Genomic DNA, 227809 nt, shown 5'->3' with positions numbered 1-227809 from the left:
TCCGGGCTTTCGCGGCCGGTCGACTGCGGGCCCCTATTGCTCGTCACAGCAGCCGTCCGACGCGGATACCGCGTAGTCGGCGACCCAGCCGTCCCGGAGGTCCGGATCGCACCACTCGACGTAGTAGCCCGACCAGGGATCGCCGTTGAACTCACAGCAGGCGCCCTCGCGGACGACTCCCTTCGTCCGCTCCGGAATCAGTACTTCGTACTCCCCCGCGCACGGCTCGTCGTAGAGGGCGACACTGTAGTCGTACGTGATGACGCACTGACCAGGTTCTAACTGCAGGTCGCAGTCACAGCAGCGGGCCGAGCCGACCACGGCCGCCTCGTCGACCCACCCGTCGGGGAGCGTCGCGTCACACCACTCCAGGGCGTAGCGCGGCCGCAGTTCGCCGTCGATCTCACAGCAGCGTCGGTCGGTGACGACGGCTCGCGCCTCGACGGACATCGGCTCGTTCGCACACGCCGCGTCGAAAATCGGCGGTTCGTCGAACCGAACCCGGATGCAGTCGTCGACGTCCCACTCGAATGTACACTGCTCGCAGCAACCGCTCGATTCGACGAGGTCCGCCTCCCGGATCCACGCGACCGGGAGATCGGGGTCACACCAGTCGACGTAGTAGCCGGGCGTCGGTCCGTCCGCGCCCTCGCAGCAGCCGCTCTCGAGGATGGTGGCTTGTACCCCCTGAGGAAGGTATTCGAACGGGTCTCCGGAACACTCCTCGTCGAAGATTGGGACCTCGTCGCCGGCCGTTTCCACGCACGTCTCGGGCCCCCACTGCGGTTCGCACGTGCCACAGCAACCGCTCGACTCCACCAGGTCCGCCTGCCGGATCCACGCGATTTCGAGGTCGGAGTCACACCAGTCGACGTAGTAGCCCGGCGTCGGTCCGGTCGGACCCTCGCAGCACCCGCCTTCGAGGACGGTCGCCTGCATTCCCTGCGGGAGCAGTTCAATCGGGTCGCCGGAACACTCCTCGTCGAAGATCGGCACGCCGTCGACAGCCGTCTCGACGCAGGTGTCGGGCCCCCACCGCGGCTCGCAGGAGTCACAACAGCCGTCGGAGGCGGTGAGGTCCGTCTGGGTTACCCACCCGTCGGGAAGGTCGGCGTGGCACCACTCGATCCCGTACCGCGGGACCCGGTTACCCTCCTCGTCTTCACAACAGACCCGCTCGTGGATGACCCCCTTCGCCCCGCTGGGCGTGATTGCACCGGGCTCTTGAGCGCACTCCTCCTCGTACACCGGGACCTCGGCACCGGTCGTCGTGACGCAGGTTTCGACTTCCCAGCGGAACGAACAGGTGCCACAGCAGGACGGTGCCCGTTCCAGCACCGCCTCGGCGACCCATCCCTCGGGGTAGTCCGACTCGCACCACTCGACGTAGTAGTACTCGTCCGTTTCGGCACAACAGGTGTAATCCAGCACTATGGCCTCCGTCCCCGCGGGAACGGTTGCGGGGTCGTCGTCCCCGCAGGCCTCGAGTAACGGCGCCTCCTCGACGGTGACGACGCACGTTTCGGTCTCCCACCGCGGTTCGCAGGGTGCGCTCGTGCGGGCTGTCGCGCCCGCGATCCCCGTCGCTCCCACGCCCGCGACGCCGGCGCTTTCGAGGACGCGTCGACGCGAAACACCCGTCCCTTTGTCATCGGCCGCATCGGTCGGTAACATCACTGGAAAACATTTCAACATCTAACACTATAAACGCTTGCACCGCTCGGTTCCGTCGCGACGGAGGGAAGCCGTGCGTGCCACCGGCGCGGTCGCCGTGATACTCGTTGGAGGCGGTCACTGCGCGAGGAGATGGTCGCGGTGGACTCAGAACCGGCGGCTTCGGGGCCGTATCGAGGCCGTCGATGCGGCTATCGACGGGGTCGGTATCGGCGACGGAGCTGCCGGCGACGCCGATGGTTCGTCGTTCGGTTCGACGCCCGAGTTGCCGCCGGATCGGCGGCGAGTGACGAGGGCCGGCGGTCCTCACCGGCAGTTCTCGTCACCCTTAATTGCACCGCCGACCGAAATCGAAGCATGGAGCGGACGTACACGCCGACGGCCGTGATGGACCGAGCCTCGCGGTCGAACCGGTACTACCGGAATGCGGTCGAGCGCCACTGGGATCCGGCCGCGATCGATCTCGAGACGGATCTGGAAAATCTGCTCGCCCACGCGGAGGCGACGGACGAATTCGACCGGCGCCACCTCGACGCCATCGTGACGGGAATCGCGAAGTTCGGTGCGGGCGAGGACGCCGTAACCGAGGATCTGGCGCCGTTCGCCGTCGTCCTCGAGGATATCGACGACCAGCTGTTTCTCACCACTCAGCTCTACGAGGAGGCAAAGCACGCGGATTTCTTCGATCGGTACTGGCGCACGGTGGTCTGGGGCGTCGAGGACCACCTCGGCTGGGATCGCACGAGTCCGCGTGACGAGAAGTGGTTCGACGACTCGTTCCTGGAACTGTTCGATCGCAACAAACGAGCCACGCAGCGGTTGTTGGAGGACGATTCGCCCGAAACCCGTGCGATCGCGTACAGTCACTACCACCTCACGGTCGAAGGCATCCTCGCCCAAACCGGCTACTACGGCATGAGTCGCTCCTTCGGCGGCGAGTTCGAGGCCCTGCCCCACCTTCCAGGCCTCGTCGAGGGCTTCGAGCGGATCCGGAGCGACGAGGGCCGCCACGTCGGTTTCGGGATGAACCAGCTTTCGTCCCTCGTCGAATCCGGTCGGGTCGATGCGTCGCTGATCGAGGAGACCGTCACCGACCTCCTCCCGCTGGTCCAGGGCATCGCCACGGACGAGCGGTTCGGCCTCGGGGGCCAGTCGGCGGGGATGAAACCGACGGAACTGGCGGCCTACGCGCTGGAGAAACACGAACAGCGCCTCGCCCAGATCGAAGACGTCTCCGCCGACGTGCCCGACCTCGACGACCTCGTTTCGATCGACCCCGCCGAATGAGTCGTCCTCGCGCTCGGTATCGAACCGCACGTCGACCGAGCCAGCGGGGCACCGATAGTCCGGTATCACGATCGAATTGGCCCGAGCGCCGGATCCCGTTCGATGCGCAGGCGCCGAACTCGCCACCGACATACATTTAATAAAGTTAGACTATAGTAGAAAAAATTAATAGTTTGGCCAACTAGTGGCCTGGTATGAAGCGCCGGGCTACTGCAGTTGGGCGGGGCAGGCGCACTCGCCGCACTCTCGAGCTGCGTGGCCCGACCGGACGTCGACGTCGAGTACCGAACGCTCGCCGGCCTGGCGGACGGGGTCACCGGCGCCGGTGCCCGAGGCAACTCCCCCACTGGCCGCTCCAGCGATGGCCAAACGAGCGATCCGTCCGCAGGAGCCGGGGACGGCACGGGCAGTGGTGGAGGGTCCGACGGACCGGACGGAGACGACGGGAACGATGGACTCGAACGTGCGGACGGGGCGGACACTGACGACCCGGTCGACGATGGCCGGGACGGCGATCGCGGCGGCGGGAGCGACCCGGGATCTGGCTCCGGAGACGGCGTCCCGGCCTTCGCGACGCGAACGTTCGATCGGTCGTCGGAACGGACGGCATCGAGCAACTCACGATCGCGTACGACCGGTCGGCCTGTCGGATCACGTTCACCTCGGCGGCGGCCGGGGGACCGGAACTCGTGAACGACCTGGAAACGGTTCTCGAGGCGGTAAGCGTGGCGATTACGGACGACAGGCAGTTTCAGTCGGCGGTCGGCCGCATCCACATCGACTTCGAGCTTCCCCAGGCCGACGGACGCGGGTCGGCGATCGCCAACCCTGACTGGGCCGTCGCGTACAAGAACGGGTCGCTCTCGAAGAAAGAATACATCGGCAAGGTCCGGAAGAACACCCGTCGAGACCGCGACGATACCGACCTGTGAGGCGGGGTTGGCACAGTTACCCAACCGCGTGCGGAGTGGGCCGAAGGCGGTTCGGCCGTGTCCCCCTCGATCGCACGGTGACCACAATCGCGGTAATTCGGTCGTCAGTGTGGCCGAAGAGGTAGAATTTTCAGCCAGCACCCGTAGGTTCTGCCATGGTGTTCGACGCGGTGTCCGAGGGCGGGCACGAACAGGTTTCGTACTTCGCCGATCCGGAGACGGGGCTTCAGGCCATTATCGCGGTTCACGATACCACGCTGGGCCCCGGCCTGGGCGGCACGCGAATCCTCGACTACGAGACGGAGGACGACGCCCTGTCGGACGTCCTGCGCCTGTCGAAGGCGATGACGATGAAGGCCGCGGCGGCCGACCTCGATCTGGGCGGAGCCAAGGCCGTCATCGTCGGCGACCACGAGTCGATCAAGACCGACGCCCTCCTGCGGGCCTACGGCCGCGCAGTCGAGGCGATGGGCGGACGTTACATCACCTCCGTCGACGTCAACTCCTCGGTTCCCGACATGGAGGTCATCGCGACGGAGACGGAGTACGTCGCCGGCCGGGCGGACGGTCTCGGCGATCCGTCGCCGATCACGGCCACCGGCGTCCGTCGTGGGATCGAGACCGCGGTCGAATTCGAGTACGGCACGGACTCCCTGGAGGACGTCTCCGTCGTCGTCCAGGGGCTCGGCAAGGTCGGGTCGGCCCTGACCGGCCAGCTGGTCGAACGCGGTGCGTCGGTGACGGTCTCCGACATCAGTCAGGAGAACCTCGCCTCGATTCGCGAGTCCTACGACGTCGACGTCGTCGACCCAGACGCGGTCTACGACGAGTCCTGCGACGTCTTCGCGCCGTGTGCGATCGGCGGCGTCGTGAACGACGAGACGATCCCGCGCCTCGCCTGTGATATCGTCGCCGGTGCCGCGAACAACATCCTCGCCGAGCGGCGCCACGCCGACGCGCTCGCCGATCGGGATATCCGTTACGTGCCCGACTACGTGATCAACGCGGGCGGGCTCATCACCGTCGCGGAGGAGTACCACGGCGGCACGCGCGAGGACGCGATGGCCAAGGCCCGGGCGATCGGCGACCGGCTCGAGACCATGCTCGAACGCGCCGACGGCTCGGAGATGACCGTTCTGGACGCCGCGGAGGCCTACGCCCGAGAGCGCATCGAGGCCGCCGACCGGGCGACGCCGGCGTCGTTCGACTGATCGGCCGGTCCAGTGTGCCCGTCAAACCGGGATCGCACGGCCGGTCGCAGGCGATGTCACGTCCGGACCAGGGGCACCGATAATCGGATCCCGAGCGTTTAGGTGGGGCGTTCACGTACCTGCGACCATGGGCTACGATACAGCCGCGACGAGCGACGTCGAGTCGGTGATTCCCGATGAGGCAGGCGGCATGTGGTTCCTGAAGGACGCGCTCGACACCGACCACCTCGGCGTGACGGTTCTCGAACTCGAGGCTGGGCAGGCCGGGAAACCGCACGACGAGTCCGAGACCGGACAGGAAGAGGTCTACTACGTGGTCGACGGCACGGTCGCCGTCGATCTCGAGCCGGAGACGGTCACGCTGGAGGCGGGCGAGGCGATCCGCCTCGATCCCGAGGAACGCCGGCAGCTCGAGAACACCGGGTCGGAGCCCGCGACGCTGGTGCTGGCGGGGGCACCGCTGTAACGTCCGTTCCGGAGGCGGTCGGCGGTCTCATTGTGCGGACGTGATGGGCATCTAACGGCTGCGTCATCGACGGGTGCAGGGACCTGCCGGAGCGAAAATTCCGGCCGACCGGCGGACCGATTCACGGGCCCGTTCTCGTCCGCCGTCGAAGGATGCTCCCCGCGGTCTGGACGCGTTCGACCGGCCGAGCGGCGGTGACCAGGAGGACTCCCGCGAGCGAACCAGCGTAGGCGACCGGCGTGACGGCGAGGTGCCAGGCCACCCGCACGGCCACGGGGGCCGAAGCCACGCCGGCGTATCCGGCGACGCCGCCGAGCGCGAAGAGGACGATCGGGTGCACGATGTAGATCCAGACGGCGTATCGGCCGAGCGTCGAGACGCCGCTGGCGCGGCCGAGCGAGGGGTACGAGAGGACGAACCCGAAGAGGGCGACGGAGTAGAAGACCGTTACCAGCGTGTACTCGGGCGTGTAGACTGACCCGGCGATCGTCGCGTCGGTGACGACGTAGCCGAGCGCGTAGCGTTCGACCGCGTGTGCGAGCGCCCCGAGGACGGTCAGTCCGGCGAACAGGCGACGGCGGTCCGGACCCGGCTCCCAGCCGTTCGACCGGATCGCGTAGCCGAGACTGGTGTAGAAGAACCCGAAGAAGAGGCCGTCACGGGTCTCGATCGGGAGGTTCGCGATCATCGTATAGCTCTCGCCGGTGAGGCCGACGAGGTGGATGGCGAACGCGATCGGGAGCAGGTAGCGGGACAATCCGGCCCGCACGAACGCGTAGACGAGTGCGACGGAGACGACGAGGGCGGGGAGGAACCACAGGTGATAGACCATCGAGTCGCCGTAGTAGAGGAGGTCGATCGGGGACAGCGCCGTGGTCACCGCCGTGAGCGCGGCGGTTCCTGGCGCGCCACCGCCTCGCACGGCGGTCACGGTCATCGTGGCCACGAAGAGCGGGACGTACAGACACACCGCGAAGCCGTAGATCGACGCGATCCGCGAGAGGTATTGCTCCGCGTAGCCGGGCATCGCCTCGTGTTTCTTCGCGAAGAGGTAGCCGGCCGTCAGGAAGAAGAAGGGGACGGCGAAGCGACCGACCGCGTCGAGTCCGAAGTAGACGGCGTTTCCCCAGTCCCCGACGCCCTCGAACGCTTCCGCGTGGAGCGCCACGATGAACCCCATCGTGAGCGCTCGCAGGGTGTCGATACTGTGGATTCGCTCCCCCATGTACTACTATCCGCGCAAGACGAGTGTAAAATTCTTCTGATTGATCAGCCGATAGACACCACGGGTCGCGGTCGTCCGGTGGTCCGACGATGCCGATCGGCGACGGCCGCACCGTCGCTGAGTCGGGCGTTTTCGGTGAACCGCCCGTTCGGTTGTCGACTGGATCGCGGCCGTACTCGGCGCGTGCCACCCAACCACTCGGATCGAGCGACTGCGGTGCTGGCCAACTCCGTCATTGCCGTCGGACTTCCGGCGCGGTCGGCTCGTATGCGGTAGTGCGCCCTGTGGCCGCCGATCGCACCACTTGAAATATTACCCACAGAAAGATTAATTGAGGTTCGAATATACTGTATAAATCATGGTGCACACGTATCCCGAACAACGTCGTGAGGACGACCGTGTCACAGCCGTCCGATCGGATCGCGGCAGGGGGTGGTGGTAGTGGCGCCGCTCTCGCGCCGTCGCCTCATCGAGATCGGGGGCGCGACGACGCTGGCGGGGGTCGCCGGCTACGGCGTCGCCGGCCAGGACGGATCGATCGACCCCTCGCCGACCGATCACGAGGGGCCGGAACTCGAGAAGTACGTTCAGCCCCTGCCGCGACTCGAGGTACGCGAACCGGACGGCTGGTACGGTGGCGGTCCCTTGCACGAGGTTCCGCTCGAGGAGTTCTCGACGTCGGTCCACCCGGACCTCCCGGAGACGACGATGTGGGGCTTCGACGGCCAGTTCCCTGGTCCCGTCATCGCCGGGCGTCGCGGTCGACAGCTCGCGGTGCGAATAGATAACAGTTCACTGCCGAACGAGCACCTGTTCACCGTCGACGAACGCATCGCCGGCACCACGACGGAGAACTACCCCAACCACGACGGGCCGGTTCCGGAGGTTCGCAATTCGATTCACTTCCACGGACTCAACGTGCCCGACGAAGACGACGGCCAGGCGGACATGTGGATCTCGCCCGACGGCGAGACCGGCCCGCGTCGTACGAAGGACGTCCAGGTCCTCCCGAACCAGCAGACGCGCCTGACGACGACCTACCACGATCACACGCGCGGAATCAGTCGGCTGAACAACCACGCCGGACTGATCGGGCCGTATCTCATCCGCGAGCGCAACGACGCGGAGCGCCAGCTCCCCGGCGGCGAGTACGACGTCCCGCTCGTCCTTGTCGATCGCTCGTTCAACGACGACGGTTCGATCTACTACCCCGAGGAGTTCGTCGCGAGCCACGGCGGCGAGAAGGCGCTGGTCAACGGGGCGGTCTGGCCGTACATGGAGGTCGAACCGCGCCGCTATCGCTTCCGATTGCTCAACCCCTCGAACGGCCGCACCTGGGGGCTCAGGCTGCGAAACGAGACGCAAGATGACGGCGACGTGCCGACGATGAAGTGGTTCTCCACCGGGCACGGCTACCTCGAGAACGTCGTGGGCGTCGGTCCCTACGGCGACATCGGGACCATGCTGATCGCGCCGTTCGAACGCGCCGAGTTCACGATCGACTTCTCCGACTGGGCGGGCGATACGTTCACCGTCACGAACCACGCCCTCTTCCCCTTCCCGCACGGCGAACACCACAACCCCAACACCGCCAGTCCGTCGCCGGATCTGGACGAGGTGATGCAGTTCCACGTCCGGGAAGGCTCGGTCTCGGACCCGTCCACCGATCCGGAGGCCATCGACTTCCCCACCGTCGAGCGGCCGGACCCCGACGACACCGCCCAGGAGCGCGAGGTCACGATGCAGATGGAGATGCTCGACGACGGGACGATGGTCCACCGGCTCAACGACCGCAGTACGTTCGACCCGATCCAGTACGAGCCCCAACTCGGGACGACCGAGACCTGGATCATCAAGAACGAGACGATGATGTCGCACCCGCTGCACCTGCACCTGGTGCGCTTCTGGGTCGAGGGGTCGCGTGACCTCGGCCGACCGGAGTTCAACGATCCCCGACCGTACCAGCTGTGCGAGAAGGACACCGTCATGATCCGGCCCGAAAAGGAAGTCAAGCTGACGGTCGAGTTCGGCGACTATCCGGGCGTCTTCCCGTTCCACTGCCACAACCTGGAACACGAAGACCACGAAATGATGCGACCGATGGAGGTCGTCGACGACGGGATGTCGCTGCACGGTGACGAACAGGACGAGGCCTGAGGCGGACCCGCACCGCCGCCGCTCGACCCGGCGGTCCTGTCGGTCGATCGTATCGCGTTCGGGCTGTGAGTTGGTAGCCCCACGGACTTCGGCAACCGTTCGAGGTTCCTTGCGGAGCGGTGTCGCCCCGGCGCGCGGATCGCCGACCGGTCCGATGGCGCGCGCTTGATGGGCCGGGCGAGGAGTCGAGTGACCGATTCGCCATCGTTCGAGAGGTCTCGGCGCCCTCGTCACCCGGTCGGCGACCCGGACTGCGGTCCGCCTCGTCACCGCCCGGTTCAGGACTGCGGAGCGCTGGCCCGCCTACGAACGCGGCGACTCCCGACCGGCTTCCGCGTCGCCCTCGTACTGATCGGCGTCCCGGGGACCTTCGACGTCGATGGCGTCCGCGGACTCCTCGAAGGCGTCTTCGGTCCCTCGCTGGGCCTCGTCGTAGGACGCGCCGAGCGCGATCATGAACCCGACGATGGCGGTCACGACGGCGATCGCGCCGATGGCCACCACGCCGCCAGCGAGAACCGCTCCCGAGAGGATCTGCGCGGAGGTCAGTAACGATATCGCGGTGACCGCCGCGATGAGGGTGAGGGTGCGGCCGAATCGGTACATGGCTCGGTTGGTCTCTCTCACCCCGCTCCGTTCGACGAGTTCGTTCAGCACGCCCTCGTAATCGGTGGTCGGCGCCGTTCCCAGCGAGTGGATCGACTGGCTAATCCAGAGGCCGCCGGTGAACCCGAGGAGCGAGGCGAACGCGACCGCGCCGACCTGCCCCCCGACGAGCAGCCCGAGAAACACCGCGTTGGCGAACGCGAGCACCATGATCCCGTGAATGAGCACGGACCGATATCCGAAGTTCTCGAGAAGCGAGACGTGCGCGAGCCTCATAGAACCCGTTTGTGTCCGCCCGTAATACGACTGTCCCCGGCCTGTGCAGCGCGGGGGCCGGTGGCGTCGGGCTGGTCGATCGATCGAGCCCGGAGTCGGGGCGACCGGCCGACGGGGCGGTCCGGCCGGGCCGAATCGGTACGGTTTCACGGGTGCACCACCGTGATCGGGCTATGCCCCTTCGCGAGCGACTCCATCCCGATCTGATCGCCGGCGTTCGCGCGGCGGGTCCGATCGTCGTCGGGCTCGTTCCGTTCGCGCTGATCACCGGTATCACCGCGATCGGAGCGGGGTTGACTGTGACGGAAGCCGCCGGGATGTCCGCCGTCGTGTTCGCCGGCGCCGCGCAGTTGGCCGCGATCGACCTCATCGGGTCGAACGCCCCGTTTCTCGTGGTCGTCGGCACCGCGGTCGTCATCAACGTGCGGATGGTGATGTACTCGGCGTCGATCGCGCCCTATCTCCAGGCGTTTTCCCTCCGCGTTCGGGGACTCGCCGCCTACGTGTTGACCGACCAGGCCTACGCGATGGCCGTGACGGAGTACGAGACGAACGACGCGCGACACCGCCTCTGGTACTACCTCGGCATCGGGGCGACGATCTGGGTCGTCTGGCAGCTCGGGACGGTCGTCGGCGCGCTCCTCGGTGCGAGCGTCCCGGACGCGCTCGGACTGGACTTCGCGTTGCCGCTGGTGTTTCTCTCGTTGCTCGTGCCGGCGTTGAAAGACGCGGGCACGACGGCCGCGGGCGTGGTCGCCGGTGCCAGCACCCTCGTGCTCGCGACGATCGGCGTCCCGTTGAACGCCGACCTGCCCCTCGCGGCCCTGATCGGGATCGCGGCCGGCGCGGCCGTCGACGCGTGGTGGGACGCGTGACGGGGTGGTCGCACGCGGGTGTCTGGAGCGCGATCGTCGCGATCGGTCTCTGCACGTACGCGATCCGGTTCTCGTTCATCTACCTGTTCGGCCGGATCGACTCGGTCCCGCCGCGGCTCTCCCGCGTTCTCCGATACGTCCCCGCGGCCGTCCTCGCGGCGCTCGTCGTCCCTTCGGTCGTGACGGTCCGGCCGTCGATCGCGGAGACCCTGCTGGACGAGCGCCTCGTCGCGGCGATGATCGCCACCCTGGTCGCCTGGCGAACCGAGGACATCATCTACACGATCGCCGTCGGCATGGGGACCCTCTGGCTGCTCCGGTTCGGACCGGCGCTGATCTGGTAAGTCGCGGTTGCCTGCGGGTCCGGTGGGAATTCCTCGATCCCGCGTCGCGAGTGCGCTCTCGGCGACTTTATCCGCCGGCGCCCGCAACTCGGGATATGGCCGACCCCCAGTCGATGACCGCACAGCTGTCCGACCGACCGACCTCGATCGGCACGTTCTTCAAGAGTAAGTCGCCGACGCTGGCGGAGGCGCTCGGCGCGTCACCGCTCGACTTTCTCGTGGTGGATCGCCAGCACACGTCGGTCGACCTCGAAACCGTCGAATCGATCGTTCGAGCCGCGGACGCGGGCGGCCTCCGGGTGATGGTCAGGCTGGCGACCACGGAGTTCGACTTCGTGAACTGCTTCCTGGACGCGGGGGCACACGCGCTGATGATCCCGCAGGTCGAATCGCCGGCGGCCGTGCGGAACGTCCTGGCGGAAACCCAATACGAGGACGACCGGAGTCTCTCGATGGGGACGCGTGCGGGCGAGTTCGGGGCGCGCGACCGCGAGGCGTACTTCGAGTGGGTCCGCGAGGAACTGGGAATCGTCCCGCAGATCGAGACCGAAGCCGGCCTCGAAACCGTCGATGCTATCGCCGACGCCGAGCGCGTCACGGCGCTGATGATCGGTCCGACGGACCTCTCGCTCTCGCTCGGCGTCTCGAAGACCGACCCGGAACTCGACGCGGCGATCGACCGCATCGTCGAGGCCGCCCGCGCCGCGGACGTCGGCGTCGGGACCTTCGCGACGGCGGCCGCGGACGTGCGGGCCTACCGCGAGGAGATGGATTTCGTTATCTACGGCTCCGACGCCGGACTGATCGGGTCCGCGGTCGAGGGCGCTCTCGACGGCTGAGCGCCGCGGTTCGCGTCGCCGGTCACCGCCGCTGTCCGCGAGGTCGCGCGTTCGACGTCGCCGGGGACTGGCAGTCGGGCGGTTCATCGTTCGTCCGACCGAGCGGCTCGCGGGGGTGCCACCCGCCGGTACCGCTGTACGAGGAGCGGTCCGCGGCCGCAGCGTGGGAGGACGTCAACTGCCGATCGTCGTATCCCAGCGGCGGGCGAGTCGCCTCCGTCGACCTCGGCGGCCGCTCGCCGCGGTCGAACAAAGAATTATGTAGAAAACATATTAATTGTACCGTATGAACGCCGGGTTGCTACCGGACGACGTCGACGGACTCGAACGGCCGTGGACGGCGATCGGGCTCGTACTCGCACTGTTCGCGTTGCCGGTGCTCGCGGCCCTGCCCGTCGAGATCGGGGCTCTCGAGGGAGATCTCGTCAAGTGGCTACTCGTCTTGATACTCGTCGTGATCGTGGTACGGTTCGAGGAGCAACCGTTGTCTTCGATCGGGCTCCGCCGCCCGCGACTGATTGACGCCGCGCGGATCCTCGCGATCGTGGTTCTCGGGGTTGGCGTGTTCGTGATCACCGATTCGATCGTCAGCAACTTCGGACTGCCGGTTCGAGATGGGATCTCCCGCCCGTCGCTGGCCGTCGGTCTCTTCAGTGCGATCACGGCGGGCGTCACGGAGGAGGTGCTCTTCCGGGGCTATCCGATCGAACGGTTGACCGATGCGGGATATACGCCGCTCCTGGCGGGGACCATCACCTGGGGGCTGTTCACGGTCGCACACGCTCCCTCGTATCCGGCCGGGACCGTTCTGCAGATCGCCGTCGTCGCCGGACTCTTCACCGCCGTGTACGTTCGCACCCGATCGTTGTTTCCCGTCGTGATCGGACACGTTCTCATCGACGTCGTCGGCGTTCTCGCGTACTTCTACACCTGATCCGAGCGATCGTCCCGACTCTCGCGCGCTCGCCATCCGGTCGTCCGTCCCTTCCGGCGCTCCGATCCGGCCGCTCGAGCCCCGCTACTGTCCGCATTCTCTTGTGTCGAACTGGTTCGCACGAGACGCGGTGCGAGACTCCCGCGATGGGATTCGAACCGCTCGGCGAACAGCCGGGGAGTCCCGTATCGCGCGCCTGCAACGTTGAACCGGGGTCACGCCACTCGCGGTCAGGGGCTCGCGTCGAAGCCCGCCTCCTCGACGGTTTGCTCGCAGTGGCCGCAGGTCATCCCTACGACGGTTAGCGTTCTGGACATCTATTTACGCACCGGCGGACTTTTTCGATTGCGCCTTCGAAACCGGAGTCGGACCAGGGTCTCGATTCGGGCCGTTCCGATGCGATCGACTCACATCCGACGCTCGAACGCGAAGTGACCGCCACACGTCCTTTCGATTGTAACTAGCTGGGGCCGTATTAGTTTCCTATTCGAAGGGCAATGGCATTGAACGATGCACCCGTCTCTCTAGATAGCGATCGCGTTCCATCGCGACTCGATGACGATTATAATCGACTAGCAGCGTTGCAATCGGCGACAACTCGGAATCAGTCTCGTCGTAATCGATCGAGCAAGCCAGCGAGTCGATCCACGGACGACCCGGTGAGAATATTCACGAGACGCTGACTCCGTTCGTACATCTGCCCCAGGTCGCGAACTTTTTCGAGATCTTCCTGCGCTTGCGGGTCATCGGCTTCCGTGAGGGACTGTTCGGCCTCGTTCAGGGCGCTCGTCATAACCGAGATTTCGCGCTGGACTTCCCGCCTGAGGAACTCTTGAACCACCACCCAGAAGTTGCGCTCCGCTTCGTAGAACGCTTTCTTCCCTTCGCCCGGGACGGATCGACGGTAGACCAGGTGCAGCCGTTCCATGTCTTGCATTGCAGTGCTCACCGTCGACTTCGCATAGCCACTCTCCTCGACGAGTGTATCGAGGGATACCGGTTCGTCGGCGAAGTAGAGGAGTCCGTACAGGCGACCGTAGCTTCGATTTAACCCGTAAATGTCGGCGGATCTCTCCATTGCCTCGATGACTGTTTCCCGCGCCGTTTCGACGTCCTCGCTCACGTCGAACTCGGTTTCCGGATCGGTGTCACTCATTAGTCGTTTGTAGCCAGCGTAAGGCATAATACGTTTCGATCCGAATATTCGGATAATTCCGAATATGTTGGACAAACCGACCTCTAACGGCGACGTCGATGGCTCAGTCGTTCTCGAAGCCACTGGTCTCGTAAAGACCTACCAGTCCCTGGTCCCCTTCGTGGGTCGTTCAGTCGAGGTCCTGACCGGCGCGGACGTCACACTCACCGAGGGCGAAATCGTCGGGATCGTCGGCGGCAACGGCTCCGGCAAGTCGACGTTGATGAAGATCCTCGTCGGCGCGCTTCAGGCCGACGCCGGCCACGTCACGCGAGACGGAACGATCGGATGGTGTCCGCAGGAGACGCTCCTGTACGATCGGCTCACCGTCGCGGAGAGTTTCGACCTGTTCGGTGAAGCCTACGACCTCCACGACGAACGCGTCGTGGATCGCCGCGACGCACTCGCCGACCGCCTCGACTTCGACGAGTTCCTCGAGTACCGCGTCGACCATCTTTCGGGTGGCAACCGACAGAAAGTCAATCTCGCCATCGCGCTCCTCCACGAACCCGACCTGCTACTCCTCGACGAACCCTACACCGGCTTCGACTGGGAAACCTACCTCGCGTTCTGGAACCTCACAGACTCCCTCGTCGAGAACGGCACCACGATCGCCATCATCTCGCACCTCATCAGCGAACGCGAACGCTTCGATCGCATCCTCGAACTCGAAGACGGAACCCTCTCCGAGCAAGCGGCCGTCCCACGACAGACCAGGGATTCAGTACACGGTGCACAGACCCCGACCGACCCCGACGAAGCCGCAGAGCAGGAGGGATGACATGAGCCGCCTCACGACCGTCACCCGACTCCGTGTTACCGAACTCGCTCGCCAGCCCCTCACGCTGGTCATGCTGCTCGCCCTCCCGCCGATCGTCATCGAAATGTACGGCGTCGCCGTGAAATCGTTCCCACAACTCCCCACCCTCGGTGCGGATCCAGCGACCGTCGGCCGCATGACCGGGACGCTGTTTGCCGTCGCGTTTCTCGCCGGCCTCGTCGGCCTCTTCCAGGTCATCAGTGCTCGTCGCGGTGACGAACGCGCCGTCATCGCCGGCTTCCCCCGGTGGGAACTCCTCGCGACGCGCCTCCTCACAATGCTCATCGTCGCGGTCGCCGGCGCAACCGTCGCCCTCGCCACGCTCATCGACACCGTCGAGGTCGCTGCCCCCGCGCTCGCGTTCGGTTTCCTCGTCCTCGCCGCTCTCATTTACGGACTGATGGGGGTGATCGTCGGGACGCTCGTCCCGCGAGAACTCGAAGGCTCGATCGTCCTCGTGTTCATGGCCGACATCGACAACGCCCTCTCGTCAGGGCTCTTCCCGATCGACGCATCGACGACGCTCCCCCTCGTCGGTGAGATAGGTGTGACCGGCTTCGTTCCACTGTTTCATTCTCACGAACTCTTCGTCAACGCAGTGCTGGACGGCGAAGTTGCATCGGGCCACCTCCTCCCCGCACTCGGCTGGGTACTCGGATTACTCGTCATCGCGTTCGTCGCCTACGGCCACACGGCTGGGAATGGCTGGCTCACGTCGAACGGAGGGTCAGCGTGACTCGCGTCGGCACCGCTCTCCGAAGTGGGGCGACGGAACTGCGTCGGACGCCGTTACTCCTGGCACTCCTCGTGTTCGCCCCCGCCTACGTCATCTACCTGTTCACGCTCGTCGCGCCCGAGGGAACTGCCGTCGTCCACCTGGGTGGCGAAGTCGTGCGGACGCCGCTCGACGAGGCATTTCCAGCGTTCACCACCCCAATGACCGCGGCGTTGCTGTCGGGCATTACCGGGCTGTTCCTGATGCACAGCTCGGCAGTCGCTGACTCGCGGCTCGTCGTCGCCGGCTACCGCGCCCACCAGGTCGTCCTCGCTCGCGTCGGCCTTCTCCTCGGCGTCGCGGCCGTCGCTACCGTCGTCTCCGTCGGCGTGATGCTCACCGCGTTCGAACCGGAACACGTCGGCTGGTTCGTCCTCGGTACGGGTCTCACGGCACTCGTCTACGGGATGGTCGGCGTGCTCGCAGGCGTCCTGCTTGCGCGCATCACTGGCGTCTACCTCATCCTCTTCGGCTCGATGATCGACCTCTTCATCTTCCAGAACCCCCTCGCAACGAACCCGCCACCCGCCGCCCAATTCCTCCCCGGTCACTACCCACTTCGCGTCGCAATGGAAGCCGGTTTCACCGGCACCGTCGAGATTGCATCGGTCGGCTGGACGCTCCTCTACCTCGGCGTCCTCACCGCCATCACGACCGGCGCATTCTATCGCCGGATGACCGTCACCTGATTCTCCACGACGATACGGTGCCGGCCGATCGAGCCGCGGCCGGTCTGATGATGGTGTTCGCGATGCCGAGGCGTGAGCGGTCTCCTCGTCGTCTCGACCGTCCGCAGTACGCGAACCGATTTCCTGGACCGCCGACGTACTACCGCCCATGTCGACCACCGTCTTGAGCCCCGACGAAGGGCCAGACCTGTGCGTGCTGCCAGTCCCGAATCTTCGACCACGAGCCCATTTGCGTCCGCGATTGCACCGACGACTGTGGCTCGCCGACGTACTTCTGCAACTACGCGTGCTTGTCGGCGTCCGTCGAAGAGAACGGCCTCACCGCCGGCGACGCGTGCGAGTGGTCGCCCGAGTAACGACGGATGGTAGCTCGGTCGTCGAGTCGTACTGCATCTCGTCGTCAGGCGCTCGCGTCGTACCCGGCGTCTTCGACGGCAGCGACGAGGTCGTCCGGGTCGGCGTCGCCCTCGACTGTCGCCTGATCGCTCTCGCGATCGGCCGTCACACCGTTCACCCCGGCGACGCCTTCGAGGGCCTCCTCGACGGTCTGCTCGCAGTGGCCACAGCTCATCCCTTCGACGGTTAGCGTTCTGGACATGGTACCCCATCTACGTCCCGGCGGACTTTCTCGATTGTGCCTTCGAAACTGAAGTGCGTGCCGGCTATCGAATCGGTCGGTTCGGGGCCAACTGACTCACATCCAACGCTCGATCCCGATGTCTCAGCGACAGAAGGTTTCGATTACAATAGCTGGAGGCCGGATTAGTTTACTCCCCGAAGGACAACGGCATTGAACGATGCTCCCGTACGTACAGGTAGAGATCGCGTTTCGACGCGACTCGACGGTGATGGCCATGACTCCCGATACGACGGACCGGCAACTCGTCTGGATCGCCCTCGCAATCATCGTGGTGCTTTTCATCCTTCCAGCGTTTGCGATGGGATTCGGTATGATGGGCCCCACAATGGGTGGTGACTGGGGGCACCCGATGTGGGGAGCCGGCGACGTGGTACCGGGCTGGATGTTCGTCGTCTGGGCTGTAATGCAACTGCTGTTCCTGGCGCTCCTCGTCGGTGCCGGGTACCTCGGCTATCGGGCCCTGAGGTCTCGGTCGAAATCGACCGATCCAGCCCTCGAAGAGCTCCGATCCGCCTACGCTCGGGGCGAAATCGACGACGAGGAGTTCGAACGGCGTCGCGAACGACTCGAATCGGACCGGTAGGGCCGAACGATGCAGGCCGAACTCCTCCCCCAGGCGTTCGAGGCGCTGCGGATCGGCGTCGGCTTCCTCTGGACGGCGGCGTGGGCGATCATCATGGGGCTGGTGATCACCAGCCTCGTCCAGGTCTACGTCTCCAAGGAGCGGATGGCGTCCGTCCTCGGTGAGGGCGACGTCGCCGGCCTGACGAAAGCGACGCTGTTCGGGGCTGCTAGCAGCGGCTGTAGCTTCGGCGCCGTCGCCATCGGCAGGGGGCTCTTCAAAAAAGGTGCCCACGTCGTGAACTTCCTCGCGTTCATGTTCGCCTCGACGAACCTCATCGTCGAACTCGGGCTGATGATCCTCATCCTGCTTGGCTGGGAGTTCCTCGTCGCCGAACTGCTCGGCGGCGTGATCCTCATCGCGGTGATGGCGGTCATCGTCCACCTGACCCTGCCCGAGAATCTCTTCGAGGACGTCCGAGAGGAACTGAACGAGCGCGACCACGAGCACGGCGTCAGCGAGGATCCAACCTGCGGAATGGAAGGCAACGACGAGCATTCCATCGTCACCGACGGCGGGGAGACGCTCAAATTCTGCTCGGAGGGCTGCGTGGAGACCTACCGGCAGGAAGCGGCCAGCACCGGTGGCTGGCGCGACGAACTCCTGTCGTGGGGCGGCTGGTACAAGATCGGCAACCAGTACCGCAAGGAGTGGTCGATGCTCTACAAGGACGTCATCGCTGGCTTCCTCATCTCCGGGTTCGTCATCGTCTTCGTCCCGCAGTGGGTCTGGAACTCGCTGTTCCTCCAGGGCGACGGGTTGCTCGCGAGCGCGGAGAACGCCGTCATGGGCGTGGCCATCGCCGTCCTCAGTTTCGTCGGGAGCATGGGGAACGTCCCCTTCGCCGTCGCGCTATGGGGCGGCGGCGTCAGCTTCGCCGGCGTCATCGCCTTCGTCTACGCCGACCTGATCACGATCCCCGTCCTCAACGTCTACCGCAAGTACTACGGCCTGACGGTGATGGCCTACATCCTCGGCGTCTTCTTCGTGACGATGGCCTTCACGGGCTTTCTCATGGAACAGCTGTTCGACGCGCTCGGCATCGTCCCCAACCTCGCCGGTGGGACGACCGCGTCCGAGCAAACGTACTTCGAACTGAACTACACGTTCTACCTCAACCTGATCGCGTTCGCGCTCTCCGGGTTCCTTCTCTTTGTCTACCGTCGGGGCCTCGGGGCTCCCGGTCAGTATCGCGATCCAGTCTGCGGGATGCGGACCGATGATTCTGGACCGACTGTGACCCGTGACGGCGAGACGTACCACTTCTGCTCGAACGCGTGCAAGCGTCGGTTCGAGGAGATGCCCGGCGAGTTTGATCAGATCGAACCCGTCGCTTCGGGGGCAGCCACCGGCGGACACGACCACCACTGATTGACCCATGAGCAGAAACACCGCCGATTCAACGACGGTCGGGCGCCCGGAACGACAACTCCCTGACTGGCTGGCGACGTATACCCGGTACGGACTCTGGGGCCTCGTCGTCGGAACTACCCTCTGTCTGCTCGCGCTGTTCACGAACGCGGTTCCCGACCCGTCATTCCCCTGGTTCTCACTGCCGGGGGCCTACCGCATTCCGATCACCCAGCCCCGGATCGAGCACTGGCCGGTGAGCTATACGGTCGGCATCTGGCTGTGGATCGCGTGTGCGCCCGCGGCGTTCCTTCGGGGCTACGAGCGGGTAGCGGGTCGCTGGCGATTCGGTCCAGCCACGTGGCTCGTCGGACTGCCGACCGTCGCGATGATAACGCTGACGACGTACTGTCGGTTCTTCTGGCCGAAACCCACGCCCGCGACGTGGAACGCGCCGGCGTACACGTTCGTCTGCTGGGCGTACTGCTCGACGTACGACCCGCTGTGGAGCAACTTGGCGTACCTCGTCGCATCGATCGGCGTCGTCGCGTTCGGGCTCGTCGTCCGCCGATCGTCGCTCGCCGTCGCGACGGAGGCGACCTACGGTGCGCTGGCGCTCCCGCTCGGCCTGCCGGCGCTGTTCGATGCGTACAGGCGGTCGAGGGCGACGTAACGGGGACGTGCCGGGGAGAACCCGACCAGTTTGCTATCGCGGATCGTCGGTTTCAACCCAGCCGTCGTGCGCGCAGCTCGGTCTCTCGAGCGGACCGTCGAGCGTGACAGCTGCCTCGAGTCCGTCCACTGGATCGGCTCAGTGAATCGCGACGGACGTCGCTCGAAGCCCGGTCCTCGGAACCGATCGGCTCCGATTCGGCGTCACAGGGACAGGTCTGAAGCTCTCCCGCGGCGCGGGTGCTGATAGGTACCGACGGACGGGTTCGCCGCAGTGCGGGCAGCGACCCGTCACGCCCCGGCTCACGGGTGCGGATTTCGGCACACCCCTCGCTTTTGAAGCGGATACTGCGTCCTAGCAATCCGTGGCGCCTCCCGGATTGTGAACCACGCGAACACGGTCGCTCGCTCCGCTCGCGCTGCGTGTTCTCTCCTTCAAATCCGTCCGGTTTCCATCTCTGTTGCTCGCGAATTGCTCGCACCAGAAATGCCGCCTCCCGGATTGTGAACCACGCCGAGACGTTCCTGCTCGGCCTCCGGCCTGCGCGGGCTGCGACTCGTCTGATTCAAATTCGCTCGGGTTTCCATCGCTGTCGCTCACGAATTGTTCGCGACAGCAATGCCGCCTCCCGGATTTGAACCGGATGACACACCTCACTCGGTACCGTCACCCGGTACGATGTCCGCAGGCGTGAGGAGCGATACGTCCGATCGATCCGCAGCGACTTGCTTCAGGTCGTCGGAAAACCCGGCGCGACAGAAACAACAGTAGTGCTGTTCTCGATCGGCCCCGTTCGGTGGTGTCCACCGAACCTGTGACGCAGTTCGTTCGAGGTCAGACAGGTCGCCTTCGGTCATCTTCCGGCTGGTGTACTTGCATTCGCCAACCACGAGCGTTCCGTCGCTTGCGAGTCCGACGACGTCGATTTCGTGTCGCTGATACCACCAGTAGCCGATCCCCTGGTAGGTCTTAGGTAGTACCGACGGTAGCGCATTCTGACAGACCTGCTCAAACATCGTCCCCATGTAGTCGTTGAACGTCGGATCGACTACCTGCTCGTATGCGTCATTACCGAGCTGTGCGAGCTTGCCCTGTTGACCGTAGACGTACCGGAACCAGAATCGGAACAACGGCTCTCTCAGTCGGTAGCGACTCTTCCGCGTCGAATTCGGGTTCGCAGTCACGGGAATGTCCCGTTCGATGAGTCTGAGACGCCGAAGCTTCGAGAGATACGATCCAAGCGCGTTCGAGTCGACACCAGCGAAGTCCGCGATTTCGTTGGCCGCCCGTTTCCCGGTCGCGATCGCACGCAAAATCGTGTAGTACGTCTGCGGTTCACGAATCCCGAACTCCGTTCGTAACAGGAACTCCGGCTCGTTGTGGAGGACGCCATGTTCCGAGAGGATCTGTGATTGGACGTTCTCGGCGAGCGAGCGAGACGGGTCCACCGCCTGGAGATAGTACGGCGTTCCCCCGAAGATACCCCAGGCCCTGATGACGCTATCCGGATCGTCGTCGGGATAGAACTGCCGTGCGTCCGCCAGATCGAGTGGCGGGAGGTCGATCGTTGCGGTCCGTCGGCCATACAACGGACTGCCACCGGTGAGGACCTTGTCTTCCATGATGCTGATCGACGACCCGACAAGCACCAGCGACGTGCCCGTCTCTTCTAAGTGCGTGTCCCAGACGCGCTGAAGCTTTGAGGGAAGTGCGTCATCCGACTCGACGAGGTAGGGAAATTCGTCGAGTACGACGACTGCGTCCTGGCGACCCAGCGCCCGAAGCAGCGCTTCCCAGTCGCGCTGTATGTCCTCAATGACTGGAAACGTCTCACTGGCAGCGGCGACAAAGTCCGCAAGCTGCACCTCCGGTGTCTCCTCTGTCGCCTGCCAGTAGACGGCGTCCTGACGGCCGCGAACCGCTTCACGAACGAGTGCGCTCTTGCCGAGTCGCCGGCGGCCGTACAGGACGATCAACTCGGCTCTGTCGCTCTCGAACCGCGATTCGAGGAGGGAGCGTTCGTCCTCGCGGTCGATAAAGCGCGGGTGAGACATGTACCGCCGTTCGTCTTTGCTCGTAATAATGCTGCCGATTATCTAAATCGTCATTTTACTAATTCCGTTTTTACTAATCCCCATCCACGGAGCATCCGGTACTCGAAGTACAGCGGTCCGCCTATCGGCTGGACGGTTGGCGATCGGAGGGTGAGAGAACGTCGAGAACCGAGATCGTCGCTCTCTGGCATTCGAACCGCAGTATGATTGTGGCTCCCGGATTGTGAACCACGCCGAGACGTTCCTGCTCGGCCTCCGGCCTGCGCGGGTTGGGCTCGTTTACTTCAAACCCGGTCGGCGTCGTTTCTTCGATCTGCGACCGCTCGCTACGCTCACGGTCTTGATCTCAGAATATGCCGCCTCCCGGATTTGAACCGAAGCAAGACGTTCCGGGTTGCTCCCTGCGGTCGCTTTCCGGGCTGCGACTTGCAGGGTTCAGAATCCGTCCGGTTTCCATTTCTGCTGCTCGCGGATTGCTCGCAGCAGAAATGCCGCCTCCCGGATTTGAACCGGGGACAGCTCGATCTTCAGTCGAGTGCTCTCCCAGTCTGAGCTAAGGCGGCCTACTCGGTTCTGGGTCGATGGGACAAAAAAGGATTTCGAATGGCGCCCCGCCGCGGTATGGTCGCGGTATCGACGATCCTCGGGCGTAGTGTCTCGTTGACCGAGAGTCAGGGGCCTCGTTATTGACCAGGCAGATATTCAAGCCACGTTTTTGCCTTCAGCAGGGTAAGGGACTGTTATGGAGTCGTTTCCCCAGCAGGAGGACGCCGAGCAACTCACGGCGGATACTATCCTGGAGTTACTCGCAAACCGGCGTCGGCGCTACCTCCTGTACGCACTCAGAGGGCGAACCGAACCGGTCGAACTCTCCCGGCTGGCCGAGACGGTCGCCGGCTGGGAACACAACGTTCCCCCCGACGAGGTGGCCCAGAACGACTACAAGAGCGTCTACGTCTCGTCCGTCCAGTGTCACGTGCCGAAGCTGGCCGAGGCGGGCGTCGTCGAGCACGATACGGACGATCACTCCGTGATCCTCTCGGACACGTTCGAGCAGCTCGAACCGTACCTCGAGGTCGTCGTCCAGGACGAACCGGAGAATTCGACGCTCCAGCGCGCTCTGGGTGCGGAGACCCACGAGGGCCTGCTCGGATCGATCCGCCAGAACGTCGCGAAACTCAAACAGTAGTAACGACGCGATACGCCCGCCGTCGACGCCGGCCGATCCAATCGACTCCACTCCCCACGTCGCTCGGCGCGACTGGTCACTGACGGAACTCCTTTCGGAAATGCCGATCGGCCATCGATCGGCCGCGACGCCCGTCGAATCGGCGGTTCGCCCGCCGACATCAGTATCGGAACGCGGATACAGGTACTGATTACCGTCGCCGGCTAGGCTTCGGGACGCCCGTTCACGGACTGCGACCGATCCCGATATCGGCCGGCCGGAACCGACGATTCGGATGCGGTGTCGCCAGTGGAGCGGGACTCACTGACCATGACGACGAGCGACCGATCGACGACCGCGCTCCGCTTTGCCCTCCTGACGGTGAGCTTCGGGCTCGCCGTCGTCAAACTGGACGGCAATCCGACTGCGGTTTTCTTCGGTGCGGGGGTTCTCCTGCTCGTCTTCTTCAGTACCGATCTCTCGCGGATCGAGATCGCTCCGTGGATCTCGATCCGATTCGAGAGCGAGGACGCCGACGACCCGGAGCGACGTCGGGAGCGAGAGTAACCGGTTTGAGTGCCCGTCAGTCGTCCTTCGCGCCCGGGTTGGTCACCGCGCCGTTGGCCGCCGAGCCGAAGGCCCGGCCGTACTTCGCGAGGACGCCGGCGGTGTAGGCGGGTTCGGGATCGTCCCGCGCCGCCAGGCGGGCGTCGATCTCCGCGTCCGAGAGGTCGACGGACAGGTCGCGGTTCGGGATGTCGACGGTCACCGTATCGCCGTCTTCGACCGCGGCGATCGGCCCGCCGTCGAACGCCTCCGGCGCGACGTGACCGATCATCGGGCCGCGGGTCGCGCCGGAGAAGCGACCGTCGGTCAGCAGCGCGACGTCGTCCTCGTGGCCCTGGCCGACGACGGCCGCCGTGACGCCGAGCATCTCGCGCATGCCGGGCCCGCCGCAGGGCCCCTCGTTGCGGATGATGACGACGTCGCCGGACTCGATGCCGCCCGACTGAACCCACTCCATGGCGTCCTCCTCGCGCTCGAAGACCCGGGCCGGCCCCCGGTGGTAGAGTTCGTCGTCGCCGGTCACCTTCAGCACCGAGCCGTCGGGGGCGAGGTTGCCGGTGAGGATGACGAGCGCGCCCTCTTCGTGGATGGGGTCGTCGATCGGGCGGACGACCCCCGGATCGACCGCGTCGTCGGCCGGCAGCGAGAGCGCGTCGAGTTCGTCCGCGATCGTTCGACCGGTGATCGTCATCGCGTCGCCGTGGAGCAAGTCGGCCTCGAGGAGCCGTCGGAGGACGACCGGAATCCCGCCCTGCTGGTGGAGGTCGGCCATCACGTGGGCCCCGCCGGGGCGGACGTCGACGATGTGGGGCGTCCGCCGGGAGATCTCGTCGAAGTCCTCGATCGAGAGGGAGACGCCGGCCTCCGCGGCCAGGGCCAGCAGGTGGAGGACGGAGTTCGTCGACCCGCCGATCGCGACGTCGAGCGTGATGGCGTTCTCGAACGACTTCCGGGTGAGGATGTCGGAGGGGCGCCGATCGGCCTCGACCGCCTCGAGCGCGAGTTCGCCCGCCTCGGCGGCGATCGCTTCGCGCTCGTCCGTGACGGCGGGTGCGGTCGCGGAGCCGAGCGGGGCGAGCCCGAGCGCCTCGCTCATCGAGGCCATCGTGTTCGCGGTGTACATGCCGGCGCAGGAGCCGGGACCCGGACAGGCGGCGTGTTCGAGTTCTTCGAGTTCCTCGCGCGAGAGGTTCCCCTCGGCGTGGGCGCCGACGCCCTCGAAGACGTCCTGGATGGTGACGTCGTCGCCGTGGAACTCGCCGGGGAGGATGGTGCCGCCGTAGCAGAAGACGGTCGGCAGGTCGGTCCGGATCGCGGCCATCATCATGCCCGGCAGGTTCTTGTCGCAGCCGGCCAGCGTCACGAGGCCGTCGAGTCGCTCGCCGAAGGCGACGAGTTCGACGGAGTCGGCGATCACCTCGCGCGAGACGAGCGAGGCCTTCATCCCCTCCGTGCCCATCGAGATCGCGTCGGAGATGGTGATCGTGCCGAACCCGATCGGCATGCCGCCCGCCTCGTCGACGCCGTTCCACGCCGCGTCGGCGAGGTCGTCCAGGTGGACGTTACAGGGCGTGATGTCGGCCGCCGGGTTCGCGACGCCGATCATCGGCGAAGCGAGGTCGTTCTCGTCGTAATCCATCGCGTAGAACATCGCCCGGTGGGGCGCGCGATCGGGGCCCTCGGTGACGTCGTTGCTCGGCAGATCCGGGGGTTTCTCTCGCGTCTCGGGGGTCTCCTGTGACATACTCACGTAGCGGCGCCGGAAGACCTTAAGCCTCGTCAGTCGTGCAAAACTGTTCGGGAGTTCGGGGCCTGCGGGAACATGTTCCCGGTCCCGGTGAGCGCTCTACTCGCCCGGTCTGTGAAATCGATCGTATCGGTACTGAAACCGACACGTATACGGATCGATACCCATCAGGTCAGGTATGATCGAGTATCGTCCCCTCGACGAGGACCACCGGAAGGCCTTCAGTGAGTACGTCGGCTACGGCTTCACCCCCGAGTCGGGCCCGGTCGACTTCGACCCGACCGAGGACGACCACGAACGGATGCAACTCGGCGCGCGCCGCGGCCTCTTCGACACCGAGTCGGCGGCCGACGACCCGCTGGTCGTCTGTCTGCACCACTGGTTCGACGCGCTCGTCCGCGGCGACCACCATCCCTCGCCCGGCCTCTCGATGGTCGCCTCACCCCCGGAGCACCGCCGGAAGGGCTACGTCGAGGAGTTGCTCGCCCGTTCGCTCGCCGAGTATCGCGACCGCGGCGATCGCTTCTCGCTCCTCTGGCCGTTTCGCTACCGCTTCTACCGCCAGTTCGGCTGGGAGACCGCCTCCGCCCGCCACGCCTACACGTGCGAGCCCTCGGCCCTCTCGTTCGCACGGGATCGACTCGACGAGGCGGGTTCGTTCCGACCTGTCGAGGCCGAGGAGTACGAGCGTCTCGCGTCCGTCTACGACGCGATGGCGGGCCGGTACGCGCTCTCGATCGACCGCTCCGACGACTGGTGGACCCACCGGATCTTCACCGGGTGGGACGATGACCCCTACGCGTACGTCTGGGAGCGAGGCGGCGAGCCGCGCGGGTATCTCGTCTACTTCGTCGAGGGGTCGTGGGGCGACCGATCGATGCGCGTCCGGGATCTCGCGTTCCGCGATACCGAGGCACTGCTCGCGCTCTGTGCGTACCTCGCCAACCACGATTCCCAGATTTCGGAACTCTCGTTCACCCTCCCGACCGACGTCCCACTTCGCGACCTCGCGACCGACCCCGAGGAGCTCGACTGCGAGCTGTCGAACGGTCCGATGGTCCGCCTCGTCGACGCCCACGAGACGCTCCCGGCGCTCTCGTACCCGGCCGCCGACGAGGAGAGCGTGACGCTCGCCGTCGAGGATCCGCTCGTCGACTGGCACGACGACCCGCTCCGCCTCGTCGTCGCGGACGGCACCCCGACGTGCGAACGCGTCCCCGGCGCCGATCCCGACCTCTCCCTCGACGTGGGGACGCTCTCGCAGGTGGTCGTCGGCTATCGCACGGCGAGCGACCTCGCCCGACTCGGCCGGCTCGACGCGCCCGACGACGTCGTCGCGACGCTCGACCGGCTCTTCCCCCGCGACCAGCCGTACGTGGATACCGGATTCTGAGGCTGATCGCGGGTCCTACGGGTGATTCGTGGTAGGATCGGGTGACGGCGCGAACGCGGAAACACAGCGGCGCTGCCGATCAGAGACGGTCACTCGGTGTCGAGGCGCGCGACGATCGCCCCGGTGACGTCGTCGGTCGTCGCGTCGCCGCCGAGGTCGGGCGTTCGCGGACCGGACTCGAGAACGGACTCGACGGCCCGGCGAACCGCCCGCGCGTCCTCGTCGTACCCGAGGAATTCCAGCAGCATGGCGGCCGAGAGGATCGTCGCGCTCGGGTTCGCGACGCCCTCCCCGGCGATGTCCGGCGCCGTTCCGTGGACCGGTTCGAACAGCCCGCGCTCGGGCCCCAGGTTTGCGGAGGGGAGGAGGCCGAGCCCGCCGACGAGGCCGGCCGCAAGGTCGGAGAGCACGTCCCCCGCGAGGTTCGGACAGACGACGACGTCGAACTGCGTCGGGTCGAGACAGACCCGGGTCGCGAAGGCGTCCATGAGAACCTCGTCTGGCTCGACGCCGCGCTCGGCCGCCACGTCGAAGACGGCCTCGCGAAAGAGCCCGTCGGTCTCGCCCATGACGTTCGCCTTGTGGACGACGGTGAACGCGTCGGCCGCGACGTCGTCGAGGTACCGACAGGCGAACTCGGCGAGGCGCTGGGATGCGTCGCGGGTCGTGAGTCGCGTGCCCGTCGCGACGTCGTCGGTGAGGCGGTGTTCCAGCCCGGCGTAGACGCCCTCGGTGTTCTCGCGGAGGAAGACGAGGTCGGTCTCCGGCCGGACGGCGTCGACGCCCGGGTACGCCCTGGCCGGGCGAACGTTGACGAAGGAGTCGACGGCGCTCCGAAGGGGCAGGATCACGTCCGCGGCCGTCTCGCCCGCGGCGCCGAACAGGGTCGCGTCGGCCGCCTCGACGGCCGCGCGCGTCTCCGCGGGCAGCGGCGTGCCGCGCTCGTCCGCGACGTGATCGCCGGCCTCGTAGGACGCGAATTCGAAGCCCGGATCGAGCGCCTCGAGCACGTCGACGGCGGCCGGGACGACTTCCTGCCCGACGCCGTCGCCCGGAATCACGACGATCGTTTCGCCGCCTGCGTCCGGATCGGTGCCGCTCATTTCGCCGACGCCTTCCACATCATCGTTGCTAGTCGACGTCCTGGTCATTGTCCCGTCCGCCCGATGCCGTCGTCGGGCTCGAGGTCGACGTACGGGAGCGATTCGGCCGTCTCGCGAACGGACTCGGCGTTCTGGCGCATGAGCGCCGTCGTGTCCCAGTTGCCGTCGACGAGCGCCCGCCGCTGGGCCTCGTCCACCGTGACGTCGAGCGTCGTCCCGCCGTAGGTGACGGTTTCGGCCGCGACGGAGACCGCGATCGAATCGTCGGGGTTGTCCTCGATCCAGTCCTGCAGCGCGACGACCGACTCGTGATCGGCCGTCACGGTCGGGATGCCCAGACCGAGGCAGTTGCCCGCGAAGATCTCGGCGAAGCTCTCGCCGACGATGGCGTCGATCCCCCAGCGCATCAGCGCCTGCGGGGCGTGTTCGCGCGAGGAGCCGCAGCCGAAGTTCGAGTTCACCACGAGGATCGACGCGCCGGTGAAGCGATCGTCGTTGAACGGATGGTCGAGCGGGTCGTCGTTCTCATCAAATCGCTGGTCGAAGAACGCGAACTGGCCGAGTCCCTCGAAGGTGACCGCCTTCAGGAAGCGCGCCGGCAGGATCTGGTCGGTGTCGATCTCGTTGCCGCGAACCGGAATGCCGGTGCCGCGAACGCGCTCGACCGGGTCCGGGCCAGCCGTCGTGGGTTCGGCCGCCTCGTCACCGGTCATACCGTCACCTCCGGAAGCGTCCGGACGTCCGTGACGGCGCCGGTGACGGCCGCCGCGGCGACCATCTTCGGACTCATCAGTACGGTCCGACCGTCGGGACTGCCCTGGCGGCCGACGAAGTTGCGGTTCGAGGAGGAGGCACACGCCTCGTCGCCCTCGAGCTGGTCGTCGTTCATCCCCAGACACATCGAGCAGCCGGCGCCGCGCCAGTCGAAGCCGGCCTCGCGGAAGACCGCGTCGAGGCCCTCGCGCTCGGCCGCGGCCTTGACCCGCTGGCTGCCGGGGACGACCATCGCCCGGACGTCGGGGTGGACCTCGCGACCCGACACGACCTCGGCCGCGGCCCGCAGGTCGGCCAGGCGCGCGTTCGTACAGGAGCCGAGGAAGGCGACGTCGATCTCGTACCCGTCCATGGTCTCGCCGGGCGTGACGCGCATGTGCTCCTGGGCCTCGCGGGCGACGTCTCGCTCGTCGTCGGGCAACTCGGACGGGTCGGGGATCGGCTCGGAGACGCCGACGCCCTGCCCCGGGGTCGTCCCCCAGGTCACCATCGGTTCGAGCGACGAGGCGTCGATCTGGACGACGTCGTCGTACGTGGCGTCGGGATCCGAGCGGATCGACTCCCAGTACGGTTTCAGTTCCTCGAGTCGGCCGGGGTCGTCCGCGAAGGCGGGCGTCTCGGCCAGCCACGCGTAGGTGGTCTCGTCGGGGTTGACGTACCCGGCACGGGCGCCGCCCTCGATCGACATGTTGCAGATGCTCATTCGTCCCTCCATGTCCATCGACTCGATCGCTTCGCCCGCGTACTCGTAGACGTAGCCGACGCCGCCGTCGGTACCCAGCTCGCGGATGATCGCCAGGATGACGTCCTTGGCGGTGACGCCCGGACCGAGTTCGCCGGTGACTTCGATCCGGCGGACGCGCTGTTTCTCCATGGCGACGCAGCCGGTCGCGAGCACGTCCCGGATCTGGGAGGTGCCGATGCCGAAGGCGAGCGCGCCGAACGCGCCGTGGGTCGCGGTGTGGGAGTCGCCGCAGACGACGGTCGTTCCGGGCTGGGTGAGTCCCTGCTCCGGCCCGACGACGTGGACGATGCCCTGTCGACCGGACTCGGGGTCCGAAAAGTCGATATTCGCCGCCGAGACGTTCGCCTCCAGGGCCCGCATCATCTCCTCGGCCGCGTCGTCGGCGAACGGACGCGACTGGTCGGCCGTCGGGATAATGTGATCGACCGTCGCGTGCGTGAGCGAGGGGTAGGCGACGTCGTAGCCCCGCTCTTCGAGCATGCCGAACGCCTGCGGGCTGGTGACCTCGTGGACCAGGTGCAGGCCGACGAACAGCTGATCCTGGCCGGTCGGGAGCGTCCGGACCCGGTGTTCGTCCCACACGCGGTCGTAGAGCGTCCCCTCGCTCATTGGGCGTCCTGGTCCCCGCGGTCGAAGACGCGGACGTGGCCGTCGACGGGGGAGGTGTGGTCGACGTCGCTCATCCGGCGCGGCGACGGGTCCGCGTCCGTCTCCTCGTCGTCCGTTTCATCCGTAGCCGGCTCCTCCCGGTCCCCCTCGGTGGCGCGCTCCACGTCGGCGCCGCCGTCGGAGGGTCGGTCGTCGCCGGACTGCGTCGGTGTCTCGGCCTCCGGGACGCCGCCGTCCGTTTTCAGCGGCCGCCCCTCGTTGTTCCGTTCGAAGGTCCGGGCGGGTCCCTCGACGGGCGCGGTGTGATCCACGTCGCGCAGTCGACGGGGTCGTCGCGGGCGAGACGGTTTCGCGCGGCTACTCGCGCCGGTTCGGTTCGCGGTCGATTCCTCGGTTCGGGTGGTCGTGTCGTCGGTCATCTGTGTCGAGTCGTTCGATTCCGGTTCGCGTCGCTCGGTGTCGGTTCGGTCGTTCGGCTCGGTCGACGTCGGTCGCCGGGTCATCGCCCGTCCTCGGCCGCCTCGTCCCAGGCGAACAGCTGGCGCAGCTCGGCGCCGACCCGCTCGATTTCGTGGTCCTGCTCGGCCTGGCGGTACTGGGTGTAGGCGGGGCGGTTCGCCCGATTTTCGCTGATCCACTCGCGGGCGAACTCGCCGTTCTGGACCGCCTCGAGAATGTCGTCCATCCCCTCGCGGTCGACGACGCCCTCACCGCGGGTCAGGCCGCCGTACTCGGCCGTGTCGGAGACGGAGTTCCACATCTCCATGTGGCCGCCCTCGTACATCAGGTCGACGATGAGCTTGAGCTCGTTCAGGCACTCGAAGTAGGCCATCTCGGGGGCGTAGCCCGCGTCGACGAGCGTCTCGAAACCGGCTTTGACGAGTTCGGTGACGCCGCCGCAGAGGACGGCTTGCTCGCCGAAGAGGTCGGTCTCGGTCTCCTCGCGGAACGTCGTCTCGACGACGCCGGCCCGGGTACAACCGAGCGCGTCGGCGTAGGCGAGCGCCTGCTCGCGGGCCTCGCCGGTCGCGTCCTGGTAGACGGCGAGCAGGCCCGGCGTTCCCTGGTCGTTCTCGTAGTTGCGCCGGACGAGGTGGCCCGGCGACTTCGGCGCGATCATCGTCACGTCGACGTCCGCGGGCGGCGCGATCTGGTTGTAGTGGACGTTGAAGCCGTGGGCGAACTGCAGCGTGTCTCCCGGCTCGAGGTTCGGCTCGATCGATTCCGCGTAGACGTCCGGCTGGACCGTATCCGGCAGGAGGACGCTCACGACCGAGGCCTGCTCGACGGCGGCGGCCGGCGTCGCGACGCGGAGGCCGTCCGCCTTCGCGGCCTCGCGCGAGCTGCTGTCGGGGCGCAGGCCGACGACGACGTCGACGCCGCTGTCGGCCAGGTTCTGTGCGTGCGCGTGACCCTGCGAGCCGTAGCCCAGGACGGCGACCGTCTCGTCGTTGAGATAGCGCCGGTCGGCGTCCGCCTCGTAGTAGATCGTCGCCTCGACCGACGACTCGTCGGCGACCGTTCCGCCGTCGGTCAGGAACGTGGGCGATTCGTCGACGGTGGTGTCGGTCCCACCGTGACTCGTCTCCGTCGCGTCGTCCGATTCAGTCGCTGCGCCGGTCGTCGTCTCGGTTACCGCGTCGGCGGTGTTCTCGTCAGCCGCCGCGGACTGCGCGTCTCGACGCCGCGCGGCCATGCGGTCGACCGTCTGCTCGTGATTCGTCGGTTCGTCGTCCGTCGGTGGTGTCTCTGTCATGTCGGAATGTCTGTGTAAATCTGTCATCGCGTCAGTCGCTTGTGGATGGTTCGGCTGTCCCCGGGCGGGTCTGGTTGGCCTGGTCGGTCCGGCTCGCCGAATCGGCCTTGTCGGTGGGATCGGCCTTGGACGCGCTCGACGCGGGCTGTTCGCCCGGCGTCGTCGGGGTGTCGCCGCGGGCCAGGGCGGTCGGTCCAGTGCGGGCGATCTCGACGATGCCGAACTGGTGGTAGGCGTCGATCGCGGCGTCGATGGTGTCCTCCGCGCCCGTGAGCTGGACGGTGATCGTTTGCGGGCCAGCGTGGAGGGTCTCGCCGCCGTACATCTCGGTGACCGCGTGGACGCCCTCGGGTCGGTCGCCGCGCACCTTGATCAGGACGAGTTCGCGCGCGACGGTCTCGCCCGCGATCTCGCCGGCGGCGATGACGACCTGGAGCTTTCGCAGCTGCTTTTTCAACTGGTCGAGGCCGGGATCGGTCTCCTCGACGACCATCGTGATGCGGGCGTGGCCCTCGACGGTCGTCGGCCCGACGGTCAGGCTCTCGATGTTGAACTGTCGGCGCGAGACCAGCCCCGAGATCCGTGCGAGCACGCCCGGCTCGTGCTCGACCAAGGCGGAGACGACCGCTCGCCGCTGCTCGTGTTCGGCCTCGACGACCGGATCGATGCGGATCCCGTCGGTGTTGCGCCGACCCCTGGGATGGGGTCGCTCCGACGGGGATGGGCCCGGCAGGCCGGCGTCGTTCTCGTCACGCTCGTCGCTCATAGGTGATCCTCCGAGAGGGCGAATTCGCCGTTCGCGCCGCCGCTCGGCACCATCGGCAGGACGTTCTCCTCCGGGTCGATGTGGAAGTCGATCACCGAGGGACCGTCGTAGGAAAGCGCCGCCTCGACGGTGTCGGCGACGTCGGCGGAGTCGTCGACGGCGAAGCCGCGCGCGCCGAACGCCTCGGCGAGCGCGTCGAACGCCGGCATCCAGTCGTACACCGAGGCCGTCCGCCGCCCCTCGAAGAAGGCGTCCTGCCACTGGCGCACCATGCCGATGTGTTCGTTGTTGAGCACGGCGACGGTGACGTCGAGGTTCTCGCGCACGGCGACGGAGAGCTCCTGGATCGTCATCAGGAACGAGGCGTCGCCCTCGAAGCAGACGACGTCGCGATCGGGCTCGTCCGCCTCGTCGGCCGCGAGTCTCGCGCCGATCGCGGCCGGGAGGCCGTAACCCATCGTTCCCAGGCCGTGCGAGGAGACCCACGTGCGCGGTTCGGTGAACGTCCAGAACTGGCACGCCCACATCTGGTGCTGGCCGACGCCGGTCGTGACGATCGCGTCGTCGGCCGTCGCCGCGTCGAACGCTTCGACCACGAACTGGGGCTTCAGCGGCTCGTCGTCCGGCATCCCGTAGGTCAGCGGATACGTCTCTTTCCACTCGGCGCACTGCTCGCGCCACGACTCGGCCGCCGGTGCGCTCTCGACGGCCTCGGACAGCTGGTCGAGGACGGCGCCAGCGTCGCCGATCAGCGGGTAGTCCGCGCGGACGTTCTTGCTGATCTCGGCCGGATCGATGTCGACGTGGATCACCTCGGCCTCGGGCGCGAACGCCTCGATGCCGCCGGTCAACCGGTCGTCGAAGCGGGTTCCGACGGCGATCAGGCAGTCGGTGTGCGTGATCGCCATGTTGGCGTAGCCGGTGCCGTGCATCCCGGCGAACGACAGCGCGAGGTCGTCGTCCTCGGGGAACGATCCGAGCCCGGGCATCGTCGTCGCGACCGGGATCTCGTTCTCGCGCGCGAACGCCGTCGCGACGTCGTTCGCGTCGGCGGCGACGACGCCGCCACCGAATAGGCAGACGGGTCGGTCGGCCGATTCGATCGCGCGAGCGGCCGCCTCGACCGCCGCGTCGTCGGCCCGCGGCGCCGGATCTCCGTCCGCGGTGTCGTCGGTCGACGCCGCGTCGTCGAACGCGACGCGCTCGTCGAGGTCGGCGAGCGAAACGTCCTTCGGCAGGTCGACCAGCGTCGGTCCCTGTCGACCGCTTCCGGCCAGCCGATACGCGTCTTCGACGACGGCGCCGACCGTGTTCGCGTCGTCGGCGAACGAGTTGTCCTTCGTGATGGGCCGCGTGACGCCGACCGTGTCGGTTTCCTGGAAGGCGTCGTTGCCGACGAGGTCGGTCGGGACCTGTCCCGTCAGGGCGAGCATCGCGTCCGAATCCATGTTCGCGTCGGCGATGCCGGTGACGAGGTTCGTCGCTCCCGGTCCGGACGTCGCGAGGCAGACGCCGGGTTCGTTCGCCACGAGACCGTAGGCGTCCGCCGCGTGGGCGGCCGCTTGCTCGTGGGCCATCGTCACGTGAGTCACCGACGAGCTGGAGAGCGCGTCGTAGACGGGCATGATCGCGCCGCCCTGCACGCCGAAGGCCAGCTCGACGCCGGCCGCCTCGAGCGCGCGAACCACGGCGTCCGCGCCCGTGGCGACCGGGGCGTCCTCCGTCTCTGCGTCGCTGGTCCCGCCTGTCGGTGGATTCGTTTCCGTGGCCGCGGTGCCGCCGGCCGGCTCTGCGTCCGCGGACCGGCCGGCAGCGTCGTCGCGGCCGGACGCTTCCTCCGTTCTCGCTGTCTCGCGATGCGTCGACGTCGTATCTGTCATGTCTGCATGGTGGGTCTGGGGGTTGGTGCTCGATTGGCCTCCAGCCGCCCGTACTGAGAACGCGGTGGCGCCAGCAGACACAGGCCGGGCTGGGGGTCGGCGATTCGTTCGGTCAGTGGAGAAGGGTGTAGGTAGGGGTCTAGACCCCTACAATAATCGAACCGACGAGCACCGTTGCTCCCGAAAACGTCGGACCGTCGAGGGTGGGAGCGCTCGGTTTCACTGTGGGCAGCCAAATGCAACGGCTCGGCATAAATCTGTCGTCGGGTGCAATACTCGTCCCGCTCGGCCGCGAGCGCGCCATCGAGACGCGAGCTCGATAGCTGCGTCTCTCGCCAGTGCGTTCCGAATCGACGCGCTGTGGGTCGGTCGCACTCGTCGGCGCGCGGGCCGCGGCAATCGGCGGCGGTCGCTCGCGGATCGCGGCGTCGCCGCTGCTCGGCCCCTCGAACCGCGGAAGCTGCTCGCTGCGGCGGGAGCGCCGCGACGCTCGTCGCGCCCATCAGGCTCGGCCCTCGGTGACCCGCTCGCGGTCGGCGCCGACGTCGCGGGCGATCCGCTCGACGACCTCCGCGGTCACCTCGCCCTCGGTCGCGGCGTAGGACTTCACGCGGGCGGTCACCGCCCGCACCTGCTCGTCGGTCGGATCGTAGCTCGCCTCCTGCAGGTGCTTGCGGACGTTGTGGGTGCCGGTGTGCTTGCCCAGCACGAAGTCGCGCTCGGCGCCGACCATCTCCGGGGTCATCACGCCGGGTTCGAACGTCGCCGCGTTCTCGATCACGCCGGCGGCGTGGATGCCGCTCTCGTGACTGAACGCGTTCTCGCCGACGACCGGCTTGTTGGCCGGCATCGTTACGCCGCTTCGCTCCTCGACCAGCGAGGAGAGCTCGACGAACCGGGTGGTGTCGATGCCCGTGTCGACGCCGTAGATGGACTCGATCGCCATCACGACCTCCTCGGTGGCCGCGTTGCCGGCCCGCTCGCCGATCCCGTTGACCGAGACCTGCGCCTGGCTGGCGCCGGCCTCGATCCCGGCGACGGAGTTCGCGGTCGCCATCCCGAAGTCGTCGTGACAGTGCACGTCCAGCTCGGCGTCGGTGTGCTCGCCGACGAACTCGACGAGATCGCCCATCCGATCGGGCGTACAGACGCCCACCGTGTCGGGGATGTTGATCCAGTCCGCACCCGCTTCCGTCGTCGCCTCGACGACCTCGGCGAGGTAGTCCGCGTCGGTCCGCGTCGCGTCCATGGGCGAGAACATACACTCGACGCCCGCGTCTGTGACGCGCTCGACGCACTCGACGGACTTGCGCTTGACTGCCTCTCGCGTCGAGTGCATCGAATCCTCGATCTGGACGTCCGAGGTCGACGCGAAGACGTGGACCATGTCCACGCCAGAATCCAGCGCCGCCTCGACGTCGGCGTCGACGATCCGGGCGAGGCCGCAGACGGTCGTCTCGCACGCGTCGGCGATGTCGCGCACCGCCTCGAACTCCTCGTCGGAGCTCACCGGGAAGCCCGCCTCGATGACGTGGACGCCCATCTCGTCGAGCACCGCGGCGATCTCACGTTTCTCCTCGTACGTAAAGGAGATGCGTGCCGCTTGCTCGCCGTCTCGCAGCGTCGTATCGAAGAACTGTACGTCGTCAATCTCGGCTACAGTAGCCACTTCATTACCGTCGAAGAACTCGACTCCCCTGCCGGGTGACAGAGGCGCCCTCTGGTGTCGTCATTGCAGCCGTACCAAATGAGCGTACGAACTTAAACTCACGGGTCGGACTGAACGTTGCCTGCCACACCTGGTTTATAATGATGATTGTTGTTCTGTACGTTTTTCGGATATAGAACTCACTATCGAAGATTCGGCCGCTCGAGCGGGGGATCGATGGAGGTCGAGCCGCTTCGGCTCCGTCGGCGCACGGACCCGCGCCGGATCGCTAGTCGAACCGCGGCGGCGATTTCGGCGAGTAGGGGACCGCGAAGAAGGCGTAGACCGGCTTCGAGGAGCCGACGTACGACGGCTCGAACCAGTCGCTCAGGTCGCCCGTGTCGGTAAACTGGATCCGCCGCTCGGTGTCGTTCGGGGCGTTCGGATCGTAGACGTAGATCTCGACCGTATCGTCGTACGTCGAGTAGCCGTAGGCCAGGACCTGGTGGTTGTCGCCGATCTGGTTGAGCCCGGTCTTGAAGATGTTCCCGTGCGTGTCGACGTGGATCAGCCCGATCGGACAGAGCGTGTCGGAATCGAGCGCCGGTTTGATCTCGTTCCTCCACTCCTGGCGCATGACTTCGTTCCGGCTCTTTTTCACCTGACCCCACTTCTTGGTGTTCGGCGAGTTCATCAGCGTCTGGTAGATCCCCGCCCCGAGCGGATTCCCGTTTCCGGGCATGAAGCTATCGAACAGCCGTTCGGAGAGGAAATCGAACAGCGCCGTGTCTTCGGCCGGCTGATCGTCGTCGACCGGCGAGTTCGGCGGCGACCGCTCGACCAGGTCGTCCGGCCAGGGCGAGCGACCGTGTTCGAAGTAGTCTCGAACCGCGAGGACCATCCCGCCGCACATCCCGTTGGTCGTGTCACCGATCTCGTCGATCGACCCGGCTGGACCGAGGTCGATCGGGTTGGGCAAGGTGTACTCGCCGGCGGGGAAGTCGTTGTCGAACGCGAAGACGCAGTCGTCGAGGCTGAATCCCTCGACCGCGGTGTCGAGCACCCGCTCGGTCTCGTAGCTGGGGGTGTTCCGTCCGGGCCGTGCGATGCCGAGGAAGCCGACGGACTCGACGTCGTGTCTGCCGTCGCTTCCCTCTTCTTCCTGGAGTCGGACGTCGAACCCGTGAGCGTCGAGGTTCGTCGTTCGGGTCACGACCTCGTTGTACCCGTTGTACGTCTGGCACTGGGTGAGCAGGGCCGGCTGCTCGCTCTCGAAATCCGGGATGAATTCCACGTTGAACCACTGGTGGGTCGACTGCGTCGTCCCGACGTGCAGTTGCGAACCGTCCGAGAGGGTGTGCGTACCCGATTCCAGATAGAGGTAGCCGATCGTCTCCTCGACGTGCGGCCCGTTCAGGTAGTCCCACTCCTCGATCTGGAGCTCGAACGACCCCGAGCCGACGTTGCGCAGTCGCACGTGCGAGGGATGCTCGCCGTTGTACGTCTGCATGGTCGCGAACACCACCGGATCGTCGTACTCCTCGCCGCCGAAATCGACCGTGTGCCAGTAATTCTCGTCGGACTGGCCGAATTCCACCGTCCCGGCCCATCCGATGCGATCGCCGTTTGCGTCCGCGATCGGACCCTCCGTGAGGGACACGACGCTGACCGTCTCCTCGTTGTGCCGGCGCTCGTCGTTCTGCGAGGTCTCCTCCTCGAGGAATACCTGGCCGTCGGTCGCCGTGACGGTCCGGAGCCGCGGCGCGACCGTGTCCTCGCCGTTGAACGTATCGATGTTCGCCAGGACGACCGGACTCGACGCGGTGATGCGCGTCTCGAACGTAAACTCCGTCCAGTCGTGATCGACGTCCGGAACGCGACCGAATCCGATCTCGACGTCGCGTCGCGGCGTCGCCACGACGCCGACCGTCTCTTCGACGTGGTCGCCGCCGCGACCCTCCTCTTCCTGGAGGCGGACCTCGACCCCTTCGTCGTCCGCGTTTCGCTGGCGCGTCACGATCTCGTGGTGTCCGTTCTCGGTCTGGGACCGACTCACCACGGCCGGGTCGGTTCCGAGCCCGGCCGAGAACGAGACGTCAGACCAGTTGTGATCCGTCGACACGGTCGTGACCTCGACCGGCGTCCCCTCGGAGAGCGGATTCTCGTCGGGCAGCGTGTGGATGCCCTCCTCGAGGACCACGTACCCGATCGTCTCCTCGATGTGCGGGCCGTTGTGGACGTCCCACTCCTCGATCTGGAACTCGAACCGATCCGATCGCACGTCGCGAACCCGCCCGTGACAGGCGTCCTGCCCGTTGTAGGTCATGATCTGCGTGAGCACGACCGGATCGTCGTAGCTGTCGTCTAACTCGATCGTGTGCCAGTGGTCGCCGTCCGGCTGCTCCAGGCCGACGACCCCGGCTTCCCCGATGTCGTTTCCCGATGCATCCGTTATCGGCCCGCTCGGAGCGCCGAGAAACCGGATCTCCTCGTTCGTGTGCCACGTCTCGTCGTCTCCCGAGGTCTCCTCCTCGACGCACATCTCAACCCCGTCGGCACGCACGTTACGCATCCGGATCCCCGCCGTATCTCCGCCGTGGAACGTTGCGATCGACCCGACGACGACCGGTTGCCCGGTCGACTCGAGCTCGGGGACGTCCGCGTCGGTCCACTTGTGATTCCCCTCGAACCCGCCGGCCGTGAACGGAATAGTTTCGTCTGACATATCAAGACACGAATCCATCGTCTCTCTGCCTTTTGAAATAATTATCTAATTATTAAGTATTTATTGTGGCTGTACCGGTTTCGAATCGATATAGCTTCCCGTCCCTCGGAGCCGTTCTCACCTGCTCCCGCCTCCGGAATTCGGACGGAGTCGACCCACGCGAAGACAGTCCAGCTCGCGCCTTCGGCGCTGCGCGGGCTGTGACTTCTCTACTTCGAACCGCCCTCTCGACAGATTTCTGCCGCTCGCGATTTGCTCGCGGCAGAAATATGGGCTCGGGCGGATTCGAACCACTCCTGAGAACCTGCTCGCTTCGCTCGCAGAACCTCAGTATAGTTCGAACTTCCTCGCGTACATTTCTGTGGCTCACTGTCGTTCGCCCCAGAAATGGGCTCGGGCGGATTCGAACCACCGACCTCGGCCTTGTAAAGGCCACGTCATAACCGGCTAGACCACGAGCCCGTACGGACCAGCAATGGGCCGGCGTGAATAACTGTTACCTTCTCGTTCGGTGGACCGCGGGAGAGCGTCGAACCCCCTTGCCCGTCTGCTGATCCGCCGGCTCTGCCGTCCCGTATCGGTCGCCCGTCACGACGCTTCCCGCGCCATACTATTTCGATTCGAAGGGAATATTTATTGGCGCGGCTCTCTCACGGCGGTGTAATGAGCGTAGACTGGGAAGAAGACGACCCGTTCGAGGAACAACGGGACAAAATCGAGAACCCGATGAAGCGGCTGTTCCGCGAGTACGGATCTCGATACGCGTTCCAGGCGGCCGTCGGGATATTTGCGAGTATCTTCGCTCGACTCCTCGATCTACTGCCGCCGTTGATGCTCGGGATCGCCATCGATTCTATCTTTCGCGACGGCGGTCAGGCGAACTTCTCCGAGCAGATCCCGCTGGTCGTGTTGCCCGACGCCTGGCTGCCACCCACCCAGGAGGGACAGTTCTGGTTTACGATCGCCGTCCTGATCGGCGCGTTCGGCTTCGGCGCGATCTTTCACTGGCTGCGCAACTGGGGGTTCAACTCGTTCGCCCAGAACATCCAGCACGACGTCCGGACGGACACGTACGACAAGATGCAGCGGCTGAACATGGACTTCTTCTCCGACAAACAGACCGGCGAGATGATGTCCATCCTCTCGAACGACGTCAATCGCCTGGAACGCTTCCTCAACGACGGGATGAACTCGCTGTTTCGCATGTCCGTCATGGTGCTGGGGATCGGCGGCCTGCTGCTGTGGATCAACTGGCAACTCGCGCTCGTCGCGCTGCTGCCGGTCCCGCTGATCGCCGCGTTCACATACGCGTTCGTCAAGATCATCCAGCCGAAGTACGCGAAAGTGCGCTCGACCGTCGGGAAGGTCAACTCCCGGCTGGAGAACAACCTCGGCGGCATCCAGGTGATCAAGTCGAGCACCACGGAGGACTACGAGTCCGACCGCGTCGACGACGTCTCGATGGACTACTTCGACGCCAACTGGGACGCCATCGAGACCCGGATCAAGTTCTTCCCCGGGCTGCGGGTCATCGCCGGCGTCGGATTCGTCATCACGTTCGTCGTCGGCGGCCTCTGGGTGTTCAACGGCACCGCGCCCGGCCCGTTCACCGGGACGCTCACCGAAGGGAACTTCGTCGTCTTCGTCCTCTACACCCAGCGCTTCATCTGGCCGATGGCCCAGTTTGGCCAGATCATCAACATGTACCAGCGCGCTCGCGCGTCCTCCGCGCGCATGTTCGGCCTCATGGACGAACCGAGCCGCGTCGAGGAGAACCCCGGCGCGACGGAACTCGAGGTCACCGACGGTCGCGTCGAGTACGACGACGTCACGTTCGGCTACGACGAGGCGGAGACGATCGTCGAGGACGTCGACTTCGCGGTCGAGGGCGGCGAGACGCTCGCGCTCGTCGGCCCGACGGGCGCCGGCAAATCGACGATCCTGAAGCTCCTGTTGCGGATGTACGACATCGACGAGGGCGAGATCACCATCGACGGGCAGGACCTCCGGGACGTCACCCTCCGCAGCCTGCGGGAGAAGACGGGCTACGTCAGCCAGGACTCGTTCCTGTTCTACGGGTCCGTCGAGGAGAACATCAAATACGGCACGTTCGACGCCGACCGTGCGGACGTGATCGAGGCCGCGAAGATGGCCGAAGCTCACGACTTCATCGAGAACCTGCCCGAGGGCTACGACACCGAGGTCGGCGAACGCGGCGTCAAACTCTCCGGCGGCCAGCGCCAGCGCATCTCCATCGCGCGGGCGATCCTCAAAGATCCCGACATTCTGATCCTGGACGAGGCGACCAGCGACGTCGACACGGAGACGGAGATGCTCATCCAGCGCTCGATCGACAAACTCGCCGCCGACCGGACGACGTTCGCCATCGCCCACCGCCTCTCGACGATCAAGGACGCCGACAAGATCATCGTCCTCGAAGGGGGCCGGATCGTCGAGCGCGGAACCCACGACGACCTCCTCGACAACGGCGGTCTCTACGCGCACCTCTGGGGCGTCCAGGCCGGCGAGATCGACGAACTCCCGCAGGAGTTCATCGAACGCGCCCAGCGCCGGACCGCCCGCACGGAAGCCGGGCAGGACGACGACTGATCGCCGGGACGACGACCGCCGCCCGCCCCGTTCTAGAACGACTCCTGTTCTCGCTGCCCCTCCTGTCCCGGCGCGCCCTCGTCCTGGCGGTCCTCGCCCGGCGCGGGCGGCGTCCGGTCGCTGTAGTTCTTGCGTCCGATCGCCTCGTCGCCGACCATCGTCATGATGGCCTGCTCGACCTCGAAGGCGGAGTCGTACCCGTCCTCGTTGAACGGCTCGAGCAGCTCGCGGAACGTCGTCGTCTCCTCCTCCATCTCGAGTTCCTCGTCCCCGTAGGCCTCGAGCAGTTCGTCCTGACTCGCGGGATACTCGTGCTCTTCGAGTTTCCGGCCCAGATCCCCGAGTTCGACGCCCTGCTCCCGGTGTGCGTCACTCATGGTTCGGGTTGGGACGGACCGCCGGATACGTGTTCGCCCTGCCAACGCGTGTGTTGAACGCGGGCGCGGCCGTTCCAGTTCACCCGCGATTGACGAGACGGTGCATACAAGACCTGACCGGCCGTCGTGACCTGCATGCACCTGGAACGCGTCGCCTGGCCCGACGCGGCCGATCTCGAAACCGACCTGGCCGTCCTGCCGGTCGGGAGCACGGAACAGCACGGCCCGCACGCCCCGCTCGGGACGGACACGATGGCCGCCGAAGCCGTCGCGGAGGCGGGCGTCGAGGCCTACGACGGCGAGGTCGCGATCGCCCCCGCGATCCCGGTCGGCGTCGCCGAAGAACACCGTCACTTCGCCGGGACCCTCTGGCTCGAACCGGACACCTTCCGGGCCGTCGTCCGGGACTGCGTCACCAGCCTGGGCCATCACGGCTTCGACCGCGTGGTCGTCGTCAACGGCCACGGCGGCAACGCGGACGCCCTTCACGAGGCGACCGGCGAACTCACGCGCCACGAGGACGTCTACGCCGTCGCGTTCACCTGGTTCGACGCAGTCGGCGAGCACTCGGCCGACATGGGCCACGCCGGGCCGCTCGAGACGAGTCTGCTTCGGGCGATCGAGCCGGATCTCGTGCGAGAGGATCGCGTCGAGGACGCCCGCGACGGCGCGGCCGACGGCTGGGGCGAGTGGGTGAGCTTCGCGAACCTCGCCCACGACGCCGCCGAGTTCACCGAGAACGGCGTCGTGGGTGACCCGACCGACGGAGACGCCGCTCGCGGCGAAGAATTGCTCGACCTCGCAGCCGCATCACTCGCGAGGCTGCTGGGTGCCGTCGAAGAGCGTGATCTCACGAACGCCGGTGACGGGGAGAACTAGCGTCGCCCAGGGCGATTCGATCGCGCAGCCGGCGTCCGACACGATCGGCCCTCGGTCGGATTTCGGGACTCGGCCGTCGACTTACTCCGCGTCGCCGCCCCCTTCGCCGTCCGCAGCGGCGTCCTGGAGCGTCCCCCGGAGCTGGGGCATGGTCGACGTGAGGTCGGTGACCTGATCCGCCGCCTCCTCGACGGTTTCGACCGTCGATTCGACCGCCTCGATGTCGGCCGCGAGGTCGTCGGCGTCGTCGAAGGCCTCTGCGCGCTCGCCCATCGTGTACCACTTCTTCGCGTCGCGCAGGTGTGACTCGGCTTCCCCGGCGTCGAGCGCCGATTTTAGCCCGTTGAGCGCGCCGAGGACGTTGTCGGCGTCGGTCTCCCAGATTTCGTCGGCGGCCGGCAGTTCCTCGCGCGCCGCCGCGAGCGAGGATTCGACGTCCTCGCGCATCTCGCTGGCCGCCTCCCCGAAGAGGTCCTCGTCCGTGAGTGAGGCCTGGCTCATGCCCGATCGTACTCCGCGGGGCGGGTTAAACTATCGCCCGAAAGTGAAAGTGAAAATCGACCGCTAGGACGGTCCATCCGGGCGTGAGTTGGGGGATCGGTCACTCGCCTCGACCCGCCACGTCGACGACGCGCATCAGCGGGTAGCCGTCGTCCATCGCCATTCGCGACGTGACGCGCCGACCGTCGCGTTCGACGACGATTTCGACGTCGAGAAACCGACCGGTCAACTCCGTGTAGTCGGCCGCGTCCTCCTCGAGTTCCCGTTCGAGCGCGTCGACGTCCACGTCGACGGTGACCCGCTCGCAGTGTGGCTGGTTCTCGATCGATTCCTCCATCGCGCGCGCGAGGCTGCCGGCGCTTTCGGGCGAGACGGGCGTGCCGGCGAACTGGTGGTACAGCGAGCCGAACTTGATCCCGCTCTCGAAACAGGCGACTTCGGCCGGGGTGGGATCGGTGCTCGAGGAGTCCGGTCCGTCCGAGTGCATACCGGGTGATCGCGACCTCGCGGCAAGGACGTTCCGGTCGGGCGCGAGCTGGGGCCGGTCGTCTCCGGAGCAGAGTCGATCTCCCGCGTGCATCCGATTCGCTCGCTGTACCAGAACTCCTTGACCAGCACCGTTCGCGTGCAGTCGGCTGTCACCCGCCGGTCGAGACCGCAAGGTACGTATCGGGGCCGGGCTATCCACCGAACGAATGGCACAGTCGGTCCTGCTAACCGGGGCATCAGGGCGGGTTGGCTCGGCGATCCTGGGCGAACTCGCCGACGCGTACACCTGGCGACTGCTCGATCGCGATCCGCCGACCGAGGACTACCCCGGCGAGTTCGTCGTGGCCGACATCACCGACGAGAAGGCCGTCCGCGAGGCGATGGCGGGAATGGACGCGGTGATCCACCTCGCCGGCGACCCGCGTAAGGACGCTCCGTGGTCGAGCGTCCTCCCCAACAACATCGACGGCACCCGTGTGATCTACGAGGCGGCCGTCGCGGAGGGCGTCGAGACGGTGGCCTTCGCCTCCTCGAATCACGCGGTGGGCCACTACGAGACCGACGAGCGCACCCCCGACGTGTACCGCGAGGACGACGACTTCCGCCTCGACGGGACGGAACTTCCGCGACCGGGCAACCTCTACGGCGTCTCGAAGGCGACCGGCGAACTCCTCGGTCGGTACTACCACGACGAGTACGACCTCTCGGTCGCCTGCGTCAGGATCGGCAACCTCACGAAGGACCACCCCCCGATCGACTACGAGCGGGGCCAGGCGATGTGGCTCTCCTACCGCGACTGTGCACACCTCTTCCAGCGCTGTATCGAGGCCGACTACGGCTACGAGATCGTCTACGGCATCTCCGACAACGACCGCAAGTACTACTCGATCGAGCGCGCCCGCGAGGTGCTCGGCTACGACCCGCAGGACAACTCCGCGGAGTACGAGTCCTGAGTACTGTACCGCCCGACGAGCCGGTCGGGGCCGAGGTCGTCCGACCGGACGTACGGGACGTCAGGAGACATCCGCGAGCAGATCCTCACTCGAAGAGGCCTTCGACGTCCGCGATCGTCGAGTCGCGCCGATCGACGCGCTGGCGCAGCCGCTGGTACGCGATGTCTCGGTTCTTCGCGTCACCGGCGACGAAATCCCGTAACAGCGCCCGGAACGGCGTTCCCGTGCGGTCGCGCTCGGCGCCGGTCAGCGCGTATTCCCCGGCTCGCTCGACGACTCCCTCGTCGTAGCCCCACTCGTCGGCGAGGACCGTCGCGGCGACGGCGATCTCCGCGGGCGAACAGTCCGAAAGGGTCAGAATCGTTCCCTCGTGCGAAAGCGAGAGCGGGCGGCGCCGTTCGACCAGCTCCGGATCCGCGGCGAGAGCGGCGAGGAACCGTCTCGCTGCGCCGACGTTGCAGCCCCGGTAGTCCGCGGGGAGGTCGGCGAGGTAGTCGCGGGCGCTCTCGGCCAGGCCGACCGCTCCTTCCCAGTTTCGCCCGTGGGCGTGGTGGACCGCCGCGGTGAACTGGATCAATCCGTGGAGCAGCACCTCGTCCCCGGTGCCCGATTCGAGGTCGAGCCAGTGGGCTTCCCAGGCGTCGTGCGCGGCGTGGTAGTGCCCGTCGTTGTAGACGGCGATGCCGGCCCGGAGCGCCGTTTCCATGGTGTGACGTTGGCGTCCGATCGGCAAAAACCCGCCGACGGGTCGACCCCGTGTCGGCGCCGTCTCTGTCGTCGGTGTCGAACGACCGGAGAAATCGGTGACTGTCCGCGGACGCCGCCCGAGGCGGCCTCGATTCTCGGCGCTCAGCGTCCCCAGAAGTTCTCGCGGCTGCCGAGCTGGGGTCGGTCGGGGCCGTTGTCGTCGCCGTCCCGTTCTTCCTCGTCCTCGTCGGCCGACTCCTCGGCCGATTCGTCGTCTTCGTCCGCGTCTTTCTCCGGGTCGAGGGGCAGGCGTTCGACCTCCTCCGCGCGGGCGTGATTGCTGTGGACGCGGGTGATTTCGACGCGCGAGCGGGCCTTCGGGAGGACGCCGTCGACCATGACGATGAAGCCGTCCTCGGTTCGGCCGACGCCGGCGCCGCTCTCGTGCATGTCGACGACGTCGACCACGACCTCTTCGCCGCTCTTGACGGGCTGGCTCTTCAGGTCCTCGATGGGCTGGCTGTAGTGGTTACACCACTCTTTGCCACCCCGGTCGCCGTAGTGCTGACACCCCATGCCTGCGATACGCTCGGAAAAACTCGGGCAGTCGTCCGCGAGTGGACAGTCAGCCATAGGCCGAGTAGTATCGGGACCGTTAAACCGCTTGCGTATCTGCCCTCCGGCGGCCGCGTCGGCCGTCGACGGTCGAGCGATCGGTTCGGCTCGCGCGCTCGTGCCGTCGACGGCCGGGCCGGCCAGCCGCGAATCCGACCGTCGAAACCCGTCGCCGAACGCCGCCGGTTTCGAAAGGATTTACGGGGTTCGCGTCCCAGTCTCGGGCGATGAAGATCCTCGTACCGGTCGCGGAAGTGTCGACCGTCGACGACGAGTTCGAGATCGAAGGCACCGAGATCGACGAGCGCTACCTCGGCGCGGACCTCAACGAGTGGGACGATTACGCCATCGAGGAGGCCGTCCAGCTGCAGGAAGCCGATCTCGCCGACGAGGTCGTGACCGTAACGATCGGCCCCGAGGACAGCGAGCAGACGATCCGTCAGGCGCTTGCGAAGGGCGCCGATCGCGCGGTTCGCATCTGGGACGACGCCCTCCAGGGCGTCGACTTACTCGACGTCGACGCGAAGGCCGAGATCCTCGCCGCCGTCGTCGAGGACGAAGATCCCGACCTCATCCTCACGGGCGTCCAGACGGGCGACGACAGCTGGATGGCGACGGGCGTCACGCTGGCCGAGACGCTCGGCTTCCAGTGGTCGGCGGTCGTCAACGAGCTCGATCACGACGCCCTCGAGGACGGCACCGCGGCCGTCCACCGCGAACTCGAGGGCGGCGTCGAGGAGCTCAGCGAGGTCGACCTGCCAGCCGTGTTGACCATCCAGACCGGTATCAACGAGCCGCGATACGCGAGCCTGCGCGGCATCCGTCAGGCCCAGCGCAAGGAACTCGACGCGAAGTCGCTCGAGGAGCTGGGCCTGGACGACTCCGTCGTCGAGGGCCACCTCGAACTGACCGCGATGTACGAGCCCGAGTCCGAGAGCGACGCGACGATCTTCGAGGGCAGCGCCGAGGAGACCGCCGGCGAACTCGCAGATCTGCTTCGCGAGAAGGGGGTGGTCGCATGAGCGAACGAAGCAAGCTCCTGCGAGTACGCCAGAGCTTCGCTCTGGAGGTGGTCGCATGAGCGACGTCCTTGCGATCGCGGACCACCGCCGCGGCGAGTTGCGCGACGTGAGCTACGAACTCGCGACGGCGGGGCGGGACCTGGCCGACGCGACCGGCGGCGAGGTCCACCTCGCGGTGATCGGCGGCGACGTCGACTCGTTCGGCGAGAAACTCGACCGCGAGGGCGTCGACGTCGTCCACACGGTTGCAGACGGCGAGGAGTTCAACCACGACGTCTCCGTCCAGGTTCTCGAACAGCTCTACGACGAGCTGGCACCGCAGTACGTGCTGGTGCCAAACAGCGTCAACGGTCTCGACTACGCGCCGGCGGCCGCGGCCCGGCTCGACGTGCCGATCGTCACCGACGTGATCGATCTGGCCGTCGAGGGCGAGTCGCTGGTCGCGACGCGCGAGATGTACGGCGGGAAGGTCGAGACGACGACCGAACTCGACGCGGGCTCGGCGCTGGCGACGATCCGCGAGGGCGAGTGGCCGGCAGCCGACGGCACCGGCGACGCCGCGATCGAGGCGTTCGACGCCGAGATCGACGAGGCCGCGATCGGTTCGACCGTGACCGGCTTCGAGGAGGTCGCCGGCGGCGATGTCGACATCACCGAGGCGGACCTGCTGGTTTCGATCGGCCGCGGGATCGAAGAGGAGGAAAACCTCGACCTCATCCGCGAGCTGGTCGAGGCGACCGGCGCGACGCTGTCGTCGTCGCGGCCGATCGTCGACAACGGCTGGCTGCCGGCCAACCGGCAGGTCGGCCAATCCGGTAAAGTTGTCACGCCGGAGGTCTACATCGCGATCGGCATCTCCGGGGCGGTCCAGCACGTCGCCGGGATGAAGGGCTCGGAGACGATCGTCGCGATCAACACGGACCCGAACGCGCCGATCATGGACATCGCGGATTACGCGATCCACGACGACCTCTTCGACGTCGTCCCCGCGCTGATCGAGGAGTTCGAGTAACAGGACCGCGACCGACGGGAGCGGCCTTTTTGGCCCGGATGGTTCGAGGAGGGTGAACGGGGTTCACCGACCAGAAACGGTGGTCCCGCGTCGTCCCCGCGCTGATCGACGAATTCCGGATGCCGACACCGTACGTGCGGGAACCGTCTTTGTCGCTGATCCCGGGGCCCGAGTGGCTACCGTGAGCCGACCGTGGCCCTGCAACCGGCGCGGCGACCGGCCGGACCCTCGACGAACGGGGACCGTTACGCGCGGACTGGCTGCCGAACAGGCCAGCGAGCGGCGTACTCGACGAACGATCGCAGACTGTCTGGACCTCCCACGCCTGTCACCTCCACAATAATATATATCTTTGACTATTTATTTATCGATTGAATCGATGATATTATACTCTCGCGCTCGACTAGGGTACCCATGACCTCTCGTCGGTCCAGACGACGCTTCTTGGGAGCACTCGGGGCCGGAACGGCGGGACTCGGTGCGGGCTGTCTCGATACGGTTCCGGGAATCGGGACCAGCGCCGAGCCCGATCCGACGGATCGCACGATCAAACTGGGGCTCCTGCTCGGGGTGAGCGGCCAGGTTGGTCCGATCGGGACGGACGTCGAGAAAGCCGCGAGGCTCCCCGTCGAACAGCTCGAAGCCGCGAACACGGGATTTCACTTCGACGTTCGGATGGAGGATACGGAGTCGGACCCGCGAACGGGCGTCGAAGGCGCACTCAAGCTGGTCCGGTCCGGGTATCCGGCGGTCAACGGCGCGCTGATTTCCGACGTCACGCTCCAGGCGACCCAGCAGGTGCTGATCCCCTATCGAACGGTGTGCTGTTCGCCGGCGAGTACGAGTCCGACGCTCAGCGTGCTGAACGACGTCGATCTCGTGTTCCGGACCGTGGTCTCGGACGCGTTGCAGGCGCGCGTGCTGGCGCGGCTCGCCGCCGACGCTGGTCACGAGGATGCGGCCGTTATCTACGTGAACAACGATTACGGCTACCAGCTCACCCGCGCGTTCAGCCGGTCGTTCCGGACCGAACACGGCGGCACAGTGTCCGCTCGATTGCCTTACGACGCACCGAGCCCGGACGAATTCGCGTACGTCGGCGACCGTTCGTCGATCGCGGAGAGCGAGCCCGACGTCGTGGTCGTGATCGGGTACGCCGACGACGGTGCCCGGTTGTTCGAGGATCTCCACGAGAGCCTCCCGGAGACGGACGTGCTGGTCACGGACGGGTTGCAGGACGAGGGCCTCCCCGCCGACGTCGACCACTCGCTCGATCACGTCACCGGGACGGCGCCGCTCTCCGGCGGTCCCGGGGCGACAGCCTTCGCGGAGGCGCTCGAGGACCGGTACGATATCTCGGCCGACAGCACCTCGTTCAACGCCGCGGCCTACGACGCGACGGCCGTCCTCCTGCTGGCGAACGCCTACGCCGGGCGCAACGACGGCGAGGCGATCCGGGCGGCGATCCGGGAGGTGACGAGCGAACCAGGCGAGCGGATCGCCCCCGACTCACTCGCGGACGGGATGGCGCTGGCCGCGGCCGGTGAACCGATCACGTACGTCGGGGCGTCGAGCGACGTCGTCTTCGACGACAACGGCGACGTCGCGGCCGGGACGTTCGCCCACTGGACGTTCGACGGCGATTCGATCGAGCGGCTCGACCGGGTGAGCCTCTGATGTCCGGTCTCGCCCGCTTCGTCCCGTCGTTCGTTCGCCGGCGCTACCTGGCGAAGTTCGTCGTCTCGATCCTCGCCGTCGTGCTCGTCATCGGCCTCGTCGGGGCCGCGAGTTACGGACAGGTGAACGAGACGGTCAGGACGGATGCGACCGACCAGCTCGAGCGGACCGCCGAGATGCAGGCCGGGACGATCGGCGACTGGGTCGAGACGATGGGCGTCCAGACGCGCTCGATATCGGCGGCCCAGCCGCTGGTCGAGGGCGAGACGCAGGCCGTCCAGGCCCAGCTCGTCGAATCGCAGGCGCGCATGTCGGTCGCGGTCAGAGCCATCCACTACGTCGACACCGACAGCGGCGAGATCGTCACGAGCACCGACGCCGACCGCCGCGGCCAGGCGCTCTCGGCCGTCGACGAACCCTGGGCCGACCTCGGCTTCGTCGACTCGTTCACGCTCGACGACGACGTCTGGCACTCGCCGCAGTCGTATCGCGCGGACGTGCTGGACGACCAGGTCATGGCCTTCGCCAGCCCAGTCCGCGACCGCGACGATCGGATCGCCGTCGTCATCGGCGCGCTCGAGTACCGCTTGCAGGAACTCGAACAACCGTCGACAGACGCGACCACCACCGTCTTCGACGCCGACGGAACGCCGGTCCTGGCCGGTGACAACCGATCCGTCGACGCCGCGGCGATCGACGACGAATCGCTCGCTGCGGCGATGGGCGGGCGCCCGACGATCCACGAGACCGACGAGGACGTCTACGCGTACGTTCCTATCGCGGACACGCCCTGGGTCGCGGTGACGACGGTGCCAACGGAGGCGGCCTACGGCGTCGCGAATTCGGTCGGTGATAGTTTCGTCCTGACGGTGCTCGTGAGCCTGCTCGCGCTCGGCGTGATGGGCGTGGTCCTCGGGCGCCAGACCGTCTTGCCGCTCGCCGCGTTGCGCGATCGCGCGGCGGCGATGGAGGGCGGCGATCTCGACGTCGATCTGGAGACCGATCGCGTCGACGAGATCGGCCGGCTCTACGAGGGCTTCGACGCGATGCGAACGTCGCTCAAACGACGGATCGAGGAGGCGACCGAGGCGCGACGCGAGGCCGAAGAAGCGCGAGCGGAGACGGCCGAGATCAACCGCCATCTGGAGGCGACCGCCGCGGAGTACGGCGACGTCATGGCCGACTGCGCGGACGGCGACCTGACCCGTCGACTCGAACCGGATTCGGATCACGAGGCGATGGCCCAGATCGCGACCTCGTTCAACCGGATGGTCGCCGACCTCGAAACGACGACGGCTCGCGCGCAGGCGTTCGCGGACGTCGTCGACCGAGCCAGCCGGTCGGTCGACGGAAGCGCCCGCGAGGTCAAGACCGCCTCCGCACAGATGAGCGAGTCGATCCAGGAGATCTCCGACGGCGCCGATCGGCAGCACGAACACCTCCAGACCGTCGTCGGGGAGATGGAGTCGCTCTCGACGACGACCGAGGAGATCGCCGCGGCGTCGAACGAGGTGGCGGACGTCGCCGAACGGACGGCCGAGACGGGCCAGGACGGCCGGGAGGCGGCCCAGCTCGCCATCGACGGCATGGCGGACGTGCAAGCCGACGCCGACGCGGCCGTCGAGGCGATCGAGGCGCTCGAAGCCGAAATCGAGCAGATCGACGACCTGGTCACGTTCATCTCCGACGTCGCACACGAGACGAACATGCTCGCGCTCAACGCCAACATCGAGGCCTCGCGCGAAGCGGACGAGGCCGGCGACGACGGCGGGTTCGCCGTCGTCGCAGAGGAGATCAAGGAACTCGCGGCCGAGACGAAGGAGGCCACGACCGACATCGAAGAGCGCATCGAGCGCATCACCGAGCGCACCGACGAGACCGCCGGACAGGTCGAGCGGACCGCCGAGCGCATCGAGGAGCACGTCGACTCGGTCGAGAACGCCGCCGGCGCGCTCGAGGAGATCGCGGCGTACGCGACGGAGACGAACGACGGCGTCCAGGAGATCTCCGCGGCGACCGAACAGCAGGCCGCGACGACGGAGGAGGTCGTCTCGATGGCCGCCTCGGCGACCGAGATCGCCGACCAGACCGCCGCCGAGTCCGAGCAGGTTGCCGCGGCGGCCGAAGAACAGACGTCGGCGGTGACGGCCGTGAGTCACCGGGCCGACGGCCTCTCCGTCCAGGCCGAGCGCCTGAGCGACGCGCTCGACGGGTTCGAGACGGACGTCGAACCCGCCGTCGAGACCGAGTTCGTCGAGTTCGTCGCCGCGGACGAGGCTGACTCGGAATCGGGGCTGCCGGTCTGGGAGGACGACCGGTAGCCGGCGGATCGACGCCCCGATACCAGCGTCGGATCTCCTCACGGACCGTCGATCCCCGGGGCCGTGCGACCGATCGTATCGTCACCTACTTTTTCCTGTACTCGCTAGATCGGCCGATGGAACCCCTCGACCGCCGCCAGCGGCTCATCGAGGCGCGCCTCGAGGACGTCTGCGGGGACCTCGAACCGGACGCGCTTCGGACGAGCGTCTCCGAGGCCGTCCTGTCGGGCGGCAAACGCGTCAGACCGATGGTGACGCTGCTGTCGTGCGAGACGGTCGGCGGGACGGCCGAGGGCGCGCTCGATTTCGGCGTGGGCATCGAACTCGTCCACACCGCGTCGTTGCTGGTCGACGATATCATCGATCGGTCGGCGGTTCGTCGCGGGGCCGAGAGCACCTGGTCGGCCCACGGTCACGGTCCCGCGATCGTGACGAGTGACGGCCTCCTCGGCGAGGCGTTCGCGCTGTTCTCGGACGAGCCGGCGGCGATGCGCGCGGTCAGCCGCGCGATGGTCGAACTCGGCGAGGGCGAGGCGACCGAACTGACCGCGATGCCGACCTCGGAGGCCGAGTACGTTGCGCTGGCCCGACGCAAGACGGGTGCGCTCTTTCGAGCGGCCGCGGAACTGGGCGCGATCGCCGCCGACGGCGACCGGGCGACGATCGACGCCCTCGGCGAGTACGCGGAGCGCGTCGGCGTCGCCTTCCAGATTCGGGACGACGTCCTCGACGCGGTCGCCGATCCGGCGACGCTCGGGAAACCGACCGGGATCGACGCCACGCTCGACCGACCGTCGCTGCTGCAGGTGACCGACCTCTCCCCGGACGAGGCGAACGAGCGGGCGCGGGCGCAGGCCGACAGCGCCGTCGCCGCGCTCGAATCGGTCGAGCCCGCCGACGCCGACGCCCGGTCGTACTTGCTCGACCTGGCCGAGTTCGTCGTCGAGCGCGAACGATAACGCGGCCGGGCGGCGGCCGGCGCGAAATTCGGGATAATTCTAGAGAGAAGCCGGAGAGATTCGGGTCGGATTCTGAAAATGATTTATCCGGATCTCGCTCGCCGAATCTGGTATGGTGCAATCACCATACGTCCGGATCGGAACGGTTGCATTGCTCGTCCTGACCGTATTCACCGCCCCGCTCGCCGCGACGGCGCTCGCCGGCGCCGTCACCGGCGACGGCGTGGTTCTCGCCCAGGACGACGACGGCATGGACGGCGACGATGGGATGGACGGAGACGGCGACGGGATGGACGGTGATGATGGGATGGACGGCGACGACGGGATGGACGGTGATGATGGGATGGATGGAGATGACGGGATGGACGGAGCCGATGGCATGGACGGCGACGACGGGATGGGTGGATCGGAGGATGGTTCGCTCGGCACCGTCGAACTGATCGGCCTCGGGCTGGTGCTCCTCGGCGGCGGCGGAGCGCTCGGGTACTTCGTCATCTCGGAGTGATGGGTCGAACGAACCGGGTGCGGGTACTCTTCGCCACGACCGCGGCGGTCGCCGGACTCGCGGCCGGCTACGCGGTCGCCGGCTGGACCGAGGGGTTCGTCGTGCTGGCCATCGACGCGCTGATCGTCGACTTGACGCCCGCCCGGGTCGTCAATTACATGATCGAGGCGGTCGGGGAATCCTCTCACGGCTTTCACCTCCTCGGCGCGGTCGCGGCCTCGGGAACGCTCTACGCGAGTGCGGCGGCGATCGGGCTCGTGATCGCCCGCGGATCGAGAAGCACGGCCCCTGGCGTCGGGATCGGGATCGCGCTGGTCGTGGGACCGACGCTGGTGCTCACCGGCGTCGTCCTGCCGTCGATCGCGAGCGGGCTCGCCGTCGGTGCGATCGTGACGGTCGGCGCGCTCGATCGCCCGGACGGCGGGTCGACGCCCGACGGGACGCGACGGTCCGTGGTCGGCGCGATGGCCGGAACGACCGCGGTTTCCGGCCTCTCGCTCCTCCTCGGAAGTCGCCGGACGCGCCGGTCCCGTCGGATCGACGAGTCGTTCGTCGACGACGGTCGGACGGCCGACCTGCTGGCCGCCGCGGACGAGACGGGCATCGAGTCGACGGCGGTCGCGCCGCCGGTGAGCTCGATCGACGCGTTCTACACCGTCGACATCACCACCGCGCCGCCGACCGTCGACGCAACCGACTGGCGACTCTCGATCCGCGGCGCGGTCGACCGGCCGCGAACGCTCTCGTTTGACGGGATTCGCGAGCGCGAGCGCGTCGACCGCTTCGTCGCGCTGCGCTGCATCGGCGAAGGGCTGAACGACGACAAGCTCGACACGGCGCTGTGGTCCGGCATCCCGCTCGACGCGCTCCTGGACGAGGTCGGCCCGTTCGGCGAGTACGTCGAGTTGCACGCCGCGGACGGCTACGTCGCGACGACCGAACTGGACGCCGTTCGCGACGGCCTCCTCGTCTACGGCATGAACGGCGAGATCCTTCCGCGCGAACACGGTCACCCGCTCAGGCTCGTCGCTCCCGGTACCTGGGGGAAGCTCAACACCAAGTGGCTCACCGACGTCGTCGTCCGCGAGGCCCCCTCGGAGGGCTACTGGGAGGAGCGCGGCTGGAACAGCGAGGCGCCGATCACGGCCGTCGCGAAGCTCTGGACGATCGATCGGCTCGACGACGGTCGGATCGAGGTCGGCGGCCACGCCTACGCGGGGACCCGCGGCGTCGACCGCGTCGAGGTGTCGACCGACGGCGGCGCGACCTGGACGGACGCCGACCTCGCCGACCCCCTGCCAGGGGAAGACGTGACCCGGCAGTGGCGGTACCGGTACGAGCCAGAGGGGACTCACGAGGTCGTGGTCCGGACGATCGACGGGAACGGCGACCGCCAGCCCGCGGAAGCGACCGACAGTTTCCCGAACGGACCGGCCGGCTGGGTCGAGCGGAGGGTCGAACCGTGACGCCGGGCGAGCCGCAGTATTTTTACCTGATACGGATAATTAAACGAAGGAACATGCATGGAACAGGCACTCTGGTACCTGTTCGTCGGCTCCAGGGGCGGGGCGAACCGGGCGAAGATCGTCACCGCGATCGACGAGTGCCCGCGAAACGCGAACCGGATCGCCGAGGCGATCGACGTCGACTACAACACGGTCAGGTACCACCTGGAGAAACTCGAAGAACACAACGTGATCGAGCGCGGCCAGGACGGCTACGGTGCGATGTACTTCCTGACCGACCAGTTCGACGCGCATCGCGAACAGTTCGACGAGATCCTCACTCACGTCGAGTAAGATGACGACGCTCACCATCGCCACCGGATTCGCCGCGCTGAGTGCGCTCTTGCTGCTCGTGCTGGCGAGCATCTGGATTCGAAATTACCGGACGTTCCGGACCCCGATGATCCTCGGCCTCGTCGTCTTCGCCGTCGTACTCCTGCTCGAAAACGCGACGGCCATCTACTTCTTTTTCTCCAGCATGAAGATGCTCTACGTGAACGACCCCGCGGTACTGACCTCGGTCGCGATCCTGCGGGGCCTGCAGTTTCTCGCCCTCTGCTTTCTCACCTGGGCGACGCTACAGTGACCCCGACCCGGTCGCGGGACGATCGTCGGAGCTGATCGGTCCCCGACTCAGCCGTCCGCGTCCGCCGGTTCCTCGTCGTCTCCGACGTCCGCGACGCCGACCGACGTGATTCGGTTGTCGTCGACGCCCTCGACGGTCAGCGCGATGCCGTCGACGGCGACGGTTGCGCCAGTCTCGGGGACCTCGCCCAGTTCGTCGAGAATCAACCCGCCCACGGTTTCGACGCGATCGGCGACGAGGTCGGTGTCGAGTCGATCGTTGAGCTCCGCGACGGTGAGGCTCGCGTCCACGACGTACGTCCCGTCGGCCCGGTCTCGGATCGCCGGCTCGTAGTGATCGAACTCGTCGCGAATGTCGCCGACGACCACCTCGACGACGTCCTCGACGGTGACGATCCCCTCGAAGGCGCCCCACTCGTCGACGACCGCGGCCATCTGTCGCCCTTCCTGCTGGAACTGCGCCAGCAAGTCGAGCACCGTCTTCGTCTCCGGGACCACCGGCAGTTCGCGGGCGAGCGATTCGGCCGTCACATCGGTTTCGCCGGCGTCGGTCGCTCGCACGACGTCCTTCGCGTCGACGAAGCCGACGATTCGGTCGTCGTCATCGCGATCGATCACGGGGTAGCGCGTGTGCTGGATCTCGACGATCTGTTCGCGCATCGTCTCCAGGTTCGCGTCGGCCTCGAGCGCCGTGACGTCGGGCTGGGGAATCATGATTTCGCGCGCGAGGACGGCGTCGAGGTCGAACACGCGCTGGACCATCTCGACGGCTTCGAGGTCGATATCGCCCTTCCGACCGGACTGGGCGAGCAGCGTGCGCAACTCCTCTTCGGTGTAGGTCTCCTCGCTCTCGGAGGCCGGCGGCACGCCGAAGAGGCGAGTGAAGCCGTTCGCGGCGCCGTTGAACACGACGATGCCGGGGTAGAGGACGACGTAGAAGAAGCGCATCGGCCAGGCGACCGCGAGCGCGATCCGCTCCGTCTTTGCGATCGCGAACGTCTTCGGCGCGAGTTCGCCGAAGACGACGTGCAGGAAGGTGATGATCGTAAAGCCGATCACGATCGCGAGCAGGTGGACGGTGCTCGCGGGGAGGACCGTCCCGAGGAGGGGTTCGATGAGGGCGGCGACGGCGGGTTCGCCGAGCCATCCGAGTCCCAGCGAAGCGAGCGTGATTCCGAGCTGGGTCACCGCCAGGTAGTCGTCGAGGTTCCCCATGGCCCGCTGGAGGGCGCGCGAGCCGGATCGTCCCTCTTCGACGAGCCGGTCGACGACCGTCGGTCGGATGCGGACGTAGGCGAACTCCGCCGCGACGAAGAAGCCGTTGAGCGCAACCAGCGCGAGGGCGGCGAGCAGACGGCCGAACGAGAGGGCGAGTTCTACCATCGCCGGCTCCTCCGTCCGATCGAGTCGGTCGACGCGGTCGAACTGCGTGCCTCTCCGCCCCTCGCACACCCGCCGTCGGTCCCGGCGCCGCGCCTCGCCTCGGGCGCGAGGCGGCCGAAACCGATCGCCCGTCGAGTCATGTGCGAAACGGTGGTTCCAGCCCCCTAATATGTTCTCATTGGGCGGTCCGGCGGCGCCCGAATTCGGACCGGCGCGCGGTTCTGGCGGCGCTTCGTGAACAGGTCCGGTATGCTGGTGTCATCGTTCGCGACGGCCCTCGTGGCCAGCCGGCGGCGTCACTCGCCGAGTTCGGTGGCCCCGCGCCCGGATTCGGTCGTCGCCCGCGACTCCGCGACCGCGAAGGTGAGCGTGCTGACGATGCCGAGCAGCGTTCCGCCGGTGATCGCCGTCGCGAGGTAGGTGAGCGAGCGGTCGCCGACGAAGAAGCCGGCGACGGCGTGGACGACCAGCGCGATCGAGATGACGTAGAACGGCGCGTTGAGGTAGCGCCACTTCAGCCGGCCGGCGATGTACTCGTCGGTGATCTGGCCCAGGCTGGTCGTCAATCCGGCCGCGGCGACCCAGTGAACGGATCCGTAGAGGAACGCGCTCGCCGCGAGCGGAAGGTCGAGTCCGCCGCCGGTCGCCTCGGCCGCCGCCACGGCGTCCCGGCCGGAGACGATGCCGATCGCCACGAGTGCGAGCGCGACCACGTACGCGATGAGCGTCGTCCGCCCGGCGTAGAGCGATCGCGCGAGTCGATCTGCCGCGCCGTCGAGGTAGGCGCCGAGGCCGAGGCCGCGCGAGATGAGGTAGAGGCCGAGCAGCGTCGAGATGGTCCCGAGGACCAGCCCCGGATAGTCGAGCAGCATCCCCAGCAACGCGAGCGGGTAGATGAGCAGGAGGATGCCGAGCGGGATCAGGATCGTCCCCCGGGTCTCGGGGTCCGCGAGAACCTGCTTGATGGTGTAGTACATCGACTCCAGGTTCTGGGCCTGACGGACGACGACCCGGCGAACGCCGTCGATCGGGACGCGGGCCCGGATCACCGGCAGGACCGACTCGTCCTGCGCCCCGTCGGTGACGATCAGCGAGGTGACGTCTTCGCTCGTCGAGAGGCTCGCCAGGACCGTATCGACCTCGTCGCCGATCTCGCGGCTCGCGCTGACCGATCCCTCCTCGTTGCCGGTCACGATCGCCACCTCGACGCTCTCGTCGCGGGCGGCGAGATCCTCGTACACGTGCAGGCCCTGAAAGATGACGTTCGCGTCCGAATCCTCCGGATCGGCCGTCGCGAGCGCCAGCGCGGCTGCTTCGACGGGATCGCGACCGATCACCGGGGTGTCGAAGCCGGTCTTGCGGCCGAGGTCGTCGTCGAGGTCGACGCACAGGACCAGCAGCATCGGGTGGCTGTACGGAAGCCGGCTATATCCGTCTTCGGGGACCGACGCGGATCGTCGGGTATCGGGTCGCGACCCGGTTCGACCCCTCGGGCCACGAACCGATTTTCAGTACCGCCCCGGAGGCTCCGCCTTCGCCGTGTCGACGTCGCGAAATTCGAACCGCGCCCCGCCCGACGCACTCTCGCCGGCCGTGACGGTCCACCCGTGGGCCTCGGCGATCTCGGCGACGATGGCAAGGCCGAATCCGGTCCCGTCCGACGCGGTCGTGTACCCGACTTCGAAGACGTCTTCGTCGGGGAGGCCCGGTCCGTCGTCCTCGACGTAGAGTCCCGCCTGGGTGTCGTCAGTCCCCGTATCGTCCTGCAACCGTCCGACACGGACGGTGACGTCCGCGCCGGCGTGCTCCACCGCGTTCCGAAACAGGTTCGTAAAGAGCTCGCGGACCCGGCGCGGGTCGGCTCGAACCGTCTCCTCGACGTGGCGATCGAGCGTCGCCGAGTCGGTATCGACGACGTCCCACGCCTCCCCGACGATCGCCGCGAGATCGACCGGTTCAGGATCCCCGACGGTCTGGCCCTGTCTCGCGAGCGACAGCAGGTCCGCGGTCAGTGCTTCCATGCGGTCGAGGGCCCACCCGATCTCCGAGACCGACTCGTGGTCGACGGCCTCGCGGAGTACGTCTGCGTGGCCCTGTGCGACGTTCAACGGGTTTCGAAGGTCGTGACTGATCAGACTCGCGAACTGGTCGAGGCGTTCGTTCTGTCGCTCGAGCTCGCGCTGGTACCGTCGCTGTTCGGTGACGTCGCGGAACGCGTGCACCGTCCCGTTGAATTCGCCGTCCTCGAGAGGGAGCAAGGCGTTGTACGATTCGAAGTGCCGGGTGTCGCCGTCCGGCCCGTGAAATCGAACGGTCGAGGAGATGATCTCGTCGGAACTCTCCGAGGAAAGCAGCGTCCCGACGTACTCCAGGTAGTCCGTGACTATATCGGGTCCGAAGTAGCCTCGTTCGACGAGCTCCCCGAACGGGGCGCCGATTATCTCCGCCGCCGGCTCCGCGAAGGCGCCGACGAACTCGTCGTTCGCCCAGGTGATCGTCCCCTCCGCACCGACCACGAACAGTCCCGTCGGGGCCGTCTCGACGATCGTCTCGTACCGCGCCAGTTCGCGGATGCGCCGGACTCGCTCGGAGACGTCTCTGACGACGCCGGCCGACCCGATCACGTCGCCATCCGCCTCGAACGGTGCGATCGTGGCCTCCCAGACGCGAGACTCCCCGTCAGCCGGGTCGAACGACAGTTCGATTCGGCCCCAGTCTTTCTCGTCGGCGTCGGCCACCGAGTTGATCAGTTCGCTGGCCCGGTCGAAGTTCGCTTCGCCGATAATCTTCGACGCGTGTACCCCGGGCAATTCCGCTCGCTCGTACGCCGTGTACTGTGCCAGCGCCTCGTTTGCGATCCGGAAGTGCCCGGACGCGTCGACGACGTACATCGGATCGCCGACCGCTTCGACGAGCGTCCGGTAGGGGCGTCGAAACGGGGTATCGCTCGATCCGTCGGTTTGCCGTTCCGAATCGATTCGTCCGCCCGTCGGCCCGCTCTCGGCGGCCACCGCGGTCGCCAACCGGTTGGCCGCGATCGTCGCGTCCCCCTGCAGGTCCGCCGGCCGCAGGATCGCAGCGGCACCCGCCGCGAGAGCGTCGCTCCCCGAAAGCCCTTCCCCGTCGTCGAGAACGGCTGCGACCGGGATGTCGGCCGACAGCAACCGGATGGTCTCGGCGGCGTCCTCGACTGACGGGCCGACGACGACGCAGTCGACGCCCAGAAGTGCGCTTTCGGTGTCCTCGACCGGCGGTTGCGCAGTCGTCATCTCGAGGGAACGACCGGCGCAGTCGGTCGTCGAAGCGAGTGGAGACGAACGCGCCCCGATCCACAGCACTCGGAGCCGGTCTGCCATTGGTATCTGTATCTCGGTTGGGAGGATGATAAGTTTGCAGGCCGCTCGACCGGTGACCGGCGCCGGTCCCTGCGGTGTCGCCCCCGTCAGTTCGCCAGCGCGGCCCGAACCCGTGTCGTTTTTGCCCGTCGGGCTGTAACCACGCTCACCGAATGATCTCGAAGGGCTGTGAGCAGTGCGCGAAAGGTGGGAAGATGGTGCTGTTCGTCTACGGCTACTGCGACCAGCGCGACTGCTTTTACTGCCCGCTCGGCGAGAATCGCAAGAACGTCACCGACGTCTACGCGAACGAACGCCTCGTCGAATCGGACGACGACGTTCTTGCGGAAGCCCGCCGGATGGACGCCCTGGGCACCTCGATCACGGGCGGCGAACCGCAGGAAGCCCTCGATCGAACCTGTCGCTACCTCTCGCTGTTGAAAGACGAGTTCGGCGAGGACCACCACACCCACCTCTACACGGGGATCACCGGCGGTCGCGAGAACATGCGCCGCCTTTCCGAGGCCGGCCTGGACGAGATCCGCTTTCACCCGCCGCTCGAACGGTGGGGCGACCTCCACGGCACCGAGTGGGAGGACATCCTCTACGTCGCTCGCGAGGAGGGACTGACGCCCGCGTTCGAGATCCCCGGCATCCGGCCGGAACCGGAGTTTCTGGACTTTCTGGACGAGGGCGCCGCCGACTTCTGTAACGTCAACGAGTTCGAGATGTCCGACGGGAACTATCGACGCATGCAGGAGGAGGGCTTCGAACTCAAGGAGGACCACATGAGCGCGGTCGAGACCGACCGCGAGGCGATCCTCGCGGAGATGGGCGACCACCCGAAGGTGTACTTCTGTACGTCCGTCTTCAAGGACGCCGCCCAGCACCGCCGCCGACTCAAACGGATGGCCCGCCAGATCCGCCGCGAGTTCGACGACGTCACCGACGACGGCACGCTCGTCTACGGCAAGACGCGCGCCAGCCCCGATCGCTTTGAGGCGCTCGGCGTCCCCTCGGAGTTCTACACGGTCAAATCCGATCACGTCGAGGTCGCCTGGTGGCTCCTCGAGGAGATGATCGACGAGGGCGACCTCGACGATGGCGAGATCGTCGAGCAGTATCCAACCTACGACGGCCAGGTCGTCGAGCGGACGCCGCTGGCGTGAGCAAAGTTGCTACACCGGGAGCGACCGAAGGGAGCGAGCGGCGTTTTTGGCCGAGATTTTTCGAGGAGGGTGAGCGTTAGCGAACCGGACGAGAACGGTGCACGTAGCAGGCGGTCGAGCGAACGCCGCTGGCGCGGGGTACGTTCGACGCCGCTGGTGGCCGGCTCGTCACTCCACCTGCGTCGGGTCGACTTCGGGGAGCGTGATGAGGTTCTCGCGGCCGATGCGGAGTTTCTCGATCTCGCCGTCCTCGTCCATCTGCGAGAGGAGTTGCGAAACCTTCGCGTTCGACCAGCCGGTCTCTTTGACGATCGCCGCCTGCTTCATCCGACCGCCGTTCTGTTCGAGCATGTGCGTGACGCGCTCCTCGTCGCTGAGTAACTCGGGATCGACGTCGGTTGCGGCGGCGGCCGGCTCGCTCGACTCGGGTTCGCGTCCGACCGGTTCGGAACTCGGGTTCGTCCCGGTCGACTCGCCCCCGTTCGACTCGGCGATCGCTCCGTCGTCGAACACCGATTCCAGCGGGTTCGACCGATCCTCGCGGGACAGCCAGTACCAGAGCCCGGCTGCGACGGCCGCGAGGAGAATGATGCCGCCCAGCAGGGTCAGCCACGGCAGACTCAAGCCCGCGGGACGTTCGATGAGGGAGATGTCGAAGGACTCGGCGTCGAGTTCTTGATACCCGTTCCAGGTGAGCGTATCGTTCTCGATGCCCTGCGGGGCCGTCACGAAGTCGTGATCCGGCGGGGCGCGGATCAGAAGCCGCTGGTTTTCGGCCACGGTGGCGTACCACGGCTCGCCGTCCGCGTCGAGGAACGCGCCCTGGAGGTTCAGATAGCCGTCGTCCGTCTCGGCGAAGTTTCGCCAGGTGAACGAGTACGTCAGCGTGCCGACCGTCGCGTTCTCCGGATAGCCCGCCGATTCGGCGTCGATCGCGTCGACGGCCTCGATCGGTCGAACGCGCGGATCCTCCCACGACCCGTCCTCGATCGGCATCTCTCGATCCGTCCCGGCCTCGGCGTGGACGCGGGCGTCCTCGAACGTCCCGCGATAGTCCGCGATCTCTCGCTGGCCGGTTTGGACCGACTCGACGAACGCCTCGAACCGTTCGATCTCGTCCTCGTCTTCGAGTACGTAGTGGTGGTCGATCGACCACGTCGCGTCGCCGTCGGCCGTCAGTTCTATTCGTACGTCCTGGGGACCAGTCTCGCCGGGGGCGTCGACCGCGGCTACCGTACCGAAACCGGCGGTACAGAGGAGGGAGGCGGCGAGAGCGATCAGGAGGGCCGATTGGACCCGCATTGATGTGTTTCGGTGTGTGCCGGGGTCAAAAAACCCTTTCCATACGAGGATTTTTGACGTGTTGTCTGTCGGAGGGACCTCGCTGAGACCGCGACGAGGGGCCAAGAAGTCGGTACGCGGCGGCACGGGACCAGCAGGAGGCGGGCGATCCACCATCGCGACCGACTCGTTCGGTCTATCGGTGTGCCGGATCGGACCACGCCGGTGCCGGCCTAGCGGCCTCGAACGTTCGGTTTTCGGGGCCGACCCGGTCGACCATCCCGGCCGAGACGCGCCGGATCGTGTCGCTGGTGTCTCGATGCCGACTGGTTTTTGTACCTGGGGTCGAAACCGAGCGTCCGAATGAGGTCCGCGCGCACCGTCGCGATCGCCGCCCTCCTCGTCGCCTCCCTCGCGACGATGGCGATCGTGGCAGCCGATCCCACCGCCGATCCGATCAGAACCGAGGCGCCCTCGTCCGGCGACCAGGCCGCCCTCCAGCAGCCGTCGGACGAGACGACGACCCGACTCGGACTCGACGAACCCGCCGAATCGACGTACACGACGCCCGGTCCCGATCTGGGAGCGACGATCGCCTCCCACGGCGACGCCGCTCGCAGCGAGTGGGTCCTCCACGAAGCCGAGTACGAGTGGGCCGTTCGTTCCGACGCCGAGCGGGAAGCACTGCTCGAGGACCTGCACGACCGGCTGCTCGAACGACAGGACGTCCTCCAGACGCGGGAGGAACGGGCCGTCAGCGCCGTCGCGAACGGCGAGGCGTCGGCCGCATATCTCCTCCGGACGATGGCTCGAAACGATCGCGAGGCGGCACGGCTGACGTCCCACTTCGAGCGCCTGTCGGATCTCGCGGACGATGTCGAAGGGACGACGATCACGGTTCGGACGCCGACCGATCTTCTCAGCCTGTACCAGGGTCCCGTCCGGTCGAACGTGTTCGATGCGATGTCGGGGGCCGAGCCGATGGATCCGACGGCAGTCAGAGCGAGTGAGGCCGGAGCCATCCTCGCCACGATCGATGGGGGGACGTTCAAACGCGAGGCCGTCAGGTTCGACAACCGCGACCTCTCGTTACCGTACGACTACGAACAGAGCGAAGCGAACGCCAGACTCGACGAGTTGTATCCGTGGGTAACCGGGGGTGACTCCGAGCAGCAAGGAACCTTCAGGAACACGCACCCAACCATCCAGCTTCACCGCTTCGTTACAATTCACAAACAGGGGCTACTCAACACCTATCTCGACGGCGGTACCGGCGAGATATTCAGGGAGAACCAGGAACTGACTCTGAGTTCGCTTCCGCAGGTCGAACGGGGAACCTGGGGGAACGGCGAGCTGAACGTCTCCGTGAACGCGTCGGCGGGCGGCGAACTACTCGTCCTGAACGTCACCGACGCCGTCACGGGTGTGCCGGTCGACGGGACGATCACGTCGGACGAGCAGGTGATCGCGGAACTCGACGACGGCCGGACCTGGCTCGTCGAACCCGCCGGGGAGTACGAACTGATCGTCGAAACCGACGCCGGCTCGATCACGCTCGACGAACTCGATTGAGGTCCCGCTCGACCGGTTCGGTTGGAAACAGGCCTTACGGACTCGACCGGGCCGCGATCGGCTGCTCGCACGACGGGACCAACGGCCGCTCTCGAACGACTGATGGCCCCCTCAGGAGCCACGGCGCACGCGACCGAGCGTTGAAGTACGAAGCCGGGGCGAGGGGTGTCCGTGCCTCCCACCGATCAGCGCTCGATCGCACCGATCGTCGGCGTGCTGTGTCTGCTCGCCCTCACGGTCTGTCTCGCCGGCGTCGCCGCGGTCACGATCACCTCGATCGACCCGGTCGAACCGGCGCCGAACGCCGCCCTCGACCTGACGGTCGACAGCGAGACTCACACGTTCGAGTTCGCCCATCACCACGGGGACCCCCTCGACGTGACCGCGATCGACGTCACCGTCACCGTCGAGGGAACGCCGCTCGCCGATCAACCGCCGGTCCCGTTTTTTCAGACGAACGGATTCGAGGGCGGGCCCACGGGTCCGTTCAACAGCCGGGCCGATCCGAGCTGGCACCCGGGCGAATCCGCCGGCTTTCGGGTCGCTGCGACCAACGAACCGCCGATCGACTCGGGCGACCGCGTCGTCGCGACGGTCGAGACGACGGACGGCCGGACGATCGCGACCCTGGAGACGACGGCGACGTGAGGGCGACTGGTGGATCGGGCTCGTCGACGGAGCGGCCGACTGGCGCGGGGGCTGCCGACATACACCGGAGGTACAGCCGACCTATTCGGGAGCCCGGCCGACCGTCGTGATGGCGACCTTCGGCTCGTAGGAGGGCCCCATGCGGACGTGTTCGACGTCCTCGAAGCCGGCGGCGGCGAACATGCGGTCGGCCTCCTCGACGTCGTAAAAGAGCATGATCGCGTTGGCGAGCTTCCGCAGTACAGTATTCTCCGGGTTGTTCGGCCCGACAACGAGCACCTGGCCGCCGGGGACGAGGACGCGCCGAAATTCCCGGAGCGTCCTGACCGGCTGGGGCCAGTACTCGATCGACCCGGACGACCAGACCACGTCGAAGGTGTTCGTCGCGAACGGGAGGCGTTCGGCGTCGCCGAGGTGAAAGGAGACCGGGCCGGTCTTGCCGAACTTCCGGTAGGCCTGTTCGAGCTGGTGCGGACTCTGATCGAGCGCGTGGACGTGATCGACGTGTTCGAGCAGGCCCGCCGTCCCGAACCCGGTCCCACAGCCGACGTCGAGGACCGTCGACCCGGGTTCGAGGTCGAGCAGGTCGAGCGCCTCGGCGCGCATCTCCTCGTTCCAGACGAAGGGGTTCACCCGATCGTAGACCCGCGAGAGGTACTTGTAGAAGAGTCGCGCCCGCCGCTTGTTCTCCAGGATACCCATCGTCCGGACACTGTCCGGCCCGCCCAATATGTCTGCTGATCGACGGTGGCGCGTCCGCGCCGACCGCGCGGGGAGTCTCGCCGCAGCGTCGTTGAAGCTACCAGCCGCCCGTCACGTGGCCGAGCGGGTTTCGCAACTACCTTATACGCCGCCGGTCCAGTTTCGCGTGATTCGACTATGCCGAGGCCAGAGGTTCTCGACCGGATACAGTCGGCGGAGACGGAGGCCGACGAGATCGTCGCCGAGGCGGAAGACGATCGGGACGAACGCATCGCCGAGGCCCGGGAGCGCGCCGAGGAGATCCGCACCGAGGCGGAACGCGAGGCGCGCGAACGCAAAGAAACGCGCCTCGAGGAGGCCCGGGCGGAGATCGACGCCGAGTGCGAGCGCATCCTCCGCGAGGGCGAGGCCGAACGCGAGGCGCTCGCCGACGGCGCCCGCGAACGGGTCGACGAGGTGGTCGACCACGTCGTAACCCTGTTCGAGGAGGACGTCGATGTTCAGGCCTGAGAAGATGGCGAAGGTGTCGGTGACGGGTTCGCGGGCAGTCATGCCCACCGTCATCGAGACCGTCCACGAACTGGGGCTCGTCCACCTCTCCGATTACGACGGCTCCTGGGCCGGCTTCGAGAACGGCGACCCGATCGAGGGCGCAAACGAAGCCTCGGAACATCTCGTCACCGTCCGCGCGCTCGAGAGCACGCTCGAGGTCGACCCGGACGAAGTCGACCCCCAGGCGACCCTGCCCGACGACTGGGTGGATCGCCTCGAAGCGCTCCGGGTCCGCGTCAACGATCTCGACGACCGACGGAGCGAGCGGCGAGAGCGACTCCGCCGGGTCGAGGATCGGATCGACCGCCTCGAGCCGTTCGCCGAACTCGGGATCGACCTCGAACTCCTCTCGGGCTACGAGAGCATCGACCTCGTCGTCGGCGAGGGCGACGTCCGCGAGATCGAAGCCGAGCTCGACGCCGCGGACGAGATCGACGCGTACGAGACCTTCGTCGGGGGCGACGTCGTCGCCATCGCCGCAGCGCCCGCGTCCAGCGGTCGGCCGCGCGCGGCCGACACGGAGGGCCTGATCGCCGACGCGCTGGTCAGCGTCGAGTTCTCGAGTTACGAGGTGCCCGAGGTCGACTCGACGCCGTCTGCGTACCTCGAGGAGCTGGAGGCCGAACGCGAGGAACTCGCGTCCGACGTGACCGAGATCGACGAGGAACTGGCCGAGATCGCCGCCGAGACGGGGCCGTTCCTGCGTCGCGTCGAGACGGAACTGACGACCGACGTCGAACGGGCCGAGGCGCCGCTTCGGTTCGCGACGACCGAGCGGGCGTTCGTCGCCGAGGGCTGGATCCCGGCCGAGCGCTACGACGCGTTCGAGGCCGGCCTTCGCGACACCGTCGGCGACCGCGTCGAGATCGAACAACTCGAAATCGCGGACTACAGCGACCACGGCCACGAGGAACACGAGACCGGCGAACCGGACGCGAAGGATCGCTCGGAGGCCGGCGACCGCGAACCGCAATCGCCGGAATCGGCCGCGGAGGACGACGCCGAACCGGTCAAAGCGACCGACGGCGGAACGACCGGATCGGCCGCAGCCGGATCCGCTGGCGCGGTGACGATGGACGAGGATCCGCCGGTCGTTCTCGACAACTTCTCGCCGGCGCGACCGTTCGAAATGCTGGTGAAGATGGTCGGCCAGCCAAAGTACAGCGAGCTCGACCCGACCTTCCTCGTCTTCCTGACCTACCCCATCGCATTCGGCTTTATGATCGGCGACATCGGCTACGGCCTGCTCTACATGGCGATGGGCTACGGCGTCTGGCGGGCGTTCGACTCGGACGCGGGCAAGGCCCTCGGGACGATCGGCATCTGGGCCGGAGCCTCGACGATGATCTTCGGCTATCTGTACGGCGAGGCGTTCGGGACCCACCTGTACAACTTCAGCGAGGCGTTCACGCAGCTGCCGCTCGAGGGCTCGCTCGCGAAGGGGCTGCTGATCACCGAGTGGGCCCGGTTCTGGATCGTCGTGGCCATCATCTTCGGCCTGGTCCACCTCAACCTGGGGCTCATCATGGGCTTTTTCAACGAGCTCGGCCACGGGCTGAAGGCGGCCGTCTACGAGAAACTCTCGTGGATCCTCGCGATGAACGGGCTGTTCGTCTGGATCTTCAGCAGGCATCTCGGCGGGCAAAAGCCCGATCTGCTCTTCGGCGAGGGGAGTCCGCTGTACGCCATGGAGGCGTTCTCCCTCGGCTTTACCGGCTTCTCCGAGACCGTCGGCATCATCGGTCTGGTTGCGATGTTCGGCGGACTCGTCATGGTCGGTATCGGCGAGGGGATCGCCGGCATCGCGGAGGCGCCGGCCTACATGTTCGGCCACGTCCTCTCGTACCTGCGGCTGACGGCCGTCCTCCTCGCGAAGGCGGGGATGGCGTTCGCGGTCAACCTGCTCGTCTGGGGTGCCTACGAGGACCACGGCTCGACGGTCTTCAACTACCCCACCTACGACGTCAGCGGCTACGAACAGACGTTCCCAGGGCTGATGCACATGGGCGACGGCGCGACCGCGGTGATCGCGGTCCTCGGCGGCGTGCTCGTGTTCGTTCTCGGGCACGTCCTCGTCCTCATGCTCGGCATCACCGCAGCCGGGATCCAGATGCTGCGCCTGGAGTACGTCGAGTTCTTCCAGAAGTTCTACGAGGGCGGCGGCGAGGAGTACGAGCCGTTCGGCCGCGACGGCGCTCCGGCGGCCGACTGAACCGTCGGTTTCGTTCGGCCGCGGGACCGATCGCGACGCGTGAAAATAGCGGTCGGTCCGCAGGCTAAATTCTGCCGAAAATCGGCGACCCAGCTTTTAGCGGTGTCGATTTCTTTCGAGGGATTTATGGGGTGTCCACCGTCAGGTACGACTGTTCACAGCCAACTGAACGTACGGACTTCAGCAAACCATGATCGAAAACCTACCCGACTTCGCAAGTACTGCCCTCACGACCGCTGCAGAGTCTAACACGTATGATGCGAACGCGGCGGCGGCGATCGCCGTCGGCCTCGCGGCGCTCGGCTCCGGCTACGCAGAGCGGGGGATCGGTGCCGCGGCAGTCGGCGCCATCGCCGAGGACCGCGACATGTTCGTCCCGGGCATCGTCATGACAGTGCTGCCGGAGACGCTCGTCATTTTCGCCATCGTCATCATCTTCTTGATGCCTTAACCGGCGGACTTCACAATGAGTTTGGATACTGTCGTAGCGGACATCCGAGATGAAGCCCACGCGCGTGCGGAGGAAATCCGCGAGGAGGGCGAAAGGCGCGCCGAGGAGATCGTCGCCGACGCCGAGGACGACGCCGACGCGATCCGCGAGGAGGCCGAGCGGGAGGCCGACCGCGAGATCGAGCAGCTGCGCGAGCAGCGACTCTCCAGCGCGGAACTCGAGGCCAAGCAGGAGCGTCTCGAAGCGCGACGCGACGTGCTGGGTGACGTTCGCGAGGCCGTCGAGGCGGAACTGGCCGCCCTCGAAGGCGACACGCGCGAGGAGCTGACCCGGACGTTGCTTTCGGCTGCAAGCGAGGAGTTCGAGTCCGGCGACGCCGTCCGCGTCTACGGCCGCGCCGACGACCGCGAGCTCCTGGAATCGATCGTCGACGACTACGACGGCTACGAGGTGGCCGGCGAACGCGACTGCCTCGGCGGCGTCGTCGTCGAGAGCGAGGGCTCCCGCGTCCGGGTCAACAACACGTTCGACTCGATCCTCGAGGACGTCTGGGAGGAGAACCTGCGCGAGATCAGCGAACGACTGTTCGAGCAATGAGTGCCAGTGCCTCGAATCCGGAGTTCGTCAACGCCCGCGTCCGAACGCGGAGAGCGACGCTGTTCGCGGACGAGGACTACCGGAAGCTGATCCGGATGGGGCCGAGCGGCATCGCGCGGTTCATGGAGGAACGCGAGTACGAGGACGAGATCAACCAGCTCGGGACGCGATTCTCGGGCGTGGATCTCATCGAGTACGCGCTGAATCGCAATCTGGCGAAACACTTCGACGACCTGCTCGAGTGGTCGGAGGGGCGACTCTACGACCTGATCGCGCGCTACCTGCGGAAGTTCGACGTCTGGAACGTCAAGACGATCCTGCGCGGGATCTACACCGACACGCCCGCCGAGGAGATCCGGACGGACCTCATCCGCGCGGGCGAACTCGACGACGCGCTCCTCGACCGGCTCGTCGAAGTCGACGACATCGAGGACGCGATCGAGCTGCTCAACCGGACGATCTTCTACGATGCGCTCTCTGCGGCCTACGAGGAGTACGACGACACCGGCACGCTCGTCCCGCTCGAGAACGCGCTCGACCGGACGTTCTACGAGCGCCTGCTCGCGGACCTCGGTCGCCCGCAGGAGGGTCCCGAGGCCATGTACGTCGAGTTCCTGCAGGCCGAGATCGACTTCCGGAACGCCCGGAACGCGCTCCGGCTGGCCCGCAGCGGCGCCGACCTCGATCCCGCGGAGTTCTACATCGAGGGCGGCGACCTCTTCACGGAAGCGGAGCTGCGTCGACTGGTCAACGATCGCGAGGCCCTCGTGACCCACATCACCGAGGATCCGACCTACGGCGATCGACTCTCGACGGCGCTCGATCGGCTGCGCGAGGCCGACAGTCTCATCCAGTTCGAGCACGCGCTGGACGCGGCGCTCTTGGAGTACTCCGACCGTCTTTCGAGCATCTATCCGGTATCCGTCTCGGCGGTCCTCTCGTACATCCTCGCGAAGGAGCGGGAGGTCGAGAACATCCGCGCGATCGCCCGCGGTCGCGAGGTCGGCCTCTCCGAAGACGAGATCGAGAACGAACTGGTGGTCCTATGAGCCAGGAAATCGCCGTCGTCGGCAGCGCGGAGTTTACGACCGGATTCCGGCTGGCCGGCGTCAGACGGTTCGAGAACGTGCCGGACGACCAGAAGGACGACGATCTCGACGACGCGGTCGAGACCGTTCTCGAGGACGACGGCGTCGGCATCGTCGTCATGCACGACGACGACGTCGAGCACCTCTCCCGCGGCGTGCGGCAACGCGTCGAGACGAGCGTCGAACCGGTCGTCGTCACGATCGGCAGCGGGACCGGCGGCAGCGGACTGCGCGAGCAGATCAAACGTGCGATCGGGATCGACCTGATGGAGGAAGAAGACTAATGAGTCAGGCAACAGACACGGAGACCGTCCAGGAGGACGGTGTCATCGACAGCGTGAGCGGTCCCGTCGTGACCGCCACGGACCTCGACGCCCGGATGAACGATGTCGTCTACGTGGGCGACGAAGGACTGATGGGCGAGGTCATCGAGATCGAAGGAAACGAGACCACGATCCAGGTCTACGAGGAGACCTCGGGGGTCGGCCCCGGCGAACCCGTCGAGAACTCGGGCGAACCGCTCTCCGTCGACCTCGGACCGGGGATGCTCGACTCCATCTACGACGGCGTCCAGCGTCCGCTCGACGCCCTCGAGGAGAAGATGGGATCGGCGTTCCTGGATCGCGGCGTGGACGCGCCGGGGATCGACCTGGACGAGACCTGGACGTTCGACCCCGAGGTCTCGGAAGGCGACGCGGTCGAACCGGGCGACGTCGTCGGGACCGTCCCCGAGACGGTCACCATCGACCACAAGGTGATGGTGCCGCCCGACTCCGAGGGCGGCGAGGTCGTCGCCGTCGAGTCCGGCGAGTTCACCGTCGAGGAGACGGTCGTCGAACTCGATAGCGGCGAAGAAATTTCGATGCATCAGGAGTGGCCGGTGCGCCAGGCGCGCCCGGCTGCCGAGAAGCGGACCCCGACGGACCCGCTGGTCACCGGCCAGCGAATCCAGGACGGCCTGTTCCCGCTCGCGAAGGGCGGGACGGCCGCGATTCCGGGGCCGTTCGGCTCGGGCAAGACCGTCACCCAGCAGCAGCTGGCCAAGTGGTCCGACGCTGACATCGTCGTCTACATCGGCTGCGGCGAGCGGGGCAACGAGATGACCGAGGTCATCGAGGACTTCCCGGAACTGCCGGACCCCCAGACCGGGAACCCGCTGATGGCCCGGACCTGCCTCATCGCCAACACGTCGAACATGCCCGTCGCGGCGCGCGAATCCTGCATCTACACGGGGATCACGATCGCGGAGTACTACCGCGACATGGGATACGACGTCGCGCTGATGGCCGACTCCACCTCGCGGTGGGCCGAGGCCATGCGCGAGATCTCCTCCCGGCTGGAGGAGATGCCCGGCGAGGAGGGCTACCCGGCCTACCTGGCCGCGCGACTGGCGGAGTTCTACGAGCGCGCCGGGCGCTTCGAGCTCCAGAACGGCGGCGAGGGATCGATCTCGGTCGTCGGCGCCGTCTCGCCGCCGGGCGGGGACTTCTCCGAGCCGGTCACCCAGAACACGCTGCGCATCGTGAAGACGTTCTGGGCGCTGGACGCCGATCTGGCCGAGCGCCGGCACTTCCCGGCGATCAACTGGGACGAGTCCTACTCGCTGTATCGCAGTCAGCTCGACCCCTGGTTCACCGACAACGTCGCCGGCGACTGGCCGGAGACCCGCCAGTGGGCGGTCGACACGCTGGACGAGGAGTCCGAGCTCGAGGAAATCGTCCAGCTGGTCGGGAAGGACGCCCTGCCGGAGGACCAGCAGCTCACCCTCGAAGTCGCACGCTATCTCCGCGAGGCGTGGCTACAGCAGAACGCCCTCCACGACGTCGACACCTACTGCGAACCGGAGAAGACCTACCGGATGCTCGAGGCGATCAAGACGTTCAACGACGAGGCGTTCGAGGCGCTCGACGCCGGCGTCCCGGTCGACGAGATCCAGGATATCGAGGCCGCACCGCGCCTGAATCGAATGGGGACGGCCGAGGCGTACGACGAGTTCATCGACGAACTCGAATCTGACCTCGCCGAGCAGCTACGGGGGTTGTACTAACATGAAAGAGTACCAGACGATCACCGAAGTCAGCGGTCCGCTGGTGTTCGCCGAGGTCGACGAGCCCGTCGGCTACGACGAGATGGTCGAGATCGAGACGCCCGCCGGCGCGACGCTGCGCGGGCAGGTTCTGGAGTCGAGCGAGGGGCTCGTCGCGATCCAGGTGTTCGAGGGAACCGAGGGGATCGACCGCAACGCGTCGGTTCGCTTCCTCGGCGAGACCATGAAGATGCCCGTCACCGAGGACCTCCTCGGGCGGGTGCTCGACGGCTCCGGCAACCCGATCGACGGCGGTCCGGAGATCGTTCCGGACGAGCGCCAGGACATCGTCGGCGAGGCGATCAACCCCTACTCCCGGGAGTACCCAGAGGAGTTCATCCAGACGGGCGTCTCGGCCATCGACGGCATGAACACGCTCGTGCGCGGCCAGAAGCTCCCGATCTTCTCGGGGTCGGGCCTGCCGCACAACGACCTGGCGCTGCAGATCGCCCGCCAGGCGTCCGTGCCGGAGGAAGACGAAGGCGGTGACGGAGACGACGAGGGCTCGGAGTTCGCGGTGATCTTCGGCGCGATGGGGATCACCCAGGAGGAGGCCAACGAGTTCATGGAGGACTTCGAGCGCACCGGCGCGCTGGAGCGCTCGGTCGTCTTCATGAACCTCGCGGACGACCCCGCCGTCGAGCGGACGGTCACGCCGCGACTGGCGCTGACGACCGCGGAGTACCTCGCCTTCGAGAAGGACTACCACGTGCTGGTCATCCTCACCGACATGACCAACTACTGCGAGGCGCTGCGCGAGATCGGCGCCGCGCGCGAGGAGGTCCCGGGTCGCCGCGGTTACCCCGGGTACATGTACACCGACCTGGCCCAGCTCTACGAGCGGGCGGGTCGGATCGAGGGCCTGGAGGGCTCGGTCACGCAGATTCCGATCCTCACGATGCCCTCCGACGACATTACGCACCCGATCCCCGACCTGACGGGCTACATCACCGAGGGTCAGATCATCGTCGATCGGTCGCTGAACTCGCAGGGGATCGAGCCGCCGATCAACGTCCTGCCGAGCCTGTCCCGGCTGATGGACGACGGGATCGGCGAAGGGCTGACCCGCGCGGACCACGGCGACGTCTCCGACCAGCTCTACGCCGCGTACGCGGAGGGCGAGGACCTGCGCGACCTCGTGAACATCGTCGGTCGCGAGGCGCTGTCGGATCGGGACAACCAGTTCCTCGACTTCGCGGATCGCTTCGAGACGGAGTTCGTCCAGCAGGGCTTCGACACCAACCGGTCGATCGAGGAGACCCTCGACGTCGCCTGGGACCTGCTCTCGATGCTCCCGCCGGAGGAACTCAACCGCGTCGACCAGGAGGCCATCGACGAGTACTACGTCGGCGACGAGGGCGAGGCGGTCGAGGCGTCCGCGGACTGATAGCTGGTCGGTCGTATTGGCGTCCGTTTTCGTGGCTCGATTTCGCGACTCTCTCGTTCGATTCGCGTGCCGTAACTCGCTCGCACTGCCTTCGATCGTAGTGCGGAGTCCAGCTTCGGTACGCGACCTCGTCGCACACCAGGCGGTGGTCTGCTCCCGTTCGCCGGCGAGTTGTGAGCGATCTGGGATGTCGGGCGAACGGCCCGCACCCAGCATCGTCGGCCGGTAACCGGTCGATGGCTCTTGTCGCGAGCCGGGTCGGACGGTCGTCCTAGTCCCAGCCGACGTCGTCACCGTCCTCGTCGGCGGTCCGGTCCGTACTCGATCCGGTTTCGTCTCCGCGCCCACCGCGTTCCATCGCCCGTCGTTCCGCCGTTTCGCGGTCCATCACGGTCGGATTCGACGTTTCGCGTTCGATGGCCCACCACAGCCCGACGAACGCGGCGATCGACAGGACGAGCGCGATGAGGATGACGGCGGCCATACGCAAACGTGACGTCGAAACAACAAGTACTTTATTCTTCGGCCGGAACCGTCGGCCATGCACGACGGCGACCGCGGCTGTCCGAAGTGCGGCCACACGGAGACCGAAACCGACGAGATCTCGACCACGGGCGGCGGCCTCTCGAAGATGTTCGACATCCAGAACCGGAGTTTCCAGGTCGTCAGCTGCACGAATTGTGGGTACTCCGAACTGTATCGGGGCCAGTCCTCGGGCAACATGATCGATCTGTTTCTGGGGTGAGTCCGACCGGCGGATTGGGACGGCGAGGCCGCCCGGTTGGCCCCGGCGACCGCATCTGAAAACAGTTATCCGCCTGGGAGCGAAAGCTCTCCCCAAGATGGCCACCGACGTCAAACCGACCCGCAAGGAGTTGATGGCGATCGAAGATCGCATCGACCTCTCCGAGCGGGGCCACGGCACCCTGGAGAAGAAACGGGACGGCCTCATCATGGAGTTCATGGACATCCTCGACCGGGCCCAGGACGTCCGCGGCGAACTCACGGAGGACTACGAGGCGGCCCAGCGCAAGATCAACATGGCCCGCGCGATGGAGGGCGACGTCGCCGTTCGCGGCGCCGCGGCGGCGCTGCAGGAACACCCCGAGATCACCACCGAGTCGAAGAACATCATGGGCGTCGTCGTCCCGCAGATCGAATCCTCGCGGGTCTCGAAGAGCCTCGACCAGCGCGGCTACGGGATCATGGGCACCTCCGCGCGCATCGACGAGGCCGCGGAAGCATACGAGGACCTCCTCGAGAGCATCATCCTCGCCGCCGAGGTCGAGACGGCGATGAAGAAGATGCTCGAGGAGATCGAGACGACGAAGCGTCGCGTGAACGCGCTCGAGTTCAAACTCCTGCCCGACCTCTACGAGAGCAAGGAGTACATCGAGCAGAAACTCGAAGAGCAGGAACGCGAGGAGATCTTCCGCATGAAGAAGATCAAAGACAAGAAGGAGGCCGAGGAGGACGCCGAGAAGGAGGCCGCCGAGGCGGACGAAGACCCGTTCGTCGCCGCCGACGTTCAGGAGACCGCGGCTGGCAGCGACTGAGTGCCTGCTGGAGGCGCCCACCCGACCGAACGCGACTGAGCCGCTACTCACCCGAACCAACTTCCGATGTCCTGTTCCTGTGACGCCGATCCCGTCATCTTTACCGTCCGAGAGTCGCGTCGCTCGCTGGCGCCGGAGTCGGCAGGAGCCGCCGCGATCTGTCCGACCTGCCTGACCGTCGAGCCGGTCGCGTCGCCGCCGCCCAAGGTACCGGACTTCTCCCGCGTCAGCGACTCGTTTCCCCCCGGCGAGGGCGGTGTCGCCATGGCGCTCGTCCTCTCGCTCGTCGACTCGCTCGCGCACAACCGCCGCGAACTCGAATCGGCGCTCGAGGCGGCCGAACGCGCGGGCGTGGATCCGCTGCTCGTAATCGATCGCCTCGTCGCGGATCCGGGTGTCGAGCCAGCTGTCGACCTCGAACGCCGTCGCGACAAACTGGAGAGCCTGCTGTACTAGTATCAGCCCGCCCGATCGTCGAACAGTTCGTCGAGGAGCTTGCGTTCGGCCGTCCTGACGTGCTGGTGGAAGGTCGCGGGGCTGATGTCGAGCGAGGCGGCGACCTCCTTGCCCGACGAATCGCGCGGCCACTCGAAGAAGCCGGCGGCGTAGCCGGCTTCGAGCGCGGCCCGTTGCCGGTCGGTCAGCGCCGTTTCGAGGAGCGACGCGTCGAATGCCGTCTCCGGCGCGCGTCTCGTTCGCTGCTTTCGAGTGATCGGTTCCAGGTGCGGATACGCCGCCTGCATCGCGCTCGTAACCCGCTGGATGTCGCTTCCGGGCGGTAAGTGGACCGTAACGGAGAGGTCGCCGTCGACGATGCGCGCGGCTTCGAAGGAGCCGCCGGCCTCGGAGACGACGCAGGCCATCGGCGGGTCCGCGAGCCGCAACTCGAAGTGCGACTCGGTCTCGTCGACCGACAGGACGGCGTAGTCGTCGAACTGGGGGGCCGACTCCGCCTCGACGAGTCGGTCGATAGCCTCGATCCCGCCGCTCCGCGCGCGGCCGTAGACGAGGTACGTGCCGTCGCCGACGGGGACGATTCGTTCGAGCTCGGCGACACCGTCGACCGGATCCCCGTCTGTGACGCGTTCGAGGAATCGTCGACTCCGGTAGCCGATCTCGACGAGTTCGTCGCTCAGCATCGCGCGTTTGCGCTCGGTGGTCGCGATGGCGTAGCCGACGATCTCGCCGAGTTGCGTGACGAGCCGCCGTTCCGCGACGTCGAAGGCTCCCTCGCGCGTGGCGTAGAGCATGATCGTCCCGTACAGCGTCGGGTCGTGGACGATCGGGACGGCGGCCCCCGACCGAAAGCCGCGGTCCCGGGCGAGCGCTCGCCAGGGTTCGAACGTCGGATCGGCGACGATGTCGCGACAGACGCAGGTCTCTCTGGTCCTGACGGCCCGCCCGGCGGGGCCCTGGCCGATCTCGGTCGAAGGATCGATCGAGATCTCGACGGCGTCGGCGTACCCCGACGACCCGGCTTCGACGCGGGGATTGAGCGTCTGGTCGTCGGGGTCGACTTCGGCGATCCACGCGGCCGCGTAGGCGTCCGCCTCGGCCAGCCCCGTACAGACCGCCTCCTCGATCCCGGCCCGCGTCGTACACGACAGTATCGAATCGACGATGTCGATCACGGCCGCCTGCACGTCGGTTCGTATCGCGAATTCGGACCGGTCGTCGGTTCGATCCGTCGCCTCGCGCAGTCTGTGGATCGCCGCCGTCCCGGTTCCGTCGTCGGTCGACGCGGGGAACGTCGACACGTCGACGGGCACTGCGGTCCCGTCACCTCCGACGAGGTCGACCCGCCGTGATGCGGTTTCGGCGTCCACGCCGTCCGATCGCCCGATCGCCGGCCCTTCGTCGGCCGCTTCCGTGTCCGCGAGCCGCTCGAAGTCCGTTCCGACGAGCGCATCGCGTTCGAAGTCGAACCGCTCGCAGAACGCCTCGTTGGCACAGGTCACCACGCCCGACGCGTCCGTTGCCAGCGCAGGGTGACAGATCGCCTCGAGTACCGCGGACGCGGGATCCGGATCGAACGGGTCCGGTCGGCCGGCCCCGTCCGAGTCGGGTGGCCGCCACCAGACGCGTCCGCCGGCGCCGACCTTTTTCGTGTTCAGCTCGCCCGCGTCGGCCAGTCGTTCCAGGCGCGCGTAGACCGTGCGTCGGTCGACTCCGAGCGCGTCCGCGACCTCCGGGGTCGTGAGCGGTTCGCCGTCGCCGCCGGCCGATTCGAACACCGCGAGCGTCTCCGCGTAGATGCCGTCCTCGACCGTCGGCGATGCCATACGGGTATCGTACACGGTCGCCCGTAAAATAATTCCGCCGGCGGAACTGCACCGGGTCGTCGGTCGAGTACCGACGCCGGGGGATTCGGCGACGCCGACCGAGTTGGGCCCTCGACCGACGCTCAGACGCCGGTCGAGTACCGGAGAATCCCGGCGAACCCGCCGAACGCGTCGTAGAGCTGCTCGCCCTTCTCGAAGTCCGTCGAGATGAACTTCGTCTCGGTGCCGCGCTGTTCGGCGATCTCGATGAGGTGTTCGATGGCGTCCTCGCGATCGGCGTCGTCGGCGTCGAGCTCCGTTCCGCAGTCGCTGCAGGTGTGGGCGGTCGTCGCTTTGCGCCGGTCGAGCACCTCGCGATCCGTCGTCCCACACTCCGGACACTCGTAACTCACGACGTCCTTGCGGAGGTCCTCGCTGATCAGGAGCGTCTCGACCGATCCCATCACGAGGTTCCGTCGGGTCTGCTCGAAGCCGTAGGTCGCCAGCTCGCCGGCGTTGAGCTCCTCGAAGAAGGTCTCCATCTGGCGCTTGTCCTTCATCACCTCCGCGTCGGCAAGCGCCTCCTCGGCGTTGTCGACCAGTTCCCGGAGTCCCGACTCGTCGGTGTAGGAGACGTCGAACTTGCCGATGACCGTATCCTGCAGTTCGTGGTGGAGGTAGTCGCCGTCGAGGAACTCCTCCTTGGTCGGGGAGGGGCCGCCGACGAGGATGCCCTCGATGTCGTGGCGTTTGGGGACGAAGAGGTCGTTCGCCATGCCGGCGACCTCCTGGTAGAAGTTGTCGATCGCCTCGAGTCGCAGCCGGGCGAATCGCTGGGCTGACTGGCCCCCTTTGCGCTGCTTGCCCGGGACGAGCGAGGAGGCGGATTTGACCGGTTCGATGCGCTTGCCCTTCAGCCAGCCGACGTTCGCCTCCCGCCGGTCGAGGACGATGAGGCCGTAGAGGCCCTGGTCGGCCAGCATCTCCTCGAGCGGCTCGGTGAGGAAGTTCGAGTCGCAGTGATAGCGGAACGACTCGACGGGCTGGGGCGGACTCTCGAGGACGCGGGTGACCATCTCCGTCTGTCCGCCGCCCGAATCGACGGCGCCGGAGAAGAGCACGATCCCGTTATCCGGCGGGTAGGTGCTGTAGTATTTGAGCCGATCCTTGATGCTGGTCAGGGCGTCCTGGACGGCCGTCCGCGTCTGTTTCGACTTGATGTTCGCCGCCTCGGAGTGTTCCTGCGTGACGTGCGCGACGACGTCCGAGATCTGCCGATCGTCGGGGACGTAGATCGTCACCAGCTGTGTCCCGGAGCCCTCGTAGTTTTTGAGGTCCTCGATCACCTTCCGGAATTCGTACTTCTTCCGGTCGGATTGGTCCTCCTGGGCCTCCCTGCTCATTGTCGAAGCGAAACGGAGCGAGGGCTAAGTACCTGTTGACACGGCAGCCGAGTGTCGGTTTCGCGGGCGGGTCGACGGCGAGGTGACGACCGTCTGCCAGGCGTCGGACGGGTCGCAACGATTTAGGTGGTCCCGCCATTGTCTCCACCTATATGGGCCAGGAGACGGTGTACGCGATCGCGAGCGGGAAAGGGGGCGTCGGCAAGACGACGACCACGGTCAACCTCGGGACCGCACTCGCGGGCGCCGGCGCGCGCGTCGCCATCGTCGACGCCGATCTCGGGATGGCCAACCTGGCCGGATTCGTCAGCCTCTCGCCCGGATCCGCGACGCTGCACGACGTGCTCGCCGGCGAGGCCACCGTCGAGGAGGCGACCTACCGCCTCGCGGAGAACATCGTCGGCGTGCCCAGCGGCAACGACCTCTCGGAGTACGCGGCGACCGCGCCTGAGGGACTCGGCGACGTCGTCGACACGCTGCGCGAGGACGCCGACTACGTCCTGCTCGACGTCGGCGCCGGCGTGAGCCACGAGACCGTCCTCCCGCTGGGCCTGGCCGACGCCGTCGTCATCGTCGCGACGCCTGAACCCGCGGCGATCCAGGACGCCGCGAAGACGATCGACCTCGTCGACCGCGTCGACGGCGAGCTCGCCGGTCTCCTGGTGACCAGGACGCACCCCTCCGGGGACGTCCCGGCCGAAAAGATCGCCTCCCGGCTCGACGTTGACTTGCTCGGTGCGATTCCGGAAGACACCGCTGTCCGGGCCAGCCTCTACGCCGGCACGCCACTGGTCGTCCACGACCCCGAGAGCCCGGCCGCGACCGCCTACCGAACCCTCGCGTCGACGCTGGCCGGCGACGAACTCGAAACCGACGGCTCGGGCGCCGACGCACCGAACACTTCGACGGACGACTCGTCGACCGGCGGGTCGCCGGGAACGGATTCGACGGACGACGACGCACCGGATGGTGACACGACGGACGATGAGACACCAGAGGATGGCGCGACGACCGATGCCCCAACGGACGATGATGCTTCGAGCGACGACGTCTCGGCCGCGATCACCGACGCCGAAGCCGATTCGTGATGGCACCGTCTATCACTGCGACTCGCACCACTGCCGGTCGTCGGGTGCGCCGACCGGGCGGAGATTGTAGTACCGGATCCCGCGCCCGTTCTCCCTAAAGAATTTGGCGTAATATTAAGGGGTGATACGCGGATCCCTAGGCGTATGGATTCCCCCATCGACCCGACCGGCGCGTTCGGACTCCTCTCGGACCTTGACCGTCGTCGGGTCCTCTCCTGGTTCGAGATCCAACCGGTCTGGTCGATCCACGGCCTCGCGACCAAACTCGCCATCGAATCGGTCCGCTCGGCGCAGGAATCGACGCCGCCGCAGACGCCCAGCGGTGAGCGGATTAGAACCAAACGGCTCGAACTGGTCCACAATCACCTCCCCCGACTGGCCGACCACGACATCGTCGAGTGGGATCGCCGCTCCGGCGACGTCGTCAGGAGCGACCGGTACGAGGCGGTGATCCGGTACCTCGAATCGCTCGGCGAGCACGAGCGAGAGACCGAACGTCCCCGCCACTCCTCGGATCGCTCCGTCTCCGTCGGCTCCTCGGACCGTCTCTGAGCACGTCCGCCGTCGGCCCTGTTCGATCGGTCGGACACACCCTCGCTCTCGTCAGCTTCTCTCTCTCTCTCTCTCTCTCTCTCGATTTCCGCCGTCACATCGAGCGCGGGGCCGCGACGCCGAGGACGTCGAGCGCGTTCGCGATAGTGTGTTTCGACGCGGCGACCAGTGCGAGCCGTGCGGCCCGCGTCTCCTCGTCCACGTCGTTCGAAAGCACCGGACACTCCCGGTAGAACGCGTTGAACGTCTCCGCGAATTCCCGCGTGTAGGTCGCGACGCGGTGGGGTTCGAGGTCGTCGGCGGCCGTCTCGATCACCCGCGGGAAGCGCGCAATGACTTCGAGCAGGTCGCGTTCCTCCGGCGTCTCGAGAGTGGTGGCATCGACGTCGTCGGCGAGGTCCGAGAGATCGGCCGCCGGATCGGCGTCCGCCTCCTCGAGGATACCACAGCAGCGGGCGTGGACGTACTGGACGTACGGCGCGGACTGGGCCTCGAAGTCGAGCGCGCGATCCCACTCGAAGGTGATCGCCTTCGTCGGCTGTTTCGCGACGATGTCGTATCTGACGGCGCCGATCCCGACCTGGCGGGCGATGCGCTCGACGTCGGCCTCCGTGAGATCGTCGTCGCGAATGCGATCGTCGAGGCGGTCTTCGACCTCCCCGCGGGCTCTGGAAACCGCCTCGTCGAGCAGGTCGTCGAGGTCGATCCCGGTTCCCGCCCGGGTGCTCATCCCCTCGCCGCCGGGCAGGTTCACCCAGGAGTAAAATAGCTGGTCGAGCGGGTCGGTGTCGTGCCCGAGGAGTTCGAGCGTCTTTCGCAGCTCGTCGAACGTGAGCTCGTGATCCTCGCCGATGACGGTGACCGCACGGTCGTACTGATCGAACTTCCACTCGTGGTGGGCGACGTCGCGGGTCGTGTACAGCGACGTGCCGTCGGCCCGCAGGAAGACGAACGGCTTCTCCATCCCGAACGCCGAGAGATCGAGTTGCCAGGCGTCGTCCTCGTAGAACGCCTCGTCGAGGTCCTGCAGGCGGGCCACAACGTCGTCGGTCGAGCCGTCGCGCATGAATCGCGTCTCCTTGACGAACTCGTCGAAGGTGACGGGCAGGCGAGACAGCGTCTCGCGCATCCCCTCGAGCACCCGGTCGACGACCTCGCTCACCCGCTCGTAGGTCGCCTCCTCGCCCGCTTCGAGCCCCTGCATGATCGATTCGATCTCGGCCTCGGCGGCTTCCACTTCCTCTTCGGGGGCGTCCTCGAGGAACGCGTTGCCCTCGCGGTAGTAGCGGACGAGGTCGTAGTCGGCCTTCTCGCGGTCGGGCTCGCCGAGGTCGCTCTCGTCGAACGTCTCGTAGGCCCAGGTGAAGACGGCGATCTGGCGGCCGGCGTCGTTGACGTAGTAGTGCCGGTCGACGTCGTAGCCGGCGTAGTCCAGCGCGTTCGCCACGGCGTCGCCGATGATCGGATTGCGGGCGCGCCCGACGTGGACCGGCCCCGTCGGGTTGGCGCTCGTGTGCTCGACGACGACCGACTCTCCGCGGTCGGGACGGCGCCCGTAGGTCGACTCGGTCGCCGCGTCCAGCGTCTCGGCGTAGTAGGCCGCACTCGGCAGGAAGTTGAGGTACGGCCCCTGGGTTTCGACGCGGTCGACGAGCGTCAGCTCGTCAGGGTCGATCTCGTCGGCCAGCTCGGCGGCGACCCGGGGCGGCGCGGCCCCGACCACGCCGGCGAGCCGGAAGGCGACGCTCGAGGCGAGCACGCTCTCGACGTCGTCCGGCGGTTCCTCGATGCCGAGGTCGTCGGTCGGTAACTCGCGGGCGGCGAGCGCCGCCTCGAGGGCCGACGCGACCTCGTCGCGAAGCGCTGGGAACATATCGCCCCGTTTTCGGGGCGCGGGTATAGGAATGTCGGGTTCGGGCGGGTACCCCTCAGTTAGCGACGTCCCTCGTCCCATTTAGGTCAGCACAGGCTGTTCACAGACTATCTATCGGAGTGGTATATTGCCGAATATATTTACTACTAGTACCCCACTCTCTCGGTATGCCCTCACTTGAGGAGTTTGAGGAAGCCTTCTGGGAGCGACACTCGAATCCGAAAAGCGGCTGGAGTCGTGTACTCGTGCTCCCCGCTCTTCTCTATGCACTCTATCATCGAAATTGGAAACTCGCAGGTATTACCGTAGTATTTACGGCGATCAATCCGCTGCTATTCTCGTCTCCGAAGAAGAACGATGCGTGGATGACCAGGGTTGTACTTGCCGAACGGTGGTGGACGGAAGAGCAAGAACAGCGGGTGATTGGGGTATCGTATCCGAACGTACTCAACCTGCTCAACGTTCCGGTGACGGGGTACGCAGCTGTCTCCGCGTATCGGAAACAGCCGATTCGAGCAACGCTTGGTGGATTGGCGTCTATGATGTTGAAATTCTGGCACGTTGGGAGTCTCGTCCGCCGGTACGACGTGGAGATGGCCGAGTGACTCGTTGACCAATCGCAGGCGGTAGCGAACTGCAGCTTCGGACGATACTGTGGCTGACGAGTCGGATTTCGTCGGCACCACTCCATCCGCGATCCGCGAGGTCCAATTCGGCTTCTGTCCTCCGACTATCTGTCGGGAGACCATCGGATGATCGTCAACAGGTCGTGGATCGTCGTCGACAGGTAGTGTTGGTCCCCGCGGCGAAACAGGGTCGACGAACGTGACTGTGACCCCTGTCTATGCGACTAGAGCGTCTTCAGCCCCGAGCCGGTCAGCGGGACGACGACGTCGTCGTCATCCTCCAGGTAGCTCAGTTCGCGCAGGTGCGCGAGGGCGGCGGGGGCGACCGCGCTCGTCGGTTCGACGTAGAAGCCGTCGCGGTGGAGCCGGTCGAGGGCGTTCTCGATCGGCCCTTCGCCGAGGCCGATCGCCGTCCCGCCGCTGTCCTCGATCGCCTCGACGATCTGGCCCCCTCTGGCGGGTTCGCGGATCTGGATGCCGTCGGCGATGTCGGCGCGGTCCTCGTCGTCCTCGACGATCCGCTCGCCGTCGACGACGTGGACGATCGGGTCGTAGCCGACCGTCTGGACGCCGATCATCCGCGGGATGCGATCGATGATCCCCGCGTCGGTGAGCAGTTCGAAGCCGCGGTAGGCGCCGAGGAACAAGGTGCCGTGGCCGATCGGGGCGACGACGGCGTCGGGCGCCGTCCACCCGCGCTGGGCGGCGACTTCGAGGGCGAACGTCATCGTCCCGGCGTAGAACGCGGGGTTCCAGGCGTGTGAGGCGTACCAGCCGGGGCCCTGCTGGTACGGCGCGTCGGGGTGGCCGTCCGGATCTCGCTCGTCGAGTGGACGAGTCTCGTCGGCGGCCCCCGTCTCGGCGGGTTCCGCGGCGGTCCCGTTCCCCTCGCTTCGGCCTTCCACGGCGTCGACGCAGGCGGCGGTGACGTCCTCCCGAGATCCTTCGACGCGCACCGGGCGGGCGTCGACGCGCTGGATGGCCATGAGCTTCGACTGCTTGACGTTCGCCGGGACGTAGATGTCCGCGGGGATGTCCGCCCGGGCCGCGTAGCTGGCGATCGCGGCGCCGGCGTTGCCCGACGAGTCTTCGATCACCTTCTCGACGCCGACTTCGAGCGCGCGCGAGAGCGTCGTCGTCGCGCCGCGATCCTTGAACGAGCCCGTGGGAAAGACGTACTCGAGCTTGAAGTCGACGCCCCAGTCGGGCGCCTCCACGACGGGCGTCATCCCCTCGCCGAGCGTGACGCCGACCTCGATCGGCAGGAACTCGAAGAACGTCCAGAGCCCCGGCGAGGTATCGAGCGAGGTGAGCGACCGGGGCTGGCCCTCCGGGAAGGGTCGGTCGACGTACTCGAGGGCGTGTCCGCAGCCGCAGCGCCAGGGTTCGGCCGGCCCCGCCCGATAGACGGCCCCGCAGTCGGGACAGCGGAGATCGGTCGCCATCAGACCGCGTCCACCTCGGTTCCGACCGAGCAGACGTACTCGCCGCTCGCGACCTGCGGGAGCCGGCGAGTTCGCCAGAGGATCCCCTCGGTCTCGGCGCGCACGGTCGCCTTCGGCTCGCCGAACGGCGTCGTCACCTCGAAGAGGACCTGGCCCGGTTCGATCTCGTCGCCGAGGTCGCAGGCGAGGTCGACGAGCCCGCCGGCGGGGCTCTTGTACTGCTCGAAGTCGCTCGCGCGGGTCTGGTCGGCTGCTATCGCCGACCCCTCCAGGAAGCCGTAGTGTCGGAGGACGTTGAACACGCCCTCGACGCCGACCTGGATGCTCGTCTCGTCCCACCCGACGCAGCCGCCGAGTTCCGGGTCGACCGTCGGCACGCCCTCGTCGGGCGCCGCGCGGGCGAGCTGACCCTCCGGCCCCTTCTGGTCGAGGATATACCCCGCGCCGAAGACCCGCGCGAGTTCCAGGCACGCGTCGTGGAGGCGATGGCGCTTCCCGCAGCGCACCCTGACCTCGTCGATCATCCGGCTCGTCGAGCCCTGGTGAAGGTCGAGGATCAGGTCGGCGTTCGTCGCGGCCTCGAACGTCGCCGCGGCGATGCGCTCGCTCGAACTCCCGTCGGAGTCGCCCGGGTAGGTGCGATTCATCTTCCGGTCGTCGATCGGGTTCCGGTGCTCGGCCACCTGGAAGGCGTGGTAGTTGACGATCCCGACGGCGAGGATCGTTCCCGAAATGTCGGCCGGATCGAGCTGCGGGATCACCCGCCGGAGGACGCCCACCCCGTTCAGCTCGTCGCCGTCGCTCGCCGCCTGGAGGTAGAGCGTCTTCCCCGTTTCCGCCCCCTCGATCACGGCCACCGGCAGCCCGAACGGCGAGCCGTCCCTCGTCTCGCCGACTTCGAGTCGACCCGTGTCGACCTCGCCGGGTGCCGCCTCCGCCGTTCCGAACGTCGTCATGGCCGAATCGATGTGGGCGCGTGTCTTTACTGGTTCGGTCGTCTCTCAGTTGATTCGGTCGGCGCGGGCCCGTTCGGTCTGCTCGTGTCCCGTCGCCGATCGAACCGGTCCGTGGTCCGCTCACCCGGTCACAGGAACGGGCGCCAGTAGTACGGACTGACGAAGCCCTCGATCAGGCCGGCGACGAGCAGGAGGATCCCGACGCCGACGAGCACCCACAGCACCCGCTCGAGCGCGTTCGCGAGCGTCTCGCGAGTCCCCCGCCCTCGCCAGGCGGCCCAGGCGTGGCGGCCGAGGAAGATGCCGGCCGCGCCCGCGATCACGATCGCCGGGAGTTCGAAGACGCCGTGCGGTGCGATGAACGCCAGCAGTTCGAGCGGCTCGACCTCGGTGCGCGCGAGCGCGCCGATCATGGCGCCGTTGAAGGCGAGCAACGTCACCGCCGGAATCGCGAGGAAGAGGCCGCTTGCGGCCATCGTGAGCGCGACCGACCAGTTGTTGCCGAAGAACTCGACCGCGGCCGCGGGCGCGACGTGGCCCGCGAGGCGCGCGTCGATCGAACTCTCGACGACGCCGTCGAGCGGGCCGGCGCCGACCCAGCCGAGGGCGATACCGCCAACGAGTGCGGCCGCGGCGACGGCGTGCGTCCCGGGCGCTTCGCGGACGAACGCGACGAGCTCGGAGACGCCGCGGCCGAGCCCGTCGCGAAGCTGGCGGCGTCGGGACCGGCCGTCGGGTTCGGGCGGATCGATCCGGCCGCGTCCGCCGCCGTACAGCGTCGTCTTCAGCAGGTCGAGCGTCGGCAGGAGGACGAGCGTGCCGAGCAACCCGGTGCCGGCGACGACGCCGACGACGCCCAGCAGCGACGTGAGCAGTCCGACGGCGATCGCGCCGGCGACGGCGATCACGGCGTAGAAGCCGGCCTCGCGCTTTCGGTACCGGACGAATCCGCCGGCGTGGTAGACGCTCCGGACGGCCGGCACGTCGTCGACGACGACCGCGACCGGCGCGAACGCGAACGTCAACCGGATGGCGATCGCGCCGACGATCGCACCGACGACGGCGAAGACGACCCCGAGCAACCCGAGGAGGGCCCCGATCGACCCGATGGCGGTGAGGGCGCCGCTGACGCCGATCACCAGCCCGAGTGCGATCAGAAGTGCGATCCACGTGAGCAGTTCGAGCACCAGCAGACCGAGGAACGAGAGCCAGTAGGTCAGCGCGGCGTCGATCCCGGCCCGGAGGCCGGATTCGCTCCTGAGGCGGCCGAAACAGGCGCCGAGCTGGCCGGCGCTCATCGCCGACCAGACCACCAGCGCGCTCACGGCGATCAGGAGGGCGGTCACCGCGGCGATCGCGACCGTCGGACCCGTCACCGCGGGTTCGAGCGCGAGGGCGGCCTCGTCCGCCCAGCGTTCGAACGCAGCCGGCGCCGCCTGCGGATCCGGCGGCGCGTCGAGGCCGGCGAGTTCGTCCCCGATCGTCGCGAGCCGACCGGTGACGTACAGGTAGCCGCCGGCGAGGGCCAGTGCCACCAACAGCAGGAGCTGCGGGAACGCCGCCGTCGCCATCCCGAGGATGTAGAAGCCGAGCAGGTCGAGCGGGCGCGACCGAACCGTCCGGCGAACCGTCGTGAGGGCCACACCGAGGCGCATAGCGGTCGTTTCGCGACTGGACAGTTAAACGAACCGACCCGTCCGAACGGGCGTCGACGTCTCCGGACGAGCGCGATTCCGTACTGGCCCGTCCGAGCGAACGCCGACGCGTCCGGCCGAGTTTCCCGAGCTCGACTCGCCTGGCGTCGGCGGCGTCGATCACCCTGCGAGTGACGACCGGGTGGATCCAGGTCGCTCTGGAACCCGACTCGCCGCTGGTCCCGAAGCCGGGGCCGTCGCCGCTCCTGCATTCGGGACTGTCGCCGCCTCTGGAACCCGGATCGACGTCGCTCGCCGTAGTCTCGCAAACGGTAACCCTTTTCCAGTACCGAGCGAAAGTTCGGGGTATGGCTGACGAGCTCACCAAAGGGCTGGAGGGTGTACTCGCCGCGGAATCCGAGCTGAGCTCGATCGACGGCGACGCCGGCCGATTGATCTACCGCGGCTACGACATCGCCGACCTGGCCGAACGGGCGAGCTACGAGGAGGTCGTCTACCTGCTCTGGCACGGCGAGCTGCCCGACCGGGCGGCACTGGACTCGTTTACCGACGCGATGGCCGCGGAGCGCGCCGTCGACGAGTCGATCCTCGAGACGGTTCGCGCGCTCGCCGCGGCCGAAGAGGCACCGATGGCGGCGATGCGAACCGCCGTCTCGATGCTCTCGGCGACCGACCCCGACGCCGAGGCGCCCGCCGACGATCGCGAGGCCGCCCGCCGGAAGGCCAGGCGGATCACCGCGAAGATCCCGACGCTGCTGGCCGCCTACGACCGGGTCCGCCAGGACGAGGCGCCGATCGATCCCGACCCGGATCTGGATCTCGCGGCGAATTTCCTCTACATGCTCACGGGTGAGGCACCCGACGACGTCGCCGCGGAGACGTTCGATCAGGCGCTGATCCTCCACGCCGACCACGGGCTGAACGCCTCGACGTTCACCGCGATGGTCGTCGGCTCGACGATGGCGGACCTCTACTCGTCGGTCACCGCCGGCATCGGCGCGCTCTCGGGCCCGCTCCACGGCGGGGCCAACCAGGACGTCATGGAGGTCCTCTTCGAGATCGAATCGAGCGATCTCGACCCGCGCGAGTGGGTCGAGCGGGCGACCGACGAGGGCCGGCGCATCCCCGGCTTCGGTCACCGCGTCTACAACGTGACGGACCCTCGAGCGACGATCCTCAAGGCCCGCAGCGCGAAACTGGCAGAAACCGGCGACGACACCTGGTACGAGATCACGACCGCGATCGAGGACTACCTCACCGACGAGGTCGGCCTCGTCGAGAAGGGTATCGCCCCGAACGTCGACTTCTACTCCGGCTCGGTCTACTACCAGCTCGGCATCCCGATCGACATGTACACGCCCATCTTCGCGATGAGTCGCGCCGCCGGCTGGTCCGCCCACGTCCTCGAGTATCAGGAGGACAATCGCCTCATCCGCCCGCGCGGACGCTACGTCGGGCCGGACGACCGCGAGTACGTCCCGATCGAGGATCGGTAGGCGGCCCGAAGCGCCCCTTCTTGTTCAACGCTTCGGCACGTCGTGGCCCGAGGCCGCATCTGTGCCCGACAACAGGTCTATGGTCGTCCGGTCCGTTCGCCCGGTATGGATTCCGAGCGACCGGTCATCGACTCGCGCGCTCGGCGCCTCCTCGCGTACCTCCGGCACAACGGCGGCCGGATGCTCGTCGACAGCTCGCTCCTGATCGCCTGGATCTTCGCCGCGACGGCGACGTTCGAGTGGCTCGACCAGCCTCCCTGGCTACTGTACGTCGTCCTCTTCTCCGGCGTCGTCCTCTACACCCAGATCACGCCCACGTGGGAACGCCCCTACGAGAGCCCGGACTAGGGGTTCGTGGAACGGATTCCGTCGCCAGTGCGTTTCAGTACTGCGTGGCTCGAACGGACACGAGTAGGACGGCTGGACGAGGTTTCAATGTAGTGATGCTGGTGCACCTGTCCCGATAGACGGATTCCCAAAACGGGTACCGACCGACCCAGCCGGTGGCTGCGGGCGAGCATACGGCGCGAACCGCGCGCCGTTTCACCGCGAGCGCATTCGCGCTCGCGGCCTCCTCGCGAGCGAAGCGAGTGAGGGCTTGGAAGAGCGGAGCTCTTCCGGTGCTTTTCCCTCGAAGTGTTTGCGCCGAGCGGATTGCGGGCCAAGGGCCCGCAACCGAATGCCGTGGCGGCTCCGCCGCACGCGGGTCGCGAAGCGACCCCGAGGTCGTCCGAAAGAGCGCTGGGCGCTCTCTCGGGATCAAGCGAAACCAGCGGTTTCGCGGACATCGCGAATCTTCGATTCGCTCAGTCACGAGAGAGCGAAGCTTTCTCGCACGACGTAACAAGTTCGGTTTACAGGAACTGCAGCAGCGGGATGCCCACGGTGACGAGCCAGAGGAGGACGCCGGTGCGGACGTGGCCGGGGTCGTTCTCGGGCGAGCGGGCGGTTTCGGAGGCGCCGGCGGCGACGAAGCCGAGCGCGGTCGCGAGGCTGATGTGGTGGACGACGGTGGCGAGCGAGAGGGTGACGACGCCGACGGTGGTGTAATCGAGGAACATCGCGACGACGAAGCCGAGCGCCGCGGCGGTAAAGGCCGGAATGCGTTCGAGGTGGCGAGCGCCGAGGTAGGTGGCGATCGGGAGACCGAGGACGAGCAGGGGATAGAAGACGGCCACGATGACCTTCGGACTCGTCTCCGGGAACGCCAGCTCGGCTTCGACCGCGCCGATGCGGACGAACGCGAAGAACGAGACGATGACGGTGGCGAGCAACATCGCGTTGACGGCCGTCTGGACCGCCTCGTCGTTCCACCAGGCGCGGAGGTCCTCGGTCCGGTTCCGCCAACTCCCGACCTCGATCGAGCCGATGAGGACGAGGCCGAGTAGCGCGGGGATGACGCCGTCGCGAAGCGAGATGAACGTCGTCCAGCCGTCCGAATCGGCGCCGCGGTCGTTCCCGACGTACTCGCGACTCAGCGATTCGACGTACCAGCTGTCGATGAACTCCGATTCGACGTAGGCCTGCGATTCCTTGACGGTGTGGACGGAGTGGCGAAGCTGGAACCAGTCCCAGTGCTCGCGGTGGGCCTGCATCACCGTCCAGTCGCCGCCGACGGGGTCGGTGTAGGCGCGAATGTGCTGGCGATCGCCGAGGTAGGTCCCGTCCTTGAGCTGGTAGGATTCGGTGACCCAGCGGGCCCCGCCGTCTGCCGGGTCGAGGTAGGCGTAGCGAACGGCGCCGGCGGCGCTCCCCCAGGCGATCGTCGACTCGTTGCTCGCGGCGACGGATTCCGCCTCGGTGCCGACGTGCGTTTCGTCCTCGTCGACCTCCTCCCAGTCGCCGAGTGTCTGCTCGCGAAGGAATCGTTCCGTGGCGTCCGCGTCGCCGTAGACGACGATGTTGATCGCGAGCGTCCGCCCGTCCGTCGAGGTCGTTCGGCTCGTGTACGGCCAGACCTCGGAGCCGTCCTCCAGGGATTCGGTTTCGATTTCGGTCCGTCCGGATTCCGCGTCGAGATTCGAGCCGGCGATCGACCCCGAGACCGTCAGTACGAGGACGCCGAGCAGCAACAGGAGTGCGACGCGCGGGCGAATCTCCAGACGCACGGACCCACGTTAGGGAGGCCGCGTCGAAAACCTTTCCCATGCTACGACGCCGGGAGACTTCGGTTAACCGTCCTTTCGTGATCAAACTACGCCGACGCCGCGGTCCGATTCCCTGGCGCCGCCAGCCGGCCCGGACCGAAGGTGCGACCCCGGCTACGGCTCGATTGTCGTGACCGTGGGACCCCTAGTGGGAGAGGCGACGGATCGCCGCGGAGACGCCGACCAGGGCGACGAGCAACACGGCGAAGTTGAACGCCCCGGAGGCGATCGGCCGGTACTCGGCGGCGATCCAGACGTCGATCGCCGCCTCGATACTCGCGTAGAACCGCGAGAGCGCGACGAGCGCCAGTAGTGTACAGACGCCGAGGGCGGCCCAGTACAGCATCCGGATCCGTCGGGCGGTTTCGTCGTCGCTCCGCCCGTTTGTGGTCGTCTCGACGAGGGCTTCCCCGGACGACCGCTTCGACTCGTCGGATTCTCGGTGGCCGTTCGCTGTCCCGGAACGGTGTCCGGTGTTCGATTCGTCAGTGGTCGATCGATCGGTCGATTCGTCGGCGATCCGGCCGTCAGGCTGTGTGTCAGTCATGGCTGGTCCTCCGGGAACGCAGTCCGATCGCGAGCAGCGCGACGAGCGCGGTTATCACGCCGAAGCCCGGCGTTCCGTCGTCGCCGTGACCGGTCGCGTCGGCCCCATCGTCACCGCCGTCGTCGCTCGCGCCGGTCCCATCCTCGCCCCGGTGGCGGTCATTCGACGGTTCGAAGTCGCTCACCTGGATGCCGCCTTCCGACCCGCCTCGATCGACGGTCAGGTTGCCCGGGCCGAGGTTCGCGGTGGCCCGATCGGTCGCGACGATCGTGTCGCCGCGCCAGAGCGTGGCGTCGAGGTAGTAGTCGTACTCGGTCGGGACGTCGAGCGTCACGGACGGGGTCACCGTCTCACCGCCCTCGATCTCCCCCACGTCGACCGTCGCGGAGTCGGCGACGACGTTCGAGTCGGACTGCCGGGCCGTCACCGCGAGTTCGAGGCCGGTCTCCGGATCGTCCCCCGTGTTCGTGAGGAAACTGGCGACGTCGAGGGACGCGCGGTCGGCCTCGGTCGATTCGACCGTAAATTCGATCGCCGGGACGTCCTCGAGCGGTCCGTCGACGCCGCCGAAGCGGTGAAACTCGACGTCAGTCGCGGCGTAACCCGGCGTGAGGGTCTCGACGCCTTCGATCGTTCGCGTGACGGCGTCGCCGCGGACGCCGTCGACGTAGAGGATCGTCTCGACCTGGTACGCGCTCGTTCGCGGGAGCTCGAGCGCCCCCGAGACGGCGTACTCGCGATCGGCTTCGAGCGTCTCGACCGTTTGTTCGGTCCTCGCGACCTGGAGCCCCGATTCGGCGTCGGTCGCCCGGTGGACCACCGTGAGGTTCTCGACGGGCGTGATCTCGGGCGAGAGCGCCGTCTCGAGGGCGATCGTCGCCGTCTCGCCGGTCACCTCCTCGGCGGCGACGGTCACTTCCGCGAGCGACGCCCGCTCGGGCGGCTCGACGGCCGGTTCGGGATCGTCGGGGACGGCGATCGCGCCGGAGAGGCTGAGCGTGGAGAGCGTCGCCACGAGGACGAGCCCCGCCACGATCACGAGGGCCTGTTCGCGGTGCATATCGGACGGTGCCATGTCGACGGTAAATACTTTCTGAAATTGGTGAAAATTTTACACTCGGGACGGTATCAGTTCCGCGCAACACTCGTGCATTCATCGTCGACCGATCGGCGGCTCGACGGGTTCAGGATCGATCGAGTGGACCGGGCTGCTCGAGGGAGGGGTCGCTCGTCTCCGCGGGTCCCAGGATCACTCGTTGCCGGGAGCAGACCGGCCCACTTGACTCTGGTCCCAGGGTCAGTCGTCGCCGGCCAGCGATCGTTCGTCCATCATCCGGGCGGCTTTGCCGGCCCAGTCGCCGTACCGGAAGCCGACGCCGACGACGAGTAACGACCAGACGAAGTAGCCGACGATGCCCGCGCCGACGCCCGCCGGGCCGTAGTCGAACTCGATGGCGGCGACGTAGGAGAAGCCGAGGTAGAAGAGCACGAGGCCGCTGACGCGGGCCAGGAACGGAATCTTCGTCTCGCCGGCGCCCTGCAGCGCGCCGGAGATGACGATGTAGGAGACGAGGAACGGCGCGCCGATTCCGTAGGCGGCGGCGAACGTGATCGCGTGTTCGACCGTCGCCGGGTCGTCCGGGTCGAAGACGGCGACGAAGTCGGGGGCGTACCGGGCGAGGACGAGGCCGATCACGCCCACCGTCGCGAGGCCGAGGGCGGTGATCGCCCACCCTTCGAACCGGGCCCGGTCGGGGTCGCCGGCGCCGAGCGACTGGCCGACGACGATGCTCGCGGCGACGTTGTAGCCGCGGCCGAGCGGGCTGGTGATCTGCTGGTAGACGCGCCGGCCGACCTGGTAGCCGGCGTTGACCTCGGTGCCGAGGACGAGCAACAGCGAGTTGAAGGGAAACTCGATGGCGGTCGCGACCAGCCCCTCGGCCACCCGCGGGGTGCTCACGGCGACGAGCTGTTTCGTCACGACCCAGTCGGTCGGCCGGACCAGCGAACTGTCGCGGAACGGGCTCGCGACGACGAGGACGAGTAGTACGGCCGTGAACACGTTCGCCGCGCCCGTCGCGAGGCCGACGCCGACGATCCCCAGATCCGGTGCGCCGAACCAGCCGAGGCCGAGGACGACGGAGCCGGTCACGTTCCCGACGTTCGCGATAACGTTGACGATCATCGGAGAGACGGTGTCGCCGGTTCCCTGGAGCGCCCGGGCGGCGATGATCCCGACGTGGCGGGCCGGCGCCGTCACCATCACGATCGCGAGGTAGATCGCGCCGAACTCGACGACGGCCGACTCGGCCCCGAGGACCGAAATCGCCCAGTCGGACAGGAGCAACCCGCCGACGACGAAGGGGACGCCCGCGAGCGCGCCGATCAGGATCGCCTGGGTGATCGCCTCGTCCCGGCTGGTTCCCGCGCCGCGACCCGTATCCTGGCTCGACAGCGCGATCGCGCCGCCGCCGAGTCCGAGGCCGATCCGCAGCGGCAGGCGCGCGTAGATGTCCGCCAGTCCGATCGCGGTGATCGCCGCGGGCGAGAAGGTGGCCGTGACGAGGATGTCGACCGTCCGCATCAGCGTCCGCGTCGTCTGCTCGGCCATGATCGGCCACGCCAGCGCGAGCACGCGCCGCCAGACGGCGAACGTTCGCGCGCGGACGCTGCCCGTTGCCATACGAATCGAAACCGTAGCGTCGATTTGAACGTGCCGATAACGGAAAGTGCCCGGGTCGCAACCATCCGGACGTGCGGGGAGATAGCCCGACCGATCGAGCCGCCGGCGCCGTCGAATTCGACCCGGCGTCCGCCCACCTCGTCTTCGTCTACGGGACGCTCACAGATCCGGAGCGAGTCGAGGCCGTGCTCGAAACCGACCGGTTCGCGTTCCGCGGCGCGGTGACACTCGTCGGCCTTCGCCGCGTCGACGGCGAGTACCCGACGCTCGTGCCGGGCGGGCCCGACCGCGATCACTCGCTCACCGTCGACGATTCTCGACCCGCGGTGAACGGCCGGCTTCTCGCCGTCGACGACGCCGGCCTCGAGTCCCTCGACGCGTACGAGGGCGTCGATCGCGGACTGTACGTCAGGGTCGCGGTCCCCGCCCGGCTGTCGGCGATCGACGCCGAGGAAGCCTGGTGTTACGTCGGGGATCCGGATCGCCTCGACGCGCCGGGGACCTGGCCCGGCAACGCCGGGTTCGAATCCCGTGTTCGCGACGCGCTCGACGACTCCGAGGCGTTCGTCACCGACGCAACTGGGACCGACTGACGTAGCGAGCGTCGCCCTGTTGTCGACTCCTCCGGTGCCAGGGCTGACTGGCCGACCCCCGGATGCCGCCCGTCTGCCCGGCGTCTGACGGTCGAATCGCCCCGCCGCAGTAATGCGGTTTCACTTTCACTCTGCCTTCCCCACGTTTATGTGTTCACCGTCCTCTCGTACGAGTGCACGTCACACGCCGTGCACCCCTTGTATTCCCTTCGCGTCGACCCGGATCACCCGGGCCGACCGAGATCCGAACTGATGAGCGGCAGTCGCGTCCAGCGATGCGGTCCGGCGGTCGAGTGCGATGGTCCTGGCCGGACGCGATCTACTAACCTTAAACCGTCCCCGTGAGTACCACCGAGCATGCTCGATCTCGAGGACGTCGAAGCCGCGAGGGAGCGCGTGGATCAGACGGCGCGGGACACGCCGCTCGAATACTCGCACACCTACACGGCGATGACCGACGCGGAGATCCACCTCAAACTCGAGAACTTCCAGCGCACGGGCGCGTTCAAGATCCGCGGCGCGACGAACCGCATCGCGACCCTCTCCGAGGACGAAAAAGCCCGCGGCGTCGTCACCGCGAGCGCGGGCAACCACGCCCAGGGCGTCGCACTCGCGGCCACGCGCATCGGCGTCGACTCGACGATCGTCATGCCCGACCACGCGCCGACGGCGAAGGTCAAGGCGACGCGCAACTACGGCGGCGAGGTCGTCCTCGACGGGGTGGACTACGACGCCGCGGCCGAGCGCGCCCACGAGATCGAACGCGAGCGCGGGCTCACCTACGTCCACGCGTTCGACGACGAGGCCGTCATGGCCGGCCAGGGGACGATCGGCCTCGAGATCGTCGAGGACTGTCCCGAGGTCGACACCGTGGTCGTCCCGATCGGCGGGGGCGGCCTCATCAGCGGCATCGCTGCGGCGGTCAAAGGCCTCGACCCGAGTATCCGCGTCATCGGCGTCCAGGCCGAGGGCGCATCGAGCGCGGCCCCCTCGCTCGAGAAGGGCGAACGCGTCACCATCGATTCCGTCGAGACCATCGCGGACGGGATCGCGACGCGATCGATCGGCGACCGGACGTTCGAACACATCCGGGAGTACGTCGACGAGGTCGTCACCGTCTCCGACGCCGAGATCGCCGTCACGATGGTCTACCTCCTGGAGCGCTCGAAGACGCTCGTGGAGGGCGCTGGCGCCGTCGGCCTCGCGGCGACGATCTTCGAACGGTTCGACTACGCGGACGGCGAGGTGATCGTTCCGCTGCTCTCCGGCGGCAACGTCGACATGAACACGCTGACGACCGTCATCCTGCGCGGCCTCGTCGAGATGGGTCGCTACCTGAAAATCCGGACCGTCCTCAAGGATCGCCCGGGTGCGCTGGAGGACCTCCTCTCGATCTTCTCCCGGCACGATCCCAACATCTACTCGATCCATCACGATCGGACCTCCCGCGAGATCGAGCTCTCCGACGCCGAGGTCGAGATCGAACTCGAGATGCGCGGCCACGACCACGTCGACGCGTTACTGGGCGACCTCCGGGAGGCCGGGTACGAGGTCGAGGAAGTGATGTAGATTCGAGGGGGCAATCGAGTCATTCACCTTCGGAGACAAAAACGCGTTTCAGCGAACGGTTTTCATCCCGCTACTGGTACGACGTGACATGGCATCCGATTCCACCGAGGCCGGGGCAGGTGGGTACGTCCCGGTCGTCGACGCCGACGAACTGCGAACGGAGGGACGAAAACTCGTCACGCCGGAGGGCACCGCAATCGCGCTGTTTCACCACGAGGGCGAGGTCCGCGCAGTCGACAACCGGTGTCCCCACATGGGCTTTCCCCTCTCGGACGGCACCGTCGAGGACGGCATCCTCACCTGTCACTGGCACCACGCGCGATTCGAGCTGTCCTGTGGCGACACCTTCGATCCGTGGGCGGACGACGTCCGGACCTATCCGGTCGAGGTGCGCGACGGGACGGTCTACGTCGATCCGAATCCGCCGCTCGATCGCCCGGCCGAAGCACACTGGGCGGATCGACTCGAGAGCGGCCTGGAGGAAAATCTCCGGCTCGTCGTCGCCAAGTCGACGGTCGGCCTGCTCGACGCCGGCGTCGACCCGCAAGATCCGATCACGTCGACGCTCGAGTTCGGCACCAGCTATCGCGAGCTGGGCTGGTCGTCGGGCCACACGATCCTCGGCTGTATGACGAACCTGCTCGACGACCTCGACCCCGACGATCGCAAACGCGCCCTCTACACGGGCGTCCGTCACGTCGCCGACGACTGCGACGGCGCGGCCCCGCACTTCGACCAGCCCTCGTTTGCGACAAGCGAGGTTTCGCTCGATCGACTTCGCAGCTGGTTCCGCGACTGCATCGAGGTTCGCGACAGCGACGGCGCCGAGCGCTGTCTGCGAACGGCCGTCGCGGCGGGCTACGGCGACTGCGCGCTCGCGGATCTCGTGTTCACCGCCGCGACGGACCACCCGTACCTGTCGTCGGGCCACACCCTCGATTTCGCGAACAAGGCCTTCGAGAGCCTCGACGCCGTCGGCTGGCCGGACGGTGGCCGCGGCGGGGAGTCCGGCGACGGTGCAGCGGGATCGGCCGCCGGCGACGGGCTGGTCGCCGACACGCTCGCCTCGCTCGTCCGGCCGCTCGCCACGGCGAACCGGAGCGACGAGTCGGCCGCCTGGCGCCGGCCGGTCGATCTCGTGGCGCTCCTCTCGGACGTCTACGGCGAGGACGTCTCGGACGTCTCCGGGATCGAAGCGCTGGTGGATGCGGGGTCTGGCGAGACGTGGACGCGCCCGGCCGACTTCCGCGAGACGCTGTTGAGCGACGATCCCGAGGCGATCGTCGACGCCCTCGCAGAGGCGGTCCGCAACGGCGCTGATTCGGCGACACTCGCGGCCGAGGTGAGTCGCGCCGCCGCCACGCGCGTCGCCCGCTTCGGGACGGCCAACGAGTTCAACGACTGGAACACCGTCCACCACACGTTCACGTACGCGAACGCGGTCCACCAGGCCGCCCGTCGAACCGACGCCCCGGCGCTCTACCGCGGGGTCTTCGACGCGGCGATGAGCGTCTACCTCGATCGGTTCCTCAATACGCCGCCCGCGCCGGTTCCGGCCCCCGGCGAGACCGAGTCCGATCGCGATCCGGCCGACATCCGGTCGGCCCTGCTCGAGACCTTCGACGAGGAGGGATCGGTGAACGAGGCGGGTCGCTTAGTCGCGGCGCACTTCGATACGGGGGGCGACGTCGACGAACTCAAACGGACCCTCGGGCACGGACTCCTCCGCGAGGACGCCGGCTTTCACACCCTGCAGAACGTCGAGGCCGCGTTCCGCCAGCACGACCTCGCGGAGACCGAGCGCGATCGCAGACTCCCCATGATCGCCACGGCACGCTACATGGCTGCACACTTCCCGACCCGACGCGAGGCCGAGCAGACCTTCTCGATCGCTACCCGGTTGAACCGGGGCGAGCGGATTCACGAGGCCTGACCGCACGAGGCTTTCGAAACTGGAAACGAGGGGTCGGGAGAGTGTCCGATGAACCCGTCACTTCTCTCCACATTGCGACGGTTGAAACCGACCCGTTTTTCGCCCGCGACGCCGAATGACGCCCGTGGAGATTCACGTTTACTACGAGGGCGACGACGATCCGGAGAAGTGCACGGCCCGCCGGCTGGAGCGCTTCGACGAGGCCGTCCTCCACCGCCAGATGAAGGCAGTTCCCTACGGAGTAGCCCTTAATCCACACGCCGAGCAGGCGCTCTCGCCAGCCGATCGCGCGGACGCCCTCGACACGCTCGTCGCCCTCGATTGCTCGTGGGAATCCGCGGGCGAAGCCGCGTTTTCCATGGCCGGCGAGCACCGCGCCCTCCCGTTCCTCGTCGCGGCCAATCCGGTCAACTTCGGTCGGCCGTTCGAACTGACCACCGTCGAGGCGCTCGCGGCGGCCCTGTGGATCCTCGGCGAGCCCGAGCACGCCGAACGGCTCCTCGAACCCTTCCGCTGGGGCGAGACGTTTCTCGAACTGAACGCCGAACCACTCCGGCGGTACGCCGCGTGCGAGGATTCGAGCGAGGTGGTCGCCGTCCAGGACGACTACCTCGCCGACGAGTGATCGGATCCAGCGCGGTTTGCTCCTGTAATCTTTTCAATCGGTGGCCCGTAGTTCCTGTATGGTCGAACTCGGCCGGCGAAATTCGTCGACGATCGGTACCGTCATCGGACTGCTCGTTGCGATCGTCGCCATCGTAGGCACGCAGATGTTCGACTGGGAGTGGGGCAGCGATCAACTCGTTCCCACGGTTATCGGCGTCCTCGCCGCGGCGATCGCGCTCGTCCTGGTCGGTCGACGATACCTGTAACTCGGTCCACGCGCCGCAGGGTGCCGATCACGAGTGAGAAAACGGCATCAAACGTCGTCGTTCAGTTGTGAAAGTGGGCCGATCACCCGGATAGCGGCGACCGCGTCTCCGAGTACGCCGGGCGTCGGTCGCGCCGTCGATTACGCCGCCGCTTCGAGTTCGTCCAGGCTCTCCAGGGCCTGGACGACGGCCTGGCGGTAGTTCTCGACCGGCGAGTCGTACTCCTCGCGGGCGAGCTGGGCGTACTCGTTCGTCGGGGCGGTCGCACCGCCCTCAGGGTCGTCGCGCTGGGCCTCCCACTCCTGGGTGGCCTCGATGCGGTCGAGGGTCCGCTCGGCCGTCTCGACGACCCACCGATCGCGGGTGGTCTCGTCGACGATCGTGATCGACTCGGGGCGCAGCGAGACGGTGATCGAGCCGTCCTCGGGTTCGTACGTGCGCGGCTTGCCGACGACGGCGACGTACTCCGGCGGCTCGGCCTCGCGGAGGACCGCCGCGGCTTCGGGCTGGTACTGGCCGGCGTAGACGAAGAACGTGCCCGTCGGGTCGACGACGCGCCCGCGCCAGTACTCCGATTCGTCGCCGACGTCCTCCGTCTCGGTGAGGGTGCCGACGGCGAAGACGCGATTCGCGCGCTCGCCCGTGGGCAAGAGCGCGTAGTTGGGCGCCCGCTCGTCGTCCGATTCCTTGAAGGTGTACGTCGCGTCGTTGAACTCCGAGGCGAAGACGCGGCGGGCGACTTCGCGGGAGATGTCTGACTGGCTCATGTCACATCGACCTCGCTCTGATCAGCAGGGGATCCGGATCGGCCGGATCGGTCAGCTCCGAGACGTCGTCCGCGAGGACGTACCGCCCGAAGGTCGGGCCCTCGATGCGGTAGTAGGTGCCGATGATCTGCTCGCGGATCTCGTCGGCGACGATGGTCGTATCGAGCGCGTCCATCGCCATCTCCTTGGCTTCCTCGAGGGAGATGCCCGTGAGTGCCTCGGTCGATTCCTCGTCGAAGATGACCTCGTGGGCGTCGACGCCGTCGTCGACGACGCCCTTGATCCGGAGGTCGAACTCGCCCTCCACGTCGCCGTGTTCCGAACAGCGGCCGTTCTGGACGACGCGCGTGCAATCGTCGTCGGGACAGCGCTTGATGAGGCCGGAGCCGCTCTGCATGGCGACCATCGCGCCCTCGATTTCGGTGCTGTCGTCGCCGACCTCGATCTCGTCGTCGAGTGCCTCGATGACGGTCGTCTTGTTGAGTTTGACCGAATACCGGCCCTGGTACTCGTCGGTGACGACGTTCTCGAGCCGGTAGACGCCGCCCTCGTCGAGCGTGGGCAGGTCGGAGGTCGCCCACTTGGTGAACTTGATCGTCCCGCTGGGGTCGCCCAGCAGGCCGACCTGGTCGATCGAGTCGCTGCGGGGCTCCCAGAGTTCGATGACCTTGACGGTGACGTCGACCCACCGCTCGGGTTCGTCGATCTCCGCGAGCTCGACCTCGTCGCTGGCGCCGCTCGAGATGTCCTCGCGTTCGAGGCCCGCCTGCTCGAGGTAGTGGTTTGTGACGCTGCGTCGGGCCTCCTCGACGGGGACCTTGTACTCCTCGATCAGCGTCGTGAGTCTGTCCTCGACGTCCGAGACGTCGACGTCGAGGTGGTCTGAAAACTGCGCGTGTACGTCTTCTGCGTGCTGACTGACGTCGCTCATGGTGCTCGCCTCCGCCTGTGTTTCGTCGGGAGGCGTTCGACCGTTGTGGCCGGGAGGTCTTGAACGTACTGGAGGCAGGGTGAAAGTGAACGAGCGACGGTCGAGCCGGCAGGGCGTATCGAGGCGCCGTGGCCCGGAAATTACCGCAGCGGGAATCGATCGGCGGCGGTGAAAGTGGTCGGCGGTCGATCTCCTCGCGACCGACGACCGGGTCGTCGTCACCGAGACGAACGTGCGCCCGACGATCGATCCGGCCCGACACCGGTCGGGAACCATCGACGCCGAACTGGCGGTTTGGTGTTGTTTCCCCATTCACGATTCGTTTCGGATCCGGCACTAGTAGACCAGTCGCAATTCGGGACCGTCCCGATCGCAGTAACGGGGATTTAGGCCGCGGATCGGTGTGCGGACTCCCGACATGAGCGACGGATCGAATGCGGACGGGCGGATCGCGGAACCCACGCGTCGGCGGGTGCTGGCCGCGACGAGTGGGGCGCTGGCTCTGAGGAGCGGGCCGATCGGTGCAGCTGCTGACGGGGAACGAGCGGAGACAGCGGGCGAGCAGGGAGCGAGGATGCCGGACGGGATCCGGCCGTTCGAGCCCTGTCCGGACGCGACGATCGGGCCGAGTCACGTCTCCTGTGCGAGCGCGACGACGGACGGCTGTGCCGACGACCATCCAGAGAGCGTCCGGCTTCGGTCGGCCGTCGAGGCGACGCTGGCCGATCGGTATCCGACGGTCGGCCACCTCGCCGACGACGGATTTCGGCCCTACTTCGACGTGTTCGATCGCGACGCCGACGGCTGGTCGCACTGGCTGCATCCCGACTACGTCGGCGACGACTCGATCCTCGATCCCGAGCGACCCGAATCCGTTCTGGTCGACAATCACAGCTGGCGAGCGATCGGCGTGATGTTCATCGCGACGCGCGAGGGCGACCCCGTCGACCCGCCGGCGGTCTACGGCGACGAGGACGCTGCGGCGGATCGATGCGCGCCGTGGCACGCACACGTCGGACTCCCCGCGCGAAAGGCCTGGTGGTACTACCGAACTGTCCACGGAGACGGGCGCGTACTTTCGCTCCCGTGCGAGACGCCGTGCGTGATGCACGTCTGGACGGTCGATCACCCCGACGGCGTTCACGCCCACGACGCACCCCCTCGCGAGTACCGCGAGGAACCGGTTGCCGACGAGACGGGGCTCGACACTGCGGCCGAACCCGGTGTGGACCTGCTCGGCCCCGCGACGCTTCCCGAGGAGATCGTTCCGGACTGGGTCGCGTCGATTCGGACGTGATACCCGTGCGGTCGTCGGTCGCCGCCGTCCCTCCGCGAACGTGTCGCCCAGTCGGTCGCTGGTGGACGGGGACGAACGGTGCCGTCTGGCGACGAACCTATGTGAGTCGCGACCGAAGTCCCGATATCGACATGTCCAATCGGCGTCGTCTCGAGCGGTTCGTTCGGTCGAAGCTGCAGGAGGCGGGCGAGGAATACGCCGAAATCCGTCGGTCGGCCGACGGGCAACTCGCCGAAGCCAGGGACGCCTACCGGACGGCGAAGAACGCCCGACGCTTACCGAGTGACGAGGAGGGCCGCGCGAAGATCGTCTGTCGGCGCCACGCGGAACGCCGTGCCGTCATGCTCGACGAGGCGTTCCGTCCCGCCTGTTTCGAAGCCGATCATCCCGACTGCGAGAGCTGCGCCGAAGACGTCCAGGCCGGCCGCATCGAGACCTGGTGAGGGAAAACACTCACGTCAGGAAGCGCCCACGTCCCAGCATGGGCAACGCGGAGCGATCCGGGGACGAGTCGGACGACGAGGACGCTAGCGACGAGGGGGCGCCCGAAGACCGGTACGGCCGATATCTCGACCGGCTACTCGACCTCCTCGACCTGTTCACCTGACAGGATCGGCGGGCGTTCGATGCGGTCGTCGCGAGCGACGCCGCTCGCCGACGTTCCTATCGTGGCCGACTCGTCTCCAGGTTCGACCACGATTGCAGCCGTTCGAGGCCGTTCTCGACCTCCGTTTGTGTGGTCTCGAGGGGATCGACCACTTCCGTCGGGAGATCGAGGCGCGAGGCGAGCGACCGGAGCGTCTCGAGTTTCGTCAGTTCGAGCCGTTCGATCTCGCGTCCGGTCTCGGCGGTGAGCCGGTCGGCCAGGTTCGGATCCTGGAAATCCTGGCGTCGGTCGTCGTGCGCGGCGACGATGGCCGCGAGCACCTCGCTCTCGCGTGGCGCCTCGTCCGCGTTCTCGAGGCCCGCGAAGATCGTCTCGAGGCGGGCGATCTGTTCGGTCGTCGTCTCAGCGTGCGCGTCGAAGTACGACGAGAGGTCCTCGTCGGTCGCCGCAGCCGCCAGGCCGGCGAGGTAGTCTTCGAGCTCGCGCTCGATGGTCAGCAGTTCCCGAAGCGTCTCGACGAAGAGTTCCCGTTCCGTTTCGATCATGCGTACGTGATCGCTCGACGGTGGCGGGCATAGACGTGTGGCTTTCACAGACAGCGTCCGCGCCGGTCGCCGACGATCGATACGCGCGAGCTGAACCGGGGGCCGATTGGGGAGCGGGGAACCCGCGTCGCCGATCGGCTCGATCCGGACGTCTGACGAATCGTTAAGTGGATTCGGGACGCAGACGGACCCAGGATGGGCAACAAGAACAAGACGATCTCGTTCCGGGTCAACGAGGACGCCTTCGAGTCGCTCCAGCAGATCGCCGAGGAGCGAGATATCTCGCTCTCGGCCGTCTTCCGGGACTACGTCGACACGCTCATCGAACACGACGGCCAGGTCGCGGTGGTCCCCGAGGACGAACTCGGGGCCGACGATGCCGAGGAGGAGACCTTCCCCCCGACCGTCGAGGTGCCAAAGAGCTTCCTGCGCGAACATGAGCGCCTCGAACTCGAGACCGAACACCTTCGCGAGCAGCTCGAAGAGCACAAGGCCTACGTCACCGACCTGCGCGACCGCCTCGACGACGAGGAAGACGAAGTCCTCCTGCTCGACGACCTGGACGAGGACGAGCCCTACCAGATCGGGTAACCCGTCTGCAGCTGCGTCGTCGACGCGGCGATGATCGGCCCTCGAGCGACGGCTGTCGTCCGTGGCGTCTCGTCGGTCGTTCGGCCCCGACGCTACGCTCACACCCCACCCACAGTTCCGATCAGCCGCTTCCGGTCTCCTTCTCCGAACCGGACCCCTCTCCCCGTCGGTTCGGATGGCTCCGCTCTACCGGGCGAGATCCTGCTTCGCTCGCCGGATCTCGTCGCGCTTCTCGGCGCGCCCGTCGACGTCAGCCAGTCCTTCGGCCGCTTCGAGCGTGCGAACACCGCTATCGAGGAAAGAGAGGACGTCGCCCTCGTAGGCGTAAACCATGTAGTCGTCGCTCATGACGTCGACGATGGCCGACGGGCCGAGCCCCTGCGCCCGGAGATCGAGCAGGTAGCGCACGAACTTCCGCTCCGGGCAGCCGCAGTAAGGATTGTCCTGACAGTCGCAATCGAGGAAGTCGCTCGCGAAGTCGAGCAACCGGTCTCTGGTCGCGTCGTCGACTTTCTCGAGGCCCTCCCCCTGGAACACCAGGTCGAGCGTCGCGCCGGCGAACGCGCTCTTCGGGACGTTCGTCTCGAGCTGCGAACAAAGTTGCCGGTGATTCTTGAGGTAGATCTTCTCGGTGATGGCCACGCGTTGGTCGTGCTACCGCACTCACGGCGAAAAGGCATTCGATCGGGTCGGCCGTCTGGAACCGAAGCGGGACGGCGCGTTCCGAACGATTGCGACACGTTCCCACGGCCCGCTTCGAGGCGTAACGTATTTCACTTTCTCAGTGGGTAGTGGTGAACGCGGACGTGTCCGGGTTGGGGTAATGGTTATCCTTCAGCCTTGTGGAGGCTGAGACGCGGATTCGATTTTCGCACCCGGACTCATAACTTATCTTACACGAACTACACGCAGAGGAGGGTCACTTTCGGCTCTACGTGACGTTTCGGAAAACGGAAACCGTACCCCGAAGTTCAAACCACTCGGTCACATCGTTGAAATTATGTGTACGTGTCCAACATGTGGTGAGTCGTTCGAAACGGAGCGCGGACGCGCCGTCCACCATACTAGTGTCCACGACGAACGACTTCCCAACCGAACCTGCGATAACTGCGGGGAGGCATTCCACTCGACGTACGAGAAGGCCTATTGCTCGGCGGACTGCCTCGAAAAGAGTGGCGCCTACGCTGGCCAGAACAATCCGAACTATCGGGGAGCGAAAGAAGAAACCGATTGCGTCTGTTGCGGTCTCACATTTTCGTTTTATCCGTCGGAGAAAGCGGGTTTGTACTGCGCCGAGTGCGTAGAGACGGTCGATTGGCGCGAGGTCACCCCCGCAACTGGTGCGGACCACCATCGCTGGAACGGCGGCAAACTCGAACTCGAGTGTACCGTCTGTGCCGAGCCGGTCGAGCGCTATCCGAGCAACGTATCGGGCGAGGCGGTTCTCTGTAGCGAGGTCTGTCGACGGACCTGGCTCTCCGAGTCCTTCACCGGCGAGGGCCACCCGAACTGGAAGGGCGGCGGCAACGAACCCTACGGGGAAGGCTGGGCGGCGACGCGGCGGGCCGCCCTCGAACGCGACGACTATCGATGCGTCCGCTGTGGCACCGACCGGGCGGAACTCGGTCGGAACCCCGACGTTCACCACATCGTCCCCGTTCGTCACTTTATCGAGGCGACCGACTTCGAGAAGACCGACGCCCACGCGCTCGAGAACGTCCTCACGCTCTGTCCGCCCTGTCACCGGAAAGCCGATTTCGGCCACTTCGATCCCGCCCACCTCCGCTCGCTGGTCGGAAGCGACCCACCCGAACGGCTCCCACCGACGCCGGCAGACCCGGCGTGAGCGATCGCGACGACCGACCACCCGGGATCGGGCGACGGGACACCAGCCGCCGTCAGTCGGCGGCGCGTCCCCCGCCAGGCGTCACGGACCCGCTCTGCTGGACGACGTCCAGCGCCGTCATGACGTCCGAACGCGAGATGATCCCGACGAGGTCGCCGTTGTCGTCGCCCCACCCGCCGGCCTGCTCGATGACCAGCAGGCGGTCGATCCCCTCCTCGCGCATGCGCTCGATCGCGGTCATCACGTCGGCCGCCGGATCGATCGTCTCCAGATCGGTCGTCAGGATCTCCTCGACGGTGTAGGCGTCGCGCTCGACCGGTTTCACGTTGCGCGCGTCGGTGAGCGTCACGATCCCCACGAGCAGTCCGTCCTCGAGCACGGGGTAGGCGGTGTGGCGCTCCTGGAACATCCGCTGGACGAGTTCTTCGACCGTCGTCTCGGTCTCCACCGTCTGGAGGCGGTCGGCCGGCGTCATGATGTCCGCGACGGTGACGTCCTGGAAGGCCGCTTTCATGGTCACCTGCTGGGACTCGCCGGACGCGGCGATGTAGACGAACAGCGCGACGGCGATCAACACCGGACTCCAGGCGAACAGCCCGACCAGTCCCATGAGGACCGCGAAGAGCTTCCCCACGGTCGCCGCCTGCTGGGTCGCCGTCGCGTACGGCCGGGATCGGGCGAGCAACGCCCGCAGGACGCGGCCGCCGTCCATCGGAAACGCGGGGAGCAGGTTGAAGATCGCGAGCACGACGTTCAGTATCGCGAGGTACGCGAACGTAAACCGAATCCCCGCCTGATCGACCGGCGCGAGCCGAAAGAGGGCGAACGAACCGACGCCGAGGAGGACGGAGACGATCGGTCCCGCGATCGCGATCGCGAACTCCTGGCGCCAGTCCTCCGGCATGTCGGTGAGCGACGCGATGCCGCCGAGCAGCCACAGCGTGATCGAGTCGATCGGGTAGCCGAATCGCTGGGCGGTCAACGAGTGGCCGAGTTCGTGTAACACCACGCCGACGAAGAGCCCGATCGCCGCGACCAGCCCCCAGAAGTACGGCGTGAGTCCGCCGGTCAGCGCGGCCACCTCGATTCCGGCTCCGAGCGCCTCGTTGAACACGCCGGCGGCCGCCTCGATCTGGCGGCCGATGAGAAACGCGAAGACCGGCAGGATCAACAGGAACGTGACGTCGAGTTTGAGGGGGATCCCGAAGAGCGAGCCGATCCGGAAACTCTTCCACATACCGACTGGTACCGTCGCTGCGCCCTTAAACCGCCCGACGCGTGAGAGCCAGCCGGCGACGGCCTGCGCGCCGTTCAGTGGGACGGGATCCCGTGCGTACGGTCCATCCCGGTCGTCGCGCGATGGAGCGGGCTGGCGTGACGTCGAGCACACCGTCGACGGTTCGAAGCCTTTATCCGGGTTCTGGGCTTCGGTTCCGGTAAGTAACCACAACCATGTCAGAGAAACCCGCCTCCATGTACCGGGACATCGACAAGCCGGCGTACACGCGACGCGAGTACATCACCGGCATCCCGGGTTCGAAGATCGCACAGCACAAGATGGGCGACATCACCGCCGAACCCGACGACTACCCCGTCCAGATCAGCCTCGTCACCGACGAGGCGGTCCAGATCCGCCACGGCAGCCTGGAGGCGTCGCGCCTCTCGGCCAACCGCCACATGATCAAGAACGCCGGCGAGGGCAACTACAAGATGATCCTCCGGAAGTTCCCCCACCAGGTCATCCGGGAGAACAAACAGGCGACCGGGGCGGGCGCGGACCGCGTCTCCGACGGGATGCGCCAGTCCTTCGGGAAGATCGTCGGCACCGCCGCCCGCATCGACCGCGGCGACCGCATCTTCACCATCTGGTGCGACGTCGACGACGCCGGCTTCGCCAAAGAAGCCATGCGCCGCGCGTACAACAAGATCACGCCGCCGTGTACGATCGACGTCGAGAAGGGCGAGCAGCAGCTCATCTCGTAGACCGAACTTTTTCTCTGCGTGGGGTCGCTTCGCGACCCCACTCGGAAAAACTTCGATGAAAAGCACTCCTCCCTCCGTTCAGCGCGCGTTGCGCGCTTCACATCGGTCGTCGGCCCGCTCGCGAGTCCGCACGCGGACTCCCTCGCGGTGCGATACCCGTCGGCGAGCCCTGCCCTCCCCCGGGTCGCGCGGATCGCTGGCGCGATCACGCGCTCGCGGCCGTCGTTCGGACGCTTTATTCCGATCGGTGGCTTTCGCGACCATCTTCGCGGTGGCTTTGGTGGTCATCTTCGATGGGGATGACGAGTTCGGGCGGTGGCGGGTACGCGGACGTTCCGGTTACTCGGAAGCCTGCAGGCGTTCATCGGGGCCTTCTTTGTCGGCCGCTTCGTACTCACTCTGACGCGATCGATCCACCGCTGACCATGACCCGCCTCGCACTCGCGACCGAACCGGAGTACGATCGCCTGGAAGCGCCGCTGCGGGAACGCGGAATCACGCCGGTACACGTGCCGACCGAGGAGCGGACAGTCCAGCTCGACACTGCGAGCGACGCGGACGTCGACGTCGGATTCGTCTATCCACAGCGCCTCCCCGAGGGCGGCGTCGCGGACGCACTCCTCGACGTACCGTGGGTCAACGACCGAGAGACGCTCCTTCGCTCGCGGTACAAGGCGGAGACGCTGGCTCGCCTGAACAGCGCCGGCGTTCCGACGCCGAAGACGATCTCGGTCTCGAACCCGTTGACGACGGAGTCGCTGGCGTCCGTGTTCGACCGATTCGACGGCCCGGTCGTCGTCAAACCGGATTACGCGACCCGCGGCGAGGGGGTCGTCAAGGTCGACGACTACGATTCCCTCTCGGGCGTCGTCGACTATCTCGATCTCCTCCACACGAATCCGGCCGTCGAGGACCGCACCTACCTCGTCCAGGAGTATCTCCCGGGCGCGGCGGATTACCGCGCGATGGTCCTCGACGGCGCGTACGCGGGCGGCGTCGAGCGGCGACTCCCGGCCGATTCGGACGGAGATCGGTGGAAGTACAACGTCCACCGCGGCGCGGAGGCGGTGGGCGCCGAGCTGCCAGCGGCGTGGCACGAGATCGCGGAGCGGGCTGCCGACGCCATCGGGAGCCCCTACCTCGGCGTCGATCTCCTCGCGACCGACGACCGGGTCGTCGTCACCGAGACGAACGTGCGCCCGACGATCGACGCCGCCGAAAAGTACGAACCGGACTTTTTCGACCGACTCGTCGACGTGATCCGGTCGACGGCGGACTAGACGTCGACCAGTTTCGAGACGGAAAAGCGCTGTGACCGCGGCGGGATCACTCGAGGCTGATGCCCGAACTCTGCTCTGCGGGTTCGAAGACGACCTCCAGAACGCCGTTGTTGTAGGTCGCGCTCGCGGTGTGTTCGTTGACGCGTCGCGGCAACGAGACGCGCTCGTCGTACTCGCGGCGGTCCGAACGGGCGGAGATCGTCATCGTCTTGCCGTCGCACTCGAGTTCGATGTGGTCTTTCTCGACGCCGGGCAGGTCCGCGACGACGCGGATCTCGTCGTCGGTGTCGTGAATGTCGACGTGGGTGTCGGCGCCGAAGCCGTTTTCGACCGTCGTCGTCGAGGAGTCGAACTCGACGTTCGCACCCTTCATCATGTCGTTCATCATCCGTTCGATTTCGCGAAAGAGATCGTCGAAGGGTTCGTCGCGGTCGTCTCGTCTCATACGAAGGCGTTGCGCCCGGCCGTCCAAAAGCTTTCTGTCGGCAAACGGGTCGGGGAGGCGGACGCCTCGGTTCGACTCGGCCGTCTGCAGCGACCGATGGCCTTCGATTCGCTCCGGTCGCTCAGAGCCCGATCCCCATCGTCTCGTTCGTCCGCGCGACGCTCTCCGCGGCGTCGGCGGCGCCGGTGACCGCGCGGATCGCGTCGATGTTCTCCGGGACGACGTCGGATTCCTGGTGGATCGCCTGGAAGCAGTAGAGGTCGCGACCCTCCGTCGAGACGGACTCCGCCCAGATGCAGTTCTCCCAGAGGTCGCCGCGCGGCCGGCCGACGTCGTCGGCGTACTCCTTGAGTTTCCCGGCGCCGTCGATGTCGAACGTTTCTGGGATCAGGAAGAGGCGATCCTCCTCGGCGAGCAGGTCGCGGACGTCGGCGGCGTCGACGGCCGACTCCAGGGTGACGTTCAGGCTGTGGGTGTGCATCAGCGTCGCCGGCACCTTCAGCCCCATGGTGTCGATGTCGACGTCGGGGAAGATCGTGTTGACGTCGGGGCCGTGGTGGGACGGGATCGTCACCGGGTCCGGCAGGATGTCGTTGATCGGCCCGCGGGACGTCTGGCCGGGGTCACCGCCGCGGCGGACGAGCGTCGCTCGGACCTTCTCGATGCCGTAGGTCTCCGAGAGCGGCGCGATGAGCCGCGAGAGGCCCGTCGTGTTACACGAGACGACGCGGACGTGCTCGGCGTCGATCGCGTCCGCGTAGTTCGATCGGGCGTTGAAGCTCACGTCGGCGACGTCGGCGTCCTCGCCGCCCTGGTAGATCGCCGGCGTGTCGTACTCCTGATAGAGCTCCTTGTTCGACGCGCCGATTCCGCTCGGCGTGGCGTCGACCACGACGTCCGCCGCCGCGACGAGGTCCGCGACCGGGCCCTCGACCTCGAGGCCCGCCTCGGCGAATCGCTCGGCGCGATCGGCGACCGCGGCGTAGAGCGGGTAGCCGCGCTCGACGGCCGTCTCGGCCTCGAAGTTCGGCCGCGTCTTGGCGACGCCCGCGACCGCCATGTCCGGCTGGGCCCGGACGGCGTCCGCGACCCGTTTGCCGATCGTCCCGTACCCGTTTATCGCGACCTGTAGCATGTGCGGGAAACTCCAGTATCGAGGGGGGTAAGCGTTTCGAGGTCCGCTTTCAGTAATCGATCGAGCCGGCGTGGGGCCGGTACGTTCCGACGAGAGAGCTACTACCGTGCAGAGACCAGGGCGAAATTCGTCGTCTGATGGCGCTTGCGGGCTCGAAATGGGTTGCGGGAAGACGGCCCTTCGCTCGGGATGGCAGGCGCCGTCGCCGGACGGACCTCGCCCTACCGGTTTCCTCCGTCGCGAATCGTTCCGCCGATCGATCGGCTGATTCGCGGTCCGAAGCGCCCGTCTCGATCGACGTTCCGACAGCAGGCTCCGCTTTCGAAACGCGACGTCGGCGGTCGGCGCTACTATCGGTATGTCCGCCGAAAGTGAGAAGGGCTTTCCCGCGGCCGCGCCCACGGTGAGCCATGAACGTCGATCCATCGCTGGGAGCCCCCGCGCGGACGGCGGTCGAGCAGTGTCTCGCCCTCGAGGCGACCGAGTCGTGTGCGATCGTGACCGACGATAACCGCCAGGCGATCGGCGAGGCGCTGTACCGCGTCGCGAGCGAAATCACGGACGACGCGGTGATCGTGCGCTATCCGCCGGGCGAAACCCACGGCAGCGAACCGCCGGAGCCGGTCGCGGCGGCGATGGCCGCTGCCGACGTCGTCCTCGCGCCGACGTCGAAGAGCTTGAGTCACACTCGCGCGCGTGGTGAGGCCAACGAGGCGGGCGCTCGCGTCGCGACGCTGCCGGGGATCACCGAGGCGGTGTTCACGACCGGGCTCGACGCGGATTACGAGGCGATCGCCGGCCACTGCGAGGACGTCCTCGAACAGGTCGACGGCGCGGACGAGATCCGGGTGACCGGTCCTGGCGGGACGGATATCACGTTCGAGGTGGGGTCGCGAGCGTGGAACGCCGACACGGGGATCGTCCACGAGCCGGGCGCGATGTCGAACCTTCCGGCGGGCGAGGTGTTCGTCAGCCCGGAATCGGCCGACGGGACGTACGTCGTCGACGGGACGATGATGCCTCACGGCCGGCTCGAGGCGGGCCAAACCCTGAGCTTCACGGTCGAGGACGGCCTCGTCACCGAGATTAGCGACGAGGACGTGCGCGAGACGGTCGCGGAAGCCGCCGAAGCGGTCGGCGACGCGGCGTACAACCTCGCGGAGCTCGGCATCGGGACGAACGTCGCGGTGACCGACCTGGTCGGATCGGTCCTGCTCGACGAGAAGGCGGGCGGCACGGTCCACATCGCGATCGGCGACGACATGGGCATCGGCGGCGACGTCGAGGCGCCGATCCACCTCGACGGCATCATCGAGGACGCGACCGTCTACGCCGACGGGACCGAGGTTACCCTGCCGGAACCGGACGCCTGAGAGCGGCCGAACGCGCCTCCGCGCTTCCGCCCGATCCCTTTCGCTATCCGAGCGGGACGGTGCTCGGTTCGCCCGCCGGTCCAGACCCCGCCCGTCCGCCAGTCCAAGCCCGTCCGCCAGTCCAATCGTCTTTTACGCGCGTAGCCGTAAGAGTGGATATGAGCGAGATCCAGGACCGCCTCGCCGTCTCGTGTCCGTCGTGTTCGCCGGACGTCGAGACGGTCCACGAGGTGCTGTCGCCCGGCGGCGGATCGGTGACGGTCCGCTGCGGCGAGTGCGCGCACGTCCACAAGACCCAGCCAGAGTCGACGGCGGAGGTGACCCTCGACGTCGTCGTCTCGCAGGGTGGCGAGTCGTTCGCGGCGAACGTGACGACGCCGGCCGACGAGACCGTTGCGGTCGGCGACGAGTTCCTCTTAGAGACCGACGAACTGCTCGCGACGGTTCGCGTGACGAGCGTCGAACTGGACGGGCACCGCCGGCGCGAATCGGCACCGGCCGAGGACGTCGAGACCGTCTGGACCCGCGAGGTGGACAACGTCGCCGTCAACGTCACGATCCACCCGGAGGACGGAAGCCACGACGAGAGCCGCTCGACGACGCTGTTCGTCCCCGGGGACTACGAACTGACGGTGGGCGAGACGGAGTCGGTCGACGACGAGGAATTCTCGATCGACGCGATCGTCGTCCGCGGCGACGTCGACGATTACGATCGCGACCGGTACGAGATGGAGGGCGACGTCGTCCTCGCGAAGGACGCAAAGCGCGTTTACGCCTGGGACGAGACGTCCTCGGCGTGGTCGGCCTGGTAACGTGCGCGGCGGCCGGAACCGAGGCCCAACCGAGGTGAGTCGATGAGCGAGGACGCAGACACCGACGATTTCGAGATGGCGGACGGAGCGCTCGACGACTACGCCGAGGCGCGACGGGCGCTTCGCGAGACCCTTTCGAGTCGCATCGACGACGAACGGGTCCTCGACGCCGTGGAGGCGGTGCCGCGACACGCGTTCGTCCCGCCGGAGCGGCGCGACCGCGCCTATCGCGATCGACCGCTCCCGATCGCCGACGACCAGACGATCAGCGCGCCGCACATGGTGGCGATCATGTGCGACCGGCTCGGACTCGACCGGGGCGATCGCGTCCTCGAAATCGGCACCGGCTGCGGGTACCACGCGGCCGTGACGGCCGAACTCGTCGGCGCGGAGAACGTCTTTTCGGTCGAGTACAGCGACGAACTGGCCGAGCGGGCGCGCGAGCGCCTCGCGGGACTCGGGTACGGGGCGGTCTCGGTTCGGGTCGGCGACGGTCGCGAGGGCTGGCCCGCGAACGCGCCCTACGACGCGGCCTACGCCACGTGTGCGTTCGAGTCTGCGCCGGAGGCCGTCCTCGAGCAGGTGCGACCGAGAGGGACGCTCCTGGCGCCGATCGGTCGCTCGCGGCAGGTGCTCGTGCGACTCGACGTGGCGCCGTCCGGCGAGGTCGAGCGCAGCGAACACGGGGCCGTTCGATTCGTCCAGGTCCGGGGGTGAGCGGCCGGTCGCACCGTCGCTGAACTCGCTGAATAGGGAGTCGAAACCCGCCGGCGCGGGTGGGCGAACCCCAGCCGACCCGATGCAAGCGCGCCATTCTTATCGATCCGCTGGATAGGCGAGGTATGGATCCCGCGGTGCTCCGCGCCGACATGGTCGAGGGGCTCCAGCACGAGTCGAAGGCGGTGCTGTCGGACGATACTCTCGCGATCGCGATGCAGGAGGTTCCCCGCGAAGTCTTCCTCCCGAACTCGGTCGATCCGTACGCGGATCGCGAGTACGACCACCGCGGGACGCGCATCCTCTCGCCGAGCGACGTCGCCAGGTTGCTGGAAGCGCTCGCGCCGGCGCGAGACGATTCCGTCCTCGTGGTCGGGGCCGGCGTCGGGTACACCGCCGCGGTGCTCGCGGAACTGGTCGGCGAGACGAACGTTCACGCGGTCGAGATCGCCCGGCCGCTGGTCGCCGCGGCGCGACGGAACCTCTCGGAGGCGGGCTACGACGGCGTCCTGGTCGACTGGCGCGACGGCGCTCGCGGCCTGCCGGCGTACGCCCCGTTCGACCGGATTCTGCTCGAGGCCGCGGCCGTCTCCGTTCCCGACGCGCTGGGGAGCCAGCTCGCTGCGGACGGTCGACTCGTGTACCCGCGGGGCGCTGGTGGTCAGCGGCTGGTGGTCGAGACCCCGTCCGGCCCCGTCGAGGGCGAGGCGGTCTCGTTCGAACCGCTGCTCGTTCCGGGCGAGCAGTCGGGCGCGCTCGAACGCAACCGAACGACGCGAGAGGACGAGGAAGTCGCGGCCCGGCGGGCGGCGGCGAGGCGCGGCTGGGAGCGAGACTGGATCGAGTGGGAGTCGGATTGACGAACGGTGGGTTCACGGTTGCGGTTCGTCGACGTGGGAGCCCGTCGCCGTGAACTCGGCATCGCTCCGCACTGACTGCGACGTCTCGGGGCGACTTGCTTGGCTCGACGGCTCGGTTTCACGACCACTGGCTCGTGACGAAGTCTCCGTGGGCGAAGCTCGTCGTCGGTCTCGGGCTCGACAGGCGGGAAACGCGTCGGCTAGTGGGGATGTTGGGGGGTCCACCGCGTAAAGGGATTGGGGGGTGGGGTGGGTGGATGGCGACTAGTACCGTCGTAGCGCCAACTATGTGTATGGCTGCCGGGGGGTTAAGAATAATGCCTATTCCTTTGCGTATGACAACGGATAAACACTAATTACTTAGAACCGCCGTCGAACGCCAGTTCGACGAGTTTTCGCTGGGCCGCTCGGAGGTGGTAGTGGAGCGTGGGCGCGGACACGCCGAGGGTCTCCGCGAGGTCCTCGCCGGTACTCTCGCGTGGCCACTCGAAGAAGCCGCTGTAGTGGGCCGACTCGAGCGCTTCGAGCTGTTTCCCCGTCAGCGCAGACTCGAGCCCGTTGTCGGAGGGAGCGGACTGTCGGCCCCGGCTCGTCTCCCGACGGGCGGCGAGCTCGAGCGATGGGAACGTCTCGCGGACGGCCTCGACGAGCGCCCGGGCGTCGACACCGTGGGGGAGCTGCACCGTGAGCGAACAGGTCGTCCCGTCGGCGGTCGCGTCGAGCAGGCGCGTATCGAACTCGCGCAGCGCTTCGAGCAGCGGGGTCGTCCGGACCGTCACGTCGAGGAGGAGGGAGTCGTCGCCGTCCGAGACGACGGAGCAGCGCTCGACGCCGGGTACCGTCGCTGCGACGTCGGGAACGTCGCCGTCCGAACCGGTCTCGACGCGGACGAAGCAGACGAGCCGATCCCCGTCGCGCTCGACGATCCCCTCGAGCGAGAGCGGCCGATCGATCGCGCTCGAGAGCTGGTTGAACAGCACGTGCTCGTCGGTGCAGTCGAGGTCGAGCTCGACCCGTTCGTCGGTGAGCATCGCCTGCGTTCGCTCCGCGCTCCGGATCGCGTGGCCGATCGTCTCGCCCAGCTCCGCGAGCACCTCCTTCTCGCGGTCCGTCACCGCGTCCGGCGCGACCGCGTGGACGACGATGGCGCCGTAGCACCGATCGCGCGCGAGCAGCGGGACGGCCACGACCGTCTGAAAGCCGTGCGTGAGCGCGGTCGACCGCCGCCCGTCCCAGGCGGGTTCGTCGTGGACGTTCCGGACGACCTCGACGCGCTCGTCGGCGATCGTCCGCTCGACGAGATCGATCTCCGGGGCCGACGCGCCGTCGGCTTCGATCCGTTCGGCGTAGGTCGCGTCGATGCCGCTTCGTGCGGCGATCGCCGAGGGATCCTCCGCCGGCGCGATCCAGGCCCCGAGGTAGCCGTCGCCCCCGACCAGTCGGTCGCAGACGGTGGTCTCGATCTCCGTGCGCGTCGTCGCCTGGGCGACGCCTCTGGTGATCTCCCTGACGAGCTCGTTCGTCTGGTTGAGCCGGGTCAACTCCTCGTTCTGCTGGGTGAGCCGTCGATCGTGTTCTCGAAGGAGCTGTTCGCGCTCGGCGCGGTCGAGGGCCGCTTCGGTGTTGGCCGCCAGAATCTGGATGAGTTCGATCGTCGTCTCGTCGAAGCCGTCGCGCGCCTCGCTGCCGGCGACGAGGATGCCGTGCGAGCCGAGGGGGACGATCACCTCGCTCCGCCGGCGTCGATCCGCCGCCGAATCGCCCTCGGCCGCCACGTCGGGAACGTGGACCATCTCGCCCGCGGAGAACGCCTCCCAGGCCGCGCTCTCGCCCCGGGCGTAGCTGCGGTCGGGATCGAGCGACTCCGCCGTCGCGACCGTCGCGGCGGCGTGTTCGAGTTCGTGTGCCGCCGGTTCGAACCGGTAGGTCGCGACGATCGGCACGCCGAGGATGTCGTCGGCCGTGTCGATCGCCGCGCGGTAGATCTCGGCTTTGGTCTCGGCGCGCATCAGGTCGCGCGTGGTCTCGTGCAGCCCCGTCAGCGTCCGCTCGTAGCGCTTCTCGCTCTCGCGTAGCTCCGTCTCGGCGCGGTACTGCGCGACGGCGTTGCCGATCTGGTTCGCCAGCAGTTCGTACTGCTCCGCGCCGGCCTTCTTCTGGACGTAGCCGGTCACGCCCGCGGCGATCGCCTCGCTCGCGATCTCCTCCGATCCCTTCCCCGTAAAGAGGACGAACGGGAGGTTCTCGTCGGCCTCGCGAACGGCTTCGAGCAACTCGAGCCCGTTCATCTGGGGCATGTCGTAGTCGGAGACGACGCACTCGACCGGGTCGTCGCGGACGGCCTCGAGGGCGGCAGACGGACTGGTCTCCGTCGTGACGTCGAGGGACTCGTCGGCGCGGACGAGCATCTCGGCGGCGAGCGTGGCGAAACTGGGCTCGTTGTCGACGAGCAGGACGTCGATGGCTTGGGACATGCTGGCGATCGGTCGTACGCAGTGTCTGCACGCCGGAATGACTAATATATTAGTGGTCACGCACTCCGGGGGCGCGACCCACGAAAGGATTCTAGCCCTGACCCCGGACCGGTGCCCCCGGTCGCCGAGCGCCCGACCTGGTGGGCGATGGGGCAAGCGAACCTGCAGCGATCGGGGCTGAGATCGATCTCGGTTCGCTCTCCCGTAATGGTGACACGCGTTCGCAGGGATGGCCTCTATCTTCCGTTCCGCGGTGGGACGCGTGTATGGCGGGCGAGGAGCCACGAATCGACTTCACGCGTGATGTACCGAGGCGAAACGTACTGCGGGCCGGGGGCGCACTGGCGGTTTTCGGAATCGCCGCGCCGGCGGAGGGGACGTTTACGGCCGAGGATTTCGACGTCACTCCGCTGGCGCAGTTACAGGAGGTCGAGGTCGAACCCGAGGGGCTGCAGTACTTCACCATCCAGCAGGCCCGGGTCGTCCACGACCTGACGGGGCGGATCTTCCCGTCGGACGAGAACGGCCCCGGCGCGCCCGAAGCCGGCGTCGTCTACTTCATCGACAAGCAGCTCAACAACGCCTGGGGCCGGGGCGAACGCTGGTACATGGAGGGACCGTTCGCCGGACGCGATCCGACCGACCCCTTCCAGGACGAGGGCGAGGACACCGAGGGCGAACAGGATACCGAGGTTCCGTGGGGCGAGACGACGCCGGCCCAGACCCAGGGCTGGCAGTACGCGCTCACGCCGAACCAGGTCTACGACTGGGCGATCGACGCCATCGAACGCCACGTCCGGTCGAACTACGACGTCGCCTCCTTCACGGGACTCGACGACGACCAGCAGGACGAGGTGGTGGCCGCGCTGGAGGCCGGCGAGATCGGAACGTTCGAGGACGGCCCCGTGACGGCGCCCGATTTCTTCGGCCTGGTTCGCCAGAACACCATCGAAGGCATGTTCTCGGATCCGATGTACGGGGGCAACCGCGAGATGGTCGGCTGGCGCCTGAAAGGGTTCCCGGGAACGCCGGGCGCGCTCGGGAGCTACCGGGGCCTGCTCGAAGAGGGCGAGTACATCGAACTCGAGGAGGGCGATTACCGAAAACTGGCCGACGACGTCGACTCGCTCGGCATCGGGGACGAAAACGAGGTGCCGGCGAACGACCAGGGTGAGGGCGGCCACGCCCACGTTCACGACGCCGCGGAGGCCGATTTCCCGAAGATCGTCGACGAGGCGGCCGCCCGCGGGGACGCCGACGGCCCGGCCGCGACCGTCGACGAAACGGACGCCGCCGACGGGTCGACCGAGGGCCCGGACGACTCGGCCGCCACCGACGGACCGTCCGGGCGCCCCGACGACTCGACCACCGCCGACGCGTCACCGGCCGACGTCGACGGCGACGGAGGTGATGGATCGTGATCGTCCAGCAGGAGCCGGTCGACGTGCTGACGATCGGCGCCGGCTGGACCGGCGGCATCGTCGCGAAGGAAGCGGCCCAGAACGGCTTCGACGTCCTCAGCCTCGAACGCGGTGGCGAGCGCGAGACGGAGAACTTCTTCACCGTCCACGACGAGCTCGGCTACGCGCTGCGGTACAAGCTCATGCAGGACCTCTCGAAGGAGACGATCACCTTCCGGAACGCGCCCGAGGACGTCGCGCTGCCGATGCGGCGCTACGGTGCCTTCCTGCCGGGATCGGGCGAGGGCGGGGCGGGCGTCCACTGGAACGGCGTCACCTGGCGCTTCCTCCCTTACGACTTCCAGATCCGCTCGCAAACGATCGACCGGTACGGCGAGGAGAAGATCCCCGACAACATGCTCCTCCAGGACTGGGGGATCACCTACGAGGAACTGGAGCCGTACTACCACACCTTCGAGTACACCGCGGGCATCTCCGGCGAGGCTGGCAACATCGGCGGTGTGATCCAAGGGCGCGGCAATCCCTACGAGGGACCGCGAGCGGACGAGTATCCGCTGCCGCCGATGCAGCAAACGCCGCCGCTCGAGCGCTTCGCCGAGGCGGCGTCGAGCCTGGGCTACGAACCGTTCATGCAGCCCTCGGCCAACCTCTCGGAGCAGTATACTAACCCCGACGGCGTCCAGCAGGGCCAGTGTCAGTACTGCGGCTACTGCGAGCGGTTCGGTTGCGAGTGGGGCGCCAAAGCCTCGCCCATCACGACCGTCCTCCCCGCCGCCCGCGAGACGGGTAATTACGAACTTCGCACGCACGCGGACGTCGTCGAACTGCTCTACGACGCGGACGAGGGGCGCGTCTCGGGCGTCAGGTACGTCGATCGCCGGACCGATCAGGTCTACGAACAGCCGGCCGACGTCGTCGCGCTCACCGCCTACGTCCTCAACAACGTCCGGCTGCTCCTGCTGTCGGACATCGGCGAACCGTACGACCCGGAGACGGGCGAGGGCGTCGTCGGGAAGAACTACTGCTACCAGAACTTCGGCGCCGCCGCGACGGGCTTCTTCGACGACGAGGCCTGGAACCTCTACATGGGCGCCGGCGCGCTCGGCACCGCGATCGACGACTTCAACGGCGACAACTTCGATCACTCGGACCTCGACTTCATCCACGGCGGGAACGTCGCGATCAGCCAGACGGGCGATCGCCCGATCGCGAACAACCCGGTGCCGTCGGACGTGCCGTCGTGGGGATCGGAGTTCAAGCGACAGAGCATCGAGAACTACCACAGCACGCTCGGCATCGCCGCCCAGGGATCGGTGATGCCGTTCGCGGACAACTACCTCGACCTGGATCCCAACTACACCGATCAGTACGGCCGGCCGCTGCTCCGGATGACGTTCGACTGGCACGATCAGGATCGCAACCTCGTCGAGTACATCGGTCCCTACCTCCAGGAGATCATGGAGGAGATGGGCGCCGACAGGATCGAGGCGACCACGGCGCTGGAGGGGAGCTTCGACATCACGCCCTACCAGTCGACGCACAACACCGGCGGCGCCATCATGGGGCCGGACCCCGAGACGTCGGTGGTCAACAACTACTTGCAGTGCTGGGAGGCCGAGAACCTCTTCATCCCGGGCGCGTCGGCGTTCCCGCACAACAGCGGCTACAACCCGACCGGCACCGTCGGCGCGCTCGCGTTCCGCGCCGCGGAGGGCGTTCTCGAGTACCTCGACGATCCGCGCCAGCTCGTGACCCCCTGACCGGCGCGCGTACCATTCCCGACCGGCACCCGTACAATTCGATTCCCCGTCTACTCGATTCGATCGTCCCGTTCGGTCCGGTCGGTTCGACCCTGGACCGAGGACGCTGCGCGAATCGGCCGGTCGGTGGCGGACGTCACGTTCCCCGATACGTCACGTTCCCCGCTGGCTGTACGCGAACGCGGCGACGAGCAGTACGGCCAGCGCGACGAAGACGGCCCAGTTGGCGATCGCGGAGCCCTCGAACGGGCCCGGGAGGGTGAGGAGCCCGGTCGCCTGCATGAGGCCGACGGCCACCAGCAGGCCGACGGCGATGGAGACGATCCCGATCGCAAGCCCTTGCTGGATTCCCCAGCGCGACTCCCTCGAGGCGTGCTCGCTGTCGACGGTCGGCTCGTCGATCGCCTCCGCCTCGGGTTCGGTGTCGACGAGTTTCTCGTCAGTATCGTGGTCGTCGTCATCGCGCGCCGCGTCGCCCCGGGTGGGCTGGTCGGACGACGGCCCGTCGTACCCGAGCGATTCGCGACCGTCGTCCCGGTCCGGTTCGGCCCGGTTTCGACCGTCGCTTCGGCCATCACCGTGCCGATTCTGCCCGTCGTCTCGCGTCCGCTCGGCGCGGTTCCGGCCGTCACCCCGATCTGCGTTCTCGTCGCTCATCGGTTGCAGTACCCGGCGCGGACGGGTCATCGTTTCACCTGCATCCACAGGCTCGGGGACGGCGGTCGCGCTCTCGACGGTCTCGCCGCCGTCAGTCGACGTCTTCACTCGAGTGACGTGCCCTCGTCCGGCCCCGCAGTACCCTCATCCAGCGTCTACACTCAGTCGGCGTCCACGCTCAGCCGACGCCGTCGGTCCCGACGCACGCGCGGAGTGCGGCCGGCCGGATGCGGATGTCGAGGTGGTCGTAGGCGCGACGTTCGCCGTCGAGGCTGAACGCCACCGGCTCGTCGGTGCGGGCGTCGATTTCGAGGGCGGTCGCCTCGAGCGTGGTCACGTGCGGCGTCTCCCGATCCAGGAGCCGCTGCTCGACGAGTTCGGCGACCGCGTCGGTGGGCGGGACCTGCTCGACGATCGTCACCTCGAACCGACCGGTTTCGGCGTTCGAGGGGTCGTTCTCGCCGGTGAAGTCCCGAAGGACCCCGACGAGGACGGACAGCGCCTCGCCCCGCCACGCGTACGTTCCGTCGTCGGTGTCGGCGGCGATCGCAACCTGCACCCCGTCGAACTCCCGCGCGGCCCGCAGCCCCTCGATGACGAACGCGAACGTCCCGATTCGAGCTTTCAACTCGCTCCCCGTCGCGACGCTCGCCTCCGCGGGGAGGCCGGCGATCGCCGACAGCACGAACGGTTCGTCGCCGGCCATCCCGAGGTCGAGCCGTCGCGTCTCGCCCCGTTCGGCGGCCGCGAACCCCTCTCGAACGGACCGGATCCCCAGGCCGGACGCGTAGAGGTTCGCGGTGCCGGCCGGGATCACGCAGAACGTCACGTCGTCGAGCGCGTCGGCGGCGACGAGCCCCCTGACCACCTCGTGGATCGTGCCGTCGCCACCGCAGGCGGCGAGGAGGTCGACGCCGTCGGCGGCTGCCGTTTCGGCCAGCTCGCTCGCGTGGCCGGCTCGTTCGGTCTCCACGACCGAAAACCCGTACTCGTCGGCCAGTTCTCTGACGCGATTCGCGTGGGCGCCGTCGCCACTCGTCGGGTTCAACACGAGGCGCCGACGGGCGGCCGCGTCGTTCGGCTCCGTCGACCCGCCGCCCGAGACGTCGCGGGACACGAGGGATCTGACCGCGAGGACGGCCAAGTAACTTTGCCCGGAGGGCGGTGGTATCGGCTCGCGCGGTACGGTCGCCGTCGTCCGGCACGTCGCCGATCGCGTCGCCCGGCCGACGGTCGACGCGTCGTCGGTGGCGTCACGCGTCGACCGCGTACTCGGGAATCCACGGGGGCATCGACCGATCCTTCGCCCACTGGAAGAGGTGGCGCTTCTCGTTCGCGTAGTAGTACCGGTAGGCCTCGACGTAGTCGTCGGCCGTCCACTCGCCGGTCAGCTGGGGTGGATCGGTCCGGTCCGCCTCGGGCCACTCGAGGGACGCGACGGTCTCGTCGTCGAGCGACCGGACCGTCCGCCAGCTGCCGTGGCGCTCGTCCGGGCCGTGGTCCCAGCGGTAGCGCCACTCGTCGTGGGCGGCCTCGACGTACGCCCGGAGGAATCGCCAGTTCGCGCGCGACCGCGCCGCCCACCGCGTCAACGGATTGTCGGGGTGGGTGAAGTACAGGGCGTCGGACCGCGGGTAGCCGTTCAGCTGGACCGCCGTCGTGAGCACCATCGCCCCCTCGAAGACGCTGCTCCCGACGTGGCGGTCGACGAGCCACCGCGCCGTCCGGTCCAGGTCGCGATCGAGCCAGAAGGCGTTGACCATGTCGACGGCCCCGTCTACGACCCGGGGACCGGTAGGCGTTCTACCTGCACCGACAGCCCGCCGGCGGCCGCCGACGCGCGACGCCCGTTCGGCGGATGGCAAGCAGGGGCTTTTCCGGGCGCTGGACCGAACGACGGGGTGACCCGTGTCCGCAGCACCGGACCCCTCCGAGATCTTTCACCGCGCGAACGAAGAAGGGAGCCGGCGGCTCGACCAGTCGCTGCTGGAACTGGTGGCGACGAGCTTCATCGCCGGCTTCACGATCGTCTTCGGGATGGCCGCGCTCGGGATCGTCCACATGGCGGTCGAACCACAGTTCGGCGAGGTGGCCAGGGTCGCCGGCGCGCTCGCGTTCGGCGTCGGCCTCGTGCTGCTGATCGGCGGCCGCGCGGAACTGTTCAACGAGAACTTCTTCGACCCGGTCGCGGCGGCGGTCGAGCGCGAGGGGACGTGGCTGGTCGGGCCGCTCCTTCGATTGTGGACGCTCACGTTCGTCTTCAACCTCGTCGGCGGCGCCCTCTTCGTCTTCGTGCTCTCCGTCGAGGGTGCGCTCCCGCCCGGATCGGGGGAGGCGCTGCGAACGACCGCCGGCCACCTCGCCCACCGCAGGAACGTCAGCATGTTCGCCGACGCCATCGCCGGCGGCACCCTCGTGGCGTTGCTCTCGCACCTGCTCGTGGCCGTCGACAGCGCCGGAAGCCGCCTCGGGGTGGCCTACGTCGTCGGCTTCCTGCTGGCTCTGGGCCCCTTCGATCACGTCATCGTCACCGTCCTCCACGTGCTCTTCGGCATGCGGTTCGGGGCGGAGGTCAGCCTCGCCACGCTGGCCACGGTCACGGTCGTCTCGACGGCCGGCAACCTCGTCGGCGGACTCGGACTCGTCACGTTCAGTCACGTGGCCCAGGCCACCGGCGCTCGGGATTCCGAGGAGTGATGCCGGGGCCCCTCCGATGGACCGACGCGCCGAGGGGCCGATGCGGCGGTTCGTCTCACCGATGGCCCGACGAGTGAGCCGTATCGCGTCCTGGAAACGTCCACCCGGGCTTTTGGTCACTGACGTGGTTCGGCGCGTATGCCCCAGGACTCCGGGTGGCCCGATCCTCGACTCGTCTGGATCGCACTCGGCGTCGTCCTCGCGGCGCTGGTCGGTCTCGCCCTCTACCGGTACGTCGGGTCCGTCCTCTTCGCGATCTTTCTCTACTACGCGACGCGACCGGTCTACGAGCGGATCGAGCGCCACCTCGGCCACCCGAACGTCACCGCGACGGTGACGATCCTGCTCGTCGTCCTCCCCATGTTCGCGATCGTCTGCTACGCCGGGTTCGTGGCGCTTCGGGAACTCGACCAGTTCCTCGCCGCGACCGATCTCGAGCCGTTGCGATCGGCGCTCGATCCGTACCTCGCGCCGGTTCGCCGGGGCGACTTCGGCGAACTCCGGGATGCGCTCACGGAGGACACCGACGGCTCGATCGGTGCCGTCTTGCGGCAAGGACTTCCGACGGCGCTCGAACGCCTCTCGTCGGCCGCCGGCTTCGTCCTCGGACTCCTCGCGAAGTTCTTCCTCATGATCACGGTTCTGTTCTACTTGCTCCGGGACGACGAGAAACTTCGTCACTGGTTCGAACGCAGCGTCGGCCGCGACGCGTCGATCTTCGCCTTCCTCGACGCGGTCGACGACGATCTGGAGGTGATATTCGTCGGCAACCTCGCCGTCGTCGGCGTCGCGGCGGTGTTCGCCGCCGTTTCCTACTACGGGTTGAACCTGATCGCGACGGGCAGCGTCGTCGACACGCCCGTCCTGCTGGCGCTGCTCATCGGCATCGGCACGCTGATTCCCGCCGTCGGCATGAAGATCGTCTACGTTCCCTACGGCCTGGTGATGCTCGGATTCGCGGTCGCGACGCCCCGGCCGCTGTGGCACCCGATCGCGTTCTTCGCCGTCTCGGCGACCGTCGTCGACACCATCCCCGACTTCTTCGCCCGATCGTTCCTCTCGGCCCGCAGCGGTATTCACATGGGGCTGGTCCTGCTCGGCTACTTCTTCGGGACGCTCGCGTTCGGCTGGTACGGGCTGTTCTTCGGCCCGATCGTCGTGGTCCTGCTTGTTCACTTCGCCCACGACGTCTTCCCCGACCTCGCCAGCACCATCCTCCGCGACTGAGGGGTGCGGGGCCGGTTCCGGAACGGTCGCGACGGGCGCTCCGCGGACTGCCGAACGAAGCCGCACGGGCTCCCGCGACCTCGAGAGCTGGGGAGGTCGATCGGCTCGCGGGCCGTCGCCCGAGTGCCGCTCGCTCACTCGGCATCGGTGTCGACGGGGTTCGACGCGGTCGCGTCGGCGCGCCGGTACGCCGTCCGATACCGCGATAATTTCCGAACGAGGAGGAGACCGAAGAAGCCCACGTACCCGAGGACGAAGGCGACGAACGCGGCGAACTCCGAGAGCCCGGTCGCCGACCGGATCAGCGACGTTCCCAGGGTCACAGTCGCGTTGTAGGTCGCGTGGATCAGCGCCGCGACGAGGATTCCCTTGACGACGATCGGGCCCCGCTTTCCGGGGTTGAACTTCGCCAGCCCGAGGTAGTACCCCGCGAACGCGGAGTAGACGACGTGACCCGGACCCGCCAGCGCCCGCGTCGCCGTGATGTCGCCGCCGACGCCGATCAGCTCCAGACCGAGCGGGACGCCGCCGACCTCGGCGACCGCGCGACCGATGTAGAGGGCGTTCTCGATCGTCGCGAACCCGAGCCCGGCGACCGCCCCGTAGACCGCCCCGTCGACGACCGCGCCGAACCGATCGTCGGTGTAGGCGTACAGTCGCACCGCGAGCAGTTTGATCGTCTCCTCGACCGGTCCGACGACGAGGTAGAAGAACAGGACGACGCCGACGACGCCGAGCCCGCCGAACAGCGGCTGGAGCAGGCCGTTAAGGACCGCCGCGAAGCCGGCCAGCACGACGGCGAGCAGGAACGTGATCGAAAGCAGCGAGGCCGGTTCGCTGGTCGTGACGTCGCTGTACCAGACGTAGATCGCGAGCGCGAACGCCGGCAGCGCGGAGACGACCGTGAGCGCGCCGATGGCCGGGTCCGTGAGGGCGCCGACGCCGCCGACGGCGAACAGCGTGGCCAGCGCGAGGCCCACGACGAGCCCCTGGCCCAACCGCACGGCCAGCCAGTAGATCCAGACCGACAGCGTATCGAGCCGCGACCGTCGCTCCCACGTCGTGATCCCGTAGAGATCCATCTCCGTGTCACCATCCTGAACGGGATCCGTCTCGTCGGCGCTCATGGGTACGTATTCGGGAAAATGGAACTTAAGTGGGGACCACGGTATGCATCACCTTACAGAAACGCTGCTGGCGCGGCTACATGCCGGGGTATGGATACTATTCCCAGTCCAATTCGTACTCGACGGCCCAGTTGATCGACGGATGATCGATCGTTCCGTCGAATCGGAGTTCCATCTTCTGTGTCGTCGCGTCCGCGGCGTCAATCCAGAAAAACCGTTCGTCAGGCGGGTATCTGACGAGGAACGCGTCGATGGCGTCCTGATACGTCGCCTCGTGGTACGCCCCCTCCTTCGTGGTCTGGGAGTGAGTATTAAAACGGATCGTCTCCGATTTGTTCTCCCAGGCGGTCTTACATTGTACTCGGAGCAGTTCGTCGCCATCGTCTAACACCAGATCGTACTTGTCGTTATCACCGAACGGGATCGAGACACTGTATCCCGCCGAAATCGCCGCGGAGATGACCTTTGCCTCTGTCTCGTCACCGACGTCCTTCGAATTCGCCATGTCGGCGCTGGCATCGCTCTCGGATATGAACCTGCGGAATAGGTAGGCGCCCCTCGACTGATATTGTGAACACTGTCCTTCAGAGCCTGGTTCGTTTGCTCCCCACGCAGTCGCTCGTCGCTATGCTCCTCTCTCGTTTTTGGCGGCAGCAGAAAGCGCCCGAGGCGGGATTTGAACCACGGTCGATCGCTTCCTTGCTCACTTCGTTCGCAAGACTGCGCTCTCTCTGATTCAAATCCTTTTGTAGGGTCTGTTTCACTCACGGATATCGAGCACAGGCTATGCGGTGCTCGTCGAGATAGTTCGCGGAAGAAGACGCCCGAGGCGGGATTTGAACCGAAGTCAGACGTGCTCGCTCACTTCGTTCGCTGCGCGCGACTGACAGGGCTCAAATCCCGTTTCCGCCGCTCTTCGATTTCGGATGTTCGCGACACGGCTATGCCGGTCGCTCACGGAGTAGCAATCGAAGAAGCGCCCGAGGCGGGATTTGAACCCGCGTCACAACCGTGACAGGGTTGTATGATGGGCCACTACACCACCCGGGCCTGCACTCCTACGTATCCGGGAGATATGTATAAGGCTTTCCAATCGATGGCGGTGTGGCAGGTGTACTCGCGCAACGCGGTCGGGCGGTTTCTGCGTCCGATGCGGCGGCTGGGATCCTCGACCCGCCGGCGGTAACGGACTGGTCCATCACCGACCGATCGGCATTCGACGTGGGATCGATCCGTCGAGCACGGCCAACCAGAAGATGAAGAGTCCGAACCCGATGCTCAGGACCCCGAACACGTCCCCGTGCAATCCCGGTCCGTCGACGATATTTCCGAGTCCCATGATGACGAACATCCAGGTGGCGGCCAGTCCGGCGAGGAATATCATGATATCGAGAATCGCCGCCTGAACGGCGCTCTGTACGACCTGTTGAAATTCGCCGGGCGACAACTGCAGGCGGATATCTCCACTCGGATCGTCTTTGGCGTCCATTGCTGTCTGACGGTCATTGCCACTGCTATATATTCGACCTGTTCTCCCGTGAACGGGGATATAGCAGATATGAGTGATCGTACGGTTGCGAGCTGGCTCGCGATTTCGTCCGGTCGAGGGTCGTTGATGCGGTGAGAATGCGTGTGACTGCTGATCACTTCACCTATAAGCCACGGTGGATGACAATTGCCAGGCCGTTCCGTCCGTTGGGTGACAGGCTCCCAAAGGGATTTATAGGTTTATGCGGTAGTCGACGGTGTGAGCAAGCGTTCCCCGCCGCTGTGCGCGGAGCGGAGAGCGGTGCTGCCCGCGGCCGGTTAGTAATTCTTAAATGCCCGGGGCCGGTAGCTGGCTGTAGTATCTCGTGACAGCCACTTCTCTCCCGATAGCTGACAGCCAGCCCCTGACCCACACATGGTAGACGTAAGCCAACACGAACTCGTCCCGGAGCACTCGGTCCTCGACGAATCGGCCGTCGAGGACGTGCTGGACGAATACGACATCGACCGCACCGACTTACCGAAGATCAAACGATCCGATCCCGCGCTGCCCGACGCGGCCGACGTCGGCGACGTGATCGAGATCGTCCGCGACTCGCGCACGACCGACCAGGCCGTCGTGTACCGACTGGTGGTAGACTAATGAGTGTAGACCGAAGCGACCGACGGACGATCTCCCGGGAGTACTTCTCGGCGGATCGACTGGCAGAGCACCACTTCCGCTCGTTCAACTCCTTCCTCAACCGGGGGATGCAGCGGGTCGTCGACGAGAAGGAGACGATCGACACGGACATCGGCGACAAGGAGGGCGAGGAGCCCGTCTTCGTCGAGCTGGGCGACGTGCGCGTCGTGACCCCGCGCGTGCGGGAGGCCGACGGCAGCGAGGAGCTGCTCTATCCCCAGGAGGCGCGCCTGCGCAACATCACCTACTCCGCGCCCGTCTTCATGGAGATGGCGATCGTCAAGGGCGAGGAGGGCGACGAGCGCGTCGTCGACCAGACCGAGACGAAGATCGGCCGCATGCCGATCATGGTCGGCTCCGAGAAGTGCAACATCGCGGGCTTCTCCGACGAGGAGCTCGTCGAGATCGGCGAGGACCCCGCCGACCCCGGCGGCTACTTCATCGTGAACGGCTCCGAGCGCGTGCTGATGACCAGCGAGGACCTCGCGCCGAACAAGATCCTCGCCGAGTACGACACCAAGTACGGCGACGAGATCCAGGTCGCGAAGACCTTCTCCCAGCGCCGCGGCTACCGCGCGCTCGTGCTCTGCGAGCGTACCCGAAACGGTCTGCTCGAGGTATCCTTCCCCTCGGTATCCGGATCGATCAACTTCGTCACGCTCGTCCGGGCGCTCGGGCTCGAGTCCGACGAGGAGATCGTCCACAAGGTCTCGAACGACCCCGAGATCGTCAAGTACATGCTGGAGAACCTGGAGGAGGCCGAGGTCCAGACCGAGGAGGAGGCCATCGAGGAGCTGGGCAAGCGCGTCGCCTCCGGGCAGGGCAAGAACTACCAGCTCAAGCGCGCGAACTACGTCATCGACCGCTACCTCCTGCCGCACCTCCACGAGGAGGGCGTCGAGGAGGAGGACGTCCGCATCAACAAGGCTCACTACCTCTGTCGGATGGCCGAGGCGTGTTTCGAACTCGCGCTCGGCCGGCGAGAGGCCGACGACAAGGACCACTACGCGAACAAGCGCCTGAAGGTCTCGGGCGACCTGATGAAGGACCTGTTCCGGACGGCGCTGAACAAGCTGGCCCGGGACGTGAAGTACCAGCTCGAGCGCGCCAACATGCGAAACCGGCAGCTCTCGGTCAACACGGTCGTCCGCTCGGACGTCCTGACCGAGCGTCTGGAGCACCCGATCGCGACGGGCAACTGGGTCGGCGGCCGCTCCGGCGTGAGTCAGCTGGTCGACCGAACGGACTACATGGGCGTGCTGAGCCACCTGCGCCGGCTCCGTTCGCCGCTGTCGCGCTCGCAACCGCACTTCGAGGCGCGGGACTTACACGCGACCCAGTGGGGTCGCATCTGTCCCTCCGAGACGCCGGAGGGACCGAACTGCGGCCTGGTGAAGAACTTCGCGCAGGCGATGGAGCTCTCCCAGAACGTCGCTGACGAACAGGCACTCAAACGAGAACTGGCGTCGATGGGGGTCGAGGGCATCCCCGGGCTCGAGCACGCCAACCGAACACCGGCGGACGACTAACATGGCGAGTCAACAACAGCGAGAGGCGAAGGTGTACGTCAACGGGTCGCTGGTGGGCACCCACCCGGACCCGCACGAACTGGCCGAACAGATCCGCGAGGCGCGTCGCGTCGGCGACGTCAGCGAGATGGTCAACGTCTCGGTGAAAGAGCGCACGCGCGAAGTGATCGTCAACGCCGACGCCGGGCGGGCCCGCCGGCCGCTGATCGTCGTCGAGGACGGCGAGCCGCGCATCACCGAGTCCGAGATCGAGGCGCTCGAGGACGGCGACCTGGAGTTCGAGGACCTGGTCGCCCACGGCTACATCGAGTTCATCGACGCCGAGGAGGAAGAGGACATCTACGTCGCCGTCGACGAGGACGACCTGAACGAGCGACACACGCACCTCGAGATCGACCCGCAGCTGATCTTCGGGATCGGCGCGGGGATGATCCCATACCCCGAGCACAACGCGAGCCCGCGCATCACGATGGGGGCGGGGATGGTCAAGCAGTCGCTGGGGCTGCCGAGCGCGAACTACCGGATCCGACCGGACACTCGCCAGCACCTGCTGCACTACCCGCAGCTCTCGATGGTCAAGACCCAGACCACCGAGCAGATCGGCTTCGACCGCCGGCCCGCCGCCCAGAACTTCGTCGTGGCCGTGATGAGCTACGAGGGCTTTAACATCGAGGACGCGCTGGTCATGAACAAGGCGTCCGTCGAGCGCGGCCTCGCCCGCTCGCACTTCTTCCGGACCTACGAGGGCGAGGAGCGGCGCTACCCCGGCGGCCAGGAGGACCGCTTCGAGATACCCTCCCAGGACGTCCGCGGGGCCCGCGGCGAGGAGGCCTACGCGCACCTGGACGAGGACGGCCTGGTCAATCCCGAGACGGTCGTCGACGAGAACTCCGTCCTGCTGGGCAAGACCAGTCCGCCGCGATTCCTCGAGGAACCGGACGACATGGGCGGACTCTCTCCCCAGAAGCGCCGCGAGACGTCGGTGACGATGCGCTCCGGCGAGAGCGGGGTCGTGGACACGGTCACGCTGATGGAGGGCGAGGACGGCTCGAAGCTCTCGAAGGTCTCCGTGCGCGACGAGCGCATCCCCGAACTCGGCGACAAGTTCGCCAGCCGGCACGGCCAGAAGGGCGTCGTCGGCCACCTCGCGCCTCAGGAGGACATGCCCTTCACCGAGGAGGGCGTCGTCCCCGACCTCGTGCTGAACCCCCACGCGTTGCCCTCGCGGATGACCGTCGGGCACATCCTCGAGATGATCGGCGGCAAGCTCGGCTCGATGGAGGGCCGGCGCGTCGACGGGACGCCGTTCCTCGGCGAGGACGAGGACGAACTCCGCGACGGGCTCGAGGAGGCCGGCTTCGACTCGGCCGGCAAGGAGGTCATGTACTCGGGCGTCACCGGCGAGAAGATCGAGGCCGAAATCTTCGTCGGCGTGATCTTCTACCAGAAGCTCTACCACATGGTCTCGAACAAGCTGCACGCCCGCTCGCGCGGTCCCGTGCAGGTGCTGACGAGACAGCCGACCGAGGGACGCGCCCGCGAGGGCGGGCTCCGCATCGGGGAGATGGAGCGGGACGTCTTCATCGGGCACGGGGCGGCGCTGACGCTCAAGGAGCGCCTGCTCGACGAGTCCGACCGCGAGTACATCCACGTCTGCGGTAACTGCGGGATGAGCGCGGTCGAGAACGTCGACCAGCGCCGCGTCTACTGTCCGAACTGCGGCGAGGAGACGGACATCCACGAAATCGAGATGAGCTACGCCTTCAAGCTCCTCTTAGACGAGATGAAGGCCCTGGGAATCGCGCCGCGACTGGAACTGGAGGACGCCGTCTAAGATGAGACAGAGCACACCGAAAGACATCGGATCGATCGACTTCGGGCTCATGGAGCCCGAGGAGTACCGTGACATGAGCGCGACGAAGATCATCACCGCCGACACCTACGACGACGACGGGTTCCCCATCGACATGGGGCTAATGGACCCGCGTCTCGGCGTGATCGATCCCGGACTGGAGTGCAAAACCTGCGGCAAGCACTCGGGGTCCTGTAACGGCCACTTCGGCCACATCGAACTGGCCGCGCCGGTGATCCACGTCGGCTTCACGAAGCTCATCCGCCGGCTGCTTCGGGGTACCTGCCGGGAGTGTTCGCGCCTGCTTCTCACGGAGGACGAGCGCGACGAGTTTCGCGACCAGATCGACCAGACGCGAAAGCTGGGTCGCGATCTGAACGACGTGACGAAGGCGGCGATCCGGCAGGCGCGAAAGAAGGATCGCTGTCCGTTCTGCGGCGAGGTGCAGTACGACATCGACCACGAGAAGCCGACGACCTACTACGAGGTCCAGGAGGTGCTGGCCAGCGAGTACTCCCAGCGCATCGCCGGCGCGATGCAGGGCGACGAGGAGGCGGGCGTCGAGCGCACGACGCCGGACGAACTCGCCGAGAAGACCGAGATCGACCTCACGCGAATCAACGAGATCCTCTCGGGCTCGTTCCGTCCGCGCGAGGAACAGCGCGAGGCGATCGAGAAGGCGCTCGGCATCGACCTCACCGAGGAGGACACGAACAAGCTGATGCCGAGCGACATCCGCGACTGGTTCGAGAATATCCCGGACGAGGACATCGAGGTGCTAGGCATCGACTCGGAGCGTTCGCGCCCCGAGTGGATGATCCTCACCGTCCTGCCGGTGCCGCCGGTGACCGCGCGGCCGTCGATCACGCTCGACAACGGCCAGCGCTCCGAGGACGACCTCACGCACAAGCTGGTCGACATCATCCGCATCAACCAGCGCTTCATGGAGAACCGCGAGGCGGGCGCGCCCCAGCTGATCATCGAGGACCTCTGGGAGCTCCTGCAGTACCACGTCACCACCTTCATGGACAACGAGATTTCGGGCACGCCGCCGGCGCGACACCGCTCCGGCCGCCCGCTCAAGACCCTCAGCCAGCGTCTGAAGGGCAAGGAGGGCCGCTTCCGGGGGAGCCTGTCCGGGAAGCGCGTGAACTTCTCCGCGCGAACCGTCATCTCGCCGGATCCGACCCTCTCGCTCAACGAGGTCGGCGTCCCCGACCGCGTCGCGACCGAGATGACCCAGACGATGCTCGTCACCGAGCGCAACGTCGAGGAAGCGCGCCGGTACGTCGCAAACGGACCGAACGAGCATCCCGGCGCGAACTACGTCCGCCGCCCGGACGGCCGGCGACTGAAGGTCACCGAGAAGAACGCCGAAGCGCTGGCCGGCATGACCGACCAGGCCGAGGACGAGGGCGTGCAGACGGTGGGCCCCGGCTGGGAGGTCAACCGCCACCTGGTCGACGGCGACATCGTCATCTTCAATCGCCAGCCGTCGCTGCACCGGATGTCGATCATGGCCCACGAGGTCGTGGTCATGCCGTACAAGACGTTCCGGCTGAACACCGTCGTCTGTCCGCCGTACAACGCGGACTTCGACGGCGACGAGATGAACATGCACGCCTTACAGAACGAGGAGGCACGCGCCGAGGCTCGCGTCCTCATGCGCGTCCAGGAGCAGATCCTGAGTCCGCGCTTCGGGGGCAACATCATCGGCGCCATCCAGGACCACATCTCGGGCACCTACCTGCTCACGCACGAGAACCCACACTTCAACGAGACGCAGGCGCTCGACCTCCTGCGGGCGACCCGGGTCGACGAACTGCCCGAACCGGACGGCGTCGACGAGGACGGCGTCGAGTACTGGACCGGTCGCACCGTCTTCTCGGAGCTGCTACCCGACGACCTGAACCTCGAGTTCACCGGCACGGTCGACGACGTCGTCATCGAGAACGGCCAGCTCGTCTCCGGGACCATCGCCGAGGACGAGGTCGGCGGCTTCGGCGGCGAGATCGTCGACACGATCACGAAGGTATACGGCAATACTCGCGCGCGGATCTTCATCAACGAGCTGTCGACGCTCGCGATGCGGACGATCATGCACTTCGGGTTCTCGATCGGCATCGACGACGAGACGATCGAGCCCGCCGCCCGCGAGCAGATCACCGAGACGATCGACGACGCCTACGATCGCGTCCAGGAGCTGATCGAGGCCTACGAGCGCGGCGAACTCGAGAGCCTGCCGGGTCGGACCCTCGACGAGACGCTCGAGATGAAGATCATGCAGACGCTCTCGCGCGCCCGCGACAACGCCGGGACGATCGCCGAGGAGCACTTCACCGGCGACAACCCGGCGGTCATCATGGCCGAGTCCGGGGCCCGCGGTGGGATGCTCAACCTCACGCAGATGGCCGGCGCGGTCGGCCAGCAGGTCGTCCGCGGCGAGCGGATCAACCGCGGCTACGAGGATCGCACCCTGAGTCACTACGAGCCGAACGACCTCTCGGCGGACGCCCACGGCTTCGTCGAGAACTCCTACACGGCCGGGCTCACCCCGCGGGAGTTCTTCTTCCACGCGATGGGCGGCCGCGAGGGCCTGGTCGACACGGCGGTCCGGACCTCGAAGTCCGGCTACCTGCAGCGCCGGCTCATCAACGCGCTCTCGGAACTCGAAGCGCAGTACGACGGCACCGTCCGGGACACCTCGGACACCATCGTTCAGTTCGAGTTCGGCGAGGACGGCACCTCGCCGGTGAAGGTCTCCTCCGGCGACGACCACGACATCGACGTCGAGGGGATCACCCAGCGCGTCCTCGAGAGCGAGTTCGCGGACGAGGAGGAGAAGGAGCGCTTCCTCGGCACCGAGGCGCGCCCGACGAACCTCTCCGAGTACGCCGACGATCGGCTCGCGGAGGACGCGGGGGTGAGCTCCGATGACTGAGGCAGCCGAACTCGGCCTCGACGACGATATCGAGGCCGTTGTGGAGGACACCGATCTGCCCCGCCGGCTGAAGGATCGCGTCTACGAGACGCTGGCCGAGCGCGACGACGTCACCGTCGAACAGGCCGACGAGGTCGCGAGAGCGGTCGAGAACCGCTACCTCGACACCCGCGTCGATCCGCTGGATCCCGTCGGGACCGTCTCGGCCCAGTCGATCGGCGAACCGGGGACTCAGCTGACGATGAACACGTTCCACTACGCGGGCGTCGCGGAGATCGACGTCACGCAGGGACTGCCGCGGCTCATCGAGCTGGTCGACGCGCGGAAGACGCCGGACACGCCGATGATGACGGTCCACCTGGAGGAGGAGTACGCCACCGAGCGCGAGAAGGCCCACGAGGTCGTCTGGAAGATCGAGGCGACGAAGATCCTCGCGCTGGGCGACGTCTCGACGAACGTCGCCGACATGCGCGTCGTCATCTCGCTCAACGCCGACACGCTCGAAGAGCGGATGATCACGGCCGAGGAGGTCGCGGAGATCATCCAGGACCACCTCGGCGTGAAGACGGTCCAGAACGGGACGACGATCGAGTTCGGCCCGGAAGAGCCGTCCTACCGCGACCTGCTCCAGCTGGTCGAGGAGCTGCGCGACATCACGTTCAAGGGCATCGAGGAGGTCTCCCGGGTCGTCATCCGGCGCGAGGAGATGGCGGACGCGCCGTCGGGCGCCGACGAGGAGTTCGTCCTCTACACCGAGGGCTCCGCGTTCGGCGACGTCCTCGAGATCGAGGGCGTCGACGCCTCGCGGACGACGTGTAACAACATCCACGAGATCTACCGCAACCTGGGCGTCGAGGCCGCCCGCGAGATCATCATCGAGGAGACGAACAACACGCTGGCCGAGCAGGGGCTGGACGACGTCAACGTCCGCCACCTCATGCTGGTCGCGGACATCATGACCAACGAGGGGACGATCGAGTCCATCGGTCGCCACGGCATCTCCGGGTCGAAGGACTCCGTGCTCGCTCGCGCGGCGTTCGAGGTGACGGTCAATCACCTGCTCAACGCGGCGATCCACGGCGAGGTCGACAAACTCCAGGGCGTCACCGAGAACGTCATCGTCGGCAAACCGATCAAGCTCGGCACCGGCGACGTCGACCTTCGCATGGGCTCGACGAGTTCGAACCGGACGGCCGACTGACGATGGGGCTCACCCTCGACGACGAGGCCCGGCGCTACCTCTCGCTGTTCGAGGACGTCACCGGCGTCGCCGGTCGCGACTGTCTCGTCGCCGACGATCGGCTGGTGATCGTCGTCGCCCGCGGCGGGATTGCGGAGGCGATCGGCCCCGGCGGCGAGACGGTCGGGCGGTTCGAAGATCGGGTCGGCCGCCCGGTCAGACTCGTCGAGTACGCCGACGACCCCGAAGCCTTCGTCGCCAACGCGCTCGAACCGGCGGCGGTCTACGACGTCACGATCAGCGAGGGAGACGACACCGTCGCCTCCGTCGAGGTGGCCGAGGGGGATCGCGGCGTCGCGATCGGGAGCGAGGGGCAGACGATCGAGGCGGCCCGGCAACTGGCCGCCCGTCACTTCGGGATCGACGACGTCCAGTTGACGTAGCGCCGTCTCGGGCGGACTGTGCAGGTCGCGGCCGATCTGATTTCTCCGACCGATGGGAGTGACGCATGGAGCGAGTCCGACGGGAGACGAAACGGTCTCAGATCCCGTCATCGACCCGCATCGAGGGCGCTCGGGCCGTCGTCGTGGTCTCGAAACGGGGTGCTTAAGTGGGCGCGTCGGATAGCCACCCCCATGGCAAACGGCAAATACGCCGCGCGGAAGCTGAAGAAGGACCGCCAGTCACAGCGGTGGTCCGACTCGGACTACGCGCGACGCGCTCGCGGCCTCCGCGAGAAGTCGGACCCGCTCGAGGGCGCGCCGCAGGCCCGCGGCATCGTCCTCGAAAAGATCGGCATCGAAGCGAAACAGCCCAACTCGGCCATCCGGAAGTGCGTCCGGGTTCAGCTCATCAAGAACGGGAAGCAGGTCTCCGCGTTCTGTCCCGGCGACGGCGCCATCTCGTTCATCGACGAGCACGACGAGGTCACCATCGCCGGCATCGGCGGGGCCAAGGGTCGTGCGATGGGCGACATCTCCGGCGTCAACTACAAGGTCGAGAAGGTAAACGGCGTCTCGCTCAAGGAACTCGTCCGCGGGAACGCGGAGAAACCGGTGCGATAACATGAGCGTCGACGACCAACCCGAACCCGACGCGCCGGCGGGCGGCGAGGACTCCGATCTCTCGGCGAAGCTCTTCGGTCGCTGGGAGACGGTCGAGATCGAGTACAACGACCCCTCGACGAAGCGCTACATCACGGTGACGCCGGTCGCCCACACCGCGGGACGGCACGCCTCGAAGCAGTTCCAGAAGTCGGAGATCTCCATCGTCGAGCGCTTCATCAATCGCCTGATGCAGACCGAGGATAACACGGGCAAGAAACAGCAGACGCTCAATCTCGTCCGCGACGCGTTCGAACTCGTCCACGAGCGGACCGACGAGAATCCGATACAGGTTCTCGTCACCGCCGTCGAGAACGCCGCGCCGCGCGAGGAGACCGTCCGCCTGAAGTACGGCGGCATCTCCGTCCCGAAGGCCGTCGACGTCGCGCCCCAGCGCCGCGTCGACCAGGCGCTGAAGTTCCTCGCCGAGGGCGTCCAGAACGCTTCGTTCAAGTCGCCGACGTCCGCCGAGGAGGCCATCGCGAACCAGCTCGTCGGCGCCGCCCAGGGCGACGTCGGCACCTACGCCGTCAGCCAGAAAGAGGAGAAAGAGCGCGTCGCCGCGGCCGCGAGATAACGCAGGCGCCGCGAGTTTTCCGTCGTCTTCCTTCAGCCGCGACGCAGAGAGCGATCGCCGACGGCGCGGTCCGCGTTGCTCAGTCCGACCGCTCGGCGAGCCGGGCGTAGGCGTCCCACGACGGGTCGACACGGGGGTGTTCGAGTCGTTCACCGTCGACGACGACGCCCGAACCGGACTCGACGCGGCCGATCACGGCCACCGGGGTTCCCCGGTCGGCGAGCGCCGTTCGGACGGCGTCCGCACCGTCCGGTTCGACGGCGATCACGAGCGCGCCGCAACTGGTCGCCGCCCAGGGGTCGATGCCGAGGTGGTCACAGACCGGGGCGACGCCGGGGCGCATCGGGACGGCCTCGCGATCGATCGCGAAGCGTGCGTTCGCCCCGTCGGCCATCTCGGTGAGCGCGGCGGCGAGGCCGCCCTCGGTGACGTCGTGCACGGCCCGCACGGGGCCGGCCGCGGCGGCCGTGAGCGCGTCGCGGACGCTGTACACCTCTTCGAGGCGATCCTGGGCCGCGTCGAGGGTCTCGGCCGGGAGATCGAGCTGATCCGGAAAGCACGTGCTCAGGAGCCCGACCGCCTCCGCGGCGGGTCCCGACGTCAGCAGCAGTCTGTCTCCCGGTCGCGCCCCGTCCGGGCGGACGATCGCGTCGTGATCGCCGACGCCGACCGCCGTCGCTGCTCCGACCCAGGGGAAACTGACGTCGTCGTATCGCGCGGTGTGACCCGTCACGACGGACACCCCGAGGTCGACGCACTCGGCGTGGATTTCTTCCCACACTGTTGCGAACGCCTCGTCGGTCATCGACGCCGGCAGGGTGAAACAGATCGAGAGGTGCGTCGGTGAGACGCCGCTGACCGCGACGTCCGCGAGGACGACGTCGAGCGCGAACCTGGCCGCCCGCTCGTAGCCGAGGTCGGGGAGGATCGAGAGCGGGTCGGTCGCGGTCACGAGCGCCCGCCCGCCGACGTCGACGACGCCGAAGTCGACGCCGTGTGTCGGCCCGAGTCGGACGTCCGCACGGTCGGCGCCGAGGTTCGGCGCGACGTGGCGCTCGAAGAACGGTCGGTCTATCTTTCCGAGATCGGGCACGACTGGGGCGTCGGCCACCGTCGGCTTAGAGGTGTGGGTTCCGTCGTCGGCTTAGAGATGTGGGTTCCGCCGTCGGCGACCGCGGCGGCCGGTTGCGAGAACTCGCCGACCGCGTTCCACGACGTCTCCGAAAATCTACAAAAACGCGGCTCAGGAAGCCTCTTTGACGGATCGACGGCTACTCCCGATCGAGAACTGTGTCGGACGGTCACGGCGAGTGGACGATCCTGAAGTACTACGGCTTCATGGCCACCTACTCGGTCGGATTCATCTGGCCGATCGGATCGGGCGCCGACGCGTCCTCGGACTCGGCCTGCTGGCGATGGCGACCTCGCTGCTCGGATTCGTCGTCGCGGAGACGTTCGCCCACTTCGTCGTTCTCTACGTCGTCTGGGCGCTGTCGACGGCGCTGCACTCGGGGACGGCCGACGCCTGGCTCTACGACGCGCTCCGCGAGTCGCTTCGCGAGGACGAGTTCGCCCGCGTTCGCGGGCGTGGCGGCGCGGTCTACGAGTGGACCTCGGCGGGGACGATGATCGCGGGCGGGTTGCTGTACGTCGCGCACCCGACGTACCCGTTCGTCGCCTCGGCCGCGCTGCACTGCCTCGGAATGGTACTCGTCACGAGCGTGCCCCGGAACGCGCAGTACCGAAGGGGGGCGACGGACGGCGGCGAGCAGGCGGGGAAGACGGACGAATCGACGGCTGCGGATTCGACGGGAGGGACGGACGATGCGACGGCAGCGGATGACCGGCGTTCGAGGACCGACGATGAGTCGGGCGGCGTCGGCGTCCGGGGCTCGCTCTCGGTCACGCGCACCGTCCTGTTCTCGCGCGATCTCCGGACCTTCGTCGCGTTCGTCGCCTGCTTCTTCGCCGTGATACAGGCGACGGACACGTTCATCCAGCCGATCGCGGAGGGCGTCCTCGCGGACGCGCTCGCCGGCGTCACCGTCGGCGGGCGGTCGATTCCGGAACCCGCGCTACTCGGGGTTCTCTACGCCTGTTTCGCGGCCGTCGGTGCCATCGCCAGCGATCGGACGGGGGCGGTGCGGGCCCGCCTCGACGCGCGATCGGCGGTCGCCCTGCTCGCCGTCGGCGTAGCGCTCGCGCTGCTCGTCCCGTGGTTCGTGGCGGCCCTCGCGATCCCTGCGTTCGTCCTGTTGAAAGGCGCCCACGCGCTCTCGAAGCCGCTGGTCGCCCAGTACGTCAACGACCGCACCGGATCGGCCGCCAGGGCGACGATCCTGAGCGCGACGTCGATGGGGTTCGCGCTCGTGCGAGCGCCGCTGAAACCGGTGGCTGGCGCCGTCGCGGACGCGACCTCCCCGGTGGCGACCGTCGCGCTGCTCGGCGTCGGGCTGCTGGCTGTGACGCTGCTGTTCACCGTGCGGACGGGCCGATGGCGGGCACTGGTTTGGTAAGACGTTCTCGCATTCCTGGCGTCGGAGTCTCACGGGTCGACCTATCCAGTATTTCCGCCGGCGTGAAGAATCGACATCGAAGTTGGTTCGATTGATCGGCCCGAAGAATCGGGCGTTTCTCCCGTATTGTGCGGATCGATTTGTCGGGCTCGAACACCGACGCGAGGGCCGCATTTGGGCTGCTCACATCGGCCCGCACCGAGGGCGTAGCGGTCTCGACGACGGACGACGCTGATGGGGGAGACGAAACCGGACGCAGGCGGGAACGCAGATACGGATAGCGCTGAGAGGCGTTCTCGCCTCGTTTCCCCTCCTGCTCGTCGGTTTCCTCGTCCGGCTGGTCCTGACGGCGCTCGGGCCGTTTCGTCGCACCCGAGGGTGCCACTGACGTCAGGTCGGTCGCTGTGTCTACCGACAGAACGCAGACTGATGCGTCGACTGACGTCCCGTCGACGGCAAATTCAAATGGGTTCCGATCTTACTCGACCGACGACATTCCTCGGTACTGCCCAGCCTACTCCGTGGATCTGGCCCCGATAGGCATCCGGTCCACCACACGACGAGGGCGACCTGGCGCCGGCGCGGACGCAGTCGACCTCGGGTTCCTGTTTGTCTCCAGTGTTGCGGCGTGGGAATCGATGGATGACGTCACAGCGGTCGCACTTCGATCGCTCCACGGGGCCTGATCGAACGGGCATGATGTCGGCTGTCCGTTCCCGTTTGACGCCGCTGGCCGGGGTCGGGAATCGTCGGAGACGCGGAATGCGGATCGATCCCCGGATACACCACATCGAATGTATATGTATATCATTGATTAACCGAGTTCAATTTTTAATTATAATACGTACTTATACGATAGAGAGTTATTACCGTTCCTGTATACATGAGATACATACTCGTGTTGGTCGTCGCGCTGCTGTCGGTCGGCGGGATGGTGGCCCCGGTGGTAGCGGTCGATCGGCCGGCAGAAACGCAACCGGAACCGATCGCTACAGGGCCGGACGATCACGACCCGGACGCCACGCGCGACGCGCCGGACGGTGGCGTGGTGGTTTCGGAGGGATCGACGGTGACCTTCACGGTGGCGGGGACGGACGCGGACGGCGATCTGTTCCGGGTCGGGTGGTACCTGGAAGGACATCAGGAGACGGACGTGATAAGCGGGGCGTCGGCGACGACGTCGTTCGCCTCGACGTTCGACCAGGCGGGGACGTTCACCGTCACGGCCGTCGTCTACGACGACGACTGGACGCCCGCGAAGGCGACGTGGACGGTCGAGGTGGAACCAGACGACACCACGGGGTACGACAACGGTACGACCGCCCTCTACGTGTGGGAGCGTGGTGACGACATCGCCACCGACGAGGGCAGCAGGACGAACTTCTTCGAAACCGCCGAGCAGTACGGCGTCGACACGGTGTACCTCTCGTCGGGGGCGACCGCAGACGTCTCTCCGGCGGACCGCTCGTCGTTTATCCAGGCCGCCCACGACCGGGGGCTGGCGGTGCACGCGCTGGCCAGCGCACGCGGCGTCGGGCAGGCCAGCGGAGTGCTCGACGAGGTGGCGGACGTTCTGGCGTACAACGCGAACCGGTCCAGCCAGGCCACCTACGACGGCATCCACCTCAACATCGAGCCGTACGGTGGATCCGACGACGTTCCGACCGTCATGGCGGAGATCGACGGGAACCTCACCGCCATCGAGAACATGACCGTCGACGGAGAAACGGTCGACTCCCAGGGCCTCGACGTGTCGACCGCCGTGGCCCCGTGGTGGCGCACCCGGGCCGAGGCGGAACTGACGACGCTGCTGGACAACCCGGCGCTGGATTACGTGGCGATCATGTCCTACTCGGACACGGCGTCCGCCATCGAGACCAAGATCACCGATATAACGGCGTTGGGCGACGTCCCCTACGAGTTCGCGGTCGAGACGGACGACCTCGAGGGCGCACCTGAGTCGGTGACCTTCTACGAGGAAGGTCCCGAGATCATGACGGCGACCGTGGCGACGGTGGCGTCTGGTCCGCCGCAGCCGGCGCAGTTCCGCGGGAAGGCACTGCACTACTACGGGTCGATGCTGACGTGGAACGCGACGAACGGTACCGGTTCGTAACGCGCGCCGGGCGGCGCGGTAGCGGTGCCCGGCGGCGGTGTCGTCGCCCTTGCTGTGGGTGCTTCGGAGCGGCGGGGTCGCCGACGTTTCGCGGTTCGATGCGCCGGCCGATCGCTTCGTCCGGCCGATCGCCCCGCGTTAGTTCTTCCCTACCACGGTTACGCCGGAGGGAACTATTTAACTACGACCAGTGGAGGATACTTCGATACGTATCGCCGGATCGACGTGACGCACTGCCCGTGGCGATCGACGACGCGCCCGGGTCGTTCTAACGGAAAGCCGGGCGACTACCTGCCGATCGCTCCACGTGCACGATTCCCCGCCACACGACATCACACATGGCACTCGCACCCGTCTTCGTCCTCACCGTCCTGACCGTTTGCCTCGGCGTCGTCGCAACCGGGTTCGTCTGTCTCGACAGGAATCGCCTCCGTCAGACGCTCGCGGCGGTCCGACCCCGGCTTCGCGACGTCGGACCGTACCTCGCCGTGGTCGCGGCGTTCTTCCTCGCACGACGCGTCGCCCACCCGGCCAGCGTCGCCCTCTCGTATCGCATCGACTGGAACATCACCGACGCGATCTACGCGATCGAGGGAGACGTCGTGGCCGTGATCCAGGCCGCCTCCGCCCCCGGACTCCTCGAATATTTTACGATAATGTACATGTTCGGCTTTCCGTTCCTCCTGATCGCCGCGCCGATCCTGTATTTCGGCCTGGCCCGGACGCGCCACCTCAAGTCCCTGCTGCTCGCGTACGTGCTCAACTACGCCGTCGGCTCGCTCTGTTATACGCTCTTTATCGCCCGCGGCCCGCGCATCCACCTCGATTCGGTCGACGGGCTGATGTACGAGGCCTACCCGCAGACCCAGGCGATGACCGCCGCGATCTCCTCGAACACGAACGTCTTTCCCTCGCTGCACACCTCGCTCGCCGTCGTCGTCTTGTGCTTCGCCTGGCGAACCCGGCGCGTCTATCCCCGCTGGTTCCCGATCGCCGCGATCGTCGCGGGATCGGTCGTCTACTCGACCATGTACCTCGGGATTCACTGGGTCGTCGACGTCGTCGCCGGCATCCTGCTGGCCGTCTGGAGCGTCGGCGCTGCGGATCGACTCCGCGCCCGGTTCGACGGCGCGTCCGACCCGATGGCCGACGCGCCGAGAACGAACGGATCGACCGCTGCTGACCCCGATTTCGGTGATTAGCGATTGGACGCTTCAAAACGGGTCTCGGTAGAATCGTGTGGGACCACCGGTCAGGCGCGAGCGATGACCGTTTACGGTTCGCTTCCGAGGAGCGTTACGAACAGTCGAAGCTGAGTTCTTCGTACGCGATCGTGGATCCGTTCCCGTCCTGTACTTCGACCCGTAGCCGGCCGGTAACGGGTGTCGTGCCAATTGTGGTTTCTCTGGTGAACCGATCTCCGTCACCCCTGTGGTCCGCCGGCCGGTTCGAACCCTGATGTATTGGTATTGTGTGACGGGGATTTTGACTCTCGTCGTGTGGGTTGTAGGCGTTGACGACGGCAGCGTCCGTTTCATCGACGGTTGATTCGTCTACCGTCACTCTCAGCTTTGCGAGTTCGTGATCCGTTCCCCACGTGACGATTTTCGCCTTCACTAACGGGGCACTTCTGTCGGCGTCGTGGTCGTACATCGAGCAACTCGTGGTATCATCAGTCGTGCTATTGCTCCCGGCACAACCCGTTAATCCACCAGCCATGGCTACCGTGAGCGTCCCCAACGCCTGTCGCCGAGTCAGACTTGAATTCAAGGCTATAATCTCCTTACTTGTTCATTCCTTATTCCATCGCTCACCGTCAATGCCGAGGTTGTAATCCCATTCTGTTACCACATCCTCGGGACGGGTGTATGCACACATTCCCATTACTTCACATGTTGCCTCGGTACTTCCCTCGAATATAACGTTGAAACGATCATTTGACATGTTCATTCTACTCCGATGCGGTCTCACAGTACCTCCTCCGATCGTAAATTCGCCACTTAGAGTGGCTGAACCCCCTATACCACCGCTCTCCCCAGAGACCGTCATCGACATTGTCATTGGTATACCGTGTTTATTTCGGTCCCCACCAGGTTTATATCGCTTCATATCTCCTTCTCCACCGACGAATTCGTATTCAATGTACGCCTCTTTCAGGTTACCAGTCCACAAGGCGTGTTCTTGAGGCCGGCACCCAGCCCAGCCATACAAGATATAGTACCGATGCCCGACATCGTTCATTATGTCTGTTTTGTAACAAACAAGGTAGTAGTCCGCTTCCACAATTGTATTTCCGATGGCGGTGTCATCTTTCCTGTATGCTGTATCCTCCCAGACTATTTCGCCAGGGGTGTCTGTGGGATCTTCTTGCAACGGATCTACCTCGGAAACACGATATTCACCTCCGGTATTCCGTTTTTGACTGATCTGGAGTGTTGCTGGTTCGATACTATTTGCCTTTAATCGTTCACTAAATCGTTGCCGCTCTTCTGTAGTTAGTAACTGCTTTTCATCGCTGTCATTGGCGGTGTGGGCTGTCTCTTTGGATTGTGACCCGTCCCCTCCCCTGATAGCAGAGGCGCTACCCTGGCCTATTAGTGAAACTGAACCTGCGGCGAGCCCAGTCCTCCGTAGTACCGATCTTCTATTCCAACCCTTACCGACATTCTTCTTGGACATTACTATAATCAATACATTCGACCCCTATATCAAATTTTTGATTATCATGAAATTTATATATCTGAAACAAACGGGTTATTGTTATTGACCAACCCCATCCGCCTATCGATTGATTTCGAAACTAAGGATAGAAAGCCCCAATTTTTACTAATCTCTCTTCCTGAATCACAAATGACGTCTTCGGATCTGAGATTATACTACGTGCCGAGAGACAGCCGATCTCCAGCTGCACGTTGATTATTGCACTTGTACTGGGCTAATACACTCACACCTGGGGTGGTTTTACACGAGTCGTCGCGGCGGACTGGCATCTCCGTACTCGCCAGGTGACGCAATATAGACTTTAATTTCACTCCGCGGCCGGACCGCCGGCGGCGTACGAACGCGTAGCCTCGACGAGGTGTCGGCGATACGTGCTGGCGTCGGGTTCGTGCGCGAGCTCGCGAAACCGGGTCCGAAACGACTCGAGGTCGACCGCCGGCGCGTCCATCGCGGCGGCGTGGGCGAGGTCGTACAGCCGGTGGTCGTCGTCGATCAGGTCGTGCCGTTCGGCCAGGGCGAGCGCGAACGCCGCGTTGACGGCCGTGATCTCCGGGTCGGCGCCGGCGCCGATCCGCTGGAAGCCGGGCCGGGGCGGCGCCGGTCGATCCGCGACCGCCGTCGCCAGGCTCGACTCCAGGTACGAGAGCAGTTTCTCGCCCGGCCCGACCGAGAGCGTGATGTCGTCGGCGTAGATGTCTTTCATGTGATTGGCGATCTGATAACAGTGGGCCAGCTCCCGTCGCTCGACGTCCCGGCCGGTTAGCGCGAGGTAGAGGGCTTCCTCGGTCGACTGGACGTGCGAGGGGTGGTCCTCCTCGTAGCGGGCCATGTGGGCGAACTCGTGGAGGGCGAGTTCGCGCGCCATCGCCGAGTTGGCGGCCTGTCGCGAGATGTTCAGCACGTGACGATCGTCGTAGTGACCCGCCCAGGTCCGTTCGTCCGGGTCGTCCCGGAGGTGGACCTCGACGGGCAGCGAGAGATCCCGCTCGGTCTCGAACAGGTCGCGAGCGCCGAGAAACGGGGCCGCCGGGCCCGGACCCCGTACGCGTAGTTCCATGAGTAGAGATATCACGGGAGGAAGGACCATGAGCGTTGTGGCGCGTCCGGCTGGTGAGAGCGAAGCACGCACGGCGACGGATCGGTCGGTTGCGGTCGCGAGGGTTCCGTGCGCGCCTCCCACGCACGCAAACTTGGCCGTTCGACGCGTAGAACCCGAACTGGGGTCGATCCGTGCCCCACGCGAAACGCCGTCACTTCGTTTCACCCGTGACGAGCTTCGCATCTGGCGATACGAAACGCCAGATGCGAAACAGCACCCTTTTGACCCCGCTACCGGTACGAGGGTGTATATGGGCCGACGCAAGAAGATCGTACAGGAGTGTGAACGGCTGATGGACGAACCGGAGAACATCCGGAACATCGCCATCGCCGCTCACGTCGACCACGGAAAGACCACACTCTCGGACAACCTCCTCGCGGGGGCCGGCATGATCTCCGACGAGACCGCCGGCGAACAGCTCGCGATGGACACCGAGGAGGACGAACAGGAACGAGGCATCACCATCGACGCGGCGAACGTCTCGATGACCCACGAGTACGAGGGCACGAACCACCTCATCAACCTCATCGACACGCCGGGCCACGTCGACTTCGGCGGCGACGTCACCCGCGCGATGCGCGCCGTCGACGGCGCGCTCGTCGTCGTCGACGCCGTCGAGGGCGCGATGCCCCAGACCGAGACCGTCCTGCGCCAGGCGCTGCGCGAGGGCGTCAAACCGACCCTGTTCATCAACAAGGTCGACCGCCTCATCTCGGAGCTCCAGGAGGGTCCCGAGGAGATGCAGGAGCGCCTGCTCTCGGTCATCCGCGACGTCAACGAACTCATCCGCGGCATGACCGAGGACATGGACGACATCGAGGACTGGACCGTCTCCGTCGAGGACGGCACCGTCGGCTTCGGCTCCGCGCTCTACAAGTGGGGCGTCTCCATGCCCTCGATGCAGCGCACCGGCATGGACTTCGGCGACATCATGGAACTCGAACGCAACGACGAGCGCCAGGAGCTCCACGAGCGAACGCCGCTGTCGGACGTCGTGCTCGACATGGTCTGCGAGCACTTCCCGAACCCGGTCGACGCCCAGCCGATGCGTATCCCGCGCATCTGGCGCGGCGACGCCGACTCCGAACTCGCCGAGACGATGCGGCTCGTCGACGAGAGCGGCGAGGTCGTGCTGATGGTCACCGACATCGCGATGGACCCGCACGCGGGCGAGGTCGCCTCGGGCCGCGTCTTCTCGGGCACCCTCGAGAAGGGCCAGGAGCTCTACGTCTCCGGAACGGCGGGCAAGAACCGCGTCCAGAGCGTCGGCATCTACATGGGCGGTGAGCGCGAGGAGGTCGAGCAGGTTCCGGCCGGCAACATCGCCGCCGTCACCGGCCTGCGCGACGCCATCGCCGGATCCACCGTCTCTTCCGTCGAGATGACGCCGTTCGAGTCCATCGAGCACATCTCCGAACCCGTCATCACGAAGTCCGTCGAGGCCCAGACGATGGACGACCTCCCGAAGCTCATCGAGACGCTCCGGCAGGTCTCGAAGGAAGACCCCACGATCCAGATCGAGATCAACGAGGACACCGGCGAACACCTCATCTCCGGCCAAGGTGAACTCCACCTCGAAGTCCAGACTCAGCGGATCGAGAAGAACCAGGGCATTCCGGTCAACACCGGCGAACCGATCGTCGTCTACCGCGAGGCCGTCCAGCGCGCCTCCGACACCGTCGAAGGTATCTCGCCCAACCGGCACAACCGCTTTTACATCTCCGCCGAACCCCTCTCGGACGATCTGGTCGAGACGCTCAAACGCGGCGAGGCCTCGATGGACATGCCCGAACTCGAGCGCCGCGAGGCCCTGCAGGAGGCCGGCATGGACAAGGACGACTCCCAGAACGTCGAGCAGATCCACGGCGCGAACATCCTGCTCGACGAGACGAAGGGGATTCAGCATCTCAACGAGACGATGGAGCTGTTCGTCGAGGGGCTCGAGGAGGCCCTCGACAACGGTCCGCTCGCAAACGAACCCGTCCAGGGCACCCTGATTCGCCTGCACGACGCGAAGCTCCACGAGGACACCATCCACCGCGGCCCGGCGCAGGTCATCCCGGCGACCCGCGAGGCCGTCCACAAGGCGCTGATCGACGCCCACATCGCCATGAAAGAGCCCATGCAGGACGTCCGCATCGACGTTCCCAACGACCACATGGGCGCCGCCTCCGGCGAGATCCAGGGTCGGCGCGGCCGCGTCGACGACATGTACCAGGAAGGCGACCTCATGGTCGTCGAGGGCATCGCCCCCGTCGACGAGATGATCGGCTTCGCCAGCGACATCCGCTCGGCGACCGAGGGACGGGCCTCCTGGAACACCGAGAACGCCGGCTTCGAGTTCATGGCCGACTCGCTCCAGCGTGATAAGATCATGGAGATCCGCGAACGCAAGGGCATGAAGCTCGAACTCCCGCCGAGCGTCGATTACTTCTAACGACCTTTTTTACCGGGGGCGTCGGCCGCCGAAGGCGGCCTCGACCCCCGGCAAAAAACGTCGATGAAAAAGGCCGCGAGCGCAAACGCGCTCGCGGTGAAACGGCGCGCGGAGCGCGCCGTATGCAACTCGCCGCCAGTTGCGTTCGATCGCCTATAGTCGGTTCGGACACTGTTCGCAGGAATCGTACGATGCGTCCGCTATTCGTCGGATCGCAACCGATGCACGTCCATCCTCGCCGAAGGCTTACGTAGGCCGCGCTATCTATGCGTTAAGTTAGGGAAATAGACAATAATATTACTATGGGGCCGTTTATTCGACTGCTGGTAAGCCCGATCGACCGGCCGGGGTCCGCCAGCGTATCCGTCCTCGGACCGAGTCGACTGATAGCAGGCAGTACGGATGATGCCGTCTCGATGACCGTCGGTTTAAATGACTGTTCTACACGGGACGCACGCCTATGTGCGTCCGAGTCGATCTGCAATCGTGCCTTCGACGTACGATGCGTTTCGCTCGGCCCTTTCGGGGGAGTCGTTCCCCCTAGCGTATCTCGATCGATCGGCGTTCGAGGCGAACCTCCGGACGACGCGCCGTCGCGCGAGTGGGCTCCCGGTCCGGGTGGCCTCGAAGTCGATCCGCTGTCGCGCCGTTCTCCAGGAGGTCCTCGATCGGGACGGGTTTCACGGCGTCATGTGCTACACCGGCCACGAAGCCGCCCATCTCGCGGCCGACGGCTTCGACGATCTGCTGGTCGCCTATCCGATCGTCGACGCCGACGAACTTGACGCGGTCTGTGCGGCGATCGACGACGGAACGCGGGTCGTCCTGATGGTCGACAGCGAGGCACACGTCGAGCGAATCGCCGGGGTGGCCGCGGAGCGGGGCGTCACCGTCCCGCTCTGTCTCGATCTCGACGTCTCGACCGAACACCTCGGGATCCACTTCGGCGTCAGGCGTTCGGGAATCCGTTCGCCGACTGGCGCCCTCGAACTCGCGCGAACGATCGCCGACGTACCGGCCGTCACCCTCGCGGGGCTAATGGGTTACGAGGGTCAACTCGCCGGGCTCCCGGACGACGATCCGTCGAACTCGGCCCCGAAGAACGCCGTCGTGCGCCGGCTCAAGCGCCGGTCTGAACCGATCGTCCACGAGCGCCGCCGGGAGACCGTCGCCGCGCTGGAACGGGAAGGATTCGACCTCGACTTCGTCAACGGCGGCGGGACCGGTTGTTTCGAATCGACCCGGCGGGATTCCTCGGTGACGGAACTCGCCGCGGGGTCGGCCTTTTTCGCGCCCGCCCTGTTCGATTACTACCGCGGATTTTCGTACGAACCGGCCGCGGGGTTCGCCGTCGAGATCGTCCGACAGCCCGAATCCGACGTCTACACCTGCCGGGGCGGCGGCTACGTCGCGAGTGGACCGCCCGGGGTGGACAAGACGCCGATGGTCCACCTGCCCCGCGGGGCGTCGCTGTTCGACGCCGAGGGCGCCGGCGAAGTGCAGACGCCGATCGCCTACGACGGCCCGCAAGACCTGGGACTCGGGGATCCGGTCGTGCTCCGGCACGCCAAAGCCGGCGAACTGTGCGCGCACTTCGAGCACCTGCACGTGATCGACGACGGGGAGATGGTCGATCGATATCCGACGTACCGCGGCGACGGGGCGTGGTTCGTGTGACGGGACCGGATCGCGAATCGGGCGAGGCGGCGAGGGGATCGAGCGAGCATCCCGGTCGCTGGCGGAACTGGTCCGGGTCCGTCTCCTGCCGTCCCGAACGGTATCACCGGCCGAGGACGGTCGCGGAGATTCGAGCCCTTGTCGAACGCCACGCCGGCGAACGAACGATCCGGGTGGCCGGCTCCGGGCACTCCTTCTCCGCGGTCGTTCCCACCGACGACGTGCTCGTCTCGCTCGAGCGATTCACCGGCGTCAGATCGGTCGAGCACGACCGCCGGCGGGCGACCGTCAGGGCCGGGACGACGCTCGCCGAGCTGTCGGAGACGCTGTCGGTCCACGGGCTGGCGATGACGAACCTCGGGGACGTCGATCGCCAGACGATCGCCGGCGCGCTCGCGACCGGCACCCACGGCACCGGCATCGAGCTCGGCATCCTCTCGACGCAGATTGCCGAGATCGAACTCGTCACCGTCGACGGCGAGATCAGAACCCTCTCCGCGGACGACGGCGACGCCTTTCGGGCGGCACAGCTCTCGCTCGGCGCCCTGGGGATCGTCACGGCGGTCACCCTCGAGGTCGAACCGGCCTACCGATTGCGCGAACGCGCCTGGACGGCTCCGCTGGAGGCGGTCCTTGGAGGGATCGAGACCATTCGCGATCGGCACCGCCACGTCGAACTGTTCTGGTTTCCCCACACCGACGTCGCGCTCGTCAAGATTCTCGAGAAGACGGACGAACCGCCCGCTGAATCGCCGATTCCGGACGGCGTCGCGGAGGGAGCGACGAACCTGGCCTGGGAGGCCGTCTGTCGACTCTCGAGTCGATTTCCGCGGCTGTCACCGCACCTCGCTCGGCTCACCGGTGGGGCCCTCTCGGGCGGCGAGACCGTCGGCCCGAGTCACGAGGTGTTCGCGAACCGCCGCGAGGTCCGGTTCAACGAGACCGAGTACGCCGTTCCCGCGGCGGACGGGCCGGCGGTGCTTCGCCGGCTTCGCGACCGGGTCCTCCCGTCCCACCCGGAGATCGTCTTTCCCGTCGAGTTCCGGTACGTCGCCGGGGACGACATCCCGCTCTCGCCGGCCGCCGGCCGGGACGTCGCCTACGTCGCCGTCCACGCCTACCACCGCAAGCCGTTCCGACCGTACTTCGAGGCCTGCGAGTCGGTCTTCGACGCGTTCGACGGTCGGCCGCACTGGGGAAAGTGGTACTCGCTCGACCGGACTCGACTCCGCGAGCGCTATCCGGAGTGGGACGCGTTCGAGTCGGTTCGACGGCGCTTCGACCCCGAGGGTACGTTTCTGAACGACGAACTGAGCGCGCTGTTCGACCCGGCGTAGGCGCGGCGTGGCACTCGGCATCGTCGCGGCGCTACCCGCTCGGCGGAGGCACACTCTCTACCCCGGCGTGATCGCGGCTCTCCCCGCCCGTCGCCGGGATGTCGCTCACGGGACGACGGCGGCGACGATCTTCGACTCGATCCGGCGAATGTGTTCGCCGACGTTGGCCTCCGAGGTGTCGAGACGCTCGGCGATCTCCTCGTAGGAGGTCTCCCGGGGGTGTCGATAGTAGCCCAGCTCGACGGCCGCCCGGAGGATCTCGCGCTGGCGATCGGTGAGGGACGCGTAGACGCGGTTCGGCCTGGGTTCGTAGGCACCGGTCCGTTCGACCGCCATCGAGACCGACTCGGGGACGTGCTCGAAGAGCCCGCAAACGCGTTCCTCGTCCCCGACGAGGGTGACCCTGATCGAACCGTCGGGGCGAAACTCGATCGGTCGGTCGATCGCGAGTCCCAGCGCTCGAACGTTACGAAGGAGCGCGGCCACCGTCTCGTGGTGGGCGCCGTGTGCGTAGACGAAGGCGCCGGCGCCGTCGTGACTCGGCGCGATCGCGACGTCGCGGTGGTCGTGCGTTCGGAGCAGCGTCTCGATCCGGTCGGGCGGGCCCCGCAATTCGTACAGGGTGACGACGGAGCCGTCTGGGAGCAGGCGGACGTCGTACACCGGACCGTGTGCGAGGTCGGGGTTCGCGAAGACGTGCTCGTCCGTCTCGCCCAGCCACTCCTCGGGTGAGAGCGAGAGCGTCACGAATCGGAGCGGTGCCGGGTCCATCTCGGTCTTTCTTTGCTGTGTCGCGGTGATACTTATCGTTTCGCTCGGAGGTACCGTTCCGCACGGGCCGATCGCGGACGACGCCTCGTACCCACCGACGACTCACCGTACAGTTACCGAACGTAATTATTATAAAAACACCCGTTGTATACAAGAGCGAACGTTACGAATCTTGGTAGTGTTTCTCTCCCATGGTTCGCAGCACCACTTCGGCTCCAACTGCGGGTGACCGAGCATGAGCGACCGACGACTGGACCGGCGGCGATTCGTCGGCTATGCGGCGGCTGCTTCGGGATTAGGCGCAAGCGCGACCGTCACTGGGGCGAGTGACTCGTCCAAGGGGGCCGACCGCGGGGCAACGACCGATGGCGACCTCGACGGCGCGGGGACGCTAACCGCCGGTGCGGCGGTACGAGATATCACGCCGGCGAACGGCGAGCCCTTCTTCGGCTACGCGCGACCGGACATCACGGCGAGCGGCGTCTCGATTCGGTTGTACGCCCGGGCGCTCGTCCTGTCGGACGGTCAGCGAACGGTGGCCCTCGTCGGCGCCGACCTCGGGCGTCCGATGGCCCGCGAGACGGTGCTCGAGCACGCCCGCCCGCTCGGGTTCGACCGCGACACGGTCCTCTACGCGACGACGCACACGCACGCGGGTCCCGACGAGTTCGACGACTGGATCGCGGCACAGATCGGCGACGCGATCGCCGCGGCCGACGCGAACCGGCGACCGGCGCGGGCGGCGTGGGCCGAGGCGGACGTGCCCGACAACAACGTCAACCGATCCATCGAAGCGCACCTCGCGAACTACGGTCTCGACATCCCGCCGGGCGAGGGATCGCCGGAGGACCACCCCGTCGATCCGTCGCTCGCTCGCGATGACACCCTCCGCCTGCTCCGCGTGGAGGGCGTCGACGACGCGCCGATCGCCGCCTGGACCTGCTACGCCAATCACCCGACGACGTTCACCCCGGCGAACCGGACCTACTCCGCCGATTTCCCCGGCGTGGCCGCGCGCTGGTTCGCCCACCGGTTCGACGGCGGCGCGGCGCCCGTCACGCTGTCGGCGGCGAGCGATCCGGGCGATCAGATCACGCACTACGACGACTACGGGATGTACGCGCTGGCCGAGCGGACGGCCGTCCGCGTCGAGTCGGCGATGTGGGCGGCCTGGCGGGCTGCCGGCGATGCGCTCACCCGTGACCTGCCCGTCGGCGGTCGATCGAGGGTGGTCGAGTACGACGGCCAGCGCGTCGACGGCGACGAGCGCGTCGGGAGCACGGGACTCGTCGGCAAGCCGATCCTGAACGGCGGGGAGAACGGCCCGACGCCGTTCTCGGGGCTCGAACTCGAGGGCGAGCGCCGTCCCGAGTGGCTGGCCGACCCGGTACAGGGTCGCAAGATCGTCCTCGGACCGGCCCCGTGGTCGAGCGACGTCGAGATCCAGGTCATTCGGCTCGGGGACCGACTGCTGGTGACCGTCCCCGGCGAACCCACGGTGGAGATGGGGCGGCGAATGGAGACCGCGGCCGCGGACGCTGCGCCGGAGGACGTCGCGGACGTCACGGTCGTCGGCGTCGCGAACGGCTACAACGGCTACTTCACGACCCCCGAGGAGTACGACCAGCAACACTACGAGGGCGGCCACACCGTCTTCGGTAAGTACGCCTCGCGCCTCGTCGAACGACACCAACGCGAACTCGCCGCCGCGTTCGCCGACGGTCTCGGCGACACGCCCGATCCGTCGGGTTCGCGGCCGTCGAGTCCCGACGCCCCCGTCGGTGCGGGCGCCGACGGCGGGTCCATCACCGCGGAGCCGCCGGCGACCGTCGAACGGATGGAGACCGTCGGATTCGAGTGGTCTGGCGGGAACTCGGGCGCCGACCGGCCGGTCGGCGACCCGTTCGTCATCCTCGAGCGGGCCGTGGCCGGATCCGACGAGTGGGAGCCCGTCGGCGACGATCGCGGCCTCGGCTTCGTCTGGACCGAGTGGTATGGCGACTACGCGGCACGATTCGACGTCACGCCGGACCTGCCGACGGGTACGTACCGATTCCGGGTGAATGCGGCCCGATACGAACTCGCGAGCGATCCGTTCGAGGTGGTCCCCTCGACCGGGCTCCTGGTTCGCGGTATCCGAACATCCGAGCCGACGTCGGACGGATGGGTCGAACTCACGGTCCTCGCGCAGAATCCGCCGCCGGATCCCGACGACAACCTGCGGTCGCGCGAACGCTCACCCCACGGCGGGACGGCGACCCTTGAGATCGACGGGGAGACGGTGGATGCTGAGTGGGACGAGGTGGCCGGTGGCTGGGTCGCGACCGTTCAGGACGTCGACGAGGGCGACGTCGTCACGATCCCCGCCGGCGGACTCGAGGACGCGTTCGGCAACCGATCCGGGGATGCGGTCGAGCTGACGGTCGGCGAGGTGGCCGACGTCGAGTGGCCCGAGAACATGACGGTCGGCGGCGGGGACCCGCCCGGTCTATTCGGGATCGGCCGGATTCCGATCTGACGAGTTGGGCACGACGGGTGGAACGTCGAACCGATAGGCACGGTCGGGTACTCGCCAGGCTTATTACGATCTATTACGAAGTATTGCACATGCCGATCAGTATCGACCGCTTCGAAAACGGGTGCGACGAGGCACTCGACCTGGAAGCAGGGACGCAACCGTATCTCATCCTGGAATTTTTGGCGTCGAACGCGGATCAAGCGTTTACCCAAACCGAGATCCACGACGCGACCGGAATCAACCGAGGGAGCGTCGGTGCCGTTCTGTCGCGTCTCGAAGATCGAGGGCTGGTTCGACACCGTGGTCGATATTGGGCGATCGGTGAAGACGACCGGTTGGCGTCGTTTGCAGCGCAAGTGGGGGCGAGTTCCGTCTCTGCGACGGACGATTTCTACGAGGAATAAATGGCGCGATACGAGCGTGGTGGCGTGGTCAAGGGGCCGGATCTATTCGCTGACAACTCGTACCGCCCGTTCGTTTGCGTGAGCGATGAGAATCACCCCTTCGCGGGCGAAGAGGCGCTCTACGCAGCGCTGAGGTCAATCCCTCGGCCGGAGGCGATTTCGCTCGGCGATGCCGACTTCGCTAGCGGTGGCCTGCCACGCGAGAGCTACGTCAATCCCTGGACGCTCGCGTCGATTCGTCACGCAGATATCGATGGTCGAGAGGGTCGGCTAACCGAGTCAGCGATCGAACGAATCACACGTCAGTGTGGCCGATATCTCGGCCTCGACGTGTAGGATTCTGCGGCCCTATCGACGATTCACCCCGAGTCCAGCACGGCGAGCACCTCGGGCGCTTCGTACACTTTGTTTCGCTCCTGGCCGGTCGTCTCGACGACGATGCCCTCGGCCTCGAGCGCTTCGATGGCGTCGTAGACGGAGGGCTTCGAGCGCCCGGTCGCCTCGACGGCGCGTGGGCCCGTGAGGTAGGGCTGTTCGAAGACGTAGTCGACGAGTTCGCGGGCGGTAGGAAAGCTGGGGAACTTCGCGCGGTAGGACTCGCGGAGGTCCGTCAGCGCGACGCCGCAGTCGTAGGCGTCGACGGCCTGCTCGGCGATCGCGTCGAGGACGAAGACGACCCACTCCTCGTAGGCGCCGTCGGTGCTCACCTCGAGGAGTTTCTCGCGATACGCGACCCCGTGGCGCTTGAAGTACGCGCTGAGGTAGAGGTACGGGCCGGGCAGCAGGCCGGCGTCGTAGAGCTGGAGCATGATGAGCAGGCGCCCGAGGCGGCCGTTGCCGTCGCGGAACGGGTGGATCGCCTCGAACTGGTAGTGAACGAGCGCCGTGTCGACCAGCGGCGGGTACTCCCCGCGACGGAGGTACGAGAGACACTGTTCGAGCAGGAGCGGCACGTAGTCGGGACTGGCGGGGACGAACGAGGCGCCGTCGGGGCCGTCGCCCCGCGCGCCGATGTAGACCGGGACGTCGCGGAGCTCGCCGGGGCGGTCCTCCTCGCCGCGGACGCCGCCAAGCAGCGTCTCGTGGAGCCGACGAATCAGGTCGACGTCGATCGATTCGCCCGCGTTCAGGCGCTCGAACCCGTGGGTGACCGCGTCGACGTAGTTGTACGCCTCGCGAACGTCGGCCAGTTCCGCCGCGGCGCGCTTCGGCGAGGCGCCGACCTCGTGGGCGTAGATGTCCGAGATCGTCACGTTCGTCCCCTCGACCTGGGAACTCATCGCGGCCTCGCGATGGACGAAAGGGGCGATCAGGAGGGTGGGATTCTCGAGGTGGCGTTCGAGCGTCGCCAGCCGCCCCAGCGCGTACTGGGCGTCGCCGTAGACCGCGAGCACGTCCTCGGTCACCTCGAGATCCGGCGGGAGACTCGCCGGTCGGTGGCAGGGGAGCCCGTCGTAGTCGTCGATTTGGCCGGGTCCATCGGCGAAATCCGCTGGATCCATCTCACTATGGGTCGGTGTGCACCCCACTTAAGTTACGGGGAAAGGCCATTCCCTAACTACTGGGGCGCTTGACCGGTCGTCAGTGAGCCCCGCCGCTCGCTCGGTGCCGTTGGCTGACGTCCGCCGCCGTCGTCCTGGGGCCGTTTACGCGGGCCGGGAGGGTCGAACGAGAGGGGACAGTCGAGTGTACCGAGGCTTCCCCGCCGATCAGTGGGCCGACATCGACGACGGGACGTTCACGCAGTAGACGCCGCCGATGATGAGAGCGATGCCGAGGGCGCCGGGAAGGTCGATCGGGTCGTCGAAGGCGACGAGGCCGATCGCGGCCACGCCGACGATCCCCAGCGCCGCCCAGGTGGCGTAGACGACGCCGATCGGTAACTCCTCGAGCGTCAGCGAGAGCAGGTAGAAGGCCAGGCCGTAGCCGATCACGACGCCTGCGCTCGGAATCGGCTGGCTGAACCCGTCCGACAGTTTGAGCGCGGTCGTCCCGACGAGTTCCGAGACGATCGCGCCGGCGAGCAACGCGTACGGATTCATACACCGATCTTTTCGGGAGACCGGTATGTGGCTGGTGAAACGCGGTGCCACTTGCAGCGGGTTGTCCGCTCGAAGGGCGCCGAACGGTTCGACATGCGCCTCGCATTCCCACAGGCCTTATTTCGTCGGGTGAGACGACTCGTCCATGAGCGAACTGACGGAACTGGGGCTCTCCAGTTACGAGGAGCGGGCCTACCGGGCGATGCTCTCGCTCGGGTCGGCGACAGCCAGCGAGATCGCGGAGCGAGCGTCGGTGCCGACGGGGCGAATCTACGACGTTCTCAACGGCCTCGCAGCCCGCGGACTCGTCGAAACCCGCGTCGGGACGGAGCCGACGGTCTACGAGCCGATCGATCCCGAGACGGCCGTCGACCGCCTGCTCGAGGAACGCACGCGCGAGCTCGACCGCCGCGAGGCCGAATTGCGCCAGGCGGCCCGATCGGTTCGGTCGGACCTCGCGCCGACGGTGCCGGCCGGTGCGACCCTCTGGCGGACCGACCTCGGAAGCGAGGACGCCCTCGCCCTCTGGCGCGAGCAGGCGAAGACGGCGACCGACCGGTACCGGATGGCCGTCGGCCCGCCGTACGACGCCGCCGACTGGGCGACCTACGCCGCCGAACTGTCGCCCGCGGACCGGATCGGCAGCGACGTCTCGGTCCGGGTGTTGCTGTCCGACTCCGTCTTCCATCACCTCCCCGACGGCGAGATCGGGACCGTGATCGACGGCCTCTCCGATATCGCGGTCCGCGTCGCGTCGGCCGTTCGCCTCTCCGTGTACGTGGTCGACGACGTCGAGTGCTGTCTCGACCTCCCCGACCCGTTCGACCCGGCCGAGCGGCTCGGGGTCGCACTCTCCCGCGAGGATATGTTCGTCGACGAGGCGATCGAGCGGTTCGACCGCGCGTGGGCGGCGGCGACGTCGATCGGTGACGAACGTTCGGGCCACAACTAGCCGCCGCTCGCGCTCGAACGGGAGCGGCACTCGCGTCGCGTCAGTTCGGACCTCCGACAGCGTTTTACGGGACTCGCGCCTGCTCTCACGTGATTCGATGCTGGAACTGTATCGACTCCCGGGGTGTCCCTACTGTCGGAACGTCGAACGGAAACTCGACGAACTCGGGCTCGAGTACGAGTCCCACATCGTCTTTCCCATTCGGTTCTTCCGCTTCCGCGTGAAATCGGTGAGCGGTCAGTCCGGCGTTCCGGTGCTCGTCGACCCGGCACACGGAATCGAGGGACTGGCTGAAAGTGACGACATTGTCGCCCATCTCGAGCGGACGTACGCCTAACGGGGACTGTCCAGCCACGGGGAGTTGCGGGTCAGCCGTGGCGACGGGTTTACCGTCCGAGTTTCTCGCGACCGATCTGGACGCCGGTCGGCGTGACGACGATCTGATCGTCGCCCTTCTGGACGATGTCGCCGCCGACCTCCTGGACGACCTGGCGGAGCTCGTCGAGGACGTGTTCGACGGTCTTGTCCTTCGTGCGCAGGCGCGTGATGTCGGCGATGACGACGTCGCCGTCGTAGACGGCGTCCTTGATGTCGACGGTATCCGACTGGCCGGCGATCTCGGCGAACTGTACGCGCATCGCCGCCTCGCCCGTCTCGGCCGCGACGGCGTCGGGGTCGAGTTCGACGTAATCCTCGGCGGCCCGCGTCCCGCCGCCACCGAGAATCTTGCTCATGAGGCCCATAGGCAGTGACTCCGCCGCCGCGAGTATAGTTCTTACGTCAGACGGACCGCGACGGATCGGGCTGGCGGCGTCGTCCCGAGCGGGTCCGTCGATGGACGGCGAGACGGCGGACTCTCGGTCCGGACGATTGTGTGAGAATACCACTCGATGATGCAGTCGTGCGGTTTTTGGTACCCGTCTGCAAACGGGCGGTCGAACATGAATCAACGAGAAACCTGGGCCACCAGAGTTGGATTCATCCTGGCGGCCGTCGGGAGCGCCGTCGGGCTGGGCAACATCTGGCAGTTCCCGTTCAAGACGTCGGCGGAGGGCGGCGCGGCGTTCGTCTTCGTCTACCTCGTCGCCGCGTTCCTGATCGGCCTCCCCGCCATCCTCGGCGAGTTCGTGATCGGCCGGCGGGCGAACATCAACGCCGTCGAGGCGTTCGACCGGCTGAAACACCCGGCGTGGACCGTCGTCGGCGCGGTCGGGCTCCTGACGGGGCTGTGGATCCTCTCGTATTACAGCGTCGTCGGCGGCTGGGTCATCCGCTTCATGATCGACAGCGCGACGGGCGCGTACTTCTCGACGCCCGCCGAGCACTTTGGTGAGATTTCGGTGGGCTGGGCGGCGATCGCGTTCCACGCCGGCTTCATGGCGGCTACCGCCGTCATCGTCGCGTTCGGCGTCGAGAAGGGCATCGAGAAGGCGACCCGGCTGATGGTCCCCTCCATCGTCGTGATGCTCGTCGGGCTCGCCATCTACGCCTTCACGCTCGACGGGACCGGACCGGCGTACAGCTACTACCTCTCTCCCGACTTCGACTACCTGGCGAATAACTTCGGGAGTATCGTCCCGTTCGCCGTCAGCCAGGCCTTCTTCTCGCTGTCGCTGGGGATGGGCGCGATGATCACCTACGCCTCCTACCTCGGAGACGACGACAGCCTCCCGGCCGACGGGAGCCTCATCGTCGTGTTGAACACGGCGGTCGGCCTGCTCGCGGGACTCGTCGTCATCCCGCTGCTGTTCGTCCAGTTCGGCGACGTTCCCGGCGTGGCCGCTGGTGGTGGTCCGGACGCGCTGTTCGTCGGAGTTTCGCAGGTGTTCGCGGATCTGGGGGTCGCCGGCCGGGTGCTCGGCGTCGCGTTCTTCGGCGTCGTGCTCATCGCCGCGCTCTCCTCGGCGATCAGCCTGCTGGAGGTCGTCACCTCCTACGTCGTCGACAACTACAGGTATAGCCGACCGGTCACTGCGTTCGGCGTCGCGTTCGCCATCTTCGCGCTGGGGACGCTCTCGGCGTGGAACACGGCCTGGCTCGGCTGGTTCGACTCGCTCGCCTACGGCGTCTTGCTCCCGGTCTCCGTCCTGCTGGTCGTGATCTTCGTCGGCTGGGTGTACGGGCCGGAGGCCGTCGACGAGATCGAGAAGGGGACCGGCGGCGGGGAGACGTTCGCAACGGCCTGGCTGTGGTCGATCCGGACCTACGTCCTCGCCGGCGTCTTCGTCACGCTGTACCTCGGCGTGACCGATCTCTACGCGGCGCCACCGATTCCGTTCCTCTAGTCCCTTCCGAGCGGTACGGCTTCAGTTGCTGGACCGGCCTAAACCGGTCACTCGATGCGGACCCGCTGGCCAGCGCATCGCGCCGACTTCACCCGGAGACCGACCGGCCCTCGATCGGGACGCTCCTTCCATTCCCGCCTCTCCTTCGATTCAATCGTCAAACCCTCTAACGAATTACGATTCAAAACCCAGTCGGGAGATATAATTGTCTTCGTCGCCACGTCCGCCCATGCAGTCGCTCGACGAAACGGATCTCGAAATCCTCCGCCTGCTGGGCGAGGATAGTCGGCGGCCGTTCGCCGCGATCGGGGAGGCGGTCGGGCTGTCGGGGCCCGCCGTCTCGGATCGCGTGAGTCGACTCGAGGAGGCCGGGGTGATCAACGGTTTCACGGTCGACGTGGATCGATCGCAGCTCCAGGCCGGGATCCCCGTCTTCGTGCGGGCCAGCCCCCAGTCGATCGACGTCGCGACGCTTCGCGAGCGGGTCGCCGACGACGAGGCCGTCGAGCACCTCTTCCTGACCGCCGAGGGTGAACTCTGGTTCTCCGGTCGGACGCAGGTCGGCGCGGCCCACGAGTGGCTCGACCGCCTGTTCGAGGGCGAGTCCGTCGAGTACGCGGTGACGCTCGTCGACGCCGTCGAGTGGCACCCCTCACTCGGCGCAACCGACTTCGCGCTCACCTGCGCGGAGTGCGGGAACACCGTCGACAGCGAGGGCGAGTCGACGCGGATCGACGACGAGATCTACCACTTTTGCTGTTCCTCCTGCCGCAGTCGGTTTTCGGAGCGCTACGACCGGATCGAGGAGGGCGCCTGAGGGTGACGGGCAGGTCCCACCCGGGCGAATTAGCCTGGACACTTTCACATCGAAAGTTTGATCGCCACTGAACCTTCGATTCGAACCAGTAAGGCGGGTAAGTGTGGATCCCGTAGGCATACCCAATGAGTGAACGAACCGTCCGACTCGAGATCGGGGGCATGAGTTGTGCCAACTGCTCGCAGTCGGTGACCGAGGCGGTGGAGGGGCTGTCGGGCGTGACCGAGGCGAACGTCAACTTCGCCACTGACGAGGGCTCGGTCACGTACGATCCGGCCGAGGTCTCGCTGGCCGAGATCTACGCGGCGATCGACGATGCGGGCTATCACGCCCGGCGCGAGACGGTCTCGATCGGCATTGCGGACATGACGTGTTCGAACTGCGCCGCGACGAACGAGGAGGCGCTCGAGGCCGTCCCGGGCGTCATCGAGGCGGAGGCGAACTACGCGACCGACGAGGCGCAGGTCGTGTACAACCCCGCCGCGGTCTCTCGGGACCAGCTGTACGAGGCCGTCGAGGGGGCCGGATACACGCCGGTTCGCGACGACGACGGCGACGACGAGACCGACCAGGAGCGTCGCGACGCCGCGCGCAACGAGGAGATCAGCAAACAGCTTCGCCTGACGCTGTTCGGCGCGGTCCTGTCGGCGCCGTTCCTCCTCTTCCTGACCGATCGATTCCTGCTCGGCGGCACGCTCCTGCCCGAGACGGTCTTCGGCTTCGAATTCCACTGGGTCGGCTTCCTGCTGGCGACCCCCGTTCAGATCGTCCTCGGCCGGCCGTTCTACGTCAACTCGTACAAGGCGCTAGTGAAGAACGGGCGCGCGAATATGGACGTCCTGATCGCGCTCGGCTCCTCGACCGCCTACCTCTACAGCGTCGCGGTCCTGTTCGGGCTGGTCGCCGGCGAGACGTACTTCGACACGGCAGCGCTCATCCTCGTGTTCATCACGCTGGGGAACTACCTCGAGGCGCGCTCGAAGGGCCAGGCCGGCGACGCGCTCCGGAAACTGCTGGAGATGGAAGCAGAGACGGCGACGGTCGTCCGCGAGGACGGCAGCGAGGAAGCGATTCCCCTCGAGGACGTCACGGTCGGCGACCGGCTGAAGGTGCGGCCAGGTGAGAAGATCCCGACGGACGGCGTCGTCGTGGACGGCCAATCCGCCGTCGACGAGTCGATGATCACCGGCGAGTCCGTCCCCGTCGAGAAATCGGCGGGCGACGAGGTCGTCGGCTCGACCATCAACGAGAACGGCGTGCTGACCGTCGAAGCGACGAAGGTCGGCGCCGACACGGCCCTCCAGCAGATCGTCGAGACGGTCAAGGCCGCCCAGTCGCGCCAGCCGGAGATCCAGAACCTGGCCGACCGCATCTCGGCGTACTTCGTCCCCGCGGTCATCGCGAACGCCGTGTTCTGGGGACTCGTCTGGTTCGCCTTCCCCCAGGGGCTGGCCGGGTTCGTCGACTGGCTCCCGCTGTGGGGCCAGGTCGCCGGCGGCCCCGCGGTCGCGGGCGGCACCATCTCGGTCGCCGAGTTCGCCATCGTCGTCTTCGCCTCCGCGGTCCTGATCGCCTGTCCCTGCGCGCTCGGGCTGGCGACGCCCGCCGCGACGATGGTCGGAACGACGATCGGGGCCCGGAACGGCGTCCTCTTCAAGGGCGGCGATATCCTCGAACGGGCGAAGGACGTCGACACGGTCGTCTTCGACAAGACGGGAACGCTCACCGAGGGCGAGATGGAACTGACCGACGTCGTCGCCTTCGACGGGGACGGCGCCCCTGTCGCCGACGGGAGCGGTGACCCGGCGATCGACGGCGGCGATCCGACGGCCGACGGGGGCCAACTCGAGGCGCCCGAACGGCTCGACGAGGACGACGTCCTCGCACTCGCCGCGACCGCCGAGAGCGGCAGCGAGCACCCGCTCGCGCGGGCGATCGTCGAAGGTGCCCGCGAACGGGGTATCGACGTCGGCGAGCCCGACTCCTTCGAGAACGTCCCCGGCCACGGCGTTCGCGCGACGGTGGACGGCTGGGAGCCGCGCAGCGGCTTCGGCGGGGCGAGCGGAGAGCGGAGCGAACCGAGAGCGACCGAGGTCCTGGTCGGCAACCGCAAACTCCTCCGCGACGCCGGCATCGATCCCGAACCGGCCGCCGAGACGATGGAACGGCTCGAGAGCGAGGGCAAGACGGCCATGCTGGTCGCCGCCGACGACCGGCTCGTCGGCGTCGTCGCCGACGCCGACACGGTCAAGGAGAGCGCGAAGACGGCCGTCGCCGCCCTCCGGGATCGCGGCGTCGACGTGATGATGCTCACCGGCGACAACGAGCGGACGGCGCGCGCGGTCGCCGAGCAGGTCGGAATCGACCCCGAGAACGTCCGCGCGGAGGTCCTCCCCGAGGACAAGTCCGACGCCGTCGAGGCGATCCAGGACGAGGGCCGCAAGGCGATGATGGTCGGCGACGGCGTCAACGACGCCCCCGCGCTGGCGGTCGCCCACGTCGGGACCGCCATCGGCTCCGGGACCGACGTCGCCATCGAGGCCGCGGACGTCACCCTGATGCGCGACGATCCGGTCGACGTGGTGAAGGCGATCCGCATCTCCGACGCGACGCTCCAGAAGATCAAGCAGAACCTCGTCTGGGCGCTGGGCTACAACACGACGCTCATCCCGCTGGCCTCGCTCGGCCTGCTCCAGCCCGTGCTGGCTGCGGCGGCGATGGCCTTCTCGAGCGTCTCGGTGCTCACGAACAGCTTGCTGTTTCGGCGGTACATGCCGGATCACGACTACCAGCTCTTCGGCCGGCTTCGATAACGGATCGCCAGGTCCGCCCCGTTTCCTACCGGGTTCGCGACTCGATGTCCCACGATATCGAATCGACCGCGTCAGTTGTCCGGTGCTCAACGTGGCAACCCTCGAGATCGGTCGCGGCGGCGTCGTCGGCAGTACGGGCGAACACGGGAGCGGGCAGTCGACGCTGATACGGACCCTCGCTTGGCACCCCTGTGTACGTGCAGGCGAGGTATGCCGGTCTGGGGGCGCGATCATGTCCCTCGAGAGCGGGTCTGAGTACGGGGACTCGGTTCAGAGGACCGATACTAGGAGGCCAATCCCAGCGACGGTCATGACCGTGCCGAAGACGAACGATGCCGCACCAGATTTGAATTGACTCATCGCGGCCGCTCGTTCGTCCCCGGTCGTGAGCTGATAGAAGTTCGTGTCGTCGCAGGCGGCCAGCGTCGCGTCCACGTCGGCGTCCCAGCCGGCGGTGGTTTCTGTCACCGATGCACCGAATACGTGTACCTGTTCGCCCGGATCGAGCCGCCGTTCCTCGTAACGCCGTCGTTCGGTGGTGGTTACCCCCGCGAGCTGCGCTCCCGCTGAACCGCCCTCACCCGCCACTTTCGACTTCAACGCGGGCGGCAGTGCGTCGGCTCCCTTCCCGGACGAGATTCGGTCCCACTCCATCGAGAACGCGGCGTCCTCGGGGTCGACAAGAACGCGTCCCGTTCCGTCGTCGACGACGAATGACCGACCGATATCGTCAGATTCGACGGTGTCCCAGCTCGGCCCGTCGTCGTCATCATCGTATTCGCGGACGCGATATTCACAACACAGGGTGGGTGTGCCCGAAAATGGTGCGTCGATCGGATCGGAGTCGGCGGGAACGCTGGCCGTCCCTTCGAATTCTAGCGGTGGGTCGGCGGCGGTTAGCTCCCCGACATCTCTGACCTCGTTCGACGTGATCGCCCATGCCCGCCAGAGGTTTCTAACTCCCCCGTAGCTGAAGAGGAGTCCCGGAGCCAGAAAAATTAGCCCGATGACCAAATACAATATACGCATAATCGCACCATTCTTTCATACATACTTATATTTTCGGAAGTGATATTAATTCGGGCAGCCGACCGTCGGGACGTCTAGGGATTCGGTAATGCGCTTCGCGACGGGTTCCGTTACGCCCACCAGGACGAGCGAGAAGATCCGCGTCTTCGAGGCGTCATGCCGTCTCGACGAGCTGGTCGGCGAACTCGCTGTCCGGTCCTTCCCGCCCGTGGATGTCCAGCCTGTCGTGTTCGTTCATGTGGGGTGAGTCCGAGGTATCCCGACACAGGGATGCCGAGTTCAGTGCAGCGGTCGACGATCCCGATCGAGGCGTCGCCACCCGGTGCGGTCTCCAGCGTGACCCGTCCGCCCATCACCGCGGTCGATAGTACTCCGTCAGCCAGGTCGCGATGCCGTCGAGGTCGGGAAACAGGGTGCGGTGGTTGATGTTCGACTGGTCGAGCTTGTCCCGAAACTCCCGCTTTCGCGCCGCCGGCACGACGATCTTCCAGGCGAGATCGGGGTGTTCGTCGAACCAGGCGTCGAGCGACGTCCGGGGATTCGATGCGGCGGAGAACAGCGCGGCCTGGTTGACGATCCGCTGGTCGATCGACGGCGGCTGGAAGAAGACGACGTGATCGTCGGTCCCCTCGGAGAACGCAGCGAGGACGGCTTTGAGTTCGACCGTCGGGAGGCTCTGGCGCTCGCCGATGTCCAGTTCGACGTCGGCGGTGCGGTCGGTCCCGCGGTCGGCACGGCTGTCCCGGTCGATCACCAGCGACAGCAGGTCGTTCAGCATCGCTGCGGAGAACAGATCCGCCCCGTGCTCGTCGAGGAACGTCCGGAACCGCTCGGGCAGGCGCTCGTGGACCCTCTCGTAGTCGACGGCCCACACGACTCCGTCCGCATCCGGGGGGCCGCCCGCGGCGAAGTACGCGGCGACGGCGGGCGAGTGGGTCCAGTCGAGCAGTCGCGTCGGCAGCCCGTGGTGCTGGGCGAGCGCCATGAGGTGAAACGGCGACTCGGGCCGGTCGATCTCCTGTCGCGCGTACTGCCGGAAGTTCCGCAGGAGGTGGTGTTCGAGGTCCCAGCGCTCCGAATCGCCGACGAACCGCTGGAGCGACGTCCGTAGCCCCCGGCCGCTGTCGGACACCCCGCGGAAGACATACGGCGAGCGATGCCGACCGAGCTCCTCGTTCCAGGAATCGCGATACAGCAACTGCTGCAGCGTCGCCCAGTCGTCCGCGACGAACTCGTCCGGGTCCCGGGACATGCGAGCGTCGTCGACGATCGCGCGCCTGTCGCACCTCGACGCCGTTCGCGTGGCTCGTCGAGGCCGCCCCGTCGATCGCCGACCCTGATCGGCCGATACACGACTGTCGAGGATGTCGTCGCCGCTTGCGAGTGCGCGGTCGCGGCGGACTACCGGGTGCGAACCGCCACGGAGTACTTTCTCGCTGGACCGCGAAGGTGGCCGCGTGCTCGACTCGCGAACGCGGCCGGGCGACGGACTCCGACCGATCGAGAACCGCACCGACGTCCGGACCGGCGCGCCCCGTCTGGATTCGGACCGATGACCGTCGGCTTCCTGGCGCTTGGGATCGCGTTGCTCGCCGTCGCCGTCGTCGACATCCTCTGGACGACGCTGTGGGTCGAGGGCGGCGCCGGTCCGCTGACGTCGCGACTGATGGAGTGGATCTGGTGGGCGCTCAGACGCTTCAGTCGCCGTTCGTCCCTCGTGCGCACCCTGGCGGGACCGGTCATCCTCGTGGCCTCCCTCGCGACGTGGATGGCCCTGCTCTGGCTCGGCTGGACGTTCGTCTTCGCCGCCGGCGAGGTGCCGCTCGTCGACACCGTCGGCGGCGGGTCCCTCACCTGGTCCGATCGCTTCTACGTCGCCGGCTACGCCCTGTTCTCGCTCGGAAACGGGGACTTCGCGCCGTCCTCGAGCCGCTGGCAGTTCGTCACCGTGCTGGCCACGGCGAGCGGCCTGTCGCTCATCACGCTTGCGGTGACCTACGTCCTGTCCGTGCTCGACGCGGTCACCCAGAAGCGCTCGTTCGCGGCGGGAGTGGCGGGGCTCGGATCGACGGGCGCCGAGGTGGTCACGACGGCGTGGGACGGCGAGTCGTTCGAGGGGCTCGACCAGCTGCTGAGCACGTACGTCCAGCAGCTCAACGCGCTCTCGACCAACCACAAGGCCTACCCGGTGTTGCACTACTTTCACACGCAGGATCGGTCGGAGGCGCCTGTCACGAGCGCGGCGATCCTCGACGACGCGCTGACGCTGCTTCGCTTCGGCGTGCGGTCGTCGGAGCGCCCCGGCGACGCCATCGTCGCGAACGCCCGAGCGTCCATCGCGAGCTACCTCGACACGCTCGGCAGCCGGTTCGTCGGGCCCGCCAACCGGACCCCGCCGCCGCCCGACATCGACGCCGTTCGCGAGGCCAAGATTCCGACGCGGACCGACGACGAGTTCGCCGAGTCGGTCGACGAACTCGAAACCCGCCGACGGTTGCTGCTCGGCCTCGTCGAGGCCGACGCGAGGGAGTGGCCGGGCGAGGGTGAGTAAGTCCCGCGATACGGTGCACTTCTTTCACGCGCGGGATCGTCGGTGGTCCACGAGACCACGGATGAACGGTCCCGACCCGGGCGACGGTGGTGATCCGGCGCGAAGCGACGATGCCGATCGGGGGCGGAGCGAACCCGACGGCGCGGCGGGGAACGCCGCGGACGATCGCGAGGAGCCGCGAACGGAGCAGTCGATGCTCGAGGACGAGGCGGCGGAGGCCGACGACGCTCAACGGACCGTCGCCGAGCGCCACGACGACGGAGGCAGGACTCACGACCACGCCGACGGCGGCCACGGCGGCGGAGACGCCGGCCACGGCGATGGCCACGGAAACGGCATGCACCAGGGCCACGAGGCGATGTTCCGGCGGCGATTCGTCGTCTCCACGGTCCTCTCGATCCCGGTCCTCCTCTACAGCGAGACCCTCCAGGCCTGGCTCGGCTTCTCGGTCCCCGCGTTTCCCGGCAGCGAGTGGCTCACGCCGGTCTTCTCGATCGTCGTCTTCGCCTACGGCGGCGTCCCGTTCCTGCGGATGGCCGTGCCGGAACTCCGCGACCGGGCGCCGGGGATGATGACGCTGATCTCGATGGCGATCACGGTCGCGTTCGGCTACAGCCTGGCGAGCCTCGTCGTCCCGACCGAATCGGCCTTCTTCTGGGAGCTCGTGACGCTGATCGACATCATGCTGCTGGGCCACTGGATCGAGATGCGATCGGTCCGGCGGGCCTCCAGCGCGCTCGACGAACTCGCGAAACTGCTCCCGGACACGGCGGAGCGGATCACCGGGGACGGCAGCACGGAGGAGGTGCCGGTGAGCGACCTCGGCGAAGGCGACCTCGTGCTCGTGCGTCCGGGGGCGAACGTGCCGGCCGACGGCGTGGTCGAGTCGGGTGACTCGGACGTCGACGAGTCGATGATCACCGGCGAGTCGAGGCCGGTGTCGAAGGAGCCGGGCGCCGAGGTGATCGGCGGGACCGTCAACGGTGCCGGCAGCCTCCGCGTGCGGATCGACGCGACGGGCGAAGAGACGACGCTCGCGGGGATCATGCGCCTCGTCGAGGACGCCCAGGAGAGCGAGTCGCGGACCCAGCAACTGGCCGACAGGGCCGCGGGGTGGCTGTTCTACGTCGCGCTCGGAGCCGCGGCCGTGACCGCGATCGCGTGGACGATCGCCGCCGGCACCGGCGCGACGGTCGTCGAGCGCGTCGTGACGGTGCTGGTGATCGCCTGTCCGCACGCGCTCGGGCTCGCGATTCCGCTCGTCGTCGCGATCAACACGTCGCTGGCGGCCGGGAACGGGGTGCTGATTCGCGACCGGATCGCGATGGAGCGAGCGCGCGACCTCGATACGATCGTCTTCGACAAGACGGGGACGCTCACCGAGGGCGAACACGGCGTCGTCGACGCGGCGACGATCGAGGGCGTCGACGCGGCGACGGCGTTCGGACTGGCGGCCGCCGTCGAGGGCGACTCCGAGCACGTGATCGCCCGCGCGATCCGCGAAGCGGCCGCCGAGCGCGATATCTCGGTCCCGGCGGCGAGGGACTTCGAGGCGCTCGAGGGTCGCGGCGTCCGCGCGACGGTCGACGTCGGCACGTCACGGGCGCCCGCTCGCCGGACGGAGTCCGACGCCGGCGAAACCGTCCACGTCGGCGGGCCGAACCTCCTTTCGCACCTCGAGGCCGATGTCCCGCCGGAACTGCAGTCGTTCGCCGATCGGGCCGGCGAGAACGCGCAAACGGTCGTCTACCTCGTCCGGGACGGGTCGCCGATCGCCGCGTTCGCCCTGGCGGACGTGATCCGCGCGGAGAGCCACCGCGTCGTCGACGCCCTCCACGAACTCGGGATCGAGGTCGCGATGCTGACCGGCGACAGCGCGGACGTCGCGCGCGCCGTCGCGGACGAACTCGGCATCGACACGGTGTTCGCGGAGGTATTGCCCGACGACAAGGACGAGAAAGTGATCGAACTGCAGGAGCGTGGCGACCTCGTCGCGATGGTCGGCGACGGCGTCAACGACGCGCCCGCGCTGACCCGAGCGGACGTCGGCATCGCGATCGGCTCCGGGACGGACGTCGCCGTTCAGTCTGCGGACGTCGTCCTGGTCCAGAACGATCCGACGGACGTGGTCCGCCTGGTGATGCTGAGCCGCGCGAGCTACCGGAAGATGAGAGAGAACCTCGTCTGGGCCGCCGGCTACAACGTGTTCGCGCTCCCGCTCGCGGCGGGGGTCCTCGCGCCGATCGGCGTCCTGCTCTCGCCGGCGGTGGGGGCGCTCCTCATGTCGCTGTCGACCGTCATCGTCGCGATCAACGCGCAGTTCCTCCGCCGCGTCGACCTCGAACTGCCGAGCCCGTCCGGCGGGCCCCCGTCGCCGGAGCCGAACCCGGCGGAGCGGAAATCGGCGGACTAACGCCCACTCACGGGCCGACGACGCAGTTTTCGGGTTGCAGTCGCCGGTCGCCGTTTTACGGCCGTCGGGGCCGTGTCGTGTTCGTGATGGGATCTCGCCCGAACCGAACCTGGATCGCCGGAGTCGAATGACCCCTTTTTTGACCGTACGGGCTGGACCGACCGCGGTACGGGCGCGGCCACGGTTCCCGGACGATCGATCGGATCGAAGGCGTCGCGATCTCGGAGGGCGGTGCGCGCGATGAAACCCTGGAAAACGCTCGCGATCGTCGTCGCGGCGATCGTGGCGATACTCGTCGCGGTGCAGCCGCTGTACGTGCTCGGATTGACGCTCTTCGACTACGGGCAGACGCCGGACGCGTCCTACGCCACGGTGCAGACGAAGGACGCGAGCAGGTTCCCCGTCGACGATCCGGTGCGACAGAGCGAGCTAACCGCCCGGGCAGCCCGGCCGCCCGGATCGGGACTCGCGTACTCGACCGTCGTCCGCGTTCCCGCAGACGACTGGCAGACCGCCGTCGCCGCGTCGAGCTTGCGCGCGAGCGAGGACGCGCTGGTGCTCTTCGAGGGCGCCGCCGTGCCGGACGGTGCGAACGCGTCGAACGCCACCACGGTGACGCTCTCCGGCGGCGATCCCGCCGAAACGGCCGCGGCGATCGCGACGCGCGAGACCGGCCCCGACGGCGACGGTCCGACCAACGTCGTCATCGTCGGATCGGCCGAGCCCCGGTGGGCGACGCCCGCCGCCGCCTGGAGCGCCTACTCGGGCGACCCGATCCTCTACGCGACCGAGGACGGGATCCCCGACGCGACCCGCGAGGCGATCGCGGAACTCGACGCCGCCCGCGCGTACGTCCTCGCGCCGCCCGATGTCGTGAGCGACGACGCGCTGTCGGAACTGGACGTCGAGTGGACCCGCGTCTCGGCGCGGACGCCCCAGGCCCACGCCGTCGAGATCGCGGAGTTCCGCGACGAATCGCGGGACTTCGGCTGGGGGATCCACGAACGCGACAAAGTCGGGTACTACAACTTCGTGCTCGTCAACCCCGACCGACCGGCCCACGCCGTCGCGTCGACGAACCTCCAGTGGGGGAAGGCGGGACCGATCCTGTTCGTCGACGACGACGGCGGTCTGCCGGCGATCACGGAGAACTACGCCTGGCAGACCCAGCCGGCGTGGTTCGCCTCGCCCATGGAGGGGCCGTTCAACCACCTCTTCGTGATGGGATCGACGGAGGCGGTGTCGTGGGTGTCCCAGGGACGCCTCGACTACGCGGTCGAGATCACCCCGTACCGTCACCAGGGCGCCGGCCTCAGCCCGCTCGAATCCGTCGCGGCGGTCTGGGCCGCGATCGCGCTCCTCGGCGCGTCGTTCGTGTTCGCCCACTCGCGCCGCCGCCTCCCGGAGATGAGCGCGTGGACGACGATGTTCTGGCCGCTGGCGACGCTCACGCTCGGCCCGGTCGGCCTGGCGCTGTACTGGACGTCCTATCGCGGTCGGCTGGTCGTCGACACCGAGGGGGGACCGCGGGTCGTCCGGCCCTACTGGCTCCGGGCGGCGACCGCGACGGCGATGGGGATCGGGTTCGCCGCGAGCACGATGGTCGCGACGGGGTTCGTCCTCACGTACGTCGGCATTCCGATGGTCGTCCTCGACGGCCCGCTGTTCTGGCTGGGGAACGCGATGGTGCTGCTCATCCCCATCGTCTACCTCGTCGCCTTCCTCGTCTCCCTGCTCGCCTTCCACGTCCCGATGCTCAGGGAATCACAGGGGCTCGGCCTCGCCGGCGCGACGAAGCGCGGCGCGGCGATCGTCGCCGTGAGCATGACGAGCGTCTCCGTCGGGATGATGGGCGGCATGTGGGTGTTGATGATGCTCAACCTCGAGATGATGCCAGGCGAGGAGGATATCCTCTGGTTCGGGGTGATGGCCGTCGCCACGCTCGTCGGCTTCCTCATCGCCTGGCCGGTGAACGGGTGGCTCGTCCGCCGGAACGTCAAACCGGGTGAGATGCTGTGACCGATCGGAACCGGCGCGCGTTCCTGCGCGACCTCGTCGCGCTTCCGGCCGGCGCGACGCTCGGGGGCGCCGCACTCACCTATCGGGAGGTGCGATCCGGCGGCGGCGAAACCCGGCTGGGACCGGAGACGGCAGATTTCGGCGAATCCACCGTCACGACCATGACGACCCGCCTCGCCGGCGAGAGCGACTACGAGACGGCTGCGGCGATCGCGCAGAACGTCTACACGGCGATCAACGAGCACACCCGGCCGGGGGCGGCGATCCTCGTCAACGACAGCGACCTCGGGGCGGCGCTCCCGGGCGTCGCGATCATCCACCACCCCGTCGACGGCGCCGTTCTGCTGACCGGGCGGGACGAACTGCCGGAGGCGACGCGCGAGGAGATCGAGCGCCTCCACCCCGAAGGCGTCCACGTGGACGGCAACACGCAGGTGTACATCGTCGGCGGCGAGCGCTACGTCAGCGCCGACGTCGAGGCGGCGGTCGAGGGGATGGGCCTGAAGACGAGTCGGATCGGTGGGGAGACGCCGGCGGAAGTCGCGGCCAACGTCGACCAGTACCTCAGCACGATCCACGCGAACCACCGGGATACCACGTTCATCGCCGACGTCGGCGATCCGCGAACGGCGATCCCGGCCCAGTCGTGGAACGCCCACGGCGGCGACGGATTCCTCTACGTCGACGGCGGTCGGATCCCGGCGGTGACGCGCGACCAGCTCGAAGCCCGGTTCGACGAGGCGTACATGTACCTCCTGGGCGACGAGAGTCGGATCGGCCCCGGCGTCGCGAGCGAACTCGCGCGGTTCGGCCACGTCCAGCGGATTCCGCGAGGTTCGGACCCCTACGCGCTGAGCGTCGGCTTCGCCGGGTACAAGGACATCGGCCGGAACCAGGGCTGGGTGTTCGGCGACTGGCCCCGGCGGATCGGCTGGGGCATCGCGGAGAGCGGCCACAACTTCATCTTCGCCAACCCCGAGAACTGGCGGACGGCGCTGCCCGCGTGCGTCGAGAGCCACCGCGGGAAACACGGGCCGATGCTCCTCGTCGAAGCGGATACCGTCCCGGAACCCGTGGCGACGTACCTGTCGAACTACCTCCGTCCCGCCGAGTCCGCTCCGTACGACCGAAAGTACAATCACGGCTGGATCATCGGCCGGCCGGGCCAGGTCGGCGAGGGGGTGCAGGCTCGCCTTCACGCGCTCCTTCAGGAACCGGGTGATGGCGGATGAAACGCCTCGTCGCGACGTTCGACGACGAGGGTGCGGCGACGGACGCGGACCGGGCCGTTCGGGATGCGGGGCTGACGCCGCGGGAGGCGGCCGTCGACGCCCCTTTCCTCGATCCGACGGCGACGATGCCGGAGCGCCGCGGGCTCCTCTGGGGCGGACTCCTCGGCGCCGTCCTCGGGACGTCGATCATGCTCGCGATGGCGGCGAACCTGCTCTGGATCCCCCGTACCAGCCCGGCGATGACCGCCGGGCCGTACATGCTCGGCTTCTTCGGGTTCGGTGTCGGTGCGGCCGTCGGCGGGTTCGTCGGCGGCGCGATCGGCACGTACCGGGAGGTGCCGCGATCCGATCGCCCTCGGCTCGCCGTCGTCGCTCCGGACCAGCGGGCCGACGAGATCGAAGATCTCCTGCGGCGTCACGACGCGCATCGAGTGGAACGCAGCGTCCTCACCCACGACCATCCCCAGCAGCGACGACTGACCGATTCGGACGCCCCGTAGACGGTCGAGCGACCGAAGGAACGGCTCGATCGCGAGCGGACTGTTACCGATCGAACGACTCGTCGACCGTCGCGAGAACGCGTTCGAACCGGTCGCGCACCTCGGTCCCGATCGATTCGAGGGCCGGGTCGTCCGTAATCCCGACGAGCGCCGCCGCGTCGACCGCGCTGACGACCACCGCGCCGCCGTCCCCCTCGTAGACGACGACGTTACACGGGAGCAAGGCGCCGAGTTCGCTGTCCTCCTCCAACCCTTCGTGCGCGAGAGACGGGTTGCAGGCCCCGAGGATCCTGTACTGACGGAAGTCCTCGTCGAGCTTCGCCGCGAACGTCGCCCGGAGGTCGATATCGCTGAGAACGCCGAACTCCTCGTCTTCGAGCGCCCCGATCGTCGTCTCGACCACGTCGTCGAAGTCGGCCCGGACGGAAGTTTGTGTGGTATAGTCCATACAATACACTACTACTCGAATGGGCTTAACATCTCGGGTGAAACGGGCTGCCAGCGGTTGTTCCCGCGCTTGTCCCGCCTCGCGCACCGATCGCCCCGAAACCCACATTTATGCCCGCTACCGTTCTGTGCTCACCCATGACATTCAGCATCTGCGTCCACGAATCCTACGAGGACGAGGATGGGACGACGCAGGATCGGTTCGGCGTGGCGGTCACGACCCGACTCCCGGCCGTCGGCACCCTCTGCCCGTTCGTCAGCGAGAACGGCGCGATCGCGACCCAGAGCCTGGTCAACGTCGACCTCGGCCGGGAGGGCATCGCCTACCTCGACGACGGCCTCGCCGTCGACGACGCGCTCCCCGCGTTGCTCGCCGCGGACGACGGCGCCCCACAGCGCCAGCTCCACGGCGTCGACGACGAGTCCACCTTCGTCTTCTCCGGCGACGACTGTAGCCCGTGGTACGGCCACCTCGCGGGGGATCGGTACACCGTCGCCGGCAACCTCCTCACCGGCGAGTCGGTGATCGAGGCCGTGGCCGAGACCTACGAGGAACAGCGTGACGAGGATCGATCCCTCGCCGAGCGACTGATCGACGCGCTCGCGGCCGGCCACGCCGAAGGCGGCGACAAACGCGAGGACCTGGAGATCCAGAGCGCCGCTCTGCAGGTCGCGGATACCGCCGACTACGCGTTCTTCCCGTCGTACAACGACCTGCGCGTCGACGCCTCCGACCGGCCGGTCGCCGACCTTCGCGAGACGTACGACCTCGCCGTCGAGGGCTACGAGGAACTCATGGACCGCTACGCGGCGGCCTACGAGGCGGATTCGCTGGAGGAGTCGGCGACCTGAGCGCGGTGGCGGTCCAGCCCGTCCGCGGCCACCGCTCAGCCTCTTCCGGTCGTCTGCGGCTCACCCGCTGAACGTGTAGAGATCGTCGCCGACGAAGTGCAGCGAGTCGATCACTTTTCCCGAGTCGCCGAGCAGGTCGTCGCCGTCGACGCGCGATCGCCCGATCGCCAGCACCTTCTCGTGAGACTCCTCGGCGACCAGGACGAGGTCGCCCGCGGAGATATCGCCGCGCACGTCGGCGATGCCGGGACGCATCACGTCGGCGCCGTCGCTCACGAAGGAGACGGCGCCGGCGTCGACGATGACCAGCCGGTCGGTCGGGTCGGTTGCGTTCGCCCCGCGAACGGTCAGAAACGGTTCCTCGTCGAAGTACGCGACCAGCGGCTCGCCGTCGACGAGGACGACCTCCCAGTCCGCGTCCTCGAATGCCACCCGTTCGTAGGCGTCGCCGTCGAGATCGACCCCGAGTTGCTCCCCGACCGCCGTCTCGACCGCCGCGACGTCGTCGCTGCGGAGGTGGTGACGCGATTTCACCTGCATACCGCCCCTTGCGGACGCGTCCATTTAACCGTAGTTGTACGGACCGATCGCCGTCCGATACGACGGTGGGTCGTCCGTGACTACCCGCGACCGGCGGCCAACTCGGTATCTCGGCGGTCCTCCGGGCAAACCACTACCCCGACGGTCGTGGTAGGGGACGACCCGACCGAATGGCTACCGAATACGTCTTCATCAGCGACCTGCACCTCGGCGGCGAGGGCGAACTCTCCGCGTTCGACTGCGAGGCGGAACTTCTGGACTTCCTCGCCGAACTGGAACGGGTCGGCGGCGACGTCGAGTTGATCGTCAACGGCGACGCGTTCGGGCTCTGGGAGTACGGCGAGCTGACCGGGCCGGCGGCGCTCGATCGGGTGATCGCGGAACACCCCCGCCTGTTCGAGCAGTTTCGCGCGACCGGGGCCGCGATCGACGTCACGCTGATCCCGGGCAACCACGACTACGACCTGGCGTGTTACCCCTCGCTGGTGGACCGCCTCGCGGAGTACAACCTCTCGCTCGAGCCGGCCGTCTCGATCACGCGCGAGGTGGGCGAGGCGACGATCTGGATCGAGCACGGCCAGCAACGCGACGCGAACAATCGGCTGCCGGACTGGGGCAACCCGCACGCGCTGCCGGTCGGTTACTTCGTCGTCCGGCGGATCGTCGACGCGGCCGGCGAGTACGCGTCTCGCGCCAGCGGCAACTGGCTGCGCGACGTCCAGTCCGTCGCCCCGATGGAGGAGGTGCCCCGGTGGCTCTTCTCGAACTACTTCTATCGCGAGATGAGCCCGATCCTCCGCGCCGTCGTCGTCCCGCTGCTGCTGTTTTTCAACCTCACGCTGTTGTACCTCGCCGGGACTATCCTGGAAACCGTCGGCGTCGTTCCGCGGTGGGTCTTCACCGACAATCCGGTGGTTCACGCGCTCGGCATCGCCGACATCGTCCTCGAACTCGTCGTCGCGATCAACCTCGTGATCGTCGCCGTCTTGCTGTTGCTCGCGATTCCGCTGTGGCTCTTCAGACGCGATCTCCGGCGGACGTTCTCGCGGTTCGGCGTCGTGCTCTCGGGGGTGCGCGTCGGCCAGGGCGACGAACCGTTCCTCGACGCCGCGAGAGCCGTCTTCGAGAGCCGCTCCGACGTGGCGATCTTCGTCTACGGCCACACCCACCGCGCCTCGCTCACCAGGTGGGGCGATCGCGTCGTGGTCAACACCGGAACCTGGTTGAAGAAACTCCAGCACGTCGAGACGCGCTTTTCACGCCTGCCGGGGATCTACTACCCCACCTTCCGACTCTCGACGTTCAGGATCTACGCCGAGGGAGAGCGACTCGTCGTCGCGTACGAGGCGATCCCCACGGACCGATCGACCGACCTGACGTGGTTTCAGCGCCTGGTTGCGCGTCGACCGCCGACCGAGGAGCCGATCCCCGCACGGACGGAAATCGATCCCGACGGCGAACTCGTCCTTCCCGACGAACCGGCCGATAGAAACGACGACGAGCGGTCGTGAGGCGGCGCCGGGAACCGCCCCTCGGGATCAGAGATCGGTCCGATCGAACCGCCAGTAGCCGAGCAGGGGGACGAGGACGATCCAGCCGAGAACGACGGCGAGCGCGAAGCTGGGGCCGGCGCCGTCGGCGCCCATCGCGAGGTTGCGACCGACCGACGGGGACGCCATCGCGGCGAAGAGTTCACCACTCGCGACGCTCGGCGAGAGCGTCGCGACGTACTCGCTCCACCACGGCGGCGACGGTGGGCGGCTGAAACCGTTGAGGACGTACGCGACGCCGCCCGGAACCGCCCGCCAGGCCAACACGAACAGGAAGAACCCGCCGAAGGCGGCCGCGGAGGCCCACGAGGGCGAGCGGACGCCGGCCGAAATCGCGATCCCCATCGCCACGTAGGTCAACGCGAGGACGAGCGCGACGACGAGGTACGAGAGGTACGCCGCGGCGGGAATCCCGGCCCCCAGCAGGAAGGCGACGGCGCCGCTCGCCCAGAGCCCGGCGAGGACGACGATCGAAACGGCGACGAACCGACCGACGTAGCCGCCCAGGACGACGTCGCGCCGGTGGTGGGGAAAGCCGAGCTGGAGCTCGAGTTGCCCGTTGTGGCGACGCTTGACGACCGTCTCGTAGGACAGCATGAGCGCGACGATCGGCACGATGAACGAGCCGATCATCCCCAGCAGCGTGATCAGGCCGGTCGGGTCGGTGCGCCCCGCGTTCGTCCCGTCGGCGTAGAAGTACCCGATGACGCCGAAGAGGAGGGCGAAGAGGATCGTCATCCAGTGCAGCTGTCGGTTCCGGCGGAGGTCGCCGAGTTCCTTGCGAGCGATCAGCGTCCAGCTCATCGCTCGCCCTCCGTGTAGGAGACGAAGAGGTCCTCGAGCGAGGTCTGATCGGTGCTGAAGTCACGGATCGTGAGACCGACCTCGCGGAGGTCGTCGAGGACGGCCAGTTTCGCCTCGGGGCGGCAGGTGACGACGAGTTCCTCGCCGCGCAGCGTCGCGTCGGTGACGCCATCGATGGATTCGGCGACCGCCACTGGATCGACGACGGCCCGCTGGCCCGGTCCGACGGCGTCGGAATCGCCGGCACGGTTACCGGTCCCGGTCGACTCGGGATCGAGGGTCACGGTCAACTCGCCGGCGGCCCCGACGCCCTCGCGGAGCCCGTCGATCGTGTCGACGGTCAGCAACCGTCCCTGATTCAGGATACCGACGCGGTCGGCGACGGCCTCGACCTGTTCTAAGATGTGACTCGAGAAGAAGACCGTCGCGCCGCGGTCGCGCTCCTCGCGGACGATCTCGCGCATCCGTCGGACACCGTGGGGATCGAGCCCCGTGGAGGGTTCGTCGAGGATCAACAGATCGGGGTCGTTGACGAGGGCCATCGCGAGGGTGAGCCGCTGGGCCATGCCCTTCGAGTAGCCGGAGGCGAGGCGATCGGCGGCGTGGGCGACGCCGACCCGTTCGAGTAACTCGTCCGGGTCGTCGTCGGCGGCGTTCGCCTCGATGGCGTACTCGACGTGCTGGCGGCCGGTCATCGTCTCGAACGGCGCGACGCCTTCCGGGAGGACGCCGGTCCGTCGGCGGACGGCGACCGGCTCGCTCGCGACGTCGTGGCCGAGGACCTCGACGCGGCCGTCGGTCGGGTGCGTGTAGCGCAGGACGATGTCGATCGTCGTCGACTTGCCGGCGCCGTTGGGCCCCAGAAAGCCGAACACCTCGCCGCGTTCGACGGTGAGGTCGATGCCGCTGAGGGCGGCGACGCCGCGATAGGCTTTGGTGACGCCGCGGAGGGAGATTGCGGCCATACTCCTGGCTTCGTCGGGGCGAGCGTAAACGTTCTCATTTCCGAACGCTTTCATTTTTCGCCCGTTCGATCGCATCGATCCGTCCGGTCCGACACGACTTTCACTCGTTCGGCCCAAGAGGGTGTCATGACCGACGACGCAGCGGCCGGCGAGGAGGCGGCCGCGGACGACGCAGACGTCGCGGCGACCGAAGAGGCGGCCAGGGACGACGACGCCTCGCCCGCGGACGATGCAGACGCCGCGACAGCCGACGAGGCTTCCGAGGAGGCCGCCCAGGCCGAAGCCGGCACGGCCGAGGGCCAGGGCCCCGTTCTGATCGACGAGGAACTCGCTCGCCACCTCGAGAACAAACGCGAGGAGCTCTTCGAGAAGTTCGAAATCCGGGACGAGTTTCCCGACGCGGTGCTCGCGGAAGCCGAGGACCTATCCGGCGACGTCCAGCTGGATATCGACGAGGCGATCGACGAGCGCCGCGATCTGCGCGACCTGACGACGTGGACGACGGACCCGATCGACGCCCAGGACTTCGACGACGCCATCTCCGTCGAAGCGCGCGACGACGAGTACGTCCTCTGGGTTCACATCGCCGACGTGACCCACTACGTCAACCCCGAGACGGCGATGTGGGACGAAGCCGTCGAGCGCGGGAACACGGTCTACCTGCCGGGTTACACCATCCACATGCTGCCGCCGATCCTGGCCGAGTCGGTCTGCTCGCTCGTCCCGAACGAGGAGCGCTTCGCCCACACCGTCGAGATGCACCTCGACAAGGAGGACCTGGGTTACGAGTCGATCGACATCTACAAGTCCGTCATCGAATCCGACGAGCGCCTCACCTACAGCCAGGCCGAGAACCGCCTCGACGATCCCGACGCCCCGCTGCACGAGGAGAACGCGCTGGTCTACGACCTCGCCGACCGGATGCACGAACAGCGCAAGGAGGACGGCTCGCTGGTGCTCAACCCCTCGCGCGACCGCGCCCACACCATCATCGAGGAGTGCATGCTGAAGGCCAACAAGGCCGTCACGCACGAACTCATGTGGAACCGCGGCGTCGAGGCGATGTACCGCGTCCACCCCCAGCCCAGCCCCGACGAGTGGTCGAAGGCCCTCCAGGAGATTCAGGATCTAGACGGCGTCTCGATCCCCGGCGACAAGTGGGACGACCCGCGAATGGCCGTCAACGCCACCCTGGAGGAGGCGCCCGGCCGCCAGCTCGATAAGATCCAGTGGGCCGTGATGAAGGTGATGCCCCGCGCGAGGTACATGAACGATCCCTTCGGCGGCCACCACGCGCTCAACTTCGAGATCTACGGCCACTTCACCAGCCCCATTCGGCGTCTCTCGGACCTGATCAACCACTGGATCGTCTACCAGAACGACGTTCCGGAGAACCTCGTCGCGCTCTGTGACCGCGCCAGCGACAAGCAGAAAGACGCCGAACAGTGCGAGCGCGAGTACAAGCAGTTCCTCCAGGAGGTCGGCCTGGACCCGATGGCCGTGAACAATCGAGGCATCGAGGTCGTCGATTCCGAGGACGCGGAGACGACGATCTGATCGGTTCCTCGTCGTCGCGGGACCGTGGACGAGGAAAGTAATTCCAGGATAGGCCTGTCTCCATTGTAGGGATAGCTTAGTTCCCGTGTCGTCGTTCCCCGATAGTTTGCACCGGTTCTTGCGTTCACCGTCGTCCACGATTCCTCACCAGTCGTCGGTTACTCAGATAGGTCTGCATCGACGGTGAGCCACCATATTCCGACAGTTCCACGCGCTGGGTTCTATTCCGGTTGGTCAACGGGTGACGCTGACAGGTCCTGGTGCAATCGCCGGAACCGCTTTACGCACGGCTAGTTCTAAGGTGTGTATGTCGTCATCGGGCCCTTCGGGAGACGACTACGAGGAAGCTCTCGCCGTCTTCGACGAACGCGATGATCCGACCGAACCCCTCACGACACCAGAGGTAGCAGGCTCGCTCGATACGGCCCGACGAACCGTCTACAATTGCTTAGAAGAACTGGTACGCCGCGGTGAGCTGAAGTCCAAGGAAGCTGGTACCGATGCTCGGGTTTGGTGGCGACCGCGCCCGGACGGAGAGGCGAACGGGAGGTCGGAGGCCGGGATTACCGAATCGACTGTCCGCCAACTGTTCGAGTCCGTTCCCGACCCCTATCTGATCGTACAACCGAACGACTACGAGATTGTGGCCGTCAGCGACGCGTATCTGGAGGCGACCATGACCGAGCGGGAGACGATCCTCGGCCAGACACTGTTCGAGGTCTTTCCCGCCGATCCCGCCGATCCGGACCCAGAGGGCGTCCCCCAACTGCGGCACTCGCTTCGCCGGGTCAAAGAGCTGCGCGAGGAAGACGTCATGCCAGTGACGCACTATCCGGTGCCGGACCAGGACGCAACTGAGGGTGCGTTCGAGGACCGGTGGTGGAGCCCGGTCAATACGCCTCTCTTCGACTCGAACGGAACCCTCTCGTACATCATCCACCACGTGCAGGATGTCACGCCCCTTGTCAACACCATGCTAGAAGATGGAACGGACCCGACCGAGGGTCTCGACGTCGACGAGTCTCACCTCACGGCGGACATGCTTCTCAAGAGTCAGAAACTCTACGAAGCGCGAGAGGAGGCGTACAAGCTGGCACACCAGCAACAGGCCGTCGCCGACCTCGGAAAGTTCGCCCTCGAAACGGACGACCTCGACGCCCTCATGAACGAGGCCGTCCGTAACGTTGCCGACGTCCTTGATGCCGAGTACTGTAAGGTGCTGGACCTCGACACCGACGCCGAGGCGCTCTTGCTCCGGCAGGGAGTCGGTTGGGACGAGGGCATCGTCGGAGATGCGACCGTCTCCGCTGTCGAAGCCGAGTCCCAAGCCGCGTACACCTTGGAGACCAACCAGCCCATCGTCGTCGAGGATTTAGCGACGGAGACGCGGTTCAGCGGGCCGGCTTTGTTAACGGATCACGACGTGCGGAGCGGCATCAGTACGGTCATCGGCCCATTCGACAACCCGTGGGGCATCCTCGGCGTGCACGATACGGAGCCACGGGAGTTCAGCGAGGAGGACGTCTCCTTCGTCGTGAGCGTGGCGAACATCCTTGCGGAGGCGATCGAGCACGAGCAGTACGAGTCCAGGCTCGAACGGTTAGTCGGCGAGCTGGAGGAGTCAAACGAGCGTTTGGAACAGTTCGCATACGCGGCCTCCCATGACCTCCAGGAGCCCCTGCGGATGGTGTCGAGTTACCTCCAACTCATCGAATGCCGATACGGGGACAATCTGAATGACGAGGCGCAGGAGTTTCTCGATTTTGCGGTGGACGGGGCCGACCGGATGCGAGAGATGATCGATGGTTTGCTGCAGTACTCCCGCGTGGAGACGGAGGGTGTCCCTCTGGAGCCAGTAGCCCTCAATGATGTGATTGCGGATGTCCAGCAGGACTTGGGCGTCCAGATAAGCGAGAGCAACGCCGACATCGAGGTCGAGGAGTTACCCCGGGTCATGGGGGATGGCAGCCAGCTGCGACATGTATTCCAGAACTTGCTGTCGAACGCGTTGCAGTACAGCGGAGACGACTCGCCGCGGGTGCACATCGCAGCCGAACGGAACGGTCAGGAGTGGCTCGTGTCCGTCGAGGACGAGGGGGTCGGAATCGAGCCGGCTGACCAGGATCGGGTATTCGAGGTGTTTCAGCGATTGCAGCCCCGGGACGACAGCGGCGGGTCGGGCATCGGGCTGGCGCTGTGCGACCGGATCGTCGAGCGCCACGGCGGGGACATCTGGGTCGAGTCCGAACCCGGCGAGGGCGCGACGTTCTTATTCACGCTCCCTGCGGTATCGGATTCGACTGGTTGATTCTCGCAACCTCAGGACAGATTGCTGATAGTGTCGGAACCGCGGTACAAGATTCAGTTTTCGGCACGAAACTGGGGTCCGCGAATCGATGGTCAGTTGCACTGAGCGGTGGGTGCTTCTCCTGTACTGACCGACCCTTCGGTGCACGGTGAGCTTCGGTCACCCATCGATGCGCGCTCACGCGTTCCGCGTTCGATCGACGAACCCGATCGCGAACGGCGAGCGCGACCGGGTCGCGTTCGCGACTGGAAGCGTTGGTGCCCGCGTCGCATCCGTCGGCTGGAAGCGATCGCGCACGCATCCCGATCGAGCCGAGGCCACGACCGCCCCGGTCGGCGATACGTCGCGTCCCGAATGGCCGCCCTCGGCGGTCGACACCCTGCGGTGGGGCAACTCCCGCCAATCCACCGTTCGACGGTGACACCGCTGTCGAGGCCGACCCCACGCCGAGAACGGCGTCGAAACGCGACGCTACCGAGACCGAGCGAGTGAGCGCTCTGCGAGACGTTTATATCTCGCGGGGCGGTACGGAATCATGGCTTCGTCCCAATCGGGCGGAAGCCACCGTCTCGGGTGCTGGTACACCCGGGACATTTTTGAGCGGGAACGAAGTTCCCGCGATGCTCGAAAGAGTCAGTGACTCTTTCGTTGTCGCGCACGTCCCCCGGCGACGACCGATGGAGACGACGACTTCCGGATCGGCTACGCGCAGTAGTGACTTATATCTAACTCTAATGGGACGAATTTTGGAGCTTCTGGTCCATCAGAGCGGGTTTTAGAATCGTTCTCCGACGGCCGGGTGGTGTTCAGATTGTGCCCAGAAGATCGGAAGCCGGCCGAAACTCTCGAAGAATCGAATGCGAGCCCCTCCGTAGGAAGAACGCTCGCATTTCCGGCCCGGCCGTTCCGAACGAGTCGAAGCAATTGCTCTTCCGGAAGCCGGTCCGGTCCCTGCTATTGACGGCGACCCTAGGGGACTGTCGTGGCCGTTCACGGGGGCATTCTTAACCGTCGACTGTGTGGGCAGCGGTATCGATGTATCTGGTTACGTTTCGCCTCGATCCGGGGGAGTACGACGACGAGTTCCACCAGTTGAACGACGCGATTCAGGCGGTCGCTGAGGAGACGGACGGCTATCGCGGAAAGCGTACGTGGAACCATCCCGAAAACGACGAGGTGCTGGTCGTCTACTACTGGGAGTCACTCGACGCGCTCGAGTCGTTCGGGGCGGATCCGGACCACGAACGTGCAAAACAGCGGTGGACGGAGTGGTACGACGCGTACGAGGTTACCATTACGGAAGTCGTCGAGACGTACGGGAGCGGCTTCGGTGACGATGCGAGCCCGCCCGCGTGAGATCACCACCGGTTTGAGTAGCGGAGTCCGATCGCTGATACCGAGTACCTCCTGCATCGGCATCGCCCGACCGAACGTTCCCGTTTCTGCAAGGTACGGCCGCTACAGTACTTGATCGAGCAATTATCTACGTGCGGCGGTCGGGCCCACCGATTTCAGCGATCCGGCGCCAGAATAGCTATCACTTCCTCCGCTTGAATGTGAGGCGGAGTAGACCGATGGCGGAGAACGCTACGAGACGAAACAAGGAGTTGATTCGCGAGTACTACGCGGCGTGGGACGCCGGCGATCCGGACGCGATCGCGGCGTTCTTCGCGGACGATTTCTCTACGACGTACACCGATTGGATGGGTGAGGAAGTCCGGGTGGCCCCCGCGGATGTCCACGACTGGATTGCCGGGTGGCTGGACAGCATGGCCGAAATGACCCATCAGATCCACGAACTGGTGGCCGAAGGTGACCAAGTGGTCGCCAACGTCACGTACCGGGCCATCCACGACGGGACGATACACGGAATCGAACCGACCGGGAACACCGTCGAGGTCGAGGAGTACCTCAGGTTCCGCCTCGAGAACGGTACCATCGTCGAGCTCGATTGGGTGAGCGATGACCTATCTCTCTTGACACAGCTAGGGCTCACCCTCCCGATCGAGGCGTAACTCTCGCCCGCGACACCTCGATGATCCCGACCCGAGCGATCACTGAAATCGAACCGGTTGCGGTACCGCCGGGCGTACCGCGAGTTCGAGCCTACTCGCGCTACTGGATTCGCCCGCCGTATTCAGCACGACTCTGACAACGGCATCGGACGCTCGTGGAACGGCGACGATTGTTGGGTGGAGGCGTTACTGGTGAATCCCTGTACTGAGCGGACGATGCACGTAGGAGTGGATCGAAGAGTGGCTTCCGCGTTCGATTGCCGAACCGATCTCGAACGGCGAACGCGATCGGGACTCACTCTCGCAGATCGGCGTCGGAAATCGGTGGTGAGGGCGCTCACTCCCACCGAACGGTCGCGTTGTCGGCGATAATCGCGTCACTCGAAAGAATGGCGTCCGTCTCGAGTCGTTCGTGAGTGGAAACGATCATCGCGTCGTGAATCGACAATTCCGGGACCCGCGGGGCCAGTACCGGCAGTTCGTCACTCCCGTGATCGACGACGGTGAGTGGGAGATTAGTCTCGAGCTGGTCGACGATCGTTGTGGCATCGGCTCCGATCGGGACCCCCGCGATTTCGTCGCGTTTGTGAATGCGATACAGCGATTCGATCGCGGCGATCGTCGGCAGATAGAGCGTGGCGTCGCCGGCTTCCGCTCGACGAAAAATCTCGTCAACATTCGGCGGAAGACTGTCGACGAGATACCGGATAAACGCGACCGCATCGACGGTGTACCGACTCATTCGGTCCACTCACCGTCGCGTCGGTCCCGGATCTCCTCGGCAAGGGTCTCGGCTACTGCTTCGCGTTCCTCCGGCGTTGCGTCGTCGGGAACGAGCATTCCACGACCGCTCGAGGGTTCCCGCTTTTTCAGTACGATCCCGTCGTCCGTTTCCTTCCAGACGACCTGATCGCCGGGCTCGATATCGAACTTCTCACGGAGTGACTGGGGTATCGTCGCCTGCCCCTTCTGACTGACGCGAGTCGTCTCGGCCATGTGTGGTATTACTGCCTGTAAAACTTAACGCTTACTCCGTTACACGGCGATGGAACGCCACTACAACCCCTTCTCGTACAGGTACTCCCACACCGCGTCGTCGCCGAGCACGCTCTCCTGCTCGCCCACCCGCTCGAATTCGGTCGCCTCGTAGAAGGAGACGCCGACGTCGTTGTCGGCGAGTACCTCGAGCCACAGCGTCTCGAAGTGCTCGCGGAGGTCGCGCTCGACTCGTTCGAGCAGGCGGCTCCCGACGCCGTCGCCCCAGACGCCCGGTCGCGCGTAGATCCGCGAGAGCTTCGCCGTCGCCTCCAGGTTCGGATGGGGACCGGCGTGCGCGAAGCCGACGACGGCCGACTCGGCGCCGGTCGACTCGCCGCGGTTCGCGCCGAATCGCTCGTTATCGACCCCATCGGATCGCGCGGAGTCGCTATCGGCCGCCGAATCCGCCCGCTCGCAGACGAGGAACGTCGCGTCGGCGCGACCGGCGGCGTCCGCGATGTCGTCGGCGAGCGAGTCGAGCGCGTACCACCGATCGATCGTCCGATCGACCGTTTCGGCGCCGACGATATCGTCGTAGGCCGCGTGCCAGCTCTCGCGGGCGACGTGCTGGATCGTCGCCGCGTCATCCGGCCGAGCGTCGCGGACGGTCCCGCCCATACGACGAAGTCAGCGAGGCCGGCCAAAAAGGTTCGTTCGTCGGATTCTGGCGGTGCGTTCGGTGGTAGTGGGGTGCTGGTTCGAGAAGAAGATCGCGTGTTCGACGGTCGGCGACCGCGCTCGGTCGCTTCCCCCGAATTATCGAATCCGCGCGCCGATCGCACCGATGAGGCCGAGCAGGGCGGCGATCGGTCCGAAGCCTGGTAGCGCGTCGCCACCGGGTACCGCGCCGTCGTCGCCGTCCGACCCGTCGTCGGTCGACGATCCGTCGTCGTTGCCGTCATCGCTCGAACCGTCGGTACCGTCGTCGCCGGTCGATCCGTCGTCGCCATCACCGTCGGCGTCCGCGCCGGACATCGTCATCGTTCGCTCGGAGAAGTGATCGATCGCGACGGCGACCGTCGCCTTGGCCTCGGTCTGCGAGGTGACCATATAGCGCGGTTCCTCGCCGGCCGCGCCGGCTTCGAGTTCGGACATCGAACTGGCTTCGGCGGCCGCCTCGCCGTCGACGGCGACCGAGAGGTCCTCGAACGAGCCGACGGCCGCCTCGGAGACGGACGTCAGGACGATCGTCCCCTCGCTGACCGAGCGATCGATGGTGACCTCGACGCGGTTCTGCGCTTCGGTGCTGACCTCGGTCGAGGTCTCCTCGCTGTACGTGACCGCTTCGCTCGCGATCCCCTCCGCGCGCTCCTCGACGTGGAGCTCGACCGCGGCCGAACCGTCCGCGATCAGTCGCTCTTCGGCTTTCGCCCGCTCGTCGCGCTCGCCGTCGGCGTACGAGCGGAAGACGAGCGACGCCTCGCCAGAGAGCTCCGCCGAGACGTTCCCCTCGTCGTTGACGGTCACGTCGCCGTCGCCCACGACCACGAACGCGCCCGTGCGATCGCCGCTGTCGACGACCACCGCGTCGCCGTCGGCCGTCGCGGAGGCGTCGCCCGCGAGCCGGGCCTCGACGACCTGCGAGTCGCCGCCCGCCTTGATCACGAGCTGGCCGCGTTCGGTGTCGTGCGCGGAGAGTTCGGCGCCGCTCTCGGCCGTGATCGTCGCGCTGGTGTCGGTTTCGGCGGCCAGCGAGAGCCCGGCACCGTCGACGTTCACGACGGCGCCGAGCCCGACGCCGGCGCCGAGGCCGGCGCTGGATTTGGACTGGACGCGCACCTCGTCGAACGTCGTCTCGCCGTCGACGCTGACGTCCGCGAGCGCGTTGCCGTCGACCGCGAAGTCGACGTGGGCGCCGGTGTAGCCCTCGCTATTCGAGTCTTGTGCCGATACGACGGGTCCCGGGACGGCCATCGCGAACAGGCTCGTCACCAGGAGGAGGCTGCATACGGCGGCAGTACTGCGGGTCATTGCACTCGATGAATGCAAAGCGCGATAAAAACCCCTTCTGGCAAATCCGTCAAAACGTCGCGTCGATCGGTCGTCGGCTCGCCAGTCGTCGAGCGGTTACCGCGAGATGCGACTGGTTCCGTTCGCCGCGACGACGGCCTCGACCTCGTCCATCGTGACGCGCGCGACGTCGCCCGGAATCGTCCGCTTGAGGGCGGCCGTCGCCGCGGCGAACTCGAGGGCGCGGGGAACGTCGTCGCCGGTCAACCGGCGGGCGAGGAAGGCGCCGGCGAACGCGTCGCCGGCGCCGACGGGTTCGCTCGCGTCCGTCTCGAAGGCGTCCTGGTCGTGGACGACGCTGTCGTGCCAGGCGAGGGCGCCCTGCTCGCCGCGGGTGACGACGACGGTCGTGAAGTCGAACTGCGAGGCGAGCTTGTGCGCGAGCTGGCGGTGATCGCCTTCGAACCCGAAGACGGTCTTCGCGTCGCGGGCGGCGATGATCAGGACGTCGACGCCCGGGAACAGGCCGGTCAGGACGTCCTGTGCCTCTTTGGGCGACCAGAGCTTCTCGCGGTAGTTGACGTCGAAGGCCGTCCGCGTGCCAGCCGAGCGGGCGGTCTGGAGCAGCTGCTTCGTCGTCTCGCGCAGCGTCGGCGACAGCGCCGGGGTGATCCCCGAGGTGAAGAACAGTCGGCCGTCGCGCACGCGATCGAGCGGGAGTTCGTCCGCGCTCGCGCTCGTGATCGCGCTGTCCGACCGGTCGTAGTGGATCTTCGAACCCCGCGGTTTGCCCGCGGTCTCGACGTAGTAGGTCCCGACGCGCCCGTCGCGACTCCAGGTCACGTCGGTCTCGATGCCGCACTGGTGGAGGTCGCCGACGATACGCCGGCCGAGCGGCGTTCGCGGCAGCTTCGACAGCCAGGTCGTGACGGCGCCGAGTCGATCGGCGGCGACGGCGACGTTGCTCTCGGAGCCGCCGACGTGGATGTCCAGCGACGAGGCCGTTTCGAGCCGTTCCGTTCCCGGCGGCGAGAGGCGAAGCATCGTCTCGCCGAAGGCGACGAGGTCGCTCATCGCACCCTCCGTTGCGGTCGGTCGGTCACTGGCGCGCACTGGCGGATCATAGGCTGGGTAGGGACCGGACGTCCCATAAGTGGTGGCGGTACCTGACAGCGGCCGACGAGTAGATAGCACTCCCTGCACCGTTTCAACGCGTCCTTTCAGGATCGTTGATGTGTCGATCTCGGTCACAATCGACCCGGCGAACCGCCAGTCCGTCCGGGTGACGACCCGAGCCCGGTCAGGCGCACCGGCGGGCCATTCGAGCCTGCTCAGGCATCCGGCAGAGACGATTCGAGGACCGTCCCGGCCGCGTCGGTCGCCGGAGCCGGTTTCGCCGTCACTTCGTAGCCGACGTCCGATACCAGCGACAGGCTGGTCTCGACGTGGTCCGTCCGTGACGGGATGCTGACGCGTCCGCCGGCGACGGCCAGCCAGACCACCAGCTGGTCCCCGAGGTGCGCGTCGACGGGGGACGCGTGATCGAGGCTTCGCTCCGCCGCCTCGGCGGCGTTCGCGCCGACCCGCTCGGCGGGCGTCCCGCGCTCCCCGAGCGCGCTGGCGCCGCAGATCGCGTTCTCGTAGTCGAGGCGCGCGACGACGGCCGAGCCGGGCGAGTCGCTCGCCGCCGTCGTCACGACGCGTTCGGCGAGTGCGCCCCGCTGGTCGTCCGAGCCGGGGCGTGCGTCGTCCCCGCCCAGTTCGACCGGGCCGAGCCGGTCGAGAAAGCCCTCGATCTGTCTGTCGGCCACGTCGCGATCGGCGAGCGAGGCGGATTCCGTGGAGTACAGCCGTACGGCCTGGAGCGGTCCGCGATCCACGAGGTCGAGCGGCGTCATCGTCGACGGCGCGAGGCGGAGGGTGGCCCGACCGCCGCCGGCGGGGTAGAACCCGCGCCGATCGACCTCGACGACGGCCTGCAGCCCGGCGCGTCGCAGCAGCGGCAGTTTGACGCGGCGCAGGTAGTCCAGCGGCGGCGACCACTTGACGTCCGTCCCGCCGGTTGCCGTCACGGTGAGCGGCTCCTCGAGGCGCGTCGCCAGCGGCGAGATCGCGTCGAAGAGTAACGTCGTGCTCCCGGCCGTCCCGATGTCGACCGCGTAGTGGCCGCCGGGGATGGTGGCCGACGGCGCGTCGTCTTCCTCGGACGGATCTGGATCGAACTGCACCGTCTCGCTGCCCGTCTCGGCACCCGAGACCGTCGCGTCGCAGATCGACGCCATCGTCTCGACGACGGCCAGGTGCTGGGGGCGCACGCCCGGCATCGAGCGATCGCCGCGGACGTTCTCGATCCGAACCGCCCGGCCGTCGAGTGCGGCCAGCGTCAGCGCCGAGCGGAGGAACTGCCCGCCCGCGTCGGCGCCGTCGAGTTCGAGCATACCGGACGTTGGCGGGCCGACGGCTTTGGTGTGTGGATTCGACCCGGGTTGGATGCAACCGCCGCCGGTGTGAATCCGCCGAAGACTAATCGTGATCGCGGTCGCACCTGACAGATATGGATCGACCGACCCCCACTGCGTGGACCTCCATCGCGTCGACAGCCGCCGTGGCGACAGCAAACGGCCTCACCACGTCGCATTCCTATCGCCCCAGACCGACGGGTGGTGATCGATGAGCGACGATCCGGTCGACGACGAGGCGCCGGAGGGCACCGCGTCGAACACGCGGACGGATGCCGGATCTGACGCGCCGCCGGCCGAGACCGACGTGGTCGTCGTCGGCGGCGGGGTCATGGGAACGGCGACCGCGTTCTTCCTCGCCCGCGAGACCGATCGCGACGTCACGCTGCTCGAACGCGATCGCCTCGCGGCGGGCTCGACCGGCGACTCCTCGGCCATCCTGCGTCACCACTACGGCGACCAGGCGATCTACACGGACATGGCCTGGTGGAGCCACGAGTTCTACCGCTCGTTCGACGACGAGACGGGCGCCTCGATCCTCCACGAGGACGCCCCGCTCGTCCGCTTCGCAGACGCGGGAACGCCCGGCGGCGAGTACGCGACGGCGGGCTACGACGTCCTCGACGCCCGCGACATCCCCGTTTCGAGACACGAAGGCGACGCCCTCCGGGAGCGATACCCCATGTACGAGGGCGCGGACGCGTTCGACTTCGCCGTCAGCGATGACGCGGCGGGCTACTCGGACGGCTCCGACGCCGCGCTGGGCTTCGCCCGCGGCGCGACCGATCTGGGCGCGGGGATCCACACCGGCGTTTCCGTCGAGTCGATCGAGACGACCGACGCCGATCCCACCGCGGGAAGGGATCCCGGCCGCGTCGCCGCCGTCGAGACTGATGCCGGGCGGATTGCGTGCGATCAGGTCGTCGTCGCGGCGGGACCGTGGACGCCCGAACTCGCCGCGACCGTCGGCGTCGACATCCCGATCACGCCCGTCAGAGAACAGATCATCTTGCTCGACCCGCCCGCCGAGTACGCCGCGGACTATCCGGAATTGACACCGACGATGAGCCTCCCCGGCGGCGAGTGGTACGTCCGACCGGACGTCGGCGGCGGGATCCTCGTCGCCACGCACCGCCACGCCGAGGAGGCGGACCCCGACGACTACGAGAATACGCCCGACGAGGAGACGGTTCTCGAACTCGTCGACGCGATGACCGAGCACGTTCCGGGCCTGGCCGATGCGGGCATCAAAGGATCTTACTGCGGGGTCTACTCGACGACGCCGGACCACGATTTCGTCATCGACGAGGCGGGCCCCGAGGGCTGTTACTGGTGCTGTGGCTTCTCCGGACACGGATTCAAACACGGCCCCGCCGTGGGGAAGCTCGCGGCGGCGCTCGTGCGGGGCGAGTCGCCGACCCTCGGCGAGACCCGGATCGACGTCGAGTACTTCTCGCTCGATCGGTTCGCGGACGACCCGGCCGGCAACGGCCGCCCGGACGATTACCTCTGAGAGCGATCGCTCGTGGGCGCCGTCCGAACGTCGCCCGATGCTCGCAATAGCGGCGCTCGCCGCTCACATCCGTTCGAGGTCGTCGATTTCTCCCTCGCTCCAGTCGTAGTAGTACCGGTCGACCGAGCGCAGCGTCTCCACGCACTCGTTGTATGCGCGGCGGGCGTCGTCGGCGAGCGGATCGTTCGGATTCGCCTCGATCCACCGCCGCAGGTCGGCCAGCGCCCGCGGGGAGTAGGTGTCGATGCGGTCCTGCTCGGACAGGAGGTCGACTTTCCGTTCCTCCTGGCGGAGCGTCCGGACGAGCGCCCACGCGGCGACGCCCCAGAAGGCGGTGAGCGTGAAAGCGAGGGTACCGAGGACGGCCGGCGTGAGCGCCATCACTCCGCACCTCCGGTGACGCCGGGCTCCGGTTTCGAGCCGTTTCGCCCCTCGACGTACCACATGAGGAGGTAACTGAGAACCGGGAACGTGACGAGGACGATCATGCCGCCGATCATCTCGGGCGAGCCGCGCTCCTCCCAGGCGAAGTAGGCGACGATGAAGATCATCACCGCGGGGATGACGTACTTGACGACCGGGTTCCACCAGCGACCGATGTAGATCCCGGAGTTGCGGTTGACAGCGAGGACGCGGAGCCGTTCCGGCCCGAGGATCCAGCCGATGGTGAGGATGATCGAGAGCGTCGCCAGCGGCAGCCCCCAGTTGCCGAAGACGAAGTCCAGGTAGTCGAGCGTGTCCGCGGAGGCCGCGCTCGGGAGTCCGAGCAGCCAGATGACGCCGCAGACCCCGAGGACCGTCTGGGTCCGGCTGAACCGCAGCTCCTCGGCGACCGTCGTCACGCTCACCTCGGTGATCAACAGCCCGGAGGTGAACGAGGCCAGGAAGAAGCCGACGAAGAAGAGGATGGCGACGAACCCGCCGAGGGGGATCTCCGGGAACACCTGCACCAGCGAGACGAATGCGAGTCCGGCGCCGGCGTCCGGCTCGCCGCCGACGGCGAAGACGATCGGGAAGATCGCCAGCGCGGCGAGGATGCCGACGCTCGACTCCGCGATTCCGGTGAACACCCCGCCGCCCAGCGGGACGTCGTCGTACTCGCGGAGGTAGCTCCCGACCGTCAGCGCGATGCCCCACCCCAGTCCCGTCGAGAACAGCGCCTGGCCGAGCGCGGTGATCCAGGTGCTGCTGCGCGTGAGGAACGTCCAGTCGACGTCGAAGGCGAAGGCGACCCCCTCGGCCGCGCCGGGAAGGGTGAGCCCCCGGATCGCCATGATCGCCAGCGTGAGGACGAGCCCCGGCACGGCGTAGATGACGACGCGCTCGACGCCGCGGCGAATGCCGAGGACGAGGATCGCCGCGATCGACCCCATCACGACGGTGTGCAGTCCGATCATGAGGGCGGCGTTGTCGAACAGCGCGTTCATGAACGGTTCGGCCTCGAAGCCGGCGCCCGTGAACGTGAAGGCCAGCGAGTGGGCCGCGTAGTACAGCGTCCACGCGATCACCGGCGAGTAGTACGACATCAGCGCGATGTTCACGAGCAGGACGATCACGCCGAGGCCGACGAGGCCGCCCGACCCGACGACGTCGCGAAAGGCGCCGACGACGCCCTTCTGCGCGTACCGGCCCAGGGCGACCTCGGCCATCAGTCCCGGGACGGCGAGGACGAACAGGATCGAGAGGTAGGCGACGACGAACGCGCCGCCGCCGTTGTTACCCATCACGTACGGGAAGCGCCAGATGTTGCCCGCGCCGACCATCGCGCCCATCATCGCCATCAGGAACCCGAAGCGGGTCCCCCACTCGGCGCGAGCGGTCTTCGTGTCTGACTCGGCCATCTCGTCAGTGACCGCCAACGAGCGGGTTCCTATAGGTTGGGTTCGGTGTCGTTACGTGAAGCAGTTGAGACGACGCCGGCCGACAGCAGGTGCGGTCCTGGACGAGACGACTGCGCTGAGGACACCACAGGATCCGGCGGACAGGACTGGGGACGCCGGTCGACCCTAGCCGCCGTGGCCCGGATAGTCGCGTTCGAACCGATCCTCGAGCTCGGACTCGTCCAGCTGGACGACCACGGGGCGACCGTGCGGGCAGGCGTACGGATTCCGGCAGTCGTCGAGCGCGGACAGCAGGTCGACGACCGACCCCTCGTGCAGCGAGGAGTTGGCGGTGATCGACGGGTAGCACGCGAGGTCGCCGAGGAACGCGTCGGCCAGCTCGTCGACGGTCTCGGCGCCGCTGGCGTCGTCGCCGCCCACGATCGAGGCGAGCACGTCGCGCAGTTGCGCCGGCTCGACCGTCTCGTCGAAGACGGCGGGGACGGCCGTCACGGCGACCGTCCGCTCGTCGACGCGGTCGGCCCGGAACCCGAGCCGGGTGAGCGCCTCGGCCGCGTCGGCGAAGGCGGCCGACTCCGCCGCCGTGAGTTCGAGTTCGACGGGCTCGGCCAGCGCCTGCGCGGCGGGGTTCTCCGCGACCGCGCGCCGGAGGCGCTCGTAGTTCACCCGCTCGTCCGCCGCGTGCTGGTCGACCAGGGCCAGACCCTCCGGCGTCTCGCAGACGATGTACGTGTCGTGCAGTTGTCCGAGGACCCGCATCGGCGGCAGCGTCTCGAAGTCCCCGTCGATCGAGGCCGCCTCGCCGTCGAGGGTTCGCTGGTCCGTCCCGGCGTCGAACTTCCGGTCCGGATCCGGCGCTGGGCCACGCTCCCTGGTCGAACCGTCACCGCTGGCGCCCGCCGCGTCGGCGGGCGCCGCCCGCGCATCGCGCCCGGTCCGATCGGGCGCACCGGTCGACGAATCCGTTGGTTGTCCAGTATCCCGCTCCGAGTCCGGCCGCCCACTCGACGCGGCTGCTCGCCGGTCCGTCGCGCCGTCTCCCTCACGATCCGATGCGTCGCCGTCGGCCGAGTCCTCGCGTCCGACGTGGTCGGGCCCCGGCGGCTCGTCTTCGACGGATGCAGCCACCTCCTCGACGCCGCCTGCGTCGGCGGACGGGTCGGCGTTGCGACCGTCGTCACCCGTCGTCGATACGTCGCCGGCCGGCTCGTTCGCCGTCTCCTGGCGCTCGCTCAGCGCCCGCTCCTGTCCGTTTCGACGGTCGCCGGTCCCCGGTTCGACGCGCGCCTCGTCGGGAGCCGACCGCCCGCGGGGCGCGCCCGACCGGAGCAGCCCGTGGTCGAGCAGGGCGGATTCGACGGCTGCGTCGACCTGCCGGCGGACCGCGTCCCCGTCGTCGAAGCGAACCTCGCGCTTTCGTGGGTGGACGTTGACGTCGACGGCGTCGCCGGGAACCGAGAGGAAGCAGACGACGAACGGGTAGCGATCCGACCCGAGTTGCGCGCCGTATGCGCCCATGATCCCCTCGCGGACGGCGTCGGCGGTGACCGCGCGGCCGTTGACGTAGGTGGCCAGGTACTCGCGTGTCGAGCGGTTCGTCTCCGGGTGCGAGACGAGTCCGGTGACCGATTCGACGGGTCCGGGCGGGAGCGCCTCGCCGTCGGCCGCGACCTCGATCATCGACGAGGCGACCTCGCGGCCGTAGACGGCGAGTACCGCGGCCTGCAGATCGCCCTGGCCGGTCGTGGCGAACACCTCGCGGCCGTCGTGGGACAGCGAGATGGCCACGTCCGGATTGGCCAGCGCGTACCGGGTCACGACGCGGTTGACGTGGGCGAACTCCGTCGCTTTCGTCTTGAGGAACTTCCGCCGGGCGGGCGTGTTGTAGAAGAGGTCGGTCACCTCGACCGACGTCCCCTCCGGGCAGCCGACCGGTTCGACGCTCGTCACCTCGCCGCCCTCGTAGACGAGTTCCGTGCCGACGGCGGGGTCATCTCCGGCCGTGTCGGCGTCGTCATCACCGCTCGCTCGCGGCCGACTCTTGATGCGAAGGCGCGAGACCGAACCGATCGTGTGCAGGGCCTCGCCGCGAAAGCCGAGCGTAGTGACGCCGCCCTCGAGGTCCGCCAGGTCGGCGATCTTGCTCGTCGTGTGCTGGCGAACCGCCGCGCGCAGGTCCGCCTCGGTCATCCCCTGGCCGTCGTCGGCCACGCGGATCAGCTCCGTGCCGCCCGCCTCGACGGTGACGTCGATCCTGGTTGCGTCGGCGTCGAGGCTGTTCTCGACGAGCTCTTTCACCGCGCTCGCGGGGCGCTCGACGACCTCGCCGGCCGCGATGCGCGCGACCGTCTCCTCGTCGAGCTGGTGGATGTCGGTGTCTCCGTCCATTGGTGTGACCGCTGCGTCTACACGCGAGGTGGTCGGCCGTCCCTATGAGTGTGTCCACTCCGGAGCGAAAGTGAACCGGTCGGTCGGTGGTACCCGCTCGAAACGGTTACTTCGTTCCGGCGCGAGAGACGGTCTATGAATGCTGAATCGCTGGTCGGCGCGAGCGGGATCTTCGCGGAACTCTCGCCGGTGCAAACGACGGTCCTCCTCCTCGCCGGCTCGCTGGCCCTCGCGGTCGCTCTCGAGTTCGTCTTCCTTCGGGGACTCCTCCGCGTGACCGACCGCACGAAGACGACCTACGACGACATCGTCGTCGGCGAGCTCAGGCTGCCGCTCGTGCTGACGGCGGCGCTGGCCGGCGTGTTCGTGCTCACGCAGGTCCCCTCGGTCCGGGCGAACGTCCTCTTCGAGCCGGCCCAGCTCGAGACGTTCTTCGGCAAGCCGTCGCTGTCGATCATCATCGTGGCGTGGGCCGTCGCGCTCAATCGGACGGTCAACCGCCTCGTCGACGCGGTCAACGCGGAGGACTCGCGATTCGACTTCGCGCCCGTGTTCTCGAACGTGTGGACGCTCGTCGTCGCGGGCGGGACGGTCGTCGTCATCCTGTCGGTCTGGGGGTACAGCATCTCGCCGCTCCTGGGGGCCGCCGGCGTGGCCGGCATCGCGGTCGGCTTCGCAGCTCGCGATACCGTGGCCAACTTCTTCGGGGGCATCGCGCTGTACTTCGACGACACGTACAAGATCGGCGACTACGTCGAGCTGGATTCGGGCGACGCTGGGACGGTCGTGAAGGTCGGCGTCCGGTCGACGACGCTCATGATGCGCGACGAAGTCCTCGTCACCGTCCCGAACTCGGTGTTGAACGCCTCGCGGGTGATCAATCACTCCGGGCCCCAGCGGCGGTGTCGACTCAAAGCCCCGATCGGCGTCGCCTACGGCACCGACATCGACGCGTTCGAGGCGCTGGCGCTCGACATCGCCGCCGAGGAGTCGCTCGTGCTCGACTCGCCGACGCCCAGGATGCGCTTTCGCGCGTTCGGCGACTCGGCGCTGGAGTACGAGTTGCTGTGCTGGGTGAGTTCGCCGACGCGCGTCAAGAAGGCCCACCACCAGCTCAACCGGGCGTTGTACAAGCGCCTGCAGAAGGCGGGGATCGAGATCCCCTTCCCGCAGCGCGACGTCCACGTCGTCTCCGAGACCGAGACCGATCCGTCGCCGACCCGGTCCGCGACCGAGGGCGTGACGGTGACGCACGACGACGCGGCGACCGGCGGGTCCTGAACCGCCGGTCCGGTTCGGTCCGAACCGGCGGATCGTCCGTCTCTTTCAGTCGCGTGCGGAGACTCTCACGACCGCGCCCAACGGCCGTTTTGTCGCCGGCCGTGGGAGGATCGCCCGACAATGGGAGATATCGACGTCGCGATCGGAGTCGACGCGGACTGCGTCGCCGGCTGGCTCGGTTCCTACGGCGGGGCGGACTCGCCCGCCGACCTCTCGCGGGGTATTTCGGCCGGCAACGAGGGCATCCCGCGGCTGCGGACGCTGTTCGCCGAGGAGGGAATCGACACGTCGTGGTACGTCCCCGGTCACACGCTGGAGACGTTCCGCGACGAGATCGAGGCGGTCGCCGCCGACGGACACGAACTCGGCGTTCACGGCTACTCTCACGAGAACCCGACCGACCTCTCGCGCGAGCAGGAAGACGAGATCCTCGCGGTCTCGATCGAACTGATCGAGGAGGTCACCGGAAGCGCCCCCGCCGGCCACCGGGCGTCGTGGTGGGAGTTCAGCGAGCACACGCCGGAACTCGTCCGGACGCACGGCTTCGACTACGACAGCAGTCTGATGGAGCGCATGTTCGAACCGGGCTGGATGCGCGAGGGCGACAGCTGGGCGAAGATCGACTACGAGGAGGACCCGGAGACCTGGATGACGCCCTACGAGTACGGCGAGGAGACCGACGTCGTCGAGATCCCGATCAGCTGGTACCGCGACGACATCCCGCCGATGCTGTTCATCAAGCAGCCGATCTACCACGCCGGGTACAAGGACCCCGAGATGATGTACGAACAGTACTACAAGAGCCAGTTCGACTTCCTCGCCGAGCGCCGCGGCGCCGGCGTCTACACCTTCACCATCCACCCGGACATCCACGGCCTCCCGCACATGATCCCGCTCCTCGAGGACTTCATCCGGTACGTGAAGGGTCACGACGACGCCGAATTCGTCACGCTCGAGACGATCGCCGAGAAATTTCGGGACGACCCGTCGGTCTACGAGAGCGAGACCGACTACGTCTAGGCGTTCGTCCCGACCGCTCCCTCGCGCGGACCGGCGAACGCGTCGCGAATCCACTCGCGCTCGTCGGTCGGATCGTCCATTTCGCGCTCGGCAGCCGCGTCGTCGAGCGCCCGCCCGGCCGCCGCGATCGCGAGCGAGAGCCTGAGCCGGGCCTTCCCCGCCGCGAGGTCGCCGGCGAAGATCGCCCCGTGATCGCGAAGGGCCTGCCCGCCGCCGTCGCCGCCGTAGACCGGCGACGTTCGACCGGCGAGGCAGCGAGACGTGACGACGACCGGAATCCCGTCTTCGATCGCCGACCCGACCGCGTCGCCGACGGGGGCAGTCGCGTTGCCGAGGCCCGTTCCCTCGACGACGATGCCGTCGACGCCGCGGTCGATCGCGGCCCGGGCGAGCGTGTCGTCCGCGCCGCTGGTGCTCGTGACGGCGACGACCGTGGGAGAAAGCGAGGTCGCGGGGACGGGATGCGCCTCGCTCCGGGGTCGGCGGCGGATCGCCACGCCGTCGCGGTCGACGACGGCGACCGGCCCGCGGCCGGGCGAACGGAACGCGGCGAGTCGCGAGGTGTGTACCTTCCGGACCGCACGCGCCGAGTGAACGGTCTCGGCGAACGCGACGAAGGCGCCGCCGGTCGCGCCCTCGCGCTCGCGGAACGCCCGCGCGGTCCGGACCGCCGTCAGGAGGTTCGACGGCCCGTCCGCGCTCACCTCGTCGGGCCGTCGCTGGGCGCCGGTCAGGAGGACGGGCGTCTCCGGCTGGACGGTCACGTCCAGGTAGTAGGCGGTCTCCTCCATCGTGTCGGTGCCGTGGGTCACGACGACGGCGTCGACCGACGGGTCCGCGTCGAGCGCTCTCACCCGCTCGCCGATCGCTTCGAGCGACTCGCGATCCATCTCGTAACTCGGTACCTGGACGACGTCTTCGACGGCCACCTCGGCCAGGTCCGAAAGCGGCGGAACGGCCTCGATCAGCTCCCGGCCGCGCTTCGTCGGACTCGCGCCGGCCCCGTCCCCGTCCGCGGTGCTCGCGATCGTCCCGCCCGTCGCGAGTACGGTCACGTTCATGGGCGCCCTTGGACGACGAACGGGGAAAAGGTAGTGCGAGCGCAGTCGCGCGACGGCTGACGATCCTCGTCCGGACCGTCCGCCGTCTCCGGCCCGCTCAGGTGTCGAGTCCCAGGTCGTCGCTCGACATGGCGTTGCCCGCCGGCGGGACGCCCTTCGCCGTGATCGTCTCCCCGTTTATCAGCGAGGCGGCGGGGCTGACGAGGAACCGGACGATATCCGCGACCTCCTCGGGATGGCCGATGCGGCGGTCGGCCTCCTCGCGCGGCGGCATGGCCTCGTCGCCGATACCGTACGTCTCCGCGACGCCGGGCGTCTGGATCAGTCCCGGCGCCACGCAGTTGACCCGGACGCCGTCGCCCGCCCACTCGACCGCCAGGGTCTCCGTCAGGCGGATGATCGCCGCCTTCGCCGCGCCGTAGTGGCTCTCGCCGGGTGCGGCGTGCTGGCCGTTCACGCTCGAGAGGTTGACGATCGCCCCGCCGTCGCCCTCGCGCATGACCGCGCCGGCCAGGTGCGAGCAGTGGACGACGCTCGTCAGGTTGAGGTCGAGGATGGTCTCCCAGCCGTTCTGCGAGATGTCCTCGAAGGGGGCGACGAACTCGCCGCCGGCGTTGTTCACGAGGACGTCGATATCGCCGAACGCCTCGACCGTCTCGTCGACGAGGTCCTCGACCGCGTCGCGATCGCGGACGTCGCACTCGACGGCCAGCGCCGATCCGTCGGCCTCGGACTCGTCGATCGCGTCGGCGACCGGACCGATCCTGTCCATCGATCGCGAGCAGATCGCGACGTTCGCGCCGCCGGCCGCGAGCGTCTCCGCGATCGATCGCCCGATTCCCCGACTCGCACCGGTGACGATGGCGGTCTCGCCCGCCACGCCGAAGTCAGGTTCGTGCATCGTCGGTACCTCGACGCCGCGGGCGATAGACCTGGCGCTTCCGGTGGCCGGGGGTCCTGTTCCGGGCCGACGGGCTCCTCACGACGTCTTCCGCTCGACGAACGCTCGGAGTTCGTTCCGAGTCCCGGTCGCGGCGGTCTCGACGGCGTAGGCCGCACAGGCGTTTCCCAACGCGAGCGTCGTCTCCCAGTCCCAGCCGCGGACGCGACCGACCGCGAGGCCGGCGCTGAACCGGTCGCCCGCACCGGTTCGTCGTTGCGGATCGGCCACGTCGAGGGCTTCGACGACGATCACGCCGTCTCGCGTCGCGGCTGCCGCGAGGTCGACCTCGTGGAGGACGACGGCCGCGATCCCGGCGGCCTCGCGGACGCGACGCAGGTTCTCGCGAACGGTGCGATCGTGGCCCGACGCGCTCTCGATCGCCTCCACTGTCCCCTCGAGTTCGGCTCGGTTGACACTGTAGGCGACGTCCGTTCGCTCGTCGAGCTCGGCGAGCGCGTCGAGGAGGTCCCACACCGCTTCGTCGGATCGGCCGCTGACCGCGCCCGGGTCGAGGACGAACGCGCCGGCAGCGAGCGGCCCGGCCGCCAGGTCCTCGATCGCGTCGGTCAGGCCGTCGACCGAGGCCCAGTTACCGCAGCAGATCGCGTCGGCGTCGAGGGCGTCCCGGGCCGCGTCGAGAGTATCCTTGGCGCTCGCGGCGCCGGCAGCCGCTTCGAGAATGCGTAGCGACCAGCCCCGGACGTCGGCCGAGCGCTCGGCGAGCAGGCGGTCCGCGTCGTCGAACGCGAAGATCGAAATTCGGGACGGCTCACCCATCGAGTGTGTTTCCATCGCCAGATCTTCGAAGACCGGATCGTCGAGGTGGCCGTAACACACCGTCTCCGCCCCGAGTGCGCGGGCCTGTTTCGCCATGTTCACCGCCTGCCCGCCGCTCTCGCGTGCGGTGGGCTCGATCGGCACGGCCTCGTGATCCTCGCTCGCGAGCCGATCGGCGAACGCATCGCGCGTCGGTATCCGGTCGCCGCGCTCGTCGAACGCGTCGTAGTAGGTATCGACGCTGCCGTCCGGGAGCGCGACGATCCGCGGTTCACTCTCGTCGGTGGCGAGTCGCTCGGCGAGCGCGTCGTAGGTCATACGCGTCGGACGACGCCGGGGACCAAAACGTCCCGCGACCGTTACCGTGCGTCGTCGAGGCGCTCCTGTAACTCCCGAATTCGCGAGGCCAGTTCGATCGGCGCCGTCTCGTTCACGTCGAGCGATTCGAGTTCCGCGAGGACGGCCTCCGCCTCGGGATCGATCGCCGATTCGGTCGACGTGTCGTCCCCGTCAGCGTCGCCGGCGGTCGCGCCCGCCGCGTCGCCCCCGCCAGCGGCCGCGCCTCCGTCGGTCGTCGCCGGTTCGCGGGCCCCCGTCGAGACCCCCGGGCCGGTCTCGGCCGGCGTTCCCGACGCCGACTTCGTCTCCATCGTCCCGCTCTCCAGGTCGAAAACGGCCTGGACTGGTTCGGACGAGCCGCTCCCGCGGGCCTCGATGGCCTTCTCCGCGCGCAGGCGATCGAGCACGTCGCGGGCGCGGTCGACGACGGGGTCCGGAACGCCTGCCAATTCGGCGACGTGGATCCCGTAGGAGCGATCGGTCGCCCCCTCCCGGATGGTGCGCAGGAAGGTCACCTCGCCGTCGCGCTCGTCCGCGGCCACGTGGACGTTCGAGACGCGGGGCAGGTGCTCGGCCAGGCTCGTCAGCTCGTGGTAGTGCGTCGCGAAGAGCGTCTTCGCGCCGACCTCGTTGTGGAGGTACTCCGTGGCCGCCCAGGCGATGGAGATGCCGTCGTAGGTGGCGGTTCCCCGGCCCACCTCGTCCAGGATGACCAGCGAATCTTCCGTGGCGGCGTGGAGGATGTTCGAGAGCTCGCTCATCTCCACCATGAACGTCGAGCGGCCCTGGGCGAGCTCGTCGAGCGCGCCGACGCGGGTGAAGATGCCGTCGACGAGGCCGATCGCGGCCTCGCGAGCGGGGACGAAGCTGCCCACCTGGGCGAGCAGGACGATCAGGGCCACCTGCCGCATGTACGTCGACTTCCCCGACATGTTCGGGCCGGTCACCACGACGAAGCGCGGCTCGTCGCCCAGGCCCGCGGTCGTCCCCGACGCGTTTGTAGCGTCGCCCGCGCCGTCGCGGCCCCGGCCTTCGTCCACGCCGTCGCGGTTCCGTCCATCGTCGACTTCGTCGCGGCCCTGACCGTCTTCGACTCCGTCGCCGACCCGTCCCAGCCTGGCGTCGTTCGGAACGAACTCGGTCGTCTGCTCGACGACCGGGTGCCGGCCGGCCTCGACGTCGATGCCGTCGCCGTCGTGGAGGTCGGGGCGGACCCAGCCGTTCTCGGCGGCGTGGGTGGCCAGGCTGGCCAGGGCGTCGACGGTCGCGAGCGTGCGGCCGACGTCCTGCAGGAGCTCGGCGCGCTCGGCGACGCGCTCGCGGAGGTCACGGAACAGCTCGTACTCGAGGTCGTGGCGCCGCTCCTCGAGTCGGAGGATCTCGCGCTCTTTCTCCTCGAGCTCCGGCGTCGTGAACCGCTTCGAGCTCTTCAGCTGTTTGATCTCCTCGTAGTGCTCGGGAACGCCGTCCGCGGCCGAGCGGCCGACCTGGACGTAGTAGCCGTCGGTCTTGTTCCGGCCGACGCTGACGTGCGAGAGGCCGTGCTGGCTCGCCTCGCGATCGGCCAGACTGTCGAGCCACGCCTCGAGTTCCTCGTGGCGCTCGATCAACTCGTCCAGCTCGTCGTCGTAGCCCGGCTGGATCACCTCGCCCTGGGTGACCGTCGACGGCGGCTCGTCGGCGAGGGCGGCCTCGAGTGACGCGCGCAGCTCGGCCGCCGCCTCGCGATCGGGCTCGTCGACGATGGCGGCGAGCGGGGAGGCGGCGAGGTCGCTATCGTCCGCGATCACCTCGGCGATGCGGGGCAGGACCGAGAGCGTGTCGCGCACCGAGCAGAGGGCGCGGGCGTCGGCGCTGCCGTGGGTGGCCCGGCTGGCCAGCCGTTCGAGGTCGGCCGTCTCGGAAAGGGCTTCGCTGATCTCGTCGCGGGCGAGCGCCGCCGCGGCGAGGGCGGCGACGCTCTCCTGGCGCCGTTCGAGCGTCGCGAGCGACCGGCTCGGTCGGTTGAGCCACTCGGCGAGCAGGCGGGCGCCGGCGCTCGAGTCGGTGTGGTCGATGGTGTCGAAGAGCGAGCCCTCGCGCTCGCCCCCCATCGTCTCGGTGAGTTCGAGGTTGCGCTGGGTCGTCGCGTCGAGGGTGACGTGATCGTCGCCGCGGTGGGTCCGCAGGCGCGTCATCGAGGCCAGCACGCCCTCGGCCGTCTCCGCGACGTAGGACAGGACGGCGCCGGCCGCGGCCGCCGTCGGCTCGGGCAGGTCGAGGCGGTCGACCGGCCCGGCGCCGAACTGCTCGCGGACGGTGTGCGCGGCGCGCTTCGGCGCGAACGCCTCGGCCTCGTGCAGGCTGAGGGTGGCGTCGGTCCGCTCGCGCAACGCACCCAGCAGGTCGTCGTCGTTCCTGACACCCGGCCCCGGGAGGACCTCGACCGGGTCGAACCGGTAGCACTCGGTCAGCACATCCTCGACGTCGGCCGCGCTCGCGACGAGGAACTGCCCCGTCGTCACGTCGGCGAACGCGAGGCCGTAGGCGACGTCGTCCTCGATCGTGGTGCGGTCGCTCGTTGCCGTCTCACCGCCGCTCGACCACTCCGCGTGGGCGCCGCTCGCGCTCGAATCCAGGTCGACGCTCCGGTCGGCCGCGACGATCGCGGCGAGGTACTGCGCGTCGGCGTCGCGCGTCTCGAGCAACGTTCCCGGCGTGACGACGCGCTCGATCTCGCGGGCGTGGCCCGATTCCGTCTCGTACTGGTCGGCGACGGCAACGCGATGGCCCCGCTCTACCAGCGCCGTGAGGTACGGCGTCAGGTCGTCGTACGGCACGCCGGCCATCGGGTACGATTGGCCCTGCGAGGACTTCGAGGTCACCTTGAGATCGAGCTCGTCGCCGACGAGTTCGGCGTCCTCGCCGAAGAACTCGTAGAAGTCGCCAACCTGCATCGCGAGGACGTCTGCCTCGGTTCCGCTTTTCAACGAGAGGAACTCCCCCACGATCCCCGTCGCCTCGGTCATACGCGACCGGTGGGCGTCGACCGGGAAAACGGTGCGGGTTCGGCTCCGTGCCGGTTCGATCGGCGGACGGATCGGACCTCGATGGTAGCCTTCAGCCCTCACATCGGCGGTACGCAAACGATTAATTACATGCGGGGCAACCTCGAAATTGAGGGTATGGATCGGCGTGCGATACTCGCGGGCGCTGGTGTGGGGTTTTCGGTACTTATCGCGGGCTGCCTGCGGAATACAACGGATATGGCCGATCAAAAAAAAAATGAAATATCGATGTACGAACTCGTGCAGTTTACCGCTCCGGTCGGGTCCGCCGACTGGGCGGGCCACGCACTCGTCCGTCTCACCGACGTCTCGGAGCAGCCCGAACGGGCGGAAATCACGGGTATCGACGGATGGGGCGACGGGACCGTCCTGTCGGCCGAGATACGGCGCTAACCCTACGACTCGGGGCTACCATCCGGAGACGCTGAGTTCATACCGACGCCGAGCGACGAACCGGAGATCCGGCTCGTTCATGCTGCCGATACGACCCATTCGCTCGCACCGTCAGGTCTTCGAACCGTCCATCAATACCCTCGTCTCCGACTGCCGGTCAATCCGTCGAACAGGCCAGACCGACCAAATCGATACATTCGATTAGTCGATAGTGGGGCACGTGTTTCGCTCACTCGCCGGTCGACTGCGGGGCGGGGGATTCGGCGGCATCGGTCGCGGCGTCCGGCCGCGTCGATTCGGCGGCTGCGTACTCGTCGTAGCAGATCTCGAATCTGGCGCCACCCGCCGCCGACTCGGCGACCGACAGCGACCAGCCGTGGGCCTCGACGATCGTCCGGACGATGCTCAGCCCGAGGCCGGTGCCGTCCGCGTTCGTGGTGTACCCGGATTCGAGGATGGCTTCGCGGTCGCCCTCGGAAATTCCCGTGCCGTCGTCGGCGACGTAGAAGCCTCTCGTCCGTTCCGCCGAGTCCACGGCCCACTCCGCCGCGTCGGCTTCGTCGATCGTCCCCACGCTGACGGTGACGCCCTCGCCGCCGTGTTCTACAGCGTTCCGGAACAGGTTCTCGAACGCCTGGGTGAGTCGCGACTCGTCGGCGGCGACGCGGTGCTCGCCCGTTTCGATTTGCAGGGTCGCGTCGCCCGTATCGACGCCGTTCCAGGCCGCGGTGGCGAGCGTCCCCAGATCGACGAGCGTCCGGTCGGCGACTTCGTCGCCGTTTCTGGCGAGCGTGAGGACGTCCTCGATGATGGCCTCCATCCGGTCGAGCGAGCTTCCGACTTCGTCGATCTCGGGGTCGTCGTAGCGCTCTGCGAGCAGCGAGAGGTAGCCGTCGGCGACGTTGAGCGGATTCCGGAGGTCGTGGCTGACGACGCTGGCGAAGCGATCGAGCCGGTCGTTCTGTCGCTCGAGTTCGCGCTCGTACCGTTGCTGCTCGGTCACGTCGCGGATGATGAGGAGCTGGCCGATCCACCGGTCGCCGTCGAGCAGGGCCGTCGTGTCGACGGCGAGGTACTGCTGGTCGCCGCCTCGAGTGCGGCGGACGGTCGTCGAAGCGGTCGTCCGTTCGACGTCGGTGTCGTCCCGGTGTCCCGTGCCTCGTTCGGTGGCCCGATCGGTGCCGCGTTCGCCCGCTGGGCCGTCGCTTGCCGTGCCGCCAGCGGAGTCGGGGCCCCGAGGATCCCCTCGGAGCGGTCCATCGGCGAGCCAGTCGCAGATCGCCGTCGGTAAGACGGCGTCGGCAGGTTGGCCGAGCGACGTTCCCACGTCGCCGTTGCAGAGGTACGGAGCGGCCTGTGCGTTCGCGTCGAGGATCCGCCCGTCCCGGTCGAGGACGACGACGCCGTCGTTGATGTGTTCGACGACCGCGTCCCGAGCGATCGGTAAGATGTCGGTCAGTCGGTACCGGAACACGGCGACGGCGAGCGCGACGGCCGCGATGGCGAACCCGAGCGACGTCGGCTCGAGTTCGCTGTCCCCGAGGATGTAGAGGAGGTTACTCCCCCACGGCGCCACGGCGGCGATCATGAGCAACGTCGCCTGCCCTCGATAGAGTTCTCTCGATCGACCGATGAACCCGCCGAGGAGTACCGTCCCGACTGCCAGGAGGCCGTAGGAGTAGAGCACGTAGGCGGCGAACGCCGGCCCGTACGTTAACGCGTAGCCGACTGGCGTCGCGTCCGACGCGGCGATGTCGGTCCAGAGCAAGCGGTGCCAGGAGTTGGTCAGCGCGAGCAGGAATATCGCCACAGGGAGTGCGTAGAGCGCGGCCAGCCGACGACGTGAGAGTCGGTCGCCGCGTCCGGTGTAGACGACGATGAAGAGGAAGATGGTCGTCGGGACGATCGCGACGCCGAACCAGTGGACCGTCCTGATCCAGAGCATCGTCCACTCGCGACTGCTCGCGAGCATGCTCGCGAGATCGCCGCCGGTCCACAGCGCGATCCCGGCGGTCAGCACCGCGAGCACTCTCGTCTCGGCGTGCTCCGGATTTCGGAGGGCGAGAGCGGCGATGGCGACGCTCGTGACGGCGCCGATCGCGACGGCCACCATGTACGTGGTGGCGAGTACCGTCATTGCCCGATGATAGGCTGCCGACGATTTAACAGCAGCGGCCACTGTACGCCGTCGCTACCGGTTTCCGGACGGCCGGTCCGGGATACGCAGACTCCGGGCGGTGTCGACCGGATCCGTGCTGTGAGACCGACGCCGGCTTCGAACCGAGGCGTCTCGTACTACCGCTCGCGATCGGGATCGTACGTGACCTCGAACCTGGCTCCCCCGTCGACCGATTCGGCGACCGACAGCGACCAGCCGTGGGCCTCGACGATCGACCGGACGATGTCGAGGCCGAGCCCGGTGCCGTCCGCGTTCGTGGTGTACCCGGATTCGAGGATGGCTTCCCGCTCGCTTTCGGGGACGCCCACGCCGTCGTCCGCGACGTAGAAGCCGTTTAGCGGCATGGGTCCGGCTGGGCCGGCCCTCGCACTCGACCCGTCGGATCCGACCGCCTCGTCGATGGTTCCGACGGTCACGGTGAGGTCATCGTCGCCGTGTTCGACGGCGTCTTCGGAAGCGTCAGCTTCCGAACGGCTCGCGGAATTGTGTTCCACGGCGTTGCGAAACAGGTTCTCGAACGCCTGCGTGAGCCTCGATTCGTCGGCGGTGAGGCGGTGGTCGCCCGTCTCGATCCGCAACGTCGCCTCGTCGGTCTCGACGCTGTTCCAGGCTCTCTCGGCGAGTGTCGAGAGAAGAACCGACGATCGGTCGTCGACGGTGTCGCCCTGTCTGGAGAGGGTTAGCACGTCCTCGATGATGACCTCCATCCGCCTCAGTGACGCCTCGATCTCGTCGATCTCGGCGTCGTCGCGTCGTTCGGCGAGGATCGAGAGGTACCCCTCGGCGACGTTGAGCGGGTTGCGCAGGTCGTGGCTGACGACGCTGGCGAAGCGATCGAGCCGTTCGTTCTGGCGCTCGAGTTCGCGTTCGTATCGGCGACGTTCGGTGACGTCGCGGGCGATGAGCAGCCGGCCGACGGATCGGTCCTGGCGATCCGAAAGCGACGTCACGTCGACGGCGAGATACCGGAGGCCTTGCCGGGTGTAGACGGTCACTTCGGCCGACCGCTCGCGGACGGAGCCGTCGGATTCGACCAGCGGATCCGGGAACACCGCCGCCGCGGGTCGGCCGACGAGCGAGTCGTCGCCGTCGTCGCCGAACAGCCGCCGGCCGCCGGGGTTGACGTCCACCAGGCGGTCCGTCCCGTCGAGGACGAAGACGCCGTCGGTGATGTTGTCGACGACGGTGTCGCGGGCCACCGGGATGACGTCCGCGAACCGGTAGCGAACCATCGCGAGGCCGAGCGCGGCGGTCGTCACGCTGAACGAGAGCGGCGTCAGATCCTTCGCGAAGAGACCGGAAACGTACAGGACGTTCCCGAGCCAGGGGGCGGCGATTGCCAGGACGAGCGCAGCCGCCTGGCCTCGGTAGATGCTTCGCGAGCGGATCAGGAAGCCGAGGAGGAAGACGGTAGTCAGCGCGACGAGCGTGTAGGCGTAGACCGTGTAGGCGACAAACGCCGGCCCGTGAGCCACTTCGAACCCGATCAGCGTCTCGGGCGCGGGCTCGACGCTCGACCAGATGAGCCCGTGTGCGCCGTTCGTCAGGACCAGTGCGTACGTGATCACCGGAACGATCGCCAGCCCGGCGATGACCGGCGCGGTGGCGTATCGCTCGCGGCCGGTGTAGCGGAGGACGTAGACGAACAGCGCCGTCGGAACGGTGACCGTGCCGATCCAGCCGAGCTGTGCCGACCGAACGCTGGCCGTGAGCGACGAGGCGTACACTGTGAGAAAGTCTCCGAGGAGCCAGACCGCCATCGCGACGGCGATGATGGCGAGCACCGTGGCGCCCGTCTCCGTCCGGTTCCGGATCGCGGAGACGCCGATGACCACGCTGACGAGCGTCGCCACCGCGAGCAGGATGAAGTAGACCGACTGCGCTGACAATTCCATCGCCGAGTGCACCGCGCGCCCGTTTCTTAGTGCTACTGGCCACGCTGACGACCGTGCACGGATCCTCGAGCAAAATCTGTGCTCCGGGCCGACGTGCCGGATCCGCGTCGGATCGGTCACCGCACGCGAGGTCGCTCTAACCGCCCCGCGATCACGTCCGTATAGTATCTGGGCTCGAGTCAGTATCTTACATCCGCCCGTCGTTTCGATCTGGCGCTCGTTCGACCGTTCTACCGACGAGTGAGGGTCGACGACACAACGGGGGCGCGGTCAGTACAGCGTGGCGCCGAGCGAGACGTCGATCCCGTCGTCCGGCGAGACGAGGACGGGATAGCCCTCGTCGCTCGGAACGCCGACGGTCAGCGCCTCCGATTTGAAGCCCGCGATGCGGACCGATCCCAGGTTCGTCGCGCAGAGCACCCGCCGCCCCACGAGGTCCTCCGGATCGTAGTGGTAGTCGAGCTGGGCCGCCGACTGGATCTCCTCGTCGCCGAGATCGATCCGCAGTTTCGTCATGGCCGCCTTGTTCGTCTCGGGGAACGACTCCGCGTCGATCACCTCGCCGACCTCGAACTCGGTCTCGAACGGACTGTCGACCATACGCCCCGATTCGTCGGGGCGGATAAAAAGCTCCTCACCGGGGCAGTTCTATCGGTTCCGAACTCGCCTCGGTCACTGCTGGGTCTTGCGGAGTCGTCCTGCCACCCGAGGGAGGCTCACTCGATGCTTCGCCGATCGGCCTGCGGATTGACCGCGCCGGGTCCCCGCCCGACGTCGTAGTGGGCCTCGATGGCGCGGGCGACGAAGTCCGTCGCGTCGCCGACGGCCTCGAGGAGGTCCTCGCCGCGGGCCAACCGAGCGGCGATCGCGGCCGAGAACGTACAGCCGGAGCCGTGGGTCGCGTCGGTGTCGACGCGCTCGTGCTCGAATGTCGCGACGATCGCCCCGTCATCGCGAGAGATGTCCACGCCCGACGCGCCGGCGTCGGGATCGACGGCGTTCGGGTCGGCCACGAGCACGTCCGTGACCGTCTCGCCGGGGACGTGGCCCCCTTTGACCAGCGCGGCGTCGACACCGAGAGTGAGCAGTTCGCGTCCGGCCGCCACGGCGTCCGCGACGTCGGCGATCTCGACGTCCGTGAGCACCGTCGCCTCGTCCGCGTTGGGCGTGACGACCGTCGCCTCGGCGATCAGCGCCTCGTAGGCCGCCTCGGCGTCCCGATCGAGGAGGCGGTCGCCCGACGTGGCGACCATAACGGGGTCGACGACGAGGGGGAACGCGACGGACGACGCTCGCTCGGCCACGAGCTCGACGATGTCGGCCGTGGCGAGCATGCCCGTCTTGGCCGCGCCGACGGCGAAGTCGTCGGCGACGGCGTCGAACTGGGCCGCCACCGCCTCGCGTGAGAGCACGTGCGAGGACTCGACGCCGCGGGTGTGCTGGGCCGTCACGGCGGTGATCGCGGACGCACCGAAGACGTCGTGGGCTGTAAACGTCGAGAGATCCGCCTGGATGCCGGCACCGCCGCCGGAGTCGCTCCCGGCGATCGTCAGTGCGACGGGCGGCGCGGTCGGCGTCGGTTCGATCATACCCGGAGATACCATCCGGTGGTACAAATCAGTGGTGGACCTGCGGGCCCGACGGTGATGGATCGCCAGCCTCGGGAGGCCCGGTTTGTCGTCACTCGATCACGTCGACTCCCGTCAGGTCGAACCGGGCGCCGCCGCCCTCGCTCTCGGTTACTGACTCGTCCCAGCCGTGGGCCGCGGCGATCTCCGAGACGATCGCCAGCCCGAAGCCCGTGCCGCCGTCCGACGTGGTGAACCCGCTCTCGAAGATCTGGTCGCGCTCGGCCGGGGGGATACCGTCGCCGTCGTCGGCCACGTAGAACCCGCCGTCGCGGTCCCCGATCGTGACCGTCACCTCCGCGCCGCCGTGTTCTATCGCGTTGCGAACGAGATTCTCGAGGAGCTGCCTCAGCCTGACCTCGTCGGCCCGGACGACTCGGTCGGTTTCGACGGAGAGCGTCGCGTCGTCGGTATCGACGGTGCCCCAGGCCTGTCTGCCGGCGGTTTCGAGGTCGACGGCTCGCAGTTCGTCGACACTGTTTCCCTCCCTCGCGAGGGTCAGGAGGTTCTCCATCAGCGCGTCCATTCGATCGAGGGCGGACTCGATCTCCGCGACGTGCTCGCTCTCGCAGTCCGCACTCAGGAGGTCGAGTTGCCCCTTCGCGACGGTGAGCGGGTTCCGCAGGTCGTGGGAGATGACGGTCGCGAACTCGTTGAGTCGATCGTTCTTTCGCTCGAGTTCGTCGGTCCGCTCGCGGAGCGCCTCGGTTCGCGCCCGCAGTTCGTGCTCGTTCTCGATCCGCGCCAACTGTTCGATCGCGTGCGAGAGGAGCAGTTCGACGAGTTCCAGGTCCCGTTCGTCGAACGCGCCCGGGTCCTTCGTGACCGTCTGAAAGACGCCGTACGCGCCGATCGGTACGGAGAGCGCGGAGCGAAACGCCGAGTCCGCGGGCGCGGCGCCCTCGGCGTGCAGGTCGTCGACGAGACTCGCCTCGCCGGTCCGGAACGCCTCGGCGGCCAGGTTGTCCTCGGCGTCGACCGGCGTCGTGTCGTAGTACTGCTCGGCAGAGAGGTGCGTGGAGATGGCCTGCGGGACGAGTTCGTCGCCCTCCCTGGCGTCAGCGATGGCGATGTCGAACTCGAGGATGGATTCGGCGGCGTCGACGACCGTCTCGTAGACGGATTCCGGCGTCTCGCACGAGTCGATGTCCGTCGCGACGGCGTGTAACGCCTCGATCTTCTCGTTCTGCCTCGCGAGGTGGCGGTCGCGGTCACGCCGACCGACGACGGCGGTCTCGATGCGGTCCGCCAGGCGCTCGGTGGCGTTCCCGTCGGTTCCCTCGCGCAGGTAATCGGTGGCACCCGCAGCGATCGCCTCGCTCGCGACGTCCTCCCCCGCTCGACCCACGACCAGGATGAACGGGAGTCGGTCGTCGCCCCGCCTGATCGCACGGAGCAGGTCGAGGTCGCCGCCGTCCGGGAGCCGGGTCGTCGAGACGACACAGTCGAACGCCGCCCGTTCGAGGTGGGTCCGTGCGTTCTCCACCCCTTCCGCGCTCTCGACGCTGAACCGGTCGTCCGCCCGCTCGAGCGTCGCGGTGCGGTGGCCCGAATCCGGATCGTCGTCCACGTACAGGATCCGGATCGTTTCGTGCATGGCCGCCCTTTCCCGTCGACCGAAAAAGCCGTTTTGATACGGAATGGCGCCCGTTTTCGGCGGTTATGGGCGTTGGAGGGAGCGGCCAGTTTACGCCGAATCGGAGACGGCCGCGACGGCGTCCATCGCCCGGTCGACCTTTGCAACGTCGGCGTTGTATCCCATGTGCCCGATCCGGAGAACATCGTCGGCCAGGTCGCCGAGGCCAGTCGCCAGGACGACGTCTTCCTCCTCGGCGACCCGGCGCTGGATCCGGCTCGCCTCGCCCGGCAGGCGGAACGCCGTGACGGTCGGACTCGCCCGCTCGCCGTCGGGATACGGTTCGAGGCCGAGGTCGGCGCCGCGCTCCCGACAGCGCTCGGTGGCGGCCGCGTGGCGCTCGTAGACGGCGTCGAGCCCCTCCTCGAGCAGTCGGTCGAGCGCCGCGTCGAGGGCGGCGACGTTCGCGTCGAGATGGGTGTAGGGAAAGTCCTCGGAGACGTCGCGCCAGGGCCGGAAGTTGGTGTACAGCGAGTCCGGGTCGCGCTCGGCCACCAAGTCCCACGCGCGATCGCTGATCGCGGCGGTCGTCAGCCCCGGCGGGGCGGAGAAGCACTTCTGGGACGCGCCGAGGCAGACGTCGATCCGGTCGGTCGGGACGGGCACCCCGCCGAGCGACGAGACGGCGTCGACGACCGAGGGGACGTCGTGGGCCTCGAGCCGATCGAGAACGGGACCGAGGTCGTTGAGCGTCCCCGTCGGCGTCTCGCAGTGGACCATCGTCGCGAGCGCGAACGGTTCGCCCGCGTCCGCCGCCGATTCGAGCGCTTCGTCGATCGCGTCGAAATCGTAGCCCTCGTCGAACGGCGCCGAGACGAGTTCCGCCTCGCCGTCGTACGAGTCGACGAAGTCGGCGAAGCCGTCGCCGTAGAGCCCGTTCGAGATGCAGAGGACGCGATCGCCGGGCGCGACCAGCGACGCGATCGCCGCCTCGAGTCCGAGGATGCCCTCGCCGCCCATCACGACTACGTCGTGGTCGGTATCGTAGATCGTCGCGAGTTTCTCGCAGACGGCCTCGTAACGCTCGCGAAACGATGGGTCGATGTCCGGGTTCGGCTGCGGTTCGGCCATCGCCTCCCTGACCGACGGCGGAACGGCCGTCGGCCCTGGCGTGAAGAGCATGGGTCGGTCTGCGTCGCGCACGCAGGTGCCAGTTTCGGTCGGGTGCGCGAACCGGCCAGGCTCGGGGGCCGTCACTCCCGGTCGCGCGACCTCCCCTCGTCGTCGGCCGCCGGCAGGCCGAAGGAGAACGTCGCTCCCTCGCCCGGGTCCGATTCGACCCGGATCTCGCCCCCGTGGCGCTCGACGATCCGCCGCGTCAGTGCGAGTCCGATCCCCGTCCCCGGATGCTCGTCGTGCGTGTGGAGTCGCTGGAAGACGTCGAAGATGCGCTCCTGGTCGTCCGGATCGATTCCGATACCGTCGTCACGAACGGAGACGATCCAGTCGTCGCCGTCGCGCTCGGCGGAAATCTCGATCGTCGGCGGTTCGTCGCCGCTGTACGCGATCGCGTTCTCGAGCAGGTTCTGGAACACCTGTCGCAACTGGCTGGCGTCGCCGCGGACGCGGGGCAGGCGCTCGGCCGAGATCTCCGCGTCGCTCTCCGCGATCCGCACTTCCAGATCGCGTCGAACGTCCTCGAGGACGTCGTTCAGGTCGATCGGTTCGAACGGATCGCCCCGCGTTTCGACTCGCGAGTACTCCAGCAGGCCGTCGATCATCTCCCGCATCCGCTCGGCGCCGTCGACGGCGAACTCGAGGAACTCCCGGCCGTCGGCGCCGAGTTCGTCACCGTAGCGTCGCTCGAGCAGCTGGAGGTAGCTGGTCACCATCCGCAGCGGTTCCTGCAGGTCGTGCGAGGCCGCGTAGGCGAACGTCTCCAGTCGCTCGTTCGACGACTCGAGGCGACGGCGATATTCGGTGCGCTCGGTGACGTCCTGCACCACGAGCATGCCGGCGTAGATGTCGCCGTCGGCGTCGTGGACGGGAAGCGCGTGCGCGTTCAGGTGCCGGTCGCCGAACTCGAGGTCGAACGAGTTCGATTCCCCCTCGAAGACAGCTCGCAGGTACGGTTCGATCCGGTCGGCGGTCGCGTCGGGGTATCGATCGATCACCCGCTCGCCGACGACCTCGTCCGGGTCGCGTCCCACCTCGTCGAGCAGTTCACCCCCGACGACGGAGTAGGTGTACTCCTCGTCGAAGAGTCCGACCGCACCGTTCGGGAAGTTCTCGACGAGGGTTCGGTATCGACGCTCGCTCTTCTCGAGCGCGCGTTCGCGAGCGACTCGCTCGGAAATGTCCCTGACGACGCCGCAGCGGCCGTGTTCGTCGCCGATCGGAAACGGCGCGATCCGGCTCTCGGCGGGAAACGCTTCGTCGGCCTTCGGCTGCAGGTTCAGGTCGATCTTCCCGACCTCTCGGTCGCCGGCTACGATGTCGGCGACGGCCGCCTCCGCCTGCGTCGTGACGTCCTCCTCGTGGACGATCGTCGCGTGGCTCCCGAGCAGTTCGTCCCGCCGGTAGCCGGTCATCGCGCAGAACGCCTCGTTGACCAAGACGAAGTGGCCGTCCGCGTCGACCGCGTAGATGCCGTCGTCGACGGTTTCGACGATCGTCTCGTAGCGTTCCAGTTCCCGCTCGCGCTCCGTGCGGTCGGTCACGTCGCGGAAGTACACCGAGATGCCCGTCTCGGACGGATAGAGGTTCGCCTCCACCCAGATGCCGAGTTCCTCGTGATAGAGCTCGTAGCTGGTCACCGCCTGGTCGGTCAGCGCGGTGTCGAACGCCTCCCGAACGGCGGCCATCTCGGACGCTTCGGGGAAGACCTCCCAGAGGGATTCGTCAATCAGTTCGTCTGCGCTCCGCTGGAGGAGCGTTTCCGCGCGCTCGTTGACGTGCGTGAATCGAAACGCCTCGTCGACGGCGAAGAAGGCGTCGGAGATTCGGCCGAAGACGCGCTCGAGTTCGCTCTCCAGCTCCCGCTCGCGCTCGTAGCGCTCTGTCGTGTCCCGCGCGACGATCAGGTAGCCCCGGTGGGTCCCGGCATCGTCCCGGATCGCCGTGATCGTCTCGTCCGCCCGGAACCGTCCGCCGTCCGCCGTGCGTCGCCAGCCCTCGACCTCGACCGAGCCCGTCTCGATCGCCCGCCGCAGGTTCCGCCGCGGGACGCCGGTCTCGCGATCGGCGTCGGTGTAGAACGTCGAGACGTGCTCGCCGAGGATCGCGGGCGCTTCGTGGCCGACGATCTCCTTCGCGCCCTCGTTCCAGCTGATCACGCGGCCGTCCGTATCGAGGCGATAGATCGCGTACCCCTCGACGGCGTCGACCAGCGACTGGAACCGATCCTCGCTCTCTTCGAGGGCGCCTTCCGACGCCTTCCGCTCGGTGATGTCGTAGTAGAGCTCGATCCGACCGCCGGCGTACTGGCCCGATTCGATCGGTTTGCTCCGGTGTTCGAGCCAGCGCCCCTCGCGATTCGGCCCGGGCGTCACGCGGCACTCGAACTCCTCGATGTAACTGTTGTCGTCGTACGTCGCCAGGACTCGCTCGGCGAAGGCGTCGGGATCGGCGACACGGTCGGTGATGCGTTCTCGCACGAGCCGCCGCTTGTCACGTCCGATCAGGGACTCCCGTTCCAGCCCGAAGTACTCCTCGATGGTCTCGTCGACCCACGCGACTGAGAACGTCTCGTCGAGGACGAAAACGCCGATGTTCGCCTCGTCGAGGACGTTCGTCATCGAGTCGTAGGACGCCTGCGCGGACTCGAGGGTGGCCAGCCGCTGGGTCTTCTCGGAGATGTCCCGGACGACGCCGATCGTCCCGGCGAACTCCCCCGAATCGATCAGCAGGTTGACCCGCAACTCGCAGGGGACCGTCCCGCCGTCGGCCGTCTGGATGCCGAGTTCGAAGGTGGAGATGGGTCCGTCCTCCGCGTCGAGCTGCCGCGTGATTTCGCGCGCAATGCGCGTCACGTCCTCGTCGGTCAGCAGGATCGAGACGTGCTCGCCGACGAGTTCCTCGCGGGCGTAGCCCGTCGTCTCGACGACGACGTCGTTGACGGCGACGAAGCGCCCCTCCGCGTCCAGCTGGTAGAGACCGTCGTCGATCGTGTTGACGAGCGTTCGATACCGATCCAGGGCAACCTCGTCGTCGACGGCGCCCCAGAACGGCTCGTCGGTGGCTCCCGGACGCGTATTCATACGTCTTCTCACCAGCGTCACACGGTTAAATCACCGGTCGAGTTCGAATATCGACACGTACGGGGGTGTGAGTTGACAAGTGCCGCATCGAGCCGGACTGGTGCACCGAGAGCCGATCGCACCGACGGCGCCGATTCGGCCCGCGACCCGCCGCCGGAATCGAACTGGGGGCGACGGGCGCGATCGACCGGACCAAGCCCGTCTTGTGACCCGACTCGCCGTCGAGGAGAGCGTCACCCACCACGGTACCGCGGTGGCGACGGCGCTCTCCGCCGGGCTAAGCGTCGCGGATTCCGTCGGCAGGATTTCTGCCACGCGCCGCCAATCGGGCCGAGGCAAGCACCTGCGTGAAAAGACGTTCACAAAGCGTTTACCGTGATCCGGCCGAATCTTTCCGGGACTCATGGAGATGCGCTGGTGGGACGACGGGCCCTTCGCGGACAGCAGGTGCCAGGATGGGCTGGTGAGCCGCCGTTGCTCGTCGCCGACGCCGAAAGCCGGGCCGTCGTCGATCGTCCGTATGGCGGTCGCGGAGCTATCGCGCGACGAACTGTCTCATATTCGGCCCTCGGTGAGCGGCGTATGAGTGACCCCGCCACCTACGACCGTGACGCGGCCGAACGCGAGTCGGCCGCGTACGAGTCGCCAGCGGCGGCGGAGCGCCGGTCGCTCGTCAGGGATCGACTCGCACCCCGCCCCGGCGAGACCGTCCTCTCCATCGGCTGCGGGCCGGGATTCGAGCCGGCCGAAATCGCACCGCTGGTGGGCCGCGAGGGCCACGTTCACGGCGTCGACCGGAGCGAAGCGATGCTGGACCTGGCGGTTCGTCGATGCGCCGACGCACCGAACGCGTCGCTCGCGTGCGGTGAAGCGACGGATCTGCCGATTTCGACCGGATCGATAGACGCGGCCGTCGCCGTACAGGTCTACGAGTACGTCGAGCCCCTCGACGCAGCCCTGGCCGAGTTAGAACGGGTGCTTCGACCCGGCGGCCGCGCGGCCGTCTACGACACGGACTTCGCGTCGCTGGTCTGGCGGACCGACGATTCCGAGCGGGCGGATCGGATTCTCTCGGCGTACGACGGTCACTGTCCACACCCCCGATTAGGTTCGGCGCTCGGACCCGCCCTGCGCGAGGCCGGGCTGCGGGTCGAGCGGGTCGAACCCAACACGATCATCGCGACCGAGTTCCCGGCGGACTCGTACGCGTTTCACCTCGTGCACGCCGTCCGGGACTACGTGGTCGATCAGGGCCAAATCGACGCGCGGGTGGCGGACGCCTGGGTCGAGGACCTTCGGAAGCGGGCCGATCGCGACGAGTTTTTCTTCAGCCTCACGCAGTACCTGTACGTCGTCGCGAAGCCAGCCGCGGCGCCAGTGGATTCGGAGCGCTGACCGAGGATCCGTCTGTCGTCCGCCACCGAATTTCTTCTCGCCGGTGATCGGATCCGGGCTGCGTTCGTGGCGGAGACGACCGCTTAGCCGTCCTGCAGGCGCTCCCACTCCGTTCGAAGTAGTCCGTACTTGAGATTGTCGTGGTACGCGCCGTCGTGGAATTTCACCCGCCGCTGGCGGCCTTCCAGGGTGAAGCCCACGGCCTCCAGGAGCGCTCGTGAGGCCTCGTTCCACTCGTACACCCCGGCGCCGATCGACGGGACGTCGTGGGTTCGAAAGATGGTCTCGATCGCGAGCGTCAGAGCTTCCCGGGCGTATCCCGATCCCTGGTGGGCCGGGGCGAGCCAGACGGCGAGATTCGGACGGACGCGAACGCGGCGGGCGAGGACGACGCCGATCGGCGTCACCAGTCCCGGGTCGACCGGTCCGGGCGTCGGGTCGTCGTCTTCGAGGCAGACGAGGAGGTGGACGCGATCGTCGTCTTCCGCGAGTGATTCGATCTCCGCCGCCACCCGAGAGCGAGACCGGATCGGACGCCCGAGGGGTTCCCGAAGTCCCGGTTCCGCGTAGGCCCGCTGGAGAAACGGGGCGTCTTCCGGTTCGACCGTCCGGAGGGAGACGGTCTCGCCGCGTTCGACGCGTGAACCGGGCATGTTAGCGCGTCACCCCCGCGGATGGCGGCGACACCCTCGAATCTGGATGGACCTGGCGTGGGGCCCGCTTCGACGCGCTCTCGCGCCCTGATCCCGGTTCTTCGGTCGAGCGACGGGACGGTCGAATCCGTCCGTCGGACGTGTTGCATCGTCGCGTGGTTCGGTGTCGGTGGATCATCGTTCAATCAATCGATCACGAACTCGCCGTTTCGCTGAATGACGTCGCCGTCCGCTTCGAGCCGGGCGTCCTCGCTCACGTCAACGAGCATGTCCACGTGGCGTGCGCTCTCGTTGTACGTTCGGTCGTCGGGGACGCACTCGCTCATCGCTTCACCGAGTGCGACGTGGACGGTCCCGGCCATCTTTTCGTCGAGGAGGACGGTGTGCGTTATCCGGTCGATTCCGGGGTTCGTCCCGATCCCGATCTCGCCGAGCCGTCGAGCACCGTCGTCCGTGTCGAGAACGTGCCGGAGCAAGGCCGCGTTCCGGCTCGCATCTGCCTCGACCACAGTTCCGTCATCGAACGTGAGGCGTGCGTCACGGATCTCCCGTCCACTCTCCCGCACGGGGAAGTCGATCGCGACCGTACCGGTTGCGCTGTCGACGACCGGCACGGTGGCGACTTCGCCGCCCGGCATGTTTTCGCGCCCGTCGTCGTTCAGCGCCGCCATACCGTCGATCGATAGCTGAAGGTCCGTCCGCTCCCCGACCACGAGCCGGAGCGTGGACGCGTCGTCGAGCACGGCTGCGAGGGTAGATTGGTGCTCGCGAATGGCGTCCCAGTCGACGTCGATTGCGTCGTAGATCAGGTCGGCCCACGCCGCGGTGCTCATCCCCGCGCGCTGTGCGTCCGCCGGCGTCGGGTGTTTCGTGATCACCCACCGCGTCCCGTCGAGGCGCTCGCGAAGGATCGGTTTCCGGGCGCGACTCACCGCCGCTCGTTTGGCCGGATCGACGTCGCTTAGCTCCGACGCGTTCGTGCGGCCGTCGATCAGGATCGCGACGTCGGCCGCCGCCATCGCCGAGCGATCGGCGCGGGTCGGTCTGTAGTCCTCGACGTCCATGGTGCGGTGGTACGCTCGACTCGCGCGCTGGTTCTGCCACCAGGTTCGCGGGCGGGCACCGCGCTCGCCCAGTCGCTCGTACAACGCGACCACCAGATCAGTCGCCTGCGTCGGAGCCGCGATGATAACGTCATCGTCAGCCCCCACATCCGTACAGTGATCGACGAGGAGTTCTGCGTGTCGTCGTATTCTGGCATCCATCGAATCCAACCCCGTACCCGGACACTGTAAGGTCTCTGCGAAGCTTCTTTCACAGGAATCCGTGACGTGATACGCGAACCCGGTCGATCCGGTGCGGGACGACCCGAGCCGCTCTGGCCGTCTCGCCGGCACTCCACCGCCCCATCGCAATCGAATCGGTTCGTCCCGGTGCGAGACCGCCTCGCCGAAATGCGACCGCCGACACCGGGACGGTGAAATTATCTTCGCAAATATATTACACTTCCTCGGTGCGTTTCGTGGCGTAGAATGCTCTCTCCACGGAGACGCGGAAACGCGAGGCGATGGGCGACATGAACGGGTTGGGCCGCGATCTCCTCGTCTACTACGGGTACAAGGCGACGACCGCGCGGTCGCTGTACCACCCGATCATGTTCCTGTACTTTCGGTCGATCGGGCTCTCCTGGGGCCAGATCGCGCTCCTCGAGGCGGCGGGGTCGCTCACGACCGTCCTCACCGAGGTCCCGACCGGTTTCGTGGGCGACCGCGTCGGTCGGCTGCGAGCGCTCGTCGTCGGGACCGCGCTAATCACCGTCTCGATGGGTGTGATCGCGTTCGCGGAGTCCTTCTTCGTCCTGGCGGCGGTGTATCCCGTCTGGTCGATCGGCTGGAACCTCCGCTCCGGGAACGATTCGGCCTGGTTCTACGACCGACTCGCTGCAGCGGGACAGTCGGATCGGTTCGCCGATCGAAGCGGTCGAGCCAAGGCGCTCACGCGCACCGTCGGCGTCGGCGGTGCGCTCCTGGGCGGGTACCTGGGAACGCTCGATCTCGCGGCCCCGTTTCTCGCGGCGGGAATCCTGTCCGCGCTCGGCATCCCCGCCCTGCTCGTGCTGGGTCGCACCGACCGCCACTACGTCCGTGACGGTCCATCGCCGAGGGAATCGGTCGGTCTCGTCCGCGACGCCCTCACGCTTCCCCGCCTCCGCTACTTCGTGCCCTACTACTTCGTCTGTATCGCCGGCGTCCTCGCCGTCGTCTTCATGTTCGCCCAGCCCGTCGTCGAGGCGCACGCGGCGACCGTCGGCTACGACAGCTCCGTCGAACTGCTGCTCGGCGGGCTCTACGCGGGGATCAGTCTCGTCTCCGCCGGGCTCTCGTACCACACGGGCGTCATCGCCGAGCGGATCGGCCTCCGCCGGTGGTTCTCGGTCGTTCCCGTCGCCGTCGGGCTCGGACTGCTGGGGCTGTCGTTCGTTCCGGCGCTCGTCCTCCCGGCGATCCTCCTCGCCCGCGGCGTCGCCGACGTCACGGGGACGCTGGCCGGGCAGTACGTCAACGACCAGCTGGGCGGGACCGGCCGGGCGACCGTCCTCTCCGCGATGCGGATGGTCCGGAAGCTCGCGGACATCCCGTTCCTGCTCGCGGCCGGCTGGGCGGCCGACGCGGGCCTCGCGACGAGCGAGGTGCTCGCCCTCGCCGGGCTCGGCCTGCTCGTCGGCGTGGCCGCGCTCGGCCGGTGGACTTTTTCCCGCTTCGCCGTCCAGTCTTCCTCGAGTAGTGGACGCTCGGCCGATGCACAGCCAGACCGATGACACACGACGATTCCAACTCGCGCGGGACTCGACGGGCCGACGAGGGCGAACGGAGCGCTTCGAGCGCTCGCGACGACGAGACGGCCGCGGCGTTCGGCGCCGTCGGCAACGAACACCGCGTCGCGATCCTGCGCGCTCTGATGGAGGCGTACCAGCGGGGCGAGACGCCCATCGCCTACTCGACGCTCAAGGACAGGATCGGGATGCGCGACAGCGGCCAGTTCAACTATCACCTCCAGGAACTCGTCGACCGGTTCGTCGCGGAATCGGCCGACGGCTACGCGCTGACGTACGCCGGCCGGACCGTCGTCTCGGCGATCGCGTCGGGCGCGCTCGACGAGTCGGTGACGCGGGCGCCGGAACCTGTCGAGGGAACCTGTTACGCCTGCGGCGCGGCGTCGCTGGTGATCCACTATCCCGGCCAGCGCGTCCGGATCACCTGCGCGGCCTGCGACGAGGAGGTCGTCCACATCCAGTTTCCGCCCGTAGCGGTCGCAGCGCGGACGGTCGCGGAACTGAAACGTGATTTCGACCGCTGGGCCCGCTCGTGGCGCTCGCTCGCCGGGAGCGGAATCTGTCCGGAGTGTGCCGGACGGATCGACGTCGAACTCGGCCGCGAGACGAGCACGCCCACCACCGGTGACGCCGACGTCCGGGCCGTCATCTCCTGCGAGCAGTGCTGGGTCCGCGGCGGCATGCCGCCGGGACTGACGGTGCTCGATCACCCCGCAGTCGTCTCGTTCTTCTGGGACCGCGGGATCGACGTCCGCGACCGACCTCAGTGGCGCCACGCCTGGGCGCTCGCGGACGATGGGCTGACCGTCGTCGAGACGGACCCGCTCCGCGTCGAGGTGACGCTGCGAGTCGAGGACGACTCGCTCACGCTCCGGATCGACGACTCGCTGCGCGTCGAGTCGGTCGTCGAGCGACGGCGCGGCTGACCGGAGGCGAGCGGCAATCTGCGGCCTCGACGGGCCCGGTCACGCGGGGTCGCCGGGTTCGACGCGTTCCAGGACGATCCGCTCGGCGAATCGCCCGCGATCGACGGCTTTCTCCTCGCGAATCTCCTCCAGTTCGTCGGCCGAAACTCCTCGATCGGCCCGGATCGCGTGGACGACCTCCAGCACGTCCGCCAGTTCGTCGATCGCCCGGCTCTCGACGTACTCGTCGACCTCCTCCTGCAGCTTCTCGGCGAGGCGTCGGCGGTACGCCTCGTCGTCGGCGACGTGCGTGACCGGCGTCTCGCCGTTCGCCTCGATGATCGTCGGAACCTCGTCGCGGACGAGTTTGTCGAACTCCTCGGCCATAGGCGTGCGTTCGGCGGTCGACGGATAAGCCCGGTGGTGGCCGGCCGCGCGTCAGTGGGGACTACGGCAGCGGGTCCGTGCGGCCTGCCGTCCCGTCGTGACGGCGGTGGAGCACGATCGGGTTCCCGTCGGGATCGGCGACCGTCGCGATGTCGCAGACGTCGGTCTCGAAGGGGTCCTGCAGGACCGTCGTGCCGTCCGCGCGGAGTTCCTCGACCGCTCGCTCGACGTCGTCGACGGCGAGGGCGACGGCGCCGCCACGGTCGGTCGGCTCGGTCCGTTCGGCGTCGTCCGTTTCGTCCAGCGCGAGCGTCGTGGGCGGGAGGGCGAACTCCGCCCAGCCGTACTCCTCGACGTGTCGTTCCAGTTCCAGTCCGAGTGCGTCGCGATAGAACGGCAGCGCAGTCCCGAAGTCGCTGACGGTGTACCGGACGAAATCGATCGCTCTGGTCTCCATACAGACCCATCGAACCGTTCGTACTTAGTCGTGGGGACGAGCCCCAGCTTGGCGAGTGCCTGCGAACGGGGACCTCCGTCGGGCCCGGCGACGGGCTGGCGATCCGTCGTTCGACGGCCCGTCAACTGTCCGTTCCCTGGCCTCGATGGCGTCGAACCCGGCGAGTCCGTTGATCCCGCTTCGACGGCCGACCATCCGCCCGGTCGACCGTCTCGCGGCGGTCGCTCGGAAACGGCCGGCGCTATCACGACCGTCCCTCGGAGGGCGTGTTCGCCGACGACGGGCATAGCGGGGGTCCGTAGTGGGTTGGCCTGCCCATCCGTTCACACGCATCGGTAGTTATATAATATTTGGCGTTTGCCACCGGAATGGAAGCCACGAACCCCACCGACCGCGCGGGGACGGGCGCAGCAATTGTCCCGGGTGGAACCGGCACCCGAGACGTGGCTTGCACGCCGCGGAGCGATTTGGTTGCCACGGTTGCGAACACACTACCGAGACAACACGGTCTCGCACGCCGGTCGTACGGTCAGCAGCTGTCGACGAATTCAGGCTTGATTTTCGAACTGGACGGCGAGCCCTCGGCTCCACCGAGACCGTCGTCGGTGAACTGACGGTGGTCAGGCATTCCAGTGAGCAGTCCGAGTCGGCGGTGGTCTGCGAGCGCTGCGGAATCGGATCGACGGACGAACACCGGGTGCGGCTCCGGGCGGAGCATCGGGGGCAGTTGGCGGCTCGGTACGCGGGGTCGGAGAAGCGAATCTGTGCGGATTGCGTGGCCGCACCTGGGAGGCTGGAGTGACCCGGCAACGGGAACATGTGGACAGGGGGTGAACGACCGGACAGGACGCGGAACTCTGTCGGTAGTTGAGGATCGGTCGGCGATTTTGTCCCTGTATTGGGGTTTCATCTCGTGAACCTGAGATGGCAGAATAGCGGATGTTACTGCTGTAAACAGCCGGTTTTCTTTACCGACTTGTATCACTGACTCCGTCCGCAGCAACGAATTCCATTACGTTCGTGATTCGGGAGGTGCGCGTCATCGCGCCTCTGACGGGTCTGCGTTCCACCGGCATCGGCGAAGTTCCGAACCTGATCGAATAGCCCCTCGGACTGGCCCGGATGCTGCTGCCGGAGCGCGGTGTCACATCACCCACCCGGTTTCGAACTCGCGAACTGGGGCCGGGAGGTAGGATTGATCTTTCCCCCGTTCGTCGGGACCGCCAGGATCGGGTTACGAAACGGTGGCACTCGGCCACCGGTTGGTTCATCCCGAAGCCACTGGAGGCGCCGTTCAGTAGATCTGCGGGTTGGCCGGGACGTCAGAACACTCCGATTATGAACCCGAGTCCCATGATGCTGAGGACGGCAGCGGAAAACGCCGGGAGGTACGGCGTGTACCGCTCGACTTTCGCCTCGGAGTGCTGGTACCCGGCAATCAACAACATCGTCAGTCCGACGATACCCACGATGACGGTGAGGGCGTACGCACCCATCAGTTCGAGGCAGTGGGTGGACCCGGCGCAGAGCGCGATTATCTCGAACTCCTCTTCGTGGGCGAACCCGAGCACGAACGCGAACCACGCGATTCCGAGGAGTCCGCGGTCGGCAGTCTCTTCGGGGTCATCGTGCGAATGCGAGCCCCCATCGACGAAGGGAACGAACCCCTTCAGTCGGGTGACCAGTCCGTCGTCGGTGTGGTCGTGTGCGTGGCCTCGCTCGTGAGACTGGCTTGAATGCCCGTCCGGATCGTGTTGGTGGTCGTGGTTGAGCTGGTCGGAGTGGCCGGCATCGTCGTGACTGCCGTGGGAATGCCCGTGGACGTATTCACGGATCCCGAGCGCGATGAGGAGGACACCAGCAACGAGACTGACTGGCCCGCCAATCTCGATGCCACCGACTATCGCTATCGGCTCGTTGACCTGCGTGAGGTTAAAGTAGTCCTTCGCGTAGAAGAACACTCCCACCATCGCGATACTGCTGATAAGGTGACCGACGCCGATGATGAGACTCGCCGCGAACCCATACACCCACTTGTTCGTCCGGTCGAGCGCGTACGAGGCGGCGATGGGCCACCCGTGACCCGGTTCGACGCCATGAACGGCACCGAGAGCGATCGCTCCGATGAACAGCCCGAGCGGTTCGCCGTGTAACATGCTGATCGAGAATCTGCTATCGGCGTGGATAACGGTTGTTAATACCGGAATGGGGGAGTCGTCATACGAGAGCCTCTTGTAGACTCACGACGAGATGGGTGCTATGCGAACGAGTTTCAATATTCCAGACGAAGTCGTCGACGAGTTCGACCGGGTCTGGCAAGAGCAGGATATCGAAAACAGATCGCGAGCGGTCCGAGAAGCGATGCTGGAGTACATCGAGTCTCACTCCCGCCTCGAAGCGACAAGCGGGGAGATCGTCGCGCTCGTCGCGTTCGATTATCGCCACCACGAGGTGATTCAGGAGCTTCACGCGGTCCAACACGAGTATCAAGACGTGATCCTCAACACGAGTCACACCCACCAAGGGGAGTGGTGCCTCGAATCGCTGTTTTGCCGCGGACCGGCCGATCAGGTTCGTACCCTCACCTACCGACTCCGCGACTTTGACGGCGTCAATCGGGTCAAGGTGATGGTTATCCGGGATGACGAGGACTAACGATCGGCCGGGGATCTCACAGGGGGTACGTTCGCTACGCGCTCCACCTGAACTGGACGATATCGGACGCGTTCGACGTCGAGAAACGGTGTGCGTGAGCGCAACGGGCCACCGAGAGGCGACGGCCGACGAAGCGGACGACCTACTCGAGATGGAGTTCCTGGCGATGCTCCTCTAGAGAGTGTTCTTCGAGGTCCGCTTTCGAGTCGAACGTGTCGCCGCAGATCGGGCACTCGTGATTCCCAGACATGGGAATTGTTCACGTCCGGCGGCGGTAAATAGGTCGGCCTTTCACGCGCTACTGATCGTGGGCGTCCCGCCGATCACCGGACCCCCTCTGCGGTTACGTTTCGATCCGAACCACGCGCCGAGATTTCCCTCCGGCAACCTGGTACCCCGTGCTGGGCGGTTGGCTGCTCCGTCGAACGTCCGGCAGCACCCGCCACGTTCGTCCACTGAACCGATCGATTCCGTGCCGGCACTTCGAACGTGGATGGGCCGAACCGACTGCGTACGAGGCGGACGTATTGTTCGTGAAATGACGAACTGTGATCTATCCCCGCTGAACTAGTATCCATCGACGGCATCCGAGAATTGCGGCCTTCGATTTATGAGCCTGACAAGAATACGTAACTCATGGTATCGCGTGACGAGCCCCTCGTTCGCCTGCTGTCAGATAGCACCGCTCGGGCGGTCTTGAGCACTCTGGACGACGCCTCTGGCGGCCTCCCCGTGACCGAGATCGCCGAACGAATCGTTGCCGAGGAGGGGGGAGACCCCGATCGGACGCCCGTTTCTCTCCACCACAACTACCTTCCTCGACTCGAGCAGGCCGGATTGATCGAGTACGAATCGGAAACGGGCGTCGCCACCGTGGCGGACGGCTCGGCGATCGACGCCGAGTGGATGGACGTCGAAACGCTCGGCGAAGTACTCTCACAGTTTGTATCGAGGGGGCAATCCGATCGGGTCGTCGGCCAACTGGAGGGGCGAGAAGCCGTATACACGTTCTCCCGGGAGTTAGCCGACCGGGCCGAGGACGAGCTCTTTTTGATATACGCGTCGGGCGAACTGCTCGACGAGGAGTGTCTCCCGTACGCAGAGCGAGCACTAGAACGGGGCGTCGAGCTGCACGCCGGGACGAAGAGCCGATCGGCTCGGGATTTCTTTCGGAATCACCTTCCAAAGGCGACGGTGTGGGACCCTCAGCTCGACTGGACGTACGAACGGTCGAGCTACCCCGAGATGAGCCGCCTGATCATGGCCGATCGAGAAACTGTCGTCGTCGGTCTCTGGGACGAAGGACTGGGTGGGACGAAAACGGAAATCGCGATGATCGGTGAGGGGAAAACCAACCCCCTGGTGGTCCTTACTCGCGAACTGCTCGGGTCACGAATAGATCATCTCGATTATCAGAGCGACGATTTCCTCGGCGATCTGCCGTTCGAGGGGTGAGCATCGATAGCTACGAGGTGTCGAACCGACGCTTCCGACGGCCTGTACTGGCCGATCACGTCGACTTCGGTCGAGTCCCCGATCGCGCTCCGCCCGCTGCGAGCTCTGGAGAGGAGCCGTACTACTAACCGTCTGGGGAGAATACGCGACCGATTCAGCGGCTTTCAGCACCACTCGAACCCGGCCGGCCTTCCTGGGGGTAACTGAACTCGGTGACCCGTCGGGCGACGACCGTCACGCTCGACGTCACCGGCTGGCGGACGCGGGTGGGCGTCGCTGCGGTCGACCACAGAGCTATCCGACTGGAGGGCCACCATTGCGGGATGGCAGACGATAAGCGCGGCCGAGACAAGCAGGCCCACGACGCCGACCGACGCCAGCGAGAGCGCGAGCTCGCCACGGAACTGGAGCGCGGGGACGAACGAGAACCGCCGGTGGAAGCGACGACCCTCGCCGATTTCGAGGCGGAACTCGACGCGATCACGTTTCCGGCGACGGGGACCGAGGTCGTCGCGGCGATCGGCGATCGCGAGATCGAATCGGTCCGGGGACGCCACAGGATCGCGGATCTGGTCCCGGAGACGGACGCGGAGACGTTCGACGCTCCGGCTGCCGTCCGGGTCCAGGTACAGCGCCCGACGGTCGCCGAGGCCATGACGCGGGTCGTGGAAGCCAGCACGACGCTTCGGAACACGGATTTCGGCTGGGCGCAGCGCAAAGCGTACGAGAAGACCTTCGAGGAACTCGAAGCGATCGATCCCATTGACGACGATGACGGGATCCAGGCCGTCAGCGACTGGATCGTCGAGCGAATCCGCGACACCGCGACGCTCCCGACGTCCCGGGCGGTACGTCGAGAGGCGGCGAGGTTCTGCCGGGCGAACGGCTACCAGGTCCGAAACGACGAGTGGCTCGGGATATAGTCCGACGACCGCGTGTGACCGTGAGGGACTGCGCGAACCCCACGAGCTGCTGTCCGGATTACTCATCGACGATCCGTCCGATACGAAATCGTCCCGCTTCGAGACGAATCCTCGCCGGTTCGAGTTATTCGGTCGTAGCGTCCGGCGGATAACGTCGCCCACCCGGAGGCCGCGCTCGAGGTGTCGCTCACACCGGCGCTCGAGTCTCCGGGGCCGGCCCCTCCGTCACCAGCAGAAAATACGAAACCGAGCGCATTCAGGCGACCAGTGCGTAGTTCGGCGGCGGGTTCGATTGAACGACCCGTTCGAAGCCGTCCAGTAGCAGGTCGACTGCGTTCTTGTGGGCCTCTTTCTGGCGATGGATGTGGGACGGGCGAACCGGTTGTGCATCGTAGGACGCGAACGCGCCGGACGGAGCGCTTTCTTCC

At 67.2% G+C, this 227809-nt stretch carries 204 protein-coding genes, 3 tRNA genes and 1 pseudogene (1 of these 208 only partly in view); 112 read left to right on the top strand and 96 right to left on the bottom strand.

What is annotated here, in order from left to right; genetic code table 11:
* Positions 1-33 precede the first annotated feature (33 nt).
* Positions 34-1674 (bottom strand): hypothetical protein, encoded by a 1641-nt coding sequence (locus MXA07_RS17170; protein ID WP_247729817.1) that lies wholly within the window; start codon positions 1672-1674, stop codon positions 34-36.
* 357 nt (positions 1675-2031) lie between these two features.
* On the opposite strand from MXA07_RS17170, the gene MXA07_RS17165 reads away from it, so the two are divergent.
* The 4 genes from MXA07_RS17165 to MXA07_RS17150 all read left to right on the top strand — a co-directional run bounded on the left by MXA07_RS17165 (position 2032) and on the right by MXA07_RS17150 (position 5570).
* On the top strand, positions 2032-2961 hold the full coding sequence (locus MXA07_RS17165) for a ferritin family protein (RefSeq protein WP_247729816.1): 930 nt from the start codon (positions 2032-2034) through the stop codon (positions 2959-2961).
* A gap of 689 nt (positions 2962-3650) precedes the next feature.
* Positions 3651-3893, top strand: a complete 243-nt coding sequence (locus tag MXA07_RS17160; protein ID WP_247729815.1) for a hypothetical protein — start codon at positions 3651-3653, stop codon at positions 3891-3893.
* Positions 3894-4048: 155 nt separating this feature from the next.
* Complete coding sequence (locus MXA07_RS17155) at positions 4049-5104, top strand: Glu/Leu/Phe/Val dehydrogenase family protein (RefSeq protein WP_247729814.1); 1056 nt, start codon at positions 4049-4051, stop codon at positions 5102-5104.
* A 127-nt stretch (positions 5105-5231) separates the two neighbouring features.
* Entirely contained in the window at positions 5232-5570 is a 339-nt protein-coding gene (locus tag MXA07_RS17150; protein WP_247729813.1) for a cupin domain-containing protein, read from the top strand.
* A gap of 121 nt (positions 5571-5691) precedes the next feature.
* On the opposite strand, the gene MXA07_RS17145 is transcribed toward MXA07_RS17150, so the two are convergent.
* Complete coding sequence (locus tag MXA07_RS17145) at positions 5692-6795, bottom strand: acyltransferase (RefSeq protein WP_247729812.1); 1104 nt, start codon at positions 6793-6795, stop codon at positions 5692-5694.
* Positions 6796-7236: 441 nt separating this feature from the next.
* On the opposite strand from MXA07_RS17145, the gene MXA07_RS17140 reads away from it, so the two are divergent.
* The gene (locus MXA07_RS17140) at positions 7237-8952 is read left to right on the top strand and encodes a multicopper oxidase family protein (protein WP_247729811.1); all 1716 of its coding nucleotides are present in this window, start codon (positions 7237-7239) and stop codon (positions 8950-8952) included.
* Between the two features lie 303 nt (positions 8953-9255).
* Here MXA07_RS17140 and MXA07_RS17135 read toward each other — a convergent pair whose 3' ends face one another.
* A complete protein-coding gene (locus MXA07_RS17135; RefSeq protein WP_247729810.1) occupies positions 9256-9834 on the bottom strand; it encodes a hypothetical protein in 579 nt (192 codons plus the stop codon).
* 173 nt (positions 9835-10007) lie between these two features.
* On the opposite strand from MXA07_RS17135, the gene MXA07_RS17130 reads away from it, so the two are divergent.
* The 4 genes from MXA07_RS17130 to MXA07_RS17115 all read left to right on the top strand — a co-directional run bounded on the left by MXA07_RS17130 (position 10008) and on the right by MXA07_RS17115 (position 12826).
* Positions 10008-10709, top strand: coding sequence for an AzlC family ABC transporter permease (locus MXA07_RS17130; protein ID WP_247729809.1), 702 nt, complete (start codon positions 10008-10010; stop codon positions 10707-10709).
* Positions 10706-11053 (top strand): AzlD domain-containing protein, encoded by a 348-nt coding sequence (locus MXA07_RS17125; protein WP_247729808.1) that lies wholly within the window; start codon positions 10706-10708, stop codon positions 11051-11053. The genes MXA07_RS17130 and MXA07_RS17125 overlap by 4 nt, the downstream gene beginning before the upstream one ends.
* Before the next feature lie 95 nt (positions 11054-11148).
* Complete coding sequence (locus MXA07_RS17120) at positions 11149-11892, top strand: HpcH/HpaI aldolase family protein (RefSeq protein WP_247729807.1); 744 nt, start codon at positions 11149-11151, stop codon at positions 11890-11892.
* 286 nt (positions 11893-12178) lie between these two features.
* Entirely contained in the window at positions 12179-12826 is a 648-nt protein-coding gene (locus MXA07_RS17115; RefSeq protein WP_247729806.1) for a CPBP family intramembrane glutamic endopeptidase, read from the top strand.
* 230 nt (positions 12827-13056) lie between these two features.
* Here MXA07_RS17115 and MXA07_RS18335 read toward each other — a convergent pair whose 3' ends face one another.
* Both MXA07_RS18335 and MXA07_RS17110 read right to left on the bottom strand, forming a co-directional pair.
* Entirely contained in the window at positions 13057-13143 is an 87-nt protein-coding gene (locus tag MXA07_RS18335; RefSeq protein WP_425492231.1) for a cation transporter, read from the bottom strand.
* A 287-nt stretch (positions 13144-13430) separates the two neighbouring features.
* Positions 13431-13949, bottom strand: coding sequence for a GbsR/MarR family transcriptional regulator (locus MXA07_RS17110; RefSeq protein ID WP_247729805.1), 519 nt, complete (start codon positions 13947-13949; stop codon positions 13431-13433).
* Positions 13950-14142: 193 nt separating this feature from the next.
* Between MXA07_RS17110 and MXA07_RS17105 the strand changes: the two genes are divergently transcribed.
* The 4 genes and pseudogenes from MXA07_RS17105 to MXA07_RS18330 all read left to right on the top strand — a co-directional run bounded on the left by MXA07_RS17105 (position 14143) and on the right by MXA07_RS18330 (position 16661).
* Positions 14143-14802 (top strand): ATP-binding cassette domain-containing protein, encoded by a 660-nt coding sequence (locus MXA07_RS17105; RefSeq protein WP_247729804.1) that lies wholly within the window; start codon positions 14143-14145, stop codon positions 14800-14802.
* A 1-nt stretch (position 14803) separates the two neighbouring features.
* Positions 14804-15577: an ABC transporter permease gene (locus MXA07_RS17100; RefSeq protein ID WP_247729803.1), complete on the top strand. Its 774-nt coding sequence runs from the start codon at positions 14804-14806 to the stop codon at positions 15575-15577.
* Positions 15574-16305: a hypothetical protein gene (locus MXA07_RS17095; protein WP_247729802.1), complete on the top strand. Its 732-nt coding sequence runs from the start codon at positions 15574-15576 to the stop codon at positions 16303-16305. Before MXA07_RS17100 ends, MXA07_RS17095 begins: the two co-directional genes overlap by 4 nt.
* A gap of 148 nt (positions 16306-16453) precedes the next feature.
* Positions 16454-16661, top strand: a pseudogene (locus tag MXA07_RS18330) (hypothetical protein).
* A gap of 44 nt (positions 16662-16705) precedes the next feature.
* Here MXA07_RS18330 and MXA07_RS17090 read toward each other — a convergent pair.
* Positions 16706-16903: a CopZ family metallochaperone gene (locus MXA07_RS17090; RefSeq protein ID WP_247729801.1), complete on the bottom strand. Its 198-nt coding sequence runs from the start codon at positions 16901-16903 to the stop codon at positions 16706-16708.
* Between the two features lie 256 nt (positions 16904-17159).
* Here MXA07_RS17090 and MXA07_RS17085 point away from each other — a divergent pair, with 256 nt between their 5' ends.
* From MXA07_RS17085 to MXA07_RS17075, 3 genes are read left to right on the top strand one after another with little or no spacing between them, the layout of a single operon-like run.
* A complete protein-coding gene (locus MXA07_RS17085; RefSeq protein ID WP_247729800.1) occupies positions 17160-17528 on the top strand; it encodes an SHOCT domain-containing protein in 369 nt (122 codons plus the stop codon).
* A 9-nt stretch (positions 17529-17537) separates the two neighbouring features.
* Positions 17538-18938: a permease gene (locus MXA07_RS17080; RefSeq protein WP_247729799.1), complete on the top strand. Its 1401-nt coding sequence runs from the start codon at positions 17538-17540 to the stop codon at positions 18936-18938.
* Between the two features lie 7 nt (positions 18939-18945).
* A complete protein-coding gene (locus MXA07_RS17075; protein WP_247729798.1) occupies positions 18946-19590 on the top strand; it encodes a hypothetical protein in 645 nt (214 codons plus the stop codon).
* Between the two features lie 653 nt (positions 19591-20243).
* On the opposite strand, the gene MXA07_RS17070 is transcribed toward MXA07_RS17075, so the two are convergent.
* Complete coding sequence (locus tag MXA07_RS17070; protein WP_247729797.1) at positions 20244-21644, bottom strand: ATP-binding protein; 1401 nt, start codon at positions 21642-21644, stop codon at positions 20244-20246.
* Between the two features lie 489 nt (positions 21645-22133).
* Positions 22134-22207, bottom strand: a tRNA-Phe gene (locus tag MXA07_RS17065).
* 179 nt (positions 22208-22386) lie between these two features.
* On the opposite strand from MXA07_RS17065, the gene MXA07_RS17060 reads away from it, so the two are divergent.
* Positions 22387-22833, top strand: a complete 447-nt coding sequence (locus tag MXA07_RS17060) for a DUF7344 domain-containing protein (RefSeq protein ID WP_247729796.1) — start codon at positions 22387-22389, stop codon at positions 22831-22833.
* 309 nt (positions 22834-23142) lie between these two features.
* On the top strand, positions 23143-23379 hold the full coding sequence (locus tag MXA07_RS17055) for a hypothetical protein (protein WP_247729795.1): 237 nt from the start codon (positions 23143-23145) through the stop codon (positions 23377-23379).
* Positions 23380-23395: 16 nt separating this feature from the next.
* Here MXA07_RS17055 and ilvD read toward each other — a convergent pair whose 3' ends face one another.
* Positions 23396-25123, bottom strand: coding sequence for a dihydroxy-acid dehydratase (gene ilvD, locus MXA07_RS17050; RefSeq protein WP_247729794.1), 1728 nt, complete (start codon positions 25121-25123; stop codon positions 23396-23398).
* Between the two features lie 181 nt (positions 25124-25304).
* On the opposite strand from ilvD, the gene MXA07_RS17045 reads away from it, so the two are divergent.
* Complete coding sequence (locus MXA07_RS17045; protein WP_247729793.1) at positions 25305-26519, top strand: GNAT family N-acetyltransferase; 1215 nt, start codon at positions 25305-25307, stop codon at positions 26517-26519.
* A gap of 89 nt (positions 26520-26608) precedes the next feature.
* On the opposite strand, the gene MXA07_RS17040 is transcribed toward MXA07_RS17045, so the two are convergent.
* The 10 genes from MXA07_RS17040 to MXA07_RS16995 all read right to left on the bottom strand — a co-directional run bounded on the left by MXA07_RS17040 (position 26609) and on the right by MXA07_RS16995 (position 38987).
* A complete protein-coding gene (locus MXA07_RS17040; protein WP_247731777.1) occupies positions 26609-27622 on the bottom strand; it encodes an isocitrate/isopropylmalate dehydrogenase family protein in 1014 nt (337 codons plus the stop codon).
* Positions 27623-27666: 44 nt separating this feature from the next.
* Positions 27667-28335: a 3-isopropylmalate dehydratase small subunit gene (gene leuD / locus MXA07_RS17035; protein ID WP_247729792.1), complete on the bottom strand. Its 669-nt coding sequence runs from the start codon at positions 28333-28335 to the stop codon at positions 27667-27669.
* Complete coding sequence (gene leuC, locus MXA07_RS17030) at positions 28332-29750, bottom strand: 3-isopropylmalate dehydratase large subunit (RefSeq protein ID WP_247729791.1); 1419 nt, start codon at positions 29748-29750, stop codon at positions 28332-28334. The genes leuD and leuC overlap by 4 nt, the downstream gene beginning before the upstream one ends.
* On the bottom strand, positions 29747-30253 hold the full coding sequence (locus tag MXA07_RS17025; protein ID WP_247729790.1) for a hypothetical protein: 507 nt from the start codon (positions 30251-30253) through the stop codon (positions 29747-29749). Before MXA07_RS17025 ends, leuC begins: the two co-directional genes overlap by 4 nt.
* The gene (ilvC, locus tag MXA07_RS17020) at positions 30250-31446 is read right to left on the bottom strand and encodes a ketol-acid reductoisomerase (RefSeq protein ID WP_425492230.1); all 1197 of its coding nucleotides are present in this window, start codon (positions 31444-31446) and stop codon (positions 30250-30252) included. The genes MXA07_RS17025 and ilvC overlap by 4 nt, the downstream gene beginning before the upstream one ends.
* A gap of 91 nt (positions 31447-31537) precedes the next feature.
* Entirely contained in the window at positions 31538-32272 is a 735-nt protein-coding gene (gene ilvN / locus MXA07_RS17015; RefSeq protein ID WP_247729789.1) for an acetolactate synthase small subunit, read from the bottom strand.
* Positions 32269-34152 (bottom strand): biosynthetic-type acetolactate synthase large subunit, encoded by a 1884-nt coding sequence (gene ilvB, locus MXA07_RS17010; protein ID WP_247729788.1) that lies wholly within the window; start codon positions 34150-34152, stop codon positions 32269-32271. Before ilvB ends, ilvN begins: the two co-directional genes overlap by 4 nt.
* A 502-nt stretch (positions 34153-34654) precedes the next feature.
* Entirely contained in the window at positions 34655-35863 is a 1209-nt protein-coding gene (locus MXA07_RS17005) for a LeuA family protein (RefSeq protein WP_247731775.1), read from the bottom strand.
* 226 nt (positions 35864-36089) lie between these two features.
* Positions 36090-38525: a hypothetical protein gene (locus MXA07_RS17000; RefSeq protein ID WP_247729787.1), complete on the bottom strand. Its 2436-nt coding sequence runs from the start codon at positions 38523-38525 to the stop codon at positions 36090-36092.
* A 388-nt stretch (positions 38526-38913) separates the two neighbouring features.
* Positions 38914-38987 (bottom strand) — tRNA-Val (locus tag MXA07_RS16995).
* Positions 38988-39188: 201 nt separating this feature from the next.
* Between MXA07_RS16995 and MXA07_RS16990 the strand changes: the two genes are divergently transcribed.
* Entirely contained in the window at positions 39189-41135 is a 1947-nt protein-coding gene (locus tag MXA07_RS16990) for an ABC transporter ATP-binding protein (protein WP_247729786.1), read from the top strand.
* Between the two features lie 32 nt (positions 41136-41167).
* Here MXA07_RS16990 and MXA07_RS16985 read toward each other — a convergent pair whose 3' ends face one another.
* A complete protein-coding gene (locus MXA07_RS16985) occupies positions 41168-41512 on the bottom strand; it encodes a DUF5789 family protein (RefSeq protein ID WP_247729785.1) in 345 nt (114 codons plus the stop codon).
* A gap of 135 nt (positions 41513-41647) precedes the next feature.
* Between MXA07_RS16985 and MXA07_RS16980 the strand changes: the two genes are divergently transcribed.
* Positions 41648-42391: a creatininase family protein gene (locus MXA07_RS16980; protein ID WP_247729784.1), complete on the top strand. Its 744-nt coding sequence runs from the start codon at positions 41648-41650 to the stop codon at positions 42389-42391.
* Positions 42392-42472: 81 nt separating this feature from the next.
* Here the strand turns inward: MXA07_RS16980 and MXA07_RS16975 are convergent, their stop codons facing one another.
* Both MXA07_RS16975 and MXA07_RS16970 read right to left on the bottom strand, forming a co-directional pair.
* On the bottom strand, positions 42473-42892 hold the full coding sequence (locus MXA07_RS16975) for a DUF5790 family protein (RefSeq protein WP_247729783.1): 420 nt from the start codon (positions 42890-42892) through the stop codon (positions 42473-42475).
* Positions 42893-42992: 100 nt separating this feature from the next.
* On the bottom strand, positions 42993-43379 hold the full coding sequence (locus MXA07_RS16970) for a dihydroneopterin aldolase family protein (protein ID WP_247729782.1): 387 nt from the start codon (positions 43377-43379) through the stop codon (positions 42993-42995).
* A 208-nt stretch (positions 43380-43587) separates the two neighbouring features.
* On the opposite strand from MXA07_RS16970, the gene azf reads away from it, so the two are divergent.
* Positions 43588-44334, top strand: a complete 747-nt coding sequence (gene azf, locus MXA07_RS16965) for an NAD-dependent glucose-6-phosphate dehydrogenase Azf (protein ID WP_247729781.1) — start codon at positions 43588-43590, stop codon at positions 44332-44334.
* Between the two features lie 85 nt (positions 44335-44419).
* On the opposite strand, the gene MXA07_RS16960 is transcribed toward azf, so the two are convergent.
* Together MXA07_RS16960 and MXA07_RS16955 are read right to left on the bottom strand one after the other, a co-directional pair.
* On the bottom strand, positions 44420-45040 hold the full coding sequence (locus MXA07_RS16960; protein ID WP_247729780.1) for a DUF309 domain-containing protein: 621 nt from the start codon (positions 45038-45040) through the stop codon (positions 44420-44422).
* A gap of 143 nt (positions 45041-45183) precedes the next feature.
* Positions 45184-45654, bottom strand: a complete 471-nt coding sequence (locus tag MXA07_RS16955; RefSeq protein WP_247729779.1) for a TRAM domain-containing protein — start codon at positions 45652-45654, stop codon at positions 45184-45186.
* Between the two features lie 209 nt (positions 45655-45863).
* Here MXA07_RS16955 and MXA07_RS16950 point away from each other — a divergent pair, with 209 nt between their 5' ends.
* From MXA07_RS16950 to MXA07_RS16910, 9 genes are all read left to right on the top strand, one after another.
* Complete coding sequence (locus MXA07_RS16950; protein WP_247729778.1) at positions 45864-46658, top strand: electron transfer flavoprotein subunit beta/FixA family protein; 795 nt, start codon at positions 45864-45866, stop codon at positions 46656-46658.
* Positions 46659-46713: 55 nt separating this feature from the next.
* Positions 46714-47670 carry an electron transfer flavoprotein subunit alpha/FixB family protein gene (locus MXA07_RS16945; RefSeq protein ID WP_247729777.1) on the top strand — a complete coding sequence of 319 codons (957 nt, stop codon included), beginning with the start codon at positions 46714-46716 and terminating at the stop codon, positions 47668-47670.
* Positions 47671-48084: 414 nt separating this feature from the next.
* The gene (locus MXA07_RS16940) at positions 48085-49347 is read left to right on the top strand and encodes an ABC transporter substrate-binding protein (RefSeq protein ID WP_247729776.1); all 1263 of its coding nucleotides are present in this window, start codon (positions 48085-48087) and stop codon (positions 49345-49347) included.
* Positions 49347-51668 (top strand): methyl-accepting chemotaxis protein, encoded by a 2322-nt coding sequence (locus MXA07_RS16935; protein WP_247729775.1) that lies wholly within the window; start codon positions 49347-49349, stop codon positions 51666-51668. The genes MXA07_RS16940 and MXA07_RS16935 overlap by 1 nt, the downstream gene beginning before the upstream one ends.
* Before the next feature lie 116 nt (positions 51669-51784).
* Positions 51785-52627: a polyprenyl synthetase family protein gene (locus tag MXA07_RS16930; RefSeq protein WP_247729774.1), complete on the top strand. Its 843-nt coding sequence runs from the start codon at positions 51785-51787 to the stop codon at positions 52625-52627.
* A 112-nt stretch (positions 52628-52739) separates the two neighbouring features.
* Positions 52740-53132, top strand: a complete 393-nt coding sequence (locus MXA07_RS16925) for a hypothetical protein (protein ID WP_247729773.1) — start codon at positions 52740-52742, stop codon at positions 53130-53132.
* Positions 53132-54598 carry a molybdopterin-dependent oxidoreductase gene (locus MXA07_RS16920; protein ID WP_247729772.1) on the top strand — a complete coding sequence of 489 codons (1467 nt, stop codon included), beginning with the start codon at positions 53132-53134 and terminating at the stop codon, positions 54596-54598. Before MXA07_RS16925 ends, MXA07_RS16920 begins: the two co-directional genes overlap by 1 nt.
* Before the next feature lie 57 nt (positions 54599-54655).
* Positions 54656-54931, top strand: coding sequence for a winged helix-turn-helix domain-containing protein (locus MXA07_RS16915; RefSeq protein WP_247729771.1), 276 nt, complete (start codon positions 54656-54658; stop codon positions 54929-54931).
* A gap of 1 nt (position 54932) precedes the next feature.
* Positions 54933-55223, top strand: coding sequence for a DUF8036 family membrane protein (locus MXA07_RS16910; protein ID WP_247729770.1), 291 nt, complete (start codon positions 54933-54935; stop codon positions 55221-55223).
* A 47-nt stretch (positions 55224-55270) separates the two neighbouring features.
* On the opposite strand, the gene MXA07_RS16905 is transcribed toward MXA07_RS16910, so the two are convergent.
* The 3 genes from MXA07_RS16905 to MXA07_RS16895 all read right to left on the bottom strand — a co-directional run bounded on the left by MXA07_RS16905 (position 55271) and on the right by MXA07_RS16895 (position 59874).
* Entirely contained in the window at positions 55271-56605 is a 1335-nt protein-coding gene (locus tag MXA07_RS16905; protein WP_247729769.1) for a hemolysin family protein, read from the bottom strand.
* Between the two features lie 296 nt (positions 56606-56901).
* The gene (locus MXA07_RS16900; RefSeq protein WP_247729768.1) at positions 56902-58008 is read right to left on the bottom strand and encodes a DUF373 family protein; all 1107 of its coding nucleotides are present in this window, start codon (positions 58006-58008) and stop codon (positions 56902-56904) included.
* A 105-nt stretch (positions 58009-58113) separates the two neighbouring features.
* Positions 58114-59874 carry a PAS domain-containing protein gene (locus MXA07_RS16895; RefSeq protein ID WP_247729767.1) on the bottom strand — a complete coding sequence of 587 codons (1761 nt, stop codon included), beginning with the start codon at positions 59872-59874 and terminating at the stop codon, positions 58114-58116.
* Positions 59875-60113: 239 nt separating this feature from the next.
* Between MXA07_RS16895 and MXA07_RS16890 the strand changes: the two genes are divergently transcribed.
* Positions 60114-61109 carry a radical SAM protein gene (locus MXA07_RS16890; protein WP_247729766.1) on the top strand — a complete coding sequence of 332 codons (996 nt, stop codon included), beginning with the start codon at positions 60114-60116 and terminating at the stop codon, positions 61107-61109.
* A gap of 168 nt (positions 61110-61277) precedes the next feature.
* Here the strand turns inward: MXA07_RS16890 and MXA07_RS16885 are convergent, their stop codons facing one another.
* Positions 61278-62411 carry a helix-turn-helix transcriptional regulator gene (locus MXA07_RS16885; RefSeq protein WP_247729765.1) on the bottom strand — a complete coding sequence of 378 codons (1134 nt, stop codon included), beginning with the start codon at positions 62409-62411 and terminating at the stop codon, positions 61278-61280.
* A gap of 342 nt (positions 62412-62753) precedes the next feature.
* Between MXA07_RS16885 and MXA07_RS16880 the strand changes: the two genes are divergently transcribed.
* Both MXA07_RS16880 and MXA07_RS16875 read left to right on the top strand, forming a co-directional pair.
* The gene (locus tag MXA07_RS16880) at positions 62754-63962 is read left to right on the top strand and encodes a DUF7096 domain-containing protein (RefSeq protein ID WP_247729764.1); all 1209 of its coding nucleotides are present in this window, start codon (positions 62754-62756) and stop codon (positions 63960-63962) included.
* A gap of 171 nt (positions 63963-64133) precedes the next feature.
* Complete coding sequence (locus tag MXA07_RS16875) at positions 64134-64610, top strand: type IV pilin N-terminal domain-containing protein (protein WP_247729763.1); 477 nt, start codon at positions 64134-64136, stop codon at positions 64608-64610.
* Positions 64611-64691: 81 nt separating this feature from the next.
* Here the strand turns inward: MXA07_RS16875 and MXA07_RS16870 are convergent, their stop codons facing one another.
* Positions 64692-65312 (bottom strand): methyltransferase domain-containing protein, encoded by a 621-nt coding sequence (locus MXA07_RS16870; protein WP_247729762.1) that lies wholly within the window; start codon positions 65310-65312, stop codon positions 64692-64694.
* Positions 65313-65489: 177 nt separating this feature from the next.
* Here MXA07_RS16870 and ahaH point away from each other — a divergent pair, with 177 nt between their 5' ends.
* The 8 genes from ahaH to MXA07_RS16830 all read left to right on the top strand — a co-directional run bounded on the left by ahaH (position 65490) and on the right by MXA07_RS16830 (position 73685).
* The gene (gene ahaH, locus MXA07_RS16865) at positions 65490-65822 is read left to right on the top strand and encodes an ATP synthase archaeal subunit H (protein ID WP_247729761.1); all 333 of its coding nucleotides are present in this window, start codon (positions 65490-65492) and stop codon (positions 65820-65822) included.
* A complete protein-coding gene (locus tag MXA07_RS16860) occupies positions 65809-68076 on the top strand; it encodes a V-type ATP synthase subunit I (protein ID WP_247729760.1) in 2268 nt (755 codons plus the stop codon). Before ahaH ends, MXA07_RS16860 begins: the two co-directional genes overlap by 14 nt.
* 190 nt (positions 68077-68266) lie before the next feature.
* Positions 68267-68527, top strand: coding sequence for a hypothetical protein (locus MXA07_RS16855; RefSeq protein ID WP_247729759.1), 261 nt, complete (start codon positions 68267-68269; stop codon positions 68525-68527).
* A 15-nt stretch (positions 68528-68542) separates the two neighbouring features.
* Entirely contained in the window at positions 68543-69124 is a 582-nt protein-coding gene (locus tag MXA07_RS16850) for a V-type ATP synthase subunit E (RefSeq protein WP_247729758.1), read from the top strand.
* Positions 69121-70173: a V-type ATP synthase subunit C gene (locus MXA07_RS16845; protein WP_247729757.1), complete on the top strand. Its 1053-nt coding sequence runs from the start codon at positions 69121-69123 to the stop codon at positions 70171-70173. Before MXA07_RS16850 ends, MXA07_RS16845 begins: the two co-directional genes overlap by 4 nt.
* On the top strand, positions 70170-70496 hold the full coding sequence (locus MXA07_RS16840) for a V-type ATP synthase subunit F (protein ID WP_247729756.1): 327 nt from the start codon (positions 70170-70172) through the stop codon (positions 70494-70496). Before MXA07_RS16845 ends, MXA07_RS16840 begins: the two co-directional genes overlap by 4 nt.
* Complete coding sequence (locus MXA07_RS16835) at positions 70496-72259, top strand: ATP synthase subunit A (RefSeq protein WP_247729755.1); 1764 nt, start codon at positions 70496-70498, stop codon at positions 72257-72259. The genes MXA07_RS16840 and MXA07_RS16835 overlap by 1 nt, the downstream gene beginning before the upstream one ends.
* A 1-nt stretch (position 72260) precedes the next feature.
* Positions 72261-73685, top strand: a complete 1425-nt coding sequence (locus MXA07_RS16830; protein WP_247729754.1) for an ATP synthase subunit B — start codon at positions 72261-72263, stop codon at positions 73683-73685.
* A 271-nt stretch (positions 73686-73956) separates the two neighbouring features.
* Here MXA07_RS16830 and MXA07_RS16825 read toward each other — a convergent pair whose 3' ends face one another.
* On the bottom strand, positions 73957-74169 hold the full coding sequence (locus MXA07_RS16825) for a DUF8143 family protein (RefSeq protein ID WP_247729753.1): 213 nt from the start codon (positions 74167-74169) through the stop codon (positions 73957-73959).
* 57 nt (positions 74170-74226) lie between these two features.
* Between MXA07_RS16825 and MXA07_RS16820 the strand changes: the two genes are divergently transcribed.
* The 3 genes from MXA07_RS16820 to MXA07_RS16810 all read left to right on the top strand — a co-directional run bounded on the left by MXA07_RS16820 (position 74227) and on the right by MXA07_RS16810 (position 75697).
* The gene (locus MXA07_RS16820) at positions 74227-74430 is read left to right on the top strand and encodes a zinc ribbon domain-containing protein (RefSeq protein ID WP_247729752.1); all 204 of its coding nucleotides are present in this window, start codon (positions 74227-74229) and stop codon (positions 74428-74430) included.
* 97 nt (positions 74431-74527) lie between these two features.
* The gene (locus tag MXA07_RS16815; RefSeq protein ID WP_247729751.1) at positions 74528-75241 is read left to right on the top strand and encodes a V-type ATP synthase subunit D; all 714 of its coding nucleotides are present in this window, start codon (positions 74528-74530) and stop codon (positions 75239-75241) included.
* Positions 75242-75307: 66 nt separating this feature from the next.
* Complete coding sequence (locus MXA07_RS16810) at positions 75308-75697, top strand: DUF6276 family protein (RefSeq protein ID WP_247729750.1); 390 nt, start codon at positions 75308-75310, stop codon at positions 75695-75697.
* A 2-nt stretch (positions 75698-75699) separates the two neighbouring features.
* Here MXA07_RS16810 and MXA07_RS16805 read toward each other — a convergent pair whose 3' ends face one another.
* Both MXA07_RS16805 and prf1 read right to left on the bottom strand, forming a co-directional pair.
* On the bottom strand, positions 75700-77523 hold the full coding sequence (locus MXA07_RS16805; RefSeq protein ID WP_247729749.1) for a bacterio-opsin activator domain-containing protein: 1824 nt from the start codon (positions 77521-77523) through the stop codon (positions 75700-75702).
* Positions 77524-77645: 122 nt separating this feature from the next.
* The gene (prf1, locus tag MXA07_RS16800; RefSeq protein ID WP_247729748.1) at positions 77646-78905 is read right to left on the bottom strand and encodes a peptide chain release factor aRF-1; all 1260 of its coding nucleotides are present in this window, start codon (positions 78903-78905) and stop codon (positions 77646-77648) included.
* 152 nt (positions 78906-79057) lie between these two features.
* Between prf1 and MXA07_RS16795 the strand changes: the two genes are divergently transcribed.
* Both MXA07_RS16795 and MXA07_RS16790 read left to right on the top strand, forming a co-directional pair.
* Entirely contained in the window at positions 79058-79993 is a 936-nt protein-coding gene (locus MXA07_RS16795; protein WP_247729747.1) for a MinD/ParA family ATP-binding protein, read from the top strand.
* 144 nt (positions 79994-80137) lie between these two features.
* Positions 80138-80545 carry a DUF7344 domain-containing protein gene (locus MXA07_RS16790; protein WP_247729746.1) on the top strand — a complete coding sequence of 136 codons (408 nt, stop codon included), beginning with the start codon at positions 80138-80140 and terminating at the stop codon, positions 80543-80545.
* A 94-nt stretch (positions 80546-80639) separates the two neighbouring features.
* On the opposite strand, the gene argS is transcribed toward MXA07_RS16790, so the two are convergent.
* Positions 80640-82418 carry an arginine--tRNA ligase gene (gene argS / locus MXA07_RS16785; protein WP_247729745.1) on the bottom strand — a complete coding sequence of 593 codons (1779 nt, stop codon included), beginning with the start codon at positions 82416-82418 and terminating at the stop codon, positions 80640-80642.
* A gap of 167 nt (positions 82419-82585) precedes the next feature.
* Between argS and MXA07_RS16780 the strand changes: the two genes are divergently transcribed.
* Entirely contained in the window at positions 82586-83023 is a 438-nt protein-coding gene (locus MXA07_RS16780) for a DUF6653 family protein (RefSeq protein WP_247729744.1), read from the top strand.
* Between the two features lie 245 nt (positions 83024-83268).
* On the opposite strand, the gene MXA07_RS16775 is transcribed toward MXA07_RS16780, so the two are convergent.
* The 3 genes from MXA07_RS16775 to MXA07_RS16765 all read right to left on the bottom strand — a co-directional run bounded on the left by MXA07_RS16775 (position 83269) and on the right by MXA07_RS16765 (position 87100).
* Positions 83269-84489 carry a pyridoxal-phosphate dependent enzyme gene (locus MXA07_RS16775; RefSeq protein WP_247729743.1) on the bottom strand — a complete coding sequence of 407 codons (1221 nt, stop codon included), beginning with the start codon at positions 84487-84489 and terminating at the stop codon, positions 83269-83271.
* The gene (locus MXA07_RS16770) at positions 84489-85445 is read right to left on the bottom strand and encodes a succinylglutamate desuccinylase/aspartoacylase family protein (RefSeq protein WP_247729742.1); all 957 of its coding nucleotides are present in this window, start codon (positions 85443-85445) and stop codon (positions 84489-84491) included. The genes MXA07_RS16775 and MXA07_RS16770 overlap by 1 nt, the downstream gene beginning before the upstream one ends.
* Positions 85446-85573: 128 nt before the next feature.
* The gene (locus MXA07_RS16765; RefSeq protein WP_247729741.1) at positions 85574-87100 is read right to left on the bottom strand and encodes a stage II sporulation protein M; all 1527 of its coding nucleotides are present in this window, start codon (positions 87098-87100) and stop codon (positions 85574-85576) included.
* Positions 87101-87447: 347 nt separating this feature from the next.
* Here MXA07_RS16765 and citZ point away from each other — a divergent pair, with 347 nt between their 5' ends.
* Together citZ and MXA07_RS16755 are read left to right on the top strand one after the other, a co-directional pair.
* Positions 87448-88596, top strand: coding sequence for a citrate synthase (gene citZ / locus MXA07_RS16760; RefSeq protein WP_247729740.1), 1149 nt, complete (start codon positions 87448-87450; stop codon positions 88594-88596).
* 105 nt (positions 88597-88701) lie between these two features.
* Positions 88702-88944, top strand: a complete 243-nt coding sequence (locus tag MXA07_RS16755) for a DUF8119 family protein (protein WP_247729739.1) — start codon at positions 88702-88704, stop codon at positions 88942-88944.
* Positions 88945-89450: 506 nt separating this feature from the next.
* On the opposite strand, the gene MXA07_RS16750 is transcribed toward MXA07_RS16755, so the two are convergent.
* The 4 genes from MXA07_RS16750 to MXA07_RS16735 form a co-directional block, all read right to left on the bottom strand.
* Entirely contained in the window at positions 89451-90704 is a 1254-nt protein-coding gene (locus MXA07_RS16750) for a hypothetical protein (protein ID WP_247729738.1), read from the bottom strand.
* Positions 90705-90888: 184 nt separating this feature from the next.
* Positions 90889-91290, bottom strand: coding sequence for a DUF8060 family membrane protein (locus MXA07_RS16745; RefSeq protein WP_247729737.1), 402 nt, complete (start codon positions 91288-91290; stop codon positions 90889-90891).
* Positions 91283-92350, bottom strand: a complete 1068-nt coding sequence (locus MXA07_RS16740; protein ID WP_247729736.1) for a DUF7490 domain-containing protein — start codon at positions 92348-92350, stop codon at positions 91283-91285. Before MXA07_RS16740 ends, MXA07_RS16745 begins: the two co-directional genes overlap by 8 nt.
* A gap of 237 nt (positions 92351-92587) precedes the next feature.
* Positions 92588-93973, bottom strand: coding sequence for an MATE family efflux transporter (locus tag MXA07_RS16735; RefSeq protein ID WP_247729735.1), 1386 nt, complete (start codon positions 93971-93973; stop codon positions 92588-92590).
* Positions 93974-94044: 71 nt separating this feature from the next.
* Here MXA07_RS16735 and MXA07_RS16730 point away from each other — a divergent pair, with 71 nt between their 5' ends.
* The 5 genes from MXA07_RS16730 (at position 94045) to MXA07_RS16710 (ending at position 98940) form a co-directional block, all read left to right on the top strand.
* A complete protein-coding gene (locus MXA07_RS16730; RefSeq protein ID WP_282102527.1) occupies positions 94045-94566 on the top strand; it encodes a gamma-glutamylcyclotransferase family protein in 522 nt (173 codons plus the stop codon).
* Positions 94567-94923: 357 nt separating this feature from the next.
* Complete coding sequence (ilvA, locus tag MXA07_RS16725; protein WP_247729734.1) at positions 94924-96135, top strand: threonine ammonia-lyase; 1212 nt, start codon at positions 94924-94926, stop codon at positions 96133-96135.
* A gap of 88 nt (positions 96136-96223) precedes the next feature.
* The gene (locus MXA07_RS16720) at positions 96224-98068 is read left to right on the top strand and encodes a Rieske (2Fe-2S) protein (protein WP_247729733.1); all 1845 of its coding nucleotides are present in this window, start codon (positions 96224-96226) and stop codon (positions 98066-98068) included.
* Between the two features lie 124 nt (positions 98069-98192).
* A complete protein-coding gene (locus tag MXA07_RS16715; RefSeq protein ID WP_247729732.1) occupies positions 98193-98693 on the top strand; it encodes a DUF367 family protein in 501 nt (166 codons plus the stop codon).
* A gap of 58 nt (positions 98694-98751) precedes the next feature.
* Positions 98752-98940, top strand: coding sequence for a multidrug transporter (locus MXA07_RS16710; RefSeq protein ID WP_247729731.1), 189 nt, complete (start codon positions 98752-98754; stop codon positions 98938-98940).
* A 140-nt stretch (positions 98941-99080) separates the two neighbouring features.
* Here MXA07_RS16710 and MXA07_RS16705 read toward each other — a convergent pair whose 3' ends face one another.
* The gene (locus MXA07_RS16705) at positions 99081-99707 is read right to left on the bottom strand and encodes an RPA family protein (RefSeq protein ID WP_247729730.1); all 627 of its coding nucleotides are present in this window, start codon (positions 99705-99707) and stop codon (positions 99081-99083) included.
* A 1-nt stretch (position 99708) separates the two neighbouring features.
* The gene (locus MXA07_RS16700) at positions 99709-100638 is read right to left on the bottom strand and encodes a replication factor A (RefSeq protein ID WP_247729729.1); all 930 of its coding nucleotides are present in this window, start codon (positions 100636-100638) and stop codon (positions 99709-99711) included.
* A 418-nt stretch (positions 100639-101056) separates the two neighbouring features.
* On the opposite strand from MXA07_RS16700, the gene MXA07_RS16695 reads away from it, so the two are divergent.
* From MXA07_RS16695 to MXA07_RS18210, 3 genes are all read left to right on the top strand, one after another.
* Complete coding sequence (locus MXA07_RS16695) at positions 101057-101935, top strand: hypothetical protein (RefSeq protein WP_247729728.1); 879 nt, start codon at positions 101057-101059, stop codon at positions 101933-101935.
* 131 nt (positions 101936-102066) lie between these two features.
* Positions 102067-102378: a DUF7091 family protein gene (locus MXA07_RS16690; RefSeq protein WP_247729727.1), complete on the top strand. Its 312-nt coding sequence runs from the start codon at positions 102067-102069 to the stop codon at positions 102376-102378.
* Positions 102379-102416: 38 nt separating this feature from the next.
* On the top strand, positions 102417-102542 hold the full coding sequence (locus MXA07_RS18210) for a hypothetical protein (protein ID WP_282102526.1): 126 nt from the start codon (positions 102417-102419) through the stop codon (positions 102540-102542).
* A gap of 56 nt (positions 102543-102598) precedes the next feature.
* Here MXA07_RS18210 and MXA07_RS16685 read toward each other — a convergent pair whose 3' ends face one another.
* The gene (locus MXA07_RS16685) at positions 102599-103087 is read right to left on the bottom strand and encodes a DUF892 family protein (RefSeq protein ID WP_247729726.1); all 489 of its coding nucleotides are present in this window, start codon (positions 103085-103087) and stop codon (positions 102599-102601) included.
* Positions 103088-103282: 195 nt separating this feature from the next.
* Here MXA07_RS16685 and MXA07_RS16680 point away from each other — a divergent pair, with 195 nt between their 5' ends.
* A complete protein-coding gene (locus MXA07_RS16680; protein WP_247729725.1) occupies positions 103283-103678 on the top strand; it encodes a DUF8146 domain-containing protein in 396 nt (131 codons plus the stop codon).
* A 186-nt stretch (positions 103679-103864) separates the two neighbouring features.
* Here MXA07_RS16680 and MXA07_RS16675 read toward each other — a convergent pair whose 3' ends face one another.
* A complete protein-coding gene (locus MXA07_RS16675) occupies positions 103865-104320 on the bottom strand; it encodes a DUF5814 domain-containing protein (RefSeq protein WP_247729724.1) in 456 nt (151 codons plus the stop codon).
* Between the two features lie 640 nt (positions 104321-104960).
* Here MXA07_RS16675 and MXA07_RS16670 point away from each other — a divergent pair.
* Positions 104961-105524: an HNH endonuclease gene (locus MXA07_RS16670; RefSeq protein WP_247729723.1), complete on the top strand. Its 564-nt coding sequence runs from the start codon at positions 104961-104963 to the stop codon at positions 105522-105524.
* Between the two features lie 52 nt (positions 105525-105576).
* Here MXA07_RS16670 and MXA07_RS16665 read toward each other — a convergent pair whose 3' ends face one another.
* A complete protein-coding gene (locus MXA07_RS16665; protein ID WP_247729722.1) occupies positions 105577-106761 on the bottom strand; it encodes a site-2 protease family protein in 1185 nt (394 codons plus the stop codon).
* Between the two features lie 215 nt (positions 106762-106976).
* Between MXA07_RS16665 and MXA07_RS16660 the strand changes: the two genes are divergently transcribed.
* Complete coding sequence (locus MXA07_RS16660; protein ID WP_247729721.1) at positions 106977-107507, top strand: 50S ribosomal protein L16; 531 nt, start codon at positions 106977-106979, stop codon at positions 107505-107507.
* Positions 107508-107932: 425 nt separating this feature from the next.
* Positions 107933-108787 (top strand): ATP-grasp domain-containing protein, encoded by an 855-nt coding sequence (locus MXA07_RS16655; protein ID WP_247729720.1) that lies wholly within the window; start codon positions 107933-107935, stop codon positions 108785-108787.
* Between the two features lie 46 nt (positions 108788-108833).
* Here MXA07_RS16655 and MXA07_RS16650 read toward each other — a convergent pair whose 3' ends face one another.
* Both MXA07_RS16650 and MXA07_RS16645 read right to left on the bottom strand, forming a co-directional pair.
* Positions 108834-109232: an Hsp20/alpha crystallin family protein gene (locus MXA07_RS16650; RefSeq protein ID WP_247729719.1), complete on the bottom strand. Its 399-nt coding sequence runs from the start codon at positions 109230-109232 to the stop codon at positions 108834-108836.
* A gap of 121 nt (positions 109233-109353) precedes the next feature.
* A complete protein-coding gene (locus tag MXA07_RS16645) occupies positions 109354-110367 on the bottom strand; it encodes a type II glyceraldehyde-3-phosphate dehydrogenase (protein ID WP_247729718.1) in 1014 nt (337 codons plus the stop codon).
* A 410-nt stretch (positions 110368-110777) separates the two neighbouring features.
* On the opposite strand from MXA07_RS16645, the gene MXA07_RS16640 reads away from it, so the two are divergent.
* The 4 genes from MXA07_RS16640 to MXA07_RS16625 all read left to right on the top strand — a co-directional run bounded on the left by MXA07_RS16640 (position 110778) and on the right by MXA07_RS16625 (position 114129).
* Positions 110778-111740 (top strand): aminopeptidase, encoded by a 963-nt coding sequence (locus MXA07_RS16640; protein ID WP_247729717.1) that lies wholly within the window; start codon positions 110778-110780, stop codon positions 111738-111740.
* Positions 111741-111898: 158 nt separating this feature from the next.
* A complete protein-coding gene (locus MXA07_RS16635) occupies positions 111899-112552 on the top strand; it encodes an HVO_0476 family zinc finger protein (protein ID WP_247729716.1) in 654 nt (217 codons plus the stop codon).
* Positions 112553-112594: 42 nt separating this feature from the next.
* Positions 112595-113269 carry a protein-L-isoaspartate(D-aspartate) O-methyltransferase gene (locus MXA07_RS16630; protein WP_425492182.1) on the top strand — a complete coding sequence of 225 codons (675 nt, stop codon included), beginning with the start codon at positions 112595-112597 and terminating at the stop codon, positions 113267-113269.
* Positions 113270-113394: 125 nt separating this feature from the next.
* Positions 113395-114129: a protein-L-isoaspartate O-methyltransferase family protein gene (locus tag MXA07_RS16625; RefSeq protein WP_247729715.1), complete on the top strand. Its 735-nt coding sequence runs from the start codon at positions 113395-113397 to the stop codon at positions 114127-114129.
* Positions 114130-114485: 356 nt separating this feature from the next.
* Here MXA07_RS16625 and MXA07_RS16620 read toward each other — a convergent pair whose 3' ends face one another.
* A complete protein-coding gene (locus MXA07_RS16620; RefSeq protein ID WP_247729714.1) occupies positions 114486-116603 on the bottom strand; it encodes a bacterio-opsin activator domain-containing protein in 2118 nt (705 codons plus the stop codon).
* Between the two features lie 266 nt (positions 116604-116869).
* On the opposite strand from MXA07_RS16620, the gene MXA07_RS16615 reads away from it, so the two are divergent.
* A complete protein-coding gene (locus MXA07_RS16615; RefSeq protein WP_247729713.1) occupies positions 116870-118024 on the top strand; it encodes a gluconate 2-dehydrogenase subunit 3 family protein in 1155 nt (384 codons plus the stop codon).
* Positions 118021-119784: a GMC family oxidoreductase gene (locus MXA07_RS16610; protein ID WP_247729712.1), complete on the top strand. Its 1764-nt coding sequence runs from the start codon at positions 118021-118023 to the stop codon at positions 119782-119784. The genes MXA07_RS16615 and MXA07_RS16610 overlap by 4 nt, the downstream gene beginning before the upstream one ends.
* A 153-nt stretch (positions 119785-119937) precedes the next feature.
* Here the strand turns inward: MXA07_RS16610 and MXA07_RS16605 are convergent, their stop codons facing one another.
* The 3 genes from MXA07_RS16605 to MXA07_RS16595 form a co-directional block, all read right to left on the bottom strand.
* Positions 119938-120441 (bottom strand): hypothetical protein, encoded by a 504-nt coding sequence (locus MXA07_RS16605; protein WP_247729711.1) that lies wholly within the window; start codon positions 120439-120441, stop codon positions 119938-119940.
* 178 nt (positions 120442-120619) lie between these two features.
* Positions 120620-121558, bottom strand: coding sequence for a diacylglycerol/lipid kinase family protein (locus MXA07_RS16600; RefSeq protein ID WP_247729710.1), 939 nt, complete (start codon positions 121556-121558; stop codon positions 120620-120622).
* Between the two features lie 136 nt (positions 121559-121694).
* Positions 121695-122204 carry a hypothetical protein gene (locus MXA07_RS16595; RefSeq protein ID WP_247729709.1) on the bottom strand — a complete coding sequence of 170 codons (510 nt, stop codon included), beginning with the start codon at positions 122202-122204 and terminating at the stop codon, positions 121695-121697.
* A 145-nt stretch (positions 122205-122349) separates the two neighbouring features.
* Here MXA07_RS16595 and MXA07_RS16590 point away from each other — a divergent pair, with 145 nt between their 5' ends.
* A complete protein-coding gene (locus tag MXA07_RS16590) occupies positions 122350-123138 on the top strand; it encodes a formate/nitrite transporter family protein (protein WP_247729708.1) in 789 nt (262 codons plus the stop codon).
* A 138-nt stretch (positions 123139-123276) separates the two neighbouring features.
* Entirely contained in the window at positions 123277-124365 is a 1089-nt protein-coding gene (locus MXA07_RS16585; RefSeq protein ID WP_247729707.1) for an AI-2E family transporter, read from the top strand.
* Positions 124366-124499: 134 nt separating this feature from the next.
* On the opposite strand, the gene MXA07_RS16580 is transcribed toward MXA07_RS16585, so the two are convergent.
* From MXA07_RS16580 to MXA07_RS16565, 4 genes are all read right to left on the bottom strand, one after another.
* Positions 124500-125492 (bottom strand): PrsW family intramembrane metalloprotease, encoded by a 993-nt coding sequence (locus MXA07_RS16580; protein WP_247729706.1) that lies wholly within the window; start codon positions 125490-125492, stop codon positions 124500-124502.
* 97 nt (positions 125493-125589) lie between these two features.
* A complete protein-coding gene (locus tag MXA07_RS16575; RefSeq protein WP_247729705.1) occupies positions 125590-125997 on the bottom strand; it encodes a group I intron-associated PD-(D/E)XK endonuclease in 408 nt (135 codons plus the stop codon).
* A 472-nt stretch (positions 125998-126469) separates the two neighbouring features.
* Positions 126470-126542 (bottom strand) — tRNA-Asp (locus MXA07_RS16570).
* A 148-nt stretch (positions 126543-126690) separates the two neighbouring features.
* Positions 126691-126981: a hypothetical protein gene (locus MXA07_RS16565; protein WP_247729704.1), complete on the bottom strand. Its 291-nt coding sequence runs from the start codon at positions 126979-126981 to the stop codon at positions 126691-126693.
* A 414-nt stretch (positions 126982-127395) separates the two neighbouring features.
* Between MXA07_RS16565 and MXA07_RS16560 the strand changes: the two genes are divergently transcribed.
* From MXA07_RS16560 to MXA07_RS16525, 8 genes are all read left to right on the top strand, one after another.
* Positions 127396-127623: a DNA-directed RNA polymerase subunit H gene (locus MXA07_RS16560; protein ID WP_247729703.1), complete on the top strand. Its 228-nt coding sequence runs from the start codon at positions 127396-127398 to the stop codon at positions 127621-127623.
* Entirely contained in the window at positions 127623-129191 is a 1569-nt protein-coding gene (locus tag MXA07_RS16555; RefSeq protein ID WP_247729702.1) for a DNA-directed RNA polymerase subunit B'', read from the top strand. The genes MXA07_RS16560 and MXA07_RS16555 overlap by 1 nt, the downstream gene beginning before the upstream one ends.
* A gap of 1 nt (position 129192) precedes the next feature.
* Entirely contained in the window at positions 129193-131025 is a 1833-nt protein-coding gene (gene rpoB, locus MXA07_RS16550; protein WP_247729701.1) for a DNA-directed RNA polymerase subunit B, read from the top strand.
* A 1-nt stretch (position 131026) separates the two neighbouring features.
* Complete coding sequence (locus tag MXA07_RS16545) at positions 131027-133984, top strand: DNA-directed RNA polymerase subunit A' (RefSeq protein ID WP_247729700.1); 2958 nt, start codon at positions 131027-131029, stop codon at positions 133982-133984.
* Positions 133977-135185, top strand: coding sequence for a DNA-directed RNA polymerase subunit A'' (gene rpoA2, locus MXA07_RS16540; RefSeq protein ID WP_247729699.1), 1209 nt, complete (start codon positions 133977-133979; stop codon positions 135183-135185). Before MXA07_RS16545 ends, rpoA2 begins: the two co-directional genes overlap by 8 nt.
* A gap of 2 nt (positions 135186-135187) precedes the next feature.
* A complete protein-coding gene (locus MXA07_RS16535; RefSeq protein ID WP_247729698.1) occupies positions 135188-135607 on the top strand; it encodes a NusA-like transcription termination signal-binding factor in 420 nt (139 codons plus the stop codon).
* Positions 135608-135799: 192 nt separating this feature from the next.
* The gene (locus MXA07_RS16530; RefSeq protein ID WP_247729697.1) at positions 135800-136228 is read left to right on the top strand and encodes a 30S ribosomal protein S12; all 429 of its coding nucleotides are present in this window, start codon (positions 135800-135802) and stop codon (positions 136226-136228) included.
* Between the two features lies 1 nt (position 136229).
* On the top strand, positions 136230-136844 hold the full coding sequence (locus MXA07_RS16525) for a 30S ribosomal protein S7 (RefSeq protein WP_247729696.1): 615 nt from the start codon (positions 136230-136232) through the stop codon (positions 136842-136844).
* A gap of 79 nt (positions 136845-136923) precedes the next feature.
* Here MXA07_RS16525 and MXA07_RS16520 read toward each other — a convergent pair whose 3' ends face one another.
* The gene (locus MXA07_RS16520) at positions 136924-137937 is read right to left on the bottom strand and encodes an AIR synthase family protein (protein WP_247729695.1); all 1014 of its coding nucleotides are present in this window, start codon (positions 137935-137937) and stop codon (positions 136924-136926) included.
* Between the two features lie 217 nt (positions 137938-138154).
* Here MXA07_RS16520 and MXA07_RS16515 point away from each other — a divergent pair, with 217 nt between their 5' ends.
* The 3 genes from MXA07_RS16515 (at position 138155) to MXA07_RS16505 (ending at position 142678) form a co-directional block, all read left to right on the top strand.
* Complete coding sequence (locus tag MXA07_RS16515) at positions 138155-139360, top strand: MFS transporter (protein ID WP_247729694.1); 1206 nt, start codon at positions 138155-138157, stop codon at positions 139358-139360.
* Positions 139361-140243: 883 nt separating this feature from the next.
* The gene (locus tag MXA07_RS16510) at positions 140244-141476 is read left to right on the top strand and encodes a hypothetical protein (protein ID WP_247729693.1); all 1233 of its coding nucleotides are present in this window, start codon (positions 140244-140246) and stop codon (positions 141474-141476) included.
* A gap of 338 nt (positions 141477-141814) precedes the next feature.
* On the top strand, positions 141815-142678 hold the full coding sequence (locus MXA07_RS16505; protein ID WP_247729692.1) for a phosphatase PAP2 family protein: 864 nt from the start codon (positions 141815-141817) through the stop codon (positions 142676-142678).
* A 94-nt stretch (positions 142679-142772) separates the two neighbouring features.
* Here MXA07_RS16505 and MXA07_RS16500 read toward each other — a convergent pair whose 3' ends face one another.
* The 3 genes from MXA07_RS16500 to MXA07_RS16490 all read right to left on the bottom strand — a co-directional run bounded on the left by MXA07_RS16500 (position 142773) and on the right by MXA07_RS16490 (position 145254).
* The gene (locus tag MXA07_RS16500) at positions 142773-143129 is read right to left on the bottom strand and encodes a hypothetical protein (protein ID WP_247729691.1); all 357 of its coding nucleotides are present in this window, start codon (positions 143127-143129) and stop codon (positions 142773-142775) included.
* Positions 143130-143267: 138 nt separating this feature from the next.
* Positions 143268-144155 (bottom strand): hypothetical protein, encoded by an 888-nt coding sequence (locus tag MXA07_RS16495; protein WP_247729690.1) that lies wholly within the window; start codon positions 144153-144155, stop codon positions 143268-143270.
* Between the two features lie 349 nt (positions 144156-144504).
* The gene (locus tag MXA07_RS16490; protein ID WP_247729689.1) at positions 144505-145254 is read right to left on the bottom strand and encodes a DUF5781 family protein; all 750 of its coding nucleotides are present in this window, start codon (positions 145252-145254) and stop codon (positions 144505-144507) included.
* A gap of 292 nt (positions 145255-145546) precedes the next feature.
* Here MXA07_RS16490 and MXA07_RS16485 point away from each other — a divergent pair, with 292 nt between their 5' ends.
* The 3 genes from MXA07_RS16485 (at position 145547) to MXA07_RS16475 (ending at position 150747) form a co-directional block, all read left to right on the top strand.
* Positions 145547-147733, top strand: a complete 2187-nt coding sequence (locus tag MXA07_RS16485) for an elongation factor EF-2 (protein ID WP_247729688.1) — start codon at positions 145547-145549, stop codon at positions 147731-147733.
* A 486-nt stretch (positions 147734-148219) separates the two neighbouring features.
* Positions 148220-149410, top strand: a complete 1191-nt coding sequence (locus tag MXA07_RS16480; RefSeq protein ID WP_247729687.1) for an alanine racemase — start codon at positions 148220-148222, stop codon at positions 149408-149410.
* Complete coding sequence (locus MXA07_RS16475; RefSeq protein ID WP_247729686.1) at positions 149407-150747, top strand: D-arabinono-1,4-lactone oxidase; 1341 nt, start codon at positions 149407-149409, stop codon at positions 150745-150747. The genes MXA07_RS16480 and MXA07_RS16475 overlap by 4 nt, the downstream gene beginning before the upstream one ends.
* A 105-nt stretch (positions 150748-150852) precedes the next feature.
* Here MXA07_RS16475 and MXA07_RS16470 read toward each other — a convergent pair whose 3' ends face one another.
* The gene (locus tag MXA07_RS16470) at positions 150853-151518 is read right to left on the bottom strand and encodes a helix-turn-helix domain-containing protein (RefSeq protein ID WP_247729685.1); all 666 of its coding nucleotides are present in this window, start codon (positions 151516-151518) and stop codon (positions 150853-150855) included.
* A 235-nt stretch (positions 151519-151753) separates the two neighbouring features.
* On the opposite strand from MXA07_RS16470, the gene MXA07_RS16465 reads away from it, so the two are divergent.
* Both MXA07_RS16465 and MXA07_RS16460 read left to right on the top strand, forming a co-directional pair.
* Positions 151754-154036: a neutral/alkaline non-lysosomal ceramidase N-terminal domain-containing protein gene (locus MXA07_RS16465; protein ID WP_247729684.1), complete on the top strand. Its 2283-nt coding sequence runs from the start codon at positions 151754-151756 to the stop codon at positions 154034-154036.
* A gap of 89 nt (positions 154037-154125) precedes the next feature.
* Positions 154126-154440: a helix-turn-helix transcriptional regulator gene (locus tag MXA07_RS16460; RefSeq protein ID WP_247731772.1), complete on the top strand. Its 315-nt coding sequence runs from the start codon at positions 154126-154128 to the stop codon at positions 154438-154440.
* Positions 154441-154799: 359 nt separating this feature from the next.
* Here the strand turns inward: MXA07_RS16460 and MXA07_RS16455 are convergent, their stop codons facing one another.
* Positions 154800-155942 (bottom strand): Fic family protein, encoded by a 1143-nt coding sequence (locus MXA07_RS16455; RefSeq protein ID WP_247729683.1) that lies wholly within the window; start codon positions 155940-155942, stop codon positions 154800-154802.
* A gap of 207 nt (positions 155943-156149) precedes the next feature.
* Positions 156150-156482: a DMT family transporter gene (locus tag MXA07_RS16450; protein ID WP_247729682.1), complete on the bottom strand. Its 333-nt coding sequence runs from the start codon at positions 156480-156482 to the stop codon at positions 156150-156152.
* A 145-nt stretch (positions 156483-156627) separates the two neighbouring features.
* Between MXA07_RS16450 and MXA07_RS16445 the strand changes: the two genes are divergently transcribed.
* Together MXA07_RS16445 and MXA07_RS16440 are read left to right on the top strand one after the other, a co-directional pair.
* Positions 156628-157434 (top strand): TrmB family transcriptional regulator, encoded by an 807-nt coding sequence (locus tag MXA07_RS16445; protein WP_247729681.1) that lies wholly within the window; start codon positions 156628-156630, stop codon positions 157432-157434.
* A 97-nt stretch (positions 157435-157531) separates the two neighbouring features.
* Positions 157532-157771, top strand: a complete 240-nt coding sequence (locus MXA07_RS16440) for a glutathione S-transferase N-terminal domain-containing protein (RefSeq protein WP_247729680.1) — start codon at positions 157532-157534, stop codon at positions 157769-157771.
* A gap of 49 nt (positions 157772-157820) precedes the next feature.
* Here the strand turns inward: MXA07_RS16440 and MXA07_RS16435 are convergent, their stop codons facing one another.
* The gene (locus MXA07_RS16435) at positions 157821-158177 is read right to left on the bottom strand and encodes a cell division protein SepF (protein WP_247729679.1); all 357 of its coding nucleotides are present in this window, start codon (positions 158175-158177) and stop codon (positions 157821-157823) included.
* A 198-nt stretch (positions 158178-158375) separates the two neighbouring features.
* Here MXA07_RS16435 and MXA07_RS16430 point away from each other — a divergent pair, with 198 nt between their 5' ends.
* The 3 genes from MXA07_RS16430 (at position 158376) to MXA07_RS16420 (ending at position 163349) form a co-directional block, all read left to right on the top strand.
* Entirely contained in the window at positions 158376-159719 is a 1344-nt protein-coding gene (locus MXA07_RS16430) for a sodium-dependent transporter (protein WP_247729678.1), read from the top strand.
* Between the two features lie 229 nt (positions 159720-159948).
* Entirely contained in the window at positions 159949-160536 is a 588-nt protein-coding gene (locus tag MXA07_RS16425; protein WP_247729677.1) for an AsnC family transcriptional regulator, read from the top strand.
* Between the two features lie 125 nt (positions 160537-160661).
* Positions 160662-163349 (top strand): heavy metal translocating P-type ATPase, encoded by a 2688-nt coding sequence (locus tag MXA07_RS16420; RefSeq protein WP_247729676.1) that lies wholly within the window; start codon positions 160662-160664, stop codon positions 163347-163349.
* Between the two features lie 270 nt (positions 163350-163619).
* Here the strand turns inward: MXA07_RS16420 and MXA07_RS16415 are convergent, their stop codons facing one another.
* Positions 163620-164003, bottom strand: a complete 384-nt coding sequence (locus MXA07_RS16415; protein ID WP_247729675.1) for a hypothetical protein — start codon at positions 164001-164003, stop codon at positions 163620-163622.
* Between the two features lie 727 nt (positions 164004-164730).
* Positions 164731-165630, bottom strand: a complete 900-nt coding sequence (locus tag MXA07_RS16410) for an FRG domain-containing protein (protein WP_247729674.1) — start codon at positions 165628-165630, stop codon at positions 164731-164733.
* Positions 165631-165930: 300 nt separating this feature from the next.
* Here MXA07_RS16410 and MXA07_RS16405 point away from each other — a divergent pair, with 300 nt between their 5' ends.
* The 5 genes from MXA07_RS16405 to MXA07_RS16385 all read left to right on the top strand — a co-directional run bounded on the left by MXA07_RS16405 (position 165931) and on the right by MXA07_RS16385 (position 173093).
* On the top strand, positions 165931-166929 hold the full coding sequence (locus MXA07_RS16405) for an ion channel (RefSeq protein ID WP_247729673.1): 999 nt from the start codon (positions 165931-165933) through the stop codon (positions 166927-166929).
* A 337-nt stretch (positions 166930-167266) separates the two neighbouring features.
* Positions 167267-169342, top strand: a complete 2076-nt coding sequence (locus MXA07_RS16400) for a heavy metal translocating P-type ATPase (RefSeq protein ID WP_425492229.1) — start codon at positions 167267-167269, stop codon at positions 169340-169342.
* Positions 169343-169582: 240 nt separating this feature from the next.
* The gene (locus tag MXA07_RS16395; protein ID WP_247729672.1) at positions 169583-171361 is read left to right on the top strand and encodes a DUF4396 domain-containing protein; all 1779 of its coding nucleotides are present in this window, start codon (positions 169583-169585) and stop codon (positions 171359-171361) included.
* Complete coding sequence (locus MXA07_RS16390) at positions 171358-172593, top strand: cell wall-binding repeat-containing protein (RefSeq protein WP_247729671.1); 1236 nt, start codon at positions 171358-171360, stop codon at positions 172591-172593. The genes MXA07_RS16395 and MXA07_RS16390 overlap by 4 nt, the downstream gene beginning before the upstream one ends.
* Positions 172590-173093, top strand: coding sequence for a hypothetical protein (locus MXA07_RS16385; RefSeq protein ID WP_247729670.1), 504 nt, complete (start codon positions 172590-172592; stop codon positions 173091-173093). The genes MXA07_RS16390 and MXA07_RS16385 overlap by 4 nt, the downstream gene beginning before the upstream one ends.
* Before the next feature lie 43 nt (positions 173094-173136).
* On the opposite strand, the gene MXA07_RS16380 is transcribed toward MXA07_RS16385, so the two are convergent.
* Positions 173137-173541 carry a DUF302 domain-containing protein gene (locus tag MXA07_RS16380; RefSeq protein ID WP_247729669.1) on the bottom strand — a complete coding sequence of 135 codons (405 nt, stop codon included), beginning with the start codon at positions 173539-173541 and terminating at the stop codon, positions 173137-173139.
* A gap of 137 nt (positions 173542-173678) precedes the next feature.
* On the opposite strand from MXA07_RS16380, the gene MXA07_RS16375 reads away from it, so the two are divergent.
* A complete protein-coding gene (locus MXA07_RS16375) occupies positions 173679-174392 on the top strand; it encodes a DUF1028 domain-containing protein (RefSeq protein WP_247729668.1) in 714 nt (237 codons plus the stop codon).
* 60 nt (positions 174393-174452) lie between these two features.
* On the opposite strand, the gene MXA07_RS16370 is transcribed toward MXA07_RS16375, so the two are convergent.
* Positions 174453-174932, bottom strand: coding sequence for an RNA-binding protein (locus MXA07_RS16370; protein ID WP_247729667.1), 480 nt, complete (start codon positions 174930-174932; stop codon positions 174453-174455).
* A gap of 170 nt (positions 174933-175102) precedes the next feature.
* Between MXA07_RS16370 and MXA07_RS16365 the strand changes: the two genes are divergently transcribed.
* Positions 175103-176443 (top strand): metallophosphoesterase, encoded by a 1341-nt coding sequence (locus tag MXA07_RS16365; protein WP_247729666.1) that lies wholly within the window; start codon positions 175103-175105, stop codon positions 176441-176443.
* A gap of 27 nt (positions 176444-176470) precedes the next feature.
* Here MXA07_RS16365 and MXA07_RS16360 read toward each other — a convergent pair whose 3' ends face one another.
* Together MXA07_RS16360 and MXA07_RS16355 are read right to left on the bottom strand one after the other, a co-directional pair.
* A complete protein-coding gene (locus tag MXA07_RS16360; protein ID WP_247729665.1) occupies positions 176471-177286 on the bottom strand; it encodes an ABC transporter permease in 816 nt (271 codons plus the stop codon).
* Positions 177283-178251 carry an ABC transporter ATP-binding protein gene (locus tag MXA07_RS16355; protein WP_247729664.1) on the bottom strand — a complete coding sequence of 323 codons (969 nt, stop codon included), beginning with the start codon at positions 178249-178251 and terminating at the stop codon, positions 177283-177285. Before MXA07_RS16355 ends, MXA07_RS16360 begins: the two co-directional genes overlap by 4 nt.
* Positions 178252-178377: 126 nt before the next feature.
* Between MXA07_RS16355 and MXA07_RS16350 the strand changes: the two genes are divergently transcribed.
* From MXA07_RS16350 to MXA07_RS16335, 4 genes are all read left to right on the top strand, one after another.
* Positions 178378-179808, top strand: coding sequence for an RNB domain-containing ribonuclease (locus MXA07_RS16350; protein ID WP_247729663.1), 1431 nt, complete (start codon positions 178378-178380; stop codon positions 179806-179808).
* A gap of 307 nt (positions 179809-180115) precedes the next feature.
* Positions 180116-182116: a PAS domain-containing sensor histidine kinase gene (locus MXA07_RS16345; RefSeq protein WP_247729662.1), complete on the top strand. Its 2001-nt coding sequence runs from the start codon at positions 180116-180118 to the stop codon at positions 182114-182116.
* A 1035-nt stretch (positions 182117-183151) separates the two neighbouring features.
* The gene (locus MXA07_RS16340) at positions 183152-183472 is read left to right on the top strand and encodes an antibiotic biosynthesis monooxygenase family protein (protein WP_247729661.1); all 321 of its coding nucleotides are present in this window, start codon (positions 183152-183154) and stop codon (positions 183470-183472) included.
* A 251-nt stretch (positions 183473-183723) separates the two neighbouring features.
* A complete protein-coding gene (locus MXA07_RS16335) occupies positions 183724-184131 on the top strand; it encodes an ester cyclase (protein ID WP_247729660.1) in 408 nt (135 codons plus the stop codon).
* A 337-nt stretch (positions 184132-184468) separates the two neighbouring features.
* Here the strand turns inward: MXA07_RS16335 and MXA07_RS16330 are convergent, their stop codons facing one another.
* The 6 genes from MXA07_RS16330 to rtcA all read right to left on the bottom strand — a co-directional run bounded on the left by MXA07_RS16330 (position 184469) and on the right by rtcA (position 189557).
* Positions 184469-184873, bottom strand: coding sequence for a PIN domain-containing protein (locus MXA07_RS16330; RefSeq protein ID WP_247729659.1), 405 nt, complete (start codon positions 184871-184873; stop codon positions 184469-184471).
* A complete protein-coding gene (locus tag MXA07_RS16325) occupies positions 184870-185127 on the bottom strand; it encodes an AbrB/MazE/SpoVT family DNA-binding domain-containing protein (RefSeq protein ID WP_247729658.1) in 258 nt (85 codons plus the stop codon). The genes MXA07_RS16330 and MXA07_RS16325 overlap by 4 nt, the downstream gene beginning before the upstream one ends.
* A 60-nt stretch (positions 185128-185187) precedes the next feature.
* Positions 185188-185787: a GNAT family N-acetyltransferase gene (locus MXA07_RS16320; protein WP_247729657.1), complete on the bottom strand. Its 600-nt coding sequence runs from the start codon at positions 185785-185787 to the stop codon at positions 185188-185190.
* Positions 185788-185925: 138 nt separating this feature from the next.
* A complete protein-coding gene (locus MXA07_RS16315) occupies positions 185926-187140 on the bottom strand; it encodes a hypothetical protein (protein ID WP_247729656.1) in 1215 nt (404 codons plus the stop codon).
* A gap of 96 nt (positions 187141-187236) precedes the next feature.
* Complete coding sequence (kdgK1, locus tag MXA07_RS16310; RefSeq protein ID WP_247729655.1) at positions 187237-188193, bottom strand: bifunctional 2-dehydro-3-deoxygluconokinase/2-dehydro-3-deoxygalactonokinase; 957 nt, start codon at positions 188191-188193, stop codon at positions 187237-187239.
* A gap of 257 nt (positions 188194-188450) precedes the next feature.
* Positions 188451-189557 (bottom strand): RNA 3'-terminal phosphate cyclase, encoded by a 1107-nt coding sequence (gene rtcA / locus MXA07_RS16305; protein ID WP_247729654.1) that lies wholly within the window; start codon positions 189555-189557, stop codon positions 188451-188453.
* A gap of 352 nt (positions 189558-189909) precedes the next feature.
* On the opposite strand from rtcA, the gene MXA07_RS16300 reads away from it, so the two are divergent.
* A complete protein-coding gene (locus tag MXA07_RS16300) occupies positions 189910-191091 on the top strand; it encodes an NAD(P)/FAD-dependent oxidoreductase (protein WP_425492228.1) in 1182 nt (393 codons plus the stop codon).
* A gap of 63 nt (positions 191092-191154) precedes the next feature.
* Here the strand turns inward: MXA07_RS16300 and MXA07_RS16295 are convergent, their stop codons facing one another.
* From MXA07_RS16295 to mutL, 3 genes are all read right to left on the bottom strand, one after another.
* On the bottom strand, positions 191155-191472 hold the full coding sequence (locus tag MXA07_RS16295) for a DUF8026 family protein (protein WP_247729652.1): 318 nt from the start codon (positions 191470-191472) through the stop codon (positions 191155-191157).
* The gene (locus MXA07_RS16290) at positions 191472-192932 is read right to left on the bottom strand and encodes a sodium-dependent transporter (RefSeq protein WP_282102525.1); all 1461 of its coding nucleotides are present in this window, start codon (positions 192930-192932) and stop codon (positions 191472-191474) included. Before MXA07_RS16290 ends, MXA07_RS16295 begins: the two co-directional genes overlap by 1 nt.
* A 165-nt stretch (positions 192933-193097) precedes the next feature.
* Entirely contained in the window at positions 193098-195320 is a 2223-nt protein-coding gene (gene mutL, locus MXA07_RS16285; protein ID WP_247729651.1) for a DNA mismatch repair endonuclease MutL, read from the bottom strand.
* A 135-nt stretch (positions 195321-195455) separates the two neighbouring features.
* Here mutL and MXA07_RS16280 point away from each other — a divergent pair, with 135 nt between their 5' ends.
* Both MXA07_RS16280 and MXA07_RS16275 read left to right on the top strand, forming a co-directional pair.
* Complete coding sequence (locus MXA07_RS16280; protein ID WP_247729650.1) at positions 195456-196601, top strand: mechanosensitive ion channel family protein; 1146 nt, start codon at positions 195456-195458, stop codon at positions 196599-196601.
* A 120-nt stretch (positions 196602-196721) separates the two neighbouring features.
* Positions 196722-197621 (top strand): polysaccharide deacetylase family protein, encoded by a 900-nt coding sequence (locus MXA07_RS16275; protein ID WP_247729649.1) that lies wholly within the window; start codon positions 196722-196724, stop codon positions 197619-197621.
* Here the strand turns inward: MXA07_RS16275 and MXA07_RS16270 are convergent.
* The 4 genes from MXA07_RS16270 to mutS form a co-directional block, all read right to left on the bottom strand.
* Positions 197618-198682 carry an asparaginase gene (locus MXA07_RS16270; protein ID WP_247729648.1) on the bottom strand — a complete coding sequence of 355 codons (1065 nt, stop codon included), beginning with the start codon at positions 198680-198682 and terminating at the stop codon, positions 197618-197620. The genes MXA07_RS16275 and MXA07_RS16270 overlap by 4 nt on opposite strands.
* Before the next feature lie 97 nt (positions 198683-198779).
* Positions 198780-199583 carry an SDR family NAD(P)-dependent oxidoreductase gene (locus MXA07_RS16265; RefSeq protein ID WP_247729647.1) on the bottom strand — a complete coding sequence of 268 codons (804 nt, stop codon included), beginning with the start codon at positions 199581-199583 and terminating at the stop codon, positions 198780-198782.
* A 78-nt stretch (positions 199584-199661) separates the two neighbouring features.
* A complete protein-coding gene (locus tag MXA07_RS16260; protein ID WP_247729646.1) occupies positions 199662-200720 on the bottom strand; it encodes a PfkB family carbohydrate kinase in 1059 nt (352 codons plus the stop codon).
* Between the two features lie 41 nt (positions 200721-200761).
* On the bottom strand, positions 200762-203749 hold the full coding sequence (mutS, locus tag MXA07_RS16255) for a DNA mismatch repair protein MutS (RefSeq protein ID WP_247729645.1): 2988 nt from the start codon (positions 203747-203749) through the stop codon (positions 200762-200764).
* A 267-nt stretch (positions 203750-204016) separates the two neighbouring features.
* On the opposite strand from mutS, the gene MXA07_RS16250 reads away from it, so the two are divergent.
* Positions 204017-204181 carry a hypothetical protein gene (locus tag MXA07_RS16250; protein ID WP_247729644.1) on the top strand — a complete coding sequence of 55 codons (165 nt, stop codon included), beginning with the start codon at positions 204017-204019 and terminating at the stop codon, positions 204179-204181.
* Between the two features lie 229 nt (positions 204182-204410).
* Here the strand turns inward: MXA07_RS16250 and MXA07_RS16245 are convergent, their stop codons facing one another.
* The 7 genes from MXA07_RS16245 to MXA07_RS16215 all read right to left on the bottom strand — a co-directional run bounded on the left by MXA07_RS16245 (position 204411) and on the right by MXA07_RS16215 (position 215718).
* Positions 204411-206318 carry a histidine kinase N-terminal 7TM domain-containing protein gene (locus MXA07_RS16245; protein ID WP_247729643.1) on the bottom strand — a complete coding sequence of 636 codons (1908 nt, stop codon included), beginning with the start codon at positions 206316-206318 and terminating at the stop codon, positions 204411-204413.
* A gap of 158 nt (positions 206319-206476) precedes the next feature.
* Complete coding sequence (locus tag MXA07_RS16240) at positions 206477-208255, bottom strand: sensor histidine kinase (protein WP_247729642.1); 1779 nt, start codon at positions 208253-208255, stop codon at positions 206477-206479.
* A gap of 270 nt (positions 208256-208525) precedes the next feature.
* On the bottom strand, positions 208526-208855 hold the full coding sequence (locus MXA07_RS16235; protein ID WP_247729641.1) for a tRNA-binding protein: 330 nt from the start codon (positions 208853-208855) through the stop codon (positions 208526-208528).
* 116 nt (positions 208856-208971) lie between these two features.
* Positions 208972-209844 carry a bifunctional hydroxymethylpyrimidine kinase/phosphomethylpyrimidine kinase gene (thiD, locus tag MXA07_RS16230; RefSeq protein WP_247729640.1) on the bottom strand — a complete coding sequence of 291 codons (873 nt, stop codon included), beginning with the start codon at positions 209842-209844 and terminating at the stop codon, positions 208972-208974.
* 91 nt (positions 209845-209935) lie between these two features.
* Positions 209936-211480: an ATP-binding response regulator gene (locus MXA07_RS16225; protein WP_247729639.1), complete on the bottom strand. Its 1545-nt coding sequence runs from the start codon at positions 211478-211480 to the stop codon at positions 209936-209938.
* 90 nt (positions 211481-211570) lie between these two features.
* Positions 211571-212641, bottom strand: coding sequence for a pyridoxal-phosphate-dependent aminotransferase family protein (locus MXA07_RS16220; RefSeq protein WP_247729638.1), 1071 nt, complete (start codon positions 212639-212641; stop codon positions 211571-211573).
* 71 nt (positions 212642-212712) lie between these two features.
* Complete coding sequence (locus MXA07_RS16215; protein ID WP_247729637.1) at positions 212713-215718, bottom strand: PAS domain S-box protein; 3006 nt, start codon at positions 215716-215718, stop codon at positions 212713-212715.
* Between the two features lie 582 nt (positions 215719-216300).
* Here MXA07_RS16215 and MXA07_RS16210 point away from each other — a divergent pair.
* Complete coding sequence (locus MXA07_RS16210; RefSeq protein WP_247729636.1) at positions 216301-217113, top strand: methyltransferase domain-containing protein; 813 nt, start codon at positions 216301-216303, stop codon at positions 217111-217113.
* A gap of 83 nt (positions 217114-217196) precedes the next feature.
* Here MXA07_RS16210 and MXA07_RS16205 read toward each other — a convergent pair whose 3' ends face one another.
* Both MXA07_RS16205 and MXA07_RS16200 read right to left on the bottom strand, forming a co-directional pair.
* Positions 217197-217766, bottom strand: a complete 570-nt coding sequence (locus MXA07_RS16205; protein ID WP_247729635.1) for a GNAT family N-acetyltransferase — start codon at positions 217764-217766, stop codon at positions 217197-217199.
* Positions 217767-217951: 185 nt separating this feature from the next.
* Positions 217952-219031, bottom strand: coding sequence for an aminopeptidase (locus MXA07_RS16200; protein ID WP_247729634.1), 1080 nt, complete (start codon positions 219029-219031; stop codon positions 217952-217954).
* Positions 219032-219342: 311 nt separating this feature from the next.
* On the opposite strand from MXA07_RS16200, the gene MXA07_RS16195 reads away from it, so the two are divergent.
* Positions 219343-220584 carry an MFS transporter gene (locus MXA07_RS16195; RefSeq protein WP_247729633.1) on the top strand — a complete coding sequence of 414 codons (1242 nt, stop codon included), beginning with the start codon at positions 219343-219345 and terminating at the stop codon, positions 220582-220584.
* Positions 220581-221525, top strand: a complete 945-nt coding sequence (locus tag MXA07_RS16190; RefSeq protein WP_247729632.1) for a helix-turn-helix domain-containing protein — start codon at positions 220581-220583, stop codon at positions 221523-221525. Before MXA07_RS16195 ends, MXA07_RS16190 begins: the two co-directional genes overlap by 4 nt.
* A gap of 39 nt (positions 221526-221564) precedes the next feature.
* On the opposite strand, the gene MXA07_RS16185 is transcribed toward MXA07_RS16190, so the two are convergent.
* From MXA07_RS16185 to MXA07_RS16175, 3 genes are all read right to left on the bottom strand, one after another.
* Positions 221565-221891, bottom strand: a complete 327-nt coding sequence (locus MXA07_RS16185; protein WP_247729631.1) for a nucleoside triphosphate pyrophosphohydrolase — start codon at positions 221889-221891, stop codon at positions 221565-221567.
* 61 nt (positions 221892-221952) lie between these two features.
* Positions 221953-222348, bottom strand: a complete 396-nt coding sequence (locus MXA07_RS16180; RefSeq protein ID WP_247729630.1) for a VOC family protein — start codon at positions 222346-222348, stop codon at positions 221953-221955.
* A 1322-nt stretch (positions 222349-223670) separates the two neighbouring features.
* On the bottom strand, positions 223671-224504 hold the full coding sequence (locus tag MXA07_RS16175) for a sulfite exporter TauE/SafE family protein (RefSeq protein WP_247729629.1): 834 nt from the start codon (positions 224502-224504) through the stop codon (positions 223671-223673).
* A 103-nt stretch (positions 224505-224607) separates the two neighbouring features.
* On the opposite strand from MXA07_RS16175, the gene MXA07_RS16170 reads away from it, so the two are divergent.
* Positions 224608-225003 (top strand): CopG family ribbon-helix-helix protein, encoded by a 396-nt coding sequence (locus MXA07_RS16170; RefSeq protein WP_247729628.1) that lies wholly within the window; start codon positions 224608-224610, stop codon positions 225001-225003.
* A gap of 142 nt (positions 225004-225145) precedes the next feature.
* Here the strand turns inward: MXA07_RS16170 and MXA07_RS18325 are convergent, their stop codons facing one another.
* On the bottom strand, positions 225146-225253 hold the full coding sequence (locus tag MXA07_RS18325; protein WP_425492181.1) for a C2H2-type zinc finger protein: 108 nt from the start codon (positions 225251-225253) through the stop codon (positions 225146-225148).
* Positions 225254-225639: 386 nt separating this feature from the next.
* Here MXA07_RS18325 and MXA07_RS16165 point away from each other — a divergent pair, with 386 nt between their 5' ends.
* Together MXA07_RS16165 and MXA07_RS16160 are read left to right on the top strand one after the other, a co-directional pair.
* Positions 225640-226458: a DUF7344 domain-containing protein gene (locus tag MXA07_RS16165; RefSeq protein ID WP_247729627.1), complete on the top strand. Its 819-nt coding sequence runs from the start codon at positions 225640-225642 to the stop codon at positions 226456-226458.
* 323 nt (positions 226459-226781) lie between these two features.
* Entirely contained in the window at positions 226782-227381 is a 600-nt protein-coding gene (locus tag MXA07_RS16160) for a DUF5789 family protein (RefSeq protein ID WP_247729626.1), read from the top strand.
* Positions 227382-227637: 256 nt separating this feature from the next.
* Here MXA07_RS16160 and MXA07_RS16155 read toward each other — a convergent pair whose 3' ends face one another.
* Positions 227638-227809, bottom strand: partial view of a UPF0058 family protein gene (locus tag MXA07_RS16155; protein WP_247729625.1) — the 3' portion only. Its footprint extends 65 nt past the window's final position; 172 of the gene's 237 nt are visible here — the last part of the coding sequence; its start codon lies off the right edge, out of view; it ends in the stop codon at positions 227638-227640.

The sequence above is a fragment of the Halovivax limisalsi genome (genome assembly GCF_023093535.1).
GTDB lineage: Archaea > Halobacteriota > Halobacteria > Halobacteriales > Natrialbaceae > Halovivax > Halovivax limisalsi.
The sequence above is the reverse complement of the archived record's forward strand: the minus strand, read 5'-3'. Positions and strand labels throughout refer to the sequence as shown.

Bases quoted from the DNA above. Each gene is read 5' to 3' on its own strand.
- rpoB (WP_247729701.1), top strand. From the start codon at position 129,193: ATGGCGAGTCAACAACAGCGAGAGGCGAAGGTGTACGTCAACGGGTCG.
- MXA07_RS17040 (WP_247731777.1), bottom strand. From the start codon at position 27,622: ATGAGCGGCACCGATCCGGACGCAGGCGGCGAAACGATCGTCGTGATT.
- MXA07_RS16365 (WP_247729666.1), top strand. From the start codon at position 175,103: ATGGCTACCGAATACGTCTTCATCAGCGACCTGCACCTCGGCGGCGAG.
- MXA07_RS16205 (WP_247729635.1), bottom strand. From the start codon at position 217,766: ATGCCCGGTTCACGCGTCGAACGCGGCGAGACCGTCTCCCTCCGGACG.
- MXA07_RS16575 (WP_247729705.1), bottom strand. From the start codon at position 125,997: ATGGCGAATTCGAAGGACGTCGGTGACGAGACAGAGGCAAAGGTCATC.
- MXA07_RS16960 (WP_247729780.1), bottom strand. From the start codon at position 45,040: ATGGAAACGGCGCTCCGGGCCGGCATCGCCGTCTACAACGACGGGCAC.
- thiD (WP_247729640.1), bottom strand. From the start codon at position 209,844: ATGATCGAACCGACGCCGACCGCGCCGCCCGTCGCACTGACGATCGCC.
- ilvA (WP_247729734.1), top strand. From the start codon at position 94,924: ATGCTCGATCTCGAGGACGTCGAAGCCGCGAGGGAGCGCGTGGATCAG.
- MXA07_RS16560 (WP_247729703.1), top strand. From the start codon at position 127,396: ATGGTAGACGTAAGCCAACACGAACTCGTCCCGGAGCACTCGGTCCTC.
- MXA07_RS16690 (WP_247729727.1), top strand. From the start codon at position 102,067: ATGTCCAATCGGCGTCGTCTCGAGCGGTTCGTTCGGTCGAAGCTGCAG.
- MXA07_RS16625 (WP_247729715.1), top strand. From the start codon at position 113,395: ATGGATCCCGCGGTGCTCCGCGCCGACATGGTCGAGGGGCTCCAGCAC.
- MXA07_RS16430 (WP_247729678.1), top strand. From the start codon at position 158,376: ATGAATCAACGAGAAACCTGGGCCACCAGAGTTGGATTCATCCTGGCG.
- MXA07_RS16755 (WP_247729739.1), top strand. From the start codon at position 88,702: ATGGATTCCGAGCGACCGGTCATCGACTCGCGCGCTCGGCGCCTCCTC.
- MXA07_RS16640 (WP_247729717.1), top strand. From the start codon at position 110,778: ATGAACGTCGATCCATCGCTGGGAGCCCCCGCGCGGACGGCGGTCGAG.
- MXA07_RS17170 (WP_247729817.1), bottom strand. From the start codon at position 1,674: ATGTTACCGACCGATGCGGCCGATGACAAAGGGACGGGTGTTTCGCGT.
- MXA07_RS16495 (WP_247729690.1), bottom strand. From the start codon at position 144,155: ATGTCCAAGAAGAATGTCGGTAAGGGTTGGAATAGAAGATCGGTACTA.
- MXA07_RS16440 (WP_247729680.1), top strand. From the start codon at position 157,532: ATGCTGGAACTGTATCGACTCCCGGGGTGTCCCTACTGTCGGAACGTC.
- MXA07_RS16405 (WP_247729673.1), top strand. From the start codon at position 165,931: ATGACCGTCGGCTTCCTGGCGCTTGGGATCGCGTTGCTCGCCGTCGCC.
- MXA07_RS16615 (WP_247729713.1), top strand. From the start codon at position 116,870: ATGGCGGGCGAGGAGCCACGAATCGACTTCACGCGTGATGTACCGAGG.
- MXA07_RS17150 (WP_247729813.1), top strand. From the start codon at position 5,232: ATGGGCTACGATACAGCCGCGACGAGCGACGTCGAGTCGGTGATTCCC.
- MXA07_RS16970 (WP_247729782.1), bottom strand. From the start codon at position 43,379: ATGCACTCGGACGGACCGGACTCCTCGAGCACCGATCCCACCCCGGCC.
- MXA07_RS16925 (WP_247729773.1), top strand. From the start codon at position 52,740: ATGGTGCAATCACCATACGTCCGGATCGGAACGGTTGCATTGCTCGTC.
- MXA07_RS16945 (WP_247729777.1), top strand. From the start codon at position 46,714: ATGAGCGACGTCCTTGCGATCGCGGACCACCGCCGCGGCGAGTTGCGC.
- MXA07_RS16525 (WP_247729696.1), top strand. From the start codon at position 136,230: ATGAGCGTCGACGACCAACCCGAACCCGACGCGCCGGCGGGCGGCGAG.
- MXA07_RS16420 (WP_247729676.1), top strand. From the start codon at position 160,662: ATGAGTGAACGAACCGTCCGACTCGAGATCGGGGGCATGAGTTGTGCC.
- MXA07_RS16425 (WP_247729677.1), top strand. From the start codon at position 159,949: ATGCAGTCGCTCGACGAAACGGATCTCGAAATCCTCCGCCTGCTGGGC.
- MXA07_RS16505 (WP_247729692.1), top strand. From the start codon at position 141,815: ATGGCACTCGCACCCGTCTTCGTCCTCACCGTCCTGACCGTTTGCCTC.
- ilvB (WP_247729788.1), bottom strand. From the start codon at position 34,152: ATGACAGATACGACGTCGACGCATCGCGAGACAGCGAGAACGGAGGAA.
- MXA07_RS16185 (WP_247729631.1), bottom strand. From the start codon at position 221,891: ATGGCCGAGGAGTTCGACAAACTCGTCCGCGACGAGGTTCCGACGATC.
- MXA07_RS16860 (WP_247729760.1), top strand. From the start codon at position 65,809: ATGTTCAGGCCTGAGAAGATGGCGAAGGTGTCGGTGACGGGTTCGCGG.
- MXA07_RS16700 (WP_247729729.1), bottom strand. From the start codon at position 100,638: ATGAGCGACGTCAGTCAGCACGCAGAAGACGTACACGCGCAGTTTTCA.
- MXA07_RS16465 (WP_247729684.1), top strand. From the start codon at position 151,754: ATGAGCGACCGACGACTGGACCGGCGGCGATTCGTCGGCTATGCGGCG.
- MXA07_RS18335 (WP_425492231.1), bottom strand. From the start codon at position 13,143: ATGTCCAGAACGCTAACCGTCGTAGGGATGACCTGCGGCCACTGCGAG.
- MXA07_RS16240 (WP_247729642.1), bottom strand. From the start codon at position 208,255: ATGGAATTGTCAGCGCAGTCGGTCTACTTCATCCTGCTCGCGGTGGCG.
- MXA07_RS16530 (WP_247729697.1), top strand. From the start codon at position 135,800: ATGGCAAACGGCAAATACGCCGCGCGGAAGCTGAAGAAGGACCGCCAG.
- MXA07_RS16855 (WP_247729759.1), top strand. From the start codon at position 68,267: ATGATCGAAAACCTACCCGACTTCGCAAGTACTGCCCTCACGACCGCT.
- MXA07_RS16880 (WP_247729764.1), top strand. From the start codon at position 62,754: ATGAGGTCCGCGCGCACCGTCGCGATCGCCGCCCTCCTCGTCGCCTCC.
- MXA07_RS16935 (WP_247729775.1), top strand. From the start codon at position 49,347: ATGTCCGGTCTCGCCCGCTTCGTCCCGTCGTTCGTTCGCCGGCGCTAC.
- MXA07_RS16645 (WP_247729718.1), bottom strand. From the start codon at position 110,367: ATGCTACAGGTCGCGATAAACGGGTACGGGACGATCGGCAAACGGGTC.
- MXA07_RS16320 (WP_247729657.1), bottom strand. From the start codon at position 185,787: ATGGGCGGGACCGTCCGCGACGCTCGGCCGGATGACGCGGCGACGATC.
- MXA07_RS16895 (WP_247729767.1), bottom strand. From the start codon at position 59,874: ATGACGACTGCGCAACCGCCGGTCGAGGACACCGAAAGCGCACTTCTG.
- MXA07_RS17070 (WP_247729797.1), bottom strand. From the start codon at position 21,644: ATGTCTCACCCGCGCTTTATCGACCGCGAGGACGAACGCTCCCTCCTC.
- MXA07_RS16325 (WP_247729658.1), bottom strand. From the start codon at position 185,127: ATGGCCGAGACGACTCGCGTCAGTCAGAAGGGGCAGGCGACGATACCC.
- MXA07_RS16870 (WP_247729762.1), bottom strand. From the start codon at position 65,312: ATGGGTATCCTGGAGAACAAGCGGCGGGCGCGACTCTTCTACAAGTAC.
- MXA07_RS16190 (WP_247729632.1), top strand. From the start codon at position 220,581: ATGACACACGACGATTCCAACTCGCGCGGGACTCGACGGGCCGACGAG.
- MXA07_RS16435 (WP_247729679.1), bottom strand. From the start codon at position 158,177: ATGGGCCTCATGAGCAAGATTCTCGGTGGCGGCGGGACGCGGGCCGCC.
- ilvD (WP_247729794.1), bottom strand. From the start codon at position 25,123: ATGTCACAGGAGACCCCCGAGACGCGAGAGAAACCCCCGGATCTGCCG.
- MXA07_RS16160 (WP_247729626.1), top strand. From the start codon at position 226,782: ATGGCAGACGATAAGCGCGGCCGAGACAAGCAGGCCCACGACGCCGAC.
- MXA07_RS16210 (WP_247729636.1), top strand. From the start codon at position 216,301: ATGAGTGACCCCGCCACCTACGACCGTGACGCGGCCGAACGCGAGTCG.
- MXA07_RS16650 (WP_247729719.1), bottom strand. From the start codon at position 109,232: ATGAGACGAGACGACCGCGACGAACCCTTCGACGATCTCTTTCGCGAA.
- MXA07_RS16605 (WP_247729711.1), bottom strand. From the start codon at position 120,441: ATGAGCGACGAGAACGCAGATCGGGGTGACGGCCGGAACCGCGCCGAG.
- MXA07_RS16565 (WP_247729704.1), bottom strand. From the start codon at position 126,981: ATGGACGCCAAAGACGATCCGAGTGGAGATATCCGCCTGCAGTTGTCG.
- MXA07_RS16900 (WP_247729768.1), bottom strand. From the start codon at position 58,008: ATGCTGCTGGTCCTGTGCGTCGACCTCGACGACGACCTCGGCCGCAAG.
- MXA07_RS16815 (WP_247729751.1), top strand. From the start codon at position 74,528: ATGGCCACCGACGTCAAACCGACCCGCAAGGAGTTGATGGCGATCGAA.
- MXA07_RS16990 (WP_247729786.1), top strand. From the start codon at position 39,189: ATGAGCGTAGACTGGGAAGAAGACGACCCGTTCGAGGAACAACGGGAC.
- MXA07_RS16215 (WP_247729637.1), bottom strand. From the start codon at position 215,718: ATGAATACGCGTCCGGGAGCCACCGACGAGCCGTTCTGGGGCGCCGTC.
- prf1 (WP_247729748.1), bottom strand. From the start codon at position 78,905: ATGAGCAGGGAGGCCCAGGAGGACCAATCCGACCGGAAGAAGTACGAA.
- MXA07_RS16635 (WP_247729716.1), top strand. From the start codon at position 111,899: ATGAGCGAGATCCAGGACCGCCTCGCCGTCTCGTGTCCGTCGTGTTCG.
- rpoA2 (WP_247729699.1), top strand. From the start codon at position 133,977: ATGACTGAGGCAGCCGAACTCGGCCTCGACGACGATATCGAGGCCGTT.
- MXA07_RS16620 (WP_247729714.1), bottom strand. From the start codon at position 116,603: ATGTCCCAAGCCATCGACGTCCTGCTCGTCGACAACGAGCCCAGTTTC.
- mutL (WP_247729651.1), bottom strand. From the start codon at position 195,320: ATGGACGGAGACACCGACATCCACCAGCTCGACGAGGAGACGGTCGCG.
- MXA07_RS17000 (WP_247729787.1), bottom strand. From the start codon at position 38,525: ATGTCAGACGAAACTATTCCGTTCACGGCCGGCGGGTTCGAGGGGAAT.
- MXA07_RS17060 (WP_247729796.1), top strand. From the start codon at position 22,387: ATGGAGTCGTTTCCCCAGCAGGAGGACGCCGAGCAACTCACGGCGGAT.
- MXA07_RS16300 (WP_425492228.1), top strand. From the start codon at position 189,910: ATGGGAACGGCGACCGCGTTCTTCCTCGCCCGCGAGACCGATCGCGAC.
- MXA07_RS16180 (WP_247729630.1), bottom strand. From the start codon at position 222,348: ATGGAGACCAGAGCGATCGATTTCGTCCGGTACACCGTCAGCGACTTC.
- MXA07_RS17090 (WP_247729801.1), bottom strand. From the start codon at position 16,903: ATGTCCAGAACGCTAACCGTCGAAGGGATGAGCTGTGGCCACTGCGAG.
- MXA07_RS17155 (WP_247729814.1), top strand. From the start codon at position 4,049: ATGGTGTTCGACGCGGTGTCCGAGGGCGGGCACGAACAGGTTTCGTAC.
- MXA07_RS16740 (WP_247729736.1), bottom strand. From the start codon at position 92,350: ATGCACCGCGAACAGGCCCTCGTGATCGTGGCGGGGCTCGTCCTCGTG.
- kdgK1 (WP_247729655.1), bottom strand. From the start codon at position 188,193: ATGAGCGACCTCGTCGCCTTCGGCGAGACGATGCTTCGCCTCTCGCCG.
- MXA07_RS16685 (WP_247729726.1), bottom strand. From the start codon at position 103,087: ATGATCGAAACGGAACGGGAACTCTTCGTCGAGACGCTTCGGGAACTG.
- MXA07_RS16810 (WP_247729750.1), top strand. From the start codon at position 75,308: ATGTCCTGTTCCTGTGACGCCGATCCCGTCATCTTTACCGTCCGAGAG.
- MXA07_RS16535 (WP_247729698.1), top strand. From the start codon at position 135,188: ATGGGGCTCACCCTCGACGACGAGGCCCGGCGCTACCTCTCGCTGTTC.
- MXA07_RS16790 (WP_247729746.1), top strand. From the start codon at position 80,138: ATGGATTCCCCCATCGACCCGACCGGCGCGTTCGGACTCCTCTCGGAC.
- MXA07_RS17045 (WP_247729793.1), top strand. From the start codon at position 25,305: ATGATCGAGTATCGTCCCCTCGACGAGGACCACCGGAAGGCCTTCAGT.
- MXA07_RS16580 (WP_247729706.1), bottom strand. From the start codon at position 125,492: ATGAGCGCCGACGAGACGGATCCCGTTCAGGATGGTGACACGGAGATG.
- MXA07_RS16655 (WP_247729720.1), top strand. From the start codon at position 107,933: ATGACCCGCCTCGCACTCGCGACCGAACCGGAGTACGATCGCCTGGAA.
- MXA07_RS16395 (WP_247729672.1), top strand. From the start codon at position 169,583: ATGAAACCCTGGAAAACGCTCGCGATCGTCGTCGCGGCGATCGTGGCG.
- rtcA (WP_247729654.1), bottom strand. From the start codon at position 189,557: ATGCTCGAACTCGACGGCGCCGACGCGGGCGGGCAGTTCCTCCGCTCG.
- MXA07_RS16660 (WP_247729721.1), top strand. From the start codon at position 106,977: ATGTCAGAGAAACCCGCCTCCATGTACCGGGACATCGACAAGCCGGCG.
- MXA07_RS16780 (WP_247729744.1), top strand. From the start codon at position 82,586: ATGCCCTCACTTGAGGAGTTTGAGGAAGCCTTCTGGGAGCGACACTCG.
- MXA07_RS16665 (WP_247729722.1), bottom strand. From the start codon at position 106,761: ATGTGGAAGAGTTTCCGGATCGGCTCGCTCTTCGGGATCCCCCTCAAA.
- MXA07_RS16485 (WP_247729688.1), top strand. From the start codon at position 145,547: ATGGGCCGACGCAAGAAGATCGTACAGGAGTGTGAACGGCTGATGGAC.
- MXA07_RS16175 (WP_247729629.1), bottom strand. From the start codon at position 224,504: ATGTTACACGGCGAACCGCTCGGGCTGTTCATCGGAGCGATCGCTCTC.
- MXA07_RS16260 (WP_247729646.1), bottom strand. From the start codon at position 200,720: ATGACCTACGACGCGCTCGCCGAGCGACTCGCCACCGACGAGAGTGAA.
- MXA07_RS16595 (WP_247729709.1), bottom strand. From the start codon at position 122,204: ATGGTCAACGCCTTCTGGCTCGATCGCGACCTGGACCGGACGGCGCGG.
- MXA07_RS16955 (WP_247729779.1), bottom strand. From the start codon at position 45,654: ATGGCTGACTGTCCACTCGCGGACGACTGCCCGAGTTTTTCCGAGCGT.
- MXA07_RS16375 (WP_247729668.1), top strand. From the start codon at position 173,679: ATGACATTCAGCATCTGCGTCCACGAATCCTACGAGGACGAGGATGGG.
- MXA07_RS16825 (WP_247729753.1), bottom strand. From the start codon at position 74,169: ATGGCCGCCGTCATCCTCATCGCGCTCGTCCTGTCGATCGCCGCGTTC.
- MXA07_RS16500 (WP_247729691.1), bottom strand. From the start codon at position 143,129: ATGTACGACCACGACGCCGACAGAAGTGCCCCGTTAGTGAAGGCGAAA.
- MXA07_RS16220 (WP_247729638.1), bottom strand. From the start codon at position 212,641: ATGCTCTTCACGCCAGGGCCGACGGCCGTTCCGCCGTCGGTCAGGGAG.
- MXA07_RS16330 (WP_247729659.1), bottom strand. From the start codon at position 184,873: ATGAGTCGGTACACCGTCGATGCGGTCGCGTTTATCCGGTATCTCGTC.
- ilvC (WP_425492230.1), bottom strand. From the start codon at position 31,446: ATGGCCGCGCGGCGTCGAGACGCGCAGTCCGCGGCGGCTGACGAGAAC.
- MXA07_RS16235 (WP_247729641.1), bottom strand. From the start codon at position 208,855: ATGGTCGACAGTCCGTTCGAGACCGAGTTCGAGGTCGGCGAGGTGATC.
- MXA07_RS16270 (WP_247729648.1), bottom strand. From the start codon at position 198,682: ATGAACGTGACCGTACTCGCGACGGGCGGGACGATCGCGAGCACCGCG.
- MXA07_RS16930 (WP_247729774.1), top strand. From the start codon at position 51,785: ATGGAACCCCTCGACCGCCGCCAGCGGCTCATCGAGGCGCGCCTCGAG.
- MXA07_RS16455 (WP_247729683.1), bottom strand. From the start codon at position 155,942: ATGGATCCAGCGGATTTCGCCGATGGACCCGGCCAAATCGACGACTAC.
- MXA07_RS16950 (WP_247729778.1), top strand. From the start codon at position 45,864: ATGAAGATCCTCGTACCGGTCGCGGAAGTGTCGACCGTCGACGACGAG.
- MXA07_RS16975 (WP_247729783.1), bottom strand. From the start codon at position 42,892: ATGAGCCAGGCCTCACTCACGGACGAGGACCTCTTCGGGGAGGCGGCC.
- MXA07_RS16585 (WP_247729707.1), top strand. From the start codon at position 123,277: ATGCCCCAGGACTCCGGGTGGCCCGATCCTCGACTCGTCTGGATCGCA.
- MXA07_RS17130 (WP_247729809.1), top strand. From the start codon at position 10,008: ATGCCCCTTCGCGAGCGACTCCATCCCGATCTGATCGCCGGCGTTCGC.
- MXA07_RS16370 (WP_247729667.1), bottom strand. From the start codon at position 174,932: ATGCAGGTGAAATCGCGTCACCACCTCCGCAGCGACGACGTCGCGGCG.
- MXA07_RS16545 (WP_247729700.1), top strand. From the start codon at position 131,027: ATGAGACAGAGCACACCGAAAGACATCGGATCGATCGACTTCGGGCTC.
- azf (WP_247729781.1), top strand. From the start codon at position 43,588: ATGGCACAGTCGGTCCTGCTAACCGGGGCATCAGGGCGGGTTGGCTCG.
- MXA07_RS16165 (WP_247729627.1), top strand. From the start codon at position 225,640: ATGGTATCGCGTGACGAGCCCCTCGTTCGCCTGCTGTCAGATAGCACC.
- MXA07_RS16490 (WP_247729689.1), bottom strand. From the start codon at position 145,254: ATGGAACTACGCGTACGGGGTCCGGGCCCGGCGGCCCCGTTTCTCGGC.
- MXA07_RS17075 (WP_247729798.1), top strand. From the start codon at position 18,946: ATGAGCAGAAACACCGCCGATTCAACGACGGTCGGGCGCCCGGAACGA.
- MXA07_RS16555 (WP_247729702.1), top strand. From the start codon at position 127,623: ATGAGTGTAGACCGAAGCGACCGACGGACGATCTCCCGGGAGTACTTC.
- MXA07_RS17165 (WP_247729816.1), top strand. From the start codon at position 2,032: ATGGAGCGGACGTACACGCCGACGGCCGTGATGGACCGAGCCTCGCGG.
- MXA07_RS16295 (WP_247729652.1), bottom strand. From the start codon at position 191,472: ATGGCGCTCACGCCGGCCGTCCTCGGTACCCTCGCTTTCACGCTCACC.
- MXA07_RS16745 (WP_247729737.1), bottom strand. From the start codon at position 91,290: ATGACTGACACACAGCCTGACGGCCGGATCGCCGACGAATCGACCGAT.
- MXA07_RS16350 (WP_247729663.1), top strand. From the start codon at position 178,378: ATGACCGACGACGCAGCGGCCGGCGAGGAGGCGGCCGCGGACGACGCA.
- MXA07_RS16200 (WP_247729634.1), bottom strand. From the start codon at position 219,031: ATGGATGCCAGAATACGACGACACGCAGAACTCCTCGTCGATCACTGT.
- MXA07_RS16245 (WP_247729643.1), bottom strand. From the start codon at position 206,318: ATGACGGTACTCGCCACCACGTACATGGTGGCCGTCGCGATCGGCGCC.
- MXA07_RS16980 (WP_247729784.1), top strand. From the start codon at position 41,648: ATGCACCTGGAACGCGTCGCCTGGCCCGACGCGGCCGATCTCGAAACC.
- MXA07_RS16400 (WP_425492229.1), top strand. From the start codon at position 167,267: ATGCACCAGGGCCACGAGGCGATGTTCCGGCGGCGATTCGTCGTCTCC.
- MXA07_RS16680 (WP_247729725.1), top strand. From the start codon at position 103,283: ATGGGCAACAAGAACAAGACGATCTCGTTCCGGGTCAACGAGGACGCC.
- citZ (WP_247729740.1), top strand. From the start codon at position 87,448: ATGGCTGACGAGCTCACCAAAGGGCTGGAGGGTGTACTCGCCGCGGAA.
- MXA07_RS16380 (WP_247729669.1), bottom strand. From the start codon at position 173,541: ATGGACTATACCACACAAACTTCCGTCCGGGCCGACTTCGACGACGTG.
- MXA07_RS16170 (WP_247729628.1), top strand. From the start codon at position 224,608: ATGCGAACGAGTTTCAATATTCCAGACGAAGTCGTCGACGAGTTCGAC.
- MXA07_RS16985 (WP_247729785.1), bottom strand. From the start codon at position 41,512: ATGAGTGACGCACACCGGGAGCAGGGCGTCGAACTCGGGGATCTGGGC.
- MXA07_RS16775 (WP_247729743.1), bottom strand. From the start codon at position 84,489: ATGGCGACCGATCTCCGCTGTCCCGACTGCGGGGCCGTCTATCGGGCG.
- MXA07_RS16445 (WP_247729681.1), top strand. From the start codon at position 156,628: ATGAGCGAACTGACGGAACTGGGGCTCTCCAGTTACGAGGAGCGGGCC.
- MXA07_RS16225 (WP_247729639.1), bottom strand. From the start codon at position 211,480: ATGCACGAAACGATCCGGATCCTGTACGTGGACGACGATCCGGATTCG.
- MXA07_RS16845 (WP_247729757.1), top strand. From the start codon at position 69,121: ATGAGTGCCAGTGCCTCGAATCCGGAGTTCGTCAACGCCCGCGTCCGA.
- MXA07_RS16915 (WP_247729771.1), top strand. From the start codon at position 54,656: ATGGAACAGGCACTCTGGTACCTGTTCGTCGGCTCCAGGGGCGGGGCG.
- MXA07_RS16410 (WP_247729674.1), bottom strand. From the start codon at position 165,630: ATGTCCCGGGACCCGGACGAGTTCGTCGCGGACGACTGGGCGACGCTG.
- MXA07_RS17145 (WP_247729812.1), bottom strand. From the start codon at position 6,795: ATGGGGGAGCGAATCCACAGTATCGACACCCTGCGAGCGCTCACGATG.
- MXA07_RS16765 (WP_247729741.1), bottom strand. From the start codon at position 87,100: ATGCGCCTCGGTGTGGCCCTCACGACGGTTCGCCGGACGGTTCGGTCG.
- MXA07_RS17025 (WP_247729790.1), bottom strand. From the start codon at position 30,253: ATGACCCGGCGACCGACGTCGACCGAGCCGAACGACCGAACCGACACC.
- MXA07_RS16345 (WP_247729662.1), top strand. From the start codon at position 180,116: ATGTCGTCATCGGGCCCTTCGGGAGACGACTACGAGGAAGCTCTCGCC.
- MXA07_RS17100 (WP_247729803.1), top strand. From the start codon at position 14,804: ATGAGCCGCCTCACGACCGTCACCCGACTCCGTGTTACCGAACTCGCT.
- MXA07_RS16460 (WP_247731772.1), top strand. From the start codon at position 154,126: ATGCCGATCAGTATCGACCGCTTCGAAAACGGGTGCGACGAGGCACTC.
- MXA07_RS16805 (WP_247729749.1), bottom strand. From the start codon at position 77,523: ATGGCATCGCCGACGGTCGAGGACGGCATCTACGCGGAGACGCTCGCG.
- MXA07_RS16280 (WP_247729650.1), top strand. From the start codon at position 195,456: ATGAATGCTGAATCGCTGGTCGGCGCGAGCGGGATCTTCGCGGAACTC.
- ilvN (WP_247729789.1), bottom strand. From the start codon at position 32,272: ATGAGCGACGAGCGTGACGAGAACGACGCCGGCCTGCCGGGCCCATCC.
- MXA07_RS17055 (WP_247729795.1), top strand. From the start codon at position 23,143: ATGACGACGAGCGACCGATCGACGACCGCGCTCCGCTTTGCCCTCCTG.
- leuD (WP_247729792.1), bottom strand. From the start codon at position 28,335: ATGACCGGTGACGAGGCGGCCGAACCCACGACGGCTGGCCCGGACCCG.
- MXA07_RS16795 (WP_247729747.1), top strand. From the start codon at position 79,058: ATGGGCCAGGAGACGGTGTACGCGATCGCGAGCGGGAAAGGGGGCGTC.
- MXA07_RS16705 (WP_247729730.1), bottom strand. From the start codon at position 99,707: ATGAGCCAGTCAGACATCTCCCGCGAAGTCGCCCGCCGCGTCTTCGCC.
- mutS (WP_247729645.1), bottom strand. From the start codon at position 203,749: ATGACCGAGGCGACGGGGATCGTGGGGGAGTTCCTCTCGTTGAAAAGC.
- MXA07_RS18210 (WP_282102526.1), top strand. From the start codon at position 102,417: ATGGGCAACGCGGAGCGATCCGGGGACGAGTCGGACGACGAGGACGCT.
- MXA07_RS16830 (WP_247729754.1), top strand. From the start codon at position 72,261: ATGAAAGAGTACCAGACGATCACCGAAGTCAGCGGTCCGCTGGTGTTC.
- MXA07_RS16850 (WP_247729758.1), top strand. From the start codon at position 68,543: ATGAGTTTGGATACTGTCGTAGCGGACATCCGAGATGAAGCCCACGCG.
- MXA07_RS17085 (WP_247729800.1), top strand. From the start codon at position 17,160: ATGACTCCCGATACGACGGACCGGCAACTCGTCTGGATCGCCCTCGCA.
- MXA07_RS17115 (WP_247729806.1), top strand. From the start codon at position 12,179: ATGAACGCCGGGTTGCTACCGGACGACGTCGACGGACTCGAACGGCCG.
- MXA07_RS16920 (WP_247729772.1), top strand. From the start codon at position 53,132: ATGGGTCGAACGAACCGGGTGCGGGTACTCTTCGCCACGACCGCGGCG.
- MXA07_RS16710 (WP_247729731.1), top strand. From the start codon at position 98,752: ATGGTCGAACTCGGCCGGCGAAATTCGTCGACGATCGGTACCGTCATC.
- MXA07_RS16770 (WP_247729742.1), bottom strand. From the start codon at position 85,445: ATGACGACGTTCGGAACGGCGGAGGCGGCACCCGGCGAGGTCGACACG.
- MXA07_RS17080 (WP_247729799.1), top strand. From the start codon at position 17,538: ATGCAGGCCGAACTCCTCCCCCAGGCGTTCGAGGCGCTGCGGATCGGC.
- MXA07_RS16470 (WP_247729685.1), bottom strand. From the start codon at position 151,518: ATGGACCCGGCACCGCTCCGATTCGTGACGCTCTCGCTCTCACCCGAG.
- MXA07_RS16735 (WP_247729735.1), bottom strand. From the start codon at position 93,973: ATGGCAACGGGCAGCGTCCGCGCGCGAACGTTCGCCGTCTGGCGGCGC.
- argS (WP_247729745.1), bottom strand. From the start codon at position 82,418: ATGTTCCCAGCGCTTCGCGACGAGGTCGCGTCGGCCCTCGAGGCGGCG.
- MXA07_RS16385 (WP_247729670.1), top strand. From the start codon at position 172,590: ATGAAACGCCTCGTCGCGACGTTCGACGACGAGGGTGCGGCGACGGAC.
- MXA07_RS17135 (WP_247729810.1), bottom strand. From the start codon at position 9,834: ATGAGGCTCGCGCACGTCTCGCTTCTCGAGAACTTCGGATATCGGTCC.
- MXA07_RS16890 (WP_247729766.1), top strand. From the start codon at position 60,114: ATGATCTCGAAGGGCTGTGAGCAGTGCGCGAAAGGTGGGAAGATGGTG.
- MXA07_RS16415 (WP_247729675.1), bottom strand. From the start codon at position 164,003: ATGGAGTGGGACCGAATCTCGTCCGGGAAGGGAGCCGACGCACTGCCG.
- MXA07_RS16910 (WP_247729770.1), top strand. From the start codon at position 54,933: ATGACGACGCTCACCATCGCCACCGGATTCGCCGCGCTGAGTGCGCTC.
- MXA07_RS16355 (WP_247729664.1), bottom strand. From the start codon at position 178,251: ATGGCCGCAATCTCCCTCCGCGGCGTCACCAAAGCCTATCGCGGCGTC.
- MXA07_RS16250 (WP_247729644.1), top strand. From the start codon at position 204,017: ATGTACGAACTCGTGCAGTTTACCGCTCCGGTCGGGTCCGCCGACTGG.
- MXA07_RS16450 (WP_247729682.1), bottom strand. From the start codon at position 156,482: ATGAATCCGTACGCGTTGCTCGCCGGCGCGATCGTCTCGGAACTCGTC.
- MXA07_RS16510 (WP_247729693.1), top strand. From the start codon at position 140,244: ATGAGATACATACTCGTGTTGGTCGTCGCGCTGCTGTCGGTCGGCGGG.
- MXA07_RS16835 (WP_247729755.1), top strand. From the start codon at position 70,496: ATGAGTCAGGCAACAGACACGGAGACCGTCCAGGAGGACGGTGTCATC.
- MXA07_RS16940 (WP_247729776.1), top strand. From the start codon at position 48,085: ATGACCTCTCGTCGGTCCAGACGACGCTTCTTGGGAGCACTCGGGGCC.
- leuC (WP_247729791.1), bottom strand. From the start codon at position 29,750: ATGAGCGAGGGGACGCTCTACGACCGCGTGTGGGACGAACACCGGGTC.
- ahaH (WP_247729761.1), top strand. From the start codon at position 65,490: ATGCCGAGGCCAGAGGTTCTCGACCGGATACAGTCGGCGGAGACGGAG.
- MXA07_RS16360 (WP_247729665.1), bottom strand. From the start codon at position 177,286: ATGAGCTGGACGCTGATCGCTCGCAAGGAACTCGGCGACCTCCGCCGG.
- MXA07_RS16315 (WP_247729656.1), bottom strand. From the start codon at position 187,140: ATGACCCGCAGTACTGCCGCCGTATGCAGCCTCCTCCTGGTGACGAGC.
- MXA07_RS16720 (WP_247729733.1), top strand. From the start codon at position 96,224: ATGGCATCCGATTCCACCGAGGCCGGGGCAGGTGGGTACGTCCCGGTC.
- MXA07_RS16695 (WP_247729728.1), top strand. From the start codon at position 101,057: ATGAGCGACGGATCGAATGCGGACGGGCGGATCGCGGAACCCACGCGT.
- MXA07_RS16275 (WP_247729649.1), top strand. From the start codon at position 196,722: ATGGGAGATATCGACGTCGCGATCGGAGTCGACGCGGACTGCGTCGCC.
- MXA07_RS16905 (WP_247729769.1), bottom strand. From the start codon at position 56,605: ATGGTAGAACTCGCCCTCTCGTTCGGCCGTCTGCTCGCCGCCCTCGCG.
- MXA07_RS16885 (WP_247729765.1), bottom strand. From the start codon at position 62,411: ATGCGGGTCCAATCGGCCCTCCTGATCGCTCTCGCCGCCTCCCTCCTC.
- MXA07_RS16840 (WP_247729756.1), top strand. From the start codon at position 70,170: ATGAGCCAGGAAATCGCCGTCGTCGGCAGCGCGGAGTTTACGACCGGA.
- MXA07_RS16195 (WP_247729633.1), top strand. From the start codon at position 219,343: ATGAACGGGTTGGGCCGCGATCTCCTCGTCTACTACGGGTACAAGGCG.
- MXA07_RS17120 (WP_247729807.1), top strand. From the start codon at position 11,149: ATGGCCGACCCCCAGTCGATGACCGCACAGCTGTCCGACCGACCGACC.
- MXA07_RS16630 (WP_425492182.1), top strand. From the start codon at position 112,595: ATGAGCGAGGACGCAGACACCGACGATTTCGAGATGGCGGACGGAGCG.
- MXA07_RS16340 (WP_247729661.1), top strand. From the start codon at position 183,152: ATGTATCTGGTTACGTTTCGCCTCGATCCGGGGGAGTACGACGACGAG.
- MXA07_RS18325 (WP_425492181.1), bottom strand. From the start codon at position 225,253: ATGTCTGGGAATCACGAGTGCCCGATCTGCGGCGACACGTTCGACTCG.
- MXA07_RS16290 (WP_282102525.1), bottom strand. From the start codon at position 192,932: ATGGCCGAGTCAGACACGAAGACCGCTCGCGCCGAGTGGGGGACCCGC.
- MXA07_RS16820 (WP_247729752.1), top strand. From the start codon at position 74,227: ATGCACGACGGCGACCGCGGCTGTCCGAAGTGCGGCCACACGGAGACC.
- MXA07_RS16265 (WP_247729647.1), bottom strand. From the start codon at position 199,583: ATGCACGAACCTGACTTCGGCGTGGCGGGCGAGACCGCCATCGTCACC.